212 protein-coding genes, 6 tRNA genes and 2 pseudogenes (2 of these 220 only partly in view) are annotated in these 230,686 nt (G+C 48.7%); 105 read left to right on the top strand and 115 right to left on the bottom strand.

The window, feature by feature from the left end; genetic code table 11:
• From era to CWI70_RS03205, 9 genes are all read left to right on the top strand, one after another.
• Positions 1–890, top strand: the 3' portion of a protein-coding gene (gene era, locus CWI70_RS03245) for a GTPase Era (RefSeq protein WP_126770519.1). Its footprint begins 37 nt before the window's first position; 890 of the gene's 927 nt are visible here — the last part of the coding sequence; its start codon lies beyond the left edge, outside the window; it ends in the stop codon at positions 888–890.
• A gap of 5 nt (positions 891–895) precedes the next feature.
• Positions 896–1,588 carry a DNA repair protein RecO gene (recO, locus tag CWI70_RS03240; RefSeq protein ID WP_126770517.1) on the top strand — a complete coding sequence of 231 codons (693 nt, stop codon included), beginning with the start codon at positions 896–898 and terminating at the stop codon, positions 1,586–1,588.
• Positions 1,588–2,349, top strand: a complete 762-nt coding sequence (gene pdxJ, locus CWI70_RS03235) for a pyridoxine 5'-phosphate synthase (protein ID WP_126770515.1) — start codon at positions 1,588–1,590, stop codon at positions 2,347–2,349. Before recO ends, pdxJ begins: the two co-directional genes overlap by 1 nt.
• A 5-nt stretch (positions 2,350–2,354) precedes the next feature.
• Positions 2,355–3,707, top strand: coding sequence for a 23S rRNA (uracil(1939)-C(5))-methyltransferase RlmD (gene rlmD / locus CWI70_RS03230; RefSeq protein ID WP_126770510.1), 1,353 nt, complete (start codon positions 2,355–2,357; stop codon positions 3,705–3,707).
• 2 nt (positions 3,708–3,709) lie between these two features.
• Complete coding sequence (gene relA, locus CWI70_RS03225) at positions 3,710–5,893, top strand: GTP diphosphokinase (RefSeq protein ID WP_126770508.1); 2,184 nt, start codon at positions 3,710–3,712, stop codon at positions 5,891–5,893.
• Positions 5,880–6,716 carry a nucleoside triphosphate pyrophosphohydrolase gene (gene mazG, locus CWI70_RS03220; RefSeq protein WP_258240282.1) on the top strand — a complete coding sequence of 279 codons (837 nt, stop codon included), beginning with the start codon at positions 5,880–5,882 and terminating at the stop codon, positions 6,714–6,716. Before relA ends, mazG begins: the two co-directional genes overlap by 14 nt.
• A gap of 87 nt (positions 6,717–6,803) precedes the next feature.
• Entirely contained in the window at positions 6,804–8,441 is a 1,638-nt protein-coding gene (locus CWI70_RS03215; protein ID WP_126770506.1) for a CTP synthase, read from the top strand.
• A gap of 30 nt (positions 8,442–8,471) precedes the next feature.
• The gene (gene eno / locus CWI70_RS03210; RefSeq protein ID WP_126770505.1) at positions 8,472–9,767 is read left to right on the top strand and encodes a phosphopyruvate hydratase; all 1,296 of its coding nucleotides are present in this window, start codon (positions 8,472–8,474) and stop codon (positions 9,765–9,767) included.
• Positions 9,768–9,785: 18 nt separating this feature from the next.
• The gene (locus tag CWI70_RS03205) at positions 9,786–10,421 is read left to right on the top strand and encodes a hypothetical protein (protein WP_126770503.1); all 636 of its coding nucleotides are present in this window, start codon (positions 9,786–9,788) and stop codon (positions 10,419–10,421) included.
• A gap of 2 nt (positions 10,422–10,423) precedes the next feature.
• Here the strand turns inward: CWI70_RS03205 and CWI70_RS03200 are convergent, their stop codons facing one another.
• On the bottom strand, positions 10,424–11,140 hold the full coding sequence (locus tag CWI70_RS03200; protein WP_126770501.1) for a sulfite exporter TauE/SafE family protein: 717 nt from the start codon (positions 11,138–11,140) through the stop codon (positions 10,424–10,426).
• A gap of 73 nt (positions 11,141–11,213) precedes the next feature.
• Between CWI70_RS03200 and ftsB the strand changes: the two genes are divergently transcribed.
• Genes ftsB through rpoS form a run of 9 tightly spaced genes read left to right on the top strand, consistent with a single transcriptional unit; the run spans position 11,214 to position 17,525 of the window.
• Entirely contained in the window at positions 11,214–11,513 is a 300-nt protein-coding gene (gene ftsB / locus CWI70_RS03195; RefSeq protein ID WP_126770499.1) for a cell division protein FtsB, read from the top strand.
• A 4-nt stretch (positions 11,514–11,517) separates the two neighbouring features.
• On the top strand, positions 11,518–12,195 hold the full coding sequence (ispD, locus tag CWI70_RS03190; RefSeq protein ID WP_157980854.1) for a 2-C-methyl-D-erythritol 4-phosphate cytidylyltransferase: 678 nt from the start codon (positions 11,518–11,520) through the stop codon (positions 12,193–12,195).
• A 12-nt stretch (positions 12,196–12,207) separates the two neighbouring features.
• On the top strand, positions 12,208–12,690 hold the full coding sequence (gene ispF, locus CWI70_RS03185; RefSeq protein WP_126770495.1) for a 2-C-methyl-D-erythritol 2,4-cyclodiphosphate synthase: 483 nt from the start codon (positions 12,208–12,210) through the stop codon (positions 12,688–12,690).
• On the top strand, positions 12,683–13,741 hold the full coding sequence (gene truD, locus CWI70_RS03180; RefSeq protein ID WP_126770493.1) for a tRNA pseudouridine(13) synthase TruD: 1,059 nt from the start codon (positions 12,683–12,685) through the stop codon (positions 13,739–13,741). Before ispF ends, truD begins: the two co-directional genes overlap by 8 nt.
• Positions 13,738–14,493: a 5'/3'-nucleotidase SurE gene (gene surE / locus CWI70_RS03175; RefSeq protein ID WP_126770492.1), complete on the top strand. Its 756-nt coding sequence runs from the start codon at positions 13,738–13,740 to the stop codon at positions 14,491–14,493. Before truD ends, surE begins: the two co-directional genes overlap by 4 nt.
• Before the next feature lie 24 nt (positions 14,494–14,517).
• Positions 14,518–15,153, top strand: coding sequence for a protein-L-isoaspartate(D-aspartate) O-methyltransferase (locus CWI70_RS03170; RefSeq protein ID WP_126770490.1), 636 nt, complete (start codon positions 14,518–14,520; stop codon positions 15,151–15,153).
• Complete coding sequence (locus tag CWI70_RS03165; RefSeq protein ID WP_126770488.1) at positions 15,150–15,728, top strand: YqaA family protein; 579 nt, start codon at positions 15,150–15,152, stop codon at positions 15,726–15,728. The genes CWI70_RS03170 and CWI70_RS03165 overlap by 4 nt, the downstream gene beginning before the upstream one ends.
• Positions 15,664–16,554, top strand: coding sequence for a peptidoglycan DD-metalloendopeptidase family protein (locus CWI70_RS03160; protein WP_241967810.1), 891 nt, complete (start codon positions 15,664–15,666; stop codon positions 16,552–16,554). The genes CWI70_RS03165 and CWI70_RS03160 overlap by 65 nt, the downstream gene beginning before the upstream one ends.
• Positions 16,551–17,525 carry an RNA polymerase sigma factor RpoS gene (rpoS, locus tag CWI70_RS03155; protein WP_126770484.1) on the top strand — a complete coding sequence of 325 codons (975 nt, stop codon included), beginning with the start codon at positions 16,551–16,553 and terminating at the stop codon, positions 17,523–17,525. Before CWI70_RS03160 ends, rpoS begins: the two co-directional genes overlap by 4 nt.
• Positions 17,526–17,549: 24 nt before the next feature.
• Here the strand turns inward: rpoS and mutS are convergent, their stop codons facing one another.
• Entirely contained in the window at positions 17,550–20,141 is a 2,592-nt protein-coding gene (gene mutS / locus CWI70_RS03150; protein WP_126770482.1) for a DNA mismatch repair protein MutS, read from the bottom strand.
• A 50-nt stretch (positions 20,142–20,191) separates the two neighbouring features.
• Here mutS and CWI70_RS03145 point away from each other — a divergent pair, with 50 nt between their 5' ends.
• From CWI70_RS03145 to CWI70_RS03135, 3 genes are read left to right on the top strand one after another with little or no spacing between them, the layout of a single operon-like run.
• On the top strand, positions 20,192–20,674 hold the full coding sequence (locus CWI70_RS03145; RefSeq protein WP_126770481.1) for a CinA family protein: 483 nt from the start codon (positions 20,192–20,194) through the stop codon (positions 20,672–20,674).
• 58 nt (positions 20,675–20,732) lie between these two features.
• Entirely contained in the window at positions 20,733–21,791 is a 1,059-nt protein-coding gene (recA, locus tag CWI70_RS03140) for a recombinase RecA (protein WP_126770479.1), read from the top strand.
• A 17-nt stretch (positions 21,792–21,808) separates the two neighbouring features.
• Positions 21,809–22,843 carry a patatin-like phospholipase family protein gene (locus CWI70_RS03135; RefSeq protein WP_126770477.1) on the top strand — a complete coding sequence of 345 codons (1,035 nt, stop codon included), beginning with the start codon at positions 21,809–21,811 and terminating at the stop codon, positions 22,841–22,843.
• An 89-nt stretch (positions 22,844–22,932) separates the two neighbouring features.
• Here the strand turns inward: CWI70_RS03135 and putP are convergent, their stop codons facing one another.
• Genes putP through pspF form a run of 7 tightly spaced genes read right to left on the bottom strand, consistent with a single transcriptional unit; the run spans position 22,933 to position 30,889 of the window.
• Entirely contained in the window at positions 22,933–24,453 is a 1,521-nt protein-coding gene (gene putP / locus CWI70_RS03130) for a sodium/proline symporter PutP (RefSeq protein ID WP_126770475.1), read from the bottom strand.
• 4 nt (positions 24,454–24,457) lie between these two features.
• Positions 24,458–25,258: an ATP-binding cassette domain-containing protein gene (locus tag CWI70_RS03125; protein WP_126770473.1), complete on the bottom strand. Its 801-nt coding sequence runs from the start codon at positions 25,256–25,258 to the stop codon at positions 24,458–24,460.
• Positions 25,251–26,249 (bottom strand): oligopeptide/dipeptide ABC transporter ATP-binding protein, encoded by a 999-nt coding sequence (locus CWI70_RS03120; RefSeq protein WP_126770471.1) that lies wholly within the window; start codon positions 26,247–26,249, stop codon positions 25,251–25,253. Before CWI70_RS03120 ends, CWI70_RS03125 begins: the two co-directional genes overlap by 8 nt.
• Complete coding sequence (locus CWI70_RS03115; protein WP_198677641.1) at positions 26,246–27,142, bottom strand: ABC transporter permease subunit; 897 nt, start codon at positions 27,140–27,142, stop codon at positions 26,246–26,248. Before CWI70_RS03115 ends, CWI70_RS03120 begins: the two co-directional genes overlap by 4 nt.
• A complete protein-coding gene (locus CWI70_RS03110; RefSeq protein WP_126770469.1) occupies positions 27,129–28,160 on the bottom strand; it encodes an ABC transporter permease in 1,032 nt (343 codons plus the stop codon). Before CWI70_RS03110 ends, CWI70_RS03115 begins: the two co-directional genes overlap by 14 nt.
• Complete coding sequence (gene sapA / locus CWI70_RS03105; protein WP_126770467.1) at positions 28,157–29,815, bottom strand: ABC transporter substrate-binding protein SapA; 1,659 nt, start codon at positions 29,813–29,815, stop codon at positions 28,157–28,159. The genes CWI70_RS03110 and sapA overlap by 4 nt, the downstream gene beginning before the upstream one ends.
• Complete coding sequence (pspF, locus tag CWI70_RS03100) at positions 29,816–30,889, bottom strand: phage shock protein operon transcriptional activator (RefSeq protein WP_126770466.1); 1,074 nt, start codon at positions 30,887–30,889, stop codon at positions 29,816–29,818.
• Positions 30,890–31,117: 228 nt separating this feature from the next.
• Between pspF and pspA the strand changes: the two genes are divergently transcribed.
• From pspA to CWI70_RS03040, 12 genes are all read left to right on the top strand, one after another.
• Positions 31,118–31,789, top strand: coding sequence for a phage shock protein PspA (gene pspA / locus CWI70_RS03095; RefSeq protein WP_126770464.1), 672 nt, complete (start codon positions 31,118–31,120; stop codon positions 31,787–31,789).
• An 86-nt stretch (positions 31,790–31,875) separates the two neighbouring features.
• Positions 31,876–32,115, top strand: a complete 240-nt coding sequence (gene pspB, locus CWI70_RS03090) for an envelope stress response membrane protein PspB (protein WP_126770462.1) — start codon at positions 31,876–31,878, stop codon at positions 32,113–32,115.
• The gene (pspC, locus tag CWI70_RS03085) at positions 32,112–32,513 is read left to right on the top strand and encodes an envelope stress response membrane protein PspC (RefSeq protein WP_126770460.1); all 402 of its coding nucleotides are present in this window, start codon (positions 32,112–32,114) and stop codon (positions 32,511–32,513) included. The genes pspB and pspC overlap by 4 nt, the downstream gene beginning before the upstream one ends.
• 144 nt (positions 32,514–32,657) lie before the next feature.
• Positions 32,658–33,908 (top strand): methionine gamma-lyase, encoded by a 1,251-nt coding sequence (megL, locus tag CWI70_RS03080; RefSeq protein ID WP_126770459.1) that lies wholly within the window; start codon positions 32,658–32,660, stop codon positions 33,906–33,908.
• Complete coding sequence (phhA, locus tag CWI70_RS03075; RefSeq protein WP_126770457.1) at positions 33,901–34,695, top strand: phenylalanine 4-monooxygenase; 795 nt, start codon at positions 33,901–33,903, stop codon at positions 34,693–34,695. The genes megL and phhA overlap by 8 nt, the downstream gene beginning before the upstream one ends.
• A gap of 45 nt (positions 34,696–34,740) precedes the next feature.
• Positions 34,741–35,085, top strand: a complete 345-nt coding sequence (locus CWI70_RS03070) for a 4a-hydroxytetrahydrobiopterin dehydratase (protein ID WP_126770455.1) — start codon at positions 34,741–34,743, stop codon at positions 35,083–35,085.
• A 107-nt stretch (positions 35,086–35,192) separates the two neighbouring features.
• Positions 35,193–36,764 carry a transcriptional regulator TyrR gene (gene tyrR, locus CWI70_RS03065; RefSeq protein ID WP_126770453.1) on the top strand — a complete coding sequence of 524 codons (1,572 nt, stop codon included), beginning with the start codon at positions 35,193–35,195 and terminating at the stop codon, positions 36,762–36,764.
• Between the two features lie 247 nt (positions 36,765–37,011).
• A complete protein-coding gene (gene hppD, locus CWI70_RS03060; RefSeq protein WP_126770451.1) occupies positions 37,012–38,088 on the top strand; it encodes a 4-hydroxyphenylpyruvate dioxygenase in 1,077 nt (358 codons plus the stop codon).
• Positions 38,081–39,226 carry a homogentisate 1,2-dioxygenase gene (locus CWI70_RS03055; RefSeq protein WP_126770450.1) on the top strand — a complete coding sequence of 382 codons (1,146 nt, stop codon included), beginning with the start codon at positions 38,081–38,083 and terminating at the stop codon, positions 39,224–39,226. The genes hppD and CWI70_RS03055 overlap by 8 nt, the downstream gene beginning before the upstream one ends.
• Positions 39,227–39,229: 3 nt before the next feature.
• Positions 39,230–40,249 (top strand): fumarylacetoacetate hydrolase family protein, encoded by a 1,020-nt coding sequence (locus CWI70_RS03050; RefSeq protein WP_126770448.1) that lies wholly within the window; start codon positions 39,230–39,232, stop codon positions 40,247–40,249.
• 24 nt (positions 40,250–40,273) lie between these two features.
• Entirely contained in the window at positions 40,274–40,915 is a 642-nt protein-coding gene (maiA, locus tag CWI70_RS03045; RefSeq protein ID WP_126770446.1) for a maleylacetoacetate isomerase, read from the top strand.
• A gap of 102 nt (positions 40,916–41,017) precedes the next feature.
• Positions 41,018–43,492 (top strand): S9 family peptidase, encoded by a 2,475-nt coding sequence (locus CWI70_RS03040; protein ID WP_126770444.1) that lies wholly within the window; start codon positions 41,018–41,020, stop codon positions 43,490–43,492.
• 93 nt (positions 43,493–43,585) lie between these two features.
• Here CWI70_RS03040 and rne read toward each other — a convergent pair whose 3' ends face one another.
• Positions 43,586–46,666, bottom strand: a complete 3,081-nt coding sequence (gene rne / locus CWI70_RS03035) for a ribonuclease E (protein ID WP_126770443.1) — start codon at positions 46,664–46,666, stop codon at positions 43,586–43,588.
• A gap of 512 nt (positions 46,667–47,178) precedes the next feature.
• Between rne and rluC the strand changes: the two genes are divergently transcribed.
• The 17 genes from rluC to CWI70_RS02950 all read left to right on the top strand — a co-directional run bounded on the left by rluC (position 47,179) and on the right by CWI70_RS02950 (position 60,532).
• Positions 47,179–48,168: a 23S rRNA pseudouridine(955/2504/2580) synthase RluC gene (gene rluC, locus CWI70_RS03030; RefSeq protein ID WP_126770441.1), complete on the top strand. Its 990-nt coding sequence runs from the start codon at positions 47,179–47,181 to the stop codon at positions 48,166–48,168.
• A 6-nt stretch (positions 48,169–48,174) separates the two neighbouring features.
• On the top strand, positions 48,175–48,849 hold the full coding sequence (locus tag CWI70_RS03025; protein WP_241967809.1) for an HAD-IA family hydrolase: 675 nt from the start codon (positions 48,175–48,177) through the stop codon (positions 48,847–48,849).
• Complete coding sequence (locus CWI70_RS03020; protein WP_126770439.1) at positions 48,846–49,433, top strand: Maf family protein; 588 nt, start codon at positions 48,846–48,848, stop codon at positions 49,431–49,433. The genes CWI70_RS03025 and CWI70_RS03020 overlap by 4 nt, the downstream gene beginning before the upstream one ends.
• 45 nt (positions 49,434–49,478) lie before the next feature.
• Entirely contained in the window at positions 49,479–50,003 is a 525-nt protein-coding gene (yceD, locus tag CWI70_RS03015) for a 23S rRNA accumulation protein YceD (RefSeq protein ID WP_126770437.1), read from the top strand.
• 19 nt (positions 50,004–50,022) lie between these two features.
• On the top strand, positions 50,023–50,193 hold the full coding sequence (gene rpmF / locus CWI70_RS03010; protein WP_126770436.1) for a 50S ribosomal protein L32: 171 nt from the start codon (positions 50,023–50,025) through the stop codon (positions 50,191–50,193).
• Between the two features lie 21 nt (positions 50,194–50,214).
• The gene (gene plsX / locus CWI70_RS03005) at positions 50,215–51,240 is read left to right on the top strand and encodes a phosphate acyltransferase PlsX (protein ID WP_126770434.1); all 1,026 of its coding nucleotides are present in this window, start codon (positions 50,215–50,217) and stop codon (positions 51,238–51,240) included.
• A gap of 7 nt (positions 51,241–51,247) precedes the next feature.
• Positions 51,248–52,216 carry a beta-ketoacyl-ACP synthase III gene (locus CWI70_RS03000; RefSeq protein WP_126770432.1) on the top strand — a complete coding sequence of 323 codons (969 nt, stop codon included), beginning with the start codon at positions 51,248–51,250 and terminating at the stop codon, positions 52,214–52,216.
• Between the two features lie 13 nt (positions 52,217–52,229).
• Positions 52,230–53,150 (top strand): ACP S-malonyltransferase, encoded by a 921-nt coding sequence (gene fabD, locus CWI70_RS02995; protein WP_126770431.1) that lies wholly within the window; start codon positions 52,230–52,232, stop codon positions 53,148–53,150.
• Positions 53,147–53,887 (top strand): 3-oxoacyl-ACP reductase FabG, encoded by a 741-nt coding sequence (fabG, locus tag CWI70_RS02990; protein ID WP_126770429.1) that lies wholly within the window; start codon positions 53,147–53,149, stop codon positions 53,885–53,887. Before fabD ends, fabG begins: the two co-directional genes overlap by 4 nt.
• A 126-nt stretch (positions 53,888–54,013) precedes the next feature.
• Positions 54,014–54,253 carry an acyl carrier protein gene (acpP, locus tag CWI70_RS02985; RefSeq protein WP_026862150.1) on the top strand — a complete coding sequence of 80 codons (240 nt, stop codon included), beginning with the start codon at positions 54,014–54,016 and terminating at the stop codon, positions 54,251–54,253.
• Positions 54,254–54,325: 72 nt separating this feature from the next.
• The gene (gene pabC, locus CWI70_RS02980) at positions 54,326–55,099 is read left to right on the top strand and encodes an aminodeoxychorismate lyase (RefSeq protein ID WP_126770427.1); all 774 of its coding nucleotides are present in this window, start codon (positions 54,326–54,328) and stop codon (positions 55,097–55,099) included.
• Complete coding sequence (gene mltG / locus CWI70_RS02975; protein ID WP_157980853.1) at positions 55,087–56,106, top strand: endolytic transglycosylase MltG; 1,020 nt, start codon at positions 55,087–55,089, stop codon at positions 56,104–56,106. The genes pabC and mltG overlap by 13 nt, the downstream gene beginning before the upstream one ends.
• 3 nt (positions 56,107–56,109) lie before the next feature.
• A complete protein-coding gene (gene tmk, locus CWI70_RS02970; RefSeq protein ID WP_126770423.1) occupies positions 56,110–56,742 on the top strand; it encodes a dTMP kinase in 633 nt (210 codons plus the stop codon).
• Between the two features lie 3 nt (positions 56,743–56,745).
• Positions 56,746–57,699, top strand: a complete 954-nt coding sequence (locus tag CWI70_RS02965) for a hypothetical protein (protein WP_126770421.1) — start codon at positions 56,746–56,748, stop codon at positions 57,697–57,699.
• Between the two features lie 2 nt (positions 57,700–57,701).
• Positions 57,702–58,028 (top strand): PilZ domain-containing protein, encoded by a 327-nt coding sequence (locus CWI70_RS02960; RefSeq protein ID WP_126770419.1) that lies wholly within the window; start codon positions 57,702–57,704, stop codon positions 58,026–58,028.
• Positions 58,029–58,053: 25 nt separating this feature from the next.
• A complete protein-coding gene (locus CWI70_RS02955; RefSeq protein WP_126770417.1) occupies positions 58,054–58,845 on the top strand; it encodes a TatD family hydrolase in 792 nt (263 codons plus the stop codon).
• Between the two features lie 202 nt (positions 58,846–59,047).
• Positions 59,048–60,532, top strand: a complete 1,485-nt coding sequence (locus CWI70_RS02950; RefSeq protein WP_126770415.1) for a bifunctional 2-methylcitrate dehydratase/aconitate hydratase — start codon at positions 59,048–59,050, stop codon at positions 60,530–60,532.
• Between the two features lie 2 nt (positions 60,533–60,534).
• On the opposite strand, the gene CWI70_RS02945 is transcribed toward CWI70_RS02950, so the two are convergent.
• From CWI70_RS02945 to sppA, 3 genes are read right to left on the bottom strand one after another with little or no spacing between them, the layout of a single operon-like run.
• Entirely contained in the window at positions 60,535–61,878 is a 1,344-nt protein-coding gene (locus CWI70_RS02945) for a sodium-dependent transporter (RefSeq protein WP_126770413.1), read from the bottom strand.
• Between the two features lie 52 nt (positions 61,879–61,930).
• Positions 61,931–62,947 carry an asparaginase gene (gene ansA / locus CWI70_RS02940; protein ID WP_126770411.1) on the bottom strand — a complete coding sequence of 339 codons (1,017 nt, stop codon included), beginning with the start codon at positions 62,945–62,947 and terminating at the stop codon, positions 61,931–61,933.
• A gap of 27 nt (positions 62,948–62,974) precedes the next feature.
• Complete coding sequence (gene sppA / locus CWI70_RS02935) at positions 62,975–64,834, bottom strand: signal peptide peptidase SppA (protein WP_198677640.1); 1,860 nt, start codon at positions 64,832–64,834, stop codon at positions 62,975–62,977.
• Between the two features lie 145 nt (positions 64,835–64,979).
• Here sppA and CWI70_RS02930 point away from each other — a divergent pair, with 145 nt between their 5' ends.
• Positions 64,980–65,528 (top strand): nitroreductase family protein, encoded by a 549-nt coding sequence (locus CWI70_RS02930; RefSeq protein ID WP_126770409.1) that lies wholly within the window; start codon positions 64,980–64,982, stop codon positions 65,526–65,528.
• A 4-nt stretch (positions 65,529–65,532) separates the two neighbouring features.
• On the opposite strand, the gene asnS is transcribed toward CWI70_RS02930, so the two are convergent.
• The gene (gene asnS / locus CWI70_RS02925) at positions 65,533–66,933 is read right to left on the bottom strand and encodes an asparagine--tRNA ligase (RefSeq protein ID WP_126770407.1); all 1,401 of its coding nucleotides are present in this window, start codon (positions 66,931–66,933) and stop codon (positions 65,533–65,535) included.
• 89 nt (positions 66,934–67,022) lie between these two features.
• Entirely contained in the window at positions 67,023–68,303 is a 1,281-nt protein-coding gene (gene bioA / locus CWI70_RS02920) for an adenosylmethionine--8-amino-7-oxononanoate transaminase (protein WP_126770406.1), read from the bottom strand.
• Positions 68,304–68,423: 120 nt separating this feature from the next.
• Here bioA and bioB point away from each other — a divergent pair, with 120 nt between their 5' ends.
• From bioB to bioD, 4 genes are read left to right on the top strand one after another with little or no spacing between them, the layout of a single operon-like run.
• A complete protein-coding gene (bioB, locus tag CWI70_RS02915) occupies positions 68,424–69,467 on the top strand; it encodes a biotin synthase BioB (protein WP_126770404.1) in 1,044 nt (347 codons plus the stop codon).
• 14 nt (positions 69,468–69,481) lie between these two features.
• Positions 69,482–70,654 carry an aminotransferase class I/II-fold pyridoxal phosphate-dependent enzyme gene (locus CWI70_RS02910; protein WP_126770402.1) on the top strand — a complete coding sequence of 391 codons (1,173 nt, stop codon included), beginning with the start codon at positions 69,482–69,484 and terminating at the stop codon, positions 70,652–70,654.
• Positions 70,651–71,445 carry a methyltransferase domain-containing protein gene (locus CWI70_RS02905; protein WP_126770400.1) on the top strand — a complete coding sequence of 265 codons (795 nt, stop codon included), beginning with the start codon at positions 70,651–70,653 and terminating at the stop codon, positions 71,443–71,445. The genes CWI70_RS02910 and CWI70_RS02905 overlap by 4 nt, the downstream gene beginning before the upstream one ends.
• A 2-nt stretch (positions 71,446–71,447) precedes the next feature.
• Entirely contained in the window at positions 71,448–72,173 is a 726-nt protein-coding gene (gene bioD / locus CWI70_RS02900; RefSeq protein WP_126770399.1) for a dethiobiotin synthase, read from the top strand.
• Here the strand turns inward: bioD and pepE are convergent.
• Positions 72,116–72,829, bottom strand: coding sequence for a dipeptidase PepE (pepE, locus tag CWI70_RS02895; RefSeq protein WP_126770397.1), 714 nt, complete (start codon positions 72,827–72,829; stop codon positions 72,116–72,118). The genes bioD and pepE overlap by 58 nt on opposite strands.
• A gap of 110 nt (positions 72,830–72,939) precedes the next feature.
• On the opposite strand from pepE, the pseudogene CWI70_RS02890 reads away from it, so the two are divergent.
• The 3 genes and pseudogenes from CWI70_RS02890 to CWI70_RS02880 form a co-directional block, all read left to right on the top strand.
• Positions 72,940–73,116: pseudogene (locus tag CWI70_RS02890) on the top strand (protease HtpX); the annotation flags it as partial.
• Positions 73,117–73,161: 45 nt separating this feature from the next.
• Complete coding sequence (locus CWI70_RS02885; protein WP_126770395.1) at positions 73,162–74,520, top strand: class II 3-deoxy-7-phosphoheptulonate synthase; 1,359 nt, start codon at positions 73,162–73,164, stop codon at positions 74,518–74,520.
• A gap of 27 nt (positions 74,521–74,547) precedes the next feature.
• Entirely contained in the window at positions 74,548–75,366 is an 819-nt protein-coding gene (locus CWI70_RS02880) for a DUF1338 domain-containing protein (protein WP_126770393.1), read from the top strand.
• 5 nt (positions 75,367–75,371) lie between these two features.
• Here CWI70_RS02880 and ppsR read toward each other — a convergent pair whose 3' ends face one another.
• Positions 75,372–76,199 carry a posphoenolpyruvate synthetase regulatory kinase/phosphorylase PpsR gene (gene ppsR, locus CWI70_RS02875; RefSeq protein WP_126770391.1) on the bottom strand — a complete coding sequence of 276 codons (828 nt, stop codon included), beginning with the start codon at positions 76,197–76,199 and terminating at the stop codon, positions 75,372–75,374.
• Positions 76,200–76,303: 104 nt separating this feature from the next.
• On the opposite strand from ppsR, the gene ppsA reads away from it, so the two are divergent.
• On the top strand, positions 76,304–78,682 hold the full coding sequence (gene ppsA, locus CWI70_RS02870) for a phosphoenolpyruvate synthase (protein ID WP_275540742.1): 2,379 nt from the start codon (positions 76,304–76,306) through the stop codon (positions 78,680–78,682).
• Between the two features lie 47 nt (positions 78,683–78,729).
• Positions 78,730–81,810 carry a D-2-hydroxyglutarate dehydrogenase YdiJ gene (ydiJ, locus tag CWI70_RS02865; RefSeq protein ID WP_198677639.1) on the top strand — a complete coding sequence of 1,027 codons (3,081 nt, stop codon included), beginning with the start codon at positions 78,730–78,732 and terminating at the stop codon, positions 81,808–81,810.
• A gap of 2 nt (positions 81,811–81,812) precedes the next feature.
• Here ydiJ and CWI70_RS02860 read toward each other — a convergent pair whose 3' ends face one another.
• On the bottom strand, positions 81,813–82,865 hold the full coding sequence (locus CWI70_RS02860; protein WP_126770389.1) for a Glu/Leu/Phe/Val dehydrogenase dimerization domain-containing protein: 1,053 nt from the start codon (positions 82,863–82,865) through the stop codon (positions 81,813–81,815).
• 200 nt (positions 82,866–83,065) lie between these two features.
• Between CWI70_RS02860 and CWI70_RS02855 the strand changes: the two genes are divergently transcribed.
• On the top strand, positions 83,066–83,485 hold the full coding sequence (locus tag CWI70_RS02855; RefSeq protein WP_126770387.1) for a DUF4826 family protein: 420 nt from the start codon (positions 83,066–83,068) through the stop codon (positions 83,483–83,485).
• A gap of 68 nt (positions 83,486–83,553) precedes the next feature.
• On the opposite strand, the gene CWI70_RS02850 is transcribed toward CWI70_RS02855, so the two are convergent.
• The 5 genes from CWI70_RS02850 to CWI70_RS02830 are packed head-to-tail and all read right to left on the bottom strand — an operon-like array spanning position 83,554 to position 88,514.
• Positions 83,554–84,702, bottom strand: coding sequence for a cupin domain-containing protein (locus tag CWI70_RS02850; RefSeq protein ID WP_241967808.1), 1,149 nt, complete (start codon positions 84,700–84,702; stop codon positions 83,554–83,556).
• Between the two features lies 1 nt (position 84,703).
• Complete coding sequence (gene purB, locus CWI70_RS02845; protein ID WP_126770385.1) at positions 84,704–86,077, bottom strand: adenylosuccinate lyase; 1,374 nt, start codon at positions 86,075–86,077, stop codon at positions 84,704–84,706.
• Positions 86,074–86,727 (bottom strand): high frequency lysogenization protein HflD, encoded by a 654-nt coding sequence (gene hflD, locus CWI70_RS02840; RefSeq protein ID WP_126770383.1) that lies wholly within the window; start codon positions 86,725–86,727, stop codon positions 86,074–86,076. The genes purB and hflD overlap by 4 nt, the downstream gene beginning before the upstream one ends.
• Positions 86,724–87,839, bottom strand: a complete 1,116-nt coding sequence (gene mnmA / locus CWI70_RS02835) for a tRNA 2-thiouridine(34) synthase MnmA (protein WP_126770381.1) — start codon at positions 87,837–87,839, stop codon at positions 86,724–86,726. Before mnmA ends, hflD begins: the two co-directional genes overlap by 4 nt.
• Before the next feature lie 33 nt (positions 87,840–87,872).
• Positions 87,873–88,514 (bottom strand): pseudouridine synthase, encoded by a 642-nt coding sequence (locus CWI70_RS02830; protein ID WP_126770379.1) that lies wholly within the window; start codon positions 88,512–88,514, stop codon positions 87,873–87,875.
• A gap of 78 nt (positions 88,515–88,592) precedes the next feature.
• On the opposite strand from CWI70_RS02830, the gene CWI70_RS02825 reads away from it, so the two are divergent.
• A complete protein-coding gene (locus tag CWI70_RS02825; protein WP_126770377.1) occupies positions 88,593–89,384 on the top strand; it encodes a DUF2189 domain-containing protein in 792 nt (263 codons plus the stop codon).
• 8 nt (positions 89,385–89,392) lie between these two features.
• Positions 89,393–90,313 carry a glucosaminidase domain-containing protein gene (locus tag CWI70_RS02820; RefSeq protein WP_126770375.1) on the top strand — a complete coding sequence of 307 codons (921 nt, stop codon included), beginning with the start codon at positions 89,393–89,395 and terminating at the stop codon, positions 90,311–90,313.
• On the opposite strand, the gene ttcA is transcribed toward CWI70_RS02820, so the two are convergent.
• From ttcA to ccoN, 10 genes are all read right to left on the bottom strand, one after another.
• Entirely contained in the window at positions 90,285–91,238 is a 954-nt protein-coding gene (ttcA, locus tag CWI70_RS02815; RefSeq protein ID WP_126770373.1) for a tRNA 2-thiocytidine(32) synthetase TtcA, read from the bottom strand. The genes CWI70_RS02820 and ttcA overlap by 29 nt on opposite strands.
• A gap of 58 nt (positions 91,239–91,296) precedes the next feature.
• Positions 91,297–92,226, bottom strand: coding sequence for a universal stress protein UspE (uspE, locus tag CWI70_RS02810; protein WP_126770371.1), 930 nt, complete (start codon positions 92,224–92,226; stop codon positions 91,297–91,299).
• Between the two features lie 65 nt (positions 92,227–92,291).
• Positions 92,292–92,963 (bottom strand): sulfite exporter TauE/SafE family protein, encoded by a 672-nt coding sequence (locus CWI70_RS02805; protein WP_241967807.1) that lies wholly within the window; start codon positions 92,961–92,963, stop codon positions 92,292–92,294.
• The gene (gene ccoS / locus CWI70_RS02800) at positions 92,953–93,144 is read right to left on the bottom strand and encodes a cbb3-type cytochrome oxidase assembly protein CcoS (RefSeq protein WP_126770370.1); all 192 of its coding nucleotides are present in this window, start codon (positions 93,142–93,144) and stop codon (positions 92,953–92,955) included. Before ccoS ends, CWI70_RS02805 begins: the two co-directional genes overlap by 11 nt.
• Before the next feature lie 2 nt (positions 93,145–93,146).
• Positions 93,147–95,597 carry a heavy metal translocating P-type ATPase gene (locus CWI70_RS02795; protein ID WP_126770368.1) on the bottom strand — a complete coding sequence of 817 codons (2,451 nt, stop codon included), beginning with the start codon at positions 95,595–95,597 and terminating at the stop codon, positions 93,147–93,149.
• A 2-nt stretch (positions 95,598–95,599) separates the two neighbouring features.
• Entirely contained in the window at positions 95,600–96,106 is a 507-nt protein-coding gene (locus tag CWI70_RS02790) for a FixH family protein (RefSeq protein WP_126770366.1), read from the bottom strand.
• 60 nt (positions 96,107–96,166) lie between these two features.
• Positions 96,167–97,117 (bottom strand): cytochrome-c oxidase, cbb3-type subunit III, encoded by a 951-nt coding sequence (gene ccoP / locus CWI70_RS02785; RefSeq protein WP_126770364.1) that lies wholly within the window; start codon positions 97,115–97,117, stop codon positions 96,167–96,169.
• Positions 97,110–97,301 (bottom strand): cbb3-type cytochrome oxidase subunit 3, encoded by a 192-nt coding sequence (locus tag CWI70_RS02780; protein WP_126770362.1) that lies wholly within the window; start codon positions 97,299–97,301, stop codon positions 97,110–97,112. The genes ccoP and CWI70_RS02780 overlap by 8 nt, the downstream gene beginning before the upstream one ends.
• 1 nt (position 97,302) lies before the next feature.
• Positions 97,303–97,923, bottom strand: coding sequence for a cytochrome-c oxidase, cbb3-type subunit II (ccoO, locus tag CWI70_RS02775; RefSeq protein ID WP_126770360.1), 621 nt, complete (start codon positions 97,921–97,923; stop codon positions 97,303–97,305).
• 12 nt (positions 97,924–97,935) lie between these two features.
• The gene (gene ccoN, locus CWI70_RS02770) at positions 97,936–99,390 is read right to left on the bottom strand and encodes a cytochrome-c oxidase, cbb3-type subunit I (RefSeq protein ID WP_126770358.1); all 1,455 of its coding nucleotides are present in this window, start codon (positions 99,388–99,390) and stop codon (positions 97,936–97,938) included.
• A 239-nt stretch (positions 99,391–99,629) separates the two neighbouring features.
• Between ccoN and CWI70_RS02765 the strand changes: the two genes are divergently transcribed.
• The 9 genes and pseudogenes from CWI70_RS02765 (at position 99,630) to fabA (ending at position 109,600) form a co-directional block, all read left to right on the top strand.
• Entirely contained in the window at positions 99,630–100,013 is a 384-nt protein-coding gene (locus CWI70_RS02765) for a hypothetical protein (RefSeq protein WP_126770356.1), read from the top strand.
• A gap of 122 nt (positions 100,014–100,135) precedes the next feature.
• Positions 100,136–100,600: an NfeD family protein gene (locus CWI70_RS02760; RefSeq protein WP_126770354.1), complete on the top strand. Its 465-nt coding sequence runs from the start codon at positions 100,136–100,138 to the stop codon at positions 100,598–100,600.
• Between the two features lie 31 nt (positions 100,601–100,631).
• The gene (locus CWI70_RS02755) at positions 100,632–101,564 is read left to right on the top strand and encodes an SPFH domain-containing protein (protein WP_126770352.1); all 933 of its coding nucleotides are present in this window, start codon (positions 100,632–100,634) and stop codon (positions 101,562–101,564) included.
• Between the two features lie 120 nt (positions 101,565–101,684).
• Positions 101,685–102,758: an efflux RND transporter periplasmic adaptor subunit gene (locus CWI70_RS02750; RefSeq protein WP_126770350.1), complete on the top strand. Its 1,074-nt coding sequence runs from the start codon at positions 101,685–101,687 to the stop codon at positions 102,756–102,758.
• Complete coding sequence (locus tag CWI70_RS02745; RefSeq protein WP_126770348.1) at positions 102,755–105,841, top strand: efflux RND transporter permease subunit; 3,087 nt, start codon at positions 102,755–102,757, stop codon at positions 105,839–105,841. Before CWI70_RS02750 ends, CWI70_RS02745 begins: the two co-directional genes overlap by 4 nt.
• Complete coding sequence (locus CWI70_RS02740) at positions 105,838–106,386, top strand: SRPBCC domain-containing protein (protein WP_126770346.1); 549 nt, start codon at positions 105,838–105,840, stop codon at positions 106,384–106,386. Before CWI70_RS02745 ends, CWI70_RS02740 begins: the two co-directional genes overlap by 4 nt.
• A gap of 345 nt (positions 106,387–106,731) precedes the next feature.
• Positions 106,732–107,076: pseudogene (locus tag CWI70_RS02735) on the top strand (TraB/GumN family protein); the annotation flags it as partial.
• 19 nt (positions 107,077–107,095) lie between these two features.
• The gene (locus CWI70_RS02730; RefSeq protein ID WP_126770342.1) at positions 107,096–109,012 is read left to right on the top strand and encodes a Lon protease family protein; all 1,917 of its coding nucleotides are present in this window, start codon (positions 107,096–107,098) and stop codon (positions 109,010–109,012) included.
• Positions 109,013–109,087: 75 nt separating this feature from the next.
• Positions 109,088–109,600 (top strand): 3-hydroxyacyl-[acyl-carrier-protein] dehydratase FabA, encoded by a 513-nt coding sequence (fabA, locus tag CWI70_RS02725; RefSeq protein WP_126770340.1) that lies wholly within the window; start codon positions 109,088–109,090, stop codon positions 109,598–109,600.
• Positions 109,601–109,723: 123 nt separating this feature from the next.
• On the opposite strand, the gene rmf is transcribed toward fabA, so the two are convergent.
• The 5 genes from rmf to rlmKL form a co-directional block, all read right to left on the bottom strand.
• A complete protein-coding gene (gene rmf / locus CWI70_RS02720; RefSeq protein ID WP_126772652.1) occupies positions 109,724–109,897 on the bottom strand; it encodes a ribosome modulation factor in 174 nt (57 codons plus the stop codon).
• Positions 109,898–110,088: 191 nt separating this feature from the next.
• The gene (locus CWI70_RS02715; protein WP_157980852.1) at positions 110,089–111,837 is read right to left on the bottom strand and encodes a DUF3466 family protein; all 1,749 of its coding nucleotides are present in this window, start codon (positions 111,835–111,837) and stop codon (positions 110,089–110,091) included.
• Positions 111,838–111,844: 7 nt separating this feature from the next.
• Positions 111,845–113,776 (bottom strand): ATP-binding cassette ATPase Uup, encoded by a 1,932-nt coding sequence (uup, locus tag CWI70_RS02710; protein ID WP_126770336.1) that lies wholly within the window; start codon positions 113,774–113,776, stop codon positions 111,845–111,847.
• Positions 113,773–114,009, bottom strand: coding sequence for a glutaredoxin family protein (locus CWI70_RS02705; RefSeq protein ID WP_126770334.1), 237 nt, complete (start codon positions 114,007–114,009; stop codon positions 113,773–113,775). The genes uup and CWI70_RS02705 overlap by 4 nt, the downstream gene beginning before the upstream one ends.
• Positions 114,002–116,134: a bifunctional 23S rRNA (guanine(2069)-N(7))-methyltransferase RlmK/23S rRNA (guanine(2445)-N(2))-methyltransferase RlmL gene (gene rlmKL, locus CWI70_RS02700; protein ID WP_126770332.1), complete on the bottom strand. Its 2,133-nt coding sequence runs from the start codon at positions 116,132–116,134 to the stop codon at positions 114,002–114,004. The genes CWI70_RS02705 and rlmKL overlap by 8 nt, the downstream gene beginning before the upstream one ends.
• A gap of 175 nt (positions 116,135–116,309) precedes the next feature.
• On the opposite strand from rlmKL, the gene CWI70_RS02695 reads away from it, so the two are divergent.
• Positions 116,310–116,386: transfer RNA gene (locus CWI70_RS02695), tRNA-Met, on the top strand.
• Here the strand turns inward: CWI70_RS02695 and CWI70_RS02690 are convergent.
• The 16 genes from CWI70_RS02690 to CWI70_RS02615 all read right to left on the bottom strand — a co-directional run bounded on the left by CWI70_RS02690 (position 116,365) and on the right by CWI70_RS02615 (position 139,161).
• On the bottom strand, positions 116,365–118,095 hold the full coding sequence (locus CWI70_RS02690) for a 5'-nucleotidase C-terminal domain-containing protein (protein ID WP_157980851.1): 1,731 nt from the start codon (positions 118,093–118,095) through the stop codon (positions 116,365–116,367). The two genes, CWI70_RS02695 and CWI70_RS02690, sit on opposite strands and share 22 nt — an antisense overlap.
• 90 nt (positions 118,096–118,185) lie before the next feature.
• A complete protein-coding gene (locus tag CWI70_RS02685) occupies positions 118,186–118,737 on the bottom strand; it encodes a cell division protein ZapC domain-containing protein (protein WP_126770328.1) in 552 nt (183 codons plus the stop codon).
• 79 nt (positions 118,738–118,816) lie between these two features.
• Positions 118,817–119,830, bottom strand: a complete 1,014-nt coding sequence (locus CWI70_RS02680) for a quinone-dependent dihydroorotate dehydrogenase (RefSeq protein ID WP_126770327.1) — start codon at positions 119,828–119,830, stop codon at positions 118,817–118,819.
• Positions 119,827–124,668, bottom strand: coding sequence for an NAD-glutamate dehydrogenase (locus CWI70_RS02675; protein WP_126770325.1), 4,842 nt, complete (start codon positions 124,666–124,668; stop codon positions 119,827–119,829). The genes CWI70_RS02680 and CWI70_RS02675 overlap by 4 nt, the downstream gene beginning before the upstream one ends.
• A 199-nt stretch (positions 124,669–124,867) precedes the next feature.
• Positions 124,868–127,480 carry an aminopeptidase N gene (gene pepN / locus CWI70_RS02670; RefSeq protein ID WP_126772649.1) on the bottom strand — a complete coding sequence of 871 codons (2,613 nt, stop codon included), beginning with the start codon at positions 127,478–127,480 and terminating at the stop codon, positions 124,868–124,870.
• 32 nt (positions 127,481–127,512) lie between these two features.
• Positions 127,513–128,991, bottom strand: coding sequence for a Na+/H+ antiporter NhaC (gene nhaC / locus CWI70_RS02665; RefSeq protein WP_126770323.1), 1,479 nt, complete (start codon positions 128,989–128,991; stop codon positions 127,513–127,515).
• A 47-nt stretch (positions 128,992–129,038) separates the two neighbouring features.
• Positions 129,039–130,415: a sodium-dependent transporter gene (locus CWI70_RS02660; RefSeq protein ID WP_126770321.1), complete on the bottom strand. Its 1,377-nt coding sequence runs from the start codon at positions 130,413–130,415 to the stop codon at positions 129,039–129,041.
• Positions 130,416–130,526: 111 nt separating this feature from the next.
• Positions 130,527–132,590 (bottom strand): carboxy terminal-processing peptidase, encoded by a 2,064-nt coding sequence (prc, locus tag CWI70_RS02655; RefSeq protein ID WP_126770319.1) that lies wholly within the window; start codon positions 132,588–132,590, stop codon positions 130,527–130,529.
• A gap of 4 nt (positions 132,591–132,594) precedes the next feature.
• Positions 132,595–133,239, bottom strand: a complete 645-nt coding sequence (proQ, locus tag CWI70_RS02650) for an RNA chaperone ProQ (protein WP_126770317.1) — start codon at positions 133,237–133,239, stop codon at positions 132,595–132,597.
• Positions 133,232–133,522 (bottom strand): hypothetical protein, encoded by a 291-nt coding sequence (locus CWI70_RS02645; RefSeq protein ID WP_126770315.1) that lies wholly within the window; start codon positions 133,520–133,522, stop codon positions 133,232–133,234. The genes proQ and CWI70_RS02645 overlap by 8 nt, the downstream gene beginning before the upstream one ends.
• Positions 133,515–133,991: a GAF domain-containing protein gene (locus tag CWI70_RS02640; protein ID WP_126770313.1), complete on the bottom strand. Its 477-nt coding sequence runs from the start codon at positions 133,989–133,991 to the stop codon at positions 133,515–133,517. The genes CWI70_RS02645 and CWI70_RS02640 overlap by 8 nt, the downstream gene beginning before the upstream one ends.
• A gap of 3 nt (positions 133,992–133,994) precedes the next feature.
• Positions 133,995–134,285 carry a YeaC family protein gene (locus tag CWI70_RS02635; RefSeq protein ID WP_126770311.1) on the bottom strand — a complete coding sequence of 97 codons (291 nt, stop codon included), beginning with the start codon at positions 134,283–134,285 and terminating at the stop codon, positions 133,995–133,997.
• Positions 134,285–134,611 carry a hypothetical protein gene (locus CWI70_RS02630; protein WP_126770309.1) on the bottom strand — a complete coding sequence of 109 codons (327 nt, stop codon included), beginning with the start codon at positions 134,609–134,611 and terminating at the stop codon, positions 134,285–134,287. Before CWI70_RS02630 ends, CWI70_RS02635 begins: the two co-directional genes overlap by 1 nt.
• Positions 134,612–134,754: 143 nt before the next feature.
• Positions 134,755–136,440 carry an alanine/glycine:cation symporter family protein gene (locus CWI70_RS02625; RefSeq protein WP_126770307.1) on the bottom strand — a complete coding sequence of 562 codons (1,686 nt, stop codon included), beginning with the start codon at positions 136,438–136,440 and terminating at the stop codon, positions 134,755–134,757.
• Positions 136,441–136,509: 69 nt separating this feature from the next.
• Positions 136,510–137,640 (bottom strand): M14 family metallopeptidase, encoded by a 1,131-nt coding sequence (locus CWI70_RS02620; protein WP_126770305.1) that lies wholly within the window; start codon positions 137,638–137,640, stop codon positions 136,510–136,512.
• A 75-nt stretch (positions 137,641–137,715) separates the two neighbouring features.
• Complete coding sequence (locus CWI70_RS02615; protein ID WP_126770303.1) at positions 137,716–139,161, bottom strand: glyceraldehyde-3-phosphate dehydrogenase; 1,446 nt, start codon at positions 139,159–139,161, stop codon at positions 137,716–137,718.
• A 185-nt stretch (positions 139,162–139,346) separates the two neighbouring features.
• Here CWI70_RS02615 and pyk point away from each other — a divergent pair, with 185 nt between their 5' ends.
• On the top strand, positions 139,347–140,783 hold the full coding sequence (gene pyk / locus CWI70_RS02610) for a pyruvate kinase (RefSeq protein WP_126770301.1): 1,437 nt from the start codon (positions 139,347–139,349) through the stop codon (positions 140,781–140,783).
• 1 nt (position 140,784) lies between these two features.
• Here the strand turns inward: pyk and CWI70_RS02605 are convergent, their stop codons facing one another.
• Genes CWI70_RS02605 through CWI70_RS02595 form a run of 3 tightly spaced genes read right to left on the bottom strand, consistent with a single transcriptional unit; the run spans position 140,785 to position 143,590 of the window.
• Entirely contained in the window at positions 140,785–141,651 is an 867-nt protein-coding gene (locus CWI70_RS02605) for a DUF6279 family lipoprotein (RefSeq protein ID WP_126770300.1), read from the bottom strand.
• Between the two features lie 29 nt (positions 141,652–141,680).
• Positions 141,681–142,508, bottom strand: coding sequence for a LytR/AlgR family response regulator transcription factor (locus CWI70_RS02600; protein ID WP_126770298.1), 828 nt, complete (start codon positions 142,506–142,508; stop codon positions 141,681–141,683).
• The gene (locus tag CWI70_RS02595; RefSeq protein WP_126770296.1) at positions 142,505–143,590 is read right to left on the bottom strand and encodes a sensor histidine kinase; all 1,086 of its coding nucleotides are present in this window, start codon (positions 143,588–143,590) and stop codon (positions 142,505–142,507) included. Before CWI70_RS02595 ends, CWI70_RS02600 begins: the two co-directional genes overlap by 4 nt.
• Before the next feature lie 158 nt (positions 143,591–143,748).
• Between CWI70_RS02595 and CWI70_RS02590 the strand changes: the two genes are divergently transcribed.
• A complete protein-coding gene (locus CWI70_RS02590) occupies positions 143,749–145,521 on the top strand; it encodes a M61 family metallopeptidase (RefSeq protein WP_126770294.1) in 1,773 nt (590 codons plus the stop codon).
• Here the strand turns inward: CWI70_RS02590 and CWI70_RS02585 are convergent.
• Genes CWI70_RS02585 through CWI70_RS02575 form a run of 3 tightly spaced genes read right to left on the bottom strand, consistent with a single transcriptional unit; the run spans position 145,518 to position 147,915 of the window.
• On the bottom strand, positions 145,518–146,339 hold the full coding sequence (locus CWI70_RS02585) for a M23 family metallopeptidase (protein ID WP_126770292.1): 822 nt from the start codon (positions 146,337–146,339) through the stop codon (positions 145,518–145,520). The two genes, CWI70_RS02590 and CWI70_RS02585, sit on opposite strands and share 4 nt — an antisense overlap.
• The gene (locus CWI70_RS02580) at positions 146,332–147,216 is read right to left on the bottom strand and encodes a 6-carboxytetrahydropterin synthase (RefSeq protein ID WP_126770290.1); all 885 of its coding nucleotides are present in this window, start codon (positions 147,214–147,216) and stop codon (positions 146,332–146,334) included. Before CWI70_RS02580 ends, CWI70_RS02585 begins: the two co-directional genes overlap by 8 nt.
• A 45-nt stretch (positions 147,217–147,261) precedes the next feature.
• Entirely contained in the window at positions 147,262–147,915 is a 654-nt protein-coding gene (locus CWI70_RS02575) for a LysE family translocator (RefSeq protein WP_126770288.1), read from the bottom strand.
• A gap of 114 nt (positions 147,916–148,029) precedes the next feature.
• On the opposite strand from CWI70_RS02575, the gene CWI70_RS02570 reads away from it, so the two are divergent.
• Positions 148,030–148,917: a LysR family transcriptional regulator gene (locus tag CWI70_RS02570; RefSeq protein WP_126770286.1), complete on the top strand. Its 888-nt coding sequence runs from the start codon at positions 148,030–148,032 to the stop codon at positions 148,915–148,917.
• On the opposite strand, the gene CWI70_RS02565 is transcribed toward CWI70_RS02570, so the two are convergent.
• Positions 148,912–150,408 carry an FMN-binding glutamate synthase family protein gene (locus tag CWI70_RS02565; RefSeq protein WP_420849350.1) on the bottom strand — a complete coding sequence of 499 codons (1,497 nt, stop codon included), beginning with the start codon at positions 150,406–150,408 and terminating at the stop codon, positions 148,912–148,914. The two genes, CWI70_RS02570 and CWI70_RS02565, sit on opposite strands and share 6 nt — an antisense overlap.
• A gap of 206 nt (positions 150,409–150,614) precedes the next feature.
• Between CWI70_RS02565 and CWI70_RS02560 the strand changes: the two genes are divergently transcribed.
• The gene (locus CWI70_RS02560; RefSeq protein ID WP_126770282.1) at positions 150,615–152,009 is read left to right on the top strand and encodes an amidohydrolase family protein; all 1,395 of its coding nucleotides are present in this window, start codon (positions 150,615–150,617) and stop codon (positions 152,007–152,009) included.
• Positions 152,010–152,072: 63 nt separating this feature from the next.
• On the opposite strand, the gene CWI70_RS02555 is transcribed toward CWI70_RS02560, so the two are convergent.
• From CWI70_RS02555 to CWI70_RS02495, 13 genes are all read right to left on the bottom strand, one after another.
• Entirely contained in the window at positions 152,073–155,270 is a 3,198-nt protein-coding gene (locus tag CWI70_RS02555) for an efflux RND transporter permease subunit (RefSeq protein ID WP_126770281.1), read from the bottom strand.
• 11 nt (positions 155,271–155,281) lie between these two features.
• The gene (locus CWI70_RS02550) at positions 155,282–156,448 is read right to left on the bottom strand and encodes an efflux RND transporter periplasmic adaptor subunit (protein ID WP_126770279.1); all 1,167 of its coding nucleotides are present in this window, start codon (positions 156,446–156,448) and stop codon (positions 155,282–155,284) included.
• A 27-nt stretch (positions 156,449–156,475) separates the two neighbouring features.
• Complete coding sequence (locus CWI70_RS02545; RefSeq protein ID WP_126770277.1) at positions 156,476–157,702, bottom strand: TolC family protein; 1,227 nt, start codon at positions 157,700–157,702, stop codon at positions 156,476–156,478.
• Positions 157,703–157,773: 71 nt separating this feature from the next.
• Positions 157,774–158,094: a hypothetical protein gene (locus CWI70_RS02540; RefSeq protein ID WP_126770275.1), complete on the bottom strand. Its 321-nt coding sequence runs from the start codon at positions 158,092–158,094 to the stop codon at positions 157,774–157,776.
• Between the two features lie 205 nt (positions 158,095–158,299).
• Positions 158,300–159,013, bottom strand: a complete 714-nt coding sequence (locus CWI70_RS02535) for a YiiX/YebB-like N1pC/P60 family cysteine hydrolase (RefSeq protein WP_126770273.1) — start codon at positions 159,011–159,013, stop codon at positions 158,300–158,302.
• Positions 159,014–159,113: 100 nt separating this feature from the next.
• A tRNA-Leu gene (locus CWI70_RS02530) sits at positions 159,114–159,200 on the bottom strand.
• A 30-nt stretch (positions 159,201–159,230) separates the two neighbouring features.
• Positions 159,231–159,304 (bottom strand) — tRNA-Cys (locus CWI70_RS02525).
• A 9-nt stretch (positions 159,305–159,313) separates the two neighbouring features.
• Positions 159,314–159,389: transfer RNA gene (locus CWI70_RS02520), tRNA-Gly, on the bottom strand.
• A 79-nt stretch (positions 159,390–159,468) separates the two neighbouring features.
• Positions 159,469–160,017 carry a CDP-diacylglycerol--glycerol-3-phosphate 3-phosphatidyltransferase gene (pgsA, locus tag CWI70_RS02515; protein ID WP_126770271.1) on the bottom strand — a complete coding sequence of 183 codons (549 nt, stop codon included), beginning with the start codon at positions 160,015–160,017 and terminating at the stop codon, positions 159,469–159,471.
• A 17-nt stretch (positions 160,018–160,034) separates the two neighbouring features.
• Entirely contained in the window at positions 160,035–161,909 is a 1,875-nt protein-coding gene (gene uvrC / locus CWI70_RS02510; protein ID WP_126770269.1) for an excinuclease ABC subunit UvrC, read from the bottom strand.
• A complete protein-coding gene (locus tag CWI70_RS02505) occupies positions 161,875–162,567 on the bottom strand; it encodes a LuxR C-terminal-related transcriptional regulator (RefSeq protein WP_126770267.1) in 693 nt (230 codons plus the stop codon). The genes uvrC and CWI70_RS02505 overlap by 35 nt, the downstream gene beginning before the upstream one ends.
• A 202-nt stretch (positions 162,568–162,769) precedes the next feature.
• Positions 162,770–163,561, bottom strand: a complete 792-nt coding sequence (locus tag CWI70_RS02500; protein ID WP_126770265.1) for a thioesterase family protein — start codon at positions 163,559–163,561, stop codon at positions 162,770–162,772.
• Between the two features lie 131 nt (positions 163,562–163,692).
• Positions 163,693–163,784: transfer RNA gene (locus CWI70_RS02495), tRNA-Ser, on the bottom strand.
• A gap of 197 nt (positions 163,785–163,981) precedes the next feature.
• Between CWI70_RS02495 and CWI70_RS02490 the strand changes: the two genes are divergently transcribed.
• From CWI70_RS02490 to CWI70_RS02470, 5 genes are read left to right on the top strand one after another with little or no spacing between them, the layout of a single operon-like run.
• Positions 163,982–164,656, top strand: a complete 675-nt coding sequence (locus CWI70_RS02490) for a Bax inhibitor-1/YccA family protein (protein WP_126770263.1) — start codon at positions 163,982–163,984, stop codon at positions 164,654–164,656.
• Between the two features lie 4 nt (positions 164,657–164,660).
• A complete protein-coding gene (locus CWI70_RS02485) occupies positions 164,661–165,008 on the top strand; it encodes a DsrE/DsrF/TusD sulfur relay family protein (RefSeq protein ID WP_157980849.1) in 348 nt (115 codons plus the stop codon).
• Entirely contained in the window at positions 165,008–165,346 is a 339-nt protein-coding gene (locus tag CWI70_RS02480) for a DsrE family protein (RefSeq protein WP_126770259.1), read from the top strand. Before CWI70_RS02485 ends, CWI70_RS02480 begins: the two co-directional genes overlap by 1 nt.
• A 45-nt stretch (positions 165,347–165,391) precedes the next feature.
• Positions 165,392–165,760, top strand: coding sequence for a hypothetical protein (locus CWI70_RS02475; RefSeq protein WP_126770257.1), 369 nt, complete (start codon positions 165,392–165,394; stop codon positions 165,758–165,760).
• Positions 165,753–166,082, top strand: coding sequence for a TusE/DsrC/DsvC family sulfur relay protein (locus CWI70_RS02470; protein WP_126770255.1), 330 nt, complete (start codon positions 165,753–165,755; stop codon positions 166,080–166,082). Before CWI70_RS02475 ends, CWI70_RS02470 begins: the two co-directional genes overlap by 8 nt.
• A 3-nt stretch (positions 166,083–166,085) precedes the next feature.
• On the opposite strand, the gene serS is transcribed toward CWI70_RS02470, so the two are convergent.
• The 6 genes from serS to CWI70_RS02440 form a co-directional block, all read right to left on the bottom strand.
• Positions 166,086–167,381 carry a serine--tRNA ligase gene (serS, locus tag CWI70_RS02465; RefSeq protein WP_126770253.1) on the bottom strand — a complete coding sequence of 432 codons (1,296 nt, stop codon included), beginning with the start codon at positions 167,379–167,381 and terminating at the stop codon, positions 166,086–166,088.
• A gap of 1 nt (position 167,382) precedes the next feature.
• Positions 167,383–167,769 carry a fluoride efflux transporter CrcB gene (gene crcB / locus CWI70_RS02460; protein WP_126770251.1) on the bottom strand — a complete coding sequence of 129 codons (387 nt, stop codon included), beginning with the start codon at positions 167,767–167,769 and terminating at the stop codon, positions 167,383–167,385.
• Positions 167,762–169,099, bottom strand: coding sequence for a replication-associated recombination protein A (locus CWI70_RS02455; protein ID WP_126770249.1), 1,338 nt, complete (start codon positions 169,097–169,099; stop codon positions 167,762–167,764). Before CWI70_RS02455 ends, crcB begins: the two co-directional genes overlap by 8 nt.
• 9 nt (positions 169,100–169,108) lie before the next feature.
• A complete protein-coding gene (gene lolA / locus CWI70_RS02450; protein WP_157980848.1) occupies positions 169,109–169,750 on the bottom strand; it encodes an outer membrane lipoprotein periplasmic chaperone LolA in 642 nt (213 codons plus the stop codon).
• A 22-nt stretch (positions 169,751–169,772) separates the two neighbouring features.
• Positions 169,773–172,178, bottom strand: a complete 2,406-nt coding sequence (locus CWI70_RS12500; protein WP_126770246.1) for a DNA translocase FtsK — start codon at positions 172,176–172,178, stop codon at positions 169,773–169,775.
• Between the two features lie 147 nt (positions 172,179–172,325).
• Positions 172,326–172,817, bottom strand: a complete 492-nt coding sequence (locus CWI70_RS02440) for an Lrp/AsnC ligand binding domain-containing protein (protein ID WP_126770244.1) — start codon at positions 172,815–172,817, stop codon at positions 172,326–172,328.
• A 144-nt stretch (positions 172,818–172,961) separates the two neighbouring features.
• On the opposite strand from CWI70_RS02440, the gene ald reads away from it, so the two are divergent.
• The 4 genes from ald (at position 172,962) to infA (ending at position 176,189) form a co-directional block, all read left to right on the top strand.
• Positions 172,962–174,089 carry an alanine dehydrogenase gene (ald, locus tag CWI70_RS02435; RefSeq protein ID WP_126770242.1) on the top strand — a complete coding sequence of 376 codons (1,128 nt, stop codon included), beginning with the start codon at positions 172,962–172,964 and terminating at the stop codon, positions 174,087–174,089.
• A gap of 140 nt (positions 174,090–174,229) precedes the next feature.
• Positions 174,230–175,189: a thioredoxin-disulfide reductase gene (gene trxB, locus CWI70_RS02430; protein WP_126770240.1), complete on the top strand. Its 960-nt coding sequence runs from the start codon at positions 174,230–174,232 to the stop codon at positions 175,187–175,189.
• Positions 175,189–175,911, top strand: coding sequence for a leucyl/phenylalanyl-tRNA--protein transferase (gene aat / locus CWI70_RS02425; RefSeq protein ID WP_126770238.1), 723 nt, complete (start codon positions 175,189–175,191; stop codon positions 175,909–175,911). Before trxB ends, aat begins: the two co-directional genes overlap by 1 nt.
• A gap of 59 nt (positions 175,912–175,970) precedes the next feature.
• A complete protein-coding gene (gene infA / locus CWI70_RS02420) occupies positions 175,971–176,189 on the top strand; it encodes a translation initiation factor IF-1 (RefSeq protein WP_054487875.1) in 219 nt (72 codons plus the stop codon).
• 13 nt (positions 176,190–176,202) lie between these two features.
• Here infA and clpA read toward each other — a convergent pair whose 3' ends face one another.
• Positions 176,203–178,476 (bottom strand): ATP-dependent Clp protease ATP-binding subunit ClpA, encoded by a 2,274-nt coding sequence (gene clpA, locus CWI70_RS02415; protein WP_126770236.1) that lies wholly within the window; start codon positions 178,474–178,476, stop codon positions 176,203–176,205.
• A 60-nt stretch (positions 178,477–178,536) separates the two neighbouring features.
• Positions 178,537–178,857 carry an ATP-dependent Clp protease adapter ClpS gene (gene clpS / locus CWI70_RS02410; RefSeq protein WP_126770234.1) on the bottom strand — a complete coding sequence of 107 codons (321 nt, stop codon included), beginning with the start codon at positions 178,855–178,857 and terminating at the stop codon, positions 178,537–178,539.
• A 237-nt stretch (positions 178,858–179,094) separates the two neighbouring features.
• Here clpS and cspD point away from each other — a divergent pair, with 237 nt between their 5' ends.
• Complete coding sequence (cspD, locus tag CWI70_RS02405) at positions 179,095–179,304, top strand: cold shock domain-containing protein CspD (protein WP_126770233.1); 210 nt, start codon at positions 179,095–179,097, stop codon at positions 179,302–179,304.
• 84 nt (positions 179,305–179,388) lie between these two features.
• On the opposite strand, the gene yejK is transcribed toward cspD, so the two are convergent.
• The gene (yejK, locus tag CWI70_RS02400; RefSeq protein WP_126770231.1) at positions 179,389–180,432 is read right to left on the bottom strand and encodes a nucleoid-associated protein YejK; all 1,044 of its coding nucleotides are present in this window, start codon (positions 180,430–180,432) and stop codon (positions 179,389–179,391) included.
• Positions 180,433–180,513: 81 nt separating this feature from the next.
• Here yejK and CWI70_RS02395 point away from each other — a divergent pair, with 81 nt between their 5' ends.
• The 3 genes from CWI70_RS02395 to CWI70_RS02385 all read left to right on the top strand — a co-directional run bounded on the left by CWI70_RS02395 (position 180,514) and on the right by CWI70_RS02385 (position 182,501).
• Positions 180,514–180,729: a YejL family protein gene (locus CWI70_RS02395; protein ID WP_126770229.1), complete on the top strand. Its 216-nt coding sequence runs from the start codon at positions 180,514–180,516 to the stop codon at positions 180,727–180,729.
• A 16-nt stretch (positions 180,730–180,745) separates the two neighbouring features.
• Positions 180,746–182,350: a DUF3413 domain-containing protein gene (locus tag CWI70_RS02390; protein WP_126770227.1), complete on the top strand. Its 1,605-nt coding sequence runs from the start codon at positions 180,746–180,748 to the stop codon at positions 182,348–182,350.
• 74 nt (positions 182,351–182,424) lie between these two features.
• A tRNA-Pro gene (locus CWI70_RS02385) sits at positions 182,425–182,501 on the top strand.
• Here the strand turns inward: CWI70_RS02385 and CWI70_RS02380 are convergent.
• From CWI70_RS02380 to CWI70_RS02350, 7 genes are all read right to left on the bottom strand, one after another.
• The gene (locus CWI70_RS02380; RefSeq protein ID WP_198677638.1) at positions 182,490–183,842 is read right to left on the bottom strand and encodes a GTPase/DUF3482 domain-containing protein; all 1,353 of its coding nucleotides are present in this window, start codon (positions 183,840–183,842) and stop codon (positions 182,490–182,492) included. The two genes, CWI70_RS02385 and CWI70_RS02380, sit on opposite strands and share 12 nt — an antisense overlap.
• A complete protein-coding gene (locus CWI70_RS02375; protein WP_126770223.1) occupies positions 183,829–185,115 on the bottom strand; it encodes a DUF2868 domain-containing protein in 1,287 nt (428 codons plus the stop codon). Before CWI70_RS02375 ends, CWI70_RS02380 begins: the two co-directional genes overlap by 14 nt.
• Positions 185,116–185,204: 89 nt before the next feature.
• Positions 185,205–185,444: a hypothetical protein gene (locus CWI70_RS02370; RefSeq protein WP_126770221.1), complete on the bottom strand. Its 240-nt coding sequence runs from the start codon at positions 185,442–185,444 to the stop codon at positions 185,205–185,207.
• 138 nt (positions 185,445–185,582) lie between these two features.
• Positions 185,583–185,924, bottom strand: coding sequence for a YbjQ family protein (locus CWI70_RS02365; RefSeq protein ID WP_126770219.1), 342 nt, complete (start codon positions 185,922–185,924; stop codon positions 185,583–185,585).
• Positions 185,921–186,352: a zf-HC2 domain-containing protein gene (locus CWI70_RS02360; RefSeq protein ID WP_126770217.1), complete on the bottom strand. Its 432-nt coding sequence runs from the start codon at positions 186,350–186,352 to the stop codon at positions 185,921–185,923. Before CWI70_RS02360 ends, CWI70_RS02365 begins: the two co-directional genes overlap by 4 nt.
• Positions 186,352–186,870, bottom strand: a complete 519-nt coding sequence (locus CWI70_RS02355) for an RNA polymerase sigma factor (RefSeq protein WP_126770216.1) — start codon at positions 186,868–186,870, stop codon at positions 186,352–186,354. The genes CWI70_RS02360 and CWI70_RS02355 overlap by 1 nt, the downstream gene beginning before the upstream one ends.
• A 73-nt stretch (positions 186,871–186,943) precedes the next feature.
• Positions 186,944–188,770, bottom strand: a complete 1,827-nt coding sequence (locus tag CWI70_RS02350) for an ABC transporter ATP-binding protein (RefSeq protein WP_126770214.1) — start codon at positions 188,768–188,770, stop codon at positions 186,944–186,946.
• A gap of 121 nt (positions 188,771–188,891) precedes the next feature.
• Between CWI70_RS02350 and CWI70_RS02345 the strand changes: the two genes are divergently transcribed.
• The 3 genes from CWI70_RS02345 to CWI70_RS02335 are packed head-to-tail and all read left to right on the top strand — an operon-like array spanning position 188,892 to position 191,849.
• On the top strand, positions 188,892–190,568 hold the full coding sequence (locus CWI70_RS02345; protein ID WP_126770212.1) for a carbon starvation CstA family protein: 1,677 nt from the start codon (positions 188,892–188,894) through the stop codon (positions 190,566–190,568).
• A complete protein-coding gene (locus CWI70_RS02340; protein ID WP_126770210.1) occupies positions 190,549–190,821 on the top strand; it encodes a cory-CC-star protein in 273 nt (90 codons plus the stop codon). Before CWI70_RS02345 ends, CWI70_RS02340 begins: the two co-directional genes overlap by 20 nt.
• Complete coding sequence (locus CWI70_RS02335; RefSeq protein ID WP_126770208.1) at positions 190,821–191,849, top strand: ArsA family ATPase; 1,029 nt, start codon at positions 190,821–190,823, stop codon at positions 191,847–191,849. The genes CWI70_RS02340 and CWI70_RS02335 overlap by 1 nt, the downstream gene beginning before the upstream one ends.
• A gap of 9 nt (positions 191,850–191,858) precedes the next feature.
• Here CWI70_RS02335 and CWI70_RS02330 read toward each other — a convergent pair whose 3' ends face one another.
• Genes CWI70_RS02330 through CWI70_RS02320 form a run of 3 tightly spaced genes read right to left on the bottom strand, consistent with a single transcriptional unit; the run spans position 191,859 to position 194,286 of the window.
• Positions 191,859–192,461: a YqaA family protein gene (locus tag CWI70_RS02330; protein WP_126770206.1), complete on the bottom strand. Its 603-nt coding sequence runs from the start codon at positions 192,459–192,461 to the stop codon at positions 191,859–191,861.
• Positions 192,458–193,810: a M28 family metallopeptidase gene (locus CWI70_RS02325; RefSeq protein ID WP_241967856.1), complete on the bottom strand. Its 1,353-nt coding sequence runs from the start codon at positions 193,808–193,810 to the stop codon at positions 192,458–192,460. Before CWI70_RS02325 ends, CWI70_RS02330 begins: the two co-directional genes overlap by 4 nt.
• Before the next feature lie 23 nt (positions 193,811–193,833).
• On the bottom strand, positions 193,834–194,286 hold the full coding sequence (locus CWI70_RS02320) for a hypothetical protein (protein ID WP_126770202.1): 453 nt from the start codon (positions 194,284–194,286) through the stop codon (positions 193,834–193,836).
• A 123-nt stretch (positions 194,287–194,409) separates the two neighbouring features.
• Between CWI70_RS02320 and CWI70_RS02315 the strand changes: the two genes are divergently transcribed.
• The 3 genes from CWI70_RS02315 to CWI70_RS02305 are packed head-to-tail and all read left to right on the top strand — an operon-like array spanning position 194,410 to position 199,250.
• Positions 194,410–195,558 (top strand): efflux RND transporter periplasmic adaptor subunit, encoded by a 1,149-nt coding sequence (locus tag CWI70_RS02315; protein ID WP_126770200.1) that lies wholly within the window; start codon positions 194,410–194,412, stop codon positions 195,556–195,558.
• 3 nt (positions 195,559–195,561) lie between these two features.
• Entirely contained in the window at positions 195,562–198,669 is a 3,108-nt protein-coding gene (locus tag CWI70_RS02310) for an efflux RND transporter permease subunit (protein ID WP_126770198.1), read from the top strand.
• A 17-nt stretch (positions 198,670–198,686) separates the two neighbouring features.
• Complete coding sequence (locus CWI70_RS02305; RefSeq protein ID WP_126770196.1) at positions 198,687–199,250, top strand: DUF2937 family protein; 564 nt, start codon at positions 198,687–198,689, stop codon at positions 199,248–199,250.
• On the opposite strand, the gene CWI70_RS02300 is transcribed toward CWI70_RS02305, so the two are convergent.
• The 5 genes from CWI70_RS02300 to CWI70_RS02280 form a co-directional block, all read right to left on the bottom strand.
• Positions 199,225–199,566, bottom strand: a complete 342-nt coding sequence (locus CWI70_RS02300) for a hypothetical protein (protein WP_126770194.1) — start codon at positions 199,564–199,566, stop codon at positions 199,225–199,227. The genes CWI70_RS02305 and CWI70_RS02300 overlap by 26 nt on opposite strands.
• 58 nt (positions 199,567–199,624) lie before the next feature.
• Positions 199,625–200,185, bottom strand: a complete 561-nt coding sequence (locus CWI70_RS02295) for a YgjV family protein (RefSeq protein ID WP_126770192.1) — start codon at positions 200,183–200,185, stop codon at positions 199,625–199,627.
• An 88-nt stretch (positions 200,186–200,273) separates the two neighbouring features.
• Positions 200,274–201,938 (bottom strand): M28 family metallopeptidase, encoded by a 1,665-nt coding sequence (locus CWI70_RS02290; protein ID WP_126770190.1) that lies wholly within the window; start codon positions 201,936–201,938, stop codon positions 200,274–200,276.
• A complete protein-coding gene (locus CWI70_RS02285) occupies positions 201,935–202,453 on the bottom strand; it encodes a DUF192 domain-containing protein (RefSeq protein ID WP_126770189.1) in 519 nt (172 codons plus the stop codon). Before CWI70_RS02285 ends, CWI70_RS02290 begins: the two co-directional genes overlap by 4 nt.
• Positions 202,454–202,608: 155 nt before the next feature.
• Positions 202,609–203,580, bottom strand: coding sequence for a DUF4382 domain-containing protein (locus CWI70_RS02280; RefSeq protein WP_126770187.1), 972 nt, complete (start codon positions 203,578–203,580; stop codon positions 202,609–202,611).
• Positions 203,581–203,867: 287 nt separating this feature from the next.
• Between CWI70_RS02280 and CWI70_RS02275 the strand changes: the two genes are divergently transcribed.
• Positions 203,868–204,788: a gluconeogenesis factor YvcK family protein gene (locus CWI70_RS02275; protein ID WP_126770185.1), complete on the top strand. Its 921-nt coding sequence runs from the start codon at positions 203,868–203,870 to the stop codon at positions 204,786–204,788.
• 17 nt (positions 204,789–204,805) lie between these two features.
• Positions 204,806–207,490, top strand: coding sequence for a M14 family metallopeptidase (locus CWI70_RS02270; protein ID WP_126770184.1), 2,685 nt, complete (start codon positions 204,806–204,808; stop codon positions 207,488–207,490).
• Here CWI70_RS02270 and dcd read toward each other — a convergent pair.
• Entirely contained in the window at positions 207,487–208,077 is a 591-nt protein-coding gene (dcd, locus tag CWI70_RS02265; RefSeq protein ID WP_126770182.1) for a dCTP deaminase, read from the bottom strand. The two genes, CWI70_RS02270 and dcd, sit on opposite strands and share 4 nt — an antisense overlap.
• Positions 208,068–209,276, bottom strand: a complete 1,209-nt coding sequence (apbC, locus tag CWI70_RS02260; protein WP_241967806.1) for an iron-sulfur cluster carrier protein ApbC — start codon at positions 209,274–209,276, stop codon at positions 208,068–208,070. Before apbC ends, dcd begins: the two co-directional genes overlap by 10 nt.
• On the opposite strand from apbC, the gene metG reads away from it, so the two are divergent.
• The 4 genes from metG to CWI70_RS02240 are packed head-to-tail and all read left to right on the top strand — an operon-like array spanning position 209,245 to position 213,757.
• Positions 209,245–211,287, top strand: a complete 2,043-nt coding sequence (gene metG / locus CWI70_RS02255) for a methionine--tRNA ligase (RefSeq protein WP_126770180.1) — start codon at positions 209,245–209,247, stop codon at positions 211,285–211,287. The two genes, apbC and metG, sit on opposite strands and share 32 nt — an antisense overlap.
• 3 nt (positions 211,288–211,290) lie before the next feature.
• Positions 211,291–212,481, top strand: a complete 1,191-nt coding sequence (locus tag CWI70_RS02250; protein ID WP_126770178.1) for a class I SAM-dependent rRNA methyltransferase — start codon at positions 211,291–211,293, stop codon at positions 212,479–212,481.
• 46 nt (positions 212,482–212,527) lie between these two features.
• On the top strand, positions 212,528–212,902 hold the full coding sequence (locus CWI70_RS02245) for a histidine triad nucleotide-binding protein (protein WP_126770176.1): 375 nt from the start codon (positions 212,528–212,530) through the stop codon (positions 212,900–212,902).
• 9 nt (positions 212,903–212,911) lie between these two features.
• Positions 212,912–213,757, top strand: coding sequence for a sterol desaturase family protein (locus tag CWI70_RS02240; protein WP_126770175.1), 846 nt, complete (start codon positions 212,912–212,914; stop codon positions 213,755–213,757).
• Here the strand turns inward: CWI70_RS02240 and CWI70_RS02235 are convergent.
• The 4 genes from CWI70_RS02235 to CWI70_RS02220 are packed head-to-tail and all read right to left on the bottom strand — an operon-like array spanning position 213,699 to position 217,742.
• Positions 213,699–214,316 carry a CDP-alcohol phosphatidyltransferase family protein gene (locus CWI70_RS02235; protein WP_126770173.1) on the bottom strand — a complete coding sequence of 206 codons (618 nt, stop codon included), beginning with the start codon at positions 214,314–214,316 and terminating at the stop codon, positions 213,699–213,701. The two genes, CWI70_RS02240 and CWI70_RS02235, sit on opposite strands and share 59 nt — an antisense overlap.
• Positions 214,313–214,993 (bottom strand): ATP-binding cassette domain-containing protein, encoded by a 681-nt coding sequence (locus CWI70_RS02230; protein WP_126770171.1) that lies wholly within the window; start codon positions 214,991–214,993, stop codon positions 214,313–214,315. The genes CWI70_RS02235 and CWI70_RS02230 overlap by 4 nt, the downstream gene beginning before the upstream one ends.
• Positions 214,994–214,995: 2 nt before the next feature.
• On the bottom strand, positions 214,996–216,633 hold the full coding sequence (locus CWI70_RS02225) for an ABC transporter permease subunit (protein WP_157980847.1): 1,638 nt from the start codon (positions 216,631–216,633) through the stop codon (positions 214,996–214,998).
• On the bottom strand, positions 216,609–217,742 hold the full coding sequence (locus CWI70_RS02220; RefSeq protein WP_126770167.1) for an ABC transporter substrate-binding protein: 1,134 nt from the start codon (positions 217,740–217,742) through the stop codon (positions 216,609–216,611). The genes CWI70_RS02225 and CWI70_RS02220 overlap by 25 nt, the downstream gene beginning before the upstream one ends.
• Before the next feature lie 79 nt (positions 217,743–217,821).
• Here CWI70_RS02220 and CWI70_RS02215 point away from each other — a divergent pair, with 79 nt between their 5' ends.
• Together CWI70_RS02215 and msrB are read left to right on the top strand one after the other, a co-directional pair.
• Positions 217,822–218,553, top strand: a complete 732-nt coding sequence (locus CWI70_RS02215; protein WP_241967805.1) for a DUF1499 domain-containing protein — start codon at positions 217,822–217,824, stop codon at positions 218,551–218,553.
• 23 nt (positions 218,554–218,576) lie between these two features.
• Positions 218,577–219,698 carry a peptide-methionine (R)-S-oxide reductase MsrB gene (msrB, locus tag CWI70_RS02210; protein WP_126770165.1) on the top strand — a complete coding sequence of 374 codons (1,122 nt, stop codon included), beginning with the start codon at positions 218,577–218,579 and terminating at the stop codon, positions 219,696–219,698.
• Here the strand turns inward: msrB and ggt are convergent.
• Positions 219,695–221,464: a gamma-glutamyltransferase gene (gene ggt / locus CWI70_RS02205; RefSeq protein ID WP_126770163.1), complete on the bottom strand. Its 1,770-nt coding sequence runs from the start codon at positions 221,462–221,464 to the stop codon at positions 219,695–219,697. The genes msrB and ggt overlap by 4 nt on opposite strands.
• Before the next feature lie 103 nt (positions 221,465–221,567).
• Between ggt and CWI70_RS02200 the strand changes: the two genes are divergently transcribed.
• Positions 221,568–222,176, top strand: a complete 609-nt coding sequence (locus CWI70_RS02200; protein WP_126770161.1) for a rhomboid family intramembrane serine protease — start codon at positions 221,568–221,570, stop codon at positions 222,174–222,176.
• Here CWI70_RS02200 and CWI70_RS02195 read toward each other — a convergent pair.
• From CWI70_RS02195 to serC, 10 genes are all read right to left on the bottom strand, one after another.
• Positions 222,173–222,502 carry a ComEA family DNA-binding protein gene (locus CWI70_RS02195; protein ID WP_126770159.1) on the bottom strand — a complete coding sequence of 110 codons (330 nt, stop codon included), beginning with the start codon at positions 222,500–222,502 and terminating at the stop codon, positions 222,173–222,175. The genes CWI70_RS02200 and CWI70_RS02195 overlap by 4 nt on opposite strands.
• Before the next feature lie 86 nt (positions 222,503–222,588).
• Positions 222,589–223,299 (bottom strand): orotidine-5'-phosphate decarboxylase, encoded by a 711-nt coding sequence (gene pyrF / locus CWI70_RS02190; protein ID WP_126770157.1) that lies wholly within the window; start codon positions 223,297–223,299, stop codon positions 222,589–222,591.
• The gene (gene lapB, locus CWI70_RS02185; RefSeq protein WP_126770155.1) at positions 223,300–224,457 is read right to left on the bottom strand and encodes a lipopolysaccharide assembly protein LapB; all 1,158 of its coding nucleotides are present in this window, start codon (positions 224,455–224,457) and stop codon (positions 223,300–223,302) included.
• Positions 224,450–224,713, bottom strand: a complete 264-nt coding sequence (locus tag CWI70_RS02180) for a lipopolysaccharide assembly protein LapA domain-containing protein (RefSeq protein ID WP_126770153.1) — start codon at positions 224,711–224,713, stop codon at positions 224,450–224,452. Before CWI70_RS02180 ends, lapB begins: the two co-directional genes overlap by 8 nt.
• Positions 224,714–224,813: 100 nt before the next feature.
• Positions 224,814–225,098: an integration host factor subunit beta gene (gene ihfB, locus CWI70_RS02175; RefSeq protein ID WP_126770152.1), complete on the bottom strand. Its 285-nt coding sequence runs from the start codon at positions 225,096–225,098 to the stop codon at positions 224,814–224,816.
• A 45-nt stretch (positions 225,099–225,143) separates the two neighbouring features.
• Positions 225,144–226,820: a 30S ribosomal protein S1 gene (gene rpsA, locus CWI70_RS02170; RefSeq protein WP_126770150.1), complete on the bottom strand. Its 1,677-nt coding sequence runs from the start codon at positions 226,818–226,820 to the stop codon at positions 225,144–225,146.
• 108 nt (positions 226,821–226,928) lie between these two features.
• Complete coding sequence (cmk, locus tag CWI70_RS02165) at positions 226,929–227,633, bottom strand: (d)CMP kinase (protein ID WP_126770148.1); 705 nt, start codon at positions 227,631–227,633, stop codon at positions 226,929–226,931.
• A 114-nt stretch (positions 227,634–227,747) separates the two neighbouring features.
• A complete protein-coding gene (aroA, locus tag CWI70_RS02160; RefSeq protein WP_126770146.1) occupies positions 227,748–229,067 on the bottom strand; it encodes a 3-phosphoshikimate 1-carboxyvinyltransferase in 1,320 nt (439 codons plus the stop codon).
• Positions 229,030–230,130 (bottom strand): histidinol-phosphate transaminase, encoded by a 1,101-nt coding sequence (gene hisC, locus CWI70_RS02155; RefSeq protein ID WP_126770144.1) that lies wholly within the window; start codon positions 230,128–230,130, stop codon positions 229,030–229,032. The genes aroA and hisC overlap by 38 nt, the downstream gene beginning before the upstream one ends.
• Before the next feature lie 46 nt (positions 230,131–230,176).
• Positions 230,177–230,686 carry the end of a 3-phosphoserine/phosphohydroxythreonine transaminase gene (serC, locus tag CWI70_RS02150; protein ID WP_126770142.1) on the bottom strand. Its footprint extends 576 nt past the window's final position, so only the last 510 of its 1,086 coding nucleotides appear in the window; the start codon falls outside the window, past its right edge; it ends in the stop codon at positions 230,177–230,179.

The raw sequence follows: 230,686 nt of genomic DNA, 5'->3' as shown, positions 1-230,686 counted from the left end.
CCTCAGCGTCTGCATTTGTGGCGATTGTAGGTCGTCCTAATGTCGGTAAATCGACCTTAATGAACCGCATTTTAGGCCAAAAAATCAGTATCACTTCGAGCAAGCCCCAGACCACCCGCCATCGGATTCTTGGGATTGAAACTGAAGGCGAACGTCAAATCGTCTATGTCGATACGCCGGGCTTGCATACGGACGAGAAAAAAGCCATTAATCGCATGATGAACCGCGCGGCAACGAGCTCAATGAGTGGCGTTGAAGTTGTATTGTTCGTTGTCGAAGCCGAGCGTTGGACGCAAGAAGACGAGCTGGTTTTAGCGAAATTAAAGAAATCCCAACGGCCCGTTATACTCGTGGTGAATAAAGTCGATCAAGTGAAAGACAAAGAAGCTTTATTACCGCTATTACAAAGCCTATCAGAGCGCTATTCGTTCGCCGAAATCATTCCATTATCGGCGAAAACCGGTGCGCAAGTTGATGCGCTTCGCAACGTCGTTCATGCCTATGCAAAGCCGGGCGCTCATCATTATCCAGATGATTACGTAACGGATCGCTCGTTACGTTTTATGACGGCGGAAATTATTCGCGAAAAATTGATGCGTTTTACTGGCGATGAACTGCCGTACAGTACCACCGTAGAAATTGAGCGGTTTCAAACAGCGCCTACAGGTACGACGCACATCAACGCTTTGATTCTCGTTGAGCGCGATGGCCAAAAGCGCATGGTAATTGGTGCTGGCGGAAGTAAACTTAAGACTGTTGGTACTGAAGCACGACGGGATATTGAACGCCTCATCGATGGTAAAGTTCACCTTGAACTTTGGGTTAAAGTAAAAAGTGGTTGGGCCGACGACGAGCGGGCCTTGCGAAGTCTCGGTTATAACGAGGACTAAGTGTAGTGGAACCGGCCTTTGTTCTGCACCGTTGGCCTTTCCAAGATTCAAGCTTATTGGTTGAATTGTTGACTCAGGAACACGGCCGTTATCGGGTCGTCGCCAAAGGTGCGCGGCGACCCAAGAGTCAATGGCGCGCTATTTTACAGCCCTTCACACCGCTTTACGTAGTGACCCAAGGTCGCCACGAATTGCAAAACCTTCGCCATGCAGAAAGTCGCTCAAACGCTTATCCATTGCAGGGTAACGCACTCTATAGCGGCTTTTACCTGAATGAACTTATCCAACGTCTTACTTCCAGCTATCAGTCAGTCGACGGATTATTTGACGACTATCAGAATGCACTTGACGCATTGAGTCAGCGCCTTCCAATAGAGCCGGTGTTGCGTGAGTTCGAATGGCGTATGTTGTGCCATCTTGGTCATGCTTTTGATTGGTGTGCTGATACTCAAGGTGATCCAATTGCCGCGCATAAGCATTATCGATTTAATGCTGAGCAAGGTTTTACGCCGCTCGGAGCTGCCATGCCCGGAACCTATTCGGGAGCTACTTTACAACGCTTAGCAGCGTTTGAGCTCACTGATGCGCACCTGCTAAACTCGATGAAACAAATCATGCGGCACGCGCTTGCTCCTTATTTAGGTGAGCAGCCATTGCGCAGCCGCGAACTCTTCGCACAAATGAAAAGGAAAGACTGATGCATCATGCGCCTTTAGGTAACTCAATTTTATTGGGAGTTAACATCGACCATGTGGCGACCGTTCGGAATGCACGTGGTGTAAGTTACCCCGATCCTGTGGCTGCTGCAGCTATCGCCGAACAAGCCGGCGCTGATGGCATCACCATTCATTTACGCGAGGATCGTCGACATATTAACGATCGTGATGTTGAAGTGCTCGCGCAAACCCTGCAAACGCGCATGAACTTGGAAATGGCGGTGACGGAAGAAATGCTGAAGATTGCGTGTCGCATTAAGCCCGCCTACGTTTGTTTAGTGCCGGAGAAGCGCGAAGAGTTAACCACTGAGGGTGGTTTAGATGTCGCTGGGCAGCAAGATAAAATCACTGCAGCGGTAGAACGTCTGGGTAAGCAAGGCATACAAACTTCGTTGTTTATCGATGCTGACGAACAACAAATCGATGCGGCTGTAGCAACCGGTGCAGGTATTATTGAATTGCACACGGGGCACTATGCCGAGCAAACTGAAGTAAGTGAACAGCAGCGCAGCTTACTGTTGCTGCATGATGCGGCCAAGTATGCACAGGCGAAAGGGTTGCAAGTGAACGCTGGACACGGTTTGCACTATCACAACACAGCAGCGGTTGCGGCTTTACCGGAATTGGTTGAGCTTAACATCGGTCACGCGATTGTCGCACGGGCGGTTTTGGTGGGCTTAGATCAGGCTGTACGCGATATGAAAACTATTATGTTACAGGCGCGTACCGCTGGGCCAAATTAATCGTCATGGCACAATTCTATTCAAGTCGTAAGCCGACGCGCAAGGCCACCGCGCGAACCAAAGCTCCTGCGCTGAAGCAGCAACTTGTGGTAGGACTCGATCATCAAGGTCGCGGCGTGGTGCGTGGCGAACGGGGTGTACGCTTTGTGCGCGGCGCTCTGCCTAACGAAGTGATTGATTTACAGCCGCAGGGCAAATATGACGCTCAGCTGTTACGAATTCACCGCAGCGCGGACGAACGTGTTGATGCTCCCTGTAAATATTACGATGAGTGCGGTGGTTGTGATTTACAGCACCTCGCCGTATCAGCACAGCGCGAACACAAACAGCGTGTGGTACGTGAGTTGTTGCATAAGTTTGCCGGTGTCGACGCGCAACATTGGTTAGAGCCGCTCACCGATCACTCCTTAGCGTATCGGCGGCGCCTGCGTTTGGCGACACATTGGGATACGAAACGTCGACGTTTCCAGCTCGGACTACGAGCTCAGGCGAGTAAGACCATCGTGGCAATGGATAACTGCGTAATTGCCGTTCCTGAACTTAATGAGTTTTTAGAACCTTTGCGCACCTTATTGCCCCAGCTGAAGCTGGTCAGCATGCTGGGCCATATCGAGTTGCTGCAAACCGAGCAACGATTGATCGTATTACGACTGCAAGCGACTCCTGAAGAAGCTGACCGCCAAGCACTTGTGACGTTTGCAAACCAGCATGATGTTCAGGTGTGGTTACATTGTGGTGCACCGGACACCATGCCAACGCCATTGCCTTGTGAGAAAACAACGAGTGAGCATAGCACGCCGCGTTACCAAACCTTAGGTGCTGAACTCGACTTTCAACCCGGCGACTTTTTGCAGGCCCAAGCAACGTTGAGTGAGAAGATGGTAGGGCAGGCATTAGCTTGGTTAGATCCACAGGCAGGCGAAGCGATTCTTGAACTGTATGCTGGCAGTGGAAACTTCACTATTCCACTGGCGTTAGCCGGCGCTCAAATCACCGCGATCGAAGGGGTTCCCTCGATGGTGCAGCGTTTGCAGCGCAATGCCGAGCGTTATGCGGTTAAGGTCTCGGCGTTTCATGCTGATCTTGAACAAAACTGGAAGGCTTACCCCTGGGCCGCGAAAAGTTATAGTAAAGTTTTGCTCGATCCAGCTAGAGCAGGTGCGCCACACGCCATCCGTGAAATTGCAAAGCTGCAGCCGCAACGCATCATCTACGTGTCATGCGCACCAGATACCCTAGCGCGTGATGCAAAAGTGTTGGTCGAGTCAGGCTACCACTTGCGTCAGGCACAAATCATTGACATGTTCCCGCAAACCCATCACATTGAGTGTTTGACGTGGTTTGAACGGGAGGCATAGTCGTGGTGTATGTGCGCAGTACCCATGTTGATAAACCGGAACAACACGGTGACTGGTTACAGCATGTGACAGCCGAAGTAACAAAAACGCAGCTGCTTGAGCATTACCAGCAGCTGCAGGCTCACTTACAAGCAAAAAAACATCCAGAGTGGCTGCTGAAAGGGCAAGAAATGGTCGAAATTTTGGCCGCTCTGAACCTTGATACTGACTCGTTGTTAGCAGCACTCTACAGCCCTGCCTATCAGGCCCAAGCAATCAGCCGTGAAGCTATCGTTAAAGACCATGGCGAAACTCTTGCTGCGCTGCTCGATGCTGTGCAACAAATGCAAATGATTAGTGATTTGCAGCATTTTCAGCACGGTAAACCGAATGTTGAGCAGATCGATAACGTTCGCCGCATGCTGTTATCGATGGTGGCTGATGTCCGTGCTGTGCTGATCAAGTTAGCCGAACGCATTTGCGCTTTGCGCGAAGTGAAAAGTGCCGACGAGGAAACGCGTGTCTTAGTCGCCAAAGAATGCCAGGACATTTATGCGCCGCTAGCAAACCGTCTTGGTATTGGTCAATTAAAGTGGGAGCTAGAGGATCTGGCCTTCCGCTATTTACACCCCACCACCTATAAAACCATCGCCAAGCAACTGCACGAGCGCCGCGTTGACCGCGAAAACTACATCATCGACTTTGTCGCTAAATTGCAACAAAGCTTGCAGGTTGAAGGGGTGCAAGCAGATGTGTACGGGCGACCAAAACATATCTACTCGATATGGCGGAAAATGCAGAAAAAGCATTTAAGCTTCGAGCAGCTCTACGACATTCGTGCGGTGCGCATTATTACCCACTCTTTGAAGGACTGTTACGCTGCGCTAGGTGTTGTGCATAGCCAATGGCGACATATTCAATCGGAATTCGATGACTACATTGCAACGCCCAAGGCGAATGGTTACCAATCGATCCATACCGTGGTGATTGGACCCGAAGAAAAGCATGTGGAAATTCAAATTCGCACTGCCGATATGCATGATGATGCCGAACTCGGGGTTGCTGCACATTGGCTGTATAAAGAAGGTAACACCGGTAAACAAAGCGGCTTTGAAGAGAAAATCGCGTGGTTACGTAAGCTGCTTGCGTGGCATGAAGATATGGCCGAGAACGACGATCTGGTTGCCGAGATTCGCTCGCAAGTGTTTGAAGACCGGGTTTACGTGTTTACGCCCAAAGGTGAAGTTATCGACTTGCCGCACGGTGCTACGCCACTTGATTTTGCCTATTACATTCACTCACAAGTGGGGCACCGATGCGTAGGTGCTAAAGTCGATGGACACATTGTTCCATTCACGTATACGCTCAAAAATGGTGAGCGGGTCGAAATTTTGACTCAGAAAAATAGCAAGCCCCGCCGTGACTGGCTGAATCCAGCTTTGGGTTATTTACGAACCTCGCGCGCGCGCAGCAAGGTCGTTACTTATTTTAAGAAACTGGATCGTGATAAAAATCTCAAGGCCGGGCGTGAGTTGCTGGAAACAGAGTTACAAAAGTTAGAAATTCCGCTGAGCCAAGCGAGCACGGTACTCGATCGCTTTAACTTTAATCAGCTCGATGATTTGCTTGCCGCGATTGGCGCTGGTGATGTGCGGCTTAATCAGGTGGTCAATCAACTGAAACCAACACCTGATGCCGCGACCGAGCGTTTGGAGCGTCTCCAGCGCAAAAATCAGCGTAAGCCAGGTAAACATAGTGATGTAAGTGTTCAAGGCATTGGTAACTTAATGGTGCAGTTTGCAAAATGCTGCCAGCCATTGCCCGGCGAACCCATTATGGGCTTTGTCACTCAAGGGCGCGGGGTGAGTGTACATCATCGTGACTGCGAACAGTTGAAACACCTACTTGAGGTACACCCCGAGCGCGGCTTGCAAGTGCATTGGAGTCGACAGGAGCAAGGTCGTTATCGTGCCGATTTACGCATCGATGCCGATGATCGTAATGGTTTGCTGCATGACATTACCGCTATTTTGGCTAATGAGAAGACCAGCGTGGCACAACTTGATTCGCAGCTTGATACGACGACCCAACAGGCGCGTATTTCACTCGGTGTATTCATTGAAGGACAAGCCGGTTTGCAGCGGATTATTGACCGATTATTACAAGTTAAAGGTATTCATAAGGTAGAACGCAGTGGCAGTCACTAAGGTAGAAGAACTGAACATCGACGCGACGGTATTTCCTGGCGTGGCAGCGCTGCTGGAAGTGATGCGCCACTTGCGCGATCCGGAGCATGGGTGCCCTTGGGATTTAAAACAAACATTAACGAGTTTAATCCCTTATACCATTGAGGAAGCCTATGAGGTCGCGGCCGCATTAACTGAGGGTAATCTTGCCGCGATTAAAGACGAACTGGGCGATTTGCTGTTTCAAGTGGTGTTCTATACCCAGTTGACCAGCGAAGCAGGGCAATTTAGTTTTGATGAAGTGGCCGCACAAACAGCCGACAAATTGATTCGTCGTCATCCACATGTGTTCGGTGACGAAAATGCGCAAACCGATGCCGAAATTAAAGCCCAATGGGAAGCAATAAAACAACAAGAGCGGGCCGAAAAGGGCGAGGTTGAATCGGTGTTTCAGGGCATACCCGATAATTTACCGGCCATTTTACAAGCGCAGAAGTTGCAAAAGCGTGCCGCGAACGTTGGCTTTGACTGGCCGAACATTGCTCCAGTATTGGCAAAGATACAAGAGGAAATCGCTGAAGTCGAAGCGGAACTCGATGCTGAGCACATTGATCAACAAGCACTTGAAGACGAGATTGGTGATGTACTTTTTGCCGTAGTAAACCTTGCGCGCCATGCTCAGGTTAACCCCGAGCATGCATTGCGGCGTACAAACCTAAAGTTTAAACGCCGGTTTCAAGCTATTGAACAGCGTCTTGCTGAAGCGGGTAAAACAGCAGAAGATATGAACTTAGAAGAACTTGAAGAGTGTTGGCAACAAGTAAAGCGGGACAGCTTAGCGTAATTTTAAATTGTCGGAATTAAGTCGTTAAGGTATACTGTTTTCCCGTCTTGAAGCAATTCCCATTTAACCTGACGACTTAGGTTTCGCATGACAACTAATTATATTTTCGTCACCGGCGGTGTTGTATCTTCGCTGGGTAAAGGTATTGCTGCAGCTTCTTTGGCGGCAATTCTTGAAGCACGTGGCCTACAGGTCACTATCCTCAAACTGGATCCGTACATTAACGTCGATCCTGGTACCATGAGTCCAATTCAACACGGTGAGGTTTTTGTCACCGAAGACGGGGCCGAAACCGATCTCGACTTAGGTCATTATGAGCGTTTTATACGTACCCGTATGACCAAAAAGAATAACTTCACAGCCGGGCGTGTCTATGAAGATATTATTCGTCGTGAGCGTCGCGGTGAATTCTTAGGCGCGACCATCCAAGTTATTCCGCATATTACTAACGAAATAAAGCGTCGCATTATTGAAGGTGGCGAGGGGTATGACGTCGCCATCATTGAGATTGGTGGCACCGTTGGTGATATTGAATCGCAACCTTTCCTTGAAGCAATTCGGCAGTTGGCTACCGAAGTCGGACGTGACCACACCATGTTCATGCATCTGACGTTAGTACCGTTCTTAGGCGCTGCTGGCGAAGTAAAAACCAAGCCAACGCAGCATTCAGTGAAAGAACTACGCTCGATTGGTATTCAACCCGATATTCTGGTCTGTCGTTCTGATCGTGCTTTACCCGCCAACGAACGCGCGAAAATCGCCTTGTTTACCAATGTTGAAGAACGCGCCGTTATTGGTCTGAAAGACGTTGATAGTATTTATAAGATCCCAGCGATTTTGAAGTCGCAGGGCTTAGATGAACTGGTAGTGAATCGTTTCCGCTTAGATCGTCCGGAAGCCGACCTGTCGGAATGGGAGCAGGTCCTTTATCAAGAGTCGAACCCCAGTGGCGAAGTTACCGTTGGCTTTGTTGGTAAATATATTGAATTGCCGGATGCCTATAAATCGGTAAACGAAGCGTTGGCACATGCTGGCTTAAAAAATCGTTTAACGGTAAATATTCGCTATATTGATGCGCAAGATGTCGAAACCAAAGGTGTTGCGAAATTAGCAGATGTTGACGCGATTATCGTTCCGGGTGGTTTTGGCGAACGCGGTATTCAAGGCAAAATCATGGCTGCGCAGTATGCTCGTGAACAGAAAATCCCGTATTTGGGAATCTGCTTAGGCATGCAAATCGCATTGATTGAATACGCTCGCCATGTTGCCGGTCTCGAGGGCGCTAACAGTACTGAATTTGATGCCGACGCAAAGCATCCAGTGGTAGGTTTGATCACTGAATGGATGGATGCGCAAGGCCAAAAGGAACTCCGCGACCAGCATTCGGATCTTGGCGGCACGATGCGCTTAGGCGCGCAGCCATGCAACCTGGTTGCTGGCACGAAGGCATACGAACTTTATGCTGAAGACGTCATTCAGGAACGCCATCGTCATCGTTATGAAGTTAACGGTACCTACATCGATAAGCTTGAAGCTGCTGGTTTGAAAATTTCCGGCTGGTCTCATGATAACCGTTTAGTCGAAATCATTGAGATCCCTGAGCATCCTTGGTTTATTGCAGCACAGTTCCACCCGGAGTTCACTTCAACTCCGCGTGATGGACACCCGCTGTTCCGTGGCTTTATTGAAGCTGCAGGTAAGTATCAGAAGCAACGTCGCGGCTGAAGGTCGCCGAAACAGGAGAGAAGTTTTAGCATGGCAACGATTCAATCAATTGTCGCTCGTGAGATTATGGATTCGCGCGGTAACCCAACTATTGAAGTTGACGTTCATTTAGCCGACGGACATTGGGGACGCGCGGCCGCGCCAAGTGGTGCTTCTACTGGCTCACGCGAAGCCTTGGAATTGCGTGATGGTGACAAAAGTCGTTATCTCGGCAAAGGTGTTTTACAAGCGGTAGCAAACGTTAATGAACGCATTGCCCCGCGGTTGAAGGGTGTGGACGCGACTGACCAAAGCACCGTAGACCAAATCATGCTGGATCTCGATGCAACTGAGAATAAAGCGAGCTTGGGTGCGAATGCGATTCTTGCTGTGTCATTGGCAAACGCCAAAGCGGCAGCGGCTAGCGTGGGCGTTCCACTGTACGCGCATATTGCTCAGTTGAACGGCACTGCTAACAAGTTCAGTATGCCATTACCGATGATGAACATCTTGAATGGTGGTGAGCACGCTGATAACAACGTCGACATTCAGGAATTTATGATTCAACCGGTTGGAGCACCAAACTTCCGTGAAGGTTTACGCATGGGTGCTGAAATTTTTCATGCCCTGAAAAAAGTATTGCAAGAGCGTGGCTTAAGCACAGCGGTGGGCGATGAAGGTGGTTTTGCGCCAAATCTAAGCTCAAACGAAGAAGCTTTGGCCGTGATTGTTGAAGCAGTTGAGAAAGCGGGCTATCGCATGGGTGATGACATCACTCTGGCACTTGATTGTGCGGCCTCAGAGTTCTATCGCGACGGCAAATACCACTTGTCAGGTGAAGGTAAATCCTTCACGGCTGCTGAGTTTGCTGATTATTTAGCGGGTTTATGTGAGCGTTACCCAATCATTTCGATTGAAGATGGTCTTGACGAAAGTGATTGGGAAGGCTGGAAAATCCTTACCGATCGCTTGGGCGATAAAGTGCAATTGGTGGGCGACGATCTGTTTGTCACCAACACCAAAATTCTCAAGCGTGGCATTGATGAGGGGATCGGCAACTCCATTTTGATTAAATTCAATCAAATTGGCAGTTTAAGCGAAACCCTTGCGGCGATTCGCATGGCGAATGACGCTGGTTTTACCGCAGTGATTTCACATCGTTCGGGTGAAACTGAAGATGCGACGATTGCCGATTTGGCGGTTGGAACCGCAGCCGGACAGATTAAGACTGGCTCGCTATGTCGCTCTGATCGGGTTGCGAAGTACAATCAACTCTTGCGTATCGAGCAGGAGTTGGGTGAAAAAGCTCCTTACCGTGGTCGCGCCGAAGTGCGGGCTGCTAAGTAAGCGACTGGTGCCCAAACAGTGAGCGGACAACGCGATATATTCGAAGTTGTTGAACAGCGGCCGGGTTATGATCCGGTCGCTTTTCCTGAGCTCTGTACAGCGCTTTATGAGCGTGAACTCGCTGTGTTATCGCAACTTCAGGTAAATTCCGCCGCCGGTCTACAGCGGCGTCTACGTAGTTTAAGTTATTACATTCGTAATGCGGCTCGGGCAATGCTCAGTTGCGGTTGTCCATGTGAATTAGATGTCCAAAATGCGAGTTGGCAAACGCCGCAGAAAAGGCAACTCAAAAGCACCGCCACTCGAGGACGTAAGCTTGAGAAGTGGCTGCAAAGTAAAGATGTGCAGCTCGGCACGACAGTCCCCATTTTGAATTTAGATCCGCACCTGCAACAAGTAAGACTTGATTCCATTGATCGTATTGATAGTGAACAAGGTCGGGTTCATTGCAACGAGTTTGGCTGGTTCTTGTTCACCGGTGAAAACTGCGAGAGCGACGGCGATCATCTGTTGTTGGCAAAACCAGAGTTAACTTGGCTGCAACCTGCGGTGTGCGGCCATCAATGGTCACACAAAGGCCGTATTGACCCACGCACCTTGTCGCTGCGCGAACTCCTCCTCGCCACTGCGATTGATTGGCAGTTATTAAGTTAAGCCTAGCGACCGATAATCACCATTATTCCTGCGCCAATAACGAGCAATAGCGTTAATCGCCGAAATCCTTGTTCAGAGAGTTTACCGCTTAAACGATGGCCACCATAAGCTCCCAACAAAGCGCCCACGATCAAGACTAATAATGCGAGCGGATCAATCGTTGCATACCGACCTTGCAAGCCAAAGGAAACCACGTTCGTCATACCAAGAGCTAAAAAGAACACCGCTAAAGTTGCACGGAATTCACTACGTGCGAGGCGGTTTGCGGTTAAAAACAAGACCACTGGCGGTCCGCCAAGCGTCAGCGCTCCATTCGCGAAGCCTGACAGGAGCCCGATCCCTGTTTGTTGGGGGAGTCTTGCGGGTAGTCGTAGTTGAATGCCAAACCAAAACAGTAGCCCAGCACTGATCACAAAGATTGCCATACCGAGTTGCAAGGTCGTTAGTGGCACGTAGGCGAGGGCGTAATTACCAATTAAGGTACCGAATATCCCCGCTACAAAAAGGGGGCCCCAACGCCGTAGCGCTAAATAGTGACGTAATAGCCATGCTAAGTACACTGCGAGTGCGACATTGATTAACGATAACATTGGGGTGAGCATGGTGAGCGGTAGCAGTAGGCTCAATAGCGGTACGGCGACCAAGCCGGAGCCAAAACCGGTAATTCCTTGTAAAAAGGCTCCCGCAAACATGATCAATGCGATAAGGTAGTAGTCCATGTTAGCCTGTTAACATTTGGTTCGATGCGAAAGAAAGGTATACTTAGCACAATCATACCATGCGAGGGTGGCGATGCGTCTGTTAAAAGTCTTTCTCCTAGTGCTTTTGGTCGCACTGCAATACCGACTCTGGTTTGGCAAAAATAGCTTACCGGAGTATTGGCATTTGCAAGAAGACGTCGCGCGGCAAGAACAAACGAACCAGAAGTTACGCCAGCGCAACCAAGTGTTGATTGCCGATATTGAGGATTTGCGCGAAGGCGAAGTAGCCCTCGAAGAGCGTGCGCGCAACGAGCTCGGCTTAATTAAACAAGACGAAACTTTTTTCCGACTCATTCCGAATAAACAACCTACCACTTATGACCCAGAATAACAGCGTGGCAGCTATCGTCCCGGCGGCGGGAATTGGGCGACGCATGCAAAGTACGCGGCCGAAGCAGTACTTGCAGATTGCGGGCTCTACTGTGCTAGAGCTGACTGTTAAAGCGCTTAGCCAAGATCCGCGCATTAGCCACATTTTTATTGCCACAAGCGCTGAAGATGCGTATTACCCGACGCTGAATTTTAACACTTCCACACCCATTACCCGAGTTGAGGGCGGTGCGACGCGCGCTGCTTCGGTGCAAAGCGGTGTTGCTGCAGCTGCGGCTGCTGGTTTTGTTTGGGTAGCTGTTCACGATGCGGCGCGTCCTTGTTTGAGTGCTGAGGAACTCGCCTCGGTGCTAGACCACGCCTTAGCCGACGAGGTGGGCGCACTACTGGCGCTGCCCGTGGCGGATACCTTGAAGCGTGCGAGTGAACAGCATCGCTCGCTCGCCACAGTGGCACGCGAGCAACTTTGGCAAGCGTTAACGCCGCAAGTGTTCCGCAGTGCAGAGTTGCTATCTGGCTTTACTCGGCTAGGCGTTGATAACCCTCAGTTAACCGATGAAGCGTCGGTGATCGAAGCATTAGGTAAGCAACCAAAGTTGGTGCAAGGTAAACGCAGTAATATTAAGATCACCTTGCCGGGCGACGAACAGCTCGCCCAACTTTGGCTTACGGCAAAAACTTAAGAAGGAGACGAAATGCGCATAGGACATGGCTACGATGTACACAAATTTGGTAGTGACAAGCCTTTAGTACTAGGTGGTGTAAAGGTTGACTATGAGCAAGGTTTAATTGCTCACTCCGATGGTGATGTCGTCCTGCACGCGATAACAGATGCGGTTTTAGGTGCTTTGGGTAAAGGTGATATTGGTCACCATTTTCCCGATACTGATGCAACTTACGCGGGCGCGGATAGCGCCGAACTCCTCGCGCAGGTGGTGCAAATGGCTGCGCAAGAGGGCTATGTCTTGGGCAATCTCGACGTTACCATCGTAGCGCAAGCGCCAAAGTTGGCTTCGTTTATTACCGATATGCGTGGTCGTATTGCAGCAACGTTGCGTGCCGATGTAAGTCGAGTCAATGTGAAAGCAACCACTACCGAGAAACTCGGCTTTGTTGGTCGCAAAGAGGGAATTGCCTGCCATGCAGTGGTGCTGATGCAGGAGGCGCCACTTGATTGATGCAAACTTAGCTGAACTGAGTTATATGCATGGTCGTCCACAGGTGACTGGCAGCTATAAGCAACAACCTAGCGACTTTCAAGTAACGGAGCTCCTTGACGTGACTGCCGAAGATGAGGGTGAGCATCAGTGGCTATGGGTATATAAAAAAGGCGCTAACACAACTTTTGTCGCGCGCCAGTTAGCTGAGTTTGCCGGTGTTAGCGAGCGCAGCGTCAGTTATGCTGGCCTCAAGGATCGGCAGGCTGAAACTTGGCAGTGGTTTTCAGTGCAACTGCCGGGTAAAGCATTGCTCGACTGGCAGCAGCTTGATCATCCAGAATTTCGTGTCGAACGTGCTTTCCTGCGCAGTAAAAAGCTGAAAATGGGGTTGCATCAGGGTAATGCATTTCGTTTGCGCTTGCGTCAGGTGAGCGATGTAGAGGCGCTGCAAGAGCGTTGGCAACAGCTTGTACAACATGGTGTGCCAAACTATTTTGGTGAGCAACGGTTTGGCCGCGACGGCCAAAACCTGGTGAAGGCTGAAGCATGGCTAACCGGTGAGATAAGTAATAAAAAGGCAAAAAAATGGAGCCGTCAACAACAGGGAATGCTGTTATCGAGTATCCGCTCTTACCTATTCAATACGCTTCTCAGCCAGCGTATCGAACAACAGCGACTTACCCCCGAGACCGGCGATTTTATGCTACTCAGTGGGACGCGTTCGTTTTTTCAAGTGGAACAACTCGATGATACACTTATTGAACGTTGGCGTAGTGGTGATATTCATCTTTCGGGCCCTTTGCCGGGCGGCTACAAAGAACCGTGGCAAGAGCATTTGAGTCCGTTTGAGCATGAACAGTTACAAGGTTATCAAAACTTAGTTGATGGTTTACGACAGAAGCGCGTAGATCTAGCGCGCCGCCGATTGCTACTAAACCTTGAGCAAGCAGCTTTCGAGTGCGTCGATACCGATACCGTCGATGTAATGTTTAGTCTGCCGACGGGGAGTTTCGCTACCAGCGTACTTCGTGAATTAATGCAAGATGTGACAGAGGATGAAGCCGTATGATGAAGTTATTAGTGAGCAACGATGATGGCGTTCACGCACCAGGTATTGCAGCGCTTTACGAAGCGCTTAATGAAATTGCACAGGTGCGGGTTATTGCGCCAGATCGGAATTGTAGCGGCGCTAGTAATTCGTTGACGTTACATAACCCGTTACGCGTACAGAAACTTGATAATGGCTTTTTTTCGCTCAATGGTACTCCCACCGACTGCGTGCACTTGGGTACCAACTCACCACTTGCGGACGATGTCGATCTTGTTGTGTCGGGTATTAACGATGGGCCCAACATGGGCGACGATGTACTCTATTCAGGAACTGTTGCTGCCGCTATGGAAGGGCGTTACATGGGCCTCCCGGCCATTGCAGTATCCATGGGCGATCGCACGCACGATTACTATGAAACTGCAGCTCGTGTGGTAGCTGATATCGTGAGTAAAATGGCAGATCAACCGTTACGCCTTGACACAATTCTGAATATTAACGTTCCGGCGGTACCTTATGAGGAACTCAAGGGCATTAAAATTACCCGATTAGGTCGTCGCCACCGCGCCGAGACCATGGTTGAGTCAAGCGATCCATTTGGCCGTAAAATTTATTGGTATGGCCCTATTGGTGGGCATCAAGATGACGGTGAAGACACTGATTTTTACGCTGTGCGCGAGGGCTACGTCTCGATAACGCCGATCAGTTTGGATATGACAGCGAGAAGTCACCAAGACACGTTAGCGGCGTGGCTTGACGAAACGAAAGACTAATTATAACAACAAGAAAAAACGATAATGATTCAAAATTTTCAGGGAATGGCAAAACGCTTGGTTGCGTTGCTGCGAGAGCAGGGGATCAGCAATGATCAAGTATTAGAGGTCATTGCGAATACTCCGCGTCACCTATTTATGCCGGAATCGTTGGCGCATAAAGCCTATGAAAATACCGCGCTGCCGATTGGCAAGGGGCAAACAATATCGCAACCTTTAATGGTGGCATCAATGACGCAACTCTTGATGCAACATCATTGTCATAAGGTACTGGAAATCGGTACCGGCAGTGGTTATCAAACAGCCATATTGGCACAGTTAGTCGATAAGGTCTTTTCTGTAGAACGTATCGCTGAGTTGCAGTATCAAGCGAAGCGACGCCTGAAAAAGCTCGATTTACATAATGTTAGTATGCGGCACGGTGATGGCTGGCAAGGCTGGCAAAGCAAAGCGCCGTTTGATGGCATTATCGTGACAGCCGCCGCTAGTGACATACCGCATGCACTAATGGAACAACTTGCCGATGGTGGGGTGATGATTATTCCTGTGGGAAGTATCAAACAGCGTTTAGTGGTCATTCGCCGTTTTGGTGATGACTACGAACATAAGCAACTCGGCGACGTCAAGTTTGTGCCCCTTGTACCAGGAAGTTTGGCATGAAGCTGTTTAGCGCGCTTTATGATCGTGTTTTGCAATGGTCGCAACATCGTCGCGCGCCTGCTATCTTGGTCGGCTTAAGTTTTACTGAATCTGTTATTTTTCCAATCCCACCGGATGTTATGTTGGCACCGATGGCCATGACGCAGCCGCAACGCGCATGGTTTTTCGCATTTTTAACGACAATTGCATCAGTATTGGGTGGTATTGCCGGTTATTGGCTGGGATACTTTGCTTTCGAGCCGTTAGTGTTACCGTTGGTCGAGTGGGCCGGTTACCAAGATAAATTGGCAACAGTGACAACTTGGTTCCAAAGCTACGGGTTTTGGATTATTTTTATTGCAGGGTTTTCACCGCTTCCTTATAAGCTCTTTACGGTGAGTGGTGGGATGCTGCAGGTTATGTTCATCCCGTTTGTGTTAGGCTCGTTGATAAGTCGCGGTCTACGGTTCTATTTGGTCGCTTGGCTGTTGAAAACAGGAGGGCCGAAGATGGCATTAAAGCTAAGAACTTATGTCGACCGTATCGGTTGGGCTATGGTCATCATCGCCGGAATTGCTTATGTATGGACGCGTTAGCTTAGTTGTCAGTCTCAGTTGTGTGCTGCTACTCGTAGGCTGTGCCCAACGCCAGCAACCCGCTCCTGTTGAGAAAGTTTACCAGGGGCGCAGCATTTATGACTATGAAGCGAACAGCCTTGCTGGCAGCTCTTATCTGGTGCAAAAGGGCGACACACTCTATTCAATTGCCTTTCGCGCCAATATTGACGTACGGATGCTGGCGCGCCTTAACGGCTTGCGTGAACCCTATACCATCTTCCCCGGCCAGCGCTTAACCTTAAGGGAAAGCTCGCGACAAGCGAAAAAATCCCAACCTTTGACTACGACAAAGCGAATAGATCCACCACAAAGCGTTGATAAGACTCCTAAGAAAGAGTATGTTGAAGACAAAAGTAAAGAAAAGGTTACGAACTCGCCAGCTCTCCCAAGGCCAGAAATTAAGCGCGAAGTGTTCCCAAAAAGCAATGCGATTGCTTGGCGTTGGCCCACGGAGAACCAAGTTATTCGAGAGTTCACCGCCGCTGTAACGGGCCCTAAAGGCATCGACTTCGCTGGTAAGAAAGGCGATATCGTAACGGCGGCAGCGGCAGGTAAAGTGGTTTATGCTGGTAATGCGCTAAAAGGATATGGAAATTTAATTATCCTGAAACATAACGATGATTATATAACTGCGTACGCCCACAATGACAAGCTGTTAATAAAAGAACAACAGTGGGTCAGCGCAGGGGAAGCCATTGCCGAAATGGGTAATTCTGACGCCGAACGGGTTAAACTTCATTTTGAAGTCCGTTATCGCGGTAAGTCAGTAAATCCTCGGCATTATTTACCACGGGGGTCACAATGAGTCGACGAGATGAGGTGGATGACATCGATGAACAAGCAGTGATGTCAGAAATGGAAAAATCTGCGGCCGCTGACACTAGTGATGATGATAGCGAATTCGAAGAAATCATCGCTAATCGGGCGACTTACCAGAAAAAAATGGATGCAACACAGCTCTATCTTGGCGAAATTGGTTTCTCGCCGTTATTAACAGCTGAAGAAGAAGTTCATTTTTCACGCCTTGCCCGCAAAGGCGATAAGGCGGCGCGTTGTCGTATGATCGAAAGTAACCTAAGGCTCGTGGTAAAAATCGCACGGCGCTACACCAATCGTGGTCTACCTTTACTCGATTTGGTTGAAGAGGGGAATCTTGGTCTGATCCGCGCTGTTGAAAAGTTCGATCCTGAGCGTGGTTTCCGATTTTCTACCTATGCGACGTGGTGGATCCGCCAAACGATTGAGCGCGCCATCATGAATCAAACGCGAACGATTCGCTTACCTATTCATGTCGTGAAAGAGCTAAACAGCTATTTACGTGCATCACGTGAACTCGCACATAAGCTCGATCATGAGCCTACCGCTGAGGATATCGCGGAACAACTTGATGTTTCGGTAGCGGACGTGAGCCGCATGTTGCGTCTCAATGAGCGCATTGCATCGGTTGATACGCCATTAGGTGGTGACAACGATAAAGCTTTAGTTGACTTGCTGACGGACGAAAACGATCACGGTCCTGAAGGCGTCATGCAAGATGATGATCTGAAGGAGCACATCGTTGAATGGCTTGCTAGCCTTAATACCAAACAACGTGAAGTTTTAGCGCGGCGCTTTGGTCTCATGGGTTATGAGCCAGCCACGCTTGAAGATGTTGGGCGCGAAATAGGTCTAACACGTGAGCGAGTGCGCCAGATTCAAGTTGAAGCCTTACGTCGTTTGCGCGATATGCTACGGCAACAAGGTCTCAGCCTCGACGCATTGTTTCAGTACGACTAACAACCTTTCATGGTCATAAGCAACTTAAGAAGATGACTTAAGTTGCTGTTGCCATCGCGCCAACCACTGCAAAGCTTCTATAGGTGTCATGCCATTGACTTCGAGCTGCTCCAGTTCTTGAATCAATGGGTGAGTCGGCGACGCCACTTCTGACTGACGCTCGAGCGACAATTTTTGTTGTTGCGGTTGCTCCTGGGTGTGCGATTTTTCTAATTCTAACAAAACCTGTTTGGCACGCTGTAATACGGGGCGCGGCAGACCAGCAAGTTGTGCAACTTGTACACCGAAACTACGATTGGCTGCACCATCACTGACCCGATGTTCAAACACGATGTGATCGTCGTGTTCAGTTGCTTCAACATGCACATTCCTGCAGCCTGGTAATTGCGCGATACTCTGCGTCAGTTCAAAATAGTGCGTCGCAAACAGCGTCAAAGCGCGATTTTGTTGTAGCAAAGCTTCTGCACAGGCCCAAGCCAACGCTAAGCCGTCATAGGTTGACGTACCCCGACCAATCTCATCCATAAGCACTAAACTTTGCGGTGTAGCATTATGCAAAATGGTTGCTGCTTCGGTCATTTCGACCATAAAGGTGGAACGTCCAGAAGCAAGATCATCTGATGCGCCAATCCGCGTGAAGATGCGATCGATAGGGCCGAGTTGCGCTGCTGCAGCGGGAACATAGCTGCCGCAGTAAGCGAGAATAGCAATCAGTGCTGTTTGCCGCATATAGGTTGATTTACCGCCCATATTAGGGCCAGTAATCAAGAGCATGTGATCTTGCGCATCGAGGCGCACGTCATTGGCAATGAAGGGCTCTTCGAGTTGTGCCTCGATGACAGGGTGGCGCGCTGCCTGCAATGCTATGCCGGGCTCTGCAGCCAAAGACGGACGGCAATAATTGTGGGTGAGGGCTTGTTTGGCAAAACTGTGCAATACATCGAGCTCTGCCACCGCGCGAGCGGTGCTTTGCAAACTACTAAGCTGTTCAGCGGCTTCATTGAGTAATGCATCGTACAACCATTTTTCGCGCGCTAAGGCACGTGATTGCGCTTGCAACACTTTGTCTTCGTAAGTTTTTAACTCGGGAATAATGTAGCGTTCAGCGTTTTTAAGCGTTTGTCGTCGTTGATAGTCCGCAGGAATGTGCGCAGCTGCTGCACGACTCGCTTCAAGGTAATAACCATGCACTTTGTTGTAGCCAACCTTTAAGGTTTGAATACCAGTGCGTTCACGTTCACGCGTTTCTATTCGTTTTAAAAAGTCAGTGGCGCCGGCGGCAAGAGCCCGTTGTTCGTCAAGTTCTTCGTCAAAACCGTCGGCTAAAACACCGCCGTCGCGAATGAGTAAAGGAGGCGATTCAACCAAGGCGGCTTCGAGTGTACTGCGCAGTTCGGGCAATTCGGCCAGTTGTGCATGCCAAGGCATGAGTGCACTCAGATCATTCAGTTGTTGACGCAATTCTGGCAGTGCCTGCAACGCACTACGTAAGCGCGTCAGGTCTCGCGGTCGTGCGCTACGTAGGGCGATGCGTGAGAGAACGCGTTCGAGATCGCCAATGGCGCGTAACTGTTGGCGTAGGGTATCTAAATCTTGGTCTTGTAAAGTCGCCACGGCATCGTAACGGCCTGCTATTTCTGTATTGCTGCGAATCGGCCGCTGTAACCAACGTCGCAATAAACGTGCACCCATGGCCGTGGCGGTGCGATTAATGGTAGTGAAAAGTGACGTCGTACCGCCACTAAGTGACGTAACCAGTTCTAGGTTGCGTTGTGTTGCAGCATCCATCTGCACTGCATCATTGCTTTGTTCCGCATGAATGGCTTGGATATGTGGTAAAGCTGCGCGCTGCGTTAGTTTTACGTAGTTTAATAAAGCTCCGGCTGCGCCTAACGCCACAGGCAAGTGGCTAACGCCAAAGCCGTCAAGGTGCTGCACAGCAAATTGACGGCACAAGAGTGCGTGGGCACTATCGCTCGCAAACTCCCAGTCAGGTCGTGCGCGGCGCGCTTCACACGGGTGCCACGTTGTTTGCCATTGCACCGTGTCTGGATACAGCAGTTCGGCCGGTTGTAAGCGCTGTAGCTCGGCTTGCAGTGCCGCTTCGCTGGTCACTTCACTGACGCTGAAACGACCGCTTGCCAGATCTAGGCTGGCAATTCCAAAATGGTGTTGGTCTTCGCGTTCTTGTGGGGCTACAGCTACGAGTAAGTTTTCGCTGCCTTCATTGAGCAACGCTTCATCAGTCACTGTGCCTGGCGTAAGAACCCTTACCACTTTACGTTCGACGGGGCCTTTGCTGGTTGCGGGATCACCTACTTGTTCACAGATAGCCACCGACTCACCAAGCTGCAAGAGTCGTGCGAGATAGTTTTCTGCTGCATGATAGGGCACGCCTGCCATTGGAATCGGCTTACCATTACTCGCACCGCGCTGAGTTAGTGAGATGTCTAACAGCTCAGCCGCTTTTTGCGCATCTTGGTAAAATAATTCGTAAAAATCTCCCATGCGATAGAATAAAAGCGTGTCGGCGTGTTCCGCCTTAATACGCAAGTATTGCTGCATCATGGGTGTATGTGCAGAAAAGTCTGTACTGGGAGTTGTCGCTTGCGGCATGCCTGTTATTATCCGTAGTAGCGTTATTTTTAAAAGGTGCCAATGGCAAAATGGTAACACAATCTCATTATGATCTGGCAGTAGAAATCGGTCGTTGGTTGCTACAACGTAACTGGCGAATTGCTACCGCAGAATCCTGCACGGCAGGAGGAATAGGGTATGCTTTAAGTGCCGTTGCAGGCAGCTCGGCGTGGCTTGAAGGCGGCTTCATTACCTACAGTAATAAGCTGAAAGAGCGTGTTCTCGGTGTGCCAAACGAGGTGCTGCAAAGCGCCGGCGCGGTATCGGCAGCGACGGCAGAAGCAATGGCTGTTGGTGCGCTTCGGTTGGCGTCGACAGAGGTGGCCATTGCGGTTACTGGCATTGCGGGGCCTAGTGGCGGCAGCGCAGAAAAACCTGTCGGATTAGTATGGTTTGGACTCGCATGGAAGGGCGGCCAAATGAGCTGGAAGTGCCATTTCGAGGGCGATCGCTCGGCGGTGAGGGAAGCCACGATCAGCGAGGCTCTGCGGTGTTTTGAAAAAATTTCTTGATACTGTATAAAAATACAGTATACTCAATTTTAACGCATTCAATAGAACGGACATTACCATGAGCAACGATAAACAAAAAGCACTTGATGCGGCGCTTAGCCAAATCGAACGTCAATTCGGCAAAGGCTCTATTATGCGCTTGGGCGATAACCAAGCGATGGATATTGCGTCAGTACCGACCGGTTCTTTAAGTTTAGATATCGCGTTAGGGATTGGCGGGTTGCCTTTTGGTCGTGTGGTAGAGATCTACGGTCCAGAGTCGAGTGGTAAAACGACACTTACATTGCAAGTGATCGCTGAGGCTCAGAAAATGGGTAAAACCTGTGCTTTCGTTGATGCAGAGCACGCACTCGACCCAGTCTACGCTGAAAAGCTTGGTGTTAACGTCGATGAACTCTTGGTATCGCAACCCGATACAGGTGAGCAAGCATTAGAGATTTGTGACATGCTAGTACGTTCGGCGGCAGTTGACGTGGTCATTGTTGACTCGGTTGCAGCACTCACACCCAAAGCGGAAATTGAAGGTGAGATGGGTGACAGCCATGTAGGCTTGCAAGCCCGCCTTATGTCACAAGCATTACGTAAGCTAACGGCAAATATTAAAAAATCAAACAGCCTGTGCATCTTTATCAACCAAATTCGCATGAAGATTGGGGTAATGTTTGGTAACCCAGAAACCACAACTGGTGGTAATGCATTGAAGTTCTATTCATCAGTGCGTCTTGATATCCGTCGTACCGGCGCTGTCAAAGAAGGTGATGAAGTCGTAGGTAACGAAACTCGCGTGAAAGTTGTGAAGAACAAAGTAGCCCCACCATTCAAGCAAGCTGAATTCCAGATTATGTACGGTACTGGTATTTCTAAAGAGGGTGAGCTTATCGATCTTGGCGTGAAGCAAAAGATTGTAGATAAAGCTGGTGCTTGGTACAGCTATAATGGTGATAAGATTGGTCAAGGCAAAGCCAATGCTATGAAATTCTTGATCGAGAATAAGGCTATTGCTGAAGATATCGAAAAGCGTCTACGCGAACAGTTACTCGCTAAACCTGTGAAGGGTGGCGATGCAGCGAAAAGTGAGAGCAAAGACGCTGAATTAGCTGATGATGATTTAGTTTAATAAGGAATAGATTTGCGATGAGTTATGTCAAAGTTGCTCTCGCACTAGGCTCTGGTGCAGCACGTGGCTGGTCCCATATCGGCGTAATCAAAGCGCTTCAAGAGATGGGGATTGAAGTCAATATGGTTGCAGGAACATCAATCGGCTCCCTTGTGGGGGCCGGTTTTGCTTCTGGCCGTATCGATGAGCTCGAAGAGTGGGTTCGAGATATGGGACGTTGGCAAGTCTTTAACTTGCTCGACTTTGGTTTTAGTCATGGCGGTATTATCCAAGGTGAAAAGGTCTTCAGCCATGCTCGCGAACGCTTTGGCTCTGTAGAGATTGAGGATCTTGATATTATCTATGGAGCGGTAGCGACCGATCTTTATACGGGGCGCGAGGTGTGGTTACGAAAGGGCGATATCTACCACGCTGCCCGTTCTTCGTGTGCGATGCCAGGTTTACTTGCACCAGCGGCGCATAATGGTCGATGGTTGGTTGATGGCGGCTTAGTAAATCCGGTTCCAGTGTCACTTTGTCGGGCTCTTGGCGCAGATTTTGTGATTGCAGTACATTTGAACTCACAATTGAATGCAGCAGCAATTGAGGCCCGTGGAAAGCACACTCCTCCACATCCTGAGCCGCAAGCCGATATCCATGGTGTATCTACGAAAGTACAAACAACAGCAGTCGATACCGGTGCAGCTCATGAGAAAACTGATTTAGCGAAAGAAGATAAAGACAAAGAGGATGAAGGTTTCTTTAAGAACTTCCTCACCGCTAGTGGACAGTATTGGGATAACGTAGTTGATAAATTTAGTGGTCCATCACATAAAGCTCCAGGAATGTTTGGGGTGATGGCCGGTGCAATTGACATCATGCAAGAACGAATCACCAAGGCACGTATTGCTGGAGATCCGCCGGATATTTTGGTCCAGCCCAAACTCGGTCACATTGGTTTATTAGAGTTTGAACGCGGTAATGAAGCTATCGATATTGGCTATGAAACAACCATGCGTATGAAAGACTACATTCTAAGTGAATTGGAGCTCTATGCCGAACGTCGTGGTTAAGTTGTAGTTTGTTGTTTCATAGATAAGAAAACGCCGCATTCAGATGAATGCGGCGTTTTTGTATTGCTTAGAATGTCTTCAAACAAGATTTATTGTTCGAGTTGACGTTCCATTTCATCAAATGTGTCTTCAAGTTCTTTTGCCGGTTTAGCCGTTGCTAAGCTGACGACAATGACAGCGACCGTACAAAGAATAAAGCCAGGGATGATCTCATAAACATAAGAGCTTAGTGCTTCACCATCGACAACTGGCGCATAGATCCAGAACAGCACAGTTGCAGCACCAACTACCATACCAGCAAGAGCACCGTGACGGTTCATACGCTTCCAGAACAGGCTCAGAATGATCACTGGACCGAAGGCGGCACCAAATCCTGCCCATGCATTAGCGACCAAGCCAAGAATTGTGTTCTCTGGGTTCCAAGCGAGTGCAATGGCGACCAGAGATACGATCAAGACTGAGATTCGCCCAACAAATACCAGTTCTTTATCGCTAGCATCACGACGTAAGAAGGCTTTATAGAAGTCTTCCGTTAGTGAGCTCGAGGTGACTAGCAGTTGCGACGAGATGGTACTCATAATCGCGGCCAAGATTGCTGCTAGCAAGAAGCCTGCGATTAATGGGTGGAACAAGAATTGCGAGAAGATAATGAAAATGGTCTCGGGATCGGCCAAGGTCATTTTAGTTTCAGCAACATAAGCAATACCAACGAAACCAGTGACCATAGCGCCGATAATAGACACCGTCATCCACGAGATACCAATGCGTCGTGCTGCTTTGATATCTTTGACTGAGCGGATAGCCATAAAGCGTACGATAATGTGGGGTTGCCCGAAATAGCCTAGACCCCATGCCAGAAGCGATATGATACCGAGAAAAGACAACTGATTCGCGGTCGAGTCGGCAATAGATCCGTCACGGAAATAGTCGAGGAAGTCGGGGTTAATCGAGCGTACTTGTTCAGTCACGGAGGCCATGCCACCGAGGTCAAATATCGCAACAATTGGCACTAAGACCAGCGCAACGAACATGATACACCCTTGCACAAAGTCGGTCATACTCACCGCTAAAAAGCCCCCGAAAAGGGTATAAGCACAGACCACACCAGCGGTTACCCACAAGCCTAAGCTGTAGTCCAAACCAAAGGCTGAACTGGCAAAGAGCTTACCACCGGCAACTAAGCTCGCCGAGGTGTAGAGGGTGAAAAAGATAATGATCACGACTGACGAGAATACGCGTAACAAGCGCGCTTTGTCGTCGAAGCGATTGGCAAAATAATCAGGAATGGTAATTGAATCGTTTGCCACCTCGGTGTACATACGCAGCCGCGGGGCTACGATGATGTAGTTAAGGTAGGCACCTACGACCAAACCCACTGCGATCCAAAGCTGGGATACCCCTGAAACATAAATCGCACCGGGTAAGCCCATAAGCATCCAACCGCTCATGTCTGATGCACCGGCTGAAAGGGCAGTTACACCAGGGCCTAAACGGCGGCCTCCAAGCATGTAACCTGAAACATCATCGGTCGACTTCTTATACGCGTACAGACCAATCCCCAGCATTGCTATGAAATAGAGCGCTAATGATATAAGCGTACCTGTTTCCAAAGCTTTACTCCTTCGTTGTTGAATGTAACGGCACTTTATATTTATGTTCCGAATGCAACAGCGTTTTCGTCAGTTGCTCTTCGGGATGATTTATCAGTGCCCTAGTTGTTCCAAACTCGATCATTTTACCACGATGCATTATTAAGATCTTGTCTGAAACGTGTTTCACGATCTCCGCCGAATGTGAGACGAAAATGAATGAAATGCCCATATCTTCTTGAAGATCGAGGATAAGGTTAATGATTTGAGCTCTAATCGATGGGTCCAATGCGACGAAGGCTTCATCAGCAACAACGATTTGCGGTTCTAAAACAATCGCCCGAGCAATACATACGCGCTGTTGCTGGCCACTCGCTAACATGTGTGGATAAAAATGATAGTGGTCAGGCAATAAACCAACTTTCCGCAGCACCTCGTGAACCCGCTGTTTCTGATCCTGAGGACTCATTTGCGTGTTAAAAATAAGCGGCTCACAAAGTTGCTTACCGACTGTTATTTGCGGGTTCAACGAGCGCAGGCTGTCCTGAAATATCATCCGAACATGGCGACACCGTTGTTGGTCCGTCATGCTCGACATGGCTTGCCCGTTAAGAAAAATCTCGCCTGCTGAGGCGCGTTCGGCACCGGCAATTAACTTGGCGATAGTCGATTTACCTGAACCTGTTTCGCCCATTATTGCGAGCGTTTCTCCACGCTCTAGGCTAAAGCTTAAAGGTTCAAGGGCGCAAATACGTTGCCCTGGCATCCAACCGTCTTTATGCACGTAGTATTTCGAAATAGCTTGAACGTCCAGTAGTTTAGTCATGTTCGCTATCCTTATGGAGTGGATAGTGACAAGCAAATTGTACTTGCTGTTGCTTGGTGAGCGCTGGCTGGTGAATACAAGCTCGTCTTGCATAAGGGCATCGAGGCCCTAGCCGACAGCCGATGGGCATGTGTTGCAATGTCGGAATAGCACCCGATAAGGTTGGTAGGCGCGTTTTTGGCGCAATGTCTTGGTCAGAAAGGCTCATACTTAACATCGCATCGGTGTACGGGTGGTAAGGTTTCTGCATGACTTCTTCGGTCGGACCGGTTTCCATGAGTTGACCGCAATAGATCAGACTAATGCGTTGGCTTTCGGGGATAACTGCGGTCAAATCTTGCGTAATCATTAAGATCGACATACCTTGCCCCGCACTTAGCTTCGCTAATAAGCGGTATATTTGACCGCGAGTGCTCGGTTCCATTGCCGTGGTGGGCTCATCGGCAATGAGCAACTTAGGATTGTGCGCAATTGCCATCGCAATACTGATTTTTTGTGCCAGTCCTTCGGAAAGTTCATGCGGATAACGTTCCATAACATCGGCGGTATCTTTGATGCCAACCCGATGCAGTAAACGCTCAGCACGAGTCTGTCGGTCTACGCGCCGCTTTAAGTAAACACCACTGAGTTCACCGGTTGGAATACTTTCGCGCAGTTGTGCGCCGACTTTATCGTTGGGATCGAGATAACTGCTTGGATCTTGGAAGATCATCGCCATATCACGGCCGGTCACTATACGCCGCTGGGCGGCGTTGAGTGCTAACAAATCATAATGCCGCCACCACAGTCGGTCCGCGGTGATTTTCCAACGTGGATTAATAAATCCAAGTATCGCTTTCGCCAATAGACTTTTACCTGAGCCGGATTCACCCACTAAGGTGTGAATCTCACCCTCGGCTAGCTGCAAATTAAATCGATCGAGCACTCGCACAGGGCCATTTTCAGTTTCGAGTTCAATCGATAAATTGCGAATGTCTAATATGGCACTCATGAATTTCTCACTCGTTCAGCAATCGCTGCACGGATACTATCGCCCAGCACATTGATTGACAAAATCGTCAAAAACAAGGCTAAACCAGGTAGCACCATCATCCAAGGAGATACGTAGACTTGGTCAAGACTGCGAGCAAGCATTGTTCCCCATTCAGGTGCTGGAGCCTGTACGCCAAGCCCCAAAAAGCCAAGGGCGGCTATATCTAAGATTGCAGTCGATAGGGCAAACGTGGTTTGCATTACCAGTACGCTGGTAATGTTTGGAAAGATGACGCGCGTTAACATGTACCAACGGGTTACCCCATTGAGTCGTGATGCGGTAACGTATTCTTTATAACGCTCATCGTAAATCGCGTTATGCACCACGTGAATGAACTGCGGAATTAAAACCAGCGTGATGGCGAACATAACATTGATTAACGATGGCCCTAGCATTGCAATGATGACCAAGGCAAGCAGGAGTGACGGGATCGAAAGGATCACGTCAAGCAAGTGATTTAAGGTCGACGATTGCACTCCACGAGACATTCCAGCCCATGCGCCAATACTAATTCCGATGACTGCCGCAATGACTACGGCAATAAGCGGATAACCAAGACTGTAAACAGAACCCGCGATGATCCGCGAAAGAATGTCGCGGCCAAGATCATCGGTGCCGAAGAGAAAGTTAATTTCGCCGGACTCATCCCAGCTCGGCGGCTGCAATATTGCGTCAGCAAATTGGGCGTCAGGGCTATAGGGGGTGAGCCAAGCGGAACCGAGCATAACGACTAACGCCAGACTGAGTATATAAAACGCCACCACGGCGAAAGGGTTACTATTTACATGTAACCAAAGCTGCCGCAACGGTGAGGGTTCGCGTTGTTGAAAGTAAATATTAGCGTTCGGCATAAAGTTCCTTTCTTACTTGCGGGTAGCGCCAAGCATGGAACAGCTCCACAGCAACATTGACCAGCAGGATGAGCGCAGCGATGGCAAAAAGGCCGCCTTGCATAACTGGGTAATCGCGCTCATAAATACTTTTTACCAGCCAGCTTCCGACACCGGGCCAGTTAAAAATCACTTCCGTGACAATAATATTACTCATCAGAATACTAAACATGAGACCTAATTGCCGAACCACGGGTTGCATGGCATTGGGTAGGGCATGGCGTAGCAAAATGCGGGTTTCGCTGAGGCCACGTGCGCGAGCTGAGCGAATATAGTTTTGCTGCAAGACTTCGAGCATGCTATTGCGTGTAATGCGTATGAGCATGGTTGCTGGCATGATGGCAAGTACAATGACTGGTAACCACAGATGATTTATTGCATCAGCGAGGGCCGCACCTTTATAGGGAGAGTTACTAAGTAGGATGTCGAGCAAAATGGAGCCGCTTTGCACATCAATGTCGAACAATGGATTCACTTGGCCGGAAATCGGCGTCCAGCCCAATTTGACTGCAAAAAATAGAATAAACAGCTGGGCGAGCCAGAACACAGGAATTGAATAGGCGCTCAACGATAATCCCATCACCACGCGGTCCATGCTGCCACGTTGTTGGCCTGCGGCATAGAGACCAAGCGGTGCGCCAATAGCCATTGCTAAAGCCATGGCCAGAACACTGAGCTCTAATGTTGCGCCTAACAGCGGCAGTAAGTCAGTAAAAACGTCGCGTTGAGTGGATAGCGATTGTCCCCAGTCGCCGCTAATGAAGTGTCCTAGGAACGCTAAATATTGCGAAAATAAAGAGCTATCAAAGCTGCGTTCGCTAACTAGACGTTGGTAGGCGAGCGCGTCATTCGCGCGGACCCCCGTCATATTAGTTAATGCGTCACCGGGAAAAAAATAGTTTAACGCAAACAGAAACAAGGTCAGTAACCACAATGTTACGAACAAAAGAATTAAGCGACGTAAGGTATAGCGGATCATTGTTGTGCCTCGCTTGCCGCGGCACTGGCTTTACTTTGTCGATAAGCATGGCGGAAGCTTAAGCCACCGTATGCGGGTACCTCAACACCTTGAATGTCGCTGCGAAAAGCCTGAAAGCGCATTGAGTTGGCAATGGGGACCAAGGGGACTTCACGGTACATCCAGTTTTCTGCCTCATGATAAAGGCCTTTCCGCCGTTCAAGGCTGTCCACAGTAATTGCGCGAAGTAAGAGATCATCGAATTTAGGATCGCACCAATTGGCACGGTTTGTTCCGACGTTTAGGGCAGCGCAGCTTAGTAACGGGCGAAAAAAGTTATCAGGATCGGCATTATCCGCAATCCAACCGATCAAAACACTGTCATGCTCGTCCCTTGCAAGACGCCGACGAAAGGCATTCCATTCATACGATACGATATTCGCTTGCACGCCGACTTGTGCCAAATCGGCTTGAATAAGCTCCGCCATTTTTTGTGCATTTGGGTTGTAAGCTCGTTGCACAGGCATTGCCCAAATATCAAAGCTAAAGCCCTCTGGGAAGCCGGCTTCCGCAAGCAGTTCACGGGCGCGCTCAGGGTTGTAACCGTAGGTTAAGTCGACGGGACTATAAGCCCACGAGGTCTCTGGTAAAATGCCGGTGGCGAGGCGCGCATTGCCATTGTAAACCGTTTGAATAATAGCCTGTCGGTTGATGGCATGGGCGAGGGCGCGGCGAACTTTAACGTTATCAAATGGCGGGCGTTCGGTATTAAATGCCCAGAAGGCGATATTGGGATTCACCGTGCTAGTGATTTTTATTTCATCGCCAGTATCCAATAATGCCAGTTCTTCAACCAGTGGATAAGGAATAACATCACATTCACCGGTCAATAATTTCAGCATACGTTTATTGGCACTTTGCGTTATCGAATAAACCAATTGCTTGATTGCGGCAGGTTCGCGCCAGTAATTATCGTGGCGTTGATAACGAATGATCAAATCCTTGCGAAAGTCCTCGAAGACGAATGGACCCGTGCCAATCGGGCGTTTGTCTAGCTGCTCTGGCGTGCCGCGAGCGAGCAGTTCGGCGCCATACTCGGCCGAAAGAATGATGGCAAAATCGGTCGCAAGGTTCGCTAAAAAAGAACTGTCGCTGCGGGCCAGCTCAAACTCGACGGTATGCGCATCTATCGCCCGAATCTGTGTAATAAGCTTATTTAAGCCGCTGGCGGTAAAAAACGGGTAACTCCCGCCGTTAACATTGTGATACGGATGGTCTTCGTGCAGCCAACGTCGAAAGCTAAACACCACATCATCAGCGTTAAACGATCGCGTGGGAGTGAACCAAGGAGTGCTATGAAACTGGACATCGTCGCGTAAGCTAAAGCGATAGCGTTTACCGTTGTCTAATGCTTGCCACGCGGTGGCGAGTGCGGGAACAAAGGTTTGTTGCGTTTCGTCATAGTCGATCAAGCGGTCGTAAAGCTGGGCTGAGCTTGCGTCGATGGTGGTGCCGGAAGTACCTAGCTGTGGGTTAAAACTTTCTGGATTGCCTTCCGAGCAATACACGATACCTTCTTGTAAGGGCGCGGCATCGTGCACAGTAGGGCTACAGCCACTTAGCAAAGCAGATAATGTCGCGAAAGGTACCACAATTGCGATTTGAGTGAAGCGCATTTAGCTCGTTGACCCGTCTAGTAATGAATATTTTTTTAAGTAACCACGCAACTGATGATAGGTTAGACCGAGCAATTCCGCAGTTTTCTTCTGATTAAATTGTGCATGGCTCAGCGCTTGTTGTAAAACTTCGGTTTCAAAGTTAGCCACGGCATCCTTAAATTCAATCGGGCCTTGATTGAAATTAATTGAATGACTCGTGGATTCATTTGTGGGTGCGGTAACATCCGCAGATGGTTGGGTTGCCGTTGGCGCATCGCCGTTTGTTCGGTGCGCCGCGACTTGCGGCCGCCAAGGGCTAGCAAAGGGGTCGACGATGATTTCATCAAGTGGAATGGCACCGCTACCTAAGCGATACACCGAGCGCTCGACGACATTCTTAAGTTCGCGGATATTACCTGGCCAGTGATAATCAAGTAATGCTTTTTTAGCGCGCTCAGTAAAGCCACTAAAAAGTTCAAAGTGAAGTTCGCGAGCCATTTGGATTGCAAAATGCTCTGCCAACACAAGAATATCTTCTCGACGTTCGCGCAATGGTGGCAGTGTGATGACATCAAAAGCTAGACGGTCGAGCAGGTCAGCTCGAAATTGCCCCTGTTCGGCCAACGAAGGAAGATCTTCGTTGGTTGCTGCGATTAAGCGAACATCGGTACTCACAGTTTTACTTCCGCCAACGCGCTCAAATTCACCATATTCGATGACACGCAGGATTTTTTCTTGCACTAAGGCTGAGGTATTCGCCAACTCGTCAAGAAAAAGTGTGCCTTGGTCGGCGCGCTCGAAGCGGCCTTCATGACGCTTTTGTGCGCCGGTAAAAGCGCCTGCTTCATGGCCAAAAAGTTCACTTTCTAATAGGCTTTCGCTTAACGCGGCACAATTAAGTTTAACGTAATTTTGCTCCCAGCGTTCTGAGAGAAAGTGCAAGCGGGCAGCGATCAGCTCTTTACCCGTGCCTCGTTCGCCGATAATTAAAACAGGTTTATTGAGTGGTGCGATCTGCGAAACCTGTTCTAAGACGGCAAGAAAGCTGTTGGCCTCACCGATAAGGTTATCCGCTTCTCTTGAGCGACGCATGAAGAGCCCCTTTATTGTTGTTGTCTGTTGGCAACTGCTTATGGTGGCAAATTTGACTAATTATTAGTGTATTTGATAACCGTGGCGGGTCAAACAAAAATTTGCTTTAAGGCGATAAATAGCTAAAAATCAGCCAATTAATGCGATTTGAAAAAGTTGGCACGGTACCTGCATTATTTTTGGTGACCGTAAAGTAACAGTTTCGAATCACAAGATGAGGACACGAACATGGGTATCTTTTCACGTTTTACTGATATCGTAAATTCGAACATCAACGCCATTTTGGATAAAGCAGAAGATCCGGAAAAGATGGTTCGTTTGATTATTCAAGAAATGGAAGACACCTTGGTAGAAGTGCGCTCTACATCAGCGCGCTTGATTGCCGAGAAAAAAGACACTGAGCGTCAGATGGGGCGTTTCCAAAGCGAACAAGCGGAGTGGGAAAAGAAAGCGGAACTTGCCTTGAGCAAAGACCGTGATGACCTTGCGCGTTTGGCTTTAGTAGAAAAACGCAAAGCTAACGATGCAGTGACAAGCTTAGAGAGCGACATCGAACGCATCAATGAGCACTTGAATAAGCTCAATGAAGAAGTCGGTCAGTTGCAAGAGAAACTTGCGGACGCGAAAGCTCGTCAAAAAACCATCATCATGCGTCAGCGCGCTGCGAGCAGCCGTTTAGAAGTGAAGAAGCGCATTGATAGTGGCAAAATTGATGATGCTATGCTTCGTTTCGAGCGCTATGAGTCTAAAATTGATGACTTAGAGTCTCAGGTTGAAGCCTATGATATGGGTAAAAAGAGCTTACGCGATGAATTTGCCGAGCTCGAAGGTGAAGACCAAATCTCTGATGAGCTTGAAGCAATGAAAGCTCGTGTTAAGAAAGACAAAAAAGCTGAGTAATTGATTCGCAGGCATGGCATCACCCGCAGTTTGCGGGTGTACGCCAGCGGCGAAGTGACCAGAAGTGAGTATAGGGAACCCTTATTATGGCCGATGTACTTGTACCGATGATTGCAGTGCCCCTGATTTTGTTCATGATTTTTGTGGCACCGATCTGGGTCATCATGCACTACCGCAGTAAAAAGAAAATTAGCCAGGGCTTGTCGCAAGAAGAAATTCAAGATTTGCAGCAGTTGGCCCAGAAAGCAGAACAGATGCGCGAGCGCATCAAGACGCTAGAAGCTATTCTTGATGCCGACGCTCCAACATGGAGAGAACGCAAATGAGTTACGACAACGACAAAAAGCCGCGTAAACAACTGTTGCGTGACAAAGCAAATGCCAAGGTTGCCGGCGTCTGTGCCGGTATCGCAAACTACTTCAATATTGAAGCATGGTTAGTGCGGATTATTGTCGTGACTGCAGTGATTTTTGGTCATGGCTTTGTGGTCATTCTTTACATCGCTGCCTGGATGATTTTGGATGAAACGCCAGCACCACAAGCAACTGATAGCCATAAGCCGGTTGGTGTTAAAACCCGCGTTTACCAAGCAGGCGAGGCGCCGCGCCGCGCTTTTCACGATATTGATGAAGAGTACCGTGAGTTAGAAAGCCGCTTGCAGGCCATGGAACGCTACGTTACTTCAAACGCATACCAAGTCGATCGCGAGCTTAAAAACCTTTAATTTGATCCAGCTCAAGACGCAAGTGGAAAATTTGCGTTACACCCGCAGCGCAACTTCGTCGCCCTGACAAGTTGCGTTGCGCATGGGCAGCATGCACTCTTGCATTGTCGACAAAGTGCTCGACGAGAGGAGGAAGAACTGCCAATGCGTAATAACCATAACGACAAACCGCAATGGCAGCCAGCGACCATGACCATTCACGGTGGTAAACAACCGGATGAGCATGGCGCTTTGGTTGCACCGCTATACCAAACTGCGACGTTTTCATTTGCGAATACGGCGCAGGGTTCTGCGCGTTTCGCTGGCGAAGAGTCTGGCTATATCTATTCACGTTTAGGGAACCCCACTACAGATGAGCTCGAAGCTCGCGTCGCACAACTTGAGGGCTACCCCGCTGGAGCTGCGTGCGCAACCGGTATGGGGGCGGTCTCAGCGACAATGTTGGCGTTTTTGGAGCAGGGCGACCACGTTGTCGTTGCTGATGCCATTTACGGTTGTAGTTTCGCGCTCTTTTCGCATTTGTTCGCGAAGTTTGGCATTAGTGTCGATTTTGTGGATATGACAGATGCCAACAACGTTGCCCAAGCGATGCGTAGTAATACCAAGATGGTCTTCGTTGAAACTCCGGCGAATCCGCATTTGAAGATCATTGATATTGCTGCGGTTAGCGCTATTGCACACCGCCAGCAAGCGCGAGTCATTGTCGACAATACCTTTATGACTCCGCTGTTGCAGCGTCCGCGTGAGCAGGGTGCAGATATTGTCATCCACAGCGCGACCAAGTACCTCAACGGCCACGGTGATGTGGTTGCGGGGGTCATATGCGGCAGCGCCGAAGATATTGAACTGATTAAAATGACCACACTCAAAGATATGGGGGCGACAATGAGCCCGCATGATGCGTGGTTGATTTTGCGTGGCCTTAAAACACTCGATGTACGAATGGAGCGACATTGTCGCAATGCCATGCAAGTTGCAGAATACTTGCAACAGCATCCGCAAGTTCGGACCGTTTACTATCCTGGGCTTGCCGATCATCCAGCGCAACGCTTAATGGGTACGCAAATGCATGGTCCGGGTGCGGTGATTGCTTTTGAATTGAAGGGCGACATTGTTAGCGCTCGACAGGTACTGGATAGCCTTGAATTGATTACTATTGCCGTGAGTCTTGGTGACGCTGAAACCTTAATTCAGCACCCAGCCTCGATGACACATTCGCCCTACACACCGGAAGCGCGCGCAAAGGCCGGTATAAGCGACACATTAGTACGAATTTCGGTGGGTTTGGAAGCGGTGGAAGATATTATTGCGGATTTAGCGCAAGCATTTAAAAAAGCACAACAACAAACGACAGAACACACAGTACAGCAAGGGGAAACTTTGACTTATGGGTAAACAAAGCCAATACGTTTCACGCCAGCCAGACGAAAATGGGATTATCGACTGGAGTGACGAAGAGAACGCGGTATGGCGCGATTTGGTTGCTCGCCAGTTGAAACACATACCGGGTAAGGCCTGTGATGAATATATACATGGTCTCGAACTGCTTGATCTACCGCAGGATCGCATCCCACAGTTGCACGAGATTAACCAAGTATTAGAGGCCACCACTGGTTGGCAGGTCGCACAGGTTCCAGCGCTCATTCCTTTTGATGAGTTTTTCCGACTGTTGGCCAATAAGCAATTTCCTGTGGCGACTTTTATTCGTACACGGGAAGAGTTTGATTACTTACAAGAACCGGATATTTTTCACGAGATTTTCGGTCATTGTCCGTTGTTGACGAACCCTGCTTTTGCGCATTTTACGCATCAGTATGGCAAACTCGGACTTGATGCAACGCCGAAAGAGCGCGTTTATTTGGCTCGGCTCTACTGGTTCACTGTCGAATTTGGCTTGTTAAAAACAGCTGATGGACTACGCATTTACGGCGGCGGCATTTTGTCGTCACCGGGCGAAACAGAGTACGCGATTAACAGTGATAAGCCAGAGCGCAAGCCGCTGGTGCCGCTTGATGCCTTACGCACACCTTATCGCATCGATATCATGCAGCCGATCTACTACACTATCGAATCTACCGATAAACTCTTTGAGATCGCAGATCTTGATATTATGGCGCTGGTACGTGAAGCAATGGAACTTGGCTTGTTCGAGCCGAAGTTTCCGCCGAAAGATGCCGCTTAGTCGTTCGTCAATTAACTCTTTTTTGAAGACCATTTGGAGTCATAAATGTCTGATTTGAAACAGCAAAAGTGTGAAGCCTGTAATGCAGAGGCGCCAAAAGTTAGTGATGAGGAACTCGCGGAATTAATGCGCGAAATTCCTGAATGGACGCCTGTGAGTCGCGATGGCGTGATGCAGTTAGAGCGCGTGTTTAAGTTCAAAAACTTCAAGCAAGCGTTGGCCTTCACTAATCGTGTGGGTGACATTGCTGAAGCCGAGTTCCACCATCCGACGTTGACCACTGAGTGGGGTAAAGTCACGGTAACTTGGTGGACCCATGCGATTAATGGCTTACACAAAAACGATTTCATTATGGCAGCCCGCACGGATGCAGCGCTTGACGCAGAATAAGTCCGTGTAAGCGCAAATTTGAAGTTAAAAAGCCTCAGCCTAGTGACGGGTTGAGGCTTTTTTGTGTATACTATTTTTTACATTTTCCGTTTCAACAAGAAGTAGCAATGCGTCTCGAGATTACCTGTGATGATCGGTTGGGCTTGTGCCAAGATGTGCTGCAGATTTTGCGTGACCGCGAAATAGATCTGCGCGGTATCGAAGTCGACCCAAAAGGCAAAATATTTCTGAATTTTCCCGAGCTCGAATTTAAAGACTTTCAGCACTTGATGCCAGAGATTAGGCGTATTCCGAACGTGAAGGACGTGAAAACCGTCGCCTTCATGCCCTCGGAACGTGAGCATTTTGAATTTAGCCTGCTACTCAACAAGCTTCCTGATCCGGTGTTATCGGTTGATGCCAAAGGTACCATTGATATAGCGAATGATGCGGCAGTGTTATTGCTTTCTGATACACGTCAGCATTTGCCGGGTACGCCAATAGCCCAGTGGCTCAGTGGCTTTAATGTCCAACGCTGGTTGGAACGCGAGCCGACCGAACCACATACCACGCAAGTGACAGTTAATGGCGCGAAATACTTTGCCGAGTTAATGCCGATTTGGGTCAAGGATGAGCATGGCGGCACGAGCTTTGCTGGTGCCGTGCTGACCTGTAAACCACAACCTTTGAGTCAGCAATGGCAACGTACGGGCCAGCACGACGCATTTCATCAACTGCTTGGTGAACATCCGAGCATGCGCAAGCTCATCAAAGAGGCGCGACGCATGGCAGAACTTAACGTGCCGTTGCTTATTGAAGGCGAGACCGGGGTGGGAAAAGAATTGCTCGCCCGAGCCTGCCACCAAGCAAGCCCGCGAGCCGAACAGCCGTTTTTAGCGGTCAATTGTGCAGCGTTACCCGATAATGTGGCCGAAAGCGAGTTGTTTGGCCATGGTATGGGGAGCTTGGGCCCACATACCGAAGCTAAAAAAGGGATTTTCGAACAGGCGAATGGTGGCACAGTTTTGTTGGATGCAGTCGGTGAAATGTCGAACGGCTTGCAAGCAAAGCTACTGCGTTTTATTCAAGACGGTAAATTTCGTCGAATTGGCGAAGAAGCAGAAGTTACCGTTGATGTTCGTATTATTTGTTCAGCCCGTGATGATTTATTAGAGCGTGTTGAAGCCGGAAGTTTCCGCGAAGACCTCTATTACCGCTTGAATGTGCTGACGCTTTCTCTGCCGCCGTTGCGTGACCGCAAAACCGATATTCCGCTACTGGCAGATCATTTTACCTTGCAGGCTTGTCAACGTTTGGGCCGTAGTCTGGTATTGCTAACGCCAGACTGTCGCGAGTTACTGCAGCGTTACCAATGGCCAGGTAATGTTAGACAGCTTGAAAACGTTTTATTTCGGTCAGTTTCGATGCTTGAAGGCGAGCGCTTAAGCGCGGCTGATCTGCACTTACCGGAAGCAGGAGCACTGCAGGAGAATGTCGCTGTCGATCTTGAAGAAGGAAGTCTAGACGAGGCGGTGAAAAAATTTGAAGCAACGATTTTACGACGTTTATACCCGAGCTACCCAAGCACGCGGCAACTTGCGAAAAAGCTAGGCTTATCGCACACCGCTGTGGCCAATAAACTGCGTGACTATGGGATTGGTAAACAACGACGAAAAACCAGTAAACCTGCCAGCAAGTAAAGATTTATTGACGCATTGAAGCGGCGAATGTACGTGTTTAGCTACACTACATTCGTCGATTTGCATAACCTTTCTACAATACAATTGATCTGTATCAAAACCTTTACAAAAAGTGTCCACCGCGCTCCTCGGGTGATCTGCACTTGGTAACTGGCACTTCCGACCTTCCCATAGTAGAACTTAGGTACTACAAAACCATTCGTCGCATTCGCACTAAGAATGCCGCCGCAAGAACGAGGACTACAGAATGACAGATATTAATTATAATCCACTGCAAACAGACGGCTTTGAGTTTGTTGAGTATACCGCTCCTAATGCTGAAGGTATCGCCGCACTTAAAGATCTTTTCGATAAGCTCGGTTTTACAGAAGTTGCGAAACACAAGAGCAAAGAAGTTTGGTTATTTAAGCAAAATGACATTAATTTCATCATCAACGCTGAATCTGGTGGTCAAGCTGAAGCGTTCGCTAAAGACCATGGCCCAAGCGTATGCGGCATGGCGTGGCGTGTGAAAGATGCCCAACACGCATTCGAACATGCAGTAGAAAATGGCGCTAAGCCATTCCAACGTCAACTCGGCGCCAATGAAGCAGAGTTTCCTGCGGTTTATGGTATTGGTGAGAGCGTGCTGTATTTTATCGATAAGTACGAAGGTCAGGGTGTCTACGCTGATGATTTCGACTTCTACGAGAACTGGAAAGAAAAAATGCGTGAACACGCAGCAGGCTTGTACGAAGTTGACCACCTTACGCACAATGTTTTCCGCGGTAACATGGATACCTGGGCTGGGTTCTATGAACGTATCGGTAACTTCCGCGAAATCCGTTACTTCGACATCGAAGGTAAGCTTACAGGCCTGTTAAGCCGCGCGATGACGGCTCCATGTGGCAAAATCCGCATCCCAATTAACGAATCACACGACGATAAGTCGCAGATCGAAGAATATTTACGTGAGTACAAAGGCGAAGGCATCCAACACATCGCTTTAACCTCTGACAATATTTATCAAACCGTGCGCGACTTACGTAAAATTGGTATGGATTTCATGCCAACGCCTGATACTTATTACGAGAAAATCGACGAGCGCGTTGAAGGTCACGAAGAAAACGTTGAAGAGCTTCGTGAACTACAAATTCTCATTGATGGCGCGCCGATGAAAGATGGTATTTTACTGCAAATCTTCACCCAGACCGTAATTGGTCCAGTGTTCTTTGAAATCATTCAACGCAAGGGTAACGAAGGCTTCGGCGAAGGTAACTTTAAAGCGCTGTTTGAGTCGATCGAAGAAGATCAAATCCGTCGAGGAGTATTAAGCGATGCGTAAATGGATCAGCTTTCCGAAGCAAGTTGGAGTGAGCTCTAAACAAGCTCACGCTGACTTTCCGGAGCAGGCGATCTATGAACGTGAAGTCGGGCGTAGTGGTTTTTTTGGCCCGGCTACGCACTTTCATCATCGCCATGCCCCAACGGGTTGGAGCGAGTGGGAAGGGGATTTACGCCCGCGCAACTTCGATTTTAATAAGTTGGATAATGTTGGTACAGAATCACCATGGCAAGTGCCGCTGTTATTACACAATGCACAGTGTAAATTTCGAATTTGGCACTGCAGTGAAAAAATGGACTTTTTGGTGCGAAATGCCGATGGTGATGAGCTGTTGTTCATTCATGAGGGCCGCACCGAGCTGTTCTGTGACTACGGCCATATAACTTTAGAAAAAGGCGACTACTTCAGTATCCCGCGTTCGACATCGTGGCGCTTAGAGCCGTTGGAACCACTTCAGATCGTTATGATTGAGGCGACCAATAGTGCTTATCAGTTGCCAGAAAAAGGCTTGGTGGGGAATCATGCGATCTTTGATCCGGCATGTTTAGACACGCCCGATATCGATGATGCGTTCAAAGCACAATACAGCGAAGATGAGTGGCGTGTTGAAGTAAAACGCCATGGCAAGGTGTCGCGGATTACTTACCCGTTTAATCCTCTTGATGCCGTTGGCTGGCATGGCGACTTAGCCCCTGTGCGGATTAATTGGCGCGATATACGCCCGTTAATGAGTCATCGTTACCACTTGCCGCCTTCAGCGCACACGACCTTTGTCGCTGATGGCTTTGTTGTATGTACTTTCGTGCCACGGCCCATTGAATCCGATCCGGGCGCATTGAAAGTACCGTTCTATCACAACAATGATGACTACGACGAAGTACTGTTCTATCACGAAGGTGACTTCTTTAGTCGTGATAACATTGATAAAGGCATGGTAACCTTCCATCCGGCAGGCTTTACTCATGGCCCGCATCCTAAAGCATTCCAAGCCGGCTTAGAGCACCGCAAAAAATTCACTGATGAAGTTGCGGTGATGCTTGATACACGTAATCCGCTCGACATGGGCGATGTATGTGCTGGGGTTGAAAACCCAGACTATGTGTACAGCTGGCAAGCAAAAGACGAAAAGGCTAAATAATCTATGAAATTTGCAACCTATCGAAATGGTACACGCGATGGTCAACTGATGTTGGTCAGTCGTGATCTTAAGAAAGCTGTTGCGGTTCCAGCTTTGGCTGCGACCTTACAAGAAGTTCTAGATGATTGGGACGGCATTGCGCCTGAGCTTGAGAAGGCTTACACCGCTTTGAATAACGGTGAATTAAGCGATGCTGTGGAATTTGATGAAAGCCTCTGTGAATCACCGTTGCCGCGCGCCTATCAATGGGCTGATGGTAGTGCGTACGTGAACCACGTTGAACTTGTACGTCGTGCACGCAACGCTGAAATGCCGCCAAGTTTTTGGACCGACCCGCTGATGTATCAAGGCGGTTCAGACGATTTCTTGGGGCCGAAAGATGATATCGAAATGGCGGATACCGCTTGGGGTATTGATTTTGAGGGCGAAGTTGCGGTTATTACCGATGATGTTCCGATGGGCGTTAGTGCCGAGGATGCTGGCCAGTACATCCGCTTACTGATGTTGGTCAACGATGTTTCGTTACGTGGTTTGATCCCAAATGAACTTGGTAAAGGTTTCGGCTTTTTCCAGTCAAAACCATCGTCGGCTTTTTCACCAGTAGCGGTGACCCCCGACGAATTAGGTGATGCATGGCACGATAACAAAGTGCACCTGCCGTTACTAAGTGTCTATAACAACTCTGATTTCGGTAAGCCAAATGCCGGTGAAGACATGACCTTTGATTTCTCCCAATTGGTAGCGCACGCAGCCAAAACACGTCACTTAAGTGCTGGTGCGATCATTGGTTCAGGTACCGTGTCGAATAAGCAGGGCACCGACCACGGCAGTGCCATCAGTGAAGGTGGTGTTGGCTACAGCTGTATTGCCGAGGTTCGCATGATCGAAACGATTCGCGATGGCAAACCAACAACGGGCTTCATGCAGTTTGGTGACACCATCAAGATAGAAATGAAAGACGCCGGCGGAAATAGTATTTTTGGCAGTATCGACCAAAAGGTCGTACAGTATAAGCCTGAGTAACGTTTCTGAAACGGAGTCGACTATATGGAACTCTATGGATACTGGCGCTCTAGCGCCAGTTATCGAACGCGTATCGCGCTCAACTTTAAAGAGCTAGAGTATAACTATTTACCTGTTCACCTGCTTAAAGATGGCGGGCAACAGCACCAGCGTGCCTATCGGCAGCTCAATCCAAATGGTCTCGTTCCCACGTTGGTAGATGGTCAGGTTATCTTGCATCAATCGATAGCTATTATTGAGTATCTTGAAGACAAGTACCCTGAGCCAAGTCTGCTACCTGGGACGCCACAGCAACGTGGAGCGATTCGCGCGTTAGCACTTGATTTATCGAGTGAATTGCAACCGCTAATCAATTTACGCGTACAGCAGTACTTGAAAAATGAACTTGCCGTGAGTGATGCGCAAAAGCAAGCTTGGCTCGATCATTGGTTTGCTGAGAGCTTCACCGCCTTCGAGAAAAATCTCGAAGAAGTCGCTGGTAAGTATTGTGTCGGCGATGCCTTTAGCTTGGCCGATGTGTGTTTAGTCCCGCAAGTGTTTAGCGCACAACGGTTCGGTATTAAACTAGATGACTACCCGTTGCTGATGGGAGTTTACGAGCGTTTATTAGAGTTACCCTTTGTGGCTGCGGCGCACCCCAGCCAGCAACCCGATGCCGAAGCCTGATCGCAAGAAATTAGAACTTCATCGCATGCCATCAATGCCCAGCTCGTAAGTTGCTGGGCATTTTGGTTTAATGAGCCTGAATTAACTACAGGGAACCATCGAATGAAAACAAAATTTGCCGTTTCGCTGCTCGCTGCTTTTGTTGCAGCTTCCTGTGCAGCTACACAACCTGACGCGAGCTCTGCTTCAACTCAGCAAGCTCCAACGACGTTAGAACTCCAAGCTCCTGCTGTGCAAGCTCAGGCAGAGCAGGGGGAATTGACCATTAAACAAATCATGGCTGACCAAGACTGGGTGGCGCGTTCGCCAAGTTCAGCCTACTGGATGGCGGACGGCAGCGGCGTGCTGTACCAACAAAAACGTGAAGGTAGCGTGGTGAGCGATTGGTACCACTTGCCTTTAGGTGGTGAAGAAGCGCATAAAGTGCCGCTCGAAAAGCTGCACAACTATGCTTACAACGATGGTGTTTATAATAACGAGCGCACGCTTCTCGCCTATACCTTTGAAGGGAACGTCTTTGTTCGTGATCTGGCGCAGGGTGAAACACGCCAGTTGACCCGTGACGAAGCACGACAGTCACAGTTGATGTTTTTAACCGATGGACGTTTGGCGTATCGCGAAGGTAATGACTTTTATGCGGTTCATGTGCAAACGGGCTTAACTGAACAGCTTGTAACACTAGCAACGCATAGTGAACCCGAAGCTGTGAGTGAACCAAAAGACTTTATTGCCCAAGAGCAAGTTGATCTCATCAAGTTCGTACAAAAAGAACGTCGTGACCGACAAGACCGAGCAGATCAACGTGAACAGCTTGCCGGCGCCAACAGCTCTTTAGCGCCACAGCCTTTCTATCTTGGTGAGAATAAGCAAATTGTAGCTGCCAGTTTGTCGCCAGCAGGTGACAAGATGATTGTTGCTATCACAACACCACAAAGTTGGCGCGATGACGGCGACATTATGCCCAATTATGTTGCTGAAGATGGTCGGGTAAAAGCCGAGTCGGTGCGCCGTCGTGTAGCGGATGCGAAGCCAGTTGAACACCAAGTGTTAATGCTTGACTTGACCAACGGCGAGCAAACCCAGTTTACCTACAATACCTTGCCAGGTTGGAATGAAGACGTATTGGCTGAAGTGAAAGCCGAGAACCATGCTGCCGAGGGTAAAACCTACGAGAGTAAACAAGAGCCGCGGCCAATTACCTTGATGGGTGGCGCCATTCGTTGGTCTGAACAAGGTGAAAATGCGGTTGTGATGCTCGAAGCATGGGACAACAAAGATCGTTGGATCGCTTCAGTTGATTTTGCCGGTAAACAGTTGGTAAATCAGCATCGTTTGCATGACGAAGCATGGATTAACTATACGCATAATGAATTTGGTTTTGTGCCAGGTAGTGCCGACACCATTTGGTTCCAAAGTGAAGAAGATGGCTATGCTCATCTCTATACTAAACAGTTAGACGGGGAACAAAACCAACTCACTTCTGGTAAGTTTGTAACGGAAAACCCATTCGCTGATCCTGTTACGCAAAGTTTGTATTTTACCGCCAACAAAGAACATCCAGGTATTTATGAGTTGTACCGTGTTGACTTGACCGGTGGTGAAGTGGAAGCCCTCACTGATCTCGATGGTATCGTTGAGTCGTTTAGCCTTAGCCCGAATCGTGACAATGTTCTCTTTAGTTATTCAAGTGCATTACAGCCGAGCGAACTCTATAGTGTTGCGCTAGGCGGTGCTGCCGAAGCTGAGCGTTTAACAACTACTGTGACAGAACAGTTCCAGGGTTTCGATTGGACGGTTCCGGAAATTGTGCCAGTGCCTTCGAGCCATGTTGATGAACCTATTTACACGCGGGTTTATTATCCGGAAGGTTATGATGCCGAACGTGCCGAGCAGTATCCAGCGGTGGTATTTATTCATGGCGCTGGCTACTTGCAGAACGCGCATGCCGGTTGGTCAGGCTATCAACGCGAGTTCATGTTCCATACGTACTTAAATCAACAAGGCTATGTGGTATTCGACCTCGATTACCGTGGCTCGAAAGGTTATGGACGTGATTGGCGGACAGCGATTTACCGTCAGATGGGCACGCCTGAAGTTGAAGACCTTGTCGATGTCGTTAAATGGGCTGGTGAGAACACGAATGTCGATACCGAGCGTATGGGGACTTATGGTGGTTCGTACGGTGGTTTCTTGACGTTCATGGCACTTTTCAATGAACCAGGCTTATTTAAAGCGGGTGCAGCGTTGCGTCCGGTATCCGATTGGGCACATTACAACACGGGTTATACTTCGAATATTTTGAACTTGCCAAGCAATGACCCGATTGCGTATCGCCGTAGCTCGCCTATTTACTTTACCGAAGGCTTAGAAGATGCATTGTTGATCAATTCACCTATGGTGGATGATAACGTCTTCTTCCAAGATAGCGTGCGCTTGGTTCAGCGTCTGATTGAACATGAAAAAGAAGACTTTGAAACGGCTATTTTTCCTGTCGAGCCGCACGGTTTCCGTCAGCCTTCGAGTTGGTTAGATGAATACCGCCGTATTTTTAAGTTATTTGAAGAGAACTTAAAATAACTCCAGAGTGGACCTAAAAAGGAAAATAAAAAAGCCGGGCAGTGGCGACACTGTCCGGCTTTTATTGTTTTAAGATTGTTTTAAGGGCTTCGCTTATGCGTTAGGCGAGCACTTCGTCATTTCTGCTCGTGCTATCGAACGTGCTTGACTGAAACTCGCAACCCAACTTGCTTTCTGAATACCAGCGCGGCGGCTATCATCAGCTACCGAGAGCGGGGTGAAAGCATCGCTACGGGCTTCCGCAGTGGCTTTAGCCATTGGTGCAGAAACGACTTTGCCTTTGACCTTACTCCGACGTACAGCTGGCTTGTCGGCCTGTACTTCTGGCTTTTCCGCAGAGCTCTCTGCAAGACTCTCCGCAGGACTCTCCGCAGGTTGTTCTGCAGGTTGCTCGGCTGCTACTTTTTGCTCGTTGTCCGCTTTTACCGATTCAGGTGAAGCTTCGACTTCTACCGCTTCTTCGGTCGAAGTTTCTACTCGTGCGGTCGCCGCTGGAGCTTCAACTTCCTCAGTTGGACTTGTCGCTGTAGCTGGCTCCTCGACAGGCTTTTCATCTGCTGATGATGTTACCTCAGCTGGTGTTGTTTCTGCGGTTGTAGCTTGAGCATCAGCGTTTTCTTTTTGCGGCTCATCAGTTGCTGAGTTTTCTGTTGTTGAGCTGTCTGTTGTTGAGCTGTCTGGCGCTGATCCCTCGGTTGCAGAATTTTCGCTTGGTTCTGTGAGTGATAGCTCAGTTTGCACCGCATCTTCATTATCAGCATCCGTATTACTTTCTGATGCTGTCGACTCTGCTGCTTTTTCCTCTTTTCGGCGTTGTCCGGCTGCGCGTTGATGACGAGGACTACGGCGTGAACGATTGCGACCTTCGCGCTTCTCGCTGTTGTCTTTATTTTCGTCAGATACAGCCTCTTCAGCGGCGATGGTTTCGCTTGTCAGCTGTTCTTCAGCTTGGCTATCAGCAGCTTTAGCTTTTGGCTTGGCTTCAGCTTTCTTCGCTTGCGCCTGCTCGGCAGGCTTCGCGCTGTCGGCTTTAGCTTCATCGCCGTCGACAGTTTGCGGAGCTTTATCCTCTTTGCCAACACGCACCGACTTTTCTAGTTTACGCCGCTGTCGACGTGGCTTAGGCGCTGCTTCTTTAGTTGGAGCTGAAGCTTTGTCTTCCGCTTTGTTATCAGCAGTTTCAGTTTGTGTAGCTGCTTGATCTTGCTTTGGAGCGTTCGCATTTTGGCGACCACGACCGCGACCACGACCACCGCGACGTTGACCACGCTCCTGCTTCTGTTCAGTAGCAGCGTCTTTGTCATTGGTTTTGGTGTTGTCAGTTTTGTCGTCAGTTTTCTTGTCATCGTCACGGGTACGCTGACGGTTATTACCACGACGGCGGTTATTACCGCGCTGATTGTTACGGCCTCCGCGACGATTATTAGAGCGTTCACGAGACGAACGTTGTTGCTGTTGTTTTTTCTTTTCTTGCTCTTCGTCATCGTCACCAAATAGCGAGCTCAACCATTTACCCAAGCGATGCAACAACGATGGGCCAGCGGCTTTTGGTTTGGCCGCAGGCGCTGGGGTTGGTGCTGCAGGAGCTTGTAGGCCTTTTAGCGCTGGTTCTTCGAAGCTTGGCTTGTCTTTATTCAATACCACTTCGGTTGAGGTGTCTTCCGGCTTCTCGATGAGCTTGAAGCTATTGGCTTCATCGACTTCATCGTTACGCAAGCGCTTAACGTCAAAATGTGGTGTTTCTAGATGTTGGTTTGGAATAACCAAAACAGAAACCGAGTGACGTTTTTCGATGTCGTTAATCGAACTACGTTTCTCGTTTAACAAGTAGGTTGCTACGGTTACTGGAACCTGAGCTTGAACTTGAATGGTATTATCTTTCAGTGCTTCTTCTTCGATGAGACGAAGAATAGAGAGCGCCAATGATTCCGCTGAACGAATAGTGCCATGACCATTACAACGCGGACACACGTGGTTCGATGACTCACCTAACGATGGGCGTAAACGTTGACGCGACATTTCAAGTAAGCCGAAGCGCGAAATACGAGCCACTTGGATACGCGCACGGTCTTGTTTCAAGCTGTCACGTAAGCGATTTTCAACTTCACGTTGGTGTTTGACTGGCGTCATATCGATAAAATCGATGACGACCAAGCCGCCAACATCGCGTAAACGTAACTGACGTGCGATCTCTTCAGCAGCTTCTAAATTGGTCTGGAAAGCCGTTTCTTCGATGTCGCCGCCTTTCGTCGCGCGCGCCGAGTTGATATCAATCGAAGTCAGTGCTTCTGTTGGATCGATAACAATAGAGCCACCTGAAGGTAAACGCACTTCACGTTGGAAGGCCGATTCAATTTGGCTTTCCACTTGATAGTGGTTAAATAGCGGGACGTCACCTTGATAGGTTTTTACGCGATTAACGAAGTCCGGACGAATTAACGTTACGTGATCACGAACTTGTTCGAAGACCTTTGGATTATCAATAAGGACTTCACCAATATCGCGACGTAAGTAATCCCGAATCGCACGGAATACCACATTGCTTTCTTGATGAATAAGGAAAGGAGCAGGGCGTTCGCCCGCAGCTTTTTCAATTGCACTCCAGTGATGGACAAGAACATTAAGATCCCACTCGAGCTCTTCTGCTGACTTACCTACGCCGGCAGTACGGACAATTAAGCCCATACCGTCAGGAAGCTGCAAATCCTTCATGGCTTCTTTGAGTTCTGTGCGCTCATCGCCTTCAATCCGGCGTGAGATACCGCCAGCCCGAGGGTTGTTGGGCATGAGTACTAAATAGCTACCGGCCAAAGAGATAAAGGTGGTTAGCGCAGCGCCTTTTTGGCCGCGCTCTTCTTTATCGATTTGCACAATAACTTCTTGGCCTTCGGAAACAACGTCTTTGATGTTGGGACGGCCAGAGAATGTGTAGCCTTTAGGGAAGTAGGTTTTAGCGATTTCTTTGAGAGGTAAAAAGCCGTGACGCTCAGCGCCGTAATCAACAAATGCAGCTTCAAGACTTGGTTCGATACGGGTAATTTTACCCTTATAGATATTCGCTTTCTTTTGTTCGTGGCCCGGACTTTCGATGTCTAAATCGTACAATCGTTGTCCGTCCACCAAAGCAACACGTAGCTCTTCTTGCTGTGTTGCGTTGATCAACATTCTTTTCATGGTTGTGACTCTTATTTTCGTGCCACAACACAGTACGAGGGCGTTCTCGCCGTCGCTATTTCGAGATTGAATTGTAGACTGCCATCGCGCTATCGCAGCGTAGAATGACACCTCCCGTGGTGTTCTTTAACACTCACGTGAGGTACGCAATTGGTTACCAAGCCGAAATACGCTTGTGTTCGTACCGTGTTGTCGCAAATATGCGTTAACATGACGTGGCTTGGTCTGTTTCAGTTCCATGCCATCAGGATCTCAAAGGACAATTTCTTACCTTTGTATCGTGAAGTGGAGGTTGTGTTGCTATAAATAGCTTTGCGCCAAGCCACAACTAATTTTTTGTTTGTTCTCTCGCGTACTAGGCTGTTATCAGCTCGCGAACCGCTTCATCTTTTTGCTCCGGTGCGGCTTTTCCGGAAGCCCTATTATCCCACGAAACCGAACTACAGTACAAGCTAAATTAAAGTAAGCAAAAAGAGCAGTCAGGTGAAAATCAAAATGTTAATATAGCGCCTATGAAAGAGACCCCTGAAAACACAATTCAACACAAAGTGCGCTTGGTTAAGATCGAGGCGGATTACGCCGAGCAGCGTATTGATAACTTTTTGCTTGCGCAACTAAAAGGCGTGCCCAAGTCGTTGGTGTATCGCATTTTACGCAAGGGCGAAGTGCGCGTGAATAAAAAACGGGCAAAGCCAGATTACCGTTTACGCGCTGGTGACGAAGTAAGGATCCCGCCAGTCCGAGTGGCGGAACGCAACCCATTGCCGTCGGCCAACCTTGAGCAAGTTCAAGCGCTGAACAACCAAGTGCTCTACGAAGATGATGTACTTATGGTTTTGAATAAGCCAGCAGGACTTGCGGTTCATGGTGGATCGGGATTGCAGTTTGGACTCATCGAGAGCTTGCGCGCATTACGACCGGACGCGAAACACTTGGAGTTGGTGCATCGTTTAGACCGCGAAACAAGTGGTTGTATTTTGGTGTCCAAGCGTCGCTCAGCGCTTCGTGCACTGCATGAGCAATTACGCTCGAAGACTATGGATAAGCGTTACCTAGCTTTAGTGCGAGGGCAATGGCAAGCGCATGTAAAACTTATTGCTGCACCGCTGCAAAAGAACACCTTAAAGTCTGGTGAGCGCATTGTACGCGTTGATGCCACTGGCAAACCATCTGAAACAAGATTTAGGGTGTTGCACTCGTTTGCGCAATGTAGCCTTGTTGAAGCTTCTCCTATCACAGGGCGAACCCACCAGATTCGTGTTCATGCGTTACAAGCTGGGCATCCCATCGCATGTGATGACAAATATGGCGATCGCGTATTCGATAGTGCGATGCATGACTTAGGGCTCAATCGACTGTTTTTGCATGCGCATCAATTAAGTTTTCAGCACCCGCAGACCGGTAAAACGATTACGGTAAATGCACCGCTCGATGCAATACTGCAAAAAGCGCTGCAAGGATTAGGTCTAGCTGAAAAAGCAGTGCGTAAGCTCGGGAGCTAGTGAAAAGTGGCGAAAGATTACCAACTCATTATTTTTGATTGGGATGGCACTTTAATGGACTCCATCGGCCGCATTGTTTCTTCGATGCAGGCTACCGCAAAAGCTTTGCAGTTGCCAGTCCCACTTGCGGAAGCGGTGCGCGACATTATTGGTTTAAGCCTGGAGCCCGCCATTGGACGCTTATTTGGCAACCTTTCAACAGCAGATTATGAGCGGTTTTTACAGGTTTATCGCGATCAGTATGTTGAGTTAGATACAACACCGACCCCGCTTTTCACTGGGGTGCGCTCCATGTTGACTGAGCTCAGTCAGCGCGGCTACCAACTTGCGGTGGCTACGGGTAAAGCCAGACGAGGCTTGGACCGAGTGTTAGTAGAGAGCGAACTGCAAGATTTCTTTAGCGTAACGCGTTGCGCCGATGAAACCCGTTCAAAGCCTGAGCCTCATATGCTTCACGAAATTATGGCATGCACAGGCGTGTCAGCGGCAGCAACCTTGATGATTGGCGATTCGATCCATGATTTAAAAATGGCCCAAGCCGCAGGTGTTGATGCTTTGGGCGTTGATTTTGGGGCTCATAGCAGTGCGCAACTGTTACCTTACCAGCCGCGCCACATTTTGAGCGACTGGTCGCAGTTACTTGCCTATTTAGACGAACAGAATGTGAGGAGTAGGGTATGACCAAGCTCGTATTAGCGTCGACCTCACCTTATCGACGTATGTTACTAGAAAAAGTGGTATCCGAATTTATTTGCGCGGCACCACACACTGATGAAACAGCGCACGAAAATGAAACTGCGCCGGAGTTAGTTGAGCGTTTAGCAGTGGCAAAAGCCAAGGCGTTGGCGGAACAGTATCCGTCGCATTTTTTGGTAGGTTCTGATCAAGTCGCGGTGGTCGACGGGAGCATTTTGGGTAAGCCTGGCAATGAAGCGAACGCGATTAAACAGTTAACGGCGGCGCGCGGCAAGATAGTGACGTTTTATACGGGACTCGCTGTCTACGATAGTGCGCAGCAACGCCTGCAAAGTTGCGTGGAACCTTTCGAAGTTCACTTTCGCAACTTAACCGATGCAGAAATTAAGGGTTACGTTGCGCTTGAGCAACCGTTTAATTGTGCAGGGAGCTTTAAGAGTGAGGGATTAGGGATTAGCTTGTTTGAGCGGTTGCATGGCGATGACCCAAATAGTTTGATCGGTTTACCGCTCATTAAACTGCTCGCGATGCTGCGTGAGTGGGGCATGAATCCCTTGATAAAAAGCTGAAAATCACTTGTTTTCGGGCGCTGAATCCTTTAACATTCGCGCCCTATGCAGAAGGTTCGTATTCCTATTTCGGTCGATCCGGTCAAAAGTGCCGGTAAACAATTGAGTTACGTGGGCTTAGTTCCAGGTAAGTCGATGACACGTTTACAAGAGCTTTTGGTAGAGCCCTGTGCAGATGTAGATGCCGAACTTGAGTTTGATCAAGATGAGCAAAACATCAAGCACATGAAAGGGCACGCCACGGTCTCAGTCACGGTTGCTTGCGAGCGCTGTGGTGACCCGATGGTGGTCGCTCTGGAGAGTAACTTTGCTTATGCTCCAGTGACCAAACGCCAAACGGCCACCGATATGCCGAGTGATTACGAAGCCATAGAGTTAGATGAGCTTGGTGAGATCCAACTGCATCGAATTATTGAAGATGAGCTGATATTGGCAATGCCTGTGGTGGTCAAACACGACGAGCGCGAATGTCGGGTAGATAGTAATGCAATGCAATGGGGCAAAATTGATGATGCTCCTAGCGATAAGGAAAATCCTTTCGCCGTATTGCAAGAGTTAAAGCGTAAATAAACTTAGGAGATAGCGTAAAATGGCTGTACAACAGAATCGGAAAACGCGTTCAAAGCGCGACATGCGTCGTTCTCACGATGCACTGAGCGGCCCTACACTGTCGGTTGACTCTACCTCTGGTGAAACGCATCGTCGTCACCACGTAACAGCTGACGGTTTCTATAAAGGCCGTAAAGTCGTAAACAAGTAATCCAGAATCGGAAGTGAGGCAATGGCCGCACTGACACTGGTACTTGATGCAATGGGGGGCGATCATGGCCCCTCTATTGTTATTGACGCATTGCATGATGCGTTACAACTATTCCCTCAACATCACTTCATTGTGGTCGGCGATGAAGCCGAACTCAAACCTCTCTTACAAGCAAAAAACCTTCTCGAACATGAACGTGTGACACTGCAACATGCCAGTCAAACCGTTACCATGACCGATAAACCTGGTTACTCGTTGCGCGCTAAACCTGATTCGTCAATGCGTGTCGCACTCGAACTCATTGCAACTGAGCAAGCTGCAGCCTGTGTAAGTGCTGGTAATACCGGTGCCTTAATGACAAAGGCTTACTTCTCGCTGAAAACCTTACCTGGCGTGTTGCGTCCGGCGCTAATGTCGGCGATTCCGCAAGCTTCTGGACAAAGCGCATTTTTACTCGACCTTGGTGCAAATCCAGTTTGTGATTCCGATACTTTATTTCAGTTTGGCATCATGGGGGCGGTCGCCGCGCGTGAAGTGCTTGGTATTGAAAACCCGCGTGTTGCGCTGCTGAATATGGGCGAGGAGGACATTAAAGGCAATGATGTCGTGAAGTCGACCGCGCAGTTATTCCAGCAATCCAATTCGATTAACTATATTGGCTTCATTGAAGGCGATGACCTGTTCGCAGACAAAGCAGACGTCATTGTTTGTGACGGTTTTGTCGGCAATATAGCGCTGAAGAGCTGCGAAGGACTTGCCGAACTGCTACTGAACAATATTCGAGCTAATATCAACGCTCACTGGCTAACGCGCTGGTTTGTAAAACTTTTCTACCATCGGTTGCAACGTTCGTGGGACTGGCTGAAGCCCGACCACTATAATGGCGCAAGTTTGATAGGATTGCGGGGCGTTGTTATAAAAAGTCATGGTGATGCGAATGCGAAAGCATTTTTAAGTGCGATCGAGCAAGCCGTGGAAGAGACGCAACAGGACCTCCCGACACGTATTCGTGATCAGGTGGAAAAAGTTCTCTTAGAGCAAGAATAAGGTTCATATGTTTGCAAGAATTGCAGGAACTGGGCACTATCTTCCCGCACAGTGCCTGACCAACGCTATGCTTGAGCAACGTGTTGATACGAGTCACGAATGGATTGTTGAGCGTACTGGTATTCATCAACGCCATATCGCAAGTGCCAGTGAAAATGCGGTAACCATGGGTGTTGCTGCCGCACGAGAGGCACTTCAAGCTGCTCATCTGCCGATTGAAGACATTGACCTTATCGTCGTGGCGACGACCTCTAATGATCGGGCTTTCCCAAGTGTTGCTTGCGAGATTCAGGCAGCTTTAACCGAACAAAATATTCCAGCGTTTGACGTTGCCGCTGCCTGCTCAGGTTTTTTATTTGCCATGAGTGTTGCAGATCAATACATCCGCAGTGGCACTTATAAAAATGTATTGGTGATTGGTACCGATGTACTATCACGCTTGTGTCGCCCAGATGATCGCAATACCATCATTTTGTTTGGTGATGGCGCCGGCGCAGCTGTACTGCAAGCGAGCACAGAACCGGGAATTTTATCAACACACCTGTATAGTGCTGGCGAGTTTGCTGACTTATTGGGCGTGAATCACGTACAACGACATAGTGACGAAAGTGCTGAAGCGTTGAGCGAAGCTTGGATGTATATGAAGGGCAATGAGGTATTCAAAGTTGCGGTAAGTAAACTCAGTTCGTTAGTCAGTGAAACCTTGGCGGCAAATAATATGTCGCCTAGCGATTTGGATTGGCTGGTGCCACATCAAGCAAACCTGCGCATCATTAAAGCCACCGCAAAAAAACTAAAAATGCCGATGTCACAAGTGATCACAACACTAGAAGACACTGGTAATACGTCGGCAGCATCAGTACCCATTGCACTCGATGTTGCCATTCGCGATGGGCGTATTAAGCGCGGACAAAATTTATTGCTGGAAGCCTTTGGCGGTGGATTCGCTTGGGGTTCAGCACTTATCAATTATTAGCAAGGAAACGACTATGCGTGCATTTGTTTTTCCCGGACAAGGTTCTCAAACGGTTGGTATGTTGGCTGATCTAGCAACTGAGTATCCGCAGATCGAACAAACTTTTGCTGAAGCAAGCGAGGCTCTAGGCTACGACTTATGGGAGCTAGTGCAGCAAGGACCTAGTGAAAAGCTGAATGAAACTCAGCGCACTCAGCCGGCATTGCTTACCGCAAGTGTGGCAATTTATCGCGTTATCGAAGCACAAGGAGTGCCGGCACCGGAATGGTTGGCAGGGCACAGTTTGGGGGAATATTCGGCGTTAGTGTGCAGTGGTGCGATGGACTTTGCCGATGCAGTGCGGTTAGTTGCCAAACGCGGCGCACTAATGCAGGAGGCTGTACCCGCTGGGGTTGGCGCGATGGCGGCAATTATCGGCTTAGATGATGCGCTCGTTGAAGAAGCGTGTGCGGCGGCAGCCGGTGACCAAGTTGTAAGTGCGGTCAATTTTAATTCTCCAGGGCAGGTGGTCATTGCCGGTCATGCCGAGGCTGTAGAGCGCGCTGGAGAAGCGTGTAAGGAGGCGGGGGCAAAACGCGCATTACTATTGCCGGTAAGTGTGCCTTCGCATTGTGCGCTGATGCAGCCAGCGGCCGAAAAACTGGCCGTCGAGCTAGGAAAAATTACCTTACGTACGCCTAATATCCCTGTCGTGAACAATGTCGATGTTAGCGTTGAGCGTGAAGCCGACGCTATTCGCGACGCTTTAGTGCGTCAACTATACTCGCCGGTACGTTGGACCGAAACTATTCAATATTTGGCTAAGCAGGGCGTTACAGAACTCTACGAAATTGGCCCAGGCAAAGTGCTAAGTGGACTTACGAAGCGCATCGATAAGGCATTACAAAGCGATGCAATTAACACAATTGAAAGTATTCAAAAGGTGCAATCATGACAATAACAATGGAAGGGCAAGTCGCTCTCGTAACTGGTGCGAGCCGAGGTATTGGCAAAGCCATCGCTGAGCAACTGGTAGCGCAGGGCGTAAAAGTGATTGGTACAGCCACCAGTGATAGTGGTGCCGAGGATATTTCCGCTTATCTCGGCGAGCATGGTGAAGGCCGCCGTTTGGATGTTACTGATGCAGAAAGTATTGCCGAAACGCTAAAAGCAATTGATGAGAACTATGGTCAACTCGATATCTTGGTTAATAATGCGGGGATTACTAAAGACAACCTGCTTATGCGTTTGAAAGATGATGATTGGGATGCGGTGCTTGATACCAACTTGAAATCGGTCTATCGCTTGAGCAAAGCTGTTCTTCGGGGCATGATGAAACGTCGTTTTGGCCGCATTATTAATATTTCATCGGTGGTGGGAACGACTGGGAATCCTGGACAGACCAACTACTGTGCCGCAAAAGCTGGTTTGGTAGGTTTTAGCAAAGCACTGGCACAGGAAGTTGCTGGACGTGGTATAACAGTGAACTGCGTTGCGCCAGGTTTCATTGATACTGATATGACCAAGGCCTTGACTGAAGACCAAAAACAGGCGATTTTTGCAAATATTCCGGCGGCTCGTTTGGGGCAGCCAGAAGAAATTGCTGCAACAGTGGTATTTCTAGCGTCGGCTGGAGCCGCTTACATCACCGGTGAAACTATTCATGTGAATGGTGGTCTTGCAATGGTGTAAGTAAACAGCAGATCAAGGGGTATGACCTCTCGGCATTTGGGCATTTTTTCCTTTATTAATGCCGCTGCATTCACTACACTAAGCGCAAATTTGAACTCGATACCTAAATGAAGGGACATTGTAACAATGAGTACTATTGAAGAACGCGTAAAGAAAATCATCATCGAACAGTTGGGCGTTAAAGAAGAAGAAGTAAAACCTGAAGCTTCTTTCGAAAACGACCTTGGTGCAGATTCACTTGATACTGTTGAGTTGGTGATGGCACTGGAAGAAGAATTCGAAACTGAAATTCCAGATGAAGAAGCAGAAAAAATCAAAACTGTTCAAGCGGCAATCGATTACGTGACGAATCACGCAAACGACTAAGCCAAACGGTTGCAAAGGGCGGAATGAAAATTCCGCCTTTTTTGTATCTGGCGTAAGGAATTCGAGATCTTTATGTGGCAAAACGGGCAACAAATTACGGCGCATGAGCTCGATCGTGGCTTACAATTTGGAGATGGTCACTTTACCACGTTGACGCGTGAAAATGGCCAGCTGCGCTGGTGGCCTCAGCATTGGCAGCGGTTGGTATCGGCTAGCGAGCGTTTGCGGATGGGGTTGCCGGATGAAGCCGAGGTCTTAGAATGTCTGGCGCAAATTGACGCCGCTGATGCCATTATCAAAATAATCATTACACGCGGTTCAGGTTCGCGCGGTTATGGTTACGCCCAAACTGTTACCAGCAACTGGTATGTTACAAGTTCACCATTACCCGAGCGCAAAACACACTCACTAAATTGTGCGATTGCGCAGTTCTCCTTGGCGCGTTCCAGTTTTTTTGCCGGACTCAAAACACTCAATCGATTAGAGCAAGTGATGCTCAGTGCTGAGCGCGACAGTAGCTCGCTTGACGAGCTGATCGTGTGCGACAGTGAAGGCTTGGTTGTTGAGGCGACATCGAGCAATATCTTTTTGCGTATAGAGGGTGCGTGGCATACGCCAAAACTTGATTTTGCAGGCATTGACGGCATTGTTCGGCGTCAGATTTTAGCCGATCGCCCCTTGGGTGACGTGCAAATATCTCGCGTGAACGTGCACGATCTACCTAATGTAGAGCAAGCATTCGTAACTAATACTGTTTTGGGCTTGCGTCCACTAGCGAAGATCGGCGACCATAAGTTACCCGAGCAACAACTTCCTAAGGCGCTAACAACTTGGTGGCAAAGCTAAAACAATTCATACTCATCAGCTTCTTTGCGGGTATATTTCTACTCACCCTGTTTGCTTGTGGTGGCGCTTATTGGAGTCACCAACTTCTCGATTCTCCGTTAGACATTGGCGATGAACCCGTGTTGCTGGAAATCAAACCAGGAATGCATGCAAAAACAGTCTTGCAACAGCTCAAGCAGCAAGAAATATGGCCGCATTCCAGCGAACTGAGTTACGTTGCGAGTCGTTTATGGGCTAACCCCGAGCGTATGCAAGCTGGGGTTTATCAGCTGCAATATGGACAGACGTTGCGGCAGTTTTGGCAACAGTTACAAGCTGGGCGGCAACATCAATTTGCGGTTACCTTGGTCGAAGGCCAAACGCTCATGCAATGGTTAGAAATCATAGGAGCGCATGATTATTTACAGCCGCTAACGTCGTCGCCCAGTGAACTATTAAAGCAAGTAGCAAGTGATGCAAGTTGGCCTAGTTTAGAAGGCTTGTTAGCACCTGACACCTATCATTTCTATGCCGGTACTTCGGCCCTGAAAATTCTCCGCAAGGCTTATAAAACGCAGCAACAACGTTTATATGGTGTCTGGGAAGACCGGGCAGATGAATTGCCCTATACAGAGCCATACGAGTTGCTTATTATGGCTTCGATTATTGAAAAGGAGACCGGGCTAACGGGCGAACGCGATAAGGTAAGCTCAGTTTTTGTGAATCGTCTACGTAAAGGTATGCGCTTACAGTCCGACCCGACAACCATTTATGGTATCGCTGATTTTGATGGTAATTTGACCCGCGCTCACTTACGGGAAGAAACAGCGTATAACACGTATCGTATTGATGGTTTACCACCAACACCTATTGCGATGCCAAGCTTGGCAAGCTTACGTGCAGCCGCTCACCCCGCAACTACAGATTATTTCTATTTTGTCGCAGACGGTTCGGGCGGCCACGTTTTCTCGCGAACCCTAGAAGAGCACAATAAAGCAGTTAATCGCTATCAACGAGGAATGAATTAGCCCATGCAGGGAAAGTTTATTGTTGTCGAAGGCCTTGAAGGGGCAGGCAAGAGCTCAGCAATTGCGAGCTTAGTGAGCCATTTACAAGCAAAAAGTATTGCCACGCTTACTGTTCGCGAGCCGGGTGGTACACCGCTGGCTGAGGCTTTGCGTGATTTGGTTAAAAAGCAGTGGCAGGAAGAGGTGACGGCGGAAACTGAGTTGCTATTGATGTATGCCAGTCGAGCCCAATTGGTTCACAATGTGATTCGTCCAGCGCTGGCAGAGGGAAAATGGGTGATTGCCGATAGGCATGACTTATCGTCACGAGCCTATCAAGGTGGAGGGCGCCAGTTAGGCGATGCCAAGCTACAAACTTTAAAGAAACTCGTACTTGGCGATTTTGTCCCGGATTTAACCTTATTACTCGATTTAGATCCTGAAATTGGCCTTGAGCGAGCCCGTGCCCGTGGCGAACTTGATCGGATTGAACAAGAAGCAATGGCATTTTTCCAGCGCACGCGTGAACGCTATTTAGAAATTGCTCGGCAGGAACGCGGTATTAAGGTTATTGCCGCCGACCAACCGATGGCGGAAGTGCATCAGGCACTTGTTAATGCACTCGAAGCAGAGCTATTCGCACACGGAAGGGGATAAGTCGTGAGTTTGCCATGGTTACGGGAAAACTGGCAGCAAGTGTTGCGAGAACGACAGCAAGGTAAGCTTGCCCACGCTTATTGTGTGCCTTGGCAAGTTGATCTTGGGAGCGCTTTATTCGTTGCCGAATGGATCAAGTTGTTGCTTTGCAGTCAGGCAGAAAAGCGAGCGTGCGGTGAGTGTAAGAGCTGCTTACTGCACAAAGCCGGAAATCATCCAGATTATTATTCACTCGCGAGTCAGGATGGGCGTGCCATTAGTGTCGATCAAGTGCGTGAACTTCTTGGCAAGTTACACAACACGCCCAATCAAGCGGGGGCAAAAGTCGTATGGTTACAGGATGCCGAAAAACTCTCGGTGACTGCTGCCAATGCCTTGTTGAAGACGCTCGAAGAACCCACCCGCGATACCTATTTTATTGTTACGCCTGAGAGGACTGAACGGTTATTACCTACATTGCGTAGTCGTATGCAACTGTTACGCATGAACACGCCATCCGCGGAAGCTATTCAACAGTGGTTGGCACAGCAACTAGGACGTATTCTAACTGAAGAAGAGATGACAGCTTGTCAGCGCTACCGGCAACGGCCATTGGCGCTCATCGAATGGGTCAAAAGCGGTGATTACCCGCGCGATTATGTTGCTGAATTAAGTGGGGCTTTGCTTGCGGATGAGGCGTTACCAACACCAGCCAAAGCGGATTGGCAGGACTGGTTATTGGCAACGGAGCAATGGTTGCAAGAACTCATGCGCGTGCAGCAGGGAGCTGCACAAACACAATTACTTATGCCAAGCAAACAAGCTGAGCTACAACAATTTCTTCGTAACAGGAATTATAACGTGACAGATTTAAGTTCTTGGTTACAATTATGTTATGGTATACGACAGCAAACCAATGAACAGAGCGGCCTCAATGGGCCTCTATTATTACAAGAACTCTGGATGAGGTGGCTCTAGCCATGGCTGCGAAGCGAATTCACTTAAAATCAGAAGAACAGTTACGTCGCTTATACATGCCCTTCATCAAAGGTGGGGCATTATTCGTTGCAACCGATGACCCTTATGCGATTGGTGACGAGATGGCGTTATTGGTACAATTACCCGGTGATTCAGAGGAGACTCTGGTTAAGGGGAAGGTTGTATGGCTAGCGCCACTGCGCCCTGGACGCGCCGATCAACGCGGTGTCGGGGTGCAGTTCACCGATGACAAGTCGCACTTACGAAATCGTATTGAGACCTTGTTAGGTCACCTGGGTGAGTCGAGCGCGCCAACAGCAACCATGTAAACTAACACAACGTTAAGGGGTCGCTGTGTTTATCGATTCACACTGTCATCTCGATAAATTAAAACTCGATGAATTCGATGGTTCCATCGAACAAGTTATTGCCAATGCTAAACAAGCTGGGGTCCAGCAAATGTTGTGCATTGGTGTCACTCTGGAAGATTTTCCAAGCATGCGGGATCTTGTTACACCTTATCCAGAGGTAGCGATTTCCTGTGGCGTGCATCCGCTGTACATTGGCAAACATGCACTGGTCAAAGAGCAACTTTCCGAGCATGTTCGTGATGAACGTGTTGTTGCCGTGGGTGAAACAGGGCTTGATTATTTTTATGATCCAGACAGTAAGCACGTGCAGCAAGAAAGTTTTGCTTACCATATAGAGCTTGCCAACGAGGTCGATAAGCCGCTCATTATTCATACACGCGATGCGCGCGAAGATACGCTCGGTTTATTACGCGATGGACACGCAGAGGCCTGCGGTGGTGTGTTGCATTGTTTCACTGAGTCGTACGAGATGGCACGCCAAGCCATTGATGACCTTGATTTTTATATCTCCATCTCGGGGATCGCTAGTTTTCGCAATGCCAGCGAGCTACGCGACGTGGTAAAAAAATTACCGCTCGATAGATTACTGATTGAAACCGATAGCCCTTGGTTAGCGCCGGTTCCGCATCGTGGTAAGCAGAACCAACCCGCTTATGTTGCGGACGTGGCCAAATGTGTCGCCGATATAAAGGGCCTAACTTTGGCTGAAGTCGCCGAAACTACAACGCGTAATTTCTTCCAACTTTTCAAGCGTGTTGAGCCGCATCAACGCTAATTCCAAAAATTAGTGCAAAGATCACAAAAAAATTTAGCAAATCTTTTTTTGTTGTCTACACTCAAACTTACCTTCGAATTTTATCGAGTTAGCGCACGGCTCAATCCCTTGAGCCATTCCCCTAGGCTCGGGACTCTTAATTGGTCCCGAGCGTTTTTTTATTTACCGCAGCTAATAGGCATGTAACTGCAGGAGGAACGCTATGGGATCTACCTTTGATCAAAATGATCGTCCCGATTATGACGCCGAAATTCAAAGCCTTGCCGATTACGTTTTACAGGAAACCATTGATAGTGACATAGCGTGGCAGACCGCGCGGTATTGCTTGATGGACACTATTGGCTGTGGCTTGTTGGCGTTGCGTTACCCCGAATGCACCAAACATTTAGGGCCAATTGTAGCTGGAACCCAGGTCCCGCACGGTGCTCGGGTTCCTGGAACGTCATTTGTGTTGGATCCGGTGAAAGCTGCTTGGGACATTGGTTGCTGTGTACGCTGGCTCGATTATAACGATACTTGGTTGGCCGCCGAATGGGGGCATCCTTCAGATAATCTGGGCGCAATACTGGCGCTCTGTGATTTTATTTCGCAGCAGAGAGTGGCAAGTGGGCAGTCACCATTGACCATGAAAACGGTGCTTGAAGCAATGATCAAAGCCCATGAAATTCAAGGCATACTCGCGCTTGAAAATAGCTTCAATCGTGTTGGGCTCGATCACGTGGTACTGGTTAAAGTTGCTTCCACTGCGGTGGCGACGTGGTTACTTGGCGGTAACCGCGAACAGATGCTCGCAGCGATCTCACATGCGTGGGTTGATGGGCAGGCGTTACGAACCTATCGCCATGCGCCGAATGCAGGTTCAAGAAAATCTTGGGCTGCGGGCGACGCGACGAGTCGAGCGGTGCGCTTAGCTGATATAGCCATGCGTGGAGAAATGGGTATACCGGGTGCGCTATCGGCTGAGCAGTGGGGCTTCTACGCTGTTGCGTTTAATAAAACAAACAAAGATCAACAATTAAAGCCTACTGATAAGTGGTGCTTTAGTGTGCCACAGCGCTACAGCAGTTATGTTATGGAGAATATCCTATTTAAGTTGTCTTTCCCTGCTGAATTTCATGCGCAAACTGCCTGTGAAGCGGCAATCACACTACATTCGCAGATTAAAGATCGATTAGATGAAATAGAAAAAATAGTCATCACCACACACGAATCGGCGATTCGTATTATCTCTAAGCAAGGTAAGTTAGCGAATCCTGCCGACCGTGATCATTGTTTGCAATATATGGTCGCTGTTCCGCTACTCTTTGGTGAACTTAACGCAGATCATTATGAAGACAGTTTCCATGCGGCGCACCCAGAAATAGATAAGTTGCGTGAAAAGATGGAAGTTGAAGAAAATAAGTCCTTTAGCGAAGACTATCTGGATCGAAATAAACGTTCGATTGCGAATGCTATACAGGTGTTTTTTACCGATGGCAGCAGTACCGAGCAAGTTGAAGTAAATTATCCGATCGGCCATCGGCAACGTCGCGAAGAGGGGATACCCGTCCTAGAACAGAAGTTCGTGAATAATCTAGCCACGCGTTTCCCGTCTCGCCGGGTAACAAAAATAGAAGAGTTATGCGCGGATCACGAGCGTTTTTGCCAAACGCCCGTGCACGACTTTATGCAATTGTTGGTGATTTAGGTTTAACCACGCCAGATCACTAATAAAATAAGAATAGGGCAGATGAACTTCACATACCATGGCCAGATCTTCCAGAACCAAGACTTCTGGATTTCTGGCGCTCCTTCCTGCAATGCTTTTAGCAAGTAATTCTGGCGCAGCACCCAAGTGAGTAACAGGCCAAACGTTAAGCCTAAGAGTGGCTGCATGTAGACGGTGGTAAAGGTGATCACCAAGCCGAAAAGCGCGTTAAAGTTATAAATGATCAGCGCTGACACAGCCCCAATACTCAACCCGACAATCCATGCCATTTGTGAACGCGGTTGCCCAGTTTCTTCACGTAACGCATTCACTGGTGCCTCAAGCATTGAAATTGATGAGGTGATAGCAGCGATGACCATTAATGCAAAAAAGGCAAAGGCCACCCATAACCCGGCACTGCCCATTGAATCAAACATGGCTGGCAACACCGTAAAGACCAGCGTGTCCGATGACAATAAGGCGCCAGCGTCGTCGTAAATAACAACGCCGAGTTCTTGCGCGGCGAACATTGCTGGCAAAATCAATAAACCCGCTAAGAAAGCAACAGTGGTGTCTAAACCAGCAACCCAGCCTGCGGTTTTTGGCAAGTTTTCTTGTTTAGATAAGTAGGCACCATAGGTCATCATACAGGCTGCACCAATCGACAATGAAAAGAACGCTTGACCCATTGCGCGAATGACGAGGTTCGGATCAAAAACCCGTGAAAAATCGGGCGTAAGGTACATTTTTAAGCCATCGGTGGCGCCAGGTAACGTCATAATGTAGATGACCATGGCAATCAGCAACACGAATAATAGCGGCATCAACCGACTCGACCAGCGCTCAATGCCATCAGTTACTCCAGAGCGGACCACATGAATGGTCAGGAGCAAAAACAATCCCATCATAATGAGGTTACGTTCGACACTAAATGCAGTTAACCATTCGGCAGCGTGAGGGAAACCTGCTAGCTCAGCCAAAGGGGCGAACATGAACGCTAGCAACCAACCAGAAACGATGGCATAGAAGCTTAAAATCAATGACAGTACCATTAATGCGACAATGCCGGTAAATGCGCCAAAGAAGCGCCAACCTTTTCGTTCACTAAGATTACGTAGCGCCTCGACTGGGTTTTGTTGGCGTAGACGACCTATTGTGAGTTCAGCCACCAACATTGGGTAGGCTAAAGCTAAGATCATGACTAAATAGACCAGCAAAAATGCGCCGCCACCATTGCTGGCAGCTTGCGTAGGAAACCCCCAAATGTTGCCAACGCCAACAGCTGATCCAGCCGCCGCTAAGATAAAACCGATACGTGAAGAAAATGCAGGTGAGGTTGCAGCCATAATTGATTCTTATCGTTGTTGTTCTGAAATTAGTCGTAAAAGCATAACGAAATTACGCTGAAAGTTCACCGCGCAGATCAGTCTGTAAACAGCGCTCAAGTTCTGCCTGCGGGAGCTTTTGTGAAAGTAAGTAATGCAGCTTTGTTAATGCGGCTTCAATGGTCATATCATAACCGCTAATGACACCGATTTCAGCTAAGGCGTTACCTGTTGCATAGCCTTCCATATTCACCTTGCCTTTGAAACACTGTGTGCAATTTAGCACCGTGACGCCAGCCTGAACGCCGCGTTCGAGGCTCTCGAGTAGGGCGCGATTTTGCGGAGCATTACCAACTCCATAACTTTGCATAATCAAAGCCTTCACCGGTTGTTGCAGTAAGTGATCGAATAAAACAGGCGAAATACCGGGATAAAGCGTAAGTACGCCAATTGCTTGCGGCGTTACCGGCGCAACCCGCAGAGGTGCAGTATCTAAAGGTTTAACGGTGCCAGCTTTGACACTGATTTGAATGCCAGCCTCTAACAATGGCCGAAAGTTTGGTGACTCAAAGGCATTGAAGCCATTGGCATCAGCTTTGGTCGCACGATTACCACGGTATAAACGGTTATTGAAGAATAAACCAACTTCGTGAATCGGGTAATTCGCCGCAATGTAGAGCGCATTTAACAGGTTGGTTTGGCCATCAGATCGTAGTTCGGCGAGCGGGATTTGTGAACCGGTAATAATGACTGGCTTGCCCAGATTCTCAAACATAAACGACAGTGCCGACGCAGTGTATGCCATGGTGTCGGTACCGTGCAGGATAACAAAGCCGTCATAAGCAGCGTAATTGTTCTGAATATCGTCAGCGATACGCTGCCAGTCTTCTGGCGACATATCGGATGAATCCATCAAGGGCTGATATTCATGAATGTCAAAGTGGGGCATCTCGGCACGGAAAAATTCCGGCATTTTATTCACGCATGCCGTTAAAAAACCTGGCGCAGGAACATAGCCCTGCGCCGATTTCTGCATACCGATAGTGCCGCCTGTGTAGGCCACATAAATACGCTTGCGTTGTTGTGTCATAACCAAATAAAACCCAATATCGAGGTGCTAGGGCATTGGGCAGAGTTCACACAACAAATAAACCCCTTGCGGGTCATTGAACTTGGATACCACCTGCACTTCGCGCCAAACACCTTGCAGCTGTTGTTTAATCGGGTCGATGGTACGTGTAGTCGGGGAAGCTGGCAAGAAAACTTCGGCCTGACCAAAGAAGTCGCGCAGGAAACGTTCGCGTGCACTCAGTTCCGGTTCAACGGTAACCACCTCGTAGTTGCTAATCCCCGCCAGCTCTGCGGCAGCGTTTAACGCAGCGTCCAAGTCGCCAAGATTATCCACCAAACCGAGTTCTTGGGCTTTAGCACCGGTCCATACACGGCCCTGGGCGACGGCATGAACTTGGTCATAGGTCATGCCACGGCTGTCGGCAACCATAGTGACAAAGTCGCGATAAAACTTCTCGATCGAGCTTTGCACGACGACTTTGGCTTCCTCTGGAAGTGGACGAGTAATATCCATCACTGGCATTTCAGTGGTGTGGTAGCCGTCATTGTAGACGCCAATATGAGCAAGTGAATCTTCGATAGTGAAGAACATACCGAATACCCCGATCGAACCGGTGATGGTGGTCGGAGTGGCCCAAATTTGATCAGCACTGGCGGCGATCCAGTAGCCGCCAGAGGCAGCGACTGATGACATTGAAGCAATCACCGGAATACCAGCTTCTTGTAATTCCAAAACTTCTTGACGGATGACTTCTGAAGCAAAACCGCTACCGCCCGGACTGTCAATGCGCAATACGACGGCTTTGGTATTGTCATTCAATCGTGCTCGACGCAACAATTCAGCAGTGCTGTCGCCACCAACGTTACCGGGCTTCTGGAAGCCATCGACAATAACACCACGGGCGACGACAACGGCGATTTCATCGGTAGCCGAATCTTCGTCGCTAGCGAGTTCAAGTTGCATCGCTTTTGCGTCAAGGTAATTATGGTGGTTGATGCGACGCCAGCTCTTCTCATCTTCGTCAAGACCTGTAAGGTTGATCATTTGCGTACGGAACGCTTCACGTGTCATTAACTGATCAACAAGTCCCCCTTCGAGCGCTACTTGGGCCATATCTTGATTATTTTCAGCCAACATCGCTTGGAAGTCATCAATCGTGCCGCTTAGTAGACGTGGATCAATGTCACGTTGCTGTTCAACACGTGTGACGAAGGTTTGCCATAGCGCATCATAAAGTTGCGCATTCGCTTCACGTGCTTGCTCTGACATGTCATTGCGAGTGTAGGGTTCGACCGCTGATTTATAGGCGCCAACTTTAAATACATGGGTACTGACTTTTAGCTTCGCGAGCAGGTCTTTGAAGTACAAGCGGTAGCCGCCCATCCCTTCGAACATCATTGCGCCAAGCGGATTTAAATAGATGCCGTCACCGTGTGCCGCCAAAAAATATTGTGACTGCGTGTAATAATCACCATAACTGTAAACTGGCTTGCCAGATTCACGGAAACGCAGCAACGCATCGGCAACTTGCTGCATTTTATTTAAACCGCCACCAGCAAAGTTACGTAAATCAAGGTAAATGCCGCTAATGCGTTTATCATTCGCCGAGCGCTCAATGCTGTCGACAACGTCGCTCAATAATGTTTCGGGTGGGGTGCTAGGCGAACCTAGTGCGTCATTGAAGAAACGATCCATAGGATCAACCCAAGTTTCTTCTTCAACTAATACTCCTTCGAGCTGTACAACTAAGACACCGTTGTCAGGCACCATAACTGGCTCGTCATCAGCGATTAAAATCGCAACAGCCAAAAAGAGAAGAAGAAAAAAGATGACATTTAAAAGAACCTTTCGGATACCATTAATCAGACCGAAAAGTTTCTTAAAGACGTTAGCGATACCACTCATGTGTCAGCACCTTTGCGAGTTCGTAATTTAGTTAATGATGAAGAATACTGAACATTTATGAAATAAACTAGCCTGACAATGTAACAGAGCATGATCCTTTGCTAAGCTAGCGACATGCTTCACTTAAAGGATAGATAACACGACCATGCAGGCGCTTGAACTCTTAACAACCCGTTCGTCCATGCCACGTCTCATCGAGCCTGGCCCCAATCCAGAGCAATTTGAGATCATGCAAAAAGCTGCTGCGCGAGCACCTGATCACATGGCATTGATGCCTTATCAATTTGTGGTGTTTCAGGGCGTACGCCGCCAACATTTGGGGAGTATCTTTCAAGCAGCCGCACAAGCCAAAGGCCTAAGCGAAGAGGCTTGTGTGCAAGCGAGTCAATTACCGTTGCGGGCACCGATGGTTATCGCCTGCTTACTTGACTATCAGGTGCATGAAAAGGTACCACGGGATGAACAGTTCGCCAGTGCAGCCTGTGCGACATTACTTATGCAGCAGGCTGCTTTTGCGCAGGGACTTGGTGCCATTTGGAGAACCGGTTGGTTCGCCGAGGATGCTTCGGTAGCAACTGCGTTGGGAGCCAAGTCTGAGGATGCAATCGTGGGATTTCTTTATGTTGGTACGCCAGCCGTGCCAACGCCAATTAAACCGGAAAAAGCCATCGCTGATAAATTCAGCGATGGCTGATGCATTAAAACTCGAGGTTTTTCGGTGCGCGTGGAAATGGAATCACATCGCGAATATTGGTCATTCCGGTGACGTAAGTGACGAGCCGCTCGAAACCAAGACCAAAACCGGCATGAGGAACGGTGCCGTAACGCCGTAGGTCGCGGTACCAACCATAATGCTCAACGGGTAGTCCCATTTCTTCCATGCGTGTATCGAGCTTGTCTAAACGCTCTTCACGGGCGCTACCACCAATGATTTCGCCAATGCCAGGGGCTAAGATATCCATTGCGGCAACCGTCTTGCCATCGTCATTCTGACGCATGTAGAAGGCCTTGATGTCTTTTGGATAGTTCTTCAAGACAATTGGCGCGCCAACGTGCTCTTCAGCTAAATAACGCTCATGCTCAGATTGCAAATCGGTACCCCATTCGACGGGGAATTCGAACTTCTTGCCACAGTTTTGCAAAATTTCGACCGCGTCGGTGTAGTCCATATGCACAAACTTGTTACTTACAACATGGTTAAGGCGATCTAAGACGCCTTTATCAATTCGTTGTTGGAAAAACGCCATGTCATCGGCACGCTCATCGAGTACAGCATTAATGCAGTATTTCAGCATGTCCTCGGCAAGATAGGCAATGTCGTTCAAATCAGCGAATGCCAATTCTGGCTCAACCATCCAAAACTCAGCAAGGTGACGACTGGTGTTTGAGTTTTCCGCACGAAATGTTGGGCCAAAGGTATACACTTTCGACAAAGCACAGGCATAGGTTTCAACGTTTAACTGACCCGAAACCGTCAAGAATGACTCTTTGCCGAAAAAGTCTTTGCTGTAATCAACAGCACCTTGCTCGTTATGTGGAAGGTTCATCATATCCAACGTGGACACGCGAAACATCTCGCCCGCACCTTCCGCGTCAGATGCGGTTAGGATAGGGGTCGCTACCCACATGTAGCCGCGCTCGTGGAAGAAACGGTGGATTGCTTGCGCTAAACAGTTGCGCACGCGCATCACCGCGCCGGTAACATTGGTGCGTGGACGCAGATGCGCGTATTCACGCAAATATTCCATGGAGTGCGGTTTCGGCGACATCGGATAGGTGTCAGGATCTTCAACTAAGCCAAACACTTCAACTTTGGTCGCCTGTAGCTCGTACGCTTGCCCTTTACCCGCCGATTCAGCGACCGTACCGGTAATCGCAACGCTAGCGCCGGTGGTGAGTTTTAAGACTTCACTATCGTAATTGTCGAGTTCATTCGGTACGACTGCTTGAATGGGATCAAAGCATGAACCATCATGAATGTTGATGAACGAAATACCTGCTTTTGAGTCGCGGCGGGTGCGTACCCAACCGCGGACTGTGGTTTGTTCACCAACAGCGATTTTACCCGCTAATACATCGACAACTGTTGCGAAGGACATACGTCTTAAACTCCGTATAAACACCAATCAAAAAAATGAGCGTCTATGTTACCTTGCTTTGTCGAAGACTCAAGCGAAAATCACTGAAATCATGCCTTGTGCGCCAGATCTGCAACCGCTTGTGTGAGTTTTTTGAGCTGTTCGGGGCGAATAATGTATGGCGGCATTAAATACACCAGTTTGCCAAACGGGCGGATCCATACTCCAGCTTTGACAAATGCTTGTTGAGCGACAGCTACATCGACCGGCTTTCGCATCTCAACCACACCAATCGCGCCGAAGCACCGCACGTCTGCGACGCTAGGCAAACTCGCTAATGAGCGTAGTTCTTGCTCAAGTTGTGCAGCAATCGCTGTCACCTGTGTAGACCATTGGTTTTGCTCAAGGAGGTCGAGACTGGCATTAGCCACCGCACAGGCCAGCGGGTTTCCCATAAAGGTAGGGCCGTGCATAAAGGTTCCACCAGCCGGTCCGTCGCTTATGGTGGCGCCTACATCAGCACTGGCGAGAACCGCCGCTTGGGTCATGTAGCCGCCGGTCAGAGCTTTGCCAAGGCACATGATATCCGGCGCAATGTCAGCGTGTTCACAGGCAAACCAACGGCCGGTACGGCCAAAGCCAGTGGCGATCTCATCGGCGATAAGCAACACGTCGAAAGCTTCGCAGAGTTCTTTCGCGCCACGCAAATACTCAGGATGGTAAAACCGCATACCGCCTGCACCTTGAACGATAGGCTCTAAAATTAATGCAGCGAGTTCGTGGTGATGTTGCTCAATAAGCTCGCGCAGCGGTTGTAGCGTTTCAGGCTGCCAGGTTTGCTCAGGAGACACCGTCGGTATGGGCGCAAAAAGTTGTTCACGCAAGCTGCCGCGGAATAGGGTATGCATGCCATTGACCGGATCACACACCGACATGGCAGCAAAGGTATCGCCGTGATAGCCCCCACGAATCGTCGCCATGCGATTCTTTTGTGGCTGTTCGCGGGCGGCCCAGTACTGCACCGCCATTTTGATCGCTACCTCTACCGCGACCGAACCTGAGTCGGCAAGAAAGACGTGCTGCAACGAGGCCGGGGCATGCTTGAGCAAGCGGCGACAGAGATCAACTGCTGGCTGGTGGGTAAGCCCGCCAAACATCACATGACTCATCTGTTCAGTTTGGGCATGGATCGCAGCATTCAGATGGGGATGATTGTAGCCATGGATCGCTGCCCACCATGATGACATGCCGTCGACTAAACGGCGTCCATCAGCTAAGACAATTTCACAGCCACGCGCACTCGCTACAGGGTAAACGGGCAGCGGCTCCTTGAGAGACGTATAGGGATGCCAAATATGCGTGCGGTCAAAATCTAAATCAGTGATTTGCATAAAAAGTAATCAGTCGTTAATTTAAGTGGGTGCAATAAGTTGACAGTCTACCTGATCAAGGTATGCTTCTCGAGCATAAAAACTTCAACAACGCTCGACGCAAAAAATTGGAATTGACCCATGACAACAGCTAGCTTACGCCATGATTGGCAACGTGAAGAAATTGAAGCGCTATTTGCGCTACCGATGAATGATTTATTGTTTCAAGCGCAACAAGTTCATCGGCAACATTTCGACAGTAATAAAGTGCAAGTGAGTACCTTGTTGTCAATCAAAACCGGGGCCTGCCCTGAAGACTGTAAGTACTGCCCGCAAAGTGCGCATTACCATACTGGTGTTGATCGGGAGCGCTTGATGGCGGTTGAGAAAGTATTACGCGAAGCCGAGGCAGCGAAAGCGCAAGGTGCCAGTCGATTTTGTATGGGGGCGGCATGGCGTAATCCCAAAGATCGCGATATGCCTTACGTTATCGAAATGATCAAAGGCGTGAAAGAACTTGGCCTTGAGACGTGTATGACCTTGGGAATGCTGTCAGCGGAGCAAGCGCAAGCGCTGCAGCAAGCTGGTCTTGATTATTACAATCACAACCTTGATACATCGCCGGAGTTTTATGGCGAGATCATCAGTACACGCACCTACCACGATCGCTTACAAACACTGAGTAATGTCCGTGATGCAGGAATGAAAGTTTGTGCTGGAGGCATCGTTGGTATGGGCGAGAGCCGCGCGGATCGTGCCGGTTTATTGCAACAACTAGCGAACCTTCCGAAGCATCCAGAAAGCGTGCCGGTGAATATGTTGGTTAAGGTCAAGGGTACACCATTCGCAGAACTTGATGACATGGACCCGTTCGAGTTTGTACGTACCATTGCCGTCGCACGTATTATTATGCCGACGTCCTTTGTCCGTTTGAGCGCAGGTCGCGAAACCATGAGCGATGAGCTACAAGCGATGTGCTTTTTTGCCGGCGCTAACTCTATTTTTTATGGTGAACGTTTATTAACCACACCGAATCCTGAAGCCGACAAAGATCAGCTGTTGTTCACGCGTTTAGGTATCGAACCGCTGCAACATGATGGTTACAGTGATGATGTCCACGAGGCCGTTATCGAAGATGCTATACAAGAGCAGGCTCAGCCTGTGCGTTATTACGAAGTTAGTTAATCGAGCCGTTACTTATGCTGCAAAAGTCAGTGATGGTGGCGATGGCAAAACAGCTGAAGCAACGTGCCGAGCAAGATCGAACTCGGCTATTACAGTCGGTTACACCATTATCAAGCACTCAAATAGCTGTTGCTGGAACCAAGTATTTGCAGTTCTCCAGTAATGACTATTTGGGCTTAGGTCGACACCCCAAGGTGCTTGACGCTTATGCGCAAGCCGTAGCGGCAGGAGCGGGCGCTTCGGCGCTGGTGACTGGCTATACGGAACATCATGCCGAATTATGCGCACTGCTCAGTGAGGTTTTGCAGCGTCCCAGAGTGCTTCTCTTTAACTCTGCATTTGCGGCAAACGTGGGTGTGCTGACGACGCTTGGGCCATTGTATAACCATCTTTATCTTGATCGGTTGGCACATGCTTCTCTACTGCAAGGTGCAAAGCACAGTGGCCAACGCTGGCGCCGCTTTCAACACAATGATTTTGCTACTGCTGAGCGCTGGTTGAAAAAGCAGCCTGAAAGCGCACTACTGATAAGCGAATCAATTTTTAGTATGGATGGGGATGCGCTGACCAACGATGCTTTGGTCAGCCTACTTGATACGTCGGGTCATGGTGATGTCATGCTTGATGATGCGCATGGTTTCGGAGTCTGTGGTGACGCTGGGCGCAGCGTAGCGGCAGACTTCTCCGTCGCACAAGTTGGCCTCATCAGTTTAGCCTTTGGCAAGGCCTGTGGCGTCGCGGGTGGTGCTGTTGCGACCGATGATGCTAGCGCTGATTATTTAGTGAACTACTGTCCGGAACTTATTTATTCGACCGCGATGCCGCCAGCACAAGCGTCGGCAATTAAAGCTGCGGTTGAAATTATTATCAGTGCAGAGGGAAGCGACTTACGCAGTAAGCTCGCCGCCAATGTTGCGTACTTTCAGCAACTCTCTCAAGCGGCAGGTCTGCCGCTGTGTTCATCGCGCCATGCCATCCAAACGTTACGTATTGGTAGTGATGGCGCAGCATTACATATGAGTCAACGACTGCGTGAAGCGGGTATTTGGTGTAGTGCCATTCGGCCTCCGACGGTGCCAGAGGGGACGGCCCGTTTACGTCTAACGCTAACAGCGGCACATCATGAAAAAGACATACGCCAGCTTGTGCAGGCATTGCAGCGCAGTTTTGCAGAGTTTGCGACGTGAAAGCTACCAGTCTCTACGATAAACAACGGGTCGCTCGTTATTTTGCCCGCGCTGCGCGCACCTATACCCATTACGATCGACTGCAGCGTGGTATTGCCGACGCATTATTACAACGTTTAAGTCCTTTAGTAGCAGCCGAATCTATGCTACTTGATCTTGGTTGTGGCCCAGCACATCACCAGGAGAAACTTTCTCAGTTGGGTGGTCATTATCTCGGTATGGACATTACTCCAGCAATGTTGACCGAAGCACAACGCCATAACCCAAGTATGAACCTCGTTGCGGCGGACATGGAGCAGTTACCTTTGCGTCGACAGAGTGTCGGCTTATTGTTTAGTAACTTAGCGATGCAGTGGAGTAATGATTTATCCGCTTTACTTGCGGAGTGGTATCGCGTGTTGGCACCCGGGGCACAAATTGCAGCGTCGACAGTACTTGCTGGTTCACTGCAGCCTTTGGGTGATTGTTTTACTGCTGTTGATGGTCAGCGGCACACGAATCAATGGCTGGACTTTTCTGCATTTGTAACGGAAGTGCAAGGGTTACCGTGGCAGATTGACTGCGAAGTGGTGAATGTCGTGCAAGAGTTTCCTACCGTGGAAGCAATGCTGCATGAACTAAAGGGCGTAGGGGCAAATTATACCGCGCGTAGCGCAACTGGTTTATACGGGCGAGAGCGTTTTTTACGACTGAAACAAGCATTAGAACAACACCGCAATGCCAATGGCATGCTTGAGCTGCATTGGCGTATTGGTCTGTTGTCAGGTGTAAAACCTATTGAGGAAAATTAAACATGACTTGCGTATTTGTAACAGGAACAGATACCGATGTTGGCAAAACGCTAGTCAGTGCTGCGCTGTTAGAGCGGTTAGCTGAAGGTCATTTTCGGACCTTAGCGATGAAGCCTGTTGCTGCTGGCGCTGACGCAACTGTGGCTGGCCTGCGTAACAGTGACGCACTGCAGTTGGAGCAGGCAATGACCTGCGGGCCTGTTGCCTATGAGGCTATAAACCCGATTTGTTTGTCTGCGCCTGTTGCTCCGCACCTTGCCGCTCAGCAGCAAGGGATCGATTTAACGGTCGCTGACTTAAAAACCGCGCATGAACAACTTACTGATGTGGCACATGACCTGCTGCTTATTGAAGGAGCAGGCGGTTGGTTAGTGCCATTAAACGCGACGGAGTCACTTGCGGATTTCGCTACAGCAGTGCATGGCAACATTGTACTCGTGGTCGGTATGCGATTGGGGTGCCTAAACCATGCACTGTTAACTGCTGCAGACATTCATCGGCGCGGTTTGAACTTGGTGGGCTGGGTGGCGAATCAAGCACAGCCTGAAGCCATGGCGTTAGCAGATGAGAACGAACTGTGGCTGGCGGAGTATCTTGAAACGCACTATCAAGCACCTCTATTGGCGAGCATACCGTTTCAAAAAACCGCCAACCCTAAAGCTGTTGCCGGTTACTTCCCTGCCAGCCAGGAGCTAATGTCGCTATTACGTGGCAGTACAGCTTTGTGACCAGCGCTGAAAACACAGCCATCGGTTTCACCCAGTAAGACCATTCGGTTACCGTCAATTTTTAATGAAGTGCCTTCCCGAATTGCCAGCACTGGGGTCTGCGGCGCTACGATCATGAATTCCGCTAAGCGCTGATCACGCGTTTCGCCGTGAAAGCCCGGCGGCTGATAGTCGCTGTAATGAGGGTTAAGTTGAAAAGGCACTAACGCCAAGGCATCGAAGGAACGCGGTTGTACAATCGGCATATCATTAGTGGTGCGAATGCTTAAACCAGCAATATTTGAGCCGGCGCTCCAGCCTATGTAGGGCATCCCAGCTGCTACAGCGTCACGAATCGACGGGATTAAGTCCTGTTGTTGTAACTGGGCGAGCAGATGAAACGTGTTACCGCCGCCCACTAAAATCGCATCGGCATTGCGACACGCCGCTTGCGCATCAACTTCGGTATGCAAACCGATTACCTTATAACCATGTGGTTCGAGAGCCGTAGCTACTCTTGCGGTGTAGTCATCGTAGCTCATGCCAACACCGGCGTAGGGTACGAAAAGGATGTTGCTCGGTGCTGCCAAGCGTTCTTTTAAATGCGGAATGACGGGTTCTAGATAGGCACTATCACCAGCTTTAGAACTTGAGCATAAAAGCAATTGTGTGGACATGTAAAATACCTTATTTACAGCAACTAAAGTGCGGTCAGATTAGCAAAATTTCAGCTGTGGTGCGATTGAATTGGGGTACAATAAGTACCTCCTCAGACGGCCGAGGACTGGGTGGTTTGGCTTATTTTGGAATAGTCATGGTTTTAGAGGTTGTGTTTGGTATTCTCGCAAGTATTATCGTTATGTGGTTCTCGCGTCAATGTGAGTACCGAGGCGAGTACCGAGCGGACTATGGTTCAGCACAATTGGTTGGTAACCACAAAGTGATTGCCGCTCTTGAACAGTTGTAGCAACGTTAATCATCAAATGAAAATGAAGTAGTAAGGATCATCATGACAAACTGGAGTGCGCGTAGTTGGCGCGAGAGACCGATCCAACAACAGCCGAATTACCCAGACAAAGCACAGCTTAACAACGTTGAACAACAATTAAAGATGTTCCCACCGTTGGTGTTTGCCGAAGAAATTCGAGCGCTTAGACGACAACTTGGACAAGTAAGCCAAGGGCAGGGGTTTTTATTGCAAGGTGGCGACTGTGCTGAGTCCTTCGCTGACTTTAATGCGCCAAAGATCCGTGACACCTTTAAAGTCATTCTGCAAATGGCGATTGTTTTAACTTTCGCCGGTTCGTGCCCAGTAACAAAAGTGGCACGCATGGCAGGACAATATGCGAAGCCACGTTCGAGTGATTTAGAAACCATTGATGGTATAGCCTTACCAAGTTACCGCGGCGACATTATTAATGGTCCAGAATTTACCGAAGTGGCACGCGTTCCAGATGCGCAACGAATGGTCCAGGCCTACCATCACTCGGCAGCGACATTGAACCTGTTACGAGCTTTTGCACAGGGTGGTCTCGCGGATCTGCATAAAGTGCATAAGTGGAACATGAGTTTTGTTGCAGCAAATCCTTTAAAAGATAAATATTTGCAGGTTGCTGAGCAAATTCAATCAGCACTGAAATTTATGGAAGTTGTAGGCATTACTGCAGATACCAATGCCACGATCCATGAAACACAGCTATTTACTTCGCATGAAGCGTTGCTATTGCCTTACGAAGAAGCGTTAACGCGGACTGATACGTTGACAGGGCTACCTTATGACTGCTCAGCGCACATGGTATGGATTGGTGAGCGCACGCGGCAATTGGATCATGCCCATGTTGAGTTCATGCGTGGCATTCACAACCCAATTGGTGTTAAAATAGGTCCGACCACTAAACCTGACGACGTTATTGCGTTGTTAGACGCCTTGAACCCGGCAAATGAGCCAGGTCGCATGACGCTGATTACGCGCATGGGTGCCGAGAATTTAGCGGCTGCCTTGCCTGCTATCGTTCGCAAGGTAAAAAGTGAAGGGCGTCACGTGGTGTGGTCGAGCGACCCGATGCATGGCAACACGGTGAAAGCCGAGAATGGCTTGAAAACCCGTAACTTTGACGCCATACATCAGGAATTACGCCAGTTCTTCGCGGTTCATCAAGCAGAAGGCACCTATCCAGGTGGCGTTCATCTGGAGATGACTGGCGAAGACGTGACTGAATGCACCGGTGGTGCTTATCAGATTAGTGAACAAGATTTGACGCAACGCTATCGCACCCAGTGCGATCCGCGTTTGAATGCCGACCAAGTTTTGGAACTTGCATTCTTGGTGGCAGATTCTCTCCGTGAGGCACGTCAAGGCCGCGGTTAACTGACATTTTCGAGGTTTTAGTAGTATATGTCACAACAGGTTGAGCAGTTTTTTGAGAACCTTTGGAACGATTACATCAAACTTACTCCGTCAGCAGCAAAAGTGCATCAGGTCTTAGGGCAGGGGCGCGATATCATCAATGATCATGTCGCGTTTCGTACCTTTAATCAGGCACCTGTACGTCTTGCGACCTTAGCCAAGCATTTTGAAGCCATGGGTTACAAGGCTTGCGGAGATTATCATTTTGAAGCCAAGCGACTTGTAGCTAAGCACTTTGAACACGATGACCCTGCATTACCGAAAATCTTTATTAGCGAATTGCTGGTCGAAGAATTTTCGCCGGAATTGCAAGGCATCGTTAAAGAGCTCGTTGCGCAAATTGATCCCGCTAAAGTAGAACAGTCTGAATTCTTGTATTCGGGTACGCATTGGCAGATTAGCAGCAATGATTACGAGCGTTTACTTGAAGAAAGTGAATATGCAGCGTGGATGGCTGCGTTTGGCTTCCGTGCCAATCACTTTACCGTAAACGTGAATCATTTGCCGGACTATGAGTCGCTTGAACAAGTCAATGAAACCCTTAAAACCGCCGGTTTTCGTCTGAACTCGTCGGGCGGCGAAATCAAGGGTTCACCAGACGTTTATCTGGAGCAATCGTCGACCATGGCGGATCATGCGCCGGTGCGTTTTAGTGACATGGAAAAAGTTATTCCAAGTTGCTTCTACGAATTTGCTAAGCGTTATGAAATTGCACCGAATAAACTCTACACGGGCTTTGTAGCTGCCTCAGCAGACAAAATCTTTGAAAGCACTGACGCACGCGCCAGCGCTGAACAAGAGAGTTAATAGGCCTAGTAGTGATGCCGCTCAAGATTCGTCTCAGCGAGGATCTTAGCGGCAATTTCTTCCACTGAAAAACGTGTTGAATCGAGAAATGGAATGGCTTCGCGTCGATACATTTTCTCGACCTCTTGTAATTCAAATCGACACTGCTGCATTGATGCATAGCGCGAACCTTCGCGGCGTTTGCTACGTATCTCATGGAGCCGCTGTGGCTCTAACGTTAATCCGAAAATTTTATGGCGATGCAACTTTAAAGCCTTAGGTAACTGAAGATTTTCCATATCATCGTCTTCAGTGATTGGGTAATTTGCCGCTTTGATCCCGTAATGCAATGCTAAGTAAAGACTCGTTGGTGTTTTTCCCGTGCGGGAAACGCCTAATAAAATAATGTCCGCTTGGTCGTAGTCCGCAATGTTACTGCCGTCATCATTCGCGAGAGAGTAGTTCACCGCCTCGATACGGCTATCGTAACTGTCTCTTATTCCACCATTTTCCTGAATACCATGGGTACGGTTGGTTTTCGGCTGGGCATCAATACCGAGTTCACGACTTAAGGGTTCGACCAGATAGTCGAGAAAGTCGTAACAGCTACCGCTTGATCCGGTAATAATGCGTTTGAGTTCTAGACTAACAAAAGTATGAAAGATAATTGGGCGCTCACCAGTAGCTTGGTGTGCCGCATTGATTTTGCTAACGGCCTGTTCTGCTTTCGCTTCGGAGTCAATAAAAGCGAGTGTTTTGTGCTCAATTTTTAACGGAAACATCGACAGCATAGCCCGACCAAAGGCCTCGGCGGTAAGGGCGGTGCCGTCTGATATATAGAAAATAGTTCGCATGAATGGATTCTCAGGCTAGAAATGCTTGATGAATCTTAACCTTTTCCACGCATGTGTGTAAAATGGGCAGCCATGCTTAAGACCCCAACCACGAGGAACTTGACGTGCAACAAACCGTAACCGACTACGTACTTTGGTATGATCACTTAGGGATGAACGATGTAGGGCGCGTGGGAGGTAAAAACGCGTCGCTTGGTGAAATGATTAGTAACCTTGCAGGCGCTGGGGTTGAAGTTCCCAACGGTTTTGCGACGACTGCTGAAGCCTTTAACGAATTCCTCGAGCAGTCAGGTGTGAATGAACGTATCCATAGCCTGCTTGATGACCTTGATACGAACGATGTAAAAGCCTTGGCCGAAGCAGGGCAAAAAATCCGTCAGTGGGTGATCGAGACGCCTTTCCAGCCAGCCTTAGATAAAGCGATTCGTGAAGCCTATGAAGCGCTAAGTGGTGGTAATAGCGAAGTCAGCTTTGCGGTGCGTAGTTCGGCAACAGCTGAAGATATGCCGGACGCATCGTTTGCAGGTCAACAAGAAACCTTTCTTAATGTACGTGGCATAGATGCCATCATGGAAGCCATCAAACACGTTTTTGCCTCTTTGTTTAACGACCGTGCAATTTCCTACCGAGTGCATCAAGGCTATGATCACCGCGGCGTTGCTCTATCAGCTGGCATTCAGCGCATGGTGCGTAGTGACATTGCCTCTTCTGGCGTGATGTTCACTATCGATACCGAGTCGGGCTTTGATGACGTGGTGTTTATCACCTCAAGTTTTGGCTTGGGCGAAATGGTCGTGCAGGGTGCTGTAAACCCCGATGAGTTCTATGTTCATAAGCCAACTTTGAAAGCGAACAAACCAGCGGTTTTGCGCCGGAATTTGGGTAGTAAGAAAATCCAAATGGTCTATTCAGACAGCCCGGAACACGGCAAACAAACGTCTATCGTCGATATTCCTGCTGCGCAGGGTGCAACATTCTCGGTTAGCGACGAAGAAGTTGAAGCGCTGGCTCGCCAGGCGGTCATTATTGAACAGCACTACGGTCGCCCGATGGACATCGAATGGGCACAAGATGGTATCGACGGTAAGCTTTATATTGTGCAAGCGCGGCCCGAAACCGTTCAGTCAAATAAGAATAGCCAGTCAGTCGAACGTTTCAGCCTCGCACAGAAGAGTGACGTTATCGCCACCGGCAGAGCCATTGGTCAGCGTATTGGCGCCGGTGTAGCTCGTGTTTTGAATGACATTTCCGAAATGGATCAGGTGCAACCGGGCGATGTGTTAGTGACGGATATGACGGATCCTGATTGGGAACCGATCATGAAGCGCGCTGCGGCCATCGTCACCAACCGCGGTGGGCGTACCTGTCATGCGGCAATTATTGCCCGTGAATTAGGGATTCCAGCGGTTGTCGGTTGTGGCGATGCAACTGACTTGATTAAAGATGGTCAAGCGGTAACTGTCTCCTGTGCCGAGGGAGATACCGGCTACATCTACCAAGGCGAATTGCAGTTCGACGTGAGCCGTTCGGACATTGGTGATATGCCAAACTTGCCGTTGAAGATTATGATGAATGTTGGTAATCCCGACCGAGCATTTGATTTTGCCGGTTTACCGCACGCCGGTGTCGGTCTTGCACGGCTAGAATTCATCATTAATCGAATGATTGGCGTACATCCCAAAGCATTGCTGAACTTCGAGCAGCAAAGTGATGAATTAAAACAGCAAATTAGTACGTTTATCGCTGGTTATGAGTCTCCACGTGAGTACTACGTAACCAAGCTTACTGAAGGCATTGCCACATTGGGTGCGGCGTTTTCGCCGGAGCGCGTCATCGTTCGCATGTCGGATTTCAAGTCGAACGAATATGCGAATCTGCTTGGCGGTCGTCAGTACGAACCACATGAAGAGAACCCGATGCTAGGCTTCCGCGGCGCATCACGTTATATCTCAGAAGAGTTTCGTGACTGCTTTGCGATGGAGTGCGAGGCGATTAAGCGTGTGCGCAACGACATGGGCTTAACCAACGTTGAGATCATGATTCCGTTTGTGCGTACCCTTGAAGAAGGTCGCAAAGTCATCGAACTTTTAGCTGAGGAAGGTTTGGTGCAAGGCGAGAATGGCTTGCGGGTCATCATGATGTGTGAACTACCTTCAAATGCGCTATTGGCGGAGCAGTTCCTCGATATTTTTGATGGTTTCTCCATCGGCTCGAATGACTTAACGCAGCTAACGTTGGGTCTTGATCGTGATTCAGGTGTGATCGCGCATCTGTTCGATGAGCGTAATGAAGCAGTGAAAGCAATGCTGGCAATGGCGATTCAAGCAGCGAAGAAAAAAGGCAAGTACGTTGGTATTTGCGGGCAAGGTCCATCAGACCACGCCGATTTCGCCCAATGGCTCGTAGAACAAGGCATCGATTCTGTGTCACTAAATCCAGACACCGTCGTCGACACCTGGCTCTACTTAGCCAAAAACAGCTAGTTAACGCACAAACAGCAAACAGCAAATAACGAAAAGAGGTGATTCACTTGGCAGATCCTGTAGTACGCGAGTTGACGGCACTTGATGATTATCCGGCTACTGAGCCGGTGTACCGTCGCTATGTGTTTGCCTTAACGCAAGCAGGATTTGCTGGTGACATCGACGATAGTTATGCAGGTCGACTGATTGCCGCCACCGATAACAGCGTTTACCAACAATTACCGCAAGCAGTGATTTACCCACGGCATCGTGAGGACCTGCAAAAAGCATTGCAACTAGGGCAAGAGCCTGACTACCAAAGCCTGAGCTTTAGCCCGCGCGGCGGTGGCACTGGAACGAACGGCCAGAGCTTGAGTAACGGGATTATTGTTGATCTCAGTCGTTACTTTAACGGCATTACCGAGACTGACACCGAAGCTGGTTGGGTACGCTGCCAAACCGGTGTGGTGAAAGATGCCCTAAATGACACAGTACGCGTTGGCGGCTGGTTCTTTTCGCCTGACCTATCGACTAGTAATCGTGCCACTATTGGTGGCATGATTAATACCGACGCTTCAGGACAAGGTTCATTGGTCTACGGTAAAACCAGCGACCATATTCTTGAGTTAGAAGCCGTATTGATTAATGGCGAAGTGATCAACACAACTGCCATTCCGCTTAAAGAAGCTGAGCGCCTTGCTGCGGGGGATAGTCTAGAAGCCGCGTTGTATCGCCAAGCATTGGCAAGTTGCGTGGAAAAACGCCAAGCTATTGAAGCGAAATTTCCACCATTGAACCGGTTCCTAACCGGCTATGACCTCAAACATTGCTATGATCCTGAGCAACAAACCCTAGATCTTTCGCGTTTACTCGCTGGCTCAGAGGGAACACTTGCGTTCATCACTGAAGCCAAACTCAATTTAACTCGAATTCCGCGTCATAAAGTCCTGGTCAACATTTCTTATCGGGATTTTGATGCTGCGCTGCGCCATGCTCCGGTGTTAGTAAAAGCGCAGGCAACCTCAGTGGAAACTATTGATAGTACGGTGTTGGATCTTGCCCGAAACGATATCATCTGGCATCAAGTACGCGATTTTGTTGCCGAAGGCGACACTGGTGAGCCGATGGCTGGTATCAACATGGTTGAATACACAGCAGTTGAAGCCGCAGAGCTGGAAGAGAAGCTAGCAACGTTGTTAGCAACGCTCGATAGTGAGCTTAGCGGCGGACCGGCAACGCACGGTGTGGTAGGTTACAAGGTCTGCCGTGACAGTGTCAGTATTCAAACCGTGTATGCCATGCGCAAGAAGTCGGTAGGTTTATTAGGTGCGGTCAAGGGTGAGCGTAAACCGATTGCTTTTGCCGAAGATACTGCGGTTCCGCCCGATTCCTTGGCCGATTTTATCGCTGAATTCCGGCAACTACTTGATGCCCACGACTTACACTACGGTATGTTTGGTCACGTTGATGCTGGGGTTTTGCACGTACGGCCAGCGCTGGATATGAAAGTCCCTGAAGATGAAGCTTTATTACGCAAGATCAGTGACCAAGTCGCCGCATTAACGGCAAAATATGGTGGGCTGATGTGGGGGGAGCATGGTAAAGGTTACCGCTCCGAGTACGCGCCGACATTTTTTGGTGCCGAGCTGTATCCCGAATTGCAAAAAATTAAAGCTGCATTTGATCCGGATAATCGGCTTAACCCAGGTAAATTGGCGACACCTTTTGGTCATGCGACCGCACAATTGGTATCGGTCGATGCGCGTAAACGTGGCTACTTTGATCGACAAATTCCGGCGAACGTGCGTGAAGATTATCAGGCAGCCATGAACTGCAATGGTAATGGTTTATGCTTTAATTATGCTCCGGACTCGCCAATGTGTCCCTCATTTAAAGCCACTGGTGATCGCCGCATGTCACCAAAAGGGCGGGCAAGCTTGATCCGTGAGTGGTTACGTTTGAATAGTGAGCAAGGGCTTGACGTGAGTCAGTCACCTAAGCCCCGTGCAGAGCTATTGAAAGAAAAGAAACCACGTTTTTCACGAGATTTTAATCACCAAGTTAAAGCGTCGATGGATGCTTGTTTGGCCTGTAAGGCTTGTGCCAGCCAATGCCCAGTTAAAGTAGATGTGCCGTCGTTTCGCGCGAAATTTTTAGCCTGGTATTATCAACTTTATCGTCGGCCGCAACGTGATTATTTGGTGGCTAGTATCGAGCGCACCGCGCCACTCATGGCGCGTTTGCCGCGTTTGTTTAATACCTTTACCCATAACCCGCTGAGTCAATGGTTGATGCAGAAAACCCTTGGCTATGTCGATACACCGAAGTTATCGGTGCCCAGCCTTCATAAGCGCTGGCGTCAGCACCACTGGTCAGCGGGAAGTTGTGAAGACCTGTTAAAGTTAAGCCGTGAAAAACGGCAACAAACAGTCGTGATCGTACAAGATCCTTTTACCAGCTTTTACCAAGCAGAAGTTGTTGAAGCATTGGCTGAGGTGATCACAAAACTCGGCTATCAGCCTTATCTGTTGGACTTTATTGGTAATGGAAAGGCGCAGCACGTGAAAGGGTTTTTGTCGGAGTTCACCAAGACTGCGACGCGCGTTACCCGTCAGCTCAACCAACTAGCGCAGGCTGATTTCAATCTCGTCGGTGTCGATGCATCGACAGTGCTGTGTCTGCGGGACGAATACCTTGATTACGCTGAAGAGCAAGTTGCCTTCGAAGTACAGTTGCCGCAAGAATGGCTAGCCAAGGTCATGTCCAACTCAGAGCAAGAACCAACAAAGCCTGAAGCAAGTGAATCTGCTGAACTCTTTTTACATTGTACTGAGCAGACAGCACTACCAACGAGTGCGAAGCTGTGGCAACAAGTGTTGCGCAGTGTCGGTGTTGAGGCACAAGCAGTGGCGACGGGTTGTTGTGGTATGGCAGGTACTTACGGGCATGAGGCTGAGCAACAAACGTCGAGTCGAAAGTTATTTGACTTGAGTTGGCGTGAACCGCTAGCCGCAAGCCAACAACCATTGGTTACGGGTTTTTCCTGTCGCTGCCAAGCGGGGCGGTTTGCCGATAACGCACAGTCAAAAAACAAAAAGCCGCAGCAGGTACAACACCCACTGCAGCTTTTGGCAGAGCGCTTGAATTAATTTTAAGCGCTTTGTTTCGCCGCTTTTGCCTTGGCAATCACTTCACGTGCAAGTTCGTCAGCAATTTGGCCAGTTGGGCGCTGTTCTGCTGCAGAACGGGTGAAGATGGTGTCTAAAGTGTCGTAAATATCACGCACACGTTTATCCGTTTCTTCACGACTCATTTGCGCAGCTTCACTGCATACGTGGATCACGCCACCGGCATTGATCACATAATCTGGCGCGTACAGAATACCCATGTCCATGACTTTTTGGTCGTGTGCAGGGGTTGCTAACTGATTGTTCGCACTACCAGCAATAATTTTTGCTTTGATTTGCTGCAAGGTTTGATCATTGACGGTCGCACCTAGGGCACATGGCGCATAGACGTCAACATCAAGACCGTAAATTTCATCAAGACCTACGATAGTAGCGCCAAGCTCTTGCTGCGCTCGCTGGCACGCTTCGTCATTAATATCTGTGACCCACAACTCAGCGCCTTCTTTGGCACAGTATTCAGCGAAGTCATAACCGACGGCACCGAGACCTTGTACAGCAATTTTTATGCCTTTCAAATCGTCAGAACCAAACTTGTGTTTGGCTGCGGCTTTTAAGCCTAAGTAGGTACCTAGTGCAGTGTGTGGCGATGGGTCGCCTGCTTTACCTTCAGTTCCAGCAACATGGGAGGTTTCTTCAGCAACAATAGCGATATCACTGGTGCGAATGTTGACATCTTCAGCGGTGATGTAACGACCACTCAGCGACTCGACGAAACGACCATAAGCACGGAAAAGTTCAGGTGACTTAATGGTCTTAGCATCACCAATGATAACTGCTTTACCGCCACCCAATGGTAAGCCGGCGAGGGCGCTTTTATAAGTCATACCACGTGATAAACGTAAGACATCAGTTAAAGCTTCGCTTGAATTCGCGTAGTTCCATAAACGTGTACCGCCAAGCGAAGGGCCTAGAGTGGTATCGTGAATAGCGATAATAGCTTTAAGTCCAGTTTCTTTATCGTGACAAAACACGACTTGCTCGTGTTGGTCGAACTCTTGATGCTCAAATAGAGACATGAGTGATGTTTCCTCGTTCATCCCAAAATTGCGCGCACATTAGCATTTTCAAATTGTCTGCGCTAGTGAATAAGAGAAAATAATACGTTTACGTCAACGTAAACTATTGCAAGCAAAGTTTACAGTAATTCGGACTTTGCCGTTTGGCGCTTTCGAGTTAGTATTGTGACACTGTTTTTAAGAAGGGAAGTAGTACAACGATGGCGGATCAACAGCAGCCTGAATTAACTGAAGAAGAAGCGTCAGCTTGGGTTCGTGAGCAATTTCAAGCGGCGAACAAATATCTAGCCGAAAACGGCATCATTACTGATCGCGTACTCACCAAAGAATCACGTTATCTGGTTCCTTATGTCGCAGTGTGGAAATTTACCACGCAAGATCGCAAGGAACTTTGGCTGGTGAACGGGGATGTGCCTACGGATGTTGTCGGTGCGAAAGCTGCGAAAGATGCACGTGAAGCATTGCGGCATATTGCGATGCAGTGGCAGTTGAAAGCGCAAGCTATTATTGATGACCCTAAAGCGCAACAAGATGCCGAACAAATCAAGTATGCGCAATACTTAGTGAGCCGTGCTGAGGGGATTCACGACGCTGTGCAAACAGAAAAGTTGTGGCAGTAAGCGCGAGTAATAAAGCCCGCGGCTCACCGATGAATAAAGACAACGACAGTTAACGGTATGAATAGGAGTTAGCTGTCGTCCTCATCTGCTACCTCTTGAACTAAATACAAAACTCCCTGCTGAATCAGTTCTACCAAACATTCACACGCCTGACGATCACCAAGTATCTGGTCCAAGTGAGCCAGTGGTTGTTCCGAACGTAACTCTAACAATGCTGTGGTTGCGCTTTCGTTAAGCTGCGGAAGTATTTCGCCATTGCTATAAAGCTCCCCAGTGGGACTGCGCAAGATCCGCGCTCCTGGTGTGCGTCCAATAAGCATGTCTGTGCTGGCATAACTTAATAATTCATTTGTGCTGAGGGTATTCTCTGCCGCCGCTAATGGCCGTTTTGACTGGGACATCACACGCGTAATCGCGTCGGCGCCGATCGCTGTATGCAATTGCGTGATGAGTAACTCACGTACTTGCGCAACTTCATCCGCACGAACTTGGTAGGAGGGCGACTCAGTGGTTAACTCTGGATCTTGATAGCGTGGAAAGCTTAGTTCAGAAGCCAATAGCTGGTCGGCAATTTGAGCTAGCCACTCAGCACTGTTTGGCGCACGAAAACCCACCGAATAGTTGATACTTGGTTCGAGCGCAATACCATTGTGGGGACAGCCTGCTGGAATGTACAACACGTCACCAGGTTCTAGAATAGCGTCGATGACAGCCTCAAACTGACCATTCTCAAGTTGCTTTAAATCTGGATGAGGGCAGACTTCGACAAGATTCGAAGCCCGCTCACCAACTCGCCAATGTCGACGACCACCACCCTGAATGATAAACACATCGTATTGATCGAGGTGTGGGCCGACGCCACCATTTTCGGTAGCGAAACTCACCATAACATCATCTACCCGCCAGTCGGGTAAAAAGCGAAAGGCTGATAAAAGCTCTTGGACTTCAGGGAACCATTCGTTAACGGCCTGTACCAATAGCGTCCAATCAACATCGCCAAAACGTTCATAGTCTTCGAACGGACCGTGCTCAACATCCCAGCCGTTGTTAACTTGGCGAATGATACGCGCATCAACGGCTTCTTCCATCGCCAGTCCAGCGAGCAGTTCCGGCTCTATTAAATCGGCAAAATTGGCAAAGCCGTTACGTAAAAGTAACGGCTTCTTTTGCCAGTGATTGGCAAGGAAATCGGCGCGATTAAGGTTGAGTTCCATCATCTCAAGCTAAATCGTCAACAAACTGAACGGCACGACCGATATAAGACGCTGGGGTGAGCAGTTTTAATTCGGCTTTGACGGTTTCAGGTAAATCTAGCGAATCAATAAAGTCAGCCATCGCAGCTTGATTGACACGTTTGCCGCGGGTCAACTCTTTTAGTTTTTCATAGGGCTTTTCAATACCATAACGGCGCATCACTGTTTGAATGGGTTCGGCTAAGAGCTCCCAATTTTGATCAAGTTCACGCATAAGGTTATCGGCGTTGACTTCGAGCTTGCTAATACCCTTTAGTGTTGCTTGGTAGGCAATAAGTGCGTAAGCAAAACCAACACCTAAGTTGCGTAACACAGTCGAGTCCGTGAGGTCACGCTGCCAACGACTTATCGGCAGTTTACTCGCCAAATGTTGCATGATGGCGTTCGCAATACCGAGATTCCCTTCAGAGTTTTCAAAGTCGATGGGATTCACTTTGTGTGGCATGGTCGAAGAGCCAACTTCACCTTCAATGGTGCGTTGCTTAAAGTGATTTAACGCAATGTAGGCCCATACGTCGCGGTTGAAGTCGATAACGATCGTGTTAAAACGTGCGACCGCGTCATATAGCTCGGCGATATAGTCATGGGGCTCGATCTGCGTGGTATAGGCGTTCCAAGTTAAGCCCAACGAGGTTACAAACTGCTCAGCCACGTGGTGCCAATCAACATTCGGGTATGCTGCTAAATGGGCGTTATAGTTGCCAACCGCGCCGTTGATTTTACCCAATAAAGGTACGTTAGCGATTTGCTCTAATTGACGCTCTAGACGCACGTAGACATTCGCCATTTCTTTACCCAAGGTCGTCGGCGTTGCTGGCTGACCGTGCGTCCGTGCCATCATAGGAACCGCTTTATTGGCGATGGCCAGCGTTTTAATCGCGCCGCTTAAGTCTTGCATGATCGGCAGCATAACGTCCTGCAACGCTTCGCGTAACATTAGGGCATGCGAGAGGTTATTAATATCCTCTGAAGTACAGGCAAAATGGATAAACTCGGTCACTGCGTGCAGCTCAGGAACTTCGGCAACGCGTTCTTTAAGGAAGTACTCAACAGCTTTGACGTCATGGTTGGTCGTGGCTTCAATTGCTTTTACACGTTCAGCATCAGCTTCGTTAAAGTTGGCAATCAAATCTTCCAAAAATACATTTGCCTGCTCAGAAAATGCCGGTACTTCACTAATTTCGTTAACGTTTGCAAGCTGTTGTAACCAACGGACTTCGACGATCACACGTTGGCGGATCAGGCCATACTCACTAAACATCGGGCGAAGAGCTGCAGCCTTAGAGCCATAGCGTCCGTCAACGGGAGAAAGTGCGGTCAAAGCGGATAATTGGGTCATGTCGAAGACTCCGAGTTAGGTCGATTTGGGTTACTAATACGAATAAGGTCAAGGGCGGTCGATACCATACGGCGCCGAGAAAACACAAAATGACGGCGCTTACCGCCGACTTGGCGCCAAAGAATAGCACTACGAATCGCGGCTAAAAGTAATGCGCGTATTTGCTTTTGTACGTTTTGTTGTTGCAACAAGACTGGCTTGCCATGAATCTGCAATGGACGACCGAGAGGTGAGATAAAGTCACTATAAGCACCTGCCATACCCGTGAGAATGGTGTCTTGTTCGAATTGAAAGTCTTGTTGTTGACGCTGTAGTTGGTTGATCCTCTGCCCCAGCGCCGCAACGGCTTTCTCACTGCGTTCAAAACGTCGGGCGAGGGCAAGCACACCCACCATATAGCGGGTGATTTCGACATCTTTATTACGAGTCGCGCCAATTTGCGCTAACAGAACTTTTAAGCCGAAGTTTAGGTTGGTGACGTCGCCATAGATCGCACTAAAACTTTCAGGATCTTGCTCAAGAACGCTTTGCAAGAGGGCATCGCGCTGGAATTCTTCAGTAAGCTGACCATGTCGTGCAAGCTGTTTAACGGCAGCACAAGCTTGTGCGATGGCTGCCAGCGCGAGGGTTCGTTGCTGCCACTCGTTCACAACAGAACCTCATGGTCGGCAATGCGCGATTCGATGATACCGCCACCAAGACACACGTCGTCAAGGTAAAACACCGCCGATTGCCCTGGGGTAACGGCGGCTACGGGTTCGGCAAATTCCACCTGTACTTTGTCGTCGCCAATCACTTTTAACTGACAAGCTATGTCGTGTTGGCGGTAGCGCGTTTTCACCACACAAGAAAGTGTACCCTGTGGGCCAACTCGATCGACCCAATGCAACTGACCTGCGATGAGGCCCTTGGAAAACAGTCGCGGGTGGTTTTTACCTTGCGCAACAATAAGCACATTACGCTCAACGTCTTTATCCACGACATACCACGGCTCGTCGCCGGCATTCGCCAGGCCGCCAATATGAAGACCTTTGCGTTGGCCTAGGGTGTGGTACATCAACCCCTCATGTTCGCCGAGAACTTCGCCATCGACGTTTTCAATTGGGCCTGGACGAGCGGGCAAGTACGTTTGCAGAAAGTCTTTAAATTTGCGTTCGCCAATAAAGCAAATCCCAGTCGAATCCTTTTTGTCAGCAGTAACTAAGTCCTGTTCTTCCGCAATTCTGCGAACTTCGGGCTTTTCTAACTCGCCAACCGGGAAGAGTGTTTGCGCGACATGTTCGTGCGACAAAGTGTAAAGAAAATAGCTTTGGTCTTTGTTGTTGTCGAGCCCACGCAGTAGTTGGTATTTGCCGTCATGTTCACGGCGACGGACATAGTGCCCTGTTGCGATATAATCAGCGCCTAAGGCTTCGGCTGCGAATTCCAAAAACGCTTTAAATTTGATTTCTTTATTGCACATGATATCGGGGTTAGGGGTCCGCCCAGCTTTGTATTCTTCAAGGAAATACTCGAACACGTTATCCCAATACTCGGCGGCGAAGTTAACCGTATGGAGCTCAATGCCCAGCTTGTCGCACACGGCTTGAGCGTCGGCGAGATCTTCTGCCGCAGCGCAGTATTCGTCGTTGTCGTCTTCTTCCCAGTTCTTCATGAACAAGCCTTCAACTTGGTAGCCTTGTTGTAACAACAGGTAAGCGGACACCGATGAATCGACTCCACCTGACATACCGACAATGACTTTTTTATCTGCGTTCGCCATAACAACCTTTACTCCAAAAATTTCGCGCGAATTCTACCACACTGGCGGTACTTCGCGCCACTGACCAGGCTGTAAACCTGCGAGTCGCCAAGGACCTATCGCTGCGCGAATCAATCGCAAGGTAGGGTGACCAATTGCGGCTGTCATACGGCGAACTTGTCGATTGCGTCCTTCACGAATGGTCAGGCATAGCCACTGATCAGGGACTGACTTGCGTTCTCGAATGGGTGGGTTGCGTGGCCAAAGGTTTGCGGGTTCGTCCATACGTATGACGTCGGCTGGCAAGGTCATCCCATCATTGAGCTCAACACCATCAGCTAGTTGCTGTAACGCTTCATCACTGGGAATACCTTCAACTTGTACCCAGTAGGTTTTCGGTAATTTGTGCTTGGGATGGCTAATTTTGTGCTGCAGCGAACCGTCGTTGGTTAACAAGAGCAGGCCTTCACTGTCTTTATCTAAACGTCCAGCAGGATAGACATCGTTAAATGGAATATAAGGCTTCAAGGTTGCTTCATCAGCATCCCCTGAAAATTGCGTGAGAACGCCGTACGGCTTGTTAAACAGAACGAGCTTAGGGTTCGCTGGGCGATGTTGGTCGGACGCTTGTGGGGCTTTGCTGCGTCGGCTCTTGCGGCGAAAGGGGCGAGCCCCTGGAGTGCTTTTCTTTGGCATAGACTTATCAGTGTCGCTTAGAATAATGTTAGAATATGGGCTAGGTCGCAAAACATAAGTATAAAGGAAAAAGTGCGCATGCAGGACTCAAAACCGAATGATCCGCAAAAACAAGCTACTCAAATCGATAACTTCGCTGCAGCTCTACGTGGCGAAGCTCCCTTGGCGGTGGGTGATGTCATCCAACGTAGTTGGGATATCACGCTGCGTGCGCTACCCATGATGCTACTTGGTGTTGCGGTGTTGATCATTATGAATGGTGTGGTATCTGGTATTGCCGAGTCAGTTTTTCCGATGGAGCAGGACCAACCCGATCCGCGCAATTCGATCTTCCAGTCGTTGCTGAGTATTATTTTTGTCGCGCCGTTTACCGCTGTCGTGACCTTGATGGGATTGAAAAATGCGCGAGACGCGAAACCTGGCCTCGAATGTTTTGCTGAAGCCCTGCGTTGTTTGCCACAAGTTTTAGCCATTACCTTCATCATGAGCGTTGTGGTGATGATCCTCGCCGCTTTATTTTTCTTTATTTTTGGTATTGGCGCAATAGCTGTGTCGCTAGTATTGGTGACCGCTATTTATTTCCAATTCGCTTTTTTATTAGCGATACCTCTGGTGTTGGAACGGGGCCTTAAAATAAGTCGAGCGATCATTGCTTCGTTCTTGGTGATGAATAAAAAGATGTTTACCGTGCTAGGTATCTATGTTGTGCTGTTTATTGTTATATTTATTAGTGCGTTACCACTTTTCTTGGGGCTAATATTCACGTTTCCAATGAGCTTTAACGTTGTGGGTGTCATCTATAACCGACTTATTGGCGTACCTAATTCTAATGCTGAACTTGAACAGCAACCGAATGAGGCTCAACTTTAGGAGACTGCATGTTACGTATTGTTTTAATTATGCTTGCTATTTTAGCGGTCGCCGCTGCTGTGGTGGCGCCGACGGCGCTGCATTTAGCGAATCCTTACCGGCTTTATGACAATGTGGTGCCGGCAAAGGATATTGCAATACAGGCACCGCGCGTAACGTCGTTGCCAGACTTTAGTCAATACCAGCAAGTTGCGGACAAGAAAAAGGCGTTCTTTGACTTTCTTGCACCGTTGGTTGCTGCCGAGAATGCACGTATTGCGGAGCACCGTCAGGGACTAGAAGCGCTGCACACCAAATGGCTATTTAACCCGAACTCACTTACGCGAGAGCAACGCAGTTGGCTTGCTTATTTGGCCAAACAATACCGAGTCGATTTTAGTCTTGAGAGTAATGAGGCGGCAGAGGAAACCTTTGAACTATTGATTCGGCGCGTTGATGTCGTTCCAGAGACCTTGGTTTTAGTGCAAGCGGCGAATGAATCTGCGTGGGGTACTTCGCGATTTGCACTTGAAGCACTCAATCTTTTTGGTCAATGGTGCTTCACCGAAGGTTGTGGTTTGATCCCACAGGCGCGCGGCGATGAGGCAGTGCACGAAGTGCGCAAGTTCTCGTCCGTTAACGACTCAATTGCGAGTTATATGCGTAATTTGAATACGCATCCGGCTTATTTCGAACTGCGATCCTTACGTGTTGAGCAGCGCTTGTTGGGACGCGATATTCGTGCGTTAGACTTGACGCCAGGCTTGTTAAGCTATTCTGAACGTGGTGAAGCCTACGTTGAGGAGCTTAACGCAATGATTCGCGTGAACCGCCCGTTGATCCTTGCTGCGCTCGCTGATCCAGCTAATGAAGATGGGCCCGTTGCCGAGCCCGGCTTTTCTGGCCTCGATGACGAACAGGCTACACGCTCAAATTCCGCACCTGAATAACCCCGAGGCGGTCATTACTGGCCGCTTCATCTTCATCTTCCTCACTGCGATAGTTGAGAAAGTCATTCGGCACACTGTGATCGAACGCCGTGTCGCCCTGCTCGTTTGCTAATCCATCGGCAGTAATGTTTTTAAAGTCAAACAGTTGGTTATCGGCAAGATGCGATGGCACTACGTTTTGCATGGCAGTAAACATACTTTCGATGCGCCCCGGATATTGACGATCCCATTGGCGCAACATGTCTTTGATGACCTTGCGCTGCAGGTTTTCCTGCGAACCGCACAAATTACAGGGAATAATAGGAAATTGCTGATAGTCAGCGTAACGTTCGATATCTTTTTCGCGAACATAAGCGAGCGGTCGAATCACAACATGCTCACCATTATCGCTGACCAATTTGGCTGGCATTGATTTCATCTTGCCGCCATAGAACATGTTCAACATCAGCGTTTCGACCATGTCATCGCGGTGGTGACCTAAGGCAATTTTGGTTGCCCCAAGCTCCTTTGCGACGCGATAGAGAATGCCACGCCGTAGGCGAGAGCATAATGAACAAGTGGTTTTTCCGGCTGGAATTTTCTCTTTTACAATGCTGTACGTGTCTTCTTCGATAATGCGGTAATCGACACCTTCGCTTTCAAGATAAGTTGGCAACACATGCTCAGGAAAGCCAGGTTGTTTTTGGTCTAAGTTAACCGCGACGAGCGAAAACTGAATCGGTGCAATTCTTTGTAAGAAACGGAGAATAGCAAGTAGGGTATAGCTGTCTTTGCCGCCTGACAGGCATACCATAATTTTGTCGCCATCTTCGATCATGTTGAAGTCTTCGATGGCACGTCCAACGTGGCGGCGCAGACGTTTCTCCAGCTTGTTGAAGTTGTAACGTTGTTTCTTATCGCTGTCGCTAAGGCTTGCTGAACTCATAAAACATTTCCACCCGAACTAACTATCAAAGCGCCTCACGCGCAAAAAAGTGGGCGGATTATACCTTAACTGGCGATTCAAATCCCGCCGGTTTTACGGCTAATAAATCGCAGTTAACTTGCTCAATAACATGTTCCGCGGTGTTGCCTAACAATGCCGCACTAAAACCTGTGCGACCTATTGTGCCGAGTACAACCAACTCGGCATCAAGCTCTTCCGCAAGCTCTGGAATAACTTGCTCGGGTAAGCCTTCGCGAACATGTTGCTGGGCTGGAGCGATGCTAAATTGTTCTGCGTGCGCAGCAAGTGCTTTTTGATGGTTTTCGGCAATAACTTCGCGATAATTAGCGGTGTCGAACTCTGGTATTTCGGCCGCAATAGTCACTGGAGCTCCAGGGTAGGCGTTCACTAGGTGTACTTCGCTATGTAGACACTTGGCGAAGCGTTGCGCCGATTCGATAATGCGTGTGTTCAAGCTATCGTGATGTTCACTTTCACCGGTGGTATGAATCGCCGCGAGAACTTTACCGTTCTCCGGCCATTCATGTTCTTTAACCAATAATACTAAGCACGGCGCTTTACGTAATAGGTGCCAGTCTGTAGGTGTGAAAATCAGGTGAGCTAAACCTTCGTGAGGGTGCGTCGCTTTCACAATGATATCGTGTTGACCGTTGATTGCCGTTTCAATAATGGCTTCGTAGGGGCGGTTGTGCCACAACACCTTGATGTCAATTTGCAGATCGCGAGTGTTGTAGTCTTCCAATAAATCGGTAATCCACACGCGGCGGTCATTAATCAGGCTGTCACGCATGGTATTACGTTCTTCAGCAGCCAGCATGGTGGTCATTTCATAAGAAAAGTCATAGATCGAAAGCATTAGGGTTACTTTCGCTTGGCTAATCCGCGCTAAGTGCAAGGCGCGATTTAACGCTTTTTGTTGTTGTTTGTCTGGATCGAGAACAACCAAAATAGAGTTGACGCACGACATCTGACACCTCACGTTGAAGCACATTGGTAAATGTCAGTTTAGTCAGAAAAAGCGCTGTAAGCCAACTAGTTGAATGCTAAGGCTTGACGTAAAGCAATAATCGCTACCCAAAGACCATAAACGATCATCAGTACCCCCATCGCTTGTCGAAAGCCTTGTCCCTTAAGAATGCTTTGCAAAGCACCGCTAAACCAACCAAATGCCAGCATTGCCGGCAGGGTCCCAAGGCCAAAAGCCAGCATGTAAAGCGCGCCATTAACTGGGGATGCGCTAAGGGCAGACCAACTGAGTGCACTATAAACCAAGCCACAAGGAAGCCAGCCCCAAACCATCCCGGCAACATAACGACTCATGAGACTGTTGCTTTGGCGCAACTTCCCAGCGTAGGGCGCGAGTCGTTGCCATAATGGTCGGCCGAGATGCTCGAGCTTGCTTAAACCAAGCCACCAGCCGCCCAAATAACACCCCAATGCGATCAGGAAAAAGGCCGCTAGAAAACGTAGGGTGAGAAGTGCGGGGCTAAAACCGCTGATTGCCGCTTGGCTTAATAAGCCGACGAGAGCTCCGGCAATCATGTAAGAGCTTAAACGGCCTGCGTTGTAGAATAGCAGGGCACTTAAGTTAGCAACCTTACTTTGTTGATGGTGAATCGCACCAGCTAAGCCACCGCACATCATCAAGCAGTGACCGGCACCGGCGAGCCCCATCAGGAAGGCAGCAAAAAGGTCAAGCGTCATGATCGTTGTCTTGTTGACGCGGTTTGGTCGTTGTTTTCGGGTCGTCGTCATCAAGGAGGACATTCATTCCTTGACGTTCTAAATCCTCAAATTGGTCACTGCGTACGGCCCAGAAGAATATCACCACGGCAATGATGACAAAGAGGATGGCTATGGGAATTAAGATATATAAGCTGTCCAAAACTACCTCGTGTCTTTTGAGGTTCGATACAATCGTAGCGAGTTTGCTAATACCAGTAGCGAACTGATCGACATGCCGATAGCGGCGATATAAGGCGTTACCCAACCAACGACCGCTATTGGGATGATACCGAGATTATACACCAATGCCCAAGTGACATTTTGGCGTAAAATCCGCCGACTTTGTGCCGTCGAAGAAAATAACTGCAGCACAGCAGAAAAATCATTGCGCATGGCCACCACGTCAGCGGCTTGTCGTGCTAAATCAGCGGCTTGGCCAAAGGTCATCGAAACATCGGCTTGTGCCAGTACTGGCCCGTCATTAATACCATCACCGATCATCATAACGGCACCATGCTTTTGTTGCTGTTCAACATACGCAAGTTTATCCGCAGGTAAGCATTCAGCTAAAAATGCTGTAATATTTAATTGGTCTGCCACTCGCTGGGCATTCGCTTGCCGATCGCCGGTGAGCATCACAATCTCGAGCCCTTGTTGTCTAAGTGCATCGAGGGTATTGAGGGCATCATCACGGAGTTCATCTTCTACCTGGTAATAAGCGAGCACCTGGCTTTCTGTAGCCAGGACGACGTTAGCGCTGCTGTGTGAAAGCACGCTGGGGTGCCAAGCTGCGATAAACTGTGGTGCACCGATGCGAATCGCGATGCTCGGAGCGTTGTCGATGGGTTGCCATGTTGCACTAACACCAGCCCCGAGTTTAACTTCAACGTCACTAAGCTGCGTCACTGCAAGTTCAGCGTCGAGCATTTTAAAAGGTGCAGCTAATGGGTGCTCGGAGTGCAATTCTAAGCTTTTTGCGAGACGATCGGCGAGTTCCTGTTGGCCATTGGGATAAGAGGATTCAGTAAGCTTAAATTGCCCGGTAGTTAAGGTCCCGGTTTTATCAACGATCACGGTTTGGACAGCGCGCAGGGTTTCAATCACTTCAGTGTTGCGCAAGATGATGCCATAGCGATTGAGTCGGTGAATAACCCCAGTTACCGCTGTAGGAGCTGCAAGCGCAAGCGCACAAGGGCAGGTGGCCACGAGCACGGCGAGTGTTACCCAAAAGGCTTCCGCTGGTTCAATGAAACTCCAGACTAAAAACGTTGCCGCAGCAAGGATTAGAAGTTGCTTCACAAACTGATTGGCTAAGCGCTCTGCGCGTTCTGCGAGACGTGGTTTATTGGCTAACGCTTGATCTTGCAAGGCGGCAATTTTAGCCATCACGGTACTTTGTTGGGTGGCTTGAACCCGCACACGGATGGGCTGGGTTTGGTTCAGCGTGCCAGCCAAAACTTGACTGCCTTGTTGGTGAAGCACAGGGATGCTCTCACCCGTGAGCATACTTTCATTAATTTCTGTTTGTTGGCTTAGCAATTCGCCATCGGCTGGTAGGGTTTGCCCAGCAAGTACCTGCACAACGTCACCAACTTGGAGTTGATTCACGGCAACAGATTCGTAACGACCGGGTTCAATTTCGCGCTGTGCGGAAGCCGGCAGTAGTTTTACGAGATTTGCTGCGGTGGCGATAGCTTTCTGCTTGGCCAGTAGCTCGAGATACCGTCCAACCAGCAGCAGAAAAGTAAACATGCTGACGGACTCAAAATAGACCTCGCCAGTATTGCTTAGCGTGGCGTAGGCGCTTGCACCATAGGCACTGAGTAGAGCCAAACTGACGGGAACGTCCATATTCAGCTGTTTAGCTTGAATACTACGTAACGCTGACAAATAAAATGGCTGCGCACTGTAAAGCAATACCGGGGTGGCAAAGAGTAAACTGATCCACCAAAAAAATTGCCGGAGATTATCATCAAGCTCGTTGACCATACCGAAGTAGAGCGCCACGGCTATCATCATCACTTGCATGGTCGCCAAGCCGGCGATACCGATGCGACGCACAAAGTAGCGACGTCGGCGTTTAAAGTCCTGTTCTTGTGTTGCTGCCTGAAACGGCAAAGCACGATAACCCAAACCGGCAATTTGCTGCAGGATTTCACTAAGCTTGACTTGGGTTTCATCCCAACTAACGAAAACCCGCTCTGTAGTGGCATTCACGCGGGCTACGGCTACGCCGTTAAAGCGTTGTAGTTGTTGTTCGATAAGCCAAGCACATGCAGCGCAGGTCATCCCTTCTACGGAGAGTGTTGTCGTGCGCTGCCCAGTTTCATCAATTTGGGTGAACTGCTCCTGCAGTTCGCGTTGATCGTAGGCCTCTAGCTGCTGTAGCTCGTCCGGTAATAACGGAATTTGCAGAGGGTTACTTGTGTCGCGGTACTGATAAAAGTGTACTAAGCCTTGTTGTTCAATGGTCTGAGCAACTGCTTGACAACCAAAACAACACACATTCTGGCTTTGTTCTGCCACGGTAACCCGGTAACCACCGTCTTTCGGAAGAGGTTGCAGACAGTGAAAGCAGCATCCGGCCGGTGGTTGCGGCAATGTTTTCGCCATAGTTAAACGCCGTAAGTTAGCGGCTCTAAAACGAGTTCGCGATAGCTCGGCAACTGGAGTTGTTGGCTTAAGCGCCAACTATCATCAAATGGCGTGATAGTTACTGTCCACTTGCCATCCTGTTCGGCGACTTCGGCTGGTAACTCACCACGAAATAGGCCTTCTGCATCGGCGGTAAGTACCAACGAGAAATCTTTGTCTGCCAAAGTGGTGTGATAGAACCTTACGTTTAATGCTGTTAATTCTTTCGGCGCACCGGTTTCATAGGCGAGAATTAAGGTTTGCCCTTGTTGCTTAAAGCGAAAAGAAATACCGCGGCGCTGCGCTTCTTGTACTTTTTCGACTTCGGCATTGATGCCGCGACCTTTCTTATAGTAGTTATCAACCACCATAGGGTTGTCACCGTAATTTGAGGCCACCGAAAGGGTGATGATCATGGCGATGACCACCGAGAATGGAATGCACATTAAAAACCAAGGCCAAAACTGCTTATACCACGGTTTTTCCATTGTTAATCACCTCAAAAACATAGACGTTAGAAAAAACCCCGCGTTTGCGGGGTTTTCAGTTTAATCGTTTGAAAGCCCGTAAACGTAGGCACTAATGACGTGTATTTTGTCCTCACCCAGAATGTCTTTCCAGGCTGGCATTACGCCGTTACGGCCATTTTGCAGGGTTTCTTCGATTGCTGCTTGCGAGCCACCGTATAACCAAATGTTATCAGTTAGGTTTGGTGCGCCAAGTTGCTGATTACCTTTACCGTCCATGCCATGACAGGCAGAGCATACAGCAAAATTTTTCTTGCCTGCAGCAGCAAGCTCAGGATCAACTTTGCGGCCGCTCATACTTAGTACATAGGTCGCTAACTCAGTGATTTGCTGCTCGTTGAACTGGCCACTGAATGACGGCATTTGACCTTGACGACCTTGCAACAAGGTTGTCTTGATTGCGTCTGGCGAGCCGCCATAAAGCCAATTGTCATCGGTCAAGTTAGGGAAGCCCTTACCGCCCATAGCATTCGACCCGTGGCACTGGGCACAGTTTTGTAAGAATAAGCGTTGGCCAATCTCGACTGCGTCTTCATCGTTAGCAAGCTCGGGAATAGGGCGCTCAGATAACGCTGCAAAAATGGGTCCAAACTCTTCTTCCGCAGCTTGTACTTCGCGGTCATACTGTACGATCAAACCGGCTTCACGATGCGCTTCAGTAGCGGTGCGCGACTCTTCGAGCGAGCGAACCTCTTGGTTTGAACTGCTCCAGCCGAGCAAACCCTGAAAATTACCCAAACCTGGGAACAGGGCAAGGTAGATAAAGCCCCAAACAATGGTGACCCAGAATAAGATCATCCACCAACGAGGTAGGGGGTTGTTAATTTCAACGATACCGTCGAACTCATGATCCATGAGCTCACCTTCTTTGATACCGGTATAGTTGTTCATATTCCAGCGCAACAGCCAAATAATAAAGACTAAAAACGCTAGGGTCAGGACGATAATCCATGCACTCCAGAAGCTACTCATTGTTCTTCGACTCCTGTTTAGTATCGTTTTGTTGGCTGCGATCTAACTCATCTTCTTCAAAGATTGAGTTGGCGGCTTCATCGAAACTCTTCTTTCGAGCTTTACTGAACGCCCACACACCGATGCCAATAAACAATACGAAAACGATAACTGTATAAATACTACGCCAGGTGATGTAATCCATCTTAGTTGGCCTGTTTTTGTAACGCCGTGCCCAAGGACTGAAGGTAGGCAATCAAAGCCTCCATCTCAGTTTTGCCTGCTACCGCAGCTTTGGCACCAGCGATGTCTTCGTCGGTGTAAGGCACACCAAATTGACGGAATACTTCCATTTTCTTGGCTGTGTATTCGCCGTCGAGGGTGTTTTCTGCTAACCATGGAAAACCAGGCATATTGGACTCAGGAACCACATCACGAGGGTCCATCAAGTGTACGTAGTGCCACTCGTCGCTGTAGCGTCCACCGACGCGAGCCAAGTCAGGGCCTGTGCGCTTCGAGCCCCATAAGAATGGGCGCTCCCATACGTGCTCACCGGCCAATGAGTAATGACCATAGCGTTCGGTTTCAGCTCGGAAGGGGCGAATCATTTGACTGTGGCAACCACTACAGCCTTCACGGATGTAGATGTCGCGACCTTCAAGTTCAAGCGCAGTATAGGGCTCTAGACCGACCACAGGTTCATTCGTTTGTTTTTGAAAAATCAACGGAGTGATTTGTACCAAGCCACCGATCGAAATCACGATGGTGGCAAAAATAGCCAACCAGCCTACGCGCTTTTCAACGAATTCATGCTTAACGTTTTTCATAGTGACGACTCCTTAAGCTGAATGCGTGGCTGCTTCACGCGGCGCAACGTTAATGGTTTCGACAGTAGGTTTGCCCGCACGAATAGTGCGATAGCAGTTCACTGCCATCAAAATCATCCCGGTAACAATGAACAAGCCGCCGACAAAACGGATGAACCAGAATGGGTACGATGCCTCTACGCTCTCAACGAAGCTATAGGTAAGGGTACCGTCTTCGGCATTTACCGCACGCCACATCAAACCTTGCATGACACCAGAAATCCACAGTGCAACGATGTACAGCACAACCCCAATGGTGTGCAACCAGAAGTGGATGTTGATCCAACGCACGCTATGCATTTGCGTCTGGCCCCATAGGCGAGGGATCAGGTAGTAAAGTGAGCCAATGGTAATCATCGCGACCCAACCAAGGGCACCTGAATGCACGTGACCAATGGTCCAATCTGTATAGTGTGAGAGGGCATTTACTGACTTGATGGCCATCATCGGCCCCTCGAAAGTCGACATGCCGTAAAACGACAAAGAAACAATCAGGAAGCGCAAAATCGGATCGGTTTTGAGTTTGTGCCATGCCCCAGATAACGTCATGATACCGTTGATCATACCGCCCCATGAAGGCACAAATAGAATCACTGACATCACCATACCAAGAGACTGAGCCCAATCAGGCAGTGCTGTGTAGTGCAGGTGATGCGGACCGGCCCAAATATACAAACCGATCAAAGCCCAAAAGTGAACGACCGACAAACGGTATGAGTACACTGGGCGCTCTGCTTGCTTCGGCACGAAATAGTACATCATGCCGAGGAAGCCGGCAGTCAACAAGAAGCCTACTGCGTTGTGCCCGTACCACCACTGCACCATGGCATCGACGGCACCGGCGTAGACACTATATGACTTCGTCAAGGAGACCGGAAGCACCATGCTATTCACAATGTGGAGCACGGCGATAGTGATGATAAAACCACCATAAAACCAGTTCGCAACATAAATGTGCGAGGTGCGACGCTTAACTAGGGTACCGAAAAATACCATTACATAAGCAATCCACGACAAGGCGATCAAGATGTCGATAGGCCACTCTAACTCCGCATATTCTTTGGAGCTAGTTAAGCCTAATGGCAAGGTAATCACGGCGAGCACAATGACGGTTTGCCATGACCAAAATACAAACGCAGCCAACTTGTCAGAAAAAAGGCGAGTTCGACAGGTTTTTTGCACAATATAAAAAGAGGTTCCCATCAACGCCGAAGTACCAAAAGCGAAAATAACCGCATTGGTGTGTAATGGGCGTAAACGAGAGTAGGTTAGCCATGGGGTATCGAAGTTGAGCTCCGGCCAAATTAGCTGGGCCGCAATCCAAACACCTAAAGCCATACCGATGATACCCCAAATTACGGTCATGATAGCGAATTGACGCACGACCTTGAGGTTGTATTCGATCTGTTGTGGACTTGTTTGACTCATTTTTATTTTCCGCGTTGATTCTCTGACTTCAGAACAGAGTAACGTGACAATGATGATCGCTTGTCGGATACTTTGACAAACACCTCCCTATTTTATGACGGATAGCCATAAAAATACAGGAAGAATCCATTAAAAATCCAAGCGTGACGCCAACTTGAGGAAATTTTGGGCAAGCCATGAAATTAACTAATCGGTCTTTACCTTATTTTTCTTATTCCCGCAGTAAAAGTAGGGTCTTTGTGCTACTTTTGTTGGCGCTGCATAGTATCTCTTGTAGCTTTGATTCAACGCAACAGTTACCCGTGGCAAAAATTGATCTGTATCAAGAAACGATTATTTTATCGATGCCGCAGCAACCTGTCCCATTGGAGCAAGCGCTGCCATTGCGCCTTATCCTTCCCGCTGGGGTAACACCTAAGTTGGCCATCGTCGAAGGCGAGTCCATGGAGATGGGGCGCATTCCTATACAATGGCGTTCTGCGGAAGGGAATGAGTGGCAAGCGACACTTTATCTTGGCGCTTGCACTGAGTCGGAGATGGAATGGCGTATGACCATACCATTAGCGCATTCTGACAATAATCTGCCAACTAGTGTGACATTCACCTTTTCGAGTAAACGTTAGGCGCCGCGCGTAGTAACTTGAAACAAATTCAGCGTCACTTTGATAAATCCTCGTGCTATAGTCGACGAAACATATTTTTAACGCCGATCGTAGTGTTTGGTTGAAATACTTAAGGAGTTGCCATGTCCGTTGCTTTAATTTGGATCATTATTGGCATTGTATTGATCGTGTCGGAATTACTCTTAACCAGTGTTATTGCAGTCTTTTTGGGGATTGGGGCGATTGTGACCGGGCTCTTATTGCACTGGGAAGTAATTGAGCAAAGTGCAACTCAGTTTGCTGTTTTTGGTGTGGTTAGTTTGGTTTTGTTAGTCGTTGCACGAGGCCATTTCAAACGCTGGTTCATGGGGTACACCGCTGATGAAGATGAGGCAAAGCCTAACTTTCAGCGCGATATAGGCGCTCGCGTTAAGGTGATCCGTGACTTCAATCATGGGGCTGGGCGCGTACTCTTGAATGGAGTGCAGTGGGATGCCTTTTCTGAAGATGAATTAAAGTCGGGTGATACCGCTTGGGTTATCGCCAACGAAGGAATCCAGTTGACGGTAGCGAAGCAAAAGCCGAATGCTGCGGCAAAGAGTATTTAACACTAATTAATAATAACAAGGAGTAGATACGATGGTGCCTTTAGATGTGGGTACGGTGTTAGCGATTGGCTTTGCCGTTGCTGTCATTATTGTCATTCTAAAAACCGCGCGCATTGTTCCACAACGGACCAACTTTGTGGTTGAACGGTTAGGCCGCTATAACCGTACGTTGGATTCAGGCTTTCACTTACTGATTCCATTTATCGATAAAGTGGCCTATCAACACACACTGAAAGAAGAAGTGATCGATGTTGAACGCCAAGCGTGTGTAACTCGCGACAACATTCAAGTTGGTATTAATGGTGTGCTCTACATTCAAGTCGTTGATGCGCACAAAGCAAGTTATGGCATTAATGATTATCGTTATGCTGCGTCACAGTTAGCGCAGACCACGATGCGTTCGGTAATTGGGCAAACCGATCTTGATAAAACCTTCGAAGAACGCGCTCGTATCAATGAAATTGTCGTGCAAGCCCTCGATGAGGCCGCTGCTCCGTGGGGTATCAAAGTCTTACGTTACGAGATTTCTGATATTGAGTTGCCAATGAGCATAAAGGACGCGTTGGAACAGCAGATGCGAGCGGAGCGCGAACGTCGCGCCGCCATCGCGAAGTCCGAAGGTGAGCGGCAATCAATGATCAACGTTTCTGAAGGTCACAAACAAGAGGTCATTAACCTTTCTGAAGCCGAGAAACAAAAGCAGATCAATGAAGCAGAAGGGCGCGCACGCGAAATTGAACTCATTGCTGAAGCGACCGCCGAGGGCCTTCGTAAAATCGCCGCAGCAATTCAACAGCCAGGCGGACAAGACGCTGTGAGCTTACGAGTTGCCGAGCAGTACGTGAAGGAGTTTGGTAATCTAGCTAAAGAGACCAATACGCTTATTTTACCTGCACAACTTGCTGACATAGGCGGAGCGGTCGCAGGCCTCACTGAAGTGCTTAAAGCTAAGCCACAACAGTAAGTTTTAAACTGGCGTATCTAAAAGGCCGTTCATCGAGGATGAGCGGTCTTTTTTGATCATATTTGCTCAAATAAGACTATACACAAGCTGTACAAACGTATTTTACAAGGATTTGATTGAATGAAGTTGTCTCAAGGCACGAGTGGACTCGCTCTTATCTGCGCAGTTTGCTGCACCATTTTTGCTAGCCAGTTAATGATCGGCGAAGCCAACGCGCAGCAATGGGGAAATCGCGAGCAAGCAGCGCTAGTGGTTACCCAACCGTTAGGTTTTGAACGAAAGTTGGAACAGGTCGAGGCGGTCGCTTATGCGGAAGCTTTGCGCTCGGTTGATATTTATCCCGCAGTGGGCGATGAAGTCACTGCGGTTAATTTCGAACCGGGAGAGCAGGTCGACAGCGGTGCCTTACTGGTGCAACTCGATGATCGACGCCAACAAATTGCCTTACAACGCGCGAAATTACAATTGGCCGATGCTGAACGTACGGTTGAGCGCTTGCGTCAAAGCCGCGCGGGTGGCGCGATACCACAGAGTCAGCTGGATGAAGCAATTATTGCCCGTGATCTCTTAGAAGTAGCCGTCGCAGAAGCGCAGACCGAAGTCGATGACCGACGTATTACAGCTCCCTTCGCTGGGGTGGTCGGCATTACCGATGTACAAGTCGGTGATCGTATTACCCCGCAAACCTTGATAACAACTTTGGACCAACGTGATCAATTGTATTTAGATTTTCAAGCTCCTGAGCAAGCAACCGAAATGCTCAATAATGGTGCTGAACTCGAAGTCTATTCTTGGTTACGTGCAGAAAATCGACTCCAAGCCACCGTCGATGAAGTTGGTTCACGAATTGATGCAACCAACCGTACATTGCGGATTCGTGCATTATTAAATAATGAAAATGATCGCTATCGTCCGGGAATGAGTTTTCGTGTCGCCTTAACTTTGCAAGGGGATAGTTACCCTTCGGTACCTGAAGCTGGCTTGATGTGGGGGCCTGAAGGTGCTTACGTTTGGGTGGTTAAGGATGGTAAAGCCACACGCGTTGACGTCAGTATTGCACAACGTCTGCCGGGCCGAGTCCTCGTTGATGGAAATTTACAACTCGGCGATGAACTGATTATTGAAGGTGTGCAAACCCTACGGCGTGGTCAAGCAGTTGAACGTCTAGCCGATGATGGAGGCGTGAACAAATGAAGTGGGCGCCGCAGTTAAATGATTTGCCATCGATGTCGATTCGTCGACCGGTTCTTATTGTTGTCCTTAATCTGCTGATTATTATTGCTGGTATAGCGGCAATACAGGGCGTTGAAGTTCGCGAGTTACCAGACGTGGATCGTCCGGTAATATCGGTCACGGCGAGTTATCCTGGCGCGGCACCAGAAACAGTTGATACAGAGGTGACCAGCCGACTTGAAGGCGCTGCCGCGCGGGTCAGCGGTGTGAAGTCTATTCGAGCCTCGAGCGAGGAAGGCAGCTCTCGAATCGTTATTGAGTTCCGGCCTGGTATTGATCTTGATAATGCAGCAAATGAAACACGTGAATCAGTAAGTCGTGTCCAGCGCGGCTTGCCTGAGCAGGTTGAAAACGTTTCGATCATCAAAGCTGATAATGATGCTGAATCTGTCGTCGCGCTTGCAATATCAAGCGACACGTTGGATCTGTCGGCGCTAACCGAACGTGTTGAGACCGACCTCGCCCCCAACTTTTTGAATATACCGGGTGTTGCCGACGTGCGTTTGACCGGCGATCGTCGCCGCGTGATGCGTGTGGTTATTGAACCGCTGCGGCTATCAAGTTACAACCTTACAGTAACTCAGGTCGCCTCTGCATTGCGTCAAGCGCCTTTTGATGTTCCTGCTGGCAGTTTGAAATCTACGGATCAGCAACTTATTGTTCGCGCTGATGCAAGCTCAGTTTCACCTGAAGATGTCGAAAACATCGTAATATCTGGGACGACTCGAGTAGGGGACGTCGCTACCGTTTATTTTGGACCCGCCGACGCAAGTAGCATCACGCGACTCGATGGTAAGCAAGTTCTGGGGCTGGGCATCATTCGTCAAGCGCGCTCGAACACCATTGAGATTTCCGACGAAGTGCTGCGTTTAGTTGAGAATTTGCGTAAACAATATCCTGAGTTAACGATTCAAGTCACTGATGATGATGCCGAGTTTATTCGCAGTTCGGTGGAAGAAGTGGTGACGTCACTAGCGCTAACTATTCTTTTAGTGATTGCGACGTTATGGCTGTTTATTGGTTCAGGACGAGCGACGATCATCCCTGCAGCTTCGATCCCCGTGGCACTTATTGGTGCGATAGCTGTTATTTGGGTATTAGGGTTTTCCATTAATATTTTGACACTGTTGGCCTTGGTCTTGGCTACTGGTCTGATTGTCGATGACGCAATTGTGGTTTCGGAAAACATTCAACGTCGGCGCTCGATGGGCTTAGGCGCGCGTGCCGCAGCTGTTATTGGTACACGTGAAGTCTTTTTCGCCGTTGTTGCTACAACAGCAGTGCTCGTCGCTGTTTTTGTGCCTATTGCATTTTTACCATCAACCGCCGGTAGATTGTTCCGTGAATTCGGTGGCGTGCTTGCGGCGGCCGTCATTATTTCCTCCTTTGTGGCGCTTTCATTAGTACCGGCCTTAACTGCTCGTTTACCTTTAAAAGAGCATAAAGAGACTGTGCTGACGCGCTTAGGAAGTCGTTTCTCAAAGGTTTACCGCCAAACACTTCATTGGGTTCTTGATCACGCATTACTGGTTTTTGTCGGCTGTACAGTGGTTGCTGCAAGTGCTGTTTGGTTCTATCTCAATGTCGATAACGAACTTATGCCGCAAGAAGATCGTGGTCAGATCCGCATCTTTGCTCGCGGCCCAGATGGTGTCGGTTTGAATTTTATGGATCGTCAAGCGCAACGTATGGAAGAGATACTACTACCTTACGTAAACGGCGGGGCGGTTGCGAGCATCAATACGCGAGTAGGGCAATGGGACCCAAATTTGGTTTTCATAACGGTACGCTTGACCGATTGGGAAGAACGGGATCGTTCACAACAAGAGATCATTGATGAAATTAGCGAACCCTTAAGCCGCATCCCGGGTGCTCCGGCACGTGCTTTTGGTTCCAATAGTTTGAACCTACGTGGACAAGGTGGTGGGCTAGAAGTCGCCTTAACTGGTGATGAATACATCGACATTTATAATGCTGCACTAAAATTTGGCGAAGCTGTTCAGCAAGAAATGCCAGAGGTGGGCTTTCCACGAGTGGGTTACCAACCCACACAACCGCAGTTACGTGTGAATATTGACCGTCGTCGTGCGGCTGACTTGGGTGTTTCGCTCAGCGATATTTCTTCAACGCTACGGGTAGCGATTAACGGAGATGACCTTGTTGACTTAAATATTGGTGACCAAGCGGTACCAATAATGCTTCAAGCAGATCGAAGTTTAATAAAGTCGCCAACCGATTTGGCAAATCTATATGTTGGCACCGCAGACGGCCAAGTTGTCCCGCTTTCGGCGGTTGCAAGTATAAGTGAAGAGGGCGTAGCGGCAGAGCTTGAAAGGCGTGCGCAGCGCCGAGCCATTGAGGTCGATATGCAAATGCCAACCTCGATTCCAATTGAACAAGTCGTGGAAAACTTGCGTAGTATCGCCAATGAAACGCTGCCAGACAATATCGGTATGGTACTTCTGGGAGAGGCCGAGGCGTACGAAGAAACAGAACGCGAAGTAATGATGACCTACATATTGGCATTCATTATCGTTTTGCTCGTGTTAGCGGCGCAATTTGAAAGTGTGAACAGCGCAGTGGTGGTCATGGCAACTGTGCCGTTTGGTATAGCTGCAGCCTTCTTTGCGTTGTTCATAACCGGTACATCGATCAACGTTTTCTCGCAGATTGGTCTGGTAATGCTTATTGGCTTAATTGCGAAAAACTCAATCTTACTTGTCGAATTTGCAGACCAGCTTCGTGACAAAGGCCAGTCTGTAAGGGATGCAGTTGAACACGCTGCAAGTATTCGTCTGCGTCCTATCATGATGACCTTGGTGTCCACGCTGTTGGGCGCATTGCCTCTTATCCTTTCTGTAGGTGCCGGTGCAGAGGCGCGTAACTCGATTGGTTGGGTTGTCTTTGGCGGACTTGCTTTTGCAGTACTCTTTACGCTTTACTTAACGCCTGTGATTTATTTAGCGCTCGCACGTTTCACCAAACCTCGTGCCGATGAAACCCAGCGCCTTGAACGAGAAATGGAGCAGGCGGAGGATGCATGAACGCGAAACTAACGAAGTGTGCTGCAGCATTAGCTTTTGTGGGCACATTGTTTTTGCCTGTCAGCAAGGCAGAAGCTGAGATTCTCGATAGCTCAACTGATGGTTTTACCTTTGAGTTTTCGCTGCCGGTTGATGGCCATCTAAAGTTGGTTTTTGATGGCTTGACGCAAGATATTGGTCAGTGGTGGCTTGCTGATCATACTTGGTATGGGCGTAGTGAAAATATGTCGATACGGCTAATACCAGGAGGTTGTTTGTGTGAAATCGCAGATGAAATGAGATTCACTGAGCATCTGCGTGTTGTTAAAGTTGAACCTCACAGCCTGGTTAGATTTAGCGGCGGACTAGGACCGTTGCAAGCCGAAGGTGTCGATGGTGTGATGGATTGGTCGTTAGCTAATAATCCTGACGAGCACATGACAACTTTGACCGTACGCTATCGTGTTGGTGGTTATACTGGCAATGATTTGTCGCGTTGGGCACCTGCGGTCGAAAATGTACTACAGCAACAAATGAAGTCATTCCAGAGCTACATGAAGCGATAACGCATCAGACTGCGAGCGAATTTTTTCAATTGATCTTTTCCATACCAATCCTTTTACATGGCGTGCGATTTTTACGATGGTGCGCTACGTGCGTGCTTTTTAAAAAGCAGGGGTATAACCGGTAAAATTTCACGTAGCGACGTCAATATGTGAATACCTACTTATTGTAACTAACCTTAATAATATCGTATTTAACATAATATACATTATGCGCAATTACTAATTGGTGTATTTGGAGCCGTCGCCATCGTTTATAGGCTTCGCCCTCTGTTGATGCTTTGTGACATTTTGGTAGTGGCAATTTAACGCGTCTGTCGCTACGCTCTTGCCCGTGAATTTCAATTTGGCGTGTTTGAGCAAATTCCTCATGAGGAGCAAGTTCAATGGCTGGCCGATGCAATTGAAGATGAAGCTGGAGCAAAAGCAGAGTTACAGCGCATGATCGACCTGTATAAAGCCGAAGATATTGACGGAATGTACGGTATGTTCACCGAGATGGAAGAATACGCTGAATATAAAGAAGTACTCTTGGATCAGCGTAACTTTACTTGGCAGGACACATTAGATGAGGAATTACAGGCTGATGGCAGTGAATTTATTGCTGTTGGTGCAGGTCACTTAGGCGGAAAAGCTGGTATGATCAACCTTTTACGGGAGCGCGGCTACACCGTCGAGCCGGTCTCAAACTAAGGTTAAAAAAGGTAAGCGCATGCGCGTTGCAGCAGAACAATTACAACCACCTATCTATACTTGGGCGCAACAGCGCCCTGCTTCTCCATCCGCGAATCCATTAGTGGGTCAGAATCGTGCTCTTGCGGCGATTGAACAGACAATGCGGATCGGTGGTAGGTATGCCCATGGTTTTATGGTCACCACACCAGGCCTACGGGTAATGGATGTATTGAAAGAGCTTCAACAACGCTATCAATGGATGCACTTTGAACGGCACGATTGGCTGTATCTTGCGAATCCGGATTCAGCCAACGAGCCTTTGTGCGTTAACGTTCCAGCGGGGGCTGCGCGCGATGTTTTGACGGGCTTAATGTCACTTTTTGAGCAACCGGTTAAGGAGCGCTCTAAGCTATTAACAGAATTGAGGGAAAAGTTCCCAAGTGCCCGCTTTGATGCTTATTTGACCCGAGTTTCCGATAAAACCTTTGATGATTTACCCGGCAATGAATTGGCAACCATTATTGTTGAATCCGATCAGCAAACGGATGATTTTGTACTTTGTGATCGGGTAACGGATACGAGCCTGTTTGGTGGCATCCGTCTGCAATCTGTTGCCGGCACGATTAGTTCGGAGCTCCATTTGATCCAACCGGGGGCGCTACTAAAAGCCAACGGCGGAGTTTTAGCTATCGACGCCGAGGAACTGTTGACGCAGCCGGGCCTATGGCGGAAGCTAAAGTATATTCTGCGCACCAGCTTGTTTCATTGGCCACAGCCTGGCGAAGCAAATATTGCGGCTTATTATCAACCTGAACCTGTTCCTATCCACCTTAAGGTGTTGCTGTTGGGTGATCGTTCTATCTATGGGCAGCTACGTGAATTGGATCGGGATTTTGATAACCTGTTCCCTTATCTAGCTGATTTTTCAGCGCATTATTCGTTAAGCCAAGATGCCTTCTTAGTGCCCTACTTTGATTACTTGGCGTATGTTGAGCGTGAGGCAGCAACACTAGCAGTGACCGAAGAAGCTCTGCCTTTAGTCCTCAAAGAGGCTTCGCGGTTAAGCGATTATCAAACCGAGCTATCCCTAGATACCATTGCCTTAATGCAATTGCTGCGCGAAGCCGGTGCGGTTGCACAGGCTAAGGCACAAGAGGTCATCGATCATGAGGCAGTCTTGCAGGTGCTTAAACAGCGACAGCAACGCGAAGGTTACATTGCGGAACTTAGTCGCCGGCAAATTCTTGAAGGCCAAGTTTTCATTGCGACGGAGGGTGAAGTTGTTGGACAAGTGAATGGTCTTACTGTGGTTACCATCGGCGGTAGTGAATTTGGTGAGCCTTCAAGGATAACTGCAACGGTGCACTATGGCGATGGCGATATTATCGACATCGATCGAAAGTCTGAATTAAGTGGCAGTATTCATACCAAAGGCGTCATGATCTTGTCGGCCTACATTGCGAATGTTTTTGCCAAAAGTGAAGAAATGCGGTTATCCGCAACTATCGTTTTTGAGCAATCGTATTATGAGGTCGACGGCGACAGTGCGTCTTTAGCCGAACTTTGTTGTTTGTTATCAGCCCTAGCCGAGGCCCCTATTGCCCAAGGTATCGCAATTACCGGAGCGGTAGATCAATTTGGCGCAGTGCAAGCGATTGGGGCGGTAAATGAAAAAATCACAGGCCACTTTGCGCTTTGCGAAGCTCGCGGTTTCGATGGTAAACAAGGCGTGATTATTCCAAAAGCTAATATGAGCCAACTCAATCTTGAACCTGACATTATTGCGGCTGTTGAAGCCAACAAGTACCACATCTACGCCATTGATGATGTTGCTGATGCGTTAGCGTTATTGACCGGTGAGAATCAGAAACAGCTGTACGCTCGTATCGAGAAGCGTTTAGAGGAACTGCAACACTGTGAACCTGAGCAGCCGTGGTACAAGCGGATCTGGTAAAGGGAACTAATCGGACTTGTTAAGCGTACAAGTGTTCGCTAAGCTAGCGGCACTTGAACTAAAGGCAAGGTAGTTATGACCCAATCTAGTTTTACTCGCGAAGACCTTTTGGCGTGTGCCGAAGGCGAAATGTTTGGCCCTGGTAATAGCCAGCTCCCTGCTCCTAACATGTTGATGATGGACCGTATTGTGACCATCAACGACGAAGGTGGAGAATACGGCAAAGGCTATATTCACGCCGAACTCGATATTCATCCAGACTTGTGGTTTTTCGGTTGTCACTTTAAAGGCGACCCAGTCATGCCTGGCTGTTTAGGTCTTGATGCGATGTGGCAGTTGACCGGTTTCTTCTTGGCTTGGGCTGGCGGTCCGGGTCGTGGTCGCGCACTGGGTGTAGGTGAAGTTAAATTCACTGGTCAAATTTTACCGACCGCAAAAAAGGTTAGCTACCACATTGACATGAAGCGCGTGATCAAGCGTAAGCTCTTCATGGGTATGGCTGACGGCCGCGTTGAAGTCGATGGTAAAACCATTTATACGGCGAAAGATCTGAAAGTTGGCTTGTTTACGGACACGTCTAACTTCTAAATCTTTACCGAGTGCTAGATAGAAAAAAGCCCGCGAACAGATTGCTGTTGGCGGGCTTACTTACTTTCAAGAGAAGATTTTTTTCAATAAGTTGAATAAATTTAGTGCGCTGGACAGATTAATTTAACGATATAACCCTACACTTCGCGCTTCTTGCGCGTCGCGCCAACCGCCTAACCACTGGGAACGAATTTCTTGATTCTGATACGGACATAGTTCTTTTGAACGACCCGCTACACCAGCTTTGAAACCTTGTGAGTGTGCCCGTTCTAGGCGATCGCGTTTCTGTCTTTTCATCATTCACTTCCTCGTCCAGTTGTTCTTTTACAATTTTTTGCAAGAGCGAAAATTATTTCACTCTTGTAATAATAGATAGCAACTGTAGGCGGTAGTTCAATAGCAAAAAAAAACGCCTTTTCAGTTTGCGCTATAAGCTACTGAAAAGGCGTTAGATCTGTTATTAACTTTTTTTAGAACAAGTTTTCTAGTTAACGGGTAAACTTGCGGCGTAGTGTAATAAGACCACCAATCAACAACATAGAAAGGAAGCCAAAAACACCTGTGCTCGCGCCCTGTCGTTCGATCTTACCCTCTTCTTGCGTGCAATTATTCAGCTCGCCCGAGCTAGGATCTAAAACTAGAGTTTTGGCAAATTGCTCGGTGGTAGTTTCGCCATCTTCGGTAGTAACTTCCTCTGGGCGAATACCTGTTGCAACAATTTCGCCGCTGTTGTTAACGCCATCGGCACTAGCGAGAAAATAACCCGAATCGCAAGCTACAGCGTCGTTTAAATTAATGAAGTTCGCACCTTCTACAGCGCTTTCATAACTAAATGCAACACGACGGCGCTGGGCCGACAGATCCGCATCGATTTCAGCTGTACCGACGATCAAGCCGTCATTATTGATTGCGGTGGCAATTGTGCTAGAGCCATTAAAGAACGAAGGAAGTTCACTCAAGGTTTCGCTTTCGATATCGTAAATGAAACCGATGTAGCGATTGATGCCTTGCACGCGACGAATCAAGAAACCGACGACTTGATTTTCGTCGTTAATGTCGGTCGCGGCGCCCCATAAGTAAACTGGATCTTCGGTTATCGGCTTAACTTCACCATCGATAAAAATTGCCGGCATTTTAATTCGACGGCCTTCTTCTTGAATGCCTTCGTAGTAAGTCCAACTCTGGCCTACTGCAATCCCATTATTGTTAACCGCTGCGGCATAGCTGGAAAAGTCACCCTCGTCCTCTTCGCCACGCTCCATTAACGTTCCGTATTGCTGTGACGAGATCACCTCACCATTTACGTCAAGCTGCCATACCATGGCACGCATATCGTAAATGGACTGATTCGAGTTAATCGTTGCTCGGCTGTAGAAGCTCTGCAGGTTTGCCGCTGTCGCATTACTTAAATTGATCCAACGCTGCCATAAACAGGTGTAAAGCGACCTTGTCGCTGTTCCTTCATCTAAACGTGTCTGACAGTCGTCAGCAAAAGCTTGTGATGCTGGCGAAACTGCAACACTCGCATAACCGACGGCAACGTTTTGGTCATTAATGTCCATCATAACCGACTCGCCACCTAGATAGGCTTGCTCCGGTGCTGGATAGGTTTTTGTTGTATCACCATTTGACCAGATTGCTTGGCGGGTAAATGCACGTGAAGTATAGGTAGTGGTGACTTCTTGCTCGTCGTCGCCCTCGCCCGTCGTATAAGTGAATTCATTGAATCTGTAAGGCGCGCTACCCCAACCGACACGGACATTGTTGTTATTGAGTCCATTGTAAATGTGGTCGGTTGAATATTCCATTTCTGGCGTTTCTGCGTCAGTGTCTTCAAAAAATTCATTAAAAACGACCGACTGCCCATCAAAATAACCGGCGTCATAGAAAGACACACGTGGGTTGCTTACATCAGTATTTACACTGTCGCGCAAACCGCGAACGAGGGTTTCGTATTGCTGGCGTGATAGTTGATAGTTTTCAAGATCGTCAACCTCTGGATCGATCCCGATATTACGTAAGATGCTATCGGATAATAATGTCAGATCGAACTCGATGTCTTTCGGCTGCTGCCCAAGCACAATACTATGACGGTTGTCGTTGATGGCTATGGGAAAGAGATCTCTAACTTTCTCTGGTGTTTCAACTTGCTGGATGTTGTATGTGTTCGCCTGCGCAATAGATATAAAAGATGCTGCAATGGCGACACTAAGGGCCCCTAAAGTAAACTTTTTCATAGATAATCTAACTACTCTCTTTTTGTAAGTTTTCAAGCTCATCCCAGCGTTCGAGTGCCAGTAATAGCTCTTCTTCAAGTGCTGCAAGGCGCTCTAAAACGGGTCCGGTTTCGTCATGCGGACGCGTATAAAAGTCTGGGTTGTTTGCTTGTGCCTGCAGTTCCTGTTGTTCGTTTTCGATAGCTTCAATGCGTTCAGGTAGCATATCAAGTTCACGCTGAAGCTTATAGGATAACTTTTTCTTAGGTTGTGCTGAACCTTTAACTTTCGGGTTCTCTGACTGCTTTTCCGCTTCTTTAGTTCCATTCGCCAACGTCGAATGTTGTACGGACCTTGTTTGTTGTTGTAAATAGTGTTCGACATCTTGGAAGTCGCCGACGATTTCGGTGACCTTGCCCGCCCCTTCAAACAGCAAAATACTGGTTGCAGTATTGTTGACGAATTCACGGTCGTGGCTGACCAAAATGACGGTTCCTTGGTAATCGGCAATGATTTGCTCAAGTAACTCGAGGGTGTCAATGTCAAGATCATTGGTGGGTTCGTCAAGTACCAGTAAGTTACTTGGTTGTAAGAAGAGTTTTGCTAGTAGCGCTCGATTGCGTTCACCACCGGATAATGCATGGACCGGCGTGCGTGCTTGTTGTGGCGCAAACAAAAAGTCCTGCAAATAACTAAGAATATGACGTGTACGCCCATTAAAGGTGATGTCTTGTTTGCCATCACCGACATTTTCGGCAACGGATTTTTCTGGATCAAGCTTGGCCCTATGTTGATCGAAGTACGCCACCTCAAGATTGGTACCGACTTTTACCTTGCCGCTGTCAACTTTTTGCTGACCAAGAATCAACCGTATTAATGTACTTTTACCACAACCGTTGGGGCCAACAAGAGCAATTTTGTCCCCGCGTTGTAAGGTTAGGTTAAAGTCTCTGAGAATTGGCTTGTCCGCGAATGCCAACTCAAGATGTTCGCCTTCGAACACGAGCTTGCCTGAGCGCTGTGATTCTTGCACCGCTAATCGTGCCGAGCCTTGTTGTTCACGACGCTGTTGTCGTTCTTTGCGCAGCGCTTGTAGCGTACGCACACGGCCTTCGTTGCGGGTGCGTCGAGCTTTGATGCCCTGCCTAATCCATACTTCTTCCTGCGCCAATTTTTTATCGAATTCGGCGTTTTGATTGGCTTCAACTTCGAGTAGCTCTTGTTTTTTCGCTAAGTAAGCATCGTAATTACCAGGGAATGAGCTTAGTTGTCCGCGATCCAGATCGATAATGCGTGTGGCGAGCCGACGAATAAACATACGGTCGTGGCTAATAAAGAGCACTGCCCCGCGAAAGTCGAGCAATACCGATTCTAACCATTGCACCATATCAATATCTAAATGGTTGGTCGGTTCATCGAGCAGCAATAAGTCCGGCGCTACAACTAAAGCTCGCGCGAGTGCAACTCGCCGTAACCAGCCACCAGAAAGTGCAGTCATCGACATGTTTTCGTCAAGTCCTAGCCGGGTTAACGTTTGTTCGATGCGTGTTTGTAATTGCCAGCCATTGGCTGCTTCAAGCTGAGTTTGCAATTGCGCTAGGGTGCGCATAAGTAATGCATCATCGGGATCTTGCGTGAGCTGTTGCGATACTTCGTGGTAACGCTTGAGCACTGCACCAACATCGGCCAGGGCTTCAGCAACATAGTCATAGACACTTTGTTCAGAGTTCGCCGGCGGATCTTGTGGCAACCGTGCGACAACGGTATCACCTACTTTCTGAATCACCCCATCGTCGAGCTGTATGTCGCCAGCGATCGCCTTTAATAAGGTTGATTTACCAGCGCCGTTACGGCCTACAAGACATAAACGTTCGCCCTCCTCAATGACCAAATCAACACGATCAAGAATAGGTTCGCGGCCGAATGCAAGTTGAGCTTGTTGGATACGTAATACGGTCATGCAGTAACAAATTCCATGAGTTGATTATTAAAAGGCCAGCGTAATTCTGCATCATCTTTTGCACGGACTAACACGGGCACCAGCAGAGCGTATTCGTCTTGCAGTTCTGGCTGTTGCGTAATATCTACCCAATGCAGGCGAATCGGCTGTTCGAGCGTTAAACCATGCAGTTCGGTAAGCGCCTTGTCACATAGTGGGCACTGCGGTTTCGTTAACAGGTAAAAATCACTCATGGTGGTGTGTCACCTTAAACAAGTGATGAATGCCTTTATGCCGCGCGAAGTCCTGACTGATCGAACGTGAAGTCCAGTCTTCTGCTCGCAGAAAGGCGTCTTTAAGCCCTTCCTGATCGAGCTTGAATTTACGTTTGTTGTTCGAAAATAGAATCACCCCGTCGTCTTTAAGTAGTCGAGCTGCAAGTTTCAATAACATGACATGATCACGCTGTATATCTAGAACGTCCTGCATACGCTTCGAATTTGAAAACGTGGGTGGATCGAGAAAAATAACATCGAAACGCTGCTGCGGTGGCTGGCGTTGTAGCCACTGCAAGCAATCCGCTTGAATAAACTGGTGTTGGCGCACGGGTAATCCATTTAAACGAAAATTATCCTCGCCCCAGCTAAGGTAAGTTTTTGATAAATCGACTGAAGTAACTTGTTGGGCTCCACCCAAAGCGGCTTGAACCGACGCCGTACATGTATAGGCAAACAAATTAAGGACATTCTTGCCGTCACTCAAACGGCCTAGCTCACGCCTTGCCCAACGGTGATCTAAAAACAGTCCGGTATCAAGGTAATCGCTTAAGTTGACCTCAAACTGTGCATTGTATTCGTGCACCGTGGTAATGACATGGCGTAATTGCTGCCGTTGGTATTGTTGCTTGCCACTTTGTCTTTGCCGAACTTTAAGGTGCATATTCGCTGCGGGAAATGGTAAAACTTCGGCTAAAGTGTCGAGTAAATACCAAAGACGTTCCTTAGCAACAGCCGGTGGGATATCTTTCGGTGCAGCGTACTCCTGAATAACCAAATGTTCGTTATAAACATCAACCGCTGCATTATACTCAGGTAAGTCTGCGTCGTAGACCCGCCAAGCGCTAAGCCCCTCTTTTGCCGCCCATTTTTCTAATTTTTGGTAGTTCTTTTTTAATCGGTTAGCAAGATCGCTCGATTGCTCTTGAGTAAATTCAAGTTGCTCTTTTTGCATATCATAGAGTGCCAAGATGACCTCTAAAGCACCGTTATAGAGCTTATATTTTTTATGGCTCCGTAATTTTAGACGTTTAAGTAAGCTTTCGTCGCCGGCGAGGATAGCAATTTGCCAACCGGCAAAATGTTGTCGCAATTGTTGTCCTAAACGACGATAAAGTAGCAAGGTTTCAACCTCCTCGCCAAGTCGCTCACCGTAGGGCGGGTTACACAACATCACGCAATGACCAACGGTTGAGCTAGGAGCTTGGGTTTTGGTTGCATCGCTGGCTTGCCAGTGACAACGATCGGTAATTCCGAGTCGAGTGGCATTCTGATCGGCAATGCCAAGCATGCGAGGGTCATTGTCGGAGCCATAAATGGTCAGTTGCGACCGTTCACTCGCTTGCGCGAAACGTTGCTCAGCTTCATTTATCAATTGCTGCCAGAGTTGCGGCTGGTACTGTCGCCAACGCTGTAAGCCCCAGCTCTGACGACGCAGTCCCGGCGCATGACCGAGCACAATCATTGCGGCTTCCAGTAGCAAGGTGCCAGAACCGCAGAACGGGTCCATAAGAACTTGCGTATCACTTGTTACCCCTGCACGGAGCGCAATGGCTGCTGCAAGGGTTTCGCGTAACGGCGCCGCGCCCTGCTCCAACCGATAACCACGACGGTGCAAAGGCTCGCCGACTAAATCGAGGTACCAGGTGAGTCGATCCTTATGCAAATGGGCATGCACACGGAGGTCAGGGTTTTCACGATCGACACTTGGACGATCTAAGCCTTGCTGGCGGAAGTGGTCGACAATACCGTCTTTAACCAACTGTGCGCCAAATTGGGTATGGCGTATTTGCTGGTTTTGTCCAGTAAAGCTAACGACAAAGCTTTGCTCAGCAGTAAAATGCTCGTGCCATAGTGTTTCACTAATGGCTTGTGTTACCGACTCCAATTGACGACCAACGTCACATTGCCCCAGCATCAACAGCACGCGACTGGCAAGACGACTCCATAAACAGACACGATAGGCCCCTTCGCAATCGCTTTCGAAACGGCAGCCCGCGACCGTTTGTTGAACCTGTTCGAGGCCTAGCTGTTGCAGCTCATCAAAAAGGAGCGGTTCTAGCCCTTTGGCACAGGTGGCGAAATAGTGTGAAGTTGCAGTCATGTGTTCGACGTATCCTTAGCTAAATGTGCCGCTATTATACGGCATGCAGAATCCAGTGTATTGCTGGAATTGTAGGAAAAATCAGCAGTTAAACGGGATTTGCTGAAATAAGCAGCAGTTAACACAATGCGTGCTTGCGTTCTACGAAAAGCTTGGTAACATGCGCAGCATCGGACGCGGGGTGGAGCAGTCTGGTAGCTCGTCGGGCTCATAACCCGAAGGTCGTAGGTTCAAATCCTGCCCCCGCAACCAATTACTTGCCAATGTAATTGCAGCTCTTCTGAATAAACGCCTTGCGGCAAACTTCCCAAATAGTTCAACAGTACATCTGAAAGCATATCTGCACCCCGAAGGATTGTAGCCTCACCGTCTAAGTGAGGGAAATCACCGCCACCATTTGCGCGATAATTATTGGTAGCGACGTAAAACCTATCGGTGTTGGATACTGTTTTACCAGCATACCGAACATCTTTAATGCGCTGCCCCGGCTCGGCGGTGATATCAATATGGTAATCAAGACCTAACAAGGTATCGAAATTATAATGAGCAACCTCACTATTGAGGTAACGCCAACAATCCAGTAGCGGGCTAGACTCGCTCGCCGCCACAAAAGCCGCAGCGCTCTGCTCGAGCCAATCTTTAATTTGTGCACCATTTAACTTAACGATATCTAGCGTATTAGGATAACGATAGAGATCACCTATGGCCCCGCGAGTTAGTGGTCCAGCAGAAATTTCTGTAGCGCTATCGCTAGAACTAAAAGCAGCATCAAAGGGGGCTGCCGCACTTAATAGCGGAAGCTCTTCAACCGCACTTGCGGTGATAAGTTGGCGGGCTTGCCAAAGCTGCGCACGTTGCACGAATTGAACCGCAGAACTCGGTTGCCAGCGAGCAGTTTTGTAGCTTAGCGGTTGCGTCGTGCTTCCGATGGGTTGTTGCATAAAGGCTAAGGTCGCGTCATGTGCGCTTTGTAGCCGCTCGGCAAGCTTTGAATCGATTGCGGTGGAGGGTTCTACCGCTCTTGCTTCGCTACGTGCAGTTGTAACTTGCCAGCCAGTCTTCTGCCCATAATGTAATTCAAGATCGACGATACCCAAGTGGCTGCCGTAGATACCGGGTTGCACAGCTGGTACCCCGCGGACTCGGCCATTTTCACTATCGACGCCAGATAATCGGTTATACACGGAAGTTCCCGGAAAAACTTCATGTTGATGGCCGAGCAATAACGCATCAATTCCTGGCACCCCAGCAAGTAGCCAGCCTGTCTGTTCGCTGTCATCAGGATTGTCGGTCGATTTTGGCATGCCCGTGTGCGCAGCAAGTATGACAACGTCGGCACCCTCTGCGCGGGCCCGCTGAACGCGTTCTTCGGTCGCGGTAAGCATCGCCGCAACATTTACTTTTTCGTTTAAATGATGCTGGTCCCATTGCATGATTTGCGGTGGCATGACGCCAATAACCGCAATCGTTAGAGGAATACTAGGTCCCTCGCCCGGCTGAGGTACCGACCGCTGTATCCATGCAATCTTGACAAGTTTCTCGCGCAAAGCGGCTGGTGCTGAGGGTAAAAGTTCTAGGTTACTAGCGACAACTGGAAAATTGCTATCACGATAGGTAGCGGCTAAATAGTCGAGACCAAAATTAAACTCGTGGTTACCAAGATTTGCCACATCATACTGTAAATAGTTTAAAGCTTGGATAATCGGGTGCGTCGCCTTAGTGACTGGAAATTCGGCAACAGCGTAATCAGCAAATGCGGAACCCTGGATTAGATCGCCGTTCTCGATCAACAGATTAAAAGGTTGTTCTTGGCGTGCCTGCGAAATCAGTGTCGCGGTTTTAACTAGGCCCTGTTCAGCGACTTCACTACTACTGTAGTAATCGTAATTAAGCATCTGACCGTGAACATCACTGGTCGTCATGATACGTAGGGTTATTTGGTGGTGATTCGCTGTCGGCATGGTATGAACTACATTAGAAAAAGAAGCGTTAAGCACAAGAATACTAGCAAGCAAACGGTAGGAAAATGTCCGCAACATAAGAGCCTCGAATCAGGCGTGGCGTAAATGCTCGTCATCAAGGTTGAGTTGAAGATAATGACTAGGTTGCAGTCGATTGCGTAATACTTTCACTGAATCAAACTGTTGCATCTCTTTAACTTCAGACAGTGTCATCGAGCTACTTAGCAACATACATTCGGCAAATTCATCATCGATTGCTGTGATGGCAAATACCGCCGTTTCAATTCCTGAATTCAATTCTACCAATGCCCCCACCTCAAGTTCGTAATTGGGCGCCTTGGTGCAGCTTTGAAAATACCAACTTTGCGGCATTTGAGGGCGGCCAAAGCGTTCAAGAATGGTGCGGTTAAGCGCTGCTTGGGTCAGCATCATCGGATCCCATAGTTCGTAGGCGCTGAGTACGTCGTAGAATTCTTGAAAACAGGTCGCATCTTCCATGGTAAAAGCTGCGTGTAGTGGATTCATTGGAATGAGGCGTGATTTTTTATAAGGACACTTGTGCACTAACCCGTGATCGAGTTCTACCGATAGCTGTTGCGTCTCAGGATCATAGATCCAGCGCCAATGCTGCGATGCGTGCACGAAAAGCCCCTTCTGTTAACGCTTATTGTGATTTTTATAATGCTTAACTGCGCCTTAACATAGCTAAGAACGCAGTTAATTACAAGTTATTCACGATATCAGCGATAAGTTTTGGCCCATGGTAGATAAAGCCAGTGTACACCTGAACTAAGCTTGCGCCGGCAGCTAGTTTCGCTCGTGCTGCAGCATACGAGTCAATGCCGCCAACGGCGATAATTGGAACTTTATTCTGTAAAAATCCTGACAGCTCTCGGACTATTCGCGTGCTGTCCTCGAAGAGTACAGCGCCACTCAAGCCCCCTACCTCATCGGCATAAGGTAAGCCCTGCACCGCATTTCGGCTCAACGTGGTATTCGTTGCGATGACGGCATCGATTTCATGTTTAACAAATGCTTGCGCCATTGCTTGGAGTTCTTCTGAACTCACATCCGGTGCGATTTTTACGGCTAAAGGCACATAACGCTCATGCTTGGTGGTCAAAGCAGCTTGTTCTTTCTTCAGCGCTGAAAGTAAAGCATTTAACGCTTCACCGTGCTGGAATGCGCGCAGCCCTGGAGTATTGGGTGACGAAATATTCACGGTTATATAGCTCGCGTACGGATAGACTTTACGCATGCAGGTAATATAGTCGTTTGCGGCTTGGTCCTCAGGGGTATCTTTATTTTTACCAATATTGATGCCAAGTACACCTTTAAAGCGAGACTGTTTAACTTGCTCGACAAGGTAGTCAACACCGTGGTTGTTGAAGCCCATACGATTAATGATGGCTTCTTTTTGCGGAATCCGGAATAACCGTGGCTTTGGGTTCCCAGGTTGCGGACGTGGCGTGACTGTACCGACCTCAATGAAACCAAAACCCATTTGCGCAAAGGCATCAATACACTCTGCGTTCTTATCTAAACCTGCAGCTAGACCAACTGGGTTCGGAAACTCGATACCCATAACGGTGACGGGTTTGGCCGCAACTTTTTGCCGCCAAACCGCGGCCAAAGGCGTATGCGCATACTTATGCAGTATGCGCATCGAGTGATCGTGTGCTTGCTCCGCGTCTAAACGGAACAAGCACCAACGTGCTGCGCCGTAGAGACTCACACATTCACCGCTGTGCAGTTGTGGTTCAACAACATCAGTTCACGTAAGGCAACTGAGAACTTGGCAAACTCGTGGGTTTTGGTTGTGCGGAAATCAGACAGCATATGCAGCCAACGATCCACATAGGCGCGATTTTCATCCAACCATGCTTGTAGCACATCAATACCATCAGTTTTCGGATCACCACCTTTGAGCATACTCAATGTTAGCGACCGCTGTTGCCAATCAAGCTCTTCACGGAAGGCCGCGCGGGCTAAGGCTTGCCAATGATTATCGACAGGCTGTGAGTTGATTTGGTCAAGGAACCAATGCAATGATACCGCAGCGCCTAAGTGGAAATAGGCGTTGGCAGCACTACCCACCTTACGTTTGGTTTCATGGACGATATCGGCAATATCCAATGCGGAGAACAGCGTCGACAGAATCGCAATTTGCTCAGCTAATTTGGCCGGGACTCCGGTGTTGGTCAACCGCTCAATTTCTTTTTCAATGCCGGTGCGCTCGTCTGCAACCAAGTAACTTAGAACATTCTTACGTAAGTCGTTAAACGCTCCCTGATAGAAGTCCAACTGCTCTTGAATGGTCGTGAGCTCTGGACGACGGTGACGCAGGAACCATCGTGTGGCACGGCGCACAACGCGACGTAGCTGGAACAACATTTGATTCTGAATATCTGCAGGAATTTTATTGTTACCTGCTTCGATCTGTTCCATCAAACCACGTAAGTTAAAACATTCACGCGCAACAACATAAGCTGCAGCAACTTCTGCGGCTGTCGAGCCGGTCGCATCCATTTTACGGAAGACAAAATTAGGCCCCATATCGTTAACGATGTTATTCGCCAAACGTGTTGCGATGATTTGAGCGCGCAGCGGGTGCGCCTGCATTGCTTCTGCGTACGGTTCTTGTAACGGTTTCGGGAAAGCATTGATCAACGAGCGCGCATGGAATGGGTCAGCCATGACCGCATCGTCTAGCAACTCTTCTTTCAATACCATCTTGCCGTAAGCAGTAATTACCGCTAATTCTGGGCGTGTGAAGCCCTTGCCATTGGCTTGGCGTTCCGCTAACTCGTCATCATCAGGCAGGAACTCAAGGGCGCGGTTAAGTTGGCCTTCACGTTCAAGGTGATGAATAAAACGCTGCAGTTCTTTAACTTGGTCCGCTCCACGTAATGCGGTAACGGAAATTGATTGCGATTGACGATGACAGTCTTTCAAGACAATTTGTGATACTTCATCGGTCATGTCGTACAACAATTGATCGCGTTGCTTACGAGTTAACTCGCCTTGTGCAACCAAACCGTTGAGCAAGATTTTGATATTAACTTCGTTATCCGAGCAGTCGACACCGCCTACGTTATCGATAGCATCGGTATTAATACGACCGCCGTTACCAGCGTACTCAATGCGACCAAGTTGGGTTAGGCCTAAGTTACCGCCCTCGCCCACAATCTTGGCACGTAATTCTTTACCATTCACGCGAAGCGCATCATTGGCACGGTCGCCAACGTCACTATCGCTCTCTTTGGTTGATTTCACGTAAGTGCCGATACCACCGTTCCAGAGTAAATCAACCGGTAGCATCAAGATGGCGCGAATCATATCGGTTGGCGTCATCGATTTTTTCTGCGTACCGAATAGCTTCTTCATTTCTGACGTCAGCTCAATGGCCTTGGCACTCCGTGAGAAGATACCGCCGCCGCTAGAAATAAGTGAGCTATCATAGTCTTCCCACGATGAACGTGGCAGCTTAAATAACCGCTCACGCTCGGCGTAGCTCTTCTTCGCATTTGGCTCAGGATCAAGGAAAATATGCATGTGGTTGAAGGCAGCGATCAAACGCGTGTGTTTCGACAACAACATACCGTTACCGAACACGTCACCAGCCATATCACCGATGCCCACAGCAGTAAATTCAGTGTTTTGGCAGTCGATACCAATTTCACGGAAGTGCCGCTTCACCGACTCCCAAGCACCGCGTGCGGTAATCCCCATTTTCTTATGGTCATAACCAACCGAACCACCTGAAGCAAAGGCATCGCCCAGCCAGAAGTTATAATCTTGCGAAATACCATTGGCGATATCCGAGAACGTCGCGGTGCCCTTGTCAGCTGCCACCACCAGATAGGTGTCATCTTCGTCGTGACGAACAACGTCAACTGGCGGTACGACTTCACCGTCGACAATGTTGTCGGTAATATCCAGCAAAGCACGAATGAAGGTGCGATAACATTCTTTGCCTTCTTCGAAGAAGGCTTCACGTTCTTCGGGAAGTTGCTTACAGAAAAAGCCCCCTTTCGCGCCGACAGGAACAATCACGGTGTTCTTCACTTGCTGCGCTTTAACCAAGCCTAAAACTTCGGTACGGAAGTCTTCACGGCGGTCTGACCAACGCAAGCCACCACGAGCAACTTTACCACCGCGCAAATGCACACCTTCAACACGTGGCGAGTAAACGAAAATCTCGTACTTCGGCAACGGTAGTGGCATCTCCGGAACTTTCTCAGGCATAAACTTCACTGAGATATATGGCTTTTCGTTACCTTGGGCATCGTTTTGGAAGAAGTTGGTGCGTAAGGCTGCCAAAATCAGCTCGACATAACGCCGAATAATGCGGTCGTCATCGAGATTCGCGACGTTATCAAGTTCACTGGTAATGCGTGTTTCCAGTGCTTCAATTTTCTTGCTACGACTTTTCGTGCCAGGCTCAAATTTGCTGTAGAAGAGCTTGACGATCAAGGTTGCAATGACTGGGTACTTACTAAAGGTACTCTCAATATAACTTTGACTAAAGGTTGTACCAATTTGCCGCATGTACTTGGCAAACATCCGCAGAATAATGACTTGGCGGCCAGTCAATCCGGCGCTCAAGACGAGGCGGTTAAAGCCGTCATCTTCATAATGCCCAGACCACACTTTGGCAAATGCATCTTGGAATAAATCACGGCTGGCTTCGAGGTCTAAAGTCGCATTGCTATGCAACATCTGGAAATCGAGCACCCAGAATACTTCGCCATTTGTGGCCTTGATCTGATATGGACTCTCGCCAATGATGCGTAAACCAAAGTTTTCCAGCATCGGCAGTACGTCAGACAAATGAATCGGCTCATCTTTATGGAAGAGCTTGAGACGAATGCGTTTACTCTGCTCGTTCTCTTCTCGTGAACGATAGAACAACATGCCTAGTTTGTGATCTTTATCGAGTGCTTCTAATTGTTGAATATCGGCTATTGCAACTGACGGCAGCACTTCTTCTTTATAGGCGCGAGGGAACGCATTCGCATATTTCTTGTTCAGCGCATTCGCTTTTGCCTCACCAAAGGTGCTGCGTAAAATGCGCTCAAAATTGTCTTCCCAGGTGCGTGCGGCTTCAACTAAATTCTGTTCGAGTTCTTTCACGTCGATGTCCTGTACGTTCTCGCCAATACGCACCGTGTAGTGGGTGCGGGCAAGTGCGGATTCGGAAAAGTAAGTGGTAAATTCAACGTCGTACTTACTATTAAGAGTAGTAGCAAGGATGCTCTGGGTTTTTTGCCGTAATAAAGTGTTGTAACGCTCTTTCGGCACATACACCATGCACGATGCAAAGCGGCCAAAAATATCACGCCGCACGAAAACCCGTGTCATATCGCGTTCTTGCATTTGCAATACGCCAACCCCAACATCAAGCAAATCATCTTCGCTTGCTTGAACCACTTCATCACGTGGGTAAGTTTCTAGGATATTTAGCAAGGCCTTCGCAGCATGCGAGTTAGGTGCAAAGCCTGAGGCATCCATGACACGCTTAACTTTTTCACCCACTAGCGGCACATCGCGCGCGCTATTGTTGTAGAAGCTACTTGAATACAAACCAATAAAGCGATCTTCACCAATAACTTTACCGTTCTTATCGAAGCGCTTCACACCGATGTAATCGCTGTAAGCTGGACGGTGCACACGCGATTTTGAATTCGTTTTGGTAACTAACAGCAAGGTATTGTCAAAGGTGAGATCACGAGCTACTTCGGGCAGCGATGAAACTAACCTTTCTTTGTTGGTTGCCGATTTTCGCATAAGACCAAGACTTGAATCTGCCTGTTGGCGAATAACGTAGTCACCTTCTACCGCTTTTAGGTCGTAACGACGATAGCCCATAAGCGTGAAGTTATCTTTTGCGAGCCACTTGAGGAAGCGTTGCGCCTCTTTCAACTCTTTTGCGTCGCCAGGATAATTGATGTTACTCAACTCTTCGGCAACGTGCTCCATACGCTCACGCATGGCTTGCCAGTCGGTTACTGAATAGGTTACGTCATCCATGACCGACGCTAATTCGCGCTTTAATTGGGCGATCGCATCTTTGCTGGTTTGGCGGTCAATTTCGATAAGGAATACAGTATCAACTTCGTTGTCACCACGCGTACCCGGCTTTAATAGCTTAGCAATCCGCTGCTCGCCATCTCGCTCATGGCTCAATGGTAGATGCAGTAACAAATGCGAGTTAATCCCCATGCGTGATAATGCCATCCGAATGGAATCGACCATAAATGGCATGTCACTTTGGATGATCTCGATAATGGTATGCGCTGACTCCCAACCATGGCGCGCGACTTCAGGGTTGTAAACTTTAATCAACGCTTTTTCGCCTGGGCGATAATCGTTGAAGCTGTGCCATAACCCCATTATGGCACCATACAAATCACTATCATTACGCTGCGCAAGTTCATCTGGCGCTACATTGCGGAACATACGGAGGGCAAAGTCTTGGATGATATCAGCGCGGTCGGTCGCTCGTTGCTGAATGAGCGCGGCCACTTTCTGCAGAATAACGGGGGTCTGGCTGTCGCCAACGGAGTTCATGCTAAGTATCCTTGTAACCTATTGAGGTAGAACAATACTGTGAACTGTCACAGATTTTTCCAATAGCCTTTATTGTCGGACATTTAGCCGCGCTATTCAATGATAATAAACAGGAAAAATCAGTGTTCAGACCACGGCTGACGTGGCCTGAACATGAATATGATAGCTTTATGCATGATTATTGGAACTTGTTAGCTTGCTAGGCTAAAGCATTGTTCACTTTTTCAGCAAGGTCACTTGCTAGATTATCCATTTGCTGAAGCTCTAACAAGCAGTTCTTAAGCAGTTCTTGGCGCTTTTCATCGTAGCGCCGCCATTGCAAAAACGGCGTAATGAGACGAGCAGCTACCTGTGGATTGAGCGTGTTCAATTGCTTAATTATGCGCAACACGAGCTGATAGCCTTGTCCGTCTGCCCGGTGAAAACAAAGACTATTACGGCAAAAGGTGGCCACCAGTGCGTATACCCGATTGGGGTTGCGCAAGCTAAACTTGTCGTGCTCAAGTAGCATAGCAACACGTTCAACGGTTTCCGGTTGCGGGGCACTTGCTTGCGCGGCGAACCACTTATCCATCACCAACGGGGTTTCTTGCCACTGTTGTTCAAATTGCCCAAGTGCTTGCTGATGATTCGGTAAGTCCAAATGAACGGCAAACTCTAAGGCTGCTTGTTGCAAGGTCATACTTTGCCCTTGCGTGGCTTGCTGCAATACTTTAGGAGCATAATCTTGCGGCGTGGCAACGGCTAAATAGTAAAGGCAGCGATTCTGCATGGCCCGCACTGCCATCGCTTGCGCACTAAGATCCTTCTCATCAGCGGTAAGGCTATGATAAACCTTAGCAAAATCATCTTCCAGATGTTCTGCAAGGGCATCACGAAGTTGCTGTACCGCCTTGCCAATAGCTTCAAGCGGAGCATCTTCTTGAAAGTATTCAACCAGCTCTTCCGCACTTGGAGGGGTGAAAATAAGGGCTTTTAATGCGTTATCTAAAGCTGCGTGCAGTGCGTGCCGTAACGCTTCGATTAACGCCTGCGGAAGGTCTATCTGCCCTTGTTGACGAACGCCAGCTAATAACACGTGCAAATACATTTGTTGCGCTGCTTCCCAACGGGTCACTTCTTGTTCCGCGTGGGCGAGTAACGTGGTGTAAACGCTTAAATCGACATTTCTCTCGATTTTCACAGGCGCGCTAAAGTTTTCCAACCAGGCAATCACAGGTCGTTCATTGACGTCAGTCAATGTGAGCGTTGCGGTTGCTTGGTTAACTACCCAGAGTTCACTCCCTGACTCATGTCGCTGTACATGTTCATGTGTCACTGATAGACGTTGCCCAGCGGCGTTATAGAGACTGAATAGCAACGGGATAACAACCGGCTGTTTGTCGATTTGCCCGGGCGTGCTCGGCGTGTGTTGTTGCACCTTTATGGTTAGGCTTTTTTGTGCGGCGTCGTAGTCTTCTGTAATCGTGAGTGTCGGTGTTCCCGCTTGACTGTACCAACGGCGAAATTGCGCGAGGTCGGTGTCATTCGCAGTTTCCATCGCAGCAACAAAATCTTCGCATGTAACGGCTTGGCCATCGTGACGCTCACGATAGCACCGCATGCCCGCTTGAAAGCCTTGCTCGCCGAGGAAAGTATGCAGCATACGAATAACTTCAGCACCTTTGTTGTAAACCGTAACGGTGTAAAAGTTATTCATCTCGACAACTTTATCCGGCCGAATCGGATGCGCCATCGGGCTAGCGTCTTCATTAAATTGATGGCTTCGCATCACGCGAATTGCATCGATTCGATGCACGGCACGTGAACCAAGATCAGAACTAAATTCTTGGTCACGGAACACTGTAAGCCCCTCTTTTAGGCTTAGCTGAAACCAGTCACGGCAGGTGATGCGATTACCGGTCCAATTGTGAAAATACTCGTGACCGATAACTGACTCGACGTGAATAAAATCCCAATCAGTGGCCGTTGCAGTGTCGGCTAGAACATATTTGGAATTAAATATATTAAGTCCTTTATTTTCCATGGCGCCCATGTTGAAAAAATCAACTGCGACGATCATGTAGCGATCGAGGTCATAAGCGAGACCAAACCGCTCTTCGTCCCATTTCATCGCTTTTTTTAAGGACTGCATAGCGTATCCGGCGCGCGCCAAGTTGCCTTTATCAACAAAGAGCTCTAGTAATACTTCGCGGCCTTCCATAGTGGTGTAATGATCATGCAGGCGATCAAAGTCACCAGCAACCAGGGCGAACAAATACGCTGGCTTCGGGTGCGGGTCATGCCAAGTGGCAAAATGTTCACCATTGTCGAGTGTGCCTTTACGCTGGAGGTTTCCATTACTTAATAAATATGGATACGTTTCTGCATCGGCACGCACGGTCGTCGTAAAAATCGCTAATACGTCGGGTCGATCAAGGTAATAAGTGATGCGACGAAAGCCTTCTGCTTCACATTGGGTACAAAAGGCTCCACCAGATTTGTACAACCCTTCTAAGGCACTATTAGCACTTGGATTGATTTCAGTTTCGATGGTGAGTTCGAAGTTATCTGGAACATCAGCCATGCGTAACTGTGTCGCTGTTAGCTCATAATCGGCGGTTGCAAGCTCGCTTCCGTCGATCGCTATGCGACGTAACTGTAGTTGCTCGCCATCGAGCTCAAGTGGCCCTGCACTCAATCGCCGTACGCGCATTACTGCGACGACGCGAGTGGTACTGTCATGCAAGTGAAAATCGAGATCTACGGTATCAATGGTGAATGCCGGAGTGCGATAATCACTCCGGAATTTTGCGGTTTTCTGGGTTGTCATATCGGCCATAAAGCCCCTACTTCTGTCTTACTTTAGTTCGTGTGCGCAGGCGCTACTGCGGCGTGCTGAGTGTCACGGCGGAGAATACGAATGCCGGTATAGCCGTAGAACATGGCAACCAGCGGTGTGAGCCAGTTAAAGAAAGCAAAAGGCGCATACTCAAGCGGGCTTATAGCTAACGTTCCCATCATAAATGCCCCGCAGGTATTCCAGGGGATCAGCGCTGATGTCAACGTACCACTGTCTTCGAGAGTACGAGATAGAACTCGAGCATCGAGGCCTCGATTCTCGTACTCTTCGCGGAACATTCTTCCCGGAATAACGATGGCCATGTACTGATCAGCCGTTAACAAATTGGCACCGAAACAAGTAAACAAAGTCGCTGCTATCAAATTGCCGGTAGACTTAGCGAAACCAAGTACTCCGGAAATAAGGCGTTGCAGTAAGCCAATCTTCTCAACCACGGCACCAAATGCCATCGCACTTAAAATGAGCCATACGGTATTGAGCATGCTGGACATACCGCCACCACTTAATAGTGAGTCGAGTTCACTATTTCCGGTTTCAACAGTGATGCCATCTGTTAGCGCCAACCATACCATTTTCAGCGACGCGACCGCGGAGTCATCGCCGGCCAAACGTGAAATGACATCGCCTTGGAAGAGAACTGCCCATAGACCGCCAAGCAAAGCACCAAAAAATACCGTTGGCAATGCTGGTTTACGTGTTGCGGCTAGAGCGAGTAGGACCAAGAGAGGAACTAACATTTCCCAGCCAATGTTATAGGCGTTGGAAATCTCAAGTTGCATCCGCTCTAATTGCACGACACTAGCATTGATGTCGGTATTCAAACCAAGAATTGCGAATAGCACAAGAGCGATAAGGTAGGCAGGTCCAGCGGTGTAGAACATGTAGCGAATATGCGCGAAGAGCTCAGTTCCTGCGACTGCGGGGGCTAAGTTAGTGGTGTCTGAAAGCGGTGACATTTTGTCGCCGAAATAAGCACCGGAAACCACGGCACCAGCGGTGATGGCTGGCGACAGCCCCATCCCAGCAGCGACGCCCATTAAGGCGACACCAATGGTCGCTGCGGTGGTCCATGAGCTACCTATGGCCAAGGCGATAATGCCACAGATCAAGGCGCTAGCAGCGTAAAACCAACTTGGATTAAGTAGCTCTAAGCCATAGTAAATCATCGTAGGTACGGTACCTGAGAGTAGCCACGTACCGATTAATGAGCCTACTGCTAAAATGATCAGTAAAGCACCCAGGGCAACCGAAATCCCCTCTTTTATGCCCTCTTCGAGGTCTTCCCAACGGTAGTTATTAACGAAGCCGATAATAACAGCAACACCACCAGCGACCCATAATGCTATTTGATTCGGTCCATAAGACGAGTCCTCGCCAAATAAATAGACCGAACTGGCGAGTGCTACAATAAGCACTACTAAAGGCAACGCGGCCTGTAAAAGACTCGGCTCTTTAAAGGCTGAATAAGATTGGTTTCGCATAATTAGTTTCTCAAATTAGTTCAGCAGAAAATCAGTCGTCGCGTGGCTTAAAATACACCGATGAGCTGCAAGAAAATGATCACGATAACAACGGGCGCGAACCAACGCACCATCCAAAGCCAAAGGCGGAAGATCATCGGATGTGTGTTCAGCTCATCTTGGCTGGCTGACCGTGTCATGACCCAGCCACTAAAAATCGCGAGCAATAATCCACCCAACGGCAACAGTATTGAACCTGTTGCATAATCAATCACATCAAACCAGCTAGCTAAGGTCTTGCCGGGGACGCTCCAATCGAGTTGGGTCCACGCTGCTCCAGCAAAAGAGTAAATCGTGAGTTGTCCCAGTAGCCACAGGGTCAAGACCGCGGTGATGGTAGCACGCCACCTGCCCCAATCGAACTTTTCTTGTAAAAATGCCACGGCGGACTCGATCATAGCGATTGCGGAAGTGAACGCTGCGATGACGAGCATAACGAAGAACAAGGTACCGATGAAAACACCACCCGGCATGCCGCTAAAGGCTACTGGAAGTGTTTGAAAAATAAGTCCTGGACCTGCTTCGGGCGTCAGTTGACTGCCAAATACAATAGGAAATATTGCGAAACCAGCTAATAGTGCGACCACTGTATCTGCCATGGCAACCCATAGAGTCGTTTGTACGACAGAGGTTTCGCGCGGTAAATAAGCACCGTACATAATGACAACGCCCGAGGCTAAGCCCAAAGAGAAAAAGGCGTGTCCCAATGCGAGTAACACGCCATTGAGAGTGAGGTCAGCAAAATTTGGGGCGAACATAAAACTGAGCGCAGCGCCAAAATCTCCGATCATTGCCGCATAGATTGCGATAGCGACCAATAACGCGACCATAATGGGCAACATCCAACGAACGGTGCGTTCGAGCCCATCCTTTAAGCCCTTACCGACCACTAACGTTACCCCGATCAAGATCACGGCATGCCAAAACGTTAGTCTTGCAGGTGAACTTACTAACGAGCCAAACATGGACTTGATAGTGGCAACGTCTTGCCCAACGAAGTGCCCACTTGCCGCCTCGTAAACATAGGCTGCCGCCCATCCTGCGATAACTGCATAAAAGCTTAAGACTAAAAAGCCAGTCGCCATGCCGACCCAACCGGTCAGCTGCCATGTCGAGCTACGGCCAGACTCAAGTGCTACTTTTCGTGCGGCAATACCGGGACTGTGTCTGCCACGGCGGCCAATGATAATCTCAGCCATCATGATTGGAATGCCAATTGCGGCAATGCACAGTAGGTAAACTAAAACGAAGGCTCCGCCACCATTTTCGCCGGTTATATAAGGGAATTTCCAAATATTTCCGAGACCGACCGCGGCAGCGGTGGAGGCAAGAATGAAGGCCATCCGGCTCGACCAACGGCTGGCAATTGCTTTTTGAACTGTCATAACCAAGTGTTCCGTAGTGTTATTATTATTATTATTGCTTGGGCTTTTACTTCTTTATAGGATGCCACAAAAAAGCCGCCTCGGGCGGCTTTTTGGGCTAAGCGATGCATTTTATTGCATGGCAATCTTCATTGTATCGATGAGCTCGAAACTCAGTACCAACGTTTCATTTAAGTACGGATCTGGCTGCTCAAAGGCTTCTGGTACATCTTCAAGCTTTTCAACCGGTTCAAAGCCGGCGCGTTGAAGACGCTCGTTCATGCGCGCGAGGCGCTTTTCTTCATCGGCCTCTTGCTCAGCTTCGCGCTCTGCCAAAACTAAGCTGACCCAGGTTTTCTCTTTCTCACGACGGTATTCGGCTGCATCTTCCATAACGTAGTTAAACTCTGGATTAGCTGCGATATTCTGCTGGCTCAGCTGACGTAGTTCCTGCAGTTTCTCTTCAGCGAGAAGATTTACTGACTGGTAGTCAGCCGTCTCAAGTTTGTCCCACGGGAGCGCGTTTTCAAGACTACTCTCACCGAACTCGTCAACATCTGTCACGGTCGGGAAAGTGATGTCTGGGGCCACGCCTTTAAGCTGTGTACTGCCACCGTTGATGCGGTAGAATTTGGCGATGGTGTACTGCACGCTTCCTAATGGTTCATCGAAGAAGTCAAAGCGTCGCTGTAACCCTCGGTGCTGTTGCACAGTTCCTTTACCATAGGTGTTTTCACCAACAATCAGCGCACGTTCGTAATCTTGCATTGCTGCGGCGAAGATCTCTGACGCCGAAGCGCTGTAACGGTCGATCATCACTACCAACGGACCATTGTAATAGGTTGTGTCATCCCGATCGCCATTGACTTCACGACGACCACTACCGTCTGCAACCTGCACAACGGGACCAGAATCAATAAATAATCCGGTCAAGCGAATCGCTTCTTGAAGACTCCCACCACCGTTGGTGCGTAAGTCCATAATGATACCCTCAGCACCGGCCTCTTCGGACTCGGTAATGAGTTGTTTAACGTCTTCACTCACATTGTGGTAGAAGCTTGGTACGGTAATAACGCCGAGCGAGCGCCCTTTGTAAGGACCCTCCTCCATTGTTTTGACCTCTACTTTAGCCGCGCGATCCTCAAGTTTAACTTCGTCACGCACGATCTTGACGACTTTGGGGGCCGAGCTCGCTGATTGATCAGCCTTTAAAACCTGCAACTGCACCGTTGAACCTTTAGGGCCTTTAATGAGCTCGACGACTTCGTCCAGACGCCAACCGATAATATCGGTAAATTCGGCGTCCTCATCAGCACCTTGAGCGACGCCAACAACACGGTCGTCAGGAGCGATATTGCCATTTTTATCGGCTGGTCCACCAGGGACTAAGCTTCTGATAACGGTATAATCGTAATCAGATTGCAGAACAGCACCAATGCCCTCAAGGGAGAGGTTCATATTCTGTTCGAAACGCTCAGAGTTTGCCGGTGATAAATAGCTAGTGTGCGCTTCAACACTACGTGCAAACGCATTCATCACGGTTTGAAAAACATCTTCACTATTGGTTTGCGTTAAGCGTTTTAAGGCGTTGTTGTAGCGCTTTTCGAGCGTATCTACGACGTCAGGCCACTCTTTGCCTGTCATGGTTAAGTTAAGAGCGTCATACTTTACACGTTGCCGCCATAATTCATTAAGTTCGTCTTTGGAAGCGGCCCACTCTGCATCTTCGCGGTCATAGTGGTAGCGATCGCCAGCTAAGCTGAAATCAAAAGGCTTTTCTTGATCAAGCAGGCTCAGGGCGTACTCATAACGCTCATAGTTACGCTTAAGCGCCTTATCGAATAGCGCATACGCTGGGCTCAATTTACCGGCGTGAATCATATCGTCGAACAAGTGCTTATATTCGGCTGCTTGCTCGATATCTTCACGCAGAAAAATCATTTTATTGTAGTCGAGCATTTCCAAGTAGCGGTCAAGAATGCGCTCGGACAGTTCGTTGTCGAGTTCCATATTTTTAAAATGGTAGCGCGTAAAATAAGTGGTTACGCGTTGACTGACGACACTGTGCTGTTCTTCTTGCTTAAGTTCTGGCAGTTCATCGACATCGTGTGCAGGTGGCACTGCAACAGCGGTGCCAGCTAAGCCTAAGCTAAGGGTTACCGAGAGAGCTATTTTCTTGAGCGCTAATTGAGCCATACGACTACTCCTGCTTTGCGACAAAGATGGCGTCTGTTGCAACTTTGACCGTTAAACCATTATGAAGTTGCACCACTACATCATTCCTATCGCGTTCAATGATTTCACCTGCAACAGGCTGTTTGCCGGCCTTCACTTGCACCTTTTGACCCACTTTTAAATCGTCGCCTTGTGCTGCCTGTAATTTTGGCTGTGGTGCCTTTTTCGGTTTACGTTTGGGAGCTGTTTTTGGTTTAGAGGTTAACTTTGGTTTCGACGTTTTGTCGCGTTTCGGTGCTGCGGCGCGTTGTTCGGCTTGCGCTTTTTTCTTGCGCTCTGCGGCTGCAGCTTGAGATTCTGCAAGAGCCTCGGCGGCGTGGCTTTGATGCTCTTCTTCGACCGCACCTACTTCGTTACCGTCTAAGTCTATCCGTTGACCGCCCGCCTTCATCGCGCGTAAATAACGCCATGAATTCGTATAGTGGCGCAACGCAGTCCGTAAACGCGTTTTGCTAACGCTTTCGTCATCTTCTAAACGTTGCGCGAGCTCCTCGAAAATACCAATCTTAAGCGGCTTAGCATCGCCGTCGAGTGAGAAACAGGCGGGAAATTTTGCCGCTAGGTAAGCTAAAACTTCTTTATTATTCGTTAACTTCTTTACTTCACTCATCATCATCGCTTTCCTGCTGACGCGCGTCAGCTAATTGCTCCATTATGTACGCTTGCATTTCATCACTGTCGAGTCCCAAAAGATCGGGGTTCTCAATCCAATCAAACAAGGTGCGGCGTACTACTTCTTCTAAACTATCGAGGGTATCACTTTCTTCACTATAAGCGTGAATATAATGCAACATCTCGTTCATTTGATCGACGGCTTCGTCGGCATCATCTTCAAAAAAAGCCATGTCACTATGACTGACTAAATAGGTATAAATGTCAAATTCACTATACATGGGTGAGCGACGACCAATTGAGTGTTTCAATAAAACGTCCAAGTTTGCTTAACGCGGCCGCGTCATCTTCACTGAATCGACCTACAATTGGGCTATCAAGGTCGAAAACACCAACCACCTTCCCGTCTACGATTAGCGGCACGACAACTTCAGAGTTCGATGCACTATCACACGCAATGTGGCCTGGAAATTCGTGTACATCTTCTACCCGTTGAGCTGTTTGCGTGCTCGCAGCCGCTCCACAAACACCTTTTCCAAAGTCTATACGCAAACACGCGACTTTGCCTTGAAACGGACCAAGTACAAGCTTATTAGGTTCACGAGTCAGGTAAAACCCAACCCAGTTCACATCTTCCAGCGCTTCATAAACAAGTGCGGACAAGTTGCTTAAATTGGCGATCAAGTCTTCTTCGCCGGCGGTAATCGCCTGCGCTTGCGCAAGCAACAATGAATAATCGGTACGACTCATAATCTAGGACTCATCACTATGCAGAGGAAAAGAAGCAATTGTTTGCTCGTTTGATGCTATCGAGGCTTTCATTTCACGTTTGCTACGGGTGACTAATAAGCCGTCGGCACCGATACGAAAAGGTTCATCAGATGGGCAGTACTTCGCTTGATAAGCCATGACCAACTGAATCGTATTTTCTTTTTGTGCCGCAGTAAGTGCGACACCGTCTGGCCAACGGCCTGTTTCTACGGCCGCAACTAAACGTTCAAATGTCTCTGGGGTAATACTGGCAAGCAGATCTTCAAACTGCATTAACGCTCTCGCTTGTTCATTAGCAGACGTACACGATTAACTAAAAACCATAGCAGACCTAAAAACAGTAAACTGTAACTGATTTTTGCGTACCAAGATTCCTCGGGCGGTTGCTCTATAAAGATATAAGCAAAAGCTGCAATAGCGACCAATAATGCCAACATCGACTGGCTCAGAAGCTTCTCTTTGCGGCGTTGTTGCGCGCGTTCCTTTTCGCGATCAAGGTCTTCTTTACTACGCCCAGCAAGCACATAGTCACAATGTGAGCACTGTTTAGCTTTGTCAGAAGTGCGTTTGTTACAGGAGGGGCAACGAATGAGTGCCATCAGATCCTCTCTCTTTTTACATCAGACTAAGCAATATAAGGGTTTCAGCGTTAAATTCAAGCGTTCGCCGTTAGCTACCGGTAAAAAAAAGAGCCCGCACATGGCGGGCTCCCTTACAAGGGTTCACAAGGATGATACTTGCGTTACTCTTGCTCTTTCTTTTTCGCTTGTTCAGCATCAAAATCTTGCCAGTAAGCCTTCACAGTGTCTTTCATTTCACGGCGTAACAAGAAGATACCCAGTAAGTTGGGGAGTGTCATCAGCACTATCGCCACATAGGACAACGTCCAGACTAATGTGGTATCAGCAAACGAAGCGACGAAGAAGCCTGCAACATAGATGATGCGATAAGGCATGACACCTTTTTGCCCGAATAGGTAAACCACTGCACGGTCACCATAGTACGACCAAGCAATTGCGGTTGAGAAGGCAAACAACATCAAGCTAATTGGGACAATGTACTCCCCTGCACTACCAAGGAAACCATTACTAAATGCAATCGATGTTAAAGCTGCTGAATGCACCAAGCTTTCACCGACGATGACAATATCTTCCTTCATCAAACGGCCATCGTCGATACGCAAGGTACCCGTGTAAGGGTCTTCACCAGCAACGATAAAGCGAACATTCTCGGCCACTGAGCGCGCGTGCAACATGGTATAACCGTTGGATACCGCCTCACCATTTTCTACTTGAATGGTGCCTGTGAATTTCTCAATGGTGTTTTCATCGGTGTCGTTCAAATAGTGATACAACGCAGTGCGGTCAGCATCAAGCGTGTCGTTGTAGTTACCAGCGACAATCTCTAAATCGGTACGCGAGAAAGTGTTCTCGTGTTTCTGATTCCAAACACCTGACGACAAGATGACGAGACCCGTCAAGGTACAGACAATAATCGTATCGATGAAGGGTTCTAGAATTGAAACGAGTCCCTCAGAAACTGGTTCATCTGCCCGTGCAGAAGCATGAGCGATTGGCGCAGAACCTTGACCTGCCTCGTTCGAAAACAAACCACGGTTAACACCACGGTTAAAGGCGTAAGCAAAAGTCGCACCTAAGAAACCACCAGTCGCGGCAGAACCAGTAAATGCATCCGTAAAGATTGCAGCGAACGATGGGCCAATTTGATCGAGATTGTAAAAAATTACGCTCAGCGCACCAATCACATACAACACACCCATGATCGGTACAATTTTTGAGGTCACGGCAGCGATCCGCTTAATGCCACCGATAATGACCATCGCTAACAGAATGGCCAAGACACCACCAGTCAGCATTGGATCAAAACCAAAGCTCATTTCCATACTCTGAGCGATGTTATTGATTTGCGGCATGTTACCGGTACCGAAAGAACTGATGATAGTGGCAATAGCAAAAATGACCGCCAACCACTTCATGTTCAGACGACGATCCATGTAGTACATAGGGCCGCCTGCCATAGTGCCATCTTCGGTCTTGACGCGATATTTATGCGATAGCGTTACTTCGACAAATTTCGTCGTCATACCAAGAAATGCAGTCACCCACATCCAGAATAAGGCTGCCGGTCCACCAAGAAAAATTGCCAAAGCAACGCCACCGATATTACCGGTTCCGACGGTACCTGATAGCGCTGTCGAAAGTGCCTGGAAGTGACTGGTATCACCTTGCGCACCTTTTTTATCGAATTTCCCTGTAACAACTTTCCATGCATGTCCGAAAAAGCGGATTTGTGGAAAGCCAAGGTACAAGGTGAAGAAGATACCTACACCGAGCAGAATATATGGAAAGTAGGCTGCTGAGCCAAGGTAGCTGTCGAGCAGCAATAGAAAATTATTAATCGCTTCCAAGGTGTCCCCCTTGCGAATTGTTATCGTTATTTATTGTGATTATGGTTATTTAAAACTAACTTGCGCGCATTAATCGCGCAAGTTATTTGCTACAGCGTAAACCGCGCTCAGGACGTCAGCACCCAATTGCGCACTACGATTTGCCGACCAACCAAAATCTTCATCTGGTAGATTAGCATTATCTTTAAACGGCATTTCTAAGGTGAATGCCAAACAATTAAAGCGCTCTGCAACTGCATTACTAGCCACTGTCAGGTTTGCTTCACCAGGTTTATCGACGTCGTAACCGAACTCAGTTTGGAATTCAGGTGTGATCGCCAACAATGTCTGCTTAAACAATTGCGCTAACTTGTCGTGACGTTCGTTGTAACATGGAACGCCTTCGCAGCCCGCTAAGAAATTATACGGCAGGTTCTCGTCGCCATGGATATCAAGATAAAGATCGACACCACTTTCTTGCATGGCCTTCAGTACGTAGTAAACTTCTGGGCTCTTTTCTAGGCTCGGTTCGGCCCATTCACGGTTCAGGTTGGTACCCACCGCATTGGTACGCAAATGGCCGCGAACGCTACCGTCCGGGTTCATATTAGGAACAACGTAGAACACGTTGTGTTGTAAGAGTTTGCGTACAGCACCGTCTTCATCGTCAAGCAAGCGGGCTAGCATGCCCTCGATAAACCATTCAGCCATACTCTCGCCCGGATGTTGACGAGCGGTTACCCAGATTTTTTGTTTAGTATCATCAGGCTCGCCAATAACTAATAGGTTCATGTCGCGGCCATCCAAGGTTGGACCTAAAAAGACATGTTCAACCAAGCTTGATTGTTGCGCCCACTGAATGAGATCTTGATGACGTTCATACGAATACGGCACAAAGTATGCGAAGTAGATGCTTTCTTGCTCGAGCGTGTGCTCAATGGTTAACGTTTTACCATCGAAACGGGTGGGCACCCGGAACCACGTCTCACGATCATACGATGCTAATGCTGAGTACTCTTTCCAGCCGTCTGGATAGGCTGATTGGCCGGCATTAGTGATGTGCATGACGTGGTCTACCCCGACCTCGCCATAGAGCTTGAAGTGGAACCACTGATAGAAGTCAGATTGGTTGTCACGGCGAATTTGCAATTCAATGTTGCTTGCCTCTTCAGCTTTAATGACATCAATGTTGCCACTATCAAAATGCGCTGTAATGAACATTGTGTTTCCCTTTTGGATTAACTTTCGAATTGGCAAAACAAAAGCGCCTATTGGCGCTTTTGTTAGTGGATCATTTTATTTTGGCAGATTCATTAGCTGTTGACCTGCCATCTGTTCGGCAACACGGATTACTTGGCAGCTATAACCAAATTCGTTGTCGTACCAAACATAAAGTACTGCGCGGTCACCATCTACGATCGTGGCCTGTGAGTCCACTACACCAGCGTAACGTGAGCCAACGAGGTCGGTCGATACAATCTCGGTTGATGCAGTAAAATCAATTTGTGCTTGGAGATCTGAATGTAAAGCTTGGTCACGCAAGAATGCATTAAGATCATCTTTGCTGGTCTCTTTGCCCAAGTTCAAGTTCATGATGGCCATGGAGACGTTCGGCGTTGGCACGCGAATCGCGTTTCCAGTCAACTTACCAGCGAGATCAGGTAACGCCTTAGCAACCGCTTTCGCCGCACCCGTTGAGGTAAGAACCATATTTAACGGTGCTGAACGACCACGACGTTCCGCTTTATGGTAATTATCAATGAGGTTTTGGTCGTTGGTATACGAATGCACGGTTTCAACGTGGCCATTACGAATTGTGTAATGATCATGAATCGCTTTGAGCACTGGAGTAATAGCGTTAGTGGTACAGCTAGCAGCACTGACGATTAAATCTTCAGGTTGAATCATGTCATGGTTCACACCGTAAACGATGTTCTTGATGTCACCTTTTGACGGCGCTGTCAGCAGCACTTTCTTGACGCCTTTTGACTTCAAATGCAAGCCAAGCCCTGCTTCATCTTTCCAAATCCCGGTATTATCAATAACAATGGCATTATCGATGCCGTATTGAGTGTAGTCGACTTGGTCTGGACCATCAGAGTAAATAACCTTGATACTGGTGCCGTTGGCGCGAATCGCACAGTTTTCGTGATCAACAGTAATTGAGCCATTGAATGGACCATGAACTGAATCACGGCGTAACAGGCTCGCACGCTTTTCAAGATCACCGTCGCGACCGCCACGTACCACGATAGCGCGTAAACGCATCTTATTGTTGCTGCCGTTACGTTCGATTAATAGCCGGGCAAGCAAACGTCCGATACGGCCAAAACCATACAGAACAACATCTTGAGCTGGGATTTCATCGGCTTTATCGACGATGTCAGCAAGTTCACTGTGCAGGTAGTCTTCGACTGAGGCGCCTTTGCCAGCGTCCTTATGCAGATAGTTAAAGGCAAGCTTACCGAGGTCAACCCGTGCCGGCGCCAAACGCATTTTGCTTAGTGCTTCAATGAATGGGAAGCTTTCGCGAAGACGAAGTTTGATACCTTCGTGACGACGAATCAAGCGATGCGCTTTGATAATGTTGATGGTGTCAACATTTAACAGAGAACGGCCATAGACCAAAATTTCAACGCCGTAGTTACGGTACAAACGCCCAATTAACGGTTGCATCATTTCGGCGTATTCCTGGCGCTCCTGCCAGCTTTGTAAGGTCAAATCCTGCTGTTGGTCACTCATGCGATTACCCTTGCGTTACGGTGAAAAGAAACGAAACAGAAAAAAGTGCGCGCTATTGTACTTAAAAGCGCCGGTAAGTGCCAGAAGCTCTGTATCCCTTTGCCGCTCATGCTATAATCCCGCGACAAGCTAAGCATAAGAACTTTAGCACTATCTACCTGACCGTCCGCAGCAAGGAGTATTACATGTTACGCCGTACTAAAATTGTTACCACACTTGGGCCCGCGACCGATGATCGCACCACCCTAGAGGCACTCATCAAAGCTGGTGCTAATGTGGTTCGTCTTAATTTTTCTCACGGCAGTGCAGCAGATCACAAGCAACGAGCGCAGACGGTACGCGAAATTTGTCGCGAATTAGGCACTCATGTCGCCATTCTTGGTGACCTACAAGGCCCCAAAATTCGCATCGCAAAATTTACGCACGACGCTGTTACTCTCGATGAAGGTGATACTTTTGTCCTTGATGGCGACTTGCCTCGCGATGCTGGCACTGGGCAAGCGGTCGGAATTGACTATAAAGAACTTCCGCAAGACGTCGAACCGGGCGATATTCTGTTGCTGGACGATGGCCGTTTGCGGTTACAGGTTGATAAGGTCGAAGGTGCAAAAGTGATTACCACAGTTCTAGTTGGCGGTAAGCTCTCAAATAATAAAGGTATCAACCGCCTAGGTGGCGGGTTGTCGGCTTCGGCACTAACTGAAAAAGATTTAGAAGACATTAAGCTAGCTGCAGAAATCGGCGTTGACTATCTGGCTGTCTCGTTCCCTCGCTCGGGCGCTGACATGAACGAAGCTCGTCGCTTATTGCGCGAAGCCAATGGCACTGGAATGCTGTGTGCGAAAATTGAGCGCGCTGAAGCCGTAGCGAATGACGCCGCACTAGATGACATCATACGAGCTTCTGAGGCAGTAATGGTAGCGCGTGGCGACTTAGGTGTTGAAATTGGTGATGCACAGCTCGTCGGTAAGCAAAAACGTATTATTGAACGTGCCCGTCAATTAAATAAAGTAGTGATCACTGCAACTCAGATGATGGAGTCGATGATTGAAAACTCCATGCCGACGCGTGCTGAGGTGATGGATGTTGCCAATGCGGTACTTGATGGTACCGATGCGGTGATGTTGTCAGCAGAAACCGCCGCCGGTAAGCACCCTATTGCCACAGTAAAAGCGATGGCAGAAATTTGCCTCGGTGCTGAAGAGCATCCTTCGGCGCGTTTAGATCGCAAAGATCTCGAAGAAACCTTTACCAATACGCAAGAAGCAACGGCTATCACCGCTATGTATGCGGCAACGCACCTCGCTGGGGTCAAAGCAATTATCGCCCTTACTGAGTCAGGCTCAACTGCCAAGTTGATGTCGCGCATTCATACGATTTTGCCAATTTTTTCACTGTCCCGACACACCGCCAGCCGTAATCGTTGTGCGCTGTACCGCGGTGTTTACCCTATCGCCTTTGACTCCACGCAAAGTAAACCGGAAAACTTGGTGCAAGATGCGATAGCTGAAGTCAAAGCCCGTGGCCACATTGTCGCTGGTGATTTGGTGGTGTTGACCCATGGCGATGTAATGGAAACCGTTGGTTCGACCAATACGTGCAAAATTATTGAAGTTAAATAAACTAATCGGTAGTTACCGCGTACTCGTTGATCAAATCGGTTAACGTGGCGCGGTACTCTCGCAGTTTCGCTTCTAAATGTTGTTTTTGCTGCGAACTTAAGCTTTGGTAAATCACTAAAATAACCGCCACTGCTAACTCTCGATTCTCTGCGTTCTGCGCGTGTAATTCCTCAGAGCGCAGTTGTTCTGGCTGAGTAAAAAGGTCATGCAGCTCAGCGGCAAAAGTTTCAGCCTGCGGTTCCGCTAAAATTTCTTCAAAACGATTCAACCACTGTGCTTGGTAGTCTAGCCATAGTTCATCACTGTTGTCCCGCTCTTGCACCCAACGGCGCAGTAGCCGGCGCTGTTCTGGGTGAACACGGCCTAGCCAATCGCTTGCACGCTCCACAGCTCTATCGTAACTGCGTTCAAAGCGTTCATCGTCGGTTAATTCTTGCGCTTCCTTACGTTCTTCTTGCAAACGATCACGTAAATTCTTAATGAGTTGGGTCCGTTGAGTCGCGTTCAGTCGTGGTAAAAACTCTTGGGCATAGGGTGTGATTTGGTTGCGTATCCGTTGCCAGAGATGGAACACTTCACCGCCATAATCAAATAAACGTTGAGCATCAACGGCGCCGTGATCGAGATCGTCGAGCATGGTGTCGAGGAAGTCTCGATAGCGAGGTAATTCAGATCGAGCATGCCACATGTGCAACTCGTCAATGGCAGTATCAACGTCTGTTTCCAGTTGGCCGGAAACGTCTATGTACTTGGCGAGTTGCCATTCAAGGTAAGTATCGGCAAAGCGATAACCGAATTGCGTCGAGCAACCTGTTAAGAAGGCACTGAAGACGAGCACAATGATGATGATAGTTTTCCATTTCGTCATAATCGTTTGTGCTCCTTTGTGGCTTGCAGTTAAGTACTTAAAATAAGCTTCTTAATCCGTTCTTTGTAGCTACGACTGACTTTAAGTTCCTTGCCGTTTTTCAGCACAATATGATATTCACCATTTTGGCGACTACAGAGTTTTTCAATTTGGTCTAAATTAACGATCGCCGAACGATGAATTCGTTGAAAACGATTCGGATTAAGCTCTTCCTCGAGCTCCTTCATCGTCCGACGTAAAATATGTGTCTCATTGGCAGCGTGAATACACATGTAATCGCCCGCAGCATCGACCCATTCGATGGAGTTAATCGCAACGCGAGTGATTTCACCACTTTCCTTAATTGCAATATGTTCTGGGTAGCGTGATGCGCCGACATTTTCATTGTCAGCAAGCTTCCGCAAGATCGCTTCGCAGTCTTCGCCGGTCGCGTCTGCTAATAAGTTCAACATACGCTCTTGTTGTGCATTTCGTTCACGCTGCGCAAGGTTTTTTGTGACGCGCTCCAAAGCAAGGCTCAAACGTTCATGATCGACCGGCTTGAGTAGATAGTCGATAGCGCGAACTTCGAAGGCCTTGATCGCATATTGGTCGTATGCAGTCACAAAGACAACAATAGGTAATTCAATGCCTTTGGCTTTTACTTCGCGTAAAAGTTCAAAACCATTCATACCAGGCATTTGAATATCTAAAAAAATCAGATCGGGTCGGTGCTCAATGATCTTTTCGAGTGCTTGCCGTGCGCTTTGACACTCGTCCAATAATTCGACCTGGGGAAAATCCTGCAAGCGCACGATTAAACCGCGGCGTGCGAGTGACTCATCATCGACCACTAAAGTGCGGATTTTGCTTGTCATGAAACCTCAACCTGTTCGAAGGGGATGCGAATTTCGACACGCATGCCTGAAGGACCGTTAGAGGATAATGTAAATGAGTAGCTCTTTCCATACAAGGCCTGTAACCGATCGCGTGTGTTTGCTAAGCCAACGCCACCACTACGAATCAAGTCTTGCGTTGGTTTTGTTGTTCCAGGACCATTATCTGCGACAATGACAACCAACTCTTCGCCCTGACGCTCGGCGCTTATGCTAATTTCTCCGCCCTCTTCCAATTTAGCGATGGCATATTTTATTGAGTTCTCAATGAGCGGTTGCAGAAATAAGCTTGGAACTAAAGCCTGTTGGGCTTCATCGCTTATTTCGATAGTGACGTTCAGACGTTCATCAAAACGCACCTTTTCGATATCGAGGTATAACATTAGGGCCTCAATCTCACGCGCCAACGGGATCTTTTTAATGGGCTCGTTATCCAGCGAAAAGCGCAAGAAGGAACTTAGCTTGCTCATCATTTTGTTCGCGAGATCATTTTCTTTAATCAAAATGAGCGTGGAGATTGCATTCAAAGTGTTAAATAGAAAGTGCGGATTCAACTGATAACGAAGCATCTTCAACTGAGCTTGGTGCGCCATGGAGGTTGCCATTAATGCTTTTTGTTTCTCATCTTGCAGCATTTGATAATATTTGATGCCGAAATAGAGACCGCTCCAACTTAGCATAATGTAAAATTTTGCGAGGGTGTTCTTGAAATAAAACCAATTGTTTTCAGGACGAAAACCAAATTTATAAATTTCCCAGTAGGTAGCGTTGTCAATCACAGCCCAAATGCTGGCAGAGAAATAAGCCGATGCCAGCACAATCAAGATCAGCAGCCATGGCGGGCTGTCCCAAATACGGCGATAGAGATAACGCAACGGAACAGTCAAGAGAAATCCGGCATAGGCGCCGAGAAGGATAATTAACACATAGATATCACGCATCTCGTGCATGAGTGAACCAATGTATTGCACCAACGCATAACCAAACCAGCCGGCTGCCTGCAGCACCCAGAAAAAGCGGTTGCGATCATCCAATAAAGCTTTCCAACGTCCAACTACAGGCATTTATCACCCTATTTCATTTGCTTATTAGAACTGATTATACCCGTTCAACTTTTACCTGTCGGTTCATTTATCGCATGCAAAACGCTACATAGCGAAATCTGCCCATGCTACCATTCAAAGCCTGAGTAGTTGTCACTTTAATCCTTAAGGTCAAAACTATGCATTATCATATTTCTCCGCTTGATCCTCATGGCCACCAGTTTGCGGTGCGTTTACGTATTGATGTCCACACCGATGACAGTATCGAACTGAAGCTTCCAGCGTGGATCCCAGGTAGTTATATGATTCGCGACTTTGCGCGCAATATTCTTGATTTACGTGCCGAAAGCAATGGTAAAGCCCTCACTCTCCACGCGGTAGACAAACAAACGTGGCGAATTGACTGTGCTGAAGCAGCAGAACTTACCGTTCATTATCAGGTATATGCCTTCGATTTGTCGGTCCGTAGCGCTTATCTTGATCAGTTCTGGGGCTTTTTTAACAATAGTAGTTTATGCCTTGCTGTGGCTGGACGAACCGATGAATCCGTTGAGTTGACCGTAGAGTTGAGCGAGCCATGCAAACACTGGCGTGTCGCCACTGGAATGCCGCGATTAAGCGGCGAGCATTACAGCGCTGGCCGCTTTCGCGCTGAGAGTTATGAAGAACTTATCGATTATCCATTTTTACTTGGTGACTTGGGGATCCATGAGTTTATCGCCGGTGGAATTAAACACGCATTCGTTACCGCCGGAAGAAATTTCGCCGATGTGGAACGAATTTGTGGTGATTTAGCGCGAATTTGCGAACAGCAAATTTTACTATTCGAAAAGCAAGTTCCATTTAAAGAGTACTTGTTTTTAACGATGGTGGTTGGCAAAGGTTTTGGTGGTCTAGAGCATCGCAATTCAACAGCACTTATGTGCTCTCGTCGAGACCTTGTCAGCCCCGGTACAAGGCCAAACATAGACACTGACTACCGTACGTTTTTGAGTCTATGTAGTCACGAGTACTTTCACAGTTGGAACATAAAAACGCTTAAACCCAACGACTTTATTCCGTATTCACTGGCTGCTGAGCAATACACGCGGCAGTTATGGTTTTATGAGGGAATTACATCTTACTTTGACGATTTTGTGTTGCACGAGGCTGGCTTAATCGATGCGCCGACGTATTTAGGTTTAGTTGGCGATACCTTGGCACGGGTACATCGGGGTGTTGGCGTGGATCGGCACACCGTAGGTGATTCAAGTTTGCAGGCGTGGAATCGTTTTTATAAACAAGATGAAAATGCTCCAAACGCAATCGTGAGTTACTACGCCAAAGGTGCATTAATTGCGCTTTGTCTAGACTTGTTTATCCGTGCTGAGAGCCGCGATACATTGTCGCTCGGCCAGTGTATGGCGAATTTGTGGCGGCGTTACGGCGCCACGTTGCAAGGGACCACCGACACGACGTTTGCGGAGTTTATGCAGGACGAATACGGTATTCACCTACACGCGTTTATTGACCGAGCGGTAAATAGCACCGAGCCGCTTCCCGTAGCCGAGCTGCTTGAGCAATTTGGCATTGCCATTGAGCGCAAACCTACGCAGGATGACAATGGCTTTGGTGGTCGTTCAGCCCCCACTCCTTTGCCGGTTGCATTAGGCGCCAAGTTCAAAGCCTCAATGCATGGCCTCGAGCTACAAGTCGTCTTTGCTGATGAAGCTGCTCAAGAAGCTGGTTTGAGTGCGCAAGACCGTGTTATCGCCATTGATAATTTGCAGGTTACCGATAGTAATATGCGAGAAGTTTTTGAACGTTATCAACCCGGTGATGTTGTGATCGTGCATGCATTTCGCCGTGATGAATTAATTTCAGTGGAGCTCATTTGGCAAGCTCCTAAGCTTAACAACTATGTCTTAAAGGTTGTTGAGCCGACGCACGCAAAACGTTGGCTGAAGCTTTAAAACACCGGCTTATCGAAATGCTCAAGCACGAGTGCTGGGTCAAGGCGCACATCGCCCCAGTTCACGCGCCAATCGAGGTGCGGCCCGGTTGCTCGGCCTGTCGCACCAATCGCACCAATCACGTCACCTTGTTGCACGCGTTGCCCGACGGCAACGTTAACGGCACTTAGATGAATATAGGTGGTCGTTACGCCAAAACCATGATTAACAATAATGGTGCCGCCAGAATAAAATAAATCAGGATCAGCAAACACTACTTCGCCGGGCCATACCACTTTGACAGGTGTGCCCGTTGGGGCAGCGACATCGAGCCCAAAGTGCGGGTTGCGAGGCTCGCCATTGAAGATACGTTGACTACCATAAACCCCACTAATTCGCCCTTCTGCTGGGCTAATTACCGGCTCTAAAAAGTACAGTTCATCGGTTCGCGTCTGTCGCGCTCGCCACACCGCTGCAGCTTCTTTACGTGCACGTGCAACCTGTTCTGGATCTGGCGTGACCGTACGCTGTGGTACACCTTCAACCCGATCAATCTTGTACTCGCGCGGTTCTAAAGCGATGACTTCTTTATGTACGCTGCCATCAGCAAGCTTAATCGTTAACGTTTGCGGGCCTTTGGCATCACGCTCAAAGCCAAACACCACAACACCTTCGCTAGATACTTCGAGGCTTTTATCGTTGAGTTTGACCTCACTACCAGCAGCGGTTTTACCAACCAGCAAAGCTCCGGCTGTTTTGGCACCATGTAATTCAATAACTGACATCGCGTTCGCAGCACCAGATAACAACAATAGCGCCACACCAAGCAGTTTACGCATAGCCAATAGCTCCTTTACCAACGCCCTCATACGCCATTACTTTTACTCGGCCCTGAGCGTTTTCTTCCAGCGCTATGGTTTGAGCTAAGTAATCGGCAATACATTCAACGGTTGAATCGCTGGCTATGAGATCATTTTCCTGGTGTGGCACAGCTAACTCGAACAGGCCCTGGTCCGCTGTGTAGCGATAGGCTTGGTGACTGCTATCGCTGACCAGCTTGCCAGCAGAAGACAGTTTGAGTTCATTAACTGAGCAAGTGTCTTCTTGTGAACCTAAATAGATATCTTGCCACCGCCGCGCCCAGCGTTCTTCAACCTGCGGCGCTCGTGCGTTATCAATAAAAACCTGGAGTTGTGAGCGATGACCATGGGCAATGCGCTGGCAGTTACCATCATGCTTTTTCAGGCCATGCGTGTAGTGATAATAGGCACCAGCGATGTTTTCTTCGCGTAGGATAACCTCAAGACCAGCTACATTACCGGGCAATTCGCGTTTGATCACCGCCCGTAAATAAGCATTAACACTGGCCATGGAAACTTCTTCAGCGTCGATAAAGGCAAAGGCATCCGCTGGGCAAAAGAGATGAATGGAGCGTTCTTGTGGGCGCAAGAAATCAACCCAGTAGCTACTATCATCATCAGTATGGGTAACGCGTGTATATGAGTGATCCGCGGGCACAGCAAGCTTGTGGTCAACGGCATCATCGATAATGCGTTTGATCTGCTTTTTGACTTTGCCGAAGTCCAGCACCATCGATTGTTCGTTGAGGCTGCCGTCTAGAATGATATCGACGATCCAACTTTCACCAACAATGCCCCGCTCGGCGCATAAATACGAAAAATCGATGACTGTAAGATCGTTTACAAATAACTGCATAGGTGTCTCTTTACCCACTTCTATTTAACGTTGCGGATCATAGCATTAATCCCCGCTCACGAGAACTTGAATTACCTGCCACCAGTCGTTGATAAGCTTTACGCAGAGCAACAATAAGATGGCGCCCATGAGGCGATCAAGCCAATGACCAAAACGCCAAATTCGCTCGTATATTGGACCTATGGTCAAGGCTGTGGCTAATAAGGTAAACCAAGCGGCGGTCGCAACGGCCATATAGAGACCATAACTGGTTTTGATCCACGTCGGCGTAGTTGGGTCGATAATCGCGGTAAAGAGCGCCATAAAAAATAAGGTCGCTTTCACGTTGAGACCGTTGGTAATGAAACCAACCCGAAACGCTTTAGCGCGACTAAGCTCACCTGCCGCGGCGGCCGCCTCGGGCGCCTGACTTGCGGGTTTGGCTTGAATGGCTTGCCAACCTATCCAACCAAGGTACAACGCTCCCAATAAAAGCAGCGAGGCATAAACCCATTGGTAGCGGTGAATAATCAAGGTGACACCAAGTAATGAATACGCCACATGAATAAGTATCCCCGCACCAATGCCGAGGGCTACGTAGCGGCCGATGCGACGTCCATAAGCTAAGCTATAACGCGCGGTCACGGCAAAGTCAGGTCCTGGTGAGGCAACGGCTAGAAAGTGCAAAACCGCGATTTCGATAAATTCACGTAAATACATTGCTATTGGTTCTCGTTCGTCGTTAATCTATTCTTGTTTTCGCAAGCGAAGTTTCGCTTTCGGCAACCATGGTTGTGCTATTATTCAGCTGCGATTTAACAGCGAGGACTCATTGTGCTACTTAAAAACTATTCTTTGAACGCCCTGCGCGTCTTCGCGGTTGCGGCGAATGCCAGTTCCTTTAAGCATGCCGCCCAGCAGCTGGGGTTATCCCAATCTGCTGTAACAAGGCACATTCAAACCCTTGAAGAACAGTTAGGCACACAGCTGTTTCATCGTGATAATCGCATCCATGCCCTCACCCCAGCCGGAGAACTGTTAGGCGAACAACTGCTTGCGCTGTTTCAACAACTGGAGCAAAGTGTTGAGCGTGCGCGGGTCAGCGGCGATGAAGCCTTAACCACCTTGCGTATTTATGTTCCGAGTAATGTCCTGCGCTGGTGGCTAGCGAGTCGCCTTGCCGATTTTACCGCAATTTATCCGCATATTCGCCTGCAACTCGACACTTATGACGACACCGTTGCTGATCACCACCATGCAGCTATCGCACTGGGTGTGCAACAGGGGGCGTTTGACTTGGCACTGGTACATGGTCGCATTAAAGACCGCAATTTAAAGCAGCAAAATCTATACAGCCCGCGTTATGCACCTGTAAGTGCTGCTAGTGATATCACCACAAGCGGCCATTGGTGGGTGCAACCACAAAGCGAAGCGTGGCAAGCTTATCGCCGCGACTTTCCCGTTCAAGCACAGGCACTACCCGTACAGGCCGTGGCAAAACCTAGTATCGGCCTAGAGCTCGTTAGTAATGGCACAGGCTCGACGCTGGTCGATACCCTTTACTTACAGCACCCCGCATTTCGTTCATTGCAATGTAGCCAAGACCAAGCCGTTGACGGCAAGCATGATGTTTTCGTGGTGACGCGACAAGCTGCACGTCACCCCGTCGCCGTGGTTGCCTTCAGTAAATGGCTGCAAAGCCGCGTACAACAATCGTTATGATTGTCGGGGGGCTTGCGGCGGATAACGCTCCGCCAAGCTCACACTGTCGCCGGTATGGGTCACTACCCGCGCATGCCGGCGATTAAGTTGCCGCGGATCTGAAACACCACAGGAATGGGCAATAATATTCACACCGTATTCTAAATATTTGTGGTAATTGGCAACGCGAACCGATTTATCTGCCGGATCTAAACCTTTCTGTAAGTCCTTATCATGAGTGGTGACGCCTGTTGGACAGGTGTTTTTGTTGCATTGCATGGCTTGAATACAACCCAGTGAAAACATAAAACCACGCGCAGAAACAATAAAATCAGCGCCCATAGCAAGCGCCCAAGCAACATCAGCAGGCGATATCATCTTACCGGAGGCAATCACGCGAATTCGGTCTTTCAGCCCAGCCGCAATCAGCTTATCGACTAAAATAGGCAAGCTTTCAGAGAGTTTTAAGCCAACGTAATCCATTAAGGGTTGCGGCGCTGAGCCGGTGCCACCATCGGCACTGTCTAAGGTTATAAAATCCGGAGCAGCTTCTGGGCCCCGACGCAAGATTGTGTCAATCAGCTGATCAATCCAGCCTGGATCGCCCATAACGAACTTGATGCCGACGGGTTTATTGGTAATAGAACGAATTCGTTCAATAAAATCCAATAACTCATCATCGTTTTTGATTTCTGGGTGACGATTCGGGCTAATAGAATCTTGGCCTTCAGGGATACTGCGGATTTCAGCGATTTCTTTATTCACCTTAATTCCAGGCAATATGCCACCCTTGCCGGGTTTTGCCCCTTGGCTAAGTTTGAGTTCAAACATTTTAATGAGCTTGTGTTCACCTAACTCTTTTAAGCGTAGTTCGTTCAAACTGCCGTCTTTGTTGCGCACTCCATACTTTGCGGTACCAATCTGAAAGACTACATCACATTCACCTTCAAGGTGGTAAGGGCTCAAACCGCCCTCTCCGGTATTCAACCAACAACCAGCGATCTTAGCACCTTTCGACAGTGCTTTTACCGCGACCGGGGATAGCGCTCCGTAGCTCATCCCCGAGATATGGAAATACGAAACCGGCTTGTAAGGGTTGTCACAATAAGGGCCAATTTCGACTTCTTCTGGGTGCGTTTTCTCTTCTGTTTGCCGAGGGTATGGCGCATTGGCAAAAATGATGGTGCCGTTTTTCGTTAAATCACGGGTCGAACCAAAGGCTAAGGTACGGTCAGCATTTTTCGCGGCACGGTACACCCAACTGCGTTGAGCTCGATTAAATGGCATTTCTTCGCGATCCATCGCAAAAAAGTACTGCCGAAAAAACTCGCCGAGATTTTCAAAGACATACCGAAATCTTCCGATGACGGGAAAGTTACGACGAATGGTATGTTTAGTCTGTGTTTTATCGACGATGTACATCACGATAATGCTAACTAAACCCACGATCAGCAACAGCACAAATAAGCCAAGTAGCCATTGTGCGACTATTAGCAAGGTATCACTGTTCATCCAAGCATTATCGACCATAGCACGCCCCTTAGAAATTTCAGCTGATTCTAATGTAGCGTGCCATGGTCTTAGCGACAAGACTCGACAGCCAATAAGGTGATTAGACGTGATTTTTTGCAGGTTGAGCGGAAATCGTGCGTCTTGCCTTGCATGAAAAAATCGACAGGCGTAGCTTGAAAGCTGCACAAAACAAGAAGGAAACGCCAATGAAAACGATAACAAAACTGTTCGTAACAAGTGCCCTCGCCTTAGGCGTTAGCCAAGCCGTTTACGCCGAGTCCATCGCCTTAGTGGGTGGCCGCTTAATTGACGGCACCGCCGAACAACCCATTGCTGATAGCGTGATCTTAATTAAAGATGGTGTCATTGAAAAAGTAGGCAGCGTCGGTGAGCTTGATGTACCTAACGGCTATCGCATTATATCAACCGAGGGCCATGACGTACTGCCAGGACTTTGGGAAAACCATGCGCATATTCAATTAACCGGACACGCCGATTACCCGCATTGGCAGGCCGAATACGCCGATCGTTTTGTTGATGAGGTCATGCCTGCAGCACTAGTGCAATTACTCCTCTCTGGCGTTACTTCGGTCCGCGATCTAGGAGCACCGCTCGGCGATACCGTTGCAATCAAAGAAGCTGTAGCTGCGGGAGAGATCCCAAGTCCGAACCTTTACACCTCAGGGCCGTTTTTACAGTGGGAAACCGACGAGTGGCAAAGCCATTACCGCTGGCCGATAAAAACACCTGAACAGGCCGTTGAAAAAGTAAATGAGTTGGCGGATGCCGGCATGGAAATCGTTAAACTTATCGACCAAGACGACATGCCCCGTGAAGTTATGGAAACCATTGTTTCGCAGGCGCACAAACGCGGGCTGAAAGTCGTCGCCCATGCCCACAAGCCTGACGAAATTCGTTTAGGTGTTGAAGTTGGCGTCGATAACTTTGAACATACCGGCCTTACCACTGCGCCGGGCTATCCGGACGACGTGCTTGAGGCACTAAAAGAGCGCACAGCTACCGGTATTTTTGATGGTTTAATGTTTTGGACACCAACCGTTGAAGGTTTGTACAACTATGAAACTACCGTACAAAACCACGAGCATTTCGATAATAGCTGCTGGCATCGTGGCCTAAAAGAAGACACTATCGCTGACATCAAGCAGTCTATCGAAAAACCGGGACATTTGAGCTATTCACAACTAGTACCGTTGCGTAAACCAACGTTGAAAAACAAAATTGCGCAGTTAAAAGAAACCGGTGTGGTGATGCTGGTTGGCACCGATGTTGGTATTCCGATGAAGTTTCATTGCCAAACTACGTGGCGCGAAATGGCCACATGGGTCTATGAAATGGACTTCTCACCGATGGAAACCATTCGCGCAGCAACCTACTGGCCGGCGGTCATGATGGGCGTGCAGGACCAATATGGCTCCGTCACTCCAGGCAAAGTCGCTGACATCATCGCCGTGAACGGTGACGTGCTGAAATACATCAACCTGCTCCAAGACGTTGATTTTGTGATGCGTGACGGTGTGGTGTACAAGCAAAATGGTCAGGTGAATGAGGAATTATTGCCTGAATCGTTGCGTATGGAATAGCGATAGTGATAAAGGGCTCCTTAAACGGAGCCCCTTTTCTTTTAGCTTCAGCAAATGTCAGTGTTAACGGCTAAGATCCGCGACTTTCTGTTTTGAAAACCAAGGATACAGAACAGGTAAAACCACCAAGGTTAATAAAGTTGCAGACACCAGACCGCCGACAATAACAGTTGCTAGAGGCCGCTGAATTTCAGCTCCAGCACCGGTCGCGAACAACATCGGAATCAAACCTAACGCTGAAGTGATCGCTGTCATTAAGACTGGACGTAAGCGCGACCAAGCGCCGTCGAATACAGCTGCATCAACCGTGTGACCATCGGTTATACGTTGGTTAATACTTTCAACCAAGACCACCCCGTTGAGTACGGCCACCCCGAATAAGGTAATGAAACCGACTGCACTGGGCACCGACAGGTATTGCCCAGAAACATACAAGGCCACGATGCCGCCGATAACAGCGAGCGGCACGTTGACCAAGATCAGCATCGCTTGGCCAACCGTTCCGAAAGCGAAATAGAGCAAGAATGCAATCATCGTCAACGATATCGGCACTACAATAGATAAGCGTTGCTGAGCACGTTGTTGGCTTTCAAACTGGCCACCAATGTCGACTGAATAGCCGCTTGGCAAATCAACCTTTTCATTGATGGCTTGGCGAATATCGGTGACAACACTCCCCATATCACGCCCCTGCACATTAGACTGAATCACAACCCGGCGCTGCACATCGTCACGGCGTATTTGCGGCGGACCAGATTCAATTGCGACATTAGCCACTTCACCGAGCGTCACCCAAGCGCCCGATGGCGTTAGCAAGCGCAATGAGCGAATAGATTCCGGAGTATCACGAAACGCTTCGGCCAGCCTCACATAGATGTCATAACGTTCATTACCGCGGATGATTTGCCCAGCAGAAGCACCGCCGAGTCCGTTATCGACAACACGTAACACATCCGCGACATTAAGGCCGTAGCGTGACAATTGTTGACGCTTTGGTGAGACGACGAGTTGTGCTTCACCCTGAATCTGTTCCATGGCTACCGCAACTGCGCCGTCAACTTCCTTCACCGCAGCCTCTATGGCTTCGCCTTTGCTCGCCAGAATATCAAGATCAGGACCAAATAATTTGATCGCTAATTGTGACTTTACTCCTGACAAAAGCTCATCAACGCGCGTCGCAATGGGTTGAGAAAAGTTGAACAACAAACCAGGGAAAGCATCAAGTTTAGCTTCCATTTTTTCCTGCAACGCATAACGATCGGTTGCTGTGATCCATTCTGATTGCGGTTTAAGACCTACATAAATCTCAATATTGCTGATCGGTTCAGGGTCTCCGCCAACTTCAGCTCGGCCTATTCGACTTAGTGCATAAGTAGTTTCGGGAAACTCCATGAGAACTTTCTCGAGCTTTGGCGCCACTGCTAAAGCCGTTTCTAGATTCGACGATGGCGCCAAAGTGACACGTATATTTATTGTGCCCTCTTCCAGTTCTGGTGCAAACTCAGTGCCAAGACGAGGCACGAGTAGCAAAGCTCCAACGAACAAAACCGAAGCCACTGCAATAACGATTTTTTTACCTGCCAAAGCGCGCCTTAGCAGCTTTTTATAACCATTATCGAGAGGTTTTAGAAGCTTGTTTTCACGCGGTTTAATACCGCGACTGAAAAAATAGCTAGCTAAGGCCGGCACCACCATAATAGCCACAAAAACTGCAGAAACGATGGCAAGCATGATACTTATCGCCATGGGTTCAAATAGCTTTGCTTCAACACCTTGAAAACTAAACAATGGCATGAAAACAACCAAGATGATCATCGCCGCGAAAAACACTGGGCGTGCGACTTCGTTTGCAGCTTCTTTAATGCGAAGTTTAATGCCGTGATTATCGAGTTCCGCTGCCTGCGGGTCTGGGTCACGATACTCAGTCCGCTGGTCCGCTTCGTGTTTGTGTTCAACGTCGGGCCGACTCAGGTGCTTAAAGATGTTCTCCACCATCACTACCGAACCATCAACCAACATCCCTATCGCGACAGCTATGCCCCCAAGTGACATGAGATTGGCCGACATTCCCATCGCTGACATCACCATAAGTGCGATGGCAATTGACACTGGTATCGACAGTAGTACTAAAAATGTGGCGCGTAAGTTGAGTAAAAACAACGCCAACACAGCAATGATAAAGATAAAGGCAATTAGCAATGAATACGCAACTGTCGAGACTGCTTTTTGAATTAGATCCGCTTGATCATAATACGGCTCGAACTTCACACCATCAGGCAGGGCCTGCTGAATCAGCGGAATACGTTGCTTAATTCCGTCAATAGTGGCCTTGGTATTTGACCCCATGCGTTTAAGCACGATGCCAGAGACAACTTCACCCAGTTGGTTGACCTCGCCATCAACCTTGCGAGACATCGATACCGCACCTTGACGAATCTCGCTACCTATTTCAACGTCAGCGACCTGACCTAGAGTAACCGAAACGCCATCAACCGTTTTGAGAGGGATCTGACGTAGTTGCTCTAGACCATCCTTACCGCTATCGAGCCAACCAGTACCCCGAATGACCAATTGTTCTTGACCACGCGGCATGTACCAACCACCGACGTTACCATTATTTTGGTTGACTGCTGACATTACATCTTGCTGCGTCAACTCGTAAGAGAGTAACTTCGCGGGATTTAGATTAACCTGATACTGCTTTACCTTTCCGCCAAAAGATAATACTTCAGTAATACCTTCTACGGGCATCAGTAAGAGCTTAACGACATAGTCATTTAAACTACGTAGTTCCATACTCTTGACGCCAGAGTCGGGTTCGGCAAGGAGTAAATATTGGTAAACCTGGCCAAGTCCAGATGAGTTGGGTCCCATCTCTGGTGTCCCGACACCCTCGGGAATTAATTCTTTGGCGGCTTGTAATCGCTCAAATACTAACTGCCGGGCAAAATAAATATCGACACTTTCGTCGAACACAACCGTTATACCGGATAGCCCTGTTTTGGATATTGAACGAACCTCTTTAACGTCAGGCAGCGCATACATCACCGATTCTATGGGGTACGTGATGAGTTGCTCAACTTCTGTTGCGGCTAAACCTGGCGCTTCGGTATTCACGGTCACCTGTACGTTGGTGACATCTGGGAAGGCATCAAGATTAAGCTTTGGTATCACAAAAACTGACGCGATACTTACACTGAAAAGTGCTAACACCAACAAGAGACGGTTGGCGACAGCAAACTGAATAATACGCTGAAACATACAACCTCCTCTTAGTGGTTATGCGGGTCGAAACCGCCTTTAGCGAGTTGCGAAGCGACAAAAAATGCGCCGTTATCAACATATGTGACACCCTCATCAACACCTGTGATCACTTTCCAAGGACCATTTTCAGCAACGATAGTCACTTCTAGCGGCTCAAACTTACCGAGTTCATGCTCAATGAAGATTTGCCAATCGCCATCCGGCGCGCGCATCAAGGCTGAATCTTGCACGGCAAAAACTGGACTATCAGAGGCGACTGAAAAATAAACATCAGCAAATAAGCCAGGATGCAATTGGTCGTGTTCATTTGGTACTGCTAAGCGAATGGTGCGAGTGCGCGTTTTGTGATCAATGGTGTGACCTTCTTGAATGACTTTGGCGGCAAAGCGTTGCCCATTGACCTCTACCGTGACCGCATCACCATAGTTGACCTCAAGATCGGCTGAGCCCGGGAGGCGCGCGTTTACCCACAGCAGGTCTTCTTGCAAAATTTCAACCAGTTCATGACCGGCATTTACCTGTTGACCTTGTTTAAAATCATCGCTTACGACGATTCCGTTTATTGCGGCGGTAAGCTGATATTCACCAATTGGGTAATTGGGTTTGTTGAGTCTTTCTATAGCAGCCATTGACATACCGAAAGCCTTCAGTTTTGCCTGCGCAGAGGCAAATGCGTTTTTGGCTTCAACAAAACGCTTTTCACCAACGGTTTGCTCGCCTAACGATTGCACGCGTTGCCATTCGTTTAAGCTGACCAAGTAGCCACTTTGAGCCTCTGCCATTGTCGCACTGAACAAAGTCGCCAAAGGCTGTTCTTGTTCGACATGATCACCAATACTGACAAATCGCTTAAGTACGGTTGAATCAATTCTTGGACTCAGTACATAACTGTTGAAGTCATTGGCAACCACTTCACCGGGTGCATAAACTGGATAGTCGATGATTTTACGTTGCAATTTACTCGTACTAATTTCTGCCATTGCCTGCTGTTGCGAGGAAAGCTCAACACCCTCGCCTTCTTCATGACTTCCTTCTTCATGTCCTGCCTCCGCATGCTTTTCTGTCTGCTGTTGCGGCTTATGCTCGGCTTTGGCAGCATGCTCGTGTTGATCCTGCGCCATCACTGGCGAACTAAGTGCGAGAATAACTGCTGCGTATAAAGGTTTGATTAACATTGTTTTATCTCCAAACTGGTCATCATTTTATTGGCTCAACGGTGGCAACCCTAGTTGCTCACTAAGTCCACCGGAGCGGTAAAGCCATTCAATGGCCGCTAATCGATAGGCTGTTTGCAACTCAATACCAGCAAACTGACTGTCCAATTGCTGTTGCATTGCAGTGAGGTAGTCCGTGGTTGATAAATCACCAGTTAACCAAGCCTGTTTGATAAGCTGCATCGATGTCGTTTGCCGCGATTGGAAATTTTCGGCCCAACTTTGCCACTGTCGTTTCACGAAGCGGTAGTTATTAAGTGCTGAACTGAGAGCAGCTTCCCATTCTTTGCGCAAAGCCAAAACCCGTTGCTCAGCAGCAACCGCCTCATTGTTTGCCGCCTGCACAGCGTCAGTGTAGTTATTGCGGATTTGCAAAGGCACGCTGAATGATAAACCGACGACATTTTCATTACCGCTTTCACCAGCTTCGATGCCAAAGGTTGGATTAGCTTGAGTAAGCGAACGTTGCCAGTTAATGTCGGCCCGTTTGAGCTGCCATTTCAGGTAAGCTGCGGTGAGCGTTGGGTGTTGTTGCCAGCTGCTATTTAATTTGGGTTTAACATTAAACAGCTCGCGATCAATCGCTTGTGCGGTTAGCTCAGTGCTTGTAAGCAAAGCTCGTAAGTCGGCCTCCGCTGTTTGTAAACGTTGATAAGCCGCTGCCGATTGTTGCAGCTGACGACTTAAAGCTAGCACCGTTAACTGTTCATCAATTGCACCTAAATCACCGGCTTTTCTTCGCTCAGCGACGAGTTCAATGGCTTGTTGTACAATCTGCTCCTGTTGCTCAGCAAGAGCGAAACGTTGTTTTGCATCGTACCAACGCACATAAGCTGTTAGTAGGGTTTTGGCCTGATCGGTGGCCGCTTGCTCATAAAGGCTCTCGGCAAGTACAGTCATAGCATCACTTTGACTGGCGCGGGCTTCATTCCCCGTACTCCAGTCAAACGTTTGGCTCAGGCCAATTGTGTAATTATTGAATTCACCTTCGCGCTCTAAACGCGAAGAGAGGGTTGGGTTATAGAGGGGCTGAGTTAGCTGTTGGCCCTGCTCTATCATCGCTTCGGCTTGCCGCTCTGCGGCTTTCACACTCGGGTGCTCAAGTACGCTTTGTTGCCACTGCAGTGCGGGTTCTTGCGCATGGGCATAGCCGGTCGAAACGACCAGACTCATAGCAGCAAATAAAACTTTGCTGCGGGTCACTAATAGACGCATAAAAGACTCCTCAGTCGTACTACTGCGTAAACATAAAGGTTTAATGCGCTGCTAAGCAGCGTGGACAGTAGTTACGAGGAGATGGGTGGCCGAAATAATGGCGATGCTAAAGGGTTGGTGTAGTCTTGAATGTAATTTGCAATAGTGCTCGTCAAACGCGGTAAAATTAGCGTTTTATCAGCTTTCATTGCGTATATGTGAAATGAACCGTGACAGTGACAACAATGGTGGCAGTCGAAACTTACCGAGCCCTTCTGTGGCAACTCTTGCGGGCTGATCTGATTTTCATCATGATCAAAGTCGAGGTGTTGCTCAGGTGACGTTTGATGAGGTTGATGCACGTCAGCAATAGCCTGACTGACCTGAGTCAGAAACGCTAATAACACCAACATGATAATACCCTGTCTCAACATCACGGCCTTCTGTTAAAAAAGAGTCGCCAGCCTAACTCAAGATGGTGCGTACTGCAACCTTATCAAACCAAGGCTTAGACCGAATTTAATCAGTTGGTGAATCGACAAATCGACATTTGAGTTGCATTCTGAATTTAGGGCGACGGCTTTCAGTGACCCCGAAACGCAATTTCGGAGTTATCCTTTAAGGGGCCGCGCTTGGTTCGTGCCATTGCAATTGGTAAGGATTAAACGGCTCTTGTAAATTAGGCTTGATGATTGCGAAATATGGCGAAATGTCGAAATCGCCCGGCACATATTGGCTATGATGTCGCCTGATAAGTTTTTCTTCCATCGCGTGCGGTAGTATCGGGTAATGAATCGATTGAAACGCTTGGGCAATTAGCGAGGAACAAATGGCCTTGGTGGGATCGCCACTGCCGAAAGTTAGCAAACTGCGCCGCCATTCGACCGGTACCGGTGGCGTACTGATTAAATAGCGAGCTAAATCTAAGATATGCCCTGTATCGTACTGATGACCCAACCGATTCTTAGCATAATCTACCGCCTTTGCCATATCGTCGGGGCGAATCCCAACGGGCCGGCAAATCCGCGTATGTACAGATTGATAGTATGATAGAGGCACCAAACGCACCCCTTCAACAACATCCGCCTCTAACAGCACTACCCCTTTCTCATTATCTTTTTCGACACATAAAGCAGCGTGCGACCAAGTCGACTGCGTAAGGTATTTGATCGCTGTGGCGATGCGACTATTGCCATCGATCAGCAACACGTCACCAACCTCAATAGCTTGCTCCAGCGCGGTAAATTCAGACGTTGGAGGAGTAGGACTCGCATTTCCAGGTTTTTGCAGATAGCCAGCGATTTTGTTGCCGAACCAAGCTAATAAACCCATTATTTAGCACCTTACATTAACCACATCGATTAATAGTAACGACTATACAAATGGCTGTACATGAGTGAATTCAATGGGAACTTAAATAACGTTTAGGAAGTGGTGCCCGGGGCCGGACTTGAACCGGCACGCTGTTACCAGCGAGGGATTTTAAATCCCTTGTGTCTACCAATTTCACCACCCGGGCACATCATAGATGTAGTACCTGAGACTCCGATGGAGGCGGGACCCGGAGTCGAACCGAGATCCACGGATTTGCAATCCGCTGCATAGCCATTCTGCCATCCCGCCATCGGGATTTGGAGCGGGAAACGAGATTCGAACTCGCGACCCCAACCTTGGCAAGGTTGTGCTCTACCAGCTGAGCTATTCCCGCATCCAGTGCCGACGCATTCTACTGTCTATTTCGGCAAGGTCAACGATTTTTTGCCGCTAACCTGTTTGTTTGCTTATTTTTAATCCACTTGGCTTAAATCTGACCAAGCCGCGCGCAAATATTCCCACATTGACCACAACGTCAGCACAAATGCGACGTACAGCAAAATAGTCGCAGTAACGATAACAAAGGTATTGGCTTCCCAAATGAGGCCACCGATAGCGACCATTTGCGCGGTAGTTTTTATTTTTCCCAAATTCGAGACTTGGACTTTTGCTTGTGAACCAATTTGCGCCATCCACTCGCGTAAGGCAGAAACCACCAGCTCGCGGCTGACAATCGCCAACGCTGGCACACTGATCCACCAAGTTGCATAGGTTTCAACGACAACGATCAACGACGCGGCAACCATGACTTTATCGGCCACTGGGTCTAAAAACGCACCGAACTTGGTGAATTGATTAAATTTTCTTGCGATATAACCGTCTAAACCGTCGGTAACTGCCGCTAAAGCAAAGACAAACGCCGCCCAAAAGTTAGCATCACTGCCCGGTAAATAGTAAATGCCCAAAAATACCGGGATCAGTAGGATGCGAAAGCTGGTCAGCAGGTTGGGAATATTCCACATGCGACTGAGAGTTCCTTTTATTCGTCACGAAACGCGTGATAGATGGTTTCAGCTAATTCGTGGCTGACGCCAGGTACCGCTGCGAGTTGCTCAATACTAGCCTGTTTTACCTGTTGTAATCCACCTAGATTTTGCAATAAACGTTGTCGGCGCTTGGCACCAATACCTGGAATATCCTCTAGGCGCGAAGTGCGACGGACTTTCGCACGGCGCTGCCGGTGACCGGTAATAGCAAATCGGTGCGATTCATCACGAATGTGCTGCACCAAATGCAATGCAGGCGCATCAGCAGCCAACGGAATAGTCGCATGGCTACCAGCCAAGATAAGCGTCTCTAGGCCTGGTTTACGCGACTCCCCTTTTGCGACACCAACGAGTAAAGGCGCAGCTTTTGCCGATTCAGTCGGCCAGTCGGCAAAATAATCTTCCGCCTGACTTAACTGCCCTTTGCCGCCATCAATAAACAAAATATCCGGCATCGGTGCCGCATCAACTTTACCGTGCTTGAGTGGATCAAAGCGACGCTGCAATGCTTGCGCCATCGCGGCATAATCATCACCCGGCGTAATGCCTTTAATATTGTAACGTCGGTAGTCACTTTTTTTCGGGCCTTGCTGGTCAAACACCACACACGACGCCACAGTTTCCTGTCCCATCGTGTGGCTAATATCAAAGCATTCCATACGCGTGATAGGACGCCCAAAGTCGAGCTCTTGCTCCAAGGCACGAACCCGCATCATCATAGTACTCGCTTGATTCGCTTTGCTATCGAGCGCGTTCATTGCATTCTTTTGTGCTAGTACCTGATATTGTTTACGTTCGCCTCGGACGTTATGTGTCATGCGAATTTTCTGCGCCAAGGCCTGTTCAAGTGCTTTCAATTCTTGTTCCGGATCAAGTACGTTGGCGGCATTTTGCTCGGGTAAGATAATCTCACGTGGCAAGCGTCGTTCCACTTGATCATTCAAGTAAAACTGCAGCAAGAATGCCAGTAGCACTTCCGCATCTTCAGTGTTCGCTGGAACCTTCGGAAAATAGCTACGGCTGCCCTGCACTGCGCCATCGCGGACAAATAACAAATGAACAGCGGCAATTCCACCTTGGCGTGCATAACCAATGACATCAAGCTCTTGTTGATTGCCGGTCACTGCATTGCGTTCCTGGACTTGGCGTAAGGCGCCTATTTGATCACGAAAACGCGCTGCGCGTTCAAAATCTAACGCTGCACTCGATTGTTCCATTTTGCCCACCAGTTGCTCAATGACCTCCTGGTTCTTGCCTTCTAAAAAGCGTTTGGCGAGCTCTACTTGCTCGTTATATTCATCATCGCTGCAGTAGCCTTTTACGCAAGGTGCCAAGCAGCGCTTGAGTTGGTATTGCAAACAAGGTCGACTGCGCGCGCGGTAGTAAGAGTCTTCGCATTGGCGCACGGGAAAAAGTTTTTGTAACAGACGCAGACTATTGCGCACTGCAACACCATTTGGGAATGGTCCAAAATAACGGCCTTTTTCGCGGCGCGTACCACGGTGAAACGCTAAACGTGGATGCTGATGATCGCTGACGAGAATATATGGATAGGATTTATCATCACGTAACAGTACGTTGTAGCGCGGTCGGTATTTCTTAATGAAATTGTTCTCGAGGATCAGCGCTTCAGCTTCGGTATTGGTTACGGTGACTTCGATAGTGCAGATTTGCTTGACGAGCGTTTGCGTCTTCGGGCTGTCCACTTGGCTACGGAAATAGCTGCCCACACGTTTACGCAGGTCTTTCGCCTTACCCACGTAAATAATGTCGCCTGACGCATCATACATCCGGTACACCCCGGGCTGATGCGTCAGACTTTGTAGAAATCGCTTAGCGTCGAACGCCTCCTTCGCTTGTTTCGTCATCGTCTTGTACTGCTACCTCGTCATCAAGATCTACCAATTTCATTTGCAACGCTAAATGCGTCAGCTCAACATCACCACTAATCCCGAGTTTATCAAAAATTCGGTAGCGAAAGGTATTCACTGTTTTACTACTTATATTAAGCAGCTGCCCAATTGCTGTGGAACGACGTCCTTGCGCTATCATTTGTGCGACTTGAATTTCACGCTTACTTAATTTAGCTAGCAGTTCGCCCTGCCGTTGTCGCGCTGGGTTTTTCGCTAAATACTCGGCAACACTTGCGGCCACATACATACGTCCTTTACTCAGCATATGACAAGCGTTCAAAAACTCATCTTTTTGCGCACTTGCAAGTAAATACCCCTCGACACGTTCGAGATTACACTGAAAATCAAGTACGTCTTGAAATCGTGCCGCCCAGAGTAGCATATGAACATCTGGATAGCGGCGCTGAATACGACGCCAGACTTCAATAGTACCGTCGCTGCATAATTGACTGCCAAGGATGACCGTGGCGAACGGAGCGCGAGCGATTGCGTCGCGTAATTGTTGTTGGTTGTTTACGGTTGCAACTACTGAAAATTTAGGCTCTTGGTTGATTAATGTTTCCATGCCTAACCCCACCAACTGTGAGGGTACAGCTACGATGAACTCTGTCATCTTCGCTTCCTTATGAAGACACCGAACAATTTCGGTTAGCGCACCAACCCCATGTCGGTGCGAGTCAAGATATGCCCGAGATGCGTTTGGAGTGCAAGCAAAAATACAACAAAATTATCACGTTTATTTATTCTCTTACACGCTCAGCATCAACATATGGTCATTCTCATTTATTGATTTGCTTTTTAACGTCAAATGAAGCCTAAGCAAAAACTGTCACGGTTTGTCGGCTAATCGCTACGAGTTGCCCTTGCTTGTCCCAAATGTGCGCATGCGTATGCCCGTAGCCGTCGGCCGCGTAGTCAATTGTGGCGACGTAATGCCACCATTCATTTGTCAGCTGTTGCGGAAGGTGTGACGGAAACTCAATCGTCCAAGTGAGTGAACTTGCAGGTGCTAGCTCAGTTAGGTGCGGCAAGAGCGCCGGTGGCCACGCATCGACTAAGCCTAAAAAGGTGCCAATGGTCACCGGCTGGCTAAGTTCACTAAAACGCATGAATCCACCAAATTCACGGCTTGTATTACCACTAAATGGCAGTCCTCCTACCGTCACGCTGTAATCAAATGCGCGGGCAAATTCGGGGAGTACTTTCGCCGGTGGAAATGGCGTACCAGCATCGAGCTCAATGCTCTTAGGTTCCGGGGTATCAGTGACTCGTATTTGTGAAACACGGGCCGCACCGTAGGTTAAAAGAGCAGCTAAAACAACTTCATCATGCTGTACAATCTCAACTGCTATTTGCGTAACGTTTTTGCCCTTTCGTAATACGCGACGCGATAAGCTTGCTTGCCCCGCAAGTACCGGCGCAACAAATGAAACCGTCATAGCCCTGAGCTGTTGTTCGGGATCAGCCCCAGCATGACCATGTTGCCAAGCTATCGCTGCAGTAAGTCCGCCAAACAACGCCCGACCTTGCCCCCACCCCGCTGGGAGTTCAATTGCTTGTTGCGCAGCCGGTGTAATCCGTTGCAGTACCTGATCGAAAGCTTCCATAACATCCTCGGTAACTAAACTTGTTGTAATGTTTTTTCGTATAAGAAGATAAAGCAGTATAAACAGGTACGACCAGATGATAAAGCACAAACAAAAAAGCCCGCTAGCGAACTAGCGGGCTTTCGGGAAATTGGCGGAGAGAGAGGGATTCGAACCCCCGGTGGGTGTGAACCCACGCCTGATTTCAAGTCAGGTGCATTCAACCGAACTCTGCCATCTCTCCGGTGTCTGTGGCTGTGTGCCTCAAGACGAAGCGAATGATAAAGAGCCTGAATCGGCTTGTAAAGCAAAAATTTGAATCATTTGGTTCGTTTGCTGTCATTTTATACAATTAGCAACAAAATTAGCTTGAAAGCATTGCTTGTTACCCCCACTTTTGGGATACACTGCGTGCAGTTAGTTAAATCAACGGAGAAGTCCATGAACAATCAAGTTCACGTATCGTCTACCCAGCGTGGCGAATCGGTTCTACAGACCAACAAAGTATTACGCAACACTTATATGTTGCTTGGATTAACGTTGGCCTTTAGTGCGTTTACCGCATTTTTGGCAGCGAGCATGGATCTGCCTAACCCTGGTATGATTATCACACTGGTCGGTTTTTATGGCTTGTTATTTTTAGTTCATAAAACCGCAAACAGTGCTATGGGCTTGCTCTCGGTGTTCGCCTTGACTGGTTTTATGGGGTACACCCTCGGCCCGATTTTAGGCATGATTAACGCCATTGGTCCGCAAGGCGCTGAAATTATTATGACGGCGTTGGGTGGTACAGCATTGATATTCTTTGCGCTATCGGCCTACGTCTTAACCACCAAAAAAGACATGTCGTTTTTGGGCGGTATGATGGTCGCCGGTTTCTTTGTCTTGATCGCTCTGTTCATTGCGAACTTGTTCTTGAACATGCCAGCGATTGGTTTAGCTCTGTCAGGTTTGTTTATTCTGTTCTCAGCAGGAGCTATCTTGATGCAGACCAGTGCCATTATTCATGGCGGCGAGCGTAACTACGTATTAGCAACGGTCACCCTTTATGTATCGATCTATAACATCTTCGTCAGCTTGCTGAACCTGTTGATGGCCTTCGGCGGTGACGAATAAGCTTGTGACGGACATTGTTCTTTCGGTGCATAGTGCACCCGACGACTCTCGCAGCCTGTTAGCGTTTCATTACGCGCAGGCTGCGCTTACGTTGGGACATCGGATTCAGCAAGTCTTCTTCTACGAAGCGGGCGTGCTGCATGGCCAGCACATGGGTACACAAGTCACGCCTGTGGCTGCCGAATGGTTAAAGCTCGCCACCCAGCACGACATTCCTTTGGTGCTCTGTGCTACCGTGGTTGAACAAGATTATCAATTGTCTGAGGCGGACTTGCACGATGGTTTTGCGCTAGGAGGCTTAACCGAATTCAGTATGGCTGCCGCAAAAGCTGAACGGGTGATGCAGTTCTAATGACGATCTACGTAATTCAAACGCAAGCGCCCGATGCGCCCGCAAGTTGGCATGGCCAAGCCATGTACTTAGCGCTGGCCACACTTGAGCTCAATCCGCAGTTGGTACTGCTAGGTGATGGCTTGCAGCATCTTCAGCAGGGCCAGGATGCGCTGCATTCTGAACGCTCGTTGCAAAAACGCTATGCCCTACTCGACTTGTACGAATGCCCTGCACCGTTGGTGGTTACTGAGAATGGCTCAGAATCCACTACAGACTGGGTTATGGACGTTCAATCGGTCGATCACCAACAACTTGCTAATCGCCTCGCTTGCGCCGGTAAAGTTTTGCGTTTCTAATGCTTGGCCAGCAAACGCACTACGGCAAAATAATGAAGGTAGCTCATGAACAGTAACGATACTTTGCTTAATGAAGACCTGCCCGCACCACGAGCTCTTTATTACATCCGTTCGTGGCCACTCTCAGACGCCGATCAAGCCTTGTTAGTCAGTACCGCACAAGGCCAAGATCTGACGGCTATTTTTACCGAGCAGGCGCTCGAGCAACTGTTGGTAACACCTGAGCTACTGGATGAATTCCCTTATCCTGCTTATGTATTGCAGACTGAACTTGAGCTGCATGACGATAGCGCTGAGGCGCTGCCCCCCTTTGTGATGCAGTTAAATGATGCAAGTTGGGTCGCGATGACCCTGGATGCGCAGCCAGTGAGCTACGTCGGCTTAGCAAACGCGAGTAAATCCAATCATGTTTGAGTTTAATGGCCGTAGCTATGCTACTGACAAGCACGAGTACCTTGCGAATTTCTCGGATTGGAGTCCAGAGCTTGCCGAGTATATTGCCAGCTTGGAAGGAATCACGTTAACGGAAGCTCACTGGGAAGTGGTGAACTTTGTCCGAGATTTTTATCGAGAATTTGATACGAGTCCAGCTATGCGAGTCTTAGTCAAGGCCATAGGCCAACGACTTGGTCCGGATAAAGCCAATAGTCGTTATTTGTATCGATTATTTCCGAAAGGCCCGGCGAAGCAAGCCACGCGCATTGCGGGCTTGCCAAAACCGGCGAAATGTATTTGAGCCTTAAGGTTGAATGACGGTTTTACCGCCCATGTACGGCTGTAACACAGTTGGGATTTTTACTGAACCGTCAGCTTGTTGGTAGTTTTCGAGAATCGCAACCAACGCACGCCCCACCGCTAAGCCTGAACCATTCAAGGTATGCAACAATTCAGGTTTCTTGGCGCCTTTACGACGGAAGCGCGCTTGCATACGACGTGCTTGAAAATCGCCCATATTGGAACATGAACTGATCTCACGATAGGTTTCTTGGGTCGGCAACCACACTTCAAGGTCATAGGTTTTGCATGCGCCAAAGCCCATGTCACCAGTACATAACAGTACTTTCCGGTACGGTAACTCAAGTAACTGCAATACCCGTTCAGCATGTTCGGTTAAGCGCTCGAGAGTCGCCATTGACTCTTCAGGTTTGACCAACCAAACCAGTTCAACTTTGTCGAACTGATGTTGCCGAATCAAGCCGCGGGTATCACGACCATGTGATCCAGCTTCGCTACGAAAGCATGGCGTATGTGCGGCATATTGCAGTGGTAACTGCTCTTCATCAGCAATTTCATCACGCCATAAGTTCGTCAGTGGCACTTCGGCTGTCGGGATCAACGACAAGGGCACTTGCTTTTCTGTGGCTCCTTGTACGTGAAATAAATCTTCTCCGAATTTAGGCAGCTGACCAGTGCCATAGAGCGTGTCATGATTCACCAAATAAGGCACATAGGCTTCGGTGTAGCCGTGTTCATTAACGTGCAGGTTCAACATAAACTGGGCAAGCGCACGGTGCAATTGGGCTATTGCCCCTTGCAGTACAACAAAGCGCGCACCCGCTAACTTTGCACCTTTTTCGAAATCCATGCCGTGGGCAAGCTGTGCGGCAACGTCGACATGATCTTTCGCTGCAAAATCGAACTCATGTGGTGTGCCCCAGCGGCTTATTTCTTGGTTGTCTTCTTCGTCAGCACCAAGCGGTACTTCTTCGGCCGGTAGATTAGGTACACCCGAAATGATCTCATGCAGTTCATTTTGAATGTCGTTCAACTCATGTTTCGCTTGATCGAGCTCTTGTCCAAGACTATCAACCGCAGCTAATAACGGCTGAATGTCTTCGCCCTGTGCTTTTGCTTTACCGATCGCTTTCGCACTGGAATTTCGCTCGGCCTGTAACGATTCGGTACGGACCTGTAATGCTTTGCGACGTTGCTCAAGCTGTTCAAGCTTAGCTACATCAAGTTGATAACCGCGTGTTTCGGCAAGGCGAGCGGCTGTTTCAGCGAGTTCACTACGAAATAACTTAGCGTCTAACATGTTAATTCCACATCGATAAAAAATAAGTTTTGAGCCCCAGAGCGATGGCTACTGCAGCGATACAACAGATAAAGTTTAAGCTGGCATAGGTAAGAGCTTTAAGAAACTCACCATTCTGAAATAACAACACCGTCTCTAACGAAAACGTCGAAAACGTGGTGAAAGCACCAAGCACCCCAACCCCAAGGAATAACCAAGTGTTTTCATGCACTGCACCTTGTTGTTGGCCAAGAAACAGTAAAGCCAGCAAAAATGAGCCCACTATGTTAACGATTAGTGTGCCGAAAGGGAATGATTTACCGAAGATTCCTAAGGCTAAAACTGCCGTGCCATAGCGTGCCAACGAGCCTAAAGCACCACCCAAAGCTACCCAAAGTAGATTAGTCATTATCCTTACCCCGTTGCCAATTACTTTGTTGGTCTTGTTGTTTTAACCACTCAAGCTTCGCTTTCAATTGTTGTTCTAATCCGCGCTCGCTTGGTTCGTACAGGACAGTTGAGCCTAATTCCGACGGCAGATAGCGCTCGCCTGCCACCACAGCATTGGGGTAATCGTGGGCGTAACGATAGTCCTCACCAAAACCTTCTTGCTTGTGAACGTTGGTGGGCGCGTTGCGCAGATGATGTGGAACCTGTGCATCAGGATGCTCCGCCGCAAGCTTTTTCGCTGCCCCGAAAGCGCGATAAAGCGCATTGCTTTTCGGCGCCAACGCACAATACACCAATGCTTGCGCAATCGCGCGCTCGCCCTCGGCTGGACCGACCCGGTGAAAGGTATCCCAAGCGTTGAGCGCAAGCTGCAATGCACGAGGGTCAGCATTGCCTATGTCTTCTGACGCGATAGCTAACAGACGGCGCGCAGCAATCAGTGGATCGCCGCCGCCGTGCAAAATTCGCGCATACCAATACAAAGCGCCATCGGCCGAAGAACCCCGCACCGATTTATGCAGAGCGGATAGTAAGTCATAGTAAACGTCACCTTGCTTATCGAAACCAGCTTGTCGGCCACCTATGGCCTCAACCACCATTTCCCGTTCAAGGGTCTCGCCGTTACCAACGGTGTCAGCGCTGATTTCTAGATAATTTAATGCTCTTCGGGCGTCACCACCAGCCGCGTGGACCAAGTAATCAAGCGCCGGCTGGGTGAGCGTGATCTGACGGTCACCAAGCCCTCGGTCGTTGTCGGTTAGGGCCAACTGTAGCAGTTTCGTGATGGCGCTCTCATCAAGCGCCTTGAGCCGATAAACGCGAGCGCGAGAAAGTAATGCACCATTGAGCTCAAACGCTGGGTTCTCAGTCGTTGCACCAATAAACACCACAGTACCGTCTTCAATATGCGGCAAAAATGCATCTTGTTGGCTTTTATTAAAACGATGAACTTCGTCGACAAACAACAAGGTTCTTTGGCCTTGTTGTTGATTTTCTTTGGCTTTCGCAATTGCTGCGCGGATGTCTTTCACGCCAGAGGTTACAGCGCTAACACGCTCGATGGCCGCGGCGCCTGATTGCGCAATAATTTCGGCCAACGTGGTTTTGCCAGTGCCGGGCGGGCCCCAGAGGATCATCGAGTGCAGTTGGCCACGTTCGATAGCATCACGCAGCGGTTTCCCTGCGCCGAGAAGTTGTTCCTGACCGACGTAATCGTTCAGCGTCAGCGGCCGCATGCGGGCCGCTAGAGGACGGAAATCGGGAGCAAAATCGAAACTTTGGTTAGCCACGCGCCCCTCTTACTGGGTTGATCGTTGGTCGTCGACCACGGCGTTTTCAGGGATCTGAAAACTAAAAGTCGTGTAAGGTAAGGCTACATTGGTCTTTACATCGCGTAATTGGATTCGCGTGATTTGCCCTTGCCCATCATCAAGAATTAACTCATTGAGTTGCGCAGGTTGCTCTTCCTTGGCGACAAAGTTCACTTGTAGGCTTTGCTGCTGCGTAGCGTTTGCGGTCGGCTGCAATTGAAAACTTAACCCCTCATTACTCACTTCATAGTCAGCCCAAGCACTTGCTTCAGCATCTAACAGCAATAAAAAGGGGCTTTGGTTTGCTGCCTCACTCTGCGCGCTAATCGTGACTTGTTCAACAAATGGGTCGTAGTAATACACCGCTTGTCCGTCGGCGACCAAAATGAGCTCATCCGGTGCATCGCTATGCCAATAAAATTTATTCGGTCTTGCCAACGCCAGTGCGCCCTTAAGCTCTTGCACTAAGTCTCCGTTGGCATCCAACACATGTTGCTGAAACTCGGCTTGCAACGTACTAATCGGCGCCAACAGTTCTTGCAGTTCGCTTTTGGCATCTAGTGCCATCGCATTTGAGCTGAAAGCGAAAACTGCAATGGCTGTAGCAATGAAGCTGCGTTGTAACGTCATACTTGACCCTTTTTTATCAATGTTAATCGCGGGGCGGACGCGGCGCCAACACATCACGTTGGCCGTTGCTTGCCGCACTACTAACGACACCACTGTGTTCCATTTGTTCAACGATACGCGCGGCGCGATTGTAACCAATTCTGAATTTGCGTTGCACACTGGAAACGGAAACCCGCTGTGTTTCCGTCACAAATGCGACGGCCTCGTCGTAAAGTGGGTCACTTTCAGCATCGTCATCTTCCAGACTTTCGCCCGGAAGCAGCGCATCCTCTGACGGGTCACCGTTAAGAATTTCATCAAGATAGTTTGGCTTGCCGCGCTTCTTCCAATCCGCCACCACTGCATGTACTTCGTGATCATCAACAAAAGCGCCATGCACCCGCGTTGGAACGCCACTGCCGGGCGGTAAATAAAGCATATCACCCTGCCCCAACAGCTGGTCAGCACCGGGTTGATCAAGAATGGTACGCGAATCGATCTTCGACTGTACTTGAAACGCAATGCGGGTTGGAATATTGGCCTTGATCAAGCCGGTAATAACGTCAACCGACGGACGTTGCGTTGCGAGCACAAGGTGAATACCAGCGGCTCGTGCTTTTTGCGCGATACGCGCAATGAGTTCTTCAACTTTCTTACCGACGATCATCATCATGTCGGCGAACTCATCAATAACCACGACGATGCTAGGTAAGGTTTCCAAGTACGGCGGTAACTCATCCATTGAGTCGCCCGGTTTCCACAATGGGTCCCGCAACGGTTCACCGCTATTGCGGGCGTCAGCAACTTTGGCGTTATAACCTTTCAGATTACGCACACCAAGGGCCGACATTAACTTGTAGCGACGCTCCATTTCACCAACGCACCAACGTAGTGCATTAGCTGCATCTTTCATGTCGGTCACCACCTCGGTTAATAAGTGCGGGATACCTTCATAAACCGAGAGTTCAAGCATTTTCGGGTCGATCATGATTAAACGCACTTCTTCCGGCGTGCTCTTATAGAGTAAGCTCAGAATCATGACGTTGACGCCAACGGATTTACCCGAACCGGTCGTACCGGCCACCAACAAGTGCGGCATCTTCGCCAAGTCAACAATCACCGGTTGGCCCGAGATGCCCTTACCTAATACCATTGTGAGCGGTGACTGGCTTTGTTGAAAAGCGTCACAGGCAATCACATCGCTAAAGAAAACAGTTTCTCGGCTCTTATTCGGTAATTCGAGTCCGACATACGACTTACCGGGAATAACCTCAACCACGCGAACGGATATCGCCGACAGCGAGCGCGCAATATCTTTATCGAGATTAGATATTTTTGAGACTTTTACCCCAGGGGCTAAATCGAGCTCAAACCTGGTGATCACCGGGCCGGGTTGCACGTTTGCAACCTTCACTTCGACGCCAAAGTCTTGCAATACCGCTTCAACGGTTTGGCTTATTTGGTCGAGCTCTGCGGGCGTGAGCGGGTTCCCTGTTTGTGCCGGTTTATCGAGCAATGCGATCGACGGTAGTGGATCTAACATTGGCTGGCGTGTTGCTGCTTCTTCATCATCGTCCGCTAACGCCTGCATTGAATTATTCGACTTTTGCTTTGTCGCAGGTTTAACCTCAACAGCGTCGTCTTCAGCAACGTCAGGTTCACCAAATAGCCCTAAGTCTGGCTCGGGTTCGTCGGTACTAATGCTCAAATCTAAATCGATATCAGGCTCTTGCCGATCATGTCGTTCAGTCGCTGGTAACGATTTGAGAGCGCTCGCCTTGCTCTGCCCCCGCGTTTTACCATCTTCTAAAGCGGCCGCTTTAACATCACCTGAGACCTTAGCTTCTTTATCACCTTGCCACTGGCCAATTTGTGTTCTGAGCTTATTGAACAGCCATAACGTGCCACGAATACTCCATTCGCCGAGCTTATCCGCCAGCCAAACCCATGAAATACCTGTTACGAGCGTAAGTCCAGTGCATAAAAATGTAAGCAACAATAAAGTCGTGCCGATCAGGTTGAAATACGGCAGCAACGAACTACTGATAACATCGCCAACAACACCACCAGCAGAAAAAGAATACAATGCAGCAAAATTAAGCGACGCGAGTGCTGACGCTCCGACCAACGTAAGTATGAGTCCGATCAGGCGCAAGCCAAGCGCAAGGTAATCAAGTTCCAATAACCGATGCGGTTGGCGGAACATGACGTAGCCTAAGCCCGCCAAGCCAAATGGAATGGCGTAGGCAACAAAACCAAAAGCGAATAACAGAGCGTCAGCAAACCACGCTCCAATTGCGCCGGCGGCATTTTCAATCGTGCCTTGGTACCCTGTTTGCGACCAGCTTGGGTCGGCCGGATTGAAGCTGACTAATGCCAAAAACAAGAAAATGGCAAACGCTCCGCAGAGGATGAGGCCTACTTCTAAAACGCGTTGAGCACCACTCATAGGCCACCCAGCGTTTGCATCATGTAAACACGTATCTTATGCATGTCGTTTCCCTGTTAGCGTCGTTCTTGTTCTTATCGTGTTAGTTGAACTGTTTCTAGTGTAGCGTGTCAGCGCGTTATGTTCAGCAGTTTTACGAGCCTTTTGCTAACCTTTTATAAGAACTTTATTATCGTTTTTGACTTCTTCCATGACGACATAGGTTCTTGATTCGTTCACCCCTGGCATCGTGAGCAAGGTTTCCCCTAGGAGCTTGCGGTACGAAGGCATGTCTGGCACGCGGGCCTTGATAAGAAAATCAAAATCGCCAGCAACCAAGTGACACTCCAGAATCTCTGGTGTTTTACGTACCGCGTCACTAAATTCCGCAAAAGAGTCTGAAGAGGTTCGCGTTAGGGTTATTTCGACGAAGACCATGAGGTTAGCACCAAGCTTACTGGGGTTGATCCGCGCATGGTAACTTTCAATCACCCCTTCTTGTTCGAGCTTGCGGACGCGTTCATTACACGCCGATGCGCTCAGCCCTACGCGTTGTGCTAAAGCAACGTTTGATAAACGGCCGTCGTCTTGCAGCAGCTTTAATATTTTACGGTCAATTCTGTCAATAGTGATTCGTACGGGTTCTTCGGCATTAAACATGTTTTTTCACGCTTTATGTTTATTTGCACCGAATTATATACGGTATATGGCATAAAAAAAAGTACGAAACACGGAAGCGGTTTCGCCTATAATGCTCGCCGTAAATCCTAATGTGAAACCGCCAACCTTAACGGGAATGAAGTCATGCTAATTGGTGTACCTAAAGAAATTAAAAACCACGAGTATCGTATCGGTCTAACCCCTGCTGCAGTGCGTGAATATGTTGCACATGGCCACGACGTACTCGTTGAAAACAACGGTGGTGCGGCCATCGGTTTTACCAACGAAGATTATGAGCTTGCCGGTGCAACCATTGTTGATGATCCAGCTGAGATTTTTGCTAAAGCAGAAATGATCATCAAAGTGAAAGAGCCACAGCCAAATGAATGCGTACAATTGCGTGAAGGCCAGATTCTCTACACCTATTTGCACCTTGCGCCAGATCCAACCCAAACCGATTTGTTGGGCAAAGCTGGCGTTACTGCTATTGCTTATGAAACGGTCACTGACCGTAATGGTGGACTACCACTGTTGGCACCGATGAGCGAAGTTGCTGGCCGCATGTCAATTCAAGCAGGTGCGCACAATTTGGAAAAAGCCAACGGCGGTAGCGGCGTCCTCTTGGGCGGCGTACCAGGTGTTGAACCAGGTAAAGTATTGGTCATCGGCGGTGGTGTTGTTGGTACCCAAGCAGCCAAAATGGCGGTCGGTATGGGTGCAGACGTAACTATTTTGGATCGCTCACTGCCGCGTTTACGCCAACTAGATGACATTTTTGCGGGTCGTGTTAAAACCATTTACTCAACTGTAGATGCTGTTGATAAATTCTCGCGCGAAGCCGACCTTGTTGTAGGGGCAGTATTAATCCCAGGCGCAGCTGCGCCTAAGCTGTTAACGCGTGAACACTTGAAGAACATGAAACCAGGTTCAGTTGTGGTTGACGTTGCCATCGACCAAGGCGGTTGTTTCGAGACGTCAAAAGCAACGACGCACCAAGAACCGACTTATGTTGTTGACGACATCGTTCACTACTGTGTCGCCAACATGCCAGGTGGTGTTGCTCGCACCTCAACCATTGCCTTGAACAACGCCACCCTACCGTTCGGGTTAGCCTTGGCAAACCATGGTTTGAAAGCGATGGAAAACAACGAACACTTGCGCAACGGTTTGAACATGCACAAAGGTAAAATTACCTACAAAGCAGTGCACGACGACTTGGGCGAAAAGCTGGGCTTGGACTATCAAGATCCGCTTGAAGCTATTCGCAGCTAAGTTTACAGTTCACCCCGCTTTTGAGACCCGCACATTTGTTGCGGGTCTCTTGTTTGTGGTCGTTGTAATCCATACAATCAACCCCAATGTATTGATGCACACATCACAAATTTAATTGTTAAGAATGGAGTACAGGAACAATGGCTGAAGCCAAACATTGCCGTCTGTTGATTTTAGGTTCTGGTCCAGCAGGCTATACCGCAGCGGTCTACGCGGCGCGCGCTAATTTGAACCCAGTTCTAGTGACCGGCATGCAACAAGGCGGTCAGCTGACCACCACAACCGATGTTGAGAACTGGCCGGGTGACGCAGAAGGCCTTACCGGGCCTGACCTAATGGTGCGTATGCAGCAACATGCAGAGAAGTTTGATACTGAAATCGTATTCGACCACATTAACAAAGTGGACTTCAGTCAGCGCCCTTTCCGTTTGTTCGGCGACAGCCAAGAATTTACTGCTGATGCTGTGATTATCTCGACGGGCGCGTCGGCGAAGTACCTTGGTCTTGATTCCGAAGAAGCCTTTATGGGTAAAGGTGTATCAGCATGTGCGACCTGTGATGGCTTTTTCTATCGCAACCAAAAAGTTTGTGTGGTTGGTGGCGGTAACACAGCCGTTGAAGAAGCCTTGTACTTAGCTAATATCGCCAGCGAAGTTCATGTTATCCATCGCCGCGAGCAGTTCCGTGCGGAAAAAATCCTAGTTGATCGTTTAATGGATAAAGCTGAGAACGGCAACGTTACCTTACACCTGAACAAAACCCTTGATGAGGTTTTAGGTGATGACAGCGGCGTTACCGGAGTTCGCGTGAAAGACACTCAAGATGGTAGCTTGTCAGAGCTTGAGGTTATGGGTTGCTTTATCGCCATCGGCCACCAACCGAATACTGGCATTTTTGACGGTGAGCTCGAAATGCAAGACGGTTACATCATTGTCCAGTCGGGCTTGCAAGGCAATGCAACGGCAACCAGCGTGCCTGGTGTATTCGCTGCTGGCGATGTTATGGACCATACCTACCGTCAAGCGATCACCTCAGCGGGCACCGGTTGTATGGCTGCTCTTGATGCTGAACGTTACCTTGATGCTTTAACGAAGGCTTAATGGTTTATCGTCTCGCCGCGCAAGACACCAGCTTTCCACCGGCAGAACTTGCGCTGCGAGAACCTAATGGCTTGCTTGCCGTTGGCGGCGACCTGAGTGTCGCACGCCTACTGAATGCCTATCGTAATGGGATTTTTCCTTGGTTTACCGATGATGACCCGCCGTTATGGTGGAGTCCTGATCCGAGAGCCCTCTTCACCCCCGCAAGTCTTCATGAAAGCCGTTCGATGCGTCGTTTCCGTCGCCGCACGCCGCTGCGAGTAACCCTGAATCATGATTTCGCAGGCGTGATTCGGCGCTGCGCAGAAGTTCATGCGAGTCAAGAAGGCACCTGGATCACGGCGGCAATGCAAGATGCTTATTTACAACTGCACGCACTGGGATATGCGCACTCTGTCGAAGTATGGGACCAAACAACGCTTGTTGGTGGTATGTACGGAGTGGCTATCGATGGGATCTTTTGCGGTGAAAGTATGTTTCATTGCAGTGCCAACGCTTCAAAGCTGGCTTTTTTAAGCTTCGCAGAAAACTTTTTTGCCGCCGGAGGTAAGTTACTCGATGCCCAAGTCCCCAACGCACATTTAGTATCGCTTGGTCAGATCGAGATGCCACGAGCACAATTCTTGTACTTAGTACGCCACTTTAGAGAAAACCAGAGAAGCGTTTCGCCAGATTTCTGGAAGCCGCGAGTGCTAAACCACAAATCGAGTGGTAATTTGTAGTAAAAACAGCTAGAATTCTGACCACTTTTTCCGAGCTTAGCAAAAAATCGAGGATTTGAATGGCAAAAGAAGACAGTATTGAAATGCAGGGTACGGTTTTAGAAACCCTACCTAACACGATGTTCCGCGTTGAATTAGAAAACGGCCACGTGGTCACTGCGCACATCTCAGGAAAAATGCGTAAGCACTACATCCGTATTCTGACCGGCGACACTGTGACCGTGCAACTAACGCCTTACGACCTGACCAAAGGCCGCATTGTCTTCCGCGCGCGCTAAATCGCGCCTGCCCTTAGCCCGTAGTTGAACTACGGGCTTCGCGCTCTGCAATTTTTAGTGTCAGTGCATCGGCCTCGACGCTAACACTAACATCTCCACCATGCGTTAACTTGCCAAACAGAATCTCGTTGGCGAGTGGTTTCTTCAAATGCTCCTGAATCACACGCGCCATTGGGCGTGCGCCCATAGCTTTGTCGTAGCCTTTCTCGGCCAACCAAGCACGTGCCGCATCGTCTAGCTCTAAGGTGACCTGTTTACGATCCAGTTGCGCTTGCAGTTCCGTCACAAATTTATCAACCACCTGCGCAATGACTTCGGGACTCAAATGATTAAACCAAACAGTGCCATCCAGACGATTACGGAACTCTGGACTGAAGGTTCGGTTGATTTCTAACATTGCATCGGGAGCATGATCCTGTTGTTTAAAGCCAATCGACTGCCGCACAGTTTCTTGCACACCAGCATTGGTGGTCATCACCAGAATCACGTTTCGGAAATCCGCTTTACGGCCATTATTGTCCGTTAAGGTACCGTGATCCATGACCTGTAATAAAATATTGTAGATATCGCTATGCGCTTTTTCGATTTCATCCAGCAGCACCACAGCGTGCGGATGTTTGATCACACCTTCGGTTAACAGTCCACCTTGATCAAAGCCAACATAGCCCGGTGGTGCACCTATTAAGCGGCTAACGGCATGGCGTTCCATGTATTCCGACATGTCAAAGCGCAAGAATTCAATACCAAGTGCTTTGGCAAGCTGTTGGGTAATCTCGGTTTTACCTACGCCGGTTGGACCTGCAAACAAAAACGAGCCAATTGGCTTATGCTCAGCACCGAGGCCTGAGCGTGACAGGCGAATCGCTGCACTAAGTTGATCGATGGCTTGGTCTTGACCAAAAACCACAAGTTTCAGATTACGATCTAGCTGCTTAAGCAATTGCTGATCGGAACGCGAAACACTTTGCTCAGGAATGCGGGCGATTTTCGCGATAATTTGCTCGATATCACCTACGTTAATCGTCTTTTTGCGCTTCGATGGTGCCACCAAACGTTGACTCGCACCTGCTTCATCGATGACGTCGATTGCCTTATCAGGTAAGTGACGTTCATTGATATAGCGCGCAGAGAGTTCCGCCGCAGCACGAATAGCAGGTTGAGTGTAGCGAATGCCGTGATGGGCTTCATAACGCTCTTTCAAGCCCATAAGAATCTTCGTGGTGTCGTCCACCGAAGGTTCGGTAATATCAATCTTTTGAAAGCGACGTACCAAGGCACGATCTTTTTCGAAAATATTTTTAAATTCGCTATAAGTAGTTGAGCCAATACATTTAAGCTCGCCACTACTTAGCAACGGTTTAAGTAAATTGGATGCGTCAAGAACGCCGCCACTCGCGGCACCGGCGCCGACAATCGTATGGATTTCATCAATAAACAGTATTGCGTGGGTTTTCCCTTTGACCTCTTTCAGCAGCGCTTTGAAACGTTTTTCAAAGTCACCACGATATTTCGTGCCGGCGAGCAAACCACCCATATCAAGCGAGTAAATTGTCGCATCAGCCATAACTTCAGGCACGTCATTGTTGACGATGCGATAAGCGAGGCCTTCTGCAATCGCAGTTTTCCCCACGCCCGCTTCGCCAACCAATAGCGGGTTGTTTTTACGTCGGCGGCATAGCACCTGCACACAACGTTCTAACTCAAGGTCTCGACCGATCAACGGATCGATTTTTCCTTCTTTCGCGCGGGCATTAAGGTTGGTGCAGAAACGTTTCAGATAGCTTTCCTGCTCTTCTGTTACGCCTTCTTGCTGCTCGGTGTCATCTTCGTCTTGACGAATAATCGGCTCATCCACCTTCGACAGTCCATGAGACAGGAAATGCACCACATCTAAACGAGTGATGTCGTGTTTATTCAATAAGTAAACAGCATGTGACTCCTGCTCGCTAAAAATAGCGACTAAGACATTTGCTCCCGTCACTTCACTGTTGCCTGACGACTGCACATGAAATACCGCGCGTTGCAAAACACGCTGGAAACCAAGTGTCGGTTGGGTTTCACTTTCTGCTGTTTCAACGTCGAAACTCGGCGTACTGCGATCAATGTAAGCCAACAATTCTTGTTTGAGCCTGGTAAATTCGAGACCGCACGCACGCAAAGCTTTCGACGCTTCGGGATTATCTAGGAGTGCTAGCAAAAGGTGCTCTACGGTCATTAGCTCATGACGACGATCACGCGCTATCCGAAAGGCATCGTTTAGGGTTATTTCTAGAGCTTTATTTAACATACGCACTCCTCATTTGGACCAGACCACGACAGCGCATTGGGTTGGCAACTCGTCAACGAGTTAAGCCTTTTCCATTGAACATAACAGCGGGTGTTCATGTTCTCGCGCATACTGGTTCACTTGTACTACTTTGGTTTCGGCAACTTCTGCCGAATAGACCCCGCACACAGCGCGGCCTTTATAATGAATGGTCAACATGGTGTCGGTGGCGCGTTCCTGATCCATCCGAAAGAACTTAATGAGTACCTCCACGACAAAATCCATGGGGGTGTAATCGTCATTATTCAAAATCACCTTATACATGGGCGGTGGCGCGAGCTTTTCCTTTTCGCTCTGCCGATCATGCACCGCTCCATGTTGCTGTTGGTCCATACTACTCATAACTATGCTTAACCTATTTATAGCTAGAAAACGAGAATTTCGCTCACTTTCCGATGAATTTTACCCATTAGGTGTATGTAAAACCGCCGCACCGTTCATTAAATAAACAAATTTGGCTTGACACTGAACAGAACTCACCTAGAGTAAAACATGGCGTTAACAAATGGCTTTTTAAAGGCCTCGACGTCATTCTAACAATAATTAAATAGTAACTGCAGAATTAAAGGAAGTAGAAGTATGGCAACCGGTAAAGTGAAATGGTTCAACAACTCAAAAGGTTTTGGATTCATTGAAGCAGAAGACCGTGAAGGTGATATCTTCGCACATTATTCAACGATCGAAATGGAAGGTTATCGCACCCTTAAAGCAGGACAAGACGTCGAGTTCGAACTCGAAGAAGGTCCTAAAGGTCTTCACGCCACGAACATAATTCCTGTGCAGAAATAACCCGTGCAGAAATAAGACTCTTTAAAACTAAAACGCCAGTTCAGTTATCTGAGCTGGCGTTTTTTATTTTCTGGATTCCGCGTCTTAACTGTCAATACCGAAATAGCGACGTAATTGGTCCCGTAGGTTCGGCGGAGTGCAGTGCACGGTCAACTTGTCATTGTGTGGATCGTACTCAACGCGCGCGCCTAATAAATCTTGGTCAAAGCCGATACTTAAACCGCCTCCCTGCCCTTGGAATTTCACCAGTTTCTTCAATGTTGAGCGATCGGTAGGAAACTCGTCGACTAATGCTCGCTCAGCCTGACTTTGATTAAAATCAGCAAAGCTACGCTCTACAGGGACAGCTTCTCGTAATTGTTCTGATAGATCTTTGACGCGTACCGGCTCGCCTTGTTGCCATTGATTGTCACAGATGTCGTACACGGACTTGCGCAATTGTCGCGCTTGCTCGTTTTCGAGTTGTTCCTCTTGGGCATAACGGCTCACGCTCTCAATCAATTGTTGTGACTGTTTTTTCGCATTTAAGCCCTCGGCACACCCTAAAAAATCCAAAAAGAAGTCAGATACCTTGCGTCCAGCGCGGCCTTTAATAAACGAGATATAAGTGGTTGAATCAGGCTCATCGGCCCATTCGCTTAAATTAATCGTCGCGGCCAGCTGTACTTTGCTAATCGCCAACTGCGAGGATTTATCAACACTCAAATCGGCAGCGATGGTGACCCCTTCTTGACTCGGTAAAAAGGCAACGACTAAAAAATCTTGGCCGCGTTCACGGTAGCTCGCAACAAGCAAAAAACCGGCTTCCAGAATGCCGTAATGTTGTAGTTGTTGGTGTAAAAGCTTGGCACTTTCTTGCGAGAAATTAACAAACTCCTCTTGCCCCTTCCGCCAATGTTCGAGCAGCTCGGGAAAATTGCTCTCCACACTACGTTCGTGTTCATCCTCAGGCCGCAAAAAACGCGCATAACCTTTACTTGGCTTGGCTTGGTAGACTTCTGTCAGTTCATCGAGCAAAAGGCCGACCTCATCATTGATCGCGAGTGTTGTCGGTGCGACACGCAGCCCGATTTGGCCGTCATTGGTGTAAAATTGATGAATGATACTGTGCTGTACATCTGCTTGCATGGTGCTGCATTCCTTTCTTACTGCAAATGGTTGCGCCTGTGATAAGATTGCCGGCATTCTAACATGTAAGGAAAAAAATCGATGCCAATCGTGTCAAAATATGAAGCCGCCCAGCAAGAAAAACTTCTCAATGACGTGCTGGAGACGCTACACAAAGAAAACGTGCCAGTGGACCTTGCACTTATGACGCTTGGCAATGCCGTTACGCATATCTTGTCGCAACACTATGAGCCACAGCGCGCTCAGCAAGTAGCTGAACAATTTGGTAAAGTCCTGCTACAATCGTTGAATAAATAAGACTTTTAGGGCACGCATGAGACAACGCAAACAGCGCCGTGACAAAATTGCTCGACTGATCAGTTGGGGACACTGGTTCACCTTCTTCAATATCATTTTAGCGCTCGCCATTGGCACGCTCTATATTGAAGCCGCTGATACCCCATCCACCTTGCTTGGTGGTTTTTACATGCTCATTAGTTGGCTCGGTCACTTTGCGTTCTTGCCGTTTATTACCTTCATTATTTTAATCTTTCCGTTTTGTTTGATCGTGCCCTTTTCGCGATTCCTCAAGGGCGTGGCTACCCTTGTCGCAGCATTTGGGCTCATAGCATTAGTAGCGGATGCCTTATTTTTCCGTCAATACGGCTACCATTTAAATACCTATTCCTTATCGCAGTTGGCGTTAGATGCTGAAACCGCCTTTGCTGGCGCTAGCTTTGTCCTACTCTTAGGTATGTTACTTGTCTTTGTCGTCTTGCTGGTCTTCGAGTTAGCTTTAGCGAACATCGCTTGGAAACGTTTGGAACGTTTACGCGAGAAGCATTGGGGAGCTGCGTTTAGCGCAGTGTTCGTGCTGTGCTTTTTGGCCAGCCACAGTATCCATATATGGGCTGATGCAGTGTTTTACACGCCGATCACCAAGCAGGACGATTTGTTTCCGCTGTCATATCCCACCACAGCACAGACGCTAATGAGCAAACATGGTTGGCTCGCCGAAGAGCGTTCGCAAGCCACCGATCGGCTACTCAAGGGTACGGCTCGAATTGACCTCAATTATCCGCCACATGAACTTATGTGTGCCCGCCAAGGTGTCACTCGAGATACCTTGGTCGTGGTCTTTGACTCACTAACGGCTACTGAACAGCAACGCATACTTGAAGTATTGCCGCAGTTAGAACGCTTCGCATCACCTTTAGTAGGACAAACCAGTGTGTCTGGCGGGGTTTTCGAATTATTTTACGGGTTAGCTGATATTTACAGCGAGCCGATGGCCGCTAAGCAACAAGTTCCAGCTTTCTGGAAGCAGTTCAAAGATTATCAAATCCGCATCGAGTTAAGCGGAGACCTGCAACAATTCGATGTAGCCAGCTACTTGCGTCAACCAACCATGGAAAGCTATCGCGATACCCTAACCTTTTCGCTACAGTCTGAATTAAATAACACGACCCTTGAACAGCTAGCAAAGGCGATAGTGGCGGGCCAGCAAGTGATTGTTACCGCTTTGACGAATAACACGAGCACGCAAACTCCGCGTGAAGTATATAGCTTACAGAACGTGCAAGTGCCGTTGTTTCACACGCAAAACCTTTCTTTCGCCGCCCAAGATATCGCACTACTCACGGATATTACACCGACGCTCACTCAGCGCTATATGGATTGTGCTGGGGGTGTGGAAGCATTCGCAACCGGTAAGAACTTATTCCTTCCGCAGGAACGTGAATTCCCAGTGATGACGAGCTTTGCGCGTGATCTTGTGGTGTATGATGTTGATGCGACAACCGTTATAAGTACTGATGGTCGCGTGCGTAGCTTTGCCAACACAACGCTCGAGGAAATGCCAAATGTCGCCCCTGCTACGCCGGTGTTGGTCGACGGTATCAAGCATTTGCAACGCTTTAGCCAACAAAATGACGAATAAATAACCACTTGACTTCGTTCGTACCGACGATGGCTTGTTAAATCAAAAAAAAGCAGTAATATAACGGGCTCGGTCGGCGTGTAGCGCAGCTTGGTAGCGCACTGTCATGGGGTGTCAGGGGTCGCTGGTTCAAATCCAGTCACGCCGACCAATTCTCTTCTAGCTTTCCCGCAAGTTCCGTCACCACTCGCTGACGATCAATGTCCGGAGTATGGGCTAATATGGGGCCAAGGGACTGCTCTATCGTCTTGAATTGTTCGCGTGATACACGATGAGATTTGGCTATGGTAAGAGTCTCAGTCGCGGCATGACCACGCCGTACTAACTGTTGTAATAGATACAACTGACGACCGGTCAGCGCAGCGAGCGTGGCATTATCAACGTGAAGTTCACGTTGCCCGCGCCAACGTTGTTTCAACTTTTCGCCTAAGTGACGCCAACTCTGATAAAGCCCGCCAGCAGCCGCACCTAATGCTGTTGCGGCTCCTAAGCTCATGCCACCGACCATTAGGTCAATACCGGCACCCGTTGCGGCTCCAGCGCCAATCCCAAAACCAGCATCTTTGCCCCAGGCTTTTAGTACTTCGGGCGCAAACAGGTCCTCTTGCCATGCACCAGATGCACTATCAAGCTGCTCAGCTATCGCATCTTCAGGTAAAAATGCAAAACGATTCAAGATACTACGTACTGTATCCTGCTCACGCATACGAATGCGCCGTTGCAAACGTTCAATTGCCGTTTGTAGTTCGTGGTCTGGAGCGCTTTGCGGCACAACTTCTTGGTAACTTGCAACATCTACCAGTAGTTCTGCAACCGCATGCAATGCGCCATGCAGGCGCTGTTCTCGTTCCTTGCCGCGCCAGGCGATGAGTTCCTTCAATGCTCCCGCTGCTGACGGCACGACGGTCGCCAAACTTTCAAGTAAATAGGCTTCACCACCTTCGGGCGGTGTCACTGTATCGAAAGCAACAACAGCATGGAGACTTAGCTTTGCCAAAGCCTGCCGCCATGCTTGTTCCTGTTGCCCCGCAGCGGCAGTGTAGTTAAGCACTGGAATCAGCGGCTTCCCACAACGCGTCAATAAATGCAATTCATCTTGATATTTTGGCAATACAGGATCACGGCAATCAATAACATAAAAAGCGGCATCCGACTGCAATAATTGGCGCAAGACTTTCGCTTCTTGTGCGAACCGGTCGTCCGCCAACGCGCTAGCAAGAAAGGCACGAATCTGTGCTGGCCCATCATGGCGAAACTGTTCGACAAAGGCTTCAACTTCATTAAAAAGTTCCGAACCGGACTCTAACCCAGGCGTATCATAAAAGGCCAAAAGCTGTTGCCCTTCTAACCATACACCTTGTTCAAGTACGCTTCGCGTAGTGCTTGGTCGTTGATCGACCTCACCGAATTGGCGTGAATGCAATAGCGTACGCAATAGCGAGGTTTTGCCGGCATTAGTGTGCCCGACCACCGCAATCTTAAGCGACGACATAAGCAACTCCATAACGGTCTAATTGTTGTTGCCACTGGGCTAAATAAGTTGCTTGTGAACCACGGACAAGCACCACAGTCAGCTGTTGGGTCGTTTGGGCGAGCGCCGCTAAATACTGGATACTACTTCGATCCGGCGTTAATTGAGCTGCAACCCTTACCTGTAGCTGCGCACTTGGATTTGCGCTTAAGCGTTGCAGCATGTGTTGTTTGTCTGCATAGGTTGCAACCAACCCTAGCTGTTCGGCGCTTGTCGTGTACTCAGGTTCAGCCTCATAATCTAAAGTTAACAAATAGCTACCATGGCCATGGTCCGCATAATGAAAATGGATTGCAGTATCACTGTCGGTATCAGCATCGACAGTGTTCGTTTGTTGTCGAGATTCACCCAATGCATTCACCACAGCGTGGTAACCCTCGGCTTGCAGATCAAGCTCCATTGCGTGTGCGCGCCGGTAAAACAACCCAACGGCGAGCAACGCAGCAAGCGCTCTTGGTAACACGCCATAGGTCATCAAGCAAAGCGCTAGCCAACGCCCTGCTTGTGCAGCAATAGTAGTATTCGTCGCACTGTCAGCAATGGTTGGCACTTGTGCAGAGAATAAGAAATGCGGCAAACCGTTAATGGCATGCGCAATCGTCGCGACCTGCTCAGCATTCAGGATTGTCGTCGCCCATTGAAAAGTATAGTCATTAAAACTTAGGTAGAGTATCAATGTTAGCCACGACGATATTGCTATGAGCAGCCAAAACCCATGTGTCGCGACTGCCATCAATGGTTGTAAAAGTCGCTGCTGCTGCACGTGCGCTAACCAACTCTGTTCAAGCGCACTTTCTCCACGTTTGCGTTGTAACAACGTCAACAGTGAATAAGCCACACCCGTTATCCCGCTTGGTCGGGGCTTGCGCAGCGTAAAAGCTAACCAAAACAACAACATTAATAGGTTTGGTAAAAGTAGGATGTTGATCGCGAAGAGTAACGATAACGGCTGTGGTTGGCTAAGAATAGTTTGACTGACACCCATACCAATCACTACGGCAAGCACACCTAGCACCAAGGTCAACAGACGTCGCAAGTGCTGCCAATGGCTTAACTGATTTAGCAAACCTTGACGTTCGCTTAAGCACACAGCACGTTCGATAAGTTGGTTCTGGGGCCCGTGTGCCCGGATTTCATTTAGCTTGAATTGCTGTTGCTGTAACGACGGATCACGCACATCACGCAAACGCTGATGCTCAGCAAGCCAGAACTGTTCAAAACGACTTAAATCCAAGGGTAGCCTTCCCCGCCTGAAACAAAGTGATGCTGGAAGGCTTAAGATACTGGAGCGCTGAGTGAAGGTAAAGCGTCGTTAACGGCTACTTACAAACGAGAGCGCGGTTGGCAATTTGCGGTTTGCAGTGTTTCATCCACAGCAACATAGGTTCCAGCAGGACATTCTAAGGTAAGTAAGGTTGGATCGCGTTTTTCGACAGCTTTGCGTTTTAGATCGCCTGCGACTTCACCAAGATCGATGTCTGGCATCAAATGTGCGCCAAAGCCATAGTAATACTGATAAAAGGCTGCAGCGAAAATAGCTAAAATCAGCAATTTACGCATCATGAGTAAACTCCACGTTCTTTGCAGATGTAGCCGCACCACGCCCTTCGCAGTGCGATTACAACTGTTCAAGTATTAGCAGAGTAAGCAAAAATCGCAAACCTGTCCGTAAAGTTCACGTAAAGATATGGTGGCTAGTTGCTAGTTGCTTGAGTTATCAGCAGTTAATTTTACGGCAGTCCCATAAACTAAGAGCTCTGCGGCGCCATGAGCGAGCATAGATGTGGTGAAACGCACACTTACCACCGCATCTGCACCTAGCTCAAGCGCTTCTGTTTGCATGCGATCTAAGGCTTGTTCGCGACTCTCAGCCATGAGTTTGGTGTAATCGCTGATTTCGCCGCCAACCAGATTGCGAAAGGCAGCAAGAATATCCCGCCCCACATGGCGTGCGCGTATAGTATTACCGCGGACGATACCTAACTGTTCAGTGATCGTTTTTCCAGCAATCGTCTCGGTCGTAACAATCGGAATATGTTTCATAAGTTTACCTTCTTGTAGGGGTCAGACTTGGCCGCTTGCATGCGTTGCCGTAACACATTAATAAAGAGTAAAATCAGCCCAAGCACTGTAGTTCCGATGGTTAACTTAATCCACCATGGAATACTGGTGTCTTGGCTAAACTGATAGATGGCGTAAATCACCAGTGGAATAAGGCCAAGCACCAATAGTGACCAACCGATTGCATTCCAAATACGCGTACTCTGTGATTCGTTCAGCACGTCGTTTGTTTGTACACCAAGTTTTACCGCGCCCCGCTGTTCGGCCAGCTCACGATACAAATTTGCGCAAGCTTCGCACGAAGCTAAATGCAAATGTAGTTGCTGCCGTTGTTGCTGCGTGAGCTCGTTATCTAGTGCGCCACTAATCAACGGCTCTATGTTTTGACAAGGTTGTTCTTGCTGTGTCATCAACGCTCTCCAAGTTGTTGCAATGCCTGCCGCATTGCCATACGTGCCCGATGCAGGCGTGACATCACGGTGCCCTCAGGGATACCAACGATCGCAGCAATATCAGCATAACTACAATCGTTGAACTCACGGAGAACAAGCAAGTCACGTTGTTCTGGTGATAATTTCGCCAATGCTTTCTGCACTAGATTCTGCTCAACGAGCGGCAGTGAGTCGTGCGTTTGCGTCGCAAGCTCGGTTAATACTGAATCGTCGGTGTGACGTTGTAAGAGCCGTAACTCGTCGAGGCAACGATGGCGTACCACCTGCAAAAACCATGGTTTAGCTTTACTCTCGAGCGGAAAATGTTGCGTTCGCAGCGCTTTTTCGAGCGCATCTTGAACCATATCCTTTCCACGCTGCGGACACCGCATGAATTGCGTAGCTAATACCTGTGCACCGGCAACATAAGGCGCAATCATACGATAGCGTTGCTGCATCATAGTGTGTGGTAAAGCATTCGATTCGAGTTGTGTCATAGGTTTCGCTCAGTAGCTGTGACCAGGTTTTCATGATCAAGACGGCGTAGCGCGTACTTTTATTCCAACTTTTTTAATCGGCGATAAAACCGCCTGATTGGCGCGCCCATAAACTTGCGTAAAGCCCGTTCTGCGCAAGTAGCTCGGCATGAGTGCCTTGCTCGATAATACGTCCCTCGTCCATCACGACTAAACGATCCATTGCGGCGATGGTCGACAAACGGTGGGCAATAGCAATAACCGTCTTACCTTCCATAAGTCGGTAGAGGTTTTCTTGAATCGCTGCTTCGACTTCGGAATCGAGAGCTGATGTAGCTTCGTCTAAAATTAACAGAGGGGCATCTTTCAACATCACCCGCGCTATCGCAATACGTTGCCGTTGGCCGCCTGATAGTTTCACCCCGCGTTCGCCAACGTGAGCGTCATAACCACGGCGCCCGTGCGAATCCTCAAGTTCGGCAATAAAATCCATTGCCTCCGCGCGCGCCGCTGCTTGCACAACTTCAGAGTCCGTCGCATCGGGACGGCCATAGGCAATATTTCCGCGCACTGAGCGGTGTAGCAGCGAAGTGTCCTGAGTCACCATGCCAATGTGCTCGCGTAAACTGTCTTGCGTAACCTGCGCAATATTTTGTCCATCGATCAGGATTTGCCCATCATTCACTTCATAAAAGCGCAGCAACAGGTTGACCAAAGTCGACTTTCCAGCCCCCGAGCGCCCCACTAAGCCAATTTTTTCACCAGCTTTGATGTGTAGGTTCAAATCCCGTAAAACTGGCTTATCATCAGTGTAGTCAAAATTGACATGCGCAAATTCAACTTCACCGCGAGGTACCGCAAGCGCTTTTGCCGAAGGCGCATCGGTAATGTGTTGCGGCACTGCTATCGTTTTAATGCCATCTTGCACCGTGCCCAGGTTCTCGAACAAGGCCGATACTTCCCACATAATCCATTGGCTCATGCCCCACAAGCGCAACACCAAGCTCAACGCTACGGCGATAGCGCCAACACTTATCAATGCCCCGAGCCATAGCCATATCGCTAATGCCGCTACTGAAAACAGTAATAGTGAGTTGAGTAAATAGAGACACGTATAGAGCTTGGTAACCAAGCGCATTTGTTGATGTACTGTACCGAGAAATTGTTCCATTCCTTCACGCGCGAAAGCACTTTCTCGTTGCGCATGAGAGAAGAGTTTCACCGTTTGAATATTGGTATAACTATCGACGACGCGTCCGGTCATAACCGACCGCGCATCAGCTTGACGCGTCGCAACTTGCCCTAAACGTGGCACAAAGTAGCGTAATAATACTAGGTAACAACCCAGCCACACCAACAAAGGCATGGCCAAACGCCAGTCTGCGCTCGCGACAATCACCACCGTACCGATAAAATAAACACTGACGTAGTTCAGCACATCAAAGAGTTTGATGACGCTCTCACGTACAGCCAACGCAGTTTGCATCACTTTAGTAGCGATTCGTCCAGCAAACTCATCTTGATAGAACGTCAGCGACTGGCGCAGTAGGTAGTTATGCACCAACCAGCGGATCCGCATCGGATAGTTACCCAGCAATGATTGGTACGTTACTAACGAATGCAAAACAACCAGCAAAGGCAAGCCCAACAACACGATAGCGGTCATACCAATCAACCACCACTTCTGTTCAGTAAAAAACGTTTCGCGTGACTGTACACTCAGCCAATCGACAATATTGCCAATAAAGCTGAACAACCATACCTCAGTCAGTGCGATCAACGTCATCAGCACACCAGTGGTAAAGATATACGGCCATGCACCACGGGTGAAATAACGGCAAAAAGCAATCAACGAACTGGGCGGTTGCTCACCGGTAATCGGCGGGAATGGATCTAAACGGTTTTCAAACCAACGAAACATAACTATCCTTGAGCTGATGAAACTAGACCTTTGTCGAATGTTGTACCTGCGCCGTTGAGCTTATGATCTGGCGCAATAAAAAGGACGTTTTGTACCTCATCATAAACCAAAAAGGTGTCACATGAACGCTATTTTACTGATGTTACTCGGTTTAGGCGGTATGTTTCTCGGTTATGTCTTTTACTCCAAATTTGTAGCCGAAAAGATCTATAAGCTCGATCCGAATTTTCGCACTCCAGCCCATGAGTTTGAAGACGGCGTCGACTTTGTTCCCACCAACAAATACGTTCTTTGGGGACACCACTTTACCTCTGTTGCGGGCGCGGCACCCATTATTGGCCCTGCTATCGCGGTGATTTGGGGCTGGGTACCAGCGTTTTTATGGGTAATTTTCGGTACTATCTTTTTCGCGGGCGTACATGACGCTGGAGCTATTTGGGCGTCGAATCGCAACCGCGCACGTTCAATCGGTGCGTTGACTGGCGACGTGGTAGGTAAACGTTCGCAGTCCTTATTTATGATTGTCATTTTCTTGGTATTGCTGATGGTCAATGCCGTATTCGCTACAGCTATTTCTGGGTTACTGATTAATTTTCCGAGTTCGGTCGTTCCGGTTTGGGGCGCTATTTTTGTCGCACTCATTATTGGTCAATTTATTTTCCGCAAATGGCTCAACCTAGGTACCGTCTCGATACTTGGTGTCATCGCCCTTTATGCTTTAATCGTAGCTGGCCCTGAAGCACCACTCGCATTGCCCGAGACGATAATGGGGTTATCAGATAATGCAACGTGGATTCTTATCCTCTTCTTGTACGCCGCTATTGCTTCATTGTTGCCAGTGTGGATGTTGTTGCAGCCTCGCGATTACATTAACGGCCTACAATTATTCATTGGCCTGATTCTAATTTATGGCGCAGTCTTGATTAGTGGACCTGAGTTGGTAGCGCCGGCGTTCAACTCAGACACTCCTGAGGGCACTCCGTCACTGATCCCGTTATTGTTCGTTACCATTGCTTGTGGCGCAATTTCTGGCTTTCATGGTTTGGTCGCATCGGGAACGACTTCGAAGCAACTCGATAAAGAAACTGATGCGCGTTTTGTTGGCTACTTCGGTGCAATTGGTGAAGGCTCGTTATCGTTGGCCACCATCATTGCAGTCACCGCTGGCTTTGCAACTCTCGCCGATTGGCAAGCGGTCTATCATAGCTTTGGTCAAGGCGGGGTTACCGCGTTTGTATCTGGCGGCGCACGTATTCTGCAAGAAGGCCTTGGCTTTAACGTTGGTATTGCGGAAACGTTGCTAACCGTAATGGCAGTACTTTTTGCGGGAACCACTATGGATACCGGTTTACGCTTACAGCGCTATATCTTCCAAGAATGGGGTTCTATTTATAATATTCAGTGGATGGAAAAGGCGGCCCCAGCCACCCTACTCGCTGTTGGTTCATGCTTATTGCTTGCCTTTGGTGCAGGTGGTGCTGATGGTTCTGGTGGCCTAGCGATCTGGCCGTTATTTGGTACCACTAACCAACTACTGGCTGGCCTAACGCTGCTGGTTATCACAACGATGTTGGTTAAACTCAAACGGCCAATGTATGTAACGTTGTTGCCATTAATATTCCTGCTGATTATGACTATTTTTGCCTTAATCATTCAACTTAAAGGCTTCTATGAGGCATCCGACTGGTTCTTATTCAGTCTTGACTTGTTGGTGCTGATCGCCGCAATCTGGATTGCTCTGGAGGCTGGGTCTACCTTAAATCGGTTACGCAAAGAAAATGCGAATTCAAGCCATTAAAGGTTGGCTGGCACAGGCCAGCCAATTTGCGAACGAGTACTACAATGCGCCCTACCGCGCTGCGGTGGCGCGGGCAAAGCGTGAGCAAGAGGATTTATTTATGCTCTACGTGTACTCAGAAATGATGGGAATTCCAAATCCGGCAAGTTATTACACGCTTGAGCTGCAGCCACTCTTATTAGAACAATTCCATGAGTGGCACTTGCGTATGGGAATGGAGCACTCGCCTTTTGACGAGTTTCGGTGCTGCTGATGACCATTGACCTTTTGCACGCGCCACCGGCAGTCATCTTTGTCGGTGGTAAAGGTGGCGTCGGCAAAACTTCTATTGCTGCCTCTTTGGCACTCCACCATGCCCACAGTGGTCGCAAGACACTTGTGGTTTCAACTGACCCTGCGCACAGTTTAAGTGATGCTTTCGCGCAACCGATTGGCGCAGAAATAAGCCCGTTAATCGCCAATTTAGATGCATTGGAAATTGATCCCGATCGTCAGGTAGAACAGCACATTGCTGATGTATTAGCAGGCATGAAAAGCTTAGTGAAGCCGACGCTCTATCCACAAATTGAAAAGCAGTTAAAGCTCACCGCACAGTCGCCGGGTACGCAAGAAGCAGCGATCCTCGAGAGTATTGCGCGACTCATCGATGAACGCGAGCAGCGCGGCTATGACTTAATTATTTTTGACACTGCCCCCACTGGCCATACGCTACGTTTACTGACACTACCTGAGGCAATGTCAGCCTGGACCCAAGGCATGCTACAAACGTCAGATAAAGCACGACAGTTGCAAGGCGTAGTAGATCACTTATCATCATCTCGTCAACGCGCACCGCACCATCCTTTAGCGGAGCCTAAACAGCACGATGTACCTGATCTTTCCGAACGTAATCAAGCGATCGCTGCACGCCTACGCCACCGACAGCAGCTTTTCCAGCGCACCCGCGATAGCATTAAAAATCCGCAACAAACTGCCATCGCCCTCGTCTTGACCCCCGAAAAACTGCCGATCCTGGAAACAGAACGCGCCGTGCGTCAATTGACAGAGCAAGGTTTACCGCTCGCAGGACTATGGATTAATCGCAACCTTCCAGAACACGTCGAAGGTGAATTTATGGCATTACGGCGGCAACAAGAAGAGCTCTATCGCAAGCAAATTAAAACAGTATTCGCGCAGCTACCGGGCGCCTTTCTACCGTTGTTTGCGCGTGATTTGGATGGTATTCAAGGCTTGCAGCAATTAATTGAGGCCATCGCTGACAACCCGTTACAGCCTTTGTGATGGCTAACGTCAAACAAAAATAACGATTAAATAGACTGCGATACCAGCTACTAAAACGCCCCACCCGAGGCGTTTCTGCTGCTTTTGCCACCAAGCGAGAATGCGCTCGCCGAGCCAATTTACTAATACGGCTAAGCCATAGTAGCGTATGCCGCGGGCAATAACTGCGGCTAATAAAAACAACAGAAATGGATAACCCGTACTGCCAGCGGTTAGCATTCCGACTTGAAACGGAATCGGCGTGATCCCAACCAGCAATAACGTTACAAAACCATCCTCATTAAATTCGGCTTTGAATTCATTAAAGGAATCTTGATAATTCAGCGTTTCGAGTAACCATTGGCCAGCAGTATCGAATAAAAACAGCCCAATACCATAACCGATACTGGCGCCGATCAAGCAACCAGCAAGGGTCGCGGTCGCAACCGCAAACCAGCGTTCACGTTCGTGCAGCAGTAACGGGATAAGCACTAATTCGAGGGGAATGGGAATGATCGTTGCTTCCAACATCGAAAGGACAAAAATCATCCACAATATATGCTTGGATTCTAAAATACGCTCAAGCCACTTATTGGCCTGAGCGTTATTACTTTTAGGTGGCTCGGGGTTCATTCACCGAAGGCTCCAGCGGCTCCTGGGAACACAACAGGACTCTCAAAACCGTCTTGGCTGACGCTTGCGACGCCAAAGAAATAATTATCGATAACGATGTTTTCGAGGGTGTATTCCGTCACCTTGCCAACATCACGACTGAACTCCCAATTAGGAGCATCCGTGTGACGCCAATAGATGCGATAACCAGCAACTAAATCAGCTTCGGCATTACTCGGTGCTTGCCACGACAATGTTGTGTCTGGGCTAACAGCACCTTTGATTTGCACTTCGGCCGGTGGACTTGGAGCCCACGCCATACTTGCCAACGAAACGGCGTTAAGCGCAGTAAGTTTAGCCGCATAATCGAAATCAACCCCGTCCAAGGTATCACCGTACTGGATACCGTTTTCGACGCGTAAGTCTTGGTGCTGGCGGTGATAATTCTCGTTGGTTTCCATAATACGCACACCTGGATAACCTAGGTCATTGAAGGGTCGGTGATGTCCGCCACGACCGAAACGGTCAAGGCGATAAATGACCATGGTATCGAGGTTCGGGATATAACGATCGGCCATCCAATCGATATAACGCGCTACGTTGCGGCTTGGCGAATCTACTTCACCACCCGTAAAACGTCGCCGGCGAGCATCGGACTCCGTCTCGTTCATGCGGGTGCCTTCGGCAAAAATACGTGCGGTGGTATTATTCACGACACCATTGATACCTTCGATGTTGCCGATCATGTCGTTGTTCAACACGGCTTTGATACGCCAGCCATCCTTTTGCGCTTGCTCAGCCATAATTCTGCCGCCGAACAAACCCTGCTCTTCGCCAGCCAATGCAGCGTAAACAATGCTTCCGGCAAATTCATATTGGCTAAGTACTCGGGCTGCCTCGAGTGTGCCGGCCACACCCGAAGCATTGTCATTTGCGCCGGGAGCATCGGAGGTGGCGTCCATAACATCAGAAACACGTGAATCGATATCACCGGACATAATTACGTAGCGGCTTGGGTCAACTGCGCCGCGCTGAACCGCAATCACACTGACGACCTCAGTCGGCTCAGGAATACGCGTTTCACCACTGATGACCTCGCTCTGGTAATAAACCTCTAAGCAACCACCACAAGCTTCTGAAATTCGATCAAATTCAGCTTTGATCCAACGTCGTGCTGCGCCTATGCCACGGGTATCAGACGCAGTTTCTGATAACGTGTGCCGCGTACCAAAACTGACAAGTTTGGTGATGTCCTGTTCGATACGCTCAGGCGATACCGCCGCAGCGATATCGTGGAGTTTTTCTTGCTCGTGGTAACTAGGGTTTGCCGCGAAAGCAGCACTACAAACAACGCTGCTAAGTAATGCCATAGAGATACTTAACTTCATACTATCTACCCCTTTGTAGCCCTACAATCGGCAGGGCTAAAGCGAAAATGAAAAATCTTTAATTCGTTTTGATCTAAATACTGGAATTCGATGAAGTCAGCGCGTTCTCGGTAGAAGGCTAAATTTTCATCATTGCAGTAAGCATTGCGTAACTGAGGCTCAACTTGTTGTGCAATCTCAGCTTCATCGTGATTAAAGCGATCAACACTGACTAAGCTGTAATAGAAACGCATACCATAATTCACCACTTCAGCGCGCTCAAAACGCGTTTGACGATCTAAAAGACGAGGTAAATCACGGTTGAGTTGGCCCGATAATTCAAGAAGCTCGGTATATTGCGCATTGCGTTCGCGCGAGCCCTTCTCAGTCGATGCGCCCTGCCACCACCAAATAGCGAGTAAACCGAGACAAAAAACAGCAATTCCAGCAATTAAACTCTTACGAAAGGTCGATGACATAAACTTTTACCAATAAGTGAACGTAAGCCCAATAAATATGTGATCCGCACTTACAAACATTCATGTATGTATGTATAATTGAGCACCTAAACTACGCACCCTAAATGTATGAGGTAGATTTTAATGCGTCAACGTACCCTATCACCGATTGCGGCAACTGTCTTGGCGAGCGCCCTATTTGTCAGTGGCTGCAGCGATAGTAACGAAGGTGCTGCACAGCAACAGCAAGCACAACAACAGCAAACAGTGGGTGTCGTCACGATACAACCCGAAAATGTCGAGTTACAGGTGACTTTGCCTGGTCGTGCTACCGCGTTTCGTACTGCTGAGGTGCGACCGCAAGTTGGCGGTATTTTAGAACAGAAGTTTTTTACTGAAGGTAGTACCGTTGAAGCTGGACAGTCACTGTACCAGATTGATGCATCAACTTATCAAGCTGACTTAAGCGCTGCCGAAGCTGCTGTCGCTCAAGCTGAAGCCACGCTGGCTGCAAGTAGTGCCCGATTTAATCGTTTACAAGACCTTTTGCAACAAAAAGCGGTTAGCCAACAAGAATATGATGAAGCAGAAGCATCCTATCTACAGGCGAAGGCTGCGCTTAAAGTAGCGCTCGCCGAGCAAGAGCGTGCCGAGCTGAATCTTGAATATACGAAGGTAAAGGCGCCAATTAGTGGAAGAATCGGTCGCTCACTTCTTACCGAGGGAGCGCTCGTAAGTGTTGGTCAAACGCAAGCGCTGACAACAATTCATCAGCTCGACCCAATTTATGTTGATATCCAACAAGGCAGCGAAGCTTACTTACAATTACAACAGTCAATTGCCTCGGGCCGCATCACTATGGCGGCGGACAATCAACCGCGCGTGCGTCTATTTGCGAACGGTAGCAACGAAGTCTTGGCTGAAGGTAAATTGTTGTTTAACGAGGTGACTGTCGATCCGACCACGAGCGCAATTACCTTGCGTGCACAATTTGCCAATCCAGAACGCCGTATTTTACCTGGCATGTATGTGACGGCGGAAGTTGCCTCAGGTTCCTTGCAGGATGCCCTTTTAGTACCGCAAACCGGAGTTTCACGCGATCCTCGGGGCCGAGCCATCGCTATGGTCGTCAATCAAGAAGGTAAAGTTGAACAGCGTTACCTGGAGCTAGACGGCACCAGTGGCGATGCGTGGATTGTTCGCAGTGGTCTCGCAGCTGGTGACCAAGTTATTGTCGAGGGGCTGCAAAAAATTCAGCCTGGTGCGCCAGTGCAAACGGAAGAAGTGAAGTAACTTATGGCCAAGTTTTTTATTGATCGCCCAATTTTTGCATGGGTAATAGCCATTATTATTATGCTCGGTGGCGGGCTTGCGGTGACGCAGCTACCGGTCGAACAATACCCAGAAATTGCGCCACCGTCGGTGCAAATCAACGCCACCTACCCAGGGGCAACGGCAGAAACACTGGAAGAAAGTGTCACTCAGGTGATTGAACAAAACCTGAATGGTATTGATAACTTAATGTACTTTTCGTCAACCAGTGATTCGGCAGGGAATGCCAGTATCACGCTGACATTTGCGGCGGGGACAGACCCCGACATTGCCCAAGTGCAAGTCCAAAATAAGCTGCAATTAGTGGTGCCATTGTTGCCGCAGGCTGTGCAGGACCAAGGTTTAGTCGTAGCCAAGGCCAATAACTCGTTTCTGATGGTTTTGGCCTTGATTTCGAATAATCCTGAAATTAATCAGATCGACCTTGGTGATTACATCGCAAGTAACGTGCAAGATCCTATTGCACGAACGCCTGGTGTTGGTAACGTGCGATTATTTGGTGCCCCCTACGCCATGCGTATCTGGCTCGATCCGCAAAAGCTTACCCGCTATAACCTGACGACGACTGATGTTGTCTTGGCGCTACGCGAGCAAAATAATCAAGTAGCAGCAGGACAATTGGGCGGTACGCCAGCGGTTGAAGGTCAGCGCTTAACCTCTTCGATTATTGCGCAAACAAGGCTCGAAACGGTTGACCAATTCAAGAACATCCTGCTGAAAGTCAATAACGACGGATCGGCAGTTAAAGTTGGTGACGTTGCCGAAGTTGAGCTCGGTGGTGAGAATTATTCCACGATTGCCCGTTACAATCGCCAAGCAGCCTCTGGTCTTGCCGTTAACCTAGCGACCGGAGCTAATGCGCTCGATACTGCAGCAGCGGTAAAAGAGCGTGTGGCTGAACTTGAGCAATTCTTCCCGCCTGGTGTGGAACTGGTGATTCCTTATGACACCACGCCATTTGTCGAAACTTCAATTACCGAAGTCGTAAAGATTCTCTTTGAAGCCTTTGTTTTAGTTTTCTTGCTGATGCTACTGTTCCTGCAAAACTTGCGGGCCACGCTGATCCCAACACTCGCTATCCCGGTGGTGGTGCTCGGCACCTTTGGCATCATGTCTGCCTTTGGTTTCAGTATTAATACGCTTACCATGTTCGGTTTAGTGCTCGCCATCGGCCTGTTGGTGGATGACGCCATCGTCGTGGTCGAGAACGTTGAACGTTTGATGCATGACGAAGGCTTATCACCACGCAAGGCAACGATAAAATCGATGGGCCAAATTACCGGCGCATTGGTCGCTATCGGCTTGGTGATGGCAGCAGTGTTCGTGCCGATGGCCTTCTTTGGGGGATCGACGGGGGCAGTTTACCGACAGTTCTCGATCACCATCATTTCCGCGATGAGTCTATCGGTGATGGTAGCGATTATCTTCAGCCCTGCCCTTTGTGCAACGCTGCTTAAGCCTATTGATGACGAGAAAAAGAACAAAGGCATCATGGGTAGCTTTAATCGCGGCTTAAACCGCGTTACCGCCAAATACACCAATGGTGTTGGTAGTATCATTAAGCGCAGTGCTCGTTTTATCGTGTTGTACATGATGCTTCTCGCGGTGCTGGCATTTATGTTTTTACGCATGCCAAGCTCGTTCATCCCGAACGAAGACCGTGGCGTATTCCTTACACAAATGCAGCTGCCGGCTGGGGCAACCCAAGATCAGTCGATGCAGACAATGAAGAAAATCGAGAATTACTTTCTTGATGAAGCCCCAGGTATTCGCTCGGTGTTCTCGGTGGTCGGTTTTAGTTTTAGTGGACAAGGTCAGAACGCGGGCCTAGCATTCGTGCGCATGACAGACTGGTCAGAACGTACAACGCCCGAACTACAGATCGAAGCTATTATTGGCCAAGCTATGGGGTACTTTAGCCAGGTTCGCGAAGCCATGATTTTCGCCTTTAACCTGCCGTCGATCCCTTCTTTGGGGAATGCCAGTGGCTTTAATCTTTATATTCAAGACCGCGGTGGTTTAGGTCACGAAGGCCTACTGCAAGCTCGAAATCAATTGTTGGGTATGGCGGCACAAAACCCTGACGTGGTTGGTGTCCGACCCAATGGTTTGGAAGATACGTCACAGTTCAAAATCAATGTAGACTTTCAAAAAGCCAAAGCATTAGGACTGTCCATTGAACAGATTAATGCCACCTTAGCCAACGGCTTTGGTTCAACCTATGTTAATGATTTCATTGACCGGGGGCGCGTGAAAAAGGTTTATGTTCAAGGTGTCGCCGAGAGTCGAATGACGCCTGAGGACCTCAACCAATGGTACGTGCGCAATGACCAAGGTGAAATGGTGCCGTTTTCCGCCTTTGCGACGTCGAGTTGGACTTTTGGTCCACAGCGGTTAGAACGCTACAACGGCGTACCCGCCATGAATATTCAAGGTGAAGCTGCTCCCGGTAAGTCATCAGGTGATGCAATGATGGCGATGGAGGCGATGATTAATGAACTTCCTGACGGTGTCGGCTATGAGTGGAGCGGGATTTCCCTCGAAGAAAAGATTTCAGGAAACCAAGCCCCGCTGCTTTATGCGCTGTCGCTGTTGATCGTGTTCTTATGTTTGTCAGCGCTCTATGAAAGCTGGTCAATTCCATTCTCGGTCATGTTAGTCGTTCCTCTGGGTGTGCTTGGTGCTGTGATTGCTGCGACCATGCGTGGTTTAGAAAACGACGTGTACTTTCAAGTAGGCCTATTAACGACAGTTGGTGTTTCGGCGCGAAATGCGATTCTGATTGTTGAGTTTGCCAAGGACTTGCAAGCACAAGGCAAAGAGTTATTAACTGCAACGCTTGAAGCTGTGCGTTTGCGCTTACGCCCTATTCTTATGACTTCATTGGCGTTCACCTTCGGGGTGTTGCCATTAGCTTTGTCAACGGGCGCTGGTGCAGTTAGCCGTCAAGCGATTGGTACCGGGGTGATCGGCGGTATGATCGGCGGCACAATTTTGGCGATTTTCTTTGTGCCGTTGTTGTTCTATATCGTACGTCGCACCTTCCCACCTAAGGTACGCGAAGAAGACTAGGCTGATAAGCCCTCATCATGCTAAGGTTATCTCAAGCCATTGAGGTAACCTTAGTCATGATTTATCGCTACTTTATTCTCATCATTGCCGCTGCAGCACTTCTACTGGGTATACAAGCACCGAACCTGCTCAACCAATATCAACAACGTCTTGCTGCGCAATACGCTGAGGCGATGGTCTATTATGAAGATTATCAAGCGCTTGCCGATCGTTATTACAATGGTGATTTGGAGCGTTTAATCGATGCGCACCGAGCAAGCTCTGAAGCTGCTTTTCGGGAAGAAGCAGCAATTATCGAGAAGTTAGTCACGCGCGTCGCCCTCTTCGAACAACAAACACGTCTACATCAGCAAAGTTACCCTGCCCAGCTTTGGGCACTGATGTGGCAACACAACGAAGAGTTGCTCGACGGTACAATCAAGGAATACAGCTTCAACGTGCCATTAAACCAGCAGGCGTTAGCCACTGGAGCATTATTTGCGCTGGCGATAGCCGTTCTTACCGATGTGCTTTGGGCGGTGCTGAAAAGGTTGTTTTCACGCCGCCGTATTACAACTAACGTGAGTGGTCGTCGTCTTTAACCGTATACTCACCGTCAATAACTGAGCTATCATTTTCGTCGCGACGCTGCTGGCGTTGCTGTTGATAGCGTTGTTGTGCATCGCGTTGTGCTTGTTGGGCAGCTTTTTTGAATTGCCACATCTGTTTCAATTCGCGACGTTTTCTCCACATCACTGGTAACAGTAAAATCCAGCCGACCAACAAAAACAACAGACCGAGCCCAAGCGCCAAAATCAAGAAAAAACCAAACACCAACCAACTGAAGATAACGACCAGTGGATTGGCACCAGGTTGTGGTTTCATTTTTTCTTGCCATTGACGAATGTATATAAGCATAGTTTTCACGTCTTCTACTTCGGAACTTACTAGTTACTATTGTGGCGGCAAGGACAAATTACAAGCGTTGTGGCCGTCTATCCTGTAACAATTTAAGAATAATGCTTGAAAGGTTTACGATATTAAACACAGTTCCCGATACGCTCCCGACAATGATGGCGTAGGCTAAACCAAGCAATTCTGCCAAAATGAACCATCGGCGAATCAAATCGGGATCGTTTAACTTTATCGAGCCAACCGTAAAGATAATCGACGACGCATACGCAATCCAAATCGACCAGTGACTCGGTTGTTCCGAAAACTCGATTTGAAAGCCGTCGGCAAAATGTAATGCCGTGATCGGAAATTGCCATTCCACAATAAGAAAGAAAATATGCAGAGCGACAAAACTCCACAGGACGATAGGCCCTTGCCAGCGCAACGCAATAAAATTTCTTAATACGGCAATGCCGGTAACGATTCCCCCAGCGATGGCATCGAGCATGAAGAAGTGAATCGACAAAGATCCCAACGCTATGGCTGACACCACTCGGTAACGATCCGCCGTCGGTTGACGGTAGGCAATAAAATTCGTAATTAAGGCAATAACACCAAATAGTTCAGCTGTGTAACTTAACACCGTTTGTCCTTCTCAGGTTTTCCGTAACCATAAAAAACGGCGGCAACTGGTTAAAGTCGCCGCCGTTGCTTAACCAATATCGTATAGTTTACTGGCGTTCGCTGGCAGTTTCATCCCGAATTGCACGGAATTCATTGCCCGCATACCAATTCGGCCATGCCTCGGAGTTAGCTAACTCATTGCCTATCCAATAGTAAAGCCAAAGGTCCTGCTGAACGCCTCGCAGATCCCACTCTGGGTCATATTCATCAGCGGGTTTATGATAAGCGACCTGAACGTACTCGGCGCGTTTTTCTTTGCCATAGGCTTCGCCGTGTTCAACGTGATCGTTACCACCCTTGGCATACAGCATAGGTACGCCTTTTTTCGCCAAGTTAAAGTGATCTGAGCGATAAAAAGAACCAGCTTCAGGGGTTGGCTCTGGTGCGACGTAGCGATCCTGTTGTTCAACATACTTCGCTAGGTACTCTTCTAATTCAGAGTTACCGTGGCCAACGACAACCATGTCACGCATAGGTCCATACACATTAAGCACATCCATATTCACACCGGCAACCGCTTTACCAAGCGGTAACATCGGGTTATTTGCGTACCACTGAGAACCTAATAAGCCACGCTCTTCTGCGGTAACCAAGACAAATACAACCGACCGCTCCGGCTGTGGCTGGCTTGCGAAAAACTCAGCGATTGCCATCACGCCCGCTGTACCCGTTGCATTGTCTTGTGCACCGTTATAAATCTGGTCATCGCTTGCAATAGGGTTCATTCCCATATGATCCCAATGCGCCATATAAATCACATGTTCTTCAGGCTTACTTTTGCCTTCAATGTAACCAATCAAATTCGGCGAATTAAGATACTCAAAATCAGTTTGCACGCTTACTGACATCGCTGTTTCTAACGCTACTGGCGCAAAGTCTGCCTGCTGCGCACGCTCACGCATCTCTGCATAAGACGAGCCTAAGCGTGCAAACAACTTATCTGCTGCCTCAGTCGTGATCCAGCCTTCAATTTCAGTGCGGTCCATGTTTTTGTTTTCCCGCGCCAAATCAAAGCGCACTGGAGAACCGCCGGCGATCACGCCCCAGCCATAACCCGCAGGACCGGTTTCATGAATAACGATAATGCCCGCTGCGCCCTGCCGAGAAGCCTCTTCAAACTTGTAGGTCCAGCGCCCGTAATAAGTCATCGCCTTGCCGTTAAAGACTTCAGGATCTCCGGAGTCATAACCTGGGTCATTAACCAAAACGACGACGGTTTTGCCTTCAACGTCAAGCCCTTCGTAATCGTTCCAACCGTATTCTGGAGCGACAATTCCATAGCCAGCAAAGACCATTTCACTATCGGTAAGTGCAACATCCTCTTGCACTCGAGGTGACCAAGCCATCATGTCTTGCTTGTAGGCAAACTCACCCAGATCATTATTTGAGAATGACATATTCGACACGCTGTACGGTGTCATCTTGACCAAAGGAACTTGTTGTTGGTAGTTGTTTTCTTCTTGGTTATAGGGCTTAAGGTCCCAACTACGAAACTTCTCTTCAACTAAGGCCACGGTCAGTTCTTCGCCTTTACTCGCTGGCGCACGGCCTTCAAACTCATCTGAGCTTAATGTCGCTAAGTAATCGCGGTAATTTTCGTTGAAACTATATGGATCAACGTCCACTTGTGGTGACGTCGTTGTTTCAGGCTCACTGGCTGGGCTACATGCCACAATAAGCAGGCTTGCGGCCAGTACCGAAAGCTTTTTCATCGGTTGCTCTCCTGTTGTTTACATTGTTGTAGTTGGGTTCCGACGGTGATGTCATAGTCATTGAAGTACCCCGCATTCATCTCTAACGCCGACCAATAACTAGCATTAGGTCGATAGGATGGACAGTTGCGAGAGTTCTTGCTGGTACAAGGTTGCATTGTGAAGGTCTTCACAACACGTAGGTTTTGATCAAGGTAGGCGATGTCCAATGGAATTTTCGTGTTGTGCATCCAGAATCCTGAGTAGCCAGGACGTTCACTGTCGTACACAAACCACATGCCTTGATGTTCAGCTAGTTGTTCGCGATGCATAAGTCCGCGTGCTCTTTTCGCAAAAGAATCCGCGATTTCAACTTGCATGACCGGTTGCTCATGATCAGCTAGGCAGAGCTGGGTACTTTCATAGCTACACTGTTGGTCGGCGCCAGTTCCGCATTCTGCCTGTGCGCTAGCGATAGGACTAAAAGTAACTAAACACACAGCAATAAGGTTAAGCAGAGTTTTCTTCTCTTGCATACTGCATCACTTAGGTTCGAGAAAAGATGGGCTAAGTATGGCTCGATTAGCATCGAAAAAAAAGCCATTGCCGCAGAAAACCAAAAAAGCCCCTTGCGGGGCTTTAAATTGGAGAACAAAGTGATAAACATGCACTAACTAAAGTGTCAGCGCGTTTATCCAGAGATGTCTACAGTCGTCACCGCACCATCTCCATCAACGCTAACATTTACAGATCCATTAAATGTTAGGTCATCGTCTGCCTCAGGATCGTCATCCGTTTGGCAGCTCCACGCAGCGGAGTAATCACCTGCCGCTACGTAACCGACAGAAAAGGTGTAGGCAGAAACACCATCAAAGTACACCGCTGCAACGGCATACGGTTGATGGGTCTCTGCCCCACCCACATCTGCCAGGGAGGCAATCTCTAAGTCACTTCCTTCATAGAGATACACCACAGCCACTGGCTCAGACACGTCGCTTGGCGCGACTGTGCAAGAATTGGTAATTAATAATTCCTCAGCGAGCGAGCCCTCGATATGACCAATCGACAGATTGTTCACTAAGCGGACGCCTCGCGGTTTAAGGAAGTACCCCTCGATACCAACGGGATCCACCATGGCCTGACGTAAATCGAACTCCACTGTATATGCAGCATTGCCACTTACATCAAGCGTAAGGCTATCGAATTTCAGCTCGTTCGAAGGTACTTGTAACGGGAGCTGCTGGTCACCAACCTGAACATAAGAACCTGCAGCCATAACTAGACGTAGTTGACCATAAGTACCCGGCTCGACTTCAATTCCTTCAATCAAACTCGCTGAGTCCGAACCGGTATAGCTTAATAGATCCACGCCGTACGTATTTGGGATAGTGTCACCGTTTTCATCTTTACAGACATCATTGCTGGCAACAGTGTTATCGGTTTCGCCGATAGTAAAAGTCTGAGTTCCTTGACCATTACCCACCAGTTCAATGGCATTAAAACAGGCGACTACGGCGTCTGCGTTATCAACGGGAGCGTCACTTACGCCAAGCGAGAAACGCGCCATTTGGTCGTCGTTGCTATCTGAAGAGCCGCCACAAGCCGTTAAGGCTAAGGCGACACCGCTAACAATTAAACTACGATATAAACATTTATTAAACATGGCTCTATACCTCATGTAATATGTGATGAATGTTATACGAACCTATTCCGTAAATGAAATGGTGAAAACACCCTTTACACGCCATTTACAGTGCAAACGATTTCTACCGTCGTTTAGTAAACAAATTTTAGTCCCTTATAGTGAATAGTTTAGGAGTTTTGCAAAGAACTAACAAAAAGCGTTCGCTTTAAATCAACGCTACGGGTCAGAATAATTGCGTAAATGAGCTCTGCGGCATAAAGTAGCAAGCACACAACAAACGCACTCAACCATTCAGGGAACCGCGCATGCACTCCAGCGAGAAAAAAGACGCATCTACCGACTTAGAGCGTTTGACAAAAGTCACAGCCATCGGCGGCGGTCATGGCCTGGGGCGCGTTCTTGCGAGTTTACGATTTCTGGAGCGGCGTCTGGTTGGTATCGTCGCGACCACCGACAATGGCGGCGCGAGTGGCTTGCTACGCCGCTCACAAAAGACCATTGCTTGGGGGGATATCCGCAACTGTTTGTCGCAATTGGTTGATCAGCCGCTTGCCGCCGATGTCCTTAATTACAGGTTTACCGATGACCCGCAGCTCGAGGGACATAACTTCGGCAACTTACTGCTCCACACATTAAATCAAATCAGTGCGCGTCCACTGGATGGCATTCAGTTATTAAGCCGGCTGTTAAACGTCAACACGCGCTTGCTTCCGATGTCCGAAACACCGGTCGACCTTGTGGCGGACACGCACGAAGGGCTCGAATGCTTCGGCGAATTATTGGTTGACCAATTGCATCATATGCCCAGCCACTTACGTTTATCTAACCGCGTATCGGCAACGCCTGAGGCGTTACGACATTTACGCCGTAGTGAACTTATTATTATTGGACCAGGAAGTTTCCTCACCTCGATCATGCCACCGTTACTCGTCGATGGTATCGTGGAAGCTATCGAAACCAGCCCTGCCCCAGTGATTTTTATTGATAATCTGTTACCCGAGCACAGCCCTGCAGGTGAACTTTGTTTGAGCGAGCGACTAAAATGGTTTGAGCGCGCCCTCGGCCGTCAAATTATTGATCTCGTCATCACTAACCATGCAGACTCGGCACTCAGTTTGCCACACATAAATAGTATCCAAGCGGATAGCACTGCGCCGCAGCGGCATGATCAGGTAAGCTTGCAGCAAGCACTAAATCGCGCATTAAAAATACTAACAACAGCATAAAGAAGAAGGTTCTTATCATGAAGTTAAAGCATCTCTCTGCCGCACTTTTTCTGTGTCTGGCAGCACCTTTGGCGCATTCCGCTCCGCTCCCTGCAGATAGTGAAACGAGCAGTCTCGGTTTAACGGTCGACTACCAGAATTCACCCGTCAACTTAACTGAAGTTTTGGGTTACCCCATTGGCAGTAAAATATCGAGCCCGGCAGCTATTTACGAGGCGTTTCAAGCACTTGAAACCGCACATCCACAACAAGTCGAGATTGTTCATTACGGTCAAACTTGGGAAGGCCGCCCGCTATACTATGTCGCAATTAGTAATGCTGAAAATACTAGTAATCTTGCCGAATTTCGCGACGGCATGCGAGCTTTAGCTAACCCACAAACGACAAACGCCGAGCAAGCTGAAAAACTCATTGCTGATTTACCGAGTAGTATTTGGCTTTCTTATGGTGTCCATGGCAACGAAATCTCATCACCAGAAGCAGCATTGCTGACAGCTTGGCATTTGTTGGCCGCAGCAGATACCGAGACTCAACAGTGGCTCGACAATACCATCGTATTTATCGACCCAGTACAAAATCCTGACGGTCGAGCGCGTTTCGTTAGTCGTTACTACATGACCGCAGGCATGGAACATAGCAGTGACCGAATTTCGGCTGAACACAACGAGCCATGGCCGAGTGGACGTAGTAACCATTACTTATTCGACCTCAATCGTGACTGGCTTGCTTTAACGCAGCCTGAAGTAGCTGGGCAAGTCGACGCACTGCTCGACACCTATCCCCTCATTTTTGTCGACTTGCACGAAATGGGCGGTGACCAAAGCTATTATTTCACCCCTGAAGCGCGGCCGTACAATCCATTAATCGCCAAGAGCCAACGCGAATCACTGTGGCGCATTGGCGAGAACAATGGGCGCTGGTTCGACGAACATGGCTACGATTACTTCACCCGGGAAATTTTTGATGCTTTTTACCCCGGCTACGGCGCAAGTTGGCCTCTCTATCACGGCTCTTTAGCAATGACCTACGAAATGGCATCAGCTCGTGGGCATAAATTCCGTACCAAAGATGGCACTATTCTGACTTACGGTGACGGCGTACAACGGCACTTTGTCGCCTCGTTAGCGACCATCGAGACCGCGAGCCGTGAACGTAAACGCTTGTTGGAAAATTTCTGGAACTATCGACAGCAGGCAATTGCTGACGGTAAGGCGAGCGACGAACGTTTTATTTATATTGATGCCAAACGTGATCGTGCCGGTGTACAGCGACTCGCCGGCTTGCTTACGCAGCATGGCGTAAACGTTCAACAAAGTAACCAAGCGTTTAGCGCCTGTGGTAGTGAATTTGCCGCTGGCAGCTTAGTTATCGACAGTGCGCAGCCGGCTCACTATATGATTCGTACGTTGCTGGATGAACAAGTAAATATGGCGCAAGACTTTCTTGACGAGCAGGAACGGCTACGAGCTAATAATTTACCCGACCAAATCTACGACGTCACCGCTTGGTCTTTGCCGTTAATGTTCAATCTGCCACAACAACGCTGTCAGCGCGCTCCGCGTACCGACTTGCAAGTCGCCAGCAGCGCCACTCTCGTTCCCGGAGAATTAACAAATGCGGATGCTAAAGTCGGCTTTTTAGCAACGTGGGGAGATATGAATGGCGCACGCTTGCTGGCTGCAGCATTACGCGAAGGCTTGAGCGTTAAGCAGAGTGACCTCGCTTTTACGCTTAAATCAGGTGAACGTTACCCTGCAGGTTCGTTAATTTTTACGCGTGCTGACAACGACGCTAAGCTGGTCGAGCAACTGACACAACTTGCTGAAGAGACTGGCGCGACAATTAACGGTGTCGACTCAAGTTGGATTGTTGACGGGCCAAACTTTGGTTCCAATAACGTTCAGCACGTTCACGCTCCGCGCATCGCCATGGCATGGGATGAGCCATTTAGCAGCTTAAACGCTGGCCATACCCGCTTTGTGATTGAACGTCAGTTGGGCTACCCAGTCACTGCTATTCGCGCAGCGCAATTGCGTCGTACCGACCTCAGTCAGTACCAAGTGCTGTTACTACCAGCGAGTTATGGCAACATCGCCGACGCATTAGGTGAAGATGGTGCCAACAATCTAAAAGGCTGGGTTGAGCGCGGTGGCGTGCTTATCACAATGGGCACAAGTTCAGCGTGGGCAGTGCAGAATGACTTACTAGCAAGTGCGCTTGAAAGTGCGAGCAAAGACGCGCAAGTTGAAGTTCACAAAGAAGCGCGTGTCGACGGTTTACTATTAGAATCGACGGAACATTTACACGACTACGTCAATGGAGCGACCACAGACCCTTACTGGACTTCTGGTGTACTCACCAAGCTGGACGTTGACCAAGAACATTGGCTTACGGCCGGGGTTCCAGAAACCGTTAACAGTATCACTGTCGGCAATCAGATTTTCCGCCCGTTAACGATCAACAAAGGTCGTAACCTACTTACCTATGCGTCAGCTGATGAAGTATTGGCGAGTGGTTACCTTTGGGCAGAAAACAAGCAGCAATTGGCACATAAACCGTATCTTATGTGGCAGCCACGTGGACGTGGAATGGTAATCAGTTTCGCCCAAGAGCCTACGTATCGTGCGTATCTCGACGGATTGACGATCACCCTCGCCAACGCAATCTTTGCTGGGGCATCGCACGCACGACCGCTCCGTTAATCCTTATCGTCGGCGCTAATGCGTGAAGCAACGGCGCCGCGTTGATCTTTGTATTTCGCATCCTTACGTTTACTGTAAGGGTGCGCACAAGGCTCATCAAGCAACTCAAAGCTCAGTGCACCTATCTTCATATGCGGTCGCAACGCCAAAGGTAGCTTACCGCTATTAAAAAATTCCAAAACAATTTGTCCTGACCAACCTGGATCGATACGATGTGCCGTTACATGCACCATCAATCCCAGCCGCGCCAAGGACGAACGCCCATCAAGCCAACCCACCATATCTGCTGGCAAGGTCACACTCTCATGCGTTACAGCCAAGGCGAATTCACCTGGGTGGATAAAAAACGCCTGTTCCGGCTGTAAAACGATAGGGTCACTCATGATTTGGTGAATCGCACTTTCAATGGCTTCGCGCGGACCACTGATATCGATATAGGGTGCGGCGTGATCTTCCAACACGCGAAACTCATTGCCCAGATGAATGTCGACAGTGACACCACTAATATCTTCTGCTTTGGGCCGTGGTTCGATGGCAATTCTTTGTGCATCTAAGTAGCTGACAATTTGCCGATCCGTTAGGCGCATTTTGCTTTCTCCTGCAAATAAAGCTGACCCGCTATAGCCGCAGCCATAGCTCTAATAGGTTGATTTAATTCATGTTTAGGCTCAGACACTACTAACGGCACGCCGTCATCCAAAGCCTTGCGCACAGCACTCGCCAGAGGTAAGCGTGCTAGCAGCGGCACGTCGTAGCTCTGGGCAACACGTTGGCCGCCATCGCGACCGAAAATAGCTTCTTCGAAGCCACACTTTGGACAATGATAGTAGCTCATGTTTTCGACCAAACCGGTTAATGGAATACCCATCTTACGAAACATCGCAATGCCCTTTTCGGCATCCGCCAAAGCAACATTTTGCGGCGTGGTAACGACTACTGCACCGGTTATCGGCATTTTTTGTGCGAGGGTTAATTGGATATCACCGGTGCCGGGCGGCATATCAACAACCAAGTAATCAAGCCGTGGCCACTGACTGTCGCGAAACAGTTGTTGTAACGCGGCACTAGCCATAGGTCCCCGCCAGATAGCAGCTTCTTTGGCGTCCGCCAAATACCCCATTGAACTTACGTGAACACCATGGCGTAGATGAGGAATAAGTTTGTTCTGCGGCGACATTGCTTGCTTTTCATCAGCACCGCCCAACATCGTTGGCAACGAAGGGCCGTAAACATCAGCGTCCAGCATACCAACAACCGCGCCGGTTTCCGCCAATGCTAAGGCCAATTGTACCGCAACTGATGACTTTCCTACCCCACCCTTGCCGGATGAAACCACTATGACGTTCCCGTATACCAACGGCAGGTCAGGTTGCGAGTTTTGCAATTTTTCAATCGTACATCGCACACTCATCGTGTAGCCAGAAAAACAATCTTCGTTGGCGAGATCTTGCAGCAACCGTTCATGCGCAGCAAAAGGCAAATTCAAGATGATTCGGTCACCTTCTTTCTGCCACCAATCGTCGGGTACCGGCTGTTGCCAGCTGGGCAGACGGAATGCTTGCAGTCTGGCACGCTGTTCGTCGGTAAAGTGCGCATCAGCAGGCGCAGCTTTTTGCGACTCTGATTTCTTCCAGAACATAACTTCTCCAAACACGCGTTTATGCCGCATGATACGGTGACTGTTGGTGGATTGCCAGCACTGTTTCAGGTACACTTTTACAACTTTCAAATGGGTAGTTAGACGGACGAATTCGATGACAACAACACCGCGTAAGATTTTGGTCACCAATGCGCTTCCCTATGCCAATGGACCAATTCATATTGGTCATATGCTGGGTTATATCCAAGCCGATATTTGGGTACGTTTTCAAAAGATGCGAGGCCATGAGTGCCACTACATGTGTGCAGATGATGCGCATGGTACGCCGATCATGTTGAAAGCTCAGCAATTGGGTATTGAGCCGGAACAAATGATCGCCGATATGAATCGCGCGCATCAGGCCGACTTTAGTGATTTTAATGTCGCATTCGATCACTACTACTCGACCCATAGTGCAGAGAACCAAGAACTAGCGGAACTTATTTACACCCGTTTGCGTGACGCTGGTCACATCAAAACCAAAACCATTTCACAGTTGTATGACCCAACTAAAGAAATGTTTTTGCCTGACCGTTTCGTGAAAGGCGAATGCCCGAAATGTGGTGCGGCGGATCAATATGGTGATAATTGCGATGTTTGCGGTGCCACGTACGCACCTACCGAGCTAAAGAATCCTACTTCAGCCGTCTCCGGTGCGACGCCTGAGCTGCGTGAATCAGAGCATTATTTCTTTGACCTGCCAGCCTTCGAAGACATGTTAAAGGCTTGGACTCGCTCCGGCTCACTGCAAGAAGAAATGGCAAACAAACTTAACGAATGGTTTGAAGCTGGCCTGCAGCGCTGGGACATTAGTCGTGATGCCCCCTACTTTGGTTTCGAAATCCCTGATGCACCGGGTAAATATTTTTATGTCTGGCTGGATGCACCGATCGGTTATATGAGTAGTTTCAAGAACTATTGCACGACGACTGGCAACGCGGATTTTGACAGCTACTGGCAACCAGACAGCGATGCTGAGGTTTACCATTTTATCGGTAAAGATATTATTTACTTCCACAGCCTGTTCTGGCCAGCAATGCTTAAAGGGGCAAATTTCCGCCAACCAACAAATGTTTGGGCGCATGGTTTCATCACCGTTAACGGCACCAAGATGTCGAAGTCAAAAGGCACGTTCATTATGGCGCGTACCTATTTGGATCATCTTGACCCAGATTATTTACGCTATTACTTTGCCGCTAAACTGACGAGCCGGATTGATGATCTTGACCTTAATCTCACTGACTTTGCGCAGCGGGTAAACAGCGATCTGGTAGGTAAAGTGGTCAACATTGCTAGCCGTTGCGCGGGCTTTATTCAGAAAAAATTCGACGGTAAGTTAAAAGCCGACTTAAACGAAACAAATCTACTCGAAGAGTTTCAGGCAGCGGGTGACAGCATTGCTGAAGCCTTTGAAAAACGTGAGTTCTCCCGTGCTATGCGCGACATTATGGCGCTCGCAGATAAGGCCAACTTTTACATTGCCGAAGAAGAGCCGTGGCAGTTAATCAAAGACCCAGCCAACGCTGAACGCGTTCATGAAATTTGCTCAATTGGCATAAACTTGTTCCGTTTGCTGATGATTTATTTAACTCCCGTGGTTCCAGAATTGGCGCAGCGAGTACAAGCTTTCTTGAATGAAGACTTCAATTGGGACAGCCATCGCTCGGTATTGAAAGATCATGCCATAGCGCCTTTCAAGGCCCTCTTGCAACGTATTGATATGGATAACGTAACTAAAATGATTGATGCCTCTAAAGAAGCTAATGCCGCCAATCAGCCGGCAGCATCCAGCAGCACTGCAAATGACGAGCTGAGTAAAGACCCTATCGCAGCAGAAATTAATTTTGATGATTTTGCCAAGGTCGATCTTCGTGTCGCTCGCATTGCCAATGCTGAACACGTAGAAGGCGCCGACAAACTACTGAAATTGACGCTCGATCTTGGCGGTGAAACGCGGCAAGTATTCGCCGGCATAAAATCTGCCTACGACCCTGAGAGTTTAATCGGTCAACATACGGTGATGGTCGCCAACCTAGCGCCACGTAAAATGCGCTTTGGTATGTCCGAAGGTATGGTGCTTGCGGCAGGTCCTGGCGGCAAAGATATCTTTATTTTGAATCCGCACGATGGCGCTCAGCCAGGCATGCGAGTAAGTTAAACGATGGTCGCCACGGTACATTTAAAACCACAAAAGTGTAAGTCACTTCGCCGCCTGCATCCTTGGGTGTTTAGTGGCGCGATTGAAAAAGTAAAAGGCACGCCACAACTTGGTGACACCGTCAGCATTCACAGTGCTGAGGGTGACTGGCTTGGTTATGGCGCCTGGTCTCCCCAATCGCAAATACGTGTACGCGTGTGGAGTTTTCAACAGCAAGAAAGTATTGATGCGGAATTTTTCTTGCAGCGCATTACTGCGGCCAAGCAATTACGTGACGGGCTGGCCATTACCAGCAACGCCTATCGTGTCGTTGCCGCTGAAGCGGATGAGCTCCCCGGCATTACCATCGACAAATACGATAACTGGCTCGTCTGCCAACTCCTTAGTGCCGGTGCAGAGCTTTGGCGCGACAGTATTATTGAAGCCCTGCGCACTGTCTTTCCTGAGTGTAATATTTACGAACGTTCGGATGTCGACGTGCGCAATAAAGAAGGTCTTGAACAACGCACCGGTGTGCTCTTTGCCCACGCCGAAGCGAAGGCCGACGACCTCATTTGGATCAATGAAAACGGTTTAGAGCTTGGTATTGATATTGTGCAAGGCCACAAGACCGGCTACTACCTTGATCAGCGTGACAGTCGCTTAGCGGTACAAAAATATAGCCGTAATAAACGGGTGTTAAACGCATTTAGTTACAGTGGTGGTTTTGGTTTATTTGCCGCTCAGGCTGGCGCGAGCGAAGTGGTTAACCTTGATGTTTCAGCAAGTGCTTTAGCGCAAGCCACCGCTAATCACCAACGTAATCAACTTGACCTCGCAACTTTAAGTAACCTACAGCAAGACGTATTTCAAGCGCTAAGAGATTTTCATCACCGTGGTGAACGTTTCGATACTATCGTGTTGGACCCGCCTAAGTTTGTCGACAGCAAGGCGAACTTAAACAGTGCCTGTCGCGGCTACAAAGACATCAACAGAATGGCCTGTAAACTCCTCAATCCGGGCGGTACTTTAATGACTTTCTCGTGCTCTGGGCTGTTGAGTAATGAGCTCTTCCAGAAAGTGGTCGCCGATGCTGCATTAGATGCCAAACGCCCATTGCATATTATTGAACGACTGTTCCAAGGCGCTGATCACCCAGTTCGCACTAATTTTCCTGAGTCGCTGTACTTGAAAGGGCTAGTACTCAGAGGCTGAGTTGACTAGTATGAGCATAAATAGGCTCTGTCAAATGAGGTAAGTTATGAGTAACACGACGATTTTTGACAAGATCATCAGTCGCGAAATCGATGCTGATATCGTCTACGAAGACGATAGTGCGCTCGCCTTCAAGGATATTAACCCACAGGCCCCTGTGCACCTGCTGATCATTCCGAAAAAACCAATTGCGACCATTAACGATATTGCCGAAGACGATCGTGAGCTGGTTGGCCATTTATTTGTCGTGGCGCGCAAAATCGCCCAGCAACATGGTTTTGCCAAAGATGGTTATCGCGTGGTGATGAACTGCAACGAAGACGGTGGCCAATCGGTTTATCATATTCATCTGCACCTCTTGGCTGGGCAAACCTTAGGTTGGCCGCCCTACGCCAATAGCGCCCCGAAACAAGTGGGTTAGTTTTTCCCCATGACAAGTGAGCTTGGGTGGCGGCTGGGGTGTTTTGTTGGCGTTTTAGCGCTGATGTTGCTGTGGGAGTATTGGCAACCTAAACGTTCAGCCACCCTACCCGCACGCAAACGTTGGCCGGCAAACTTAGGTATCGTAGTGATTAATACGCTGACGTTGCGCTTGCTCATCCCTGCAGGTGCCATTGGCGCTGCAGTTTGGTCGCAGGAATCCTCATTTGGCTTGTTACAGCAAACTTCCCTGCCGCTATGGCTCATCACTGTGATCGGCTTTCTCATTTTAGATTGCGCTATTTACTGGCAACATCGGCTATTTCATCGAATTCCACTTCTTTGGCGCGTTCATCGCATGCATCATGCTGATACAGACTTTGATACCACCACTGGTTTGCGCTTTCATCCCGTCGAAATACTACTTAGTATGTTGATTAAAATAGGCGTCGTCGTGACCTTCGGCATCGCGCCTATGACCGTGTTGATCTTTGAAATTATTTTAAATGCGACATCACTCTTTAATCACGGTAATGTTGCTTTACCACGGCGTTTAGAGCGTCCAGTGCGCGCACTCATTGTCACGCAAGAAATGCACCGCATACATCATAGTCAAATCCCTCGTGAAACCGACAGCAATTTCAGTTTTAACCTGTCTATCTGGGATCGTTTATTTGGCACTTACAATGCCTTACCAACAAAAGGCTCAGACGGTATTGAAATTGGCTTAAAGGAGTACCCGGCGGGCCAAGATAGCACGAAACTTAGTTATCTCTTGGCAATTCCTTTTCGCCAACCTAAGCCTCGAGGCGACGCAGCGTCTGATAGCCAAGATAACAACGCGTCAAAGCAGTAAAACCACACAAAGCGGCAAAGATGCTGGCGGTATACACAAACAGACTCGGCCATAAACAAAACACACAAAAAGCCACAATGGTTTCAAATCCTTCGGTTAACCCACCCATGTAATGAAGCGATTTATTCGGGTAATTGGGGTTATCAATGCCATGTTTTCCAGCGAGCACAGCGAAGGCCAAAAACGTGGAACCGGTCCCCATAAAGCTCAGCATTAAAAACCCCGCGGCAACACCATTAACGTTCGGCGCAGCGAGTAAAAAGCCCAACGGAATTGCCATGTAAAAAATAAAATCACAAACACTATCGAGGTAACCTCCCGCGTCTGTGCGTCGCGTTAAGCGCGCCATCGCGCCATCAAGACCGTCACTTAAGCGATTCAGCAGGATACAGAGTAAAGCCAGTTCGTAATGTGCGTAGGCCAAAGCTGGCAAAGCTCCCAAACCAATAACAAACCCAAGGAGCGTCATTTGATCGGCATTGAATCCCATTTTAACCAAGGGTTTGGCAATGTTATTCAAGATCGGCTGCAAGTGGCGATAAAGAACAGCGTCAATCATACGAACTCCTCATCTACTTGTGGCTGTGGCCACATTAACTGCTGTTGCGCATCAATTAGGTCGTTTTGCTCATGACTAACAATGATCGCGGCTATACCTTGGCTTTGCAAAAAGGCGTAGGTCCATTCACATACTTGTCGGCGACGAGCTTGATCCAGGCCTTTAAAGGGTTCATCTAATAAAATTAATTGTGGCTTAGCTAGCGCTGCTCGAAGTAATGCAATGCGCGCTCTTTCGCCACCACTGAGCTGATGTGGCTTACGATTTTCATAATTCGCTAAGCCAATCGTGTTCAATTGCTCCTTAATCAGTGCTTTTTGCTCCCGCAACGACAATTTTTGCTGAGCCAGGGCAAAGGCTAAGTTTTCTGCCACAGTATAATGCGGAAATAACGCCTGTTCTTGCATCACTAGGCCAATACTCCGTTGCTCTATTGGCAATGAGTTCATTACTTTTCCAGCAATTGTAATGGTTCCTGAAATCGTTACATAGGGTTGGGGTACGCCAAGTAGCCAGCGCAACCAAGTTGATTTGCCACAGCCACTGGGCCCCATAACTCCCAGCGTTTCACCTTGTTCAAGGCTAATTTCAGGAAGGCGAATGAACGGTCCCTGTTGCCAGCGCAACACACAACTACTAATGAGAATCGGAGTATCGTTCGATGAAGCTTGATTCATGTTCAACTGCTCTTTTTATCGCGCGAAAAGTGAAGTCGTCTAATGCCGTTACTGAGGACTATGATAGCTAGTAAAGCTAACAGCCAAAGCAACATAGCAGCCACTGCCGGAGCTTGCCACTCAGCACCAGAACTAAGCACCACCAGCTCAGTCGTTAAGGTACTCACGTAGCCCTGTCCCAACAACAGTGTCGGCACGTATTGAGCAATACTCACCAAAAAGCTGACGAGGAATGCATACATCAACGCACCATTGAGTTGCGGGCGTTTGAAATACCACCAGCTGCGCCAGTAACTAAAACCTAAGCTGCGGCCAACCGTAAGGTGATCTTGTGTTTCGGCTCGCTCGGCCGGTGCGTAGCTTAGGTAAGCAAAGGCAAAAGAAAACCAACAGTGAGCATAGACGGTCACCCACCATGCACCCGTTTCGCTACTAATTACATAGCTCACACTACCAGCGTGTAACCACGCGAGCACTAAAGCCGTTTGCGGTATTAAGAGTGCAGCAATGAACACGAGATCCGGAAGTTCGCGGCTATGCGCACGCTGCCACTCCCTCGTCCATACCAGTACCAAGGTAACCAACGTTGCCGTTAGCAAAGCGACCCCCAACGTCTCAAGCAGCTGCGGGGCTAGATCTTTAACCACGGCAATACCCCCTTGCAACGACCACTCCGAGGGCAGCAAAGCTGGGTAAAACCAACCTTCAGCAAAGCTCATTGCAAAAAGGGCTAGGCCACTGGCAATACTCACGATAAACAGAAGCCACCGCAGTCCACCTACGACACCGAGCAAGGCTTGCGCTCTGCTGCGTGGTTGTCGGGCACGGTGGCGACGCAACTGACGGCCACATACCTTTCGCACGAGCGCTTCTTGCACATACACCCACGCAACCATGACCATCGTTAATGCGATGAGTAGCCAAAACCCTTGGGCCGCTAGATTGACGGTTGTCGCGTCAAACTGCTGCTGCCAACTCACCAATAACGGACCAAGCAGCGGCGGGTTCATGGGGCCGGCAACGCTTGCAATATCCACAACACCGACGCTGTAAACTGCGACCGCAATAATCAGCAAGCGCATTGACTTTAACCACGCAGGAAGCACCACAAGCCACCAACTATGCCAGCTTGAAGCGCCAAGACTACGGGCCTGTAAAAGCCAGTTTTCAAAAGGTAGTTGCCGTAGCTGTTGCCGACCTAAAACCACTAAAAAAGGTGTCTCTTTACTAATGAGTAACAAGGTCAAGGTTGGCAAAGACTGATGTTCGAACCATGACCAAGAACCTGGCAATAAGCGATCAATCCAGCCAAAAGGTGTAAATAGCCATAAGAATGCAACTGCAAAAGCAAGGTGAGGTGCCGTAAAGGTTAATGCCCATAAACGACTTGGCTGACGTTGTTCAGCATAAATAATCAAACTCGCTAGCACTGTGCTTACCGTTGTAGCGGTGAAACCAACCGTGAGACTTTGTCCTATAACGCGAGACAACCCCGGATAATCCCAAAGTTCAGCAGTCAGCCACGGAACTTGCCCATTTATGCCACTCAGTCCTACCACCCAAGGAAGAAACAGAAACAGTCCCACAAATAGGGCCACGCCATAGCCGCTAAACCTCACCGCTGATACCTCGCTAGCCACTGCCGCTCCAAAACTGCATTCCAAGACACATGTGGTTCTGGGTGGCTTGCCACTAAAGGATCAGGGCTATCCAAGTCGCGTTGTGGTAGACGAATAACACTCGGATCCGCCCACCCTTGAGGGTCAGCTTTACGCGCCTGAGCTCGAGGGCTCAGCAGGAAATTAATGACCTCAAGCGCAGCTTGTTGACGTCGACTCGCACGAGGGATCGCAAGATAATGAAAATTGGTTAATGCACGTTCACCGATACTCAAACTTCGCGCATCCGGAGCAAGTTTGTTTTGTAATTGCAGTGCCCGAACCTCGTTGGGGTTAAAAGTGACACTATTATCTAATACACCTTGATTAAAAAGTTGCCGCTGACGACCCGCTGAGATCGGAAATTCCGTACCTTGATGCCACAAATAAGGATGTAAGCGGTCAAGGTAGCCCCACAATGGCTTGAGCACTGTATCAATAGTTGCCGGTTCAGCTGGTTGCGTCAGCATAGCGGGATCATCAGTAAGTTGAAACGCTAGTGCTTTCAACCAACTGGTACCATGAAATGACGGCGGCTTTGGGTAGCTGAAGCGACCAGGGGAGCGTTTCGCCAACTCAAGTAATGCCTGCGGTGTTACAACAGTTTGCGCGGGCGCGACGTGCTTTGTGTGCATAATCAATTGCAACTGCGCTATCCCCCACGGGAGTTCGAAGCCTTCGACCGCGGTACCAAAATCAACGTGCCAATCTAAATCCCTGCGAATCAGTCGGCTATTCGGAACCTTGTCTTCGAGTCCGCCGACTAAACGGTCAGCATCTTTGAGTGCCGCAAAATTCTCGCCATTAATCCAGAGTAAATCAACAGCATCTGACTCCCCCGCCGAATTTGCCAAGACTAAGGCCACGGCCTCGCTAATATCAGCTACTTTGACATGCTGTAAAGTGATCGCGTGAGATTCTGCCAACTCTCGGCTTGCCCACTGGATATAGGCGTTAACTTCGGCTGACCCGGCCCATGCATAGAAACGTACGGAGGTCGGCTGCGACCTGTCTTGCGCCGAAACAGTTGAACTCATTAGGGTGGCCAAAACAATACTCAATAAGGCCGCCAATAGCTTTATTCGCTTCACCTGATTAGGTCTTCCTTTGCTTCTGATCTAGAGTATAGTCTTTAACGTAAGCCTAAAATTATCATCACTGGAGCATGTCATGATTCGTAAACTAGGTTCACTGTTAGTTATCGTCGGCGTTCTAGCCGGCTTTTTATTGTTGATTTCTGGGCCACTGTACCGTTTGCAATGGGTCGAGTTAGCAATAGCCTTCACTTTATTACGCTGGGCCGCCTATATTGGTGTCGCCGCAACGGTACTTATTATCGTCTACCTTATCTGGCAGCGCCCACGTGGTCTTCCGTTGGCGGCCCTCACCATTGCCGCGATTATCGGTTTTATAAGTTTTTACTTACCCTATCAGCAATTGCAGACTGCACGCTCGGTACCTCCAATTCACGATATCTCAACCGATTTGGAGAATCCACCAGTGTTTGTTGCGATAGCCCCGTTGCGCGCCGAGGCCCCAAACCCCGTTGACTACGCAGGCGAAGAAACCGCAGATCAACAGCGCCAAGCTTACCCGAATATACAACCTTTAACGCTTGAAAATGACTATGACCGTACCTTTCAAGCCGCTTTGACCGTTGTCAACGACCTTGGCTGGCAACTGGTAGCCAGTGACCTTGCCGAAGGCCGCATTGAAGCGACAGACACAACTTTTTGGTTTGGCTTCAAAGATGACGTCGTCATCCGTCTCGAAAACGCAGCTGATCAAGTTCGCGTTGATGTACGTAGTAAATCAAGAGTCGGTCGCAGTGACGTCGGTAAAAATGCTGATCGCATCGACACATTCATGCGACAGCTAAGGAGCCAGCTCGCGGCAAATTAACAGATTTCCTGGGTGGAGGTAGTATGGGAAGCAAATCTATTAGTGCGGTATTTCTGGGGGTTACTAGTTTAGCCTTGTTTCTTACGTCTCCACCCGCAGTCGCGGAAGAACGCGTCGCAACTTTTGCCGGCGGCTGTTTTTGGTGTGTTGAAAAAGCTTTCGAAGAAGTGCCTGGCGTACGCGAAGCTGTCTCTGGTTACGCTGGCGGCGAAGAAGTTGCGCCGACATATGAACAGGTAGCTAGCGGTCAAACTGGCCACACCGAAGCCGTACAAGTCTTTTATGACCCAGCGGTGGTCTCCTATACTGGCCTCATCCAAGCGTTCTGGCGAATGATGGACCCGACAGACTTGGATGGACAATTTGTCGACCGCGGCAAGCAATATCGCCCTGCTATTTTTTATCATAATGAGCAACAGCAACGAATTGCTCGACGCGAACGTTTGCAACTCGAAGCTATGCGACTCTATGAAGACCCCGTCGCTATCCCCATCGAGCCGTTGACAACCTTTTATGAAGCGGAAACCTATCATCAAGATTATTATCGTAAAAACCCTGTTCGGTACTGGGTTTATACCAATAACTCTGGGCGCTTTCAGTTCACCGAGAACGTATGGGGTGACGCTTACGAAATCGACTATACGAGCTTTAAAAACGAACCTGAAGCGCCGTCTAAAAAGAGGTCTAGCATGAACTTTGATAACTTTTCAAAACCTAATGACGCCACCTTGAAAGAGCAACTAACGCCATTACAATTTGCAGTTTCGCAACAAGGTAAGACCGAACGTGCATTCGATAATACTTATTGGGACGAGCAACGTGACGGTATCTACGTGGATATTGTGAGTGGCGAACCGTTGTTCTCATCCGCTGACAAATTCGAATCAGGGACCGGATGGCCAAGTTTTACCAAGCCCATCGATGAAGATTTTATCGTCACCAAAAAAGATCGTTCGTGGTTTATGACCCGCATCGAAGTACGCAGTCGTTACGCCGACTCCCATTTAGGGCACGTATTCGAGGATGGTCCCGCTCCTACAGGATTACGTTACTGTATGAATTCAGCAGCCATGCGCTTCATCCCACTCGAAGACATGGCCACTGAGGGCTATGAGGATTATATTCCAGACGTAAAACGTGATTAATCTTTAGCACCCAAAGCAACACCTTCACGGCGCGGGTCAGCGCCACCAAGCAGGCGTCCGTTCGGTAAAATAGTAATGCCGTGGAGGCCACTATTGAGATCGGTAACGCGCGCCTCATGCCCTTTACTGTTTAACTTTCGTTGCAAATCGGCCATCGGTGTGCCCTTCTCTAACGCCGTATAATTATTAAGATTGGTAACATGTGGCAAGTCTATTGCCGCTTGCATATCAAGCTGCCAATCAAGTAAACCAACTAAGGTTTGTGCCACATAATTAATAATTCGCGCCCCACCTGGTGAGCCTACAACATGGATAAGATCATCACCCTCTGCATCAAATACCATTGTCGGTGACATCGAGCTACGAGGACGTTTACTGCCCTGCACTCGATTCGCAATCAGTTGACCATCAACGCTGGGACGCAGCGAGAAGTCTGTCAATTGGTTGTTTAACAAGAAGCCACTAGCCATGACCGCGGAGCCAAACCCCATTTCAATACTCGTTGTCATTGATACCGCGTTGCCTTGCTTATCGACAATCGAAATGTGACTTGTGTTGGGAAATTCCGGTGACATATCGTCAGCTAACGCTAACGCTTTAAATTCTCCCGGTACTGCTTTACGCAAATCTCGGTTACCAATTCGCCGTGATCGTTCAGCAAGATAGCTTTTCTGCAGCATGTGACTCATGGGTACCTCAACAAAGTCACTATCGGCGATATAGCGGTTACGATCGGCAAATGCCAAACGTGACGCTTGGGTAAAATGATGTGCAAACTCTACGCTATCGGGTTGCCAGTTTGCCACCGGAAAGTTTTCTAAAATCCCCAAGATTTGCAGGACTGTCAAACCGCCGGAGCTTGGTGGGCCCATCCCGCAGACCGTGTAGACACGGTAACCATTGCAAACTGGCTCACGCACAATGGCTTCGTAGTTTGCCAAGTCAGTTAAGGTTAGTAACCCTGGTGATACTTCACTCGAGTTGACTGCGGCAACAATTTTTTCAGCAATAGGCCCGCGGTAGAAAGCATCAGCACCTTGCTCAGCAACTAATTGCAAAGCCCACGCAAGTTCCGGATTCTGTTTTACCGTGCCGGCACGTAAGGGCTCGCCGTCAGGATAAAAATACGCGGCCGCTGAAGCCATATTCGGTAAGCCCGGATTAAGTTCCATTGCCAACAAGCGCTCGAGACGTGGCGAAACCGTAAAGCCCTCTTCCGCGGCTTTAATCGTACTACTGAAAAGAGTCGACCAAGCGGTCTTCCCCCAACGTTGATGCGCTAATTCAAGCCCCTTCAAAACACCTGGAGTACCTACTGAGCGACCGCCAATCACAGCATTCCAAAAATTTTCAGGGGGCTCCCCCTGCGCATTCAAGAATAAGTCTGGACCTGCACTAGCTGGAGCTTTTTCCCTAGCATCAATGGTATAGAGTTGCTTCGTTTGATTATCCCAATACAGGATAAATGCGCCACCGCCGATACCTGAAGACTGCGGCTCCGTTAACGTTAGCATTGCTTGAACCGCAATCGCGGCATCAATTGCGCTCCCGCCTTGTGCTAATATTTCACGCCCGGCTGCTGCAGCTTGTGGAGTCGCTGCGGCAACCATAAAGTCTGTACTCAATACCGCCTCTTTTGCGATAACTCCTGTTGCAGCTTCGGGTTCACGCTTATCACGCTGAGCTTGTTCCTGATTTAGATCATTACAAGCACTAAGCGCAAATGCTGAGGTGAACAGCAAGACCGCTAACATCTTAGGTTTCATAATCCTTCCTTTGCGGTTGATAACAGTTTACAGGGGGTAAGCACGCTTCTATCATAAAGGGCTTAAACTCTTATCACAATGTCGAAAGGTACAACTACGACCTATGTCTGATCGCATTCAAGTACTTATTTGCAGCCTACTGCTTGTGGTCACATCGGCGTGGGCGTACTACTTCCAATTTGAATATCCGTCGTTACTCGCCGAATTCGATTTTGCTGCGCAGCAAGTCTGGCAGGAACCTTGGCGTTTACTCACCGCACACTTTTTGCATCTTACTGAATTACATTGGTTGCTCAATGCCTTAGCATTCTTCTTTATCACAATACTATTTGCACGCTACTTCAATGTTCGCACGTTTCTTAACGCACTGATCATTATAGCTATTGGTAGCTCCCTAACGTTAACCATCACTGGTTTTGAGCAACATTTCGTCGGGTTATCTATTGTTAATCATGGCTTGCTTACCATTGGCCTGTTACTCGAGTTACACGCGTCACAATCGAGCAACCAACGCAAGCTGATGTTCGCAGCAGTAATTATCCTAATCGCAAAATGGTTCGCCGAATTCATTGGCGTTTGGCAAAGTTTTTTGGCAGCCGGACAAGTTCAGCAAATTTGGCTGCTACATGGCCTCGGTATCCTTTTTGGCATCCTTGCCTGGTGGCTACACAACCGTCGTCTCGCTAAACTTGCCCAACTGGGAAGTGACTAAAGTTCGATCCGCTCTTTATTAAGTTCGATCAAGCGCGGGCCGATTCCCTTCACCTGCATAAGCTGGTTTGCATCGGTAAATCCGCCAAGCTGTTCTCGTAAAGCAATAATCGCTTCCGCACGGCGCTGACCAACGCCTGTTAACGACATCGCTAGCTCCGCCGCTGAAGCGGTATTAATATTGACCTTAACCAGCTGTTGTTGCACAGCTTGCATCGGTTGGGTAGGTTTTACGGTGGGCAGTAAAGGCGTCGCCGCGGCACTTGATGCGCTTACGGCAACAAGCACTATAGCGGTAAAAAATGTGGTAAAAGTTTTCCGTAACATAACTAAGCTCCTGGTAAATGAATTGCATAAAACGACTGCACAAGGCAGTACCAGAAGCTTAGTGGAGCACGTATTTAGATGCGAATCTAACCAGCGGATTCCGTTGTCAGAGAAGTCAGTATTTGTTTGAGTGCCATTGCCGGGTCCGTAGCTTGGGTGATAGGTCTGCCAATCACCAAATACTGAATACCTTGAGCCGCGGCTTCGGTCGGTGTCATCACCCGCCGTTGATCGCCCTGCTCACTGCCCATTGGCCGAATACCCGGTGTTACGAGAACAAAGTCATGTCCACACGTTGCTTGCAGCATTGCAGCTTCCTGCGCCGAACAAACAACACCATCAAGACCATTTGCTTTCGCGAGCATAGCTAAACGCTTAACATGGTCCGCAACCGTTGCGGTTACGCCAACGCTCTTTAAATCGTCTTCCGTCATGCTTGTTAAAACGGTTACTGCGATCAACAACGGTGGCTGCGTTGCATTCGCCAGCGCTTCTCGTGCCGCTTTAAGCATGCGCTCGCCGCCAGAAGCATGGACATTTACCATATAAACACCAAGTTCGGCAGCCGCTTGTACTGCCTTCGCAACAGTGTTAGGTATGTCATGAAATTTGAGGTCTAAAAACACTTTAAAACCGCGCCCAACAAGCTCACGAACGAAGTCAGGTCCGGCAACAGTAAAAAGTTCTTTGCCTACTTTAAGGCCACATTCTTCGGGGTTAAGTTGGTTAACGAGCGGCCATGCATCATCAGCTGTTGGATAATCTAGCGCCACGAAAATAAACGGCTGAGCGGTCATTTAATCTCCATCTAATCCAGTAATAGGTTTAATTTCCCCCCAAACTCTGCATGAGGGGCAATGCCAGTACAATGTGCTACCAGCAAATCCACAATGCCGACAGCGATACTTCGGTCGCTGCTGAAGTTGATGCTGCACGAGTCGCTGCAGCATCTGTAAACTGTCACGAGCACGCCCTACGTCAGCGGCACGGATGTGAAAGTCCATCAATTGGTGGAAGCCTTTCATGGTCGGGTTGCGCAGCAAGGCCGACTGCATAAACTGTTCCGCTTCTTCAATCGAACTGGTTTTAGCAATAGCCTCAGAGAGTAACATCGCCGCAGTTGTCGAATTCGCTTCACTAACACATTTATGTAAGAACTGAATAAAGCCTGCGTCGTCATTCTGGCTTTCATAACAAGCTTGTAAAATAGGTAAAGCCTCAGAAATAAATGCGGGATCAGCGTCCAAGATACCCGTTAAAATCTTTTGCGCTTTACTGTGTGCGCCCTGCTCGTACCACATCCGCCCCAAGGCTAATGCAGCACGTACATTGTCAGGCTCATGTTTTCGAGCTTTCTGGTAATACTTTTCGCTATACTCTGGGTCATCTTGGAGACTCGCCAGCTCGCAATAAAGCTGTGCAACGAGCGGTTCTGCGCTAGCATCGTGACGCGCAAGCTTTAGCGCAACTTTGATGGCTTTATCCCACTCGTGCGTCGATTCGTACAGCTCTAACAAGTACCGTTGACAAGGTTCAGCAAATTCCTTGTCGTTTTGCATCGCCACAAGCATTTCTTCAGCGCGATCAAAAATACCCGCAGCAAGATAATCTAAACCTAGCTCAAACATAGCTAAGCGTCGCTGACGTTCACTAATTGTGGGTCGTGAGGTTAGGTTTTGATGGATCTTAATAGCACGATCGACTTCACCACGGCGACGGAATAGCTTCCCCAATGTCCAGTGTGTCTCAAGTGTATCGGTATCGACATCAAGTAATTGAATGAACAAGTCAACCGCTTTGTCGGGTTGATCCGACAAAAGTAAATTAAGACCGGTTACATACTGCCTAGAGAATTCTTCTTGCTCACGCCGGTCCTCATTACGAACGCTATTGCGTCCCATAAACCAGCCGTAGGCGGCTGCAACCGGTAAAAGCAGGAACAACAACTCAAGCATTCGAGCTCTCGCGTTGAGTTATTTGCTTGCGGAGTTTACGGTTTTCATTGCGCAAAGCCACTTGTTTTGCGGCCATGGCAGCCAATCCGAGTAGAAAGCCTAAACCGATAAACAACCCTGTTAACACGGAAACCGGCAAGTTCGTCTCACCAATAATGAAATTAAACGTAATAGCGTGTTTGTTTAGCGCGCCGAAGGCAACAGCTAACAAAAACAAAATAAGTAAGGGAAGACCAATGAATATAAATCGCAGCATTACAAGTCCTAGTGCTTAGTGTGAGCGCAACTCATAAAAAAACGGCATGCCTAACTATAGCATGCCGTTTTGCTGAACTCGACGCGAAATTAACGTCCGTCTAACTGATGTTATCTACGCGTTCACGTAGCTCTTTGCCGGGCTTAAAATGTGGCACGTACTTGCCATCAAGCTCAACTCTTTCACCAGTTTTCGGGTTACGACCTGTACGCGGCGCTCGGTAATGCAGTGAAAAACTACCAAAACCTCGAATCTCAATTCGATCCCCACCAGCAAGCTGTTGGGCCATTTGTTCGATAAGCTCTTTCACCGCATCTTCCACCTGACGCGGAGAAAGCTCTGGATACAATGCCGTTAACTGTTGAATCAGTTCCGATTTTGTCATCTTAAGCTCCTCTGTTATGCGTCAATGCCGAGCACTTTAGCGTTCTTAGTCGTCGCTTTTCGCTGCTTTGAAAGCTTCAGCCATTGCGTTAGTGAAGTCGCCTTCGTCTTGCTGCTTGTTCACTGACTCAAGAGCTTCTTTCTCTTCAGCTTCGTCTTTCGCTTTGATAGACAAGCTCAAAGTGCGATTCTTACGGTCAACGCCCATGAAGCGTGCTTCAACTTCGTCACCAACTTTCAACTCAGTTGTTGCATCTTCAACGCGATCACGTGAGATATCAGCTACGCGAACGTAACCTTCAACGCTTTCGGCTAATTCAACTTTAGCGCCCTTGGCATCAACTTCGATGACCTTACCAGTAACAATAGCACCTTTTTTGTTGGCCGCCAGATAATTGTTGAACGGATCTTCTTCTAATTGCTTGATACCTAGAGAGATACGCTCACGCTCTGCGTCAACTTGTAAGACTACTGCAGTCACTTCGTCGCCTTTCTTGAACTCACGCACAGCTTCTTCAGCTGCAGTGTTCCAACTTAGATCTGACAAGTGAACAAGGCCGTCGATGCCGCCGTCAAGACCGATGAAGATACCGAAGTCAGTGATTGACTTGATCTTACCGCTGACTTTCTCGCCTTTGTTGAAGTTCTTCGCGAACTCTTCCCAAGGGTTAGGCTTACATTGTTTCAGGCCAAGTGAAATACGACGACGTTCTTCGTCGATTTCAAGAACCATAACTTCAACAACGTCATCCAAGTTAACAACTTTAGATGGGTGAACGTTCTTGTTGGTCCAGTCCATTTCAGATACGTGTACCAAACCTTCAACGCCTTCTTCGATTTCTACGAAGCAGCCGTAGTCAGTTAAGTTGGTTACGCGACCTTGCAGACGGTGACCTTCTGGGTAACGTGCAGCGATATCTGACCATGGATCTTCGCCCAATTGCTTCAGGCCAAGTGATACGCGCGTGCGCTCACGATCAAACTTAAGTACTTTAACGTTGATTTCGTCACCAACATTAACCACTTCGCTCGGGTGCTTAACGCGTTTCCAAGCCATATCAGTGATGTGCAACAAGCCATCGACGCCGCCTAAATCAACGAACGCACCGTAGTCAGTAAGGTTCTTAACGATACCCTTAACTTCTTGGCCTTCTTGCAAGCTTTCAAGCAATTCTTCGCGCTCAGCACTGTTTTCAGTTTCGATAACAGCACGACGTGAAACAACAACGTTGTTGCGCTTCTGGTCAAGCTTGATCACTTTGAATTCTAAATCTTTGTTTTCTAGGTGCGCAGTTTCACGAACTGGACGAACGTCTACCAATGAACCTGGCAAGAACGCACGTACGCCACCTAAATCAACTGTGAAACCACCCTTCACTTTACCGCTAATGATACCGGTAACAGTTTCTTGGTCTTCGTAGGCTTTTTCCAGCTGCAACCATGCTTCGTGACGCTTCGCTTTCTCGCGTGACAAAATAGTTTCGCCGAAACCGTCTTCTACGGCATCCAACGCAACGTCAACTTGATCGCCGATGTTGATTTCAACTTCGCCGTCAGCGTTACGGAATTGCTCGACTGGGATAGCACTTTCAGATTTCAGGCCTGCGTCAACCAATACAACGTCACGGTTGATAGCAACGACAGTACCTTTAACGATTGAACCTGGGCGGGTTTCTACCTCTTTGAGGCTTTCTTCAAACAGTTGTGCAAAATTTTCGGTCATATGAGTTAACTTACTTCAGTTAAGTACATCCATCAAACAATCCGGTGAGATGGGGTTGTTAAAATCAATCTGTTGGCTTCCGTGCTACAGACCCCTAAGTTGGCAAGGTTATGAGCTTGCCTTCTCAGTATTCGTTAGCTTGCCATGGGCAAAGCGTAAGATTTGATCCACTACTTCATCGATGCTCAAATCTGTTGAATCTACATAAAGCGCATCATCGGCCGCTTTCATAGGCGCTACCGAACGATTCGCATCGCGTTCATCACGTTCTCTGATTTCGGCGATTAATTGGTCGATTTTAGCAGTAAAACCTTTCTCGAGCAATTGTTTGTAGCGGCGTTGGGCGCGTTCTTCGGCGCTGGCGGTAAGAAAAACTTTTGCGGCAGCACTTGGAAACACGACTGTGCCCATATCTCTGCCATCCGCAATTAGTCCTGGCAGTTCCTTAAAGGCCCTTTGACGACGCAATAAAGCTTCACGAACGCGCGGTAACGCTGCGATTTTCGAGGCCATATTACCGACCGCTTCAGTACGAATGGCCATCGTCACATCTTCGCCTTCGAGAATGATATGTGTGAGCGCTTCATCGCTCTCAACTTCAAATTTCACATCTAGGTTACTGGCGAGTGCCACAAGGCTTTCTTCATCTTCCGGGGCAAAGTCATGGTGCAATGCGGCAAGCGCTAGAACTCGGTAGATAGCGCCGCTATCCAGCAAGTGCCAGCCAAGATTTTCCGCTAACATGCGGCTGACTGTACCCTTACCAGCCCCACCGGGACCATCAATGGTAATCACGGGAATCGAATCGGTCATAGCATCCTCTAGCAACTAAAAGCGCCGCAATTATACGGATTTGCCAGAAAATTGCATCTCAATTAGATGAAGCTTTACAGAATAGTTAATGACAGTTTGCGGAAACGTCTCATTTCAACTGCATAAACGTTCAAATTCTGCGAAGTAGTTAGGATACGTTTTTGCGCAACAGGAAGGGTCTTCAATAGTCACACCCGAGGCACTAAAGCCGAGCAACGAAAAACACATTGCCATGCGGTGATCATCGTAAGTAGCGATTTGGGCATGGCGTAACGCGGTTGGCGGTTTAATACGGATGAAGTCTGCGCCCTCTTCGACCTGCGCTCCACACTTGCGTAGCTCTGTCGCCATCGCATGCAGTCGATCCGTTTCTTTGATACGCCAATTCGCAATATTGCGAATACAAGTTTCGCCTTCCGCAAACAAGGCGAGCGTGGCAAAGGTCATCGCAGCATCTGGGATCGCATTCAAGTCCGCATCGAACCCTCGTAAACGCCCGCCTGAGACCACGGCAGATTCGTCATACAGCTCGATGTTGCCACCCATTTCACGTAAATAATCGACGAACGCGATGTCACCTTGAATGCTCTTACGGCCAATCCCCTGAATCGTCAACGGTCCGCCTCCAAGCACGCCCGCAGCTAACCAATAACTTGCTGCGCTGGCATCACCCTCGATCCAATAGTGCTCAGGTGATTGGTAGCGTTGACCACCGGCAATCACAAAACGCTGTCTTTCAGGCTGATGAATCTTGATGCCAAAACTTTTCAGCATCGCTAGCGTTAGCTCTATGTAAGGCCAAGACACGACAGTGCCAACCAACTCTAACTCACTATCTTGCGTAAGCAGCGGAAGCGCCATCAATAACGCTGAAATGTATTGGCTTGAGGCACTACCGTTGACCTGCAGTCGGCCGCCGTGCATTTTGCGGTGAATTGCCAATGGCGGATAGCCGTGCTTTTGCAGAAACCTAATATCGGCCCCGCCTTGCAATAGTGCTTGGGTAAGATCTGCTATGGGGCGTTCTTGCATTCTGGCGTCGCCGGTCAACACGATGGGTTGCGTTGCAGTTGCAGCTAATACAGCGGTCAACGGCCGCATAGCGGTGCCAGCATTACCTAAATAGAGCTGCTGCGGCGTGCTTGGCCAATCTCCTGCACAACCGTGCACGCGCAAAGTGGTTGCCGTTACCTCTTCAATGACAACCCCAAGTGCGCGCAGGGCTTCGAGCATTCGCTCGGTATCATCACTACGCAACATGTGGCTTAGCTCGGTAACTCGCCCTTGTTCACACAGCGCAGCCATCAGTAAGGCACGATTGGCAATACTCTTGGAGCCAGGCAGATCGACAATGCCTGAGCAGCTGTTAAGACCTTTTAAATGCAGCGTTTCCACGTTAAAGCAATTGTTCCATAGCGCGAATAAAAGCTTCATTCTCTTCCGGTAAGCCGATACTCACACGTAAGTGATGCGGTAACTCATAGCCAGCAACAGGTCGAACAATGACACCCGCGCGGAGCAACTGCTGGTAGAGCTCAGCAGCATTTGGGCCTACTTCAATGGTCAAAAAGTTACCGTGGGATGGAATATAAGCTAAGTCATGCTTCTCGCAAAAAGCGACTAATTGCTCCATACCAGCGGCATTCACTGCCACTGACTGTTGCAAATAATCCTCGTCATCAAGCGCTACTTCAGCGGCACGCAGGCTCAAATTGTTCATATTAAATGGCTGACGAGCACGATTCATTAGATCGGCAACTTCGGGATGTGAAACCATATAGCCTGCGCGCAGACCAGCAAGGCCATAAGCTTTAGAGAAGGTGCGACTGACAAGTAGATTTGGATACTGCGTCAGCCAATCAAACGACGGTGCTCGTTCGGCCTCGGGAACATACTCATAGTACGCTTCGTCTAGGACAACCAGAACGTGACTTGGCACTTTTGCTAAAAAGCTTGCTAGTTCGTCGGCAGTTAAGAAGGTCCCTGTTGGGTTATTTGGGTTGGCGATGAAAATCATGCGCGTTTTTTCGGTAACGGCGGCGAGCATAGCATCTAAGTCATGCCCATAGTTTGCGGCCGGAACTGCAACGCCTTTAGCACCAATAGCTTGAGTGACCAACGGATAGACAACAAACGCATGCTGAGAAAAAATAACTTCATGGCTATCATTTACAAAGGTTCGAGCAACCAGCTCTAAACAATCATTTGAGCCATTCCCCAAGGTGATTTGAGTTGCCGAAATACCAAATTTCTTCGCTAATTTAGCTTTTAGGTAAAAACCGTTGGCATCTGGGTATCGCGCCAATCCCGAGAGAGTCTCTTGCAAGGCCGCACGAACTTTGGAACTTAAACCGAGTGGGTTTTCGTTCGAAGCAAGCTTCACAATGTCGCTGATACCGAGCTCTCGCTCTAGTTCTTCAATCGGTTTACCTGCTTGATAAGGTTGCAGATTTCGTACGCCAACATTGGCAAGTTGTTTCGCATCAAAAGTGGTCATAGCGTTGTTCTTGTTTAAGTTCTGTATCAATGGTTAAAAGTCGCGGTTACGTGTGTTTCTGCTCGAAATCTCGCATAAAACTGACTAAAGCTTCAACGCCTTCGAGCGGCATTGCATTGTAGATGCTTGCACGCATACCACCTACCCAGCGGTGTCCTTTCAATCCAACCAAGCCTTCACTTTCAGCCAGCCGCAGGAACTCGCCATCGAGTTGCGCGTCGGCAAGCAAAAATGGCACGTTCATTTTCGAACGAAAATCGGGGTGAATGGGGTTCGAATAGAATGCTGAGTTATCTATATAATCGTAGAGCAATTTGGCTTTGCGATTATTACGCTCAGCCATCGCGGTCACCCCGCCTAGCTCTTTTATCCACTCGAACACAAGCCCCGAAAGATACCATGCCCAAGTGTTTGGTGTGTTGTACATCGAGCGTTCTTTGGCTTGTACCGTGTAATCCATGATCGTCGACGTGGTGCCCTGCGCTCGACCAAGCAAGTCATCGCGAACAATCGCGATCGAGAAGCCCGACGGTCCGATATTTTTTTGCGCGCCGGC

The sequence above is a fragment of the Pseudidiomarina homiensis genome, from assembly GCF_003987225.1.
GTDB classification, from domain to species: domain Bacteria; phylum Pseudomonadota; class Gammaproteobacteria; order Enterobacterales; family Alteromonadaceae; genus Pseudidiomarina; species Pseudidiomarina homiensis.
The sequence above is the reverse complement of the archived record's forward strand: the minus strand, read 5'-3'. Positions and strand labels throughout refer to the sequence as shown.

Excerpts from the sequence above, each read along its gene's own strand:
- pdxJ (WP_126770515.1), top strand. The coding sequence starts at position 1,588 with ATGCATCATGCGCCTTTAGGTAACTCAATTTTATTGGGAGTTAACATC.
- rlmD (WP_126770510.1), top strand. The coding sequence starts at position 2,355 with ATGGCACAATTCTATTCAAGTCGTAAGCCGACGCGCAAGGCCACCGCG.
- CWI70_RS03215 (WP_126770506.1), top strand. The coding sequence starts at position 6,804 with ATGACAACTAATTATATTTTCGTCACCGGCGGTGTTGTATCTTCGCTG.
- eno (WP_126770505.1), top strand. The coding sequence starts at position 8,472 with ATGGCAACGATTCAATCAATTGTCGCTCGTGAGATTATGGATTCGCGC.
- CWI70_RS03200 (WP_126770501.1), bottom strand. The coding sequence starts at position 11,140 with ATGGACTACTACCTTATCGCATTGATCATGTTTGCGGGAGCCTTTTTA.
- ftsB (WP_126770499.1), top strand. The coding sequence starts at position 11,214 with ATGCGTCTGTTAAAAGTCTTTCTCCTAGTGCTTTTGGTCGCACTGCAA.
- ispF (WP_126770495.1), top strand. The coding sequence starts at position 12,208 with ATGCGCATAGGACATGGCTACGATGTACACAAATTTGGTAGTGACAAG.
- surE (WP_126770492.1), top strand. The coding sequence starts at position 13,738 with ATGATGAAGTTATTAGTGAGCAACGATGATGGCGTTCACGCACCAGGT.
- CWI70_RS03170 (WP_126770490.1), top strand. The coding sequence starts at position 14,518 with ATGATTCAAAATTTTCAGGGAATGGCAAAACGCTTGGTTGCGTTGCTG.
- CWI70_RS03165 (WP_126770488.1), top strand. The coding sequence starts at position 15,150 with ATGAAGCTGTTTAGCGCGCTTTATGATCGTGTTTTGCAATGGTCGCAA.
- CWI70_RS03160 (WP_241967810.1), top strand. The coding sequence starts at position 15,664 with ATGTCGACCGTATCGGTTGGGCTATGGTCATCATCGCCGGAATTGCTT.
- rpoS (WP_126770484.1), top strand. The coding sequence starts at position 16,551 with ATGAGTCGACGAGATGAGGTGGATGACATCGATGAACAAGCAGTGATG.
- mutS (WP_126770482.1), bottom strand. The coding sequence starts at position 20,141 with ATGCCGCAAGCGACAACTCCCAGTACAGACTTTTCTGCACATACACCC.
- CWI70_RS03145 (WP_126770481.1), top strand. The coding sequence starts at position 20,192 with ATGGTAACACAATCTCATTATGATCTGGCAGTAGAAATCGGTCGTTGG.
- recA (WP_126770479.1), top strand. The coding sequence starts at position 20,733 with ATGAGCAACGATAAACAAAAAGCACTTGATGCGGCGCTTAGCCAAATC.
- CWI70_RS03135 (WP_126770477.1), top strand. The coding sequence starts at position 21,809 with ATGAGTTATGTCAAAGTTGCTCTCGCACTAGGCTCTGGTGCAGCACGT.
- CWI70_RS03125 (WP_126770473.1), bottom strand. The coding sequence starts at position 25,258 with ATGACTAAACTACTGGACGTTCAAGCTATTTCGAAATACTACGTGCAT.
- CWI70_RS03120 (WP_126770471.1), bottom strand. The coding sequence starts at position 26,249 with ATGAGTGCCATATTAGACATTCGCAATTTATCGATTGAACTCGAAACT.
- CWI70_RS03115 (WP_198677641.1), bottom strand. The coding sequence starts at position 27,142 with ATGCCGAACGCTAATATTTACTTTCAACAACGCGAACCCTCACCGTTG.
- CWI70_RS03110 (WP_126770469.1), bottom strand. The coding sequence starts at position 28,160 with ATGATCCGCTATACCTTACGTCGCTTAATTCTTTTGTTCGTAACATTG.
- sapA (WP_126770467.1), bottom strand. The coding sequence starts at position 29,815 with ATGCGCTTCACTCAAATCGCAATTGTGGTACCTTTCGCGACATTATCT.
- pspF (WP_126770466.1), bottom strand. The coding sequence starts at position 30,889 with ATGCGTCGCTCAAGAGAAGCGGATAACCTTATCGGTGAGGCCAACAGC.
- pspA (WP_126770464.1), top strand. The coding sequence starts at position 31,118 with ATGGGTATCTTTTCACGTTTTACTGATATCGTAAATTCGAACATCAAC.
- pspB (WP_126770462.1), top strand. The coding sequence starts at position 31,876 with ATGGCCGATGTACTTGTACCGATGATTGCAGTGCCCCTGATTTTGTTC.
- pspC (WP_126770460.1), top strand. The coding sequence starts at position 32,112 with ATGAGTTACGACAACGACAAAAAGCCGCGTAAACAACTGTTGCGTGAC.
- megL (WP_126770459.1), top strand. The coding sequence starts at position 32,658 with ATGCGTAATAACCATAACGACAAACCGCAATGGCAGCCAGCGACCATG.
- phhA (WP_126770457.1), top strand. The coding sequence starts at position 33,901 with ATGGGTAAACAAAGCCAATACGTTTCACGCCAGCCAGACGAAAATGGG.
- CWI70_RS03070 (WP_126770455.1), top strand. The coding sequence starts at position 34,741 with ATGTCTGATTTGAAACAGCAAAAGTGTGAAGCCTGTAATGCAGAGGCG.
- tyrR (WP_126770453.1), top strand. The coding sequence starts at position 35,193 with ATGCGTCTCGAGATTACCTGTGATGATCGGTTGGGCTTGTGCCAAGAT.
- hppD (WP_126770451.1), top strand. The coding sequence starts at position 37,012 with ATGACAGATATTAATTATAATCCACTGCAAACAGACGGCTTTGAGTTT.
- CWI70_RS03055 (WP_126770450.1), top strand. The coding sequence starts at position 38,081 with ATGCGTAAATGGATCAGCTTTCCGAAGCAAGTTGGAGTGAGCTCTAAA.
- CWI70_RS03050 (WP_126770448.1), top strand. The coding sequence starts at position 39,230 with ATGAAATTTGCAACCTATCGAAATGGTACACGCGATGGTCAACTGATG.
- maiA (WP_126770446.1), top strand. The coding sequence starts at position 40,274 with ATGGAACTCTATGGATACTGGCGCTCTAGCGCCAGTTATCGAACGCGT.
- CWI70_RS03040 (WP_126770444.1), top strand. The coding sequence starts at position 41,018 with ATGAAAACAAAATTTGCCGTTTCGCTGCTCGCTGCTTTTGTTGCAGCT.
- rne (WP_126770443.1), bottom strand. The coding sequence starts at position 46,666 with ATGAAAAGAATGTTGATCAACGCAACACAGCAAGAAGAGCTACGTGTT.
- rluC (WP_126770441.1), top strand. The coding sequence starts at position 47,179 with ATGAAAGAGACCCCTGAAAACACAATTCAACACAAAGTGCGCTTGGTT.
- CWI70_RS03020 (WP_126770439.1), top strand. The coding sequence starts at position 48,846 with ATGACCAAGCTCGTATTAGCGTCGACCTCACCTTATCGACGTATGTTA.
- yceD (WP_126770437.1), top strand. The coding sequence starts at position 49,479 with ATGCAGAAGGTTCGTATTCCTATTTCGGTCGATCCGGTCAAAAGTGCC.
- rpmF (WP_126770436.1), top strand. The coding sequence starts at position 50,023 with ATGGCTGTACAACAGAATCGGAAAACGCGTTCAAAGCGCGACATGCGT.
- plsX (WP_126770434.1), top strand. The coding sequence starts at position 50,215 with ATGGCCGCACTGACACTGGTACTTGATGCAATGGGGGGCGATCATGGC.
- CWI70_RS03000 (WP_126770432.1), top strand. The coding sequence starts at position 51,248 with ATGTTTGCAAGAATTGCAGGAACTGGGCACTATCTTCCCGCACAGTGC.
- fabD (WP_126770431.1), top strand. The coding sequence starts at position 52,230 with ATGCGTGCATTTGTTTTTCCCGGACAAGGTTCTCAAACGGTTGGTATG.
- fabG (WP_126770429.1), top strand. The coding sequence starts at position 53,147 with ATGACAATAACAATGGAAGGGCAAGTCGCTCTCGTAACTGGTGCGAGC.
- acpP (WP_026862150.1), top strand. The coding sequence starts at position 54,014 with ATGAGTACTATTGAAGAACGCGTAAAGAAAATCATCATCGAACAGTTG.
- pabC (WP_126770427.1), top strand. The coding sequence starts at position 54,326 with ATGTGGCAAAACGGGCAACAAATTACGGCGCATGAGCTCGATCGTGGC.
- tmk (WP_126770423.1), top strand. The coding sequence starts at position 56,110 with ATGCAGGGAAAGTTTATTGTTGTCGAAGGCCTTGAAGGGGCAGGCAAG.
- CWI70_RS02960 (WP_126770419.1), top strand. The coding sequence starts at position 57,702 with ATGGCTGCGAAGCGAATTCACTTAAAATCAGAAGAACAGTTACGTCGC.
- CWI70_RS02950 (WP_126770415.1), top strand. The coding sequence starts at position 59,048 with ATGGGATCTACCTTTGATCAAAATGATCGTCCCGATTATGACGCCGAA.
- CWI70_RS02945 (WP_126770413.1), bottom strand. The coding sequence starts at position 61,878 with ATGGCTGCAACCTCACCTGCATTTTCTTCACGTATCGGTTTTATCTTA.
- ansA (WP_126770411.1), bottom strand. The coding sequence starts at position 62,947 with ATGACACAACAACGCAAGCGTATTTATGTGGCCTACACAGGCGGCACT.
- sppA (WP_198677640.1), bottom strand. The coding sequence starts at position 64,834 with ATGAGTGGTATCGCTAACGTCTTTAAGAAACTTTTCGGTCTGATTAAT.
- CWI70_RS02930 (WP_126770409.1), top strand. The coding sequence starts at position 64,980 with ATGCAGGCGCTTGAACTCTTAACAACCCGTTCGTCCATGCCACGTCTC.
- asnS (WP_126770407.1), bottom strand. The coding sequence starts at position 66,933 with ATGTCCTTCGCAACAGTTGTCGATGTATTAGCGGGTAAAATCGCTGTT.
- bioA (WP_126770406.1), bottom strand. The coding sequence starts at position 68,303 with ATGCAAATCACTGATTTAGATTTTGACCGCACGCATATTTGGCATCCC.
- bioB (WP_126770404.1), top strand. The coding sequence starts at position 68,424 with ATGACAACAGCTAGCTTACGCCATGATTGGCAACGTGAAGAAATTGAA.
- CWI70_RS02910 (WP_126770402.1), top strand. The coding sequence starts at position 69,482 with ATGCTGCAAAAGTCAGTGATGGTGGCGATGGCAAAACAGCTGAAGCAA.
- bioD (WP_126770399.1), top strand. The coding sequence starts at position 71,448 with ATGACTTGCGTATTTGTAACAGGAACAGATACCGATGTTGGCAAAACG.
- pepE (WP_126770397.1), bottom strand. The coding sequence starts at position 72,829 with ATGTCCACACAATTGCTTTTATGCTCAAGTTCTAAAGCTGGTGATAGT.
- CWI70_RS02885 (WP_126770395.1), top strand. The coding sequence starts at position 73,162 with ATGACAAACTGGAGTGCGCGTAGTTGGCGCGAGAGACCGATCCAACAA.
- CWI70_RS02880 (WP_126770393.1), top strand. The coding sequence starts at position 74,548 with ATGTCACAACAGGTTGAGCAGTTTTTTGAGAACCTTTGGAACGATTAC.
- ppsR (WP_126770391.1), bottom strand. The coding sequence starts at position 76,199 with ATGCGAACTATTTTCTATATATCAGACGGCACCGCCCTTACCGCCGAG.
- CWI70_RS02860 (WP_126770389.1), bottom strand. The coding sequence starts at position 82,865 with ATGTCTCTATTTGAGCATCAAGAGTTCGACCAACACGAGCAAGTCGTG.
- CWI70_RS02855 (WP_126770387.1), top strand. The coding sequence starts at position 83,066 with ATGGCGGATCAACAGCAGCCTGAATTAACTGAAGAAGAAGCGTCAGCT.
- CWI70_RS02850 (WP_241967808.1), bottom strand. The coding sequence starts at position 84,702 with ATGATGGAACTCAACCTTAATCGCGCCGATTTCCTTGCCAATCACTGG.
- purB (WP_126770385.1), bottom strand. The coding sequence starts at position 86,077 with ATGACCCAATTATCCGCTTTGACCGCACTTTCTCCCGTTGACGGACGC.
- mnmA (WP_126770381.1), bottom strand. The coding sequence starts at position 87,839 with ATGGCGAACGCAGATAAAAAAGTCATTGTCGGTATGTCAGGTGGAGTC.
- CWI70_RS02830 (WP_126770379.1), bottom strand. The coding sequence starts at position 88,514 with ATGCCAAAGAAAAGCACTCCAGGGGCTCGCCCCTTTCGCCGCAAGAGC.
- CWI70_RS02825 (WP_126770377.1), top strand. The coding sequence starts at position 88,593 with ATGCAGGACTCAAAACCGAATGATCCGCAAAAACAAGCTACTCAAATC.
- CWI70_RS02820 (WP_126770375.1), top strand. The coding sequence starts at position 89,393 with ATGTTACGTATTGTTTTAATTATGCTTGCTATTTTAGCGGTCGCCGCT.
- ttcA (WP_126770373.1), bottom strand. The coding sequence starts at position 91,238 with ATGAGTTCAGCAAGCCTTAGCGACAGCGATAAGAAACAACGTTACAAC.
- uspE (WP_126770371.1), bottom strand. The coding sequence starts at position 92,226 with ATGTCGTGCGTCAACTCTATTTTGGTTGTTCTCGATCCAGACAAACAA.
- CWI70_RS02805 (WP_241967807.1), bottom strand. The coding sequence starts at position 92,963 with ATGACGCTTGACCTTTTTGCTGCCTTCCTGATGGGGCTCGCCGGTGCC.
- CWI70_RS02795 (WP_126770368.1), bottom strand. The coding sequence starts at position 95,597 with ATGGCGAAAACATTGCCGCAACCACCGGCCGGATGCTGCTTTCACTGT.
- CWI70_RS02790 (WP_126770366.1), bottom strand. The coding sequence starts at position 96,106 with ATGGAAAAACCGTGGTATAAGCAGTTTTGGCCTTGGTTTTTAATGTGC.
- ccoP (WP_126770364.1), bottom strand. The coding sequence starts at position 97,117 with ATGAGTAGCTTCTGGAGTGCATGGATTATCGTCCTGACCCTAGCGTTT.
- CWI70_RS02780 (WP_126770362.1), bottom strand. The coding sequence starts at position 97,301 with ATGGATTACATCACCTGGCGTAGTATTTATACAGTTATCGTTTTCGTA.
- ccoO (WP_126770360.1), bottom strand. The coding sequence starts at position 97,923 with ATGAAAAACGTTAAGCATGAATTCGTTGAAAAGCGCGTAGGCTGGTTG.
- ccoN (WP_126770358.1), bottom strand. The coding sequence starts at position 99,390 with ATGAGTCAAACAAGTCCACAACAGATCGAATACAACCTCAAGGTCGTG.
- CWI70_RS02760 (WP_126770354.1), top strand. The coding sequence starts at position 100,136 with ATGTCCGTTGCTTTAATTTGGATCATTATTGGCATTGTATTGATCGTG.
- CWI70_RS02755 (WP_126770352.1), top strand. The coding sequence starts at position 100,632 with ATGGTGCCTTTAGATGTGGGTACGGTGTTAGCGATTGGCTTTGCCGTT.
- CWI70_RS02750 (WP_126770350.1), top strand. The coding sequence starts at position 101,685 with ATGAAGTTGTCTCAAGGCACGAGTGGACTCGCTCTTATCTGCGCAGTT.
- CWI70_RS02745 (WP_126770348.1), top strand. The coding sequence starts at position 102,755 with ATGAAGTGGGCGCCGCAGTTAAATGATTTGCCATCGATGTCGATTCGT.
- CWI70_RS02740 (WP_126770346.1), top strand. The coding sequence starts at position 105,838 with ATGAACGCGAAACTAACGAAGTGTGCTGCAGCATTAGCTTTTGTGGGC.
- CWI70_RS02730 (WP_126770342.1), top strand. The coding sequence starts at position 107,096 with ATGCGCGTTGCAGCAGAACAATTACAACCACCTATCTATACTTGGGCG.
- fabA (WP_126770340.1), top strand. The coding sequence starts at position 109,088 with ATGACCCAATCTAGTTTTACTCGCGAAGACCTTTTGGCGTGTGCCGAA.
- rmf (WP_126772652.1), bottom strand. The coding sequence starts at position 109,897 with ATGAAAAGACAGAAACGCGATCGCCTAGAACGGGCACACTCACAAGGT.
- CWI70_RS02715 (WP_157980852.1), bottom strand. The coding sequence starts at position 111,837 with ATGAAAAAGTTTACTTTAGGGGCCCTTAGTGTCGCCATTGCAGCATCT.
- uup (WP_126770336.1), bottom strand. The coding sequence starts at position 113,776 with ATGACCGTATTACGTATCCAACAAGCTCAACTTGCATTCGGCCGCGAA.
- CWI70_RS02705 (WP_126770334.1), bottom strand. The coding sequence starts at position 114,009 with ATGAGTGATTTTTACCTGTTAACGAAACCGCAGTGCCCACTATGTGAC.
- rlmKL (WP_126770332.1), bottom strand. The coding sequence starts at position 116,134 with ATGACTGCAACTTCACACTATTTCGCCACCTGTGCCAAAGGGCTAGAA.
- CWI70_RS02690 (WP_157980851.1), bottom strand. The coding sequence starts at position 118,095 with ATGCCGACAGCGAATCACCACCAAATAACCCTACGTATCATGACGACC.
- CWI70_RS02675 (WP_126770325.1), bottom strand. The coding sequence starts at position 124,668 with ATGAACTCCGTTGGCGACAGCCAGACCCCCGTTATTCTGCAGAAAGTG.
- pepN (WP_126772649.1), bottom strand. The coding sequence starts at position 127,480 with ATGACAACCCAGAAAACCGCAAAATTCCGGAGTGATTATCGCACTCCG.
- nhaC (WP_126770323.1), bottom strand. The coding sequence starts at position 128,991 with ATGCGAAACCAATCTTATTCAGCCTTTAAAGAGCCGAGTCTTTTACAG.
- CWI70_RS02660 (WP_126770321.1), bottom strand. The coding sequence starts at position 130,415 with ATGACAGTTCAAAAAGCAATTGCCAGCCGTTGGTCGAGCCGGATGGCC.
- prc (WP_126770319.1), bottom strand. The coding sequence starts at position 132,590 with ATGGCTCAATTAGCGCTCAAGAAAATAGCTCTCTCGGTAACCCTTAGC.
- proQ (WP_126770317.1), bottom strand. The coding sequence starts at position 133,239 with ATGAGTGAAGTAAAGAAGTTAACGAATAATAAAGAAGTTTTAGCTTAC.
- CWI70_RS02645 (WP_126770315.1), bottom strand. The coding sequence starts at position 133,522 with ATGTATAGTGAATTTGACATTTATACCTATTTAGTCAGTCATAGTGAC.
- CWI70_RS02640 (WP_126770313.1), bottom strand. The coding sequence starts at position 133,991 with ATGAGTCGTACCGATTATTCATTGTTGCTTGCGCAAGCGCAGGCGATT.
- CWI70_RS02635 (WP_126770311.1), bottom strand. The coding sequence starts at position 134,285 with ATGCAGTTTGAAGATCTGCTTGCCAGTATTACCCCAGAGACATTTGAA.
- CWI70_RS02630 (WP_126770309.1), bottom strand. The coding sequence starts at position 134,611 with ATGGCACTCATTCGTTGCCCCTCCTGTAACAAACGCACTTCTGACAAA.
- CWI70_RS02620 (WP_126770305.1), bottom strand. The coding sequence starts at position 137,640 with ATGTTCATTACAGCGCATTTTGATAGTGGCAACATTGATGTCATTAAA.
- CWI70_RS02615 (WP_126770303.1), bottom strand. The coding sequence starts at position 139,161 with ATGAGTGACCAACAGCAGGATTTGACCTTACAAAGCTGGCAGGAGCGC.
- pyk (WP_126770301.1), top strand. The coding sequence starts at position 139,347 with ATGTTACGCCGTACTAAAATTGTTACCACACTTGGGCCCGCGACCGAT.
- CWI70_RS02605 (WP_126770300.1), bottom strand. The coding sequence starts at position 141,651 with ATGACGAAATGGAAAACTATCATCATCATTGTGCTCGTCTTCAGTGCC.
- CWI70_RS02600 (WP_126770298.1), bottom strand. The coding sequence starts at position 142,508 with ATGACAAGCAAAATCCGCACTTTAGTGGTCGATGATGAGTCACTCGCA.
- CWI70_RS02595 (WP_126770296.1), bottom strand. The coding sequence starts at position 143,590 with ATGCCTGTAGTTGGACGTTGGAAAGCTTTATTGGATGATCGCAACCGC.
- CWI70_RS02590 (WP_126770294.1), top strand. The coding sequence starts at position 143,749 with ATGCATTATCATATTTCTCCGCTTGATCCTCATGGCCACCAGTTTGCG.
- CWI70_RS02585 (WP_126770292.1), bottom strand. The coding sequence starts at position 146,339 with ATGCGTAAACTGCTTGGTGTGGCGCTATTGTTGTTATCTGGTGCTGCG.
- CWI70_RS02580 (WP_126770290.1), bottom strand. The coding sequence starts at position 147,216 with ATGCAGTTATTTGTAAACGATCTTACAGTCATCGATTTTTCGTATTTA.
- CWI70_RS02575 (WP_126770288.1), bottom strand. The coding sequence starts at position 147,915 with ATGTATTTACGTGAATTTATCGAAATCGCGGTTTTGCACTTTCTAGCC.
- CWI70_RS02565 (WP_420849350.1), bottom strand. The coding sequence starts at position 150,408 with ATGAACAGTGATACCTTGCTAATAGTCGCACAATGGCTACTTGGCTTA.
- CWI70_RS02560 (WP_126770282.1), top strand. The coding sequence starts at position 150,615 with ATGAAAACGATAACAAAACTGTTCGTAACAAGTGCCCTCGCCTTAGGC.
- CWI70_RS02555 (WP_126770281.1), bottom strand. The coding sequence starts at position 155,270 with ATGTTTCAGCGTATTATTCAGTTTGCTGTCGCCAACCGTCTCTTGTTG.
- CWI70_RS02550 (WP_126770279.1), bottom strand. The coding sequence starts at position 156,448 with ATGTTAATCAAACCTTTATACGCAGCAGTTATTCTCGCACTTAGTTCG.
- CWI70_RS02545 (WP_126770277.1), bottom strand. The coding sequence starts at position 157,702 with ATGCGTCTATTAGTGACCCGCAGCAAAGTTTTATTTGCTGCTATGAGT.
- CWI70_RS02540 (WP_126770275.1), bottom strand. The coding sequence starts at position 158,094 with ATGTTGGTGTTATTAGCGTTTCTGACTCAGGTCAGTCAGGCTATTGCT.
- CWI70_RS02535 (WP_126770273.1), bottom strand. The coding sequence starts at position 159,013 with ATGGGTTTATTAGCTTGGTTCGGCAACAAAATCGCTGGCTATCTGCAA.
- pgsA (WP_126770271.1), bottom strand. The coding sequence starts at position 160,017 with ATGTGGAATATTCCCAACCTGCTGACCAGCTTTCGCATCCTACTGATC.
- uvrC (WP_126770269.1), bottom strand. The coding sequence starts at position 161,909 with ATGACGAAACAAGCGAAGGAGGCGTTCGACGCTAAGCGATTTCTACAA.
- CWI70_RS02505 (WP_126770267.1), bottom strand. The coding sequence starts at position 162,567 with ATGACAGAGTTCATCGTAGCTGTACCCTCACAGTTGGTGGGGTTAGGC.
- CWI70_RS02500 (WP_126770265.1), bottom strand. The coding sequence starts at position 163,561 with ATGGAAGCTTTCGATCAGGTACTGCAACGGATTACACCGGCTGCGCAA.
- CWI70_RS02490 (WP_126770263.1), top strand. The coding sequence starts at position 163,982 with ATGAACAATCAAGTTCACGTATCGTCTACCCAGCGTGGCGAATCGGTT.
- CWI70_RS02480 (WP_126770259.1), top strand. The coding sequence starts at position 165,008 with ATGACGATCTACGTAATTCAAACGCAAGCGCCCGATGCGCCCGCAAGT.
- CWI70_RS02475 (WP_126770257.1), top strand. The coding sequence starts at position 165,392 with ATGAACAGTAACGATACTTTGCTTAATGAAGACCTGCCCGCACCACGA.
- CWI70_RS02470 (WP_126770255.1), top strand. The coding sequence starts at position 165,753 with ATGTTTGAGTTTAATGGCCGTAGCTATGCTACTGACAAGCACGAGTAC.
- serS (WP_126770253.1), bottom strand. The coding sequence starts at position 167,381 with ATGTTAGACGCTAAGTTATTTCGTAGTGAACTCGCTGAAACAGCCGCT.
- crcB (WP_126770251.1), bottom strand. The coding sequence starts at position 167,769 with ATGACTAATCTACTTTGGGTAGCTTTGGGTGGTGCTTTAGGCTCGTTG.
- lolA (WP_157980848.1), bottom strand. The coding sequence starts at position 169,750 with ATGACGTTACAACGCAGCTTCATTGCTACAGCCATTGCAGTTTTCGCT.
- CWI70_RS12500 (WP_126770246.1), bottom strand. The coding sequence starts at position 172,178 with ATGAGTGGTGCTCAACGCGTTTTAGAAGTAGGCCTCATCCTCTGCGGA.
- CWI70_RS02440 (WP_126770244.1), bottom strand. The coding sequence starts at position 172,817 with ATGTTTAATGCCGAAGAACCCGTACGAATCACTATTGACAGAATTGAC.
- ald (WP_126770242.1), top strand. The coding sequence starts at position 172,962 with ATGCTAATTGGTGTACCTAAAGAAATTAAAAACCACGAGTATCGTATC.
- trxB (WP_126770240.1), top strand. The coding sequence starts at position 174,230 with ATGGCTGAAGCCAAACATTGCCGTCTGTTGATTTTAGGTTCTGGTCCA.
- aat (WP_126770238.1), top strand. The coding sequence starts at position 175,189 with ATGGTTTATCGTCTCGCCGCGCAAGACACCAGCTTTCCACCGGCAGAA.
- infA (WP_054487875.1), top strand. The coding sequence starts at position 175,971 with ATGGCAAAAGAAGACAGTATTGAAATGCAGGGTACGGTTTTAGAAACC.
- clpA (WP_126770236.1), bottom strand. The coding sequence starts at position 178,476 with ATGTTAAATAAAGCTCTAGAAATAACCCTAAACGATGCCTTTCGGATA.
- clpS (WP_126770234.1), bottom strand. The coding sequence starts at position 178,857 with ATGAGTAGTATGGACCAACAGCAACATGGAGCGGTGCATGATCGGCAG.
- cspD (WP_126770233.1), top strand. The coding sequence starts at position 179,095 with ATGGCAACCGGTAAAGTGAAATGGTTCAACAACTCAAAAGGTTTTGGA.
- yejK (WP_126770231.1), bottom strand. The coding sequence starts at position 180,432 with ATGCAAGCAGATGTACAGCACAGTATCATTCATCAATTTTACACCAAT.
- CWI70_RS02395 (WP_126770229.1), top strand. The coding sequence starts at position 180,514 with ATGCCAATCGTGTCAAAATATGAAGCCGCCCAGCAAGAAAAACTTCTC.
- CWI70_RS02390 (WP_126770227.1), top strand. The coding sequence starts at position 180,746 with ATGAGACAACGCAAACAGCGCCGTGACAAAATTGCTCGACTGATCAGT.
- CWI70_RS02380 (WP_198677638.1), bottom strand. The coding sequence starts at position 183,842 with ATGTCGTCGCTTAAGATTGCGGTGGTCGGGCACACTAATGCCGGCAAA.
- CWI70_RS02370 (WP_126770221.1), bottom strand. The coding sequence starts at position 185,444 with ATGATGCGTAAATTGCTGATTTTAGCTATTTTCGCTGCAGCCTTTTAT.
- CWI70_RS02365 (WP_126770219.1), bottom strand. The coding sequence starts at position 185,924 with ATGAAACATATTCCGATTGTTACGACCGAGACGATTGCTGGAAAAACG.
- CWI70_RS02360 (WP_126770217.1), bottom strand. The coding sequence starts at position 186,352 with ATGACACAGCAAGAACAACCTTGTCAAAACATAGAGCCGTTGATTAGT.
- CWI70_RS02355 (WP_126770216.1), bottom strand. The coding sequence starts at position 186,870 with ATGACACAACTCGAATCGAATGCTTTACCACACACTATGATGCAGCAA.
- CWI70_RS02350 (WP_126770214.1), bottom strand. The coding sequence starts at position 188,770 with ATGTTTCGTTGGTTTGAAAACCGTTTAGATCCATTCCCGCCGATTACC.
- CWI70_RS02345 (WP_126770212.1), top strand. The coding sequence starts at position 188,892 with ATGAACGCTATTTTACTGATGTTACTCGGTTTAGGCGGTATGTTTCTC.
- CWI70_RS02340 (WP_126770210.1), top strand. The coding sequence starts at position 190,549 with ATGCGAATTCAAGCCATTAAAGGTTGGCTGGCACAGGCCAGCCAATTT.
- CWI70_RS02335 (WP_126770208.1), top strand. The coding sequence starts at position 190,821 with ATGACCATTGACCTTTTGCACGCGCCACCGGCAGTCATCTTTGTCGGT.
- CWI70_RS02330 (WP_126770206.1), bottom strand. The coding sequence starts at position 192,461 with ATGAACCCCGAGCCACCTAAAAGTAATAACGCTCAGGCCAATAAGTGG.
- CWI70_RS02325 (WP_241967856.1), bottom strand. The coding sequence starts at position 193,810 with ATGGCATTACTTAGCAGCGTTGTTTGTAGTGCTGCTTTCGCGGCAAAC.
- CWI70_RS02320 (WP_126770202.1), bottom strand. The coding sequence starts at position 194,286 with ATGTCATCGACCTTTCGTAAGAGTTTAATTGCTGGAATTGCTGTTTTT.
- CWI70_RS02315 (WP_126770200.1), top strand. The coding sequence starts at position 194,410 with ATGCGTCAACGTACCCTATCACCGATTGCGGCAACTGTCTTGGCGAGC.
- CWI70_RS02310 (WP_126770198.1), top strand. The coding sequence starts at position 195,562 with ATGGCCAAGTTTTTTATTGATCGCCCAATTTTTGCATGGGTAATAGCC.
- CWI70_RS02305 (WP_126770196.1), top strand. The coding sequence starts at position 198,687 with ATGCTAAGGTTATCTCAAGCCATTGAGGTAACCTTAGTCATGATTTAT.
- CWI70_RS02300 (WP_126770194.1), bottom strand. The coding sequence starts at position 199,566 with ATGCTTATATACATTCGTCAATGGCAAGAAAAAATGAAACCACAACCT.
- CWI70_RS02290 (WP_126770190.1), bottom strand. The coding sequence starts at position 201,938 with ATGAAAAAGCTTTCGGTACTGGCCGCAAGCCTGCTTATTGTGGCATGT.
- CWI70_RS02285 (WP_126770189.1), bottom strand. The coding sequence starts at position 202,453 with ATGCAAGAGAAGAAAACTCTGCTTAACCTTATTGCTGTGTGTTTAGTT.
- CWI70_RS02280 (WP_126770187.1), bottom strand. The coding sequence starts at position 203,580 with ATGTTTAATAAATGTTTATATCGTAGTTTAATTGTTAGCGGTGTCGCC.
- CWI70_RS02275 (WP_126770185.1), top strand. The coding sequence starts at position 203,868 with ATGCACTCCAGCGAGAAAAAAGACGCATCTACCGACTTAGAGCGTTTG.
- CWI70_RS02270 (WP_126770184.1), top strand. The coding sequence starts at position 204,806 with ATGAAGTTAAAGCATCTCTCTGCCGCACTTTTTCTGTGTCTGGCAGCA.
- dcd (WP_126770182.1), bottom strand. The coding sequence starts at position 208,077 with ATGCGCCTAACGGATCGGCAAATTGTCAGCTACTTAGATGCACAAAGA.
- metG (WP_126770180.1), top strand. The coding sequence starts at position 209,245 with ATGACAACAACACCGCGTAAGATTTTGGTCACCAATGCGCTTCCCTAT.
- CWI70_RS02250 (WP_126770178.1), top strand. The coding sequence starts at position 211,291 with ATGGTCGCCACGGTACATTTAAAACCACAAAAGTGTAAGTCACTTCGC.
- CWI70_RS02245 (WP_126770176.1), top strand. The coding sequence starts at position 212,528 with ATGAGTAACACGACGATTTTTGACAAGATCATCAGTCGCGAAATCGAT.
- CWI70_RS02240 (WP_126770175.1), top strand. The coding sequence starts at position 212,912 with ATGACAAGTGAGCTTGGGTGGCGGCTGGGGTGTTTTGTTGGCGTTTTA.
- CWI70_RS02235 (WP_126770173.1), bottom strand. The coding sequence starts at position 214,316 with ATGATTGACGCTGTTCTTTATCGCCACTTGCAGCCGATCTTGAATAAC.
- CWI70_RS02230 (WP_126770171.1), bottom strand. The coding sequence starts at position 214,993 with ATGAATCAAGCTTCATCGAACGATACTCCGATTCTCATTAGTAGTTGT.
- CWI70_RS02215 (WP_241967805.1), top strand. The coding sequence starts at position 217,822 with ATGATTCGTAAACTAGGTTCACTGTTAGTTATCGTCGGCGTTCTAGCC.
- msrB (WP_126770165.1), top strand. The coding sequence starts at position 218,577 with ATGGGAAGCAAATCTATTAGTGCGGTATTTCTGGGGGTTACTAGTTTA.
- ggt (WP_126770163.1), bottom strand. The coding sequence starts at position 221,464 with ATGAAACCTAAGATGTTAGCGGTCTTGCTGTTCACCTCAGCATTTGCG.
- CWI70_RS02200 (WP_126770161.1), top strand. The coding sequence starts at position 221,568 with ATGTCTGATCGCATTCAAGTACTTATTTGCAGCCTACTGCTTGTGGTC.
- CWI70_RS02195 (WP_126770159.1), bottom strand. The coding sequence starts at position 222,502 with ATGTTACGGAAAACTTTTACCACATTTTTTACCGCTATAGTGCTTGTT.
- pyrF (WP_126770157.1), bottom strand. The coding sequence starts at position 223,299 with ATGACCGCTCAGCCGTTTATTTTCGTGGCGCTAGATTATCCAACAGCT.
- lapB (WP_126770155.1), bottom strand. The coding sequence starts at position 224,457 with ATGCTTGAGTTGTTGTTCCTGCTTTTACCGGTTGCAGCCGCCTACGGC.
- CWI70_RS02180 (WP_126770153.1), bottom strand. The coding sequence starts at position 224,713 with ATGCTGCGATTTATATTCATTGGTCTTCCCTTACTTATTTTGTTTTTG.
- ihfB (WP_126770152.1), bottom strand. The coding sequence starts at position 225,098 with ATGACAAAATCGGAACTGATTCAACAGTTAACGGCATTGTATCCAGAG.
- rpsA (WP_126770150.1), bottom strand. The coding sequence starts at position 226,820 with ATGACCGAAAATTTTGCACAACTGTTTGAAGAAAGCCTCAAAGAGGTA.
- cmk (WP_126770148.1), bottom strand. The coding sequence starts at position 227,633 with ATGACCGATTCGATTCCCGTGATTACCATTGATGGTCCCGGTGGGGCT.
- aroA (WP_126770146.1), bottom strand. The coding sequence starts at position 229,067 with ATGAAGCTTTTATTCGCGCTATGGAACAATTGCTTTAACGTGGAAACG.
- hisC (WP_126770144.1), bottom strand. The coding sequence starts at position 230,130 with ATGACCACTTTTGATGCGAAACAACTTGCCAATGTTGGCGTACGAAAT.